The sequence below is a fragment of the Aeromonas eucrenophila genome (assembly GCF_000819865.1).
In the GTDB taxonomy this organism is placed as follows: domain Bacteria; phylum Pseudomonadota; class Gammaproteobacteria; order Enterobacterales; family Aeromonadaceae; genus Aeromonas; species Aeromonas eucrenophila.
This window is the reverse complement of the sequence record NZ_CDDF01000017.1, coordinates 1-225,658: the sequence shown is the minus strand read 5'-3', so window position 1 is coordinate 225,658 and position 225,658 is coordinate 1. Positions and strand designations below refer to the sequence as shown.

The following is a 225,658-nucleotide window of genomic DNA, read 5'->3' as shown; positions in this document are numbered from 1 at the left end:
GGTCGATGGCGGCCGCCACCTCCTGCAGCTTGGAGAGGCTGGTGCCTTGCAGCCCCTGGGGCTTGAGCACCAGCGCCTTGATGCGATCGTCATCCTTGGCGCTCTTGATGGCCCACAGCAGATCGGACATCAGGATCTCGCTCGGCTGATCGTCGCTGCTGTCCACCTGCCGCAGCAGTTGCACGCCGGGATCGGTTTGGGTGCGCTGTTCTACCAGTACGCCGGAGAGGTTGAGGGTGAGGGCCCCTTCGATGGGGGTGCTTGGCGCCTCTTTCTGGCCGAAGGTGAAGACGATGGCCAGCACTATGATGAGAAACAGCAGATTGACCAGCATCAGCCGGGTGAAGTTGAGCAGACGCCAGAGGCTGCGAAACAGCCACCCCAGACCTTTGAAAATAGACATAGCCGCGTTATCGCCCTGTTAATGGGTAGAGAAACGCCATTATTAACCAGATGGAGTGCCAATTGCCATTTCCGCCTGGGCTGGATTGCCAGTGCGATCCTCTGCTCTTTCCCTCGGAGCACGACTGTTCGCCGAAAAAATGTCCAAACATTTGTTTGAAAAAGAATTTTCGATTCTTTACTCTAGCCCCAGTTTGATAACAAAAAATTAACTGGAGGCACCGTGAGCCGCTACCCTACGCTTCTGACCCCCCTCGACCTTGGCTTTACCCAACGTCGAAGCAGAGTCCTGCGTATGGATTCCTGCGCGCCGGCCTCGACAAGGAGTTCATGATGAGCCGTTACCCAACCCTGCTGACCCCTCTCGATCTCGGCTTTACCCAGCTCAGGAACCGGGTATTGCGTATGGATTCCTGCGCGCTGGCCTCGAAAAGGAGTTCATGATGAGCCGTTACCCTACGCTTCTGACCCCTCTCGATCTCGGCTTTACCCAGCTCAAGAACCGAGTTCTGATGGGCTCCATGCACACCGGCCTCGAAGAGGAGAAGGGGGGCTTCGACAAGCTGGCCGCCTTCTATGCCGAGCGGGCCCGGGGCGGTGTCGGCCTCATCGTCACCGGCGGCATTGCCCCCAACCTGCGGGGACGGCTGGTGCCTCACGGCTCCCAGCTGAGCTTCCCCTGGCAGGTCGCCAAGCACAAGAAGGTGACCGGCGCCGTGCATCAGGAGGGGGGCAAGATAGCGCTGCAGATCCTGCACGCAGGTCGCTACGCCTACCATCCGTTCAGCCTGGCGCCGAGCGCCCTCAAGGCCCCCATTTCCCCGTTCAAGCCCCGCGCCATGAGCGAGCGCCAGATCCGCGGCACCATCCGCGACTTCGGTGCCACCGCCGCCCTGGCCAAGGCTGCCGGTTATGACGGAGTCGAGGTGATGGGCTCGGAAGGCTATCTCATCAACCAGTTCATCTGCGAGCGCACCAATCAGCGCACCGACGGCTGGGGCGGCAGTGCCGACAACCGCATGCGCTTCCCGTTGGAAATCGTGCGCGCCATCCGCGAGCGGGTCGGCACCGACTTCATCATCATCTTCCGCCTCTCCATGCTGGATCTGGTGGAGAAGGGCTCCTCCCTGGAGGAGGTCATCGTCCTCGGCAAGGCGCTGGAGCAGGCCGGGGTCAGCCTGATCAACACCGGCATCGGCTGGCACGAGGCGCGCATCCCCACCATCGCCACCAGTGTGCCGCGCGGCGCCTTCAGCTGGGTGACGGCTGAGCTCAAGAAGCACCTCACCGTGCCGCTCATCACCACTAACCGTATCAACACCCCCGAGGTGGCCGAGCGCATATTGGCCAGCGGTGAGGCGGATATGGTCTCCATGGCGCGTCCCTTCCTCGCGGATCCCGAGTTCGTCATCAAGGCGGCGGAGGACAGGGCGGACGAGATCAACACCTGCATCGCCTGCAACCAGGCCTGCCTCGATCACGTGTTCAAGCAAAAACGCGCCTCCTGTTTGGTCAACCCCCGCGCCTGCTTCGAGACCGAGCTCACCTTCGGCCGGGTGCCCCAGCCCAAGAAGCTGGCGGTGGTGGGGGCCGGCCCGGCGGGTCTGGCGTTCGCCTGCTACGCCGCCGAGCGCGGCCATCAGGTGAGCCTGTTCGATCAGGCGCCGACCATCGGCGGCCAGTTCAACTTCGCCAAGCAGATCCCGGGCAAGGAGGAGTTCCACGAGACCCTGCGCTACTTCGCCAGACGGCTGGAGAAGTGCGGCGTCGAACTCTATCTCGGCCAGCGCCAGAGTGCAGAGAGCCTGCTCGGCGGCGGCTTCGACGAGGTGATCCTCGCCACCGGCATCCGCCCGCGCACCCCCAACATTCCGGGTATCGAGCATCCCAAGGTGCTGAATTACCTCGATGTGCTGCGGGATCACAAGCCGGTGGGCCAGAAGGTGGCGGTGATCGGCGCCGGCGGGATCGGCTTCGACGTGGCGGAATATCTGGTAGACAAGAAAGTGGAGGGCGACGCCGATCACCACAGAGACCACTGGCTCAAGGAGTGGGGCATCGACAAGCAGCTCGGCGAGCGCGGCGGCCTGATCAAGCCCGAGATCGACGCCCCCGAGCGCCAGATCTGGCTGCTGCAGCGAAAAGAGAGCAAGGTGGGGGATGGGCTCGGCAAGACTACTGGCTGGATCCACCGCACCGTGCTCAAGAACCGCAAGGTGCAGATGCTCAGCGGCGTGCAGTACCTGCGCGTGGATGACGAAGGGCTGCACATCATGGTGGGGGAGACCCAGCAATGCTTGCCGGTGGATCAGGTGATCATCTGCGCCGGGCAGGAGCCCCTGCGGGAGCTGCAAGCCGGTCTGCAGGCGGCGGGCAAGCCGGTGCACATCATCGGCGGTGCCGACGTGGCCGCCGAGCTGGACGCGAAACGGGCCATCCGGCAGGGGGCAGAGCTGGCTGCTGTCATTTGACCAAAAATGCAACGGATATAGTGATAAACCCCTGCCAGTCAGGGGTTTATTCTTTCTAACCGACCCTGTCGGGGCGCCTTTGCGACGTCCCCTGGCTGTGCTAGGGTAGCGCCATCATAGCCCCGCTTTCTTGCCTGACACACGGAGTCGCCCATGGATGCCCTCAACCTGTTACTGAACCGTCACTCCTGTGGTCGCCTGACCACCCCGGCCCCCAGCGGCGAGGTGCTCGACAACATCCTCAAGGCGGGGCTGCGGGCACCGGATCACGGTACCCTGACCCCCTGGCAGTTCATCCTGTTCGAGGGAGAGGGACGGGAGCGTCTCGGGGATTTGCTGGCCGAGGTCGCCCGCGCCCGTGGGGAAGACGAGGAGAGCATCGAGAAGAGCCGTGCCGCGCCGCTGCGTGCCCCGCTGCTGGTGGCCGTGGCGACCCGCTATCAGGCCCACTTCAAGGTGCCCAAGCTGGAGCAGGAGCTCTCCGCCGGTTGTGCCCTGATGGCGATGCAGATGGCGGCCCAGGCCCAGGGCTTCAACGGCATCTGGCGCTCCGGCTGGTTTATCTTCGACGCGCAGATCAACGCCGGGCTGGGGCTGGCCGAGGAGGATCAGCTGGTGGGCTTCCTCTACCTGGGCACCCCCATGCTGGAGGCCCGCAAGCTGCGCGAGTTGCCCCTGGCAGAATTTGTCCGCCGCTTCTAAAGCGCCCTATTTACAGAAAAACCCTGATTTATAAGGGCTTTTTTTGTTGGTGACATTCTCATCAGGCTGTACTGAAAAATGCGAACTTGCCAAGAGGGAAAAAGGAGCCGGCGGGGAATTTTTTGAATACTGAGAGACTGTTCTCAATCCTGGTCGATTACGCTACGTAAAACGTTTGCGCCCCGTTATTATTCCTCTGCCAGTTTAGAAGGTGACCCCTTCTAATATTCTGCGATGAGAGTCGCAATTCCGTAGCACCTTTTTACAGCCCAACGTCCCAGTGACATTGGGCTTTATTTTTATGGGCGCGATTCTGATGCGCCGCCATGCTGCCGGCATTGTTGCCTATGCCGGCATGCTGTTATCTACTGCGGCAGGGCGTCGGGCTCAGCGTTTGACGGGCAGGGCCCTGGCAGGATTGCCCACCACCCGGGCACCGGCGGGGACGTCCCTGGTCACGACCGAGCCAGCGCCGACGATGGCGTCCCGCCCTATGGTGACGCCGGGCAGCAGGATGGCGCCGCCCCCTATCCAGACCCTGTCTTCTATGGTGACCGGCAGTGCCGTCTCCACCCCCTGGATGCGTTCGTCGGCCTCCAGCGCGTGAGCGGCGGTATAGATCTGCACGTTCGGCCCTATCATGACGTTGGCGCCGATGCGGATCGGCGCGTTATCCAGAAAGGTCGCCCCCATATTGACGTAGGTGTCGGCGCCCAGGCTGACATGGCGGCCATAGGTGCAGTAGAACGGCGGGCAGATGAAGGCCCCTTCCGCCAGCTCCCCCACCAGCGCTTTCAGCAGGATCTGCTGTTCTTCCTCCTCATCGGCCTTGTTGAAACGGCGATAGAGGCGGGCCGTCTCCCGGCGTATCACATCCAGCTCAGGGGCCATGCAGTTGTAGGGCTGGCTGCTGATCATCTTCTGATAGTTGCTCATGGCGATCTCTATGGTGATTGGCAGATGCGGCCTCACAGGCCCATCGGAGGAGAGCCATTTTACCCCCAGACGGCGGCAAGAAGAGTGAAGCTTCGCCCAGTACCGGCATTCTCTGTGAGATACCGATGAGGAGGATGGGGCGGCGAGTCGGGAAGGCGTGAAAAGCAGTGTGAGAAACAACGAGGGCACCCTGAGGTGCCCTCGTTGTTTGTGGTAGAGCACGTAATCAGCCGTGCTTGCGGCCGGACAAGCGGCACCACTCCTCTTTGACGGCAGTCGGGTCCATGTCGAACCACTGGCCGTAGATGGTTTCCAGCTCCGGGGCCTGGCTCTCCAGCACGCCGGACAGCGCCATCAGGCTGCCGGGCTTGCCGTGGCCGGTGATAAGCGGCGCGAGTTCCCGCAGCGGGCCGGCCAGGATGTTGGCCACCACCACGTCCGCCTCCACTCCTTGCGGCTGATCCGCCGGCAGATAGAGCTCGATCTGGCCGGCGACACCGTTGCGTTCGGCGTTGTCACGGCTGGCCTGGATGGCCTGGGGATCGATGTCGATACCGATGACCCGGGCGGCGCCGAGTTTCAGGGCGGCGATGCCGAGGATGCCGGAGCCGCAGCCGAAGTCGACCACCGTCTTGCCGGCCAGATCCAGCCCGTCCAGCCACTGCAGGCAGAGCGCCGTGGTGGGGTGGGTGCCGGTACCGAAGGCCAGGCCCGGATCCAGCATGACGTTGACCGCATCCGGGTTGGGCACATCGCGCCAGCTCGGGCAGATCCAGAGCCGCTCGCCGAACTGCATGGGGTGGAAGTGATCCATCCATTCCCGCACCCAGTCCTTGTCTTCCAGCTGTTCGACCTTGTAGCCGACGTCTTCACCGAAGATCTGCTGGAAGAAGGCGATGGTGGGTACCGGATCGGTTTCGGCGTCGAACAGCCCCATCACCTCGGTCTCGCCCCAGAGCGGGGTTTCCCCCGGCAGCGGCTCGTAAACGGGCACATCCTGGGCATCCATAAAGGTCACGGCCTGGGCTCCACGCCCCAGCAGCATGTTGCTCACCTTGTCCGCGGTCTTGGCGGTGGCGTTGATTCGAATTTGTATCCAGGGCATGGCGTCGACTCTTCATAAATGTGAAACCGCGGGATTCTATCATCATGGGCCTGTGCTGTCGTGGTTTGCCCATGGCACAGGCTGGAGGAAGGTGATTCTGCCAAGTTGGCACGGTTCATGTATTCCTCCTTGGGTGACGGGAAGCAACCTGTTCCCGCTGAATGCTTTGCTCTATGAAAGTTCCGTCATCTTTTCAGCCACCTTCGGGTGGCTTTTTTTATTGGCGAGAAAAAAACGGGGAAATAGGCACAATTTTGCGGGGAAAGGCGGAGTCTGGCACGCAAGCTGCAAAAGCTACTCTGTCCTGCATAAGGATATGTGTGTGATTGTTATCCCAACGTTCAGGTATTCAGGGCCATCCCGGCGGGATGGCCTCTTTTTTTATCCATTTTCCGGGATGATGCCGGCTGATGGCCACTTATTCCCGATGGCGCTGTGCACTCTTGGGGCTTGCCACTGGTGACGTCACCCCATGATGGTGCATTTTTTTACCCCTAAGGGATTAGTCAGCGAAGCCGCTCATGTCGATCACCAGCTTGCCCAGCATGTTGCCTGCCTCAACCTCGCGATGGGCCTGCGCCAGGCTCATCGGTGTCAGCGCGGGGATCGTCCTGGTGAGGGTGCTCTTGAGCACGCCCTCCTCCAGCAGCGCCGCGACCCGGCCCAGCAGTTCGTGCTGGCCTATCATGTCCGGGGTCTGGAACAGGGAGCGGGTGAACATGAACTCCTGGCTGAAGGTGGCGCTCTTGGGCTTGAGCAGGCCGAGATCCCAGGGCTCTTTCGACTCGGCGATGGTGCAGATGTGGCCGAACGGACGAATGAGGTTCGCCATGGCGCTCCAGTGCTGCTCGGTGGCGTTGGTGCAGAAGATGGCATCGAGCTGGCTGATACCCAGTTCGGCGAGATCCCCTTGCAGGCTGTGGTGGCTCACCACCTGATGGGCTCCCATCGCCAGGCACCACTCCCGGGTCTCCGGCCGCGAGGCGGTCGCTATCACCTCCATCTTGGTGAGCTGGCGGGCGAGCTGGATGGCGATGGAGCCGACCCCGCCGGCACCGCCGATGATGAGCAACCGGCCCTCGCTCTCCCGGCGAAGACCGATGCGATCGAACAGGGCCTCCCAGGCGGTGATGGCGGTGAGCGGCAGGGCGGCGGCCTCGAGATCGCTCAGGTTGCTGGGTGCCAGGGCCGTGATGCGCTCGTCCACCAGTTGCAGGGCGCTGTTGCTGCCCGGGCGGCTGATGTCGCCGGCATACCAGACGCGGTCACCGGCCTTGAACAGGGTCACCTCGCTGCCCACGGCGACGACTTCCCCCACCGCATCCCAGCCCAGCACGCGGGGGCTCGGCTCCACCTTGGCCTTGGGGGCGCGCACCTTGGTGTCGACCGGGTTGATGGAGGTGGCCTTGACCCGCACCAGCAGATCCCGCGGACCCGGGGTCGGGGTGGGCAGCTCGGCCTCGATGAAGCAGTGGGGGTGATCGCTTGGCAGGTAGTGAGTGAGGGCGATGGCTTTCATGGCAATTCCTTTCAAATCGGGATGAGTGGGATTGCCAAGCAGTCTAGCCCGGTAGATTATCCTCATTAAGATGGGTAATTAAGAAAGACTGTTTGAATAGATGAACAATGTCGAACTGGAGTTGATGGGGCTGTTCGCCACCGTAGTGGAGCAGGGCAGCTTTACCGGGGCGGCCGAGGTGCTCGGCATGCCCAAGTCATCGGTGAGTCAGAAGATCTCGCGCCTCGAGTCCCAGCTCGGGGTGCGGCTGTTGCAGCGCACCACCCGTAGGCTGAGCCTGACTCCGCAGGGGGAGCTCTATGTGGAGCATTGTCAGAGCCTGCTGGCGCTGGCCCGTAGCGCCAATCTGGCCATGGCCAGGCTGCGCAGTGCCCCGGCAGGCCGGGTGCGGATCACCGCCCCCGAGGCCACCGGCACCCTGCTGCTTGGCAAGATCCTGGCGGAGTTTCGCGCCCTCTATCCCGAGGTGGTGCTGGAGCTGACTCTGAGTGACGAGCAGCTGGATCTGGTGGGGGAGGGTTACGATCTGGCGCTGCGGGCGGCCCCGCTCAAGGACTCCAGCCTCATCTGCCGGCGCATCGGCCAGGTGCCCCGCCATCTGGTGGCGGCGCCGGATTATCTGGCCCGGCATGGCGAGCCTCAACAATTGAGCGAGTTGGGACGGCACGCCTGTCTGGTGCACTCGGCGCTGCCAACGTGGCCACTGCAGGAGGGGGGCTGGCGTCCAAGGGGCGCCTGCATCAGCAACAGCCTGCTGGCGCTGCGGGAGCTGGCCCTCAACGGCGGCGGCATAGCGCTGCTGCCGGATCACGTCTGTCAGGGAGATCTGATCAAAGGAACGCTGCAGAAGGTGCTGCCGAGTCACCCCATACCGCCCAACCCGTTCTACCTCATCTACCCGAGCCGGGAGCACCTGGCCCCCGCCTTGCGCTCGCTGATGGACTTTGTCGCCGACCGCCTGCCCTTCGCCTGAGCCCTGTCAGAGGCCGAGGGGGGCCTTGCCGGGCTCGAAGCCGAGCGGCACCGACTGGCGATCGGCCAGCATGCGCAACTGCCCCTCGACCAGGCCCGCATTGGGCCCCAGCACCAGCACCAGCTGATGCTCGTTCAGGGCTATCCAGGAGAGACACCCCAGGCTCGTCAGACGGAGTTGGTCCACCAGCGCCATGTCACGGACCCGCAGGCTGAGGCGGGTCAGGCAGACGCTCATGGCCTGCAGGTTGTCCATACCCCCCAGCACCTTGAGGTACTGGATCGCCAGCATCTGCGGATCCGTGGGCGCCACGCTCGCCAACCGTGGCAGCTCCTCGGCGAGGGGCCTGCTCGGCAGGCTGAGGGGGGCGTGCTCAAGCAGTTGGGAGAACAGCAGGGCGTAGGCGACGAAGAACAAGATGCCGAGGGGAATGAGCCAGAAGCTGTGCTCGCCGGTGGAGTAGCTCAGTACCAGATCCAGCAGGCCGGCGGAGAAGTAACTGCCCACCTTAATGCCCAGCCCGCTGCAGATGGCGAGCGACAGCCCGGTCAGCAGGGCGTGGGCCAGAAACAGCCAGGGGGCGGTGAAGGCGAACAGGAACTCGATGGGTTCGGTGATCCCCACCAGGGCAGAGGTGAGCGCCAGGGTCAGCAGCAGGCCCCCCTGGGGCAGGCGCTGCATGCGCTGGCGATGGAGCCAGATGGCGAAACAGGCCCCCGGCAGACCGAACATGATGACGGGATAGAGTCCCGCCACATAGCCTTCGTGCAGCGGCTGGGCGGCGGCTAGCGCCTGCAGGTTGCTCTCGCCCAGGCCGACGAGGCTGCCCAGCACCTGGTGCAGGCCGAGGGGGATCAGCAATCGGTTCAGCACGCCGTAGCAGAAGGCGCCGAAGGGGGTGGTGAGCAGGTCCGAGGCGATCAGGCTGATGCCCTGCTCCAGCAGTGGCCAGAGCAGCGCCAGCGGGATGACCAGCAACAGGCAGGCCAGGGCTGAGAGCAGCAATCCGGGGAGCTCTTCCGGTAGCGGCCGCAGCCAGTTGGGGAGGGAGAGGCTACGGGTCCAGGAGCAGATCAGCGCCGTGGTCAGCCCGGCCAGCAGGCCGCAGATCATGTCCGCATGCAGGCCGGGACTGAGGGTGCCGAGCGCCGAGCTCAGCAACAGGAAGTTGACCGCCCCGGCCAGGGCCTGCGCCCCTTGCCCCTGCCGACTCAACCCGAAGGCGATGGCCACCGCGTAGATGAGCGGCATCTGGCTGAACAGGGCCTGCCCGGCGAGGGAGAGCACCGCCAGATCCAGCACATCCGGCTGGCCGAGCCGATAGAGCAGGGCGGCCAGCGGCAGGATGGAGACCGGCAGCAACAGGGCATAGCCGAGCCGTTGCAGGGACTGGGTCAGGATCTTTCTGGCGTTCTGAACGGGCATGATCGCGGAACTTTTTGTGACGTGGCGCACAGTTTACCCGCAAGACACCCATTTTGGGATAGGGAAGATCCCTTTATTGCGCTCTTTATTATTTCTGATCAAATAATCGGCGAACGGCCTGATCCGGGGGCGGGGTCAGCAGGCTGACCACAATAAAGGCGATGAGCCCAAGCCCCAGGCTCGGCACTATGGCGTGCAGGCCGGCCAGCTGGATCCCCCACTGACTCAGGACCCCGTAGCAGACAATGCCTGACACCATGCTGGCCAGCGCTCCCGGACCGTTGGCCCGCGACCAGTAGAGGCCGAGCACCAGCGGCCAGAGGAACACCGCCTGCAGGCCGCCGAAGGCGAGCAGGTTGAGCCAGATGATCATCTCGGGGGGCTGCAACGCCGCCAGCAGCACCAGGGTGCCCAGGATCAGGGTGCAGAGCAGGGAGAGGCGCGGCACCCGCACCTCCAGCTTCTCCTGCTGCTCCTGTTTCGGGCTCAGGTAGTTGAGGTAGAGATCTTTCACCAGGGTCGCCGAGGCCTGGATCAGCTGGGAGTCGATGGTGGACATGATGGCCGCCATGGGCGCCGCCAGGAAGACCCCCGCCAGCCAGGGAGGCAGCACCTCCATCATCAGGGACGGCATGATCTTGTCCGGGCTGTCCATGCCGGGCAGGATGGCGCGACCGAGGGCCCCGGCCAGGTGCATGCCAAACATCAGCAGGGCACTGACTACGGTGCCGATGAGGATGCCCCGGTGCAGCGCCTTGCTGTCCCGGTAGCCGAAGCAGCGCAGGGCCGAGTGGGGCAGCCCCACTACCCCGATGCAGACCAGCACCCAGAAGCTCAGCATGAAGGGTTGGGTCAGCATGTCGCCGGCCCCTTGCGGGCTCACCAGCTTGGGATCGATCACCTTGAGCTGATGGATGAGGTTCGGCAGGCCGTCGCCGGCCACCAGGATCCCCGCCAGCAGGGCGCCTGTGCCGATCAGCATGATGATCCCCTGCAGGGCATCCGTCATGACCACGGCGCGAAAGCCGCCAATGACGGTATAAAGTAGTACGCAGCTGGCAAACAGCAGCAGGCCCTGCTGATAACTCAGGCCAGTGGCGGTCTCCAGCAGGCGGGCCCCGCCGATGAACTGCACCACCATGGTGGCGATGAAGGCCAAGATGATGGTCACGGATCCCAGCACCACCACCCACTTGCTGCGATAGCGGGCCCACAGCATGTCGTTGATGGTCACCGCGTTGACCCGGCGGGCGATGATGGCGAACTTCTTGCCAAGCACGCCGAGGGTGAGCCAGACGGTGGGCAGCTGGATCATCGCCAGCAACACCCAGCCGAGGCCAATCTTGTAGGCCGCGCCCGGCCCGCCGATAAAGGACGATGCAGACGTGTAGGTCGCCACCAGCGTCATGGCCAGCACCAGGCCACCCATGCTGCGGTTGCCGATGAAGTACTCCTGCACGAAGTCCCCGTTGCTGCGATGGCGGCTGGCCCAGAAGCCGACCCCCAGCACCAGCACCAGATAGATGACGAGGGGGAACATCAGCTCAAGATTCATGTGACTGTGACTCGTGATTCAGGGGAGTGGAGGTAAACGAAAGGGGGGCCGGCGAACGATGGGCGGCCTTACCGCCCGACTCAAGACTCATGGGATGCTTCTTCCGTCTCCAGCGGGATGTCGACAAAGAGGCGATCCACCATGAGCGCACAGAGGCCGATAAACAGCAGTGGCATCAGGATGCAGCTGAGCAGGAACCAGAGCGGCATGTCCCAGAGTTCGAGCTCTTCCGGAACGAAATAAGCCGAGCCGTACCAGGCGGCGAAATAGAGCAGGGTGAGCAGCAGGCAGAGGGCTGCTTCCCGACGGGCGAGTGCGAAACGGTTCACCTTGGCCTCCAACCATTTTGAGGGGCGCAAGGATAACAAAAAAGGGCCATGTCGCCATGGCCCTTTTTCAATTGTCGATCCCGATGGATCGGACAATCGTTCGCTAGATGAGGATCGCTTACAGACCCAACTTCTTGTGCAGGTAGTGGATGTTGGTGCCACCGTGCTGGAAGTTTTCGTCCTTCATGATCTCTTTTTGCAGGGCGATGTTGGTCTTGATCCCTTCCACCACCAGCTCGTCGAGGGAGTGACGCATGCGGGCGATGGCGATGTCGCGGTTCTCACCGTAACAGATCAGCTTGCCGATCATGGAGTCGTAGTATGGCGGCACTTTGTAGCCGGCATAGATATGAGACTCCCAACGCACCCCCAGACCACCCGGCGCATGGAAGCGCTGGATGAGACCCGGAGAGGGCATGAAGGTGGCCGGATCTTCGGCATTGATCCGGCATTCGATGGCATGGCCACGGATGCGGATGTCCTGCTGGGTGATCGACAGGGGCTGGCCGGCGGCGATGCGCAGCTGCTCCTTGATCAGATCCACACCGGTGACCATCTCGGTGACCGGGTGCTCGACCTGGATCCGGGTGTTCATCTCGATGAAGTAGAACTCGCCGTTCTCGTACAGGAACTCAAAGGTGCCCGCACCGCGGTAGCCGATCTCGAGACAGGCACGCACGCAGCGCTCACCGATGAACTTGCGCATCTCTTCGGTGATGCCGGGTGCCGGTGCTTCTTCTACCACCTTCTGGTGGCGACGCTGCATGGAGCAGTCCCGCTCACCCAGATAGAGGGCGGTACCCTGACCGTCTGCCAGCACCTGAATTTCGATGTGGCGCGGGTTTTCGAGGTACTTCTCCATGTAGACCATGTCGTTCTTGAAGAACTGGCCTGCTTCGGATTTGGTCAGGGCGATGGCGGCGGCCAGTTCGGCCTCGTTGCGCACCACGCGCATGCCACGACCACCACCACCACCGGCGGCCTTGATGATCACGGGGTAGCCGATCCGCTTGGCGATGGTGGCGTTGCGCTTGGCATCGCTGTCCACCGGACCGTCGGAGCCGGGCACGCAGGGCACGCCTGCCTTCTTCATCGCCTCGATGGCGGAGACCTTGTCACCCATCAGGCGAATGGTCTCGGCGCGCGGGCCGATGAAGATGAAGCCGGATTTCTCGACCACTTCGGCAAAGTCGGCGTTCTCGGAGAGGAAGCCGTAACCCGGGTGGATGGCGACGGCACCCGTCACCTCGGCGGCGGCGATGATGGCCGGCACGTTGAGGTAGGATTCGCCGCTGGCGGGTTTGCCGATGCAGATGGTTTCGTCGGCCAGAAGCACATGCTTGAGCTCCCGATCGGCGGTGGAGTGAACGGCCACTGTCTTGATCCCGAGCTCTTTGCAGGCGCGCAGGATCCGCAGGGCAATTTCACCTCGGTTGGCGATGACTACTTTGTCCAACATGGGTGGCGTTTTCCCTTATTCGATGATGAACAGCGGCTCGTCGAATTCGACGGCCTGACCATTTTCAACCAGGATCGCTTTGATCACACCGGCCTTGTCAGACTCGATTTGGTTCATCATTTTCATGGCTTCGACGATGCACAGGGTATCGCCGACATTGACGTGCTGACCGACTTCCACGAAGGCCTTGGCTTCCGGGCTGGAGGAGCGGTAGAAGGAGCCGACCATGGGGGAGCGCATCAGATGGCCGCTCGGGGTGGTGTCGGCAGCGGCAGGAGCGGCGGCAGGGGCAGCACCGGCAACCGGGGCGGTAACCTGCTGAACCGGAGCCTGCTGCATCATCATCTGCGGTGCAACGCTAACCTGGCCGGAGAAATTGCGGCTGATGCGAACGGACTCTTCCCCTTCGGAGATTTCCAGCTCGGCGATGCCGGACTCTTCAACCAGTTCAATCAGCTTCTTGATTTTGCGGATATCCATTAGCATTCTCTTTCTTCTTTATCTGATCAGTGATTATCAAGCCGCGCGCAATTGATGCACGGCTGCGGTTAAAGCGAATTGGTAGCCATCGGCACCCAGCCCACAGATCACCCCCTTGGCGACATCAGACAGATAGGAGTGATGACGGAAGGGCTCCCTGGCATGAACGTTTGACAGGTGAACCTCGATGAAGGGGATGGCCACGCCCAGCAGCGCATCGCGCAGGGCGACGCTGGTGTGGGTGAAGGCGGCCGGATTGATGATGATAAAATCCACCTGGCCCATGGCCTGATGAATGCGGCCGACCAACTCATGTTCGGCGTTGGATTGCAGGTGTTCCAGGGTGGCGCCAAGTTCGCTGGCACTTTGCTGCAGATCGGCGACGATCTCATCGAGCGTCTTGCTGCCGTAGATTCCCGGCTCCCGCTTGCCCAGCAGATTCAGGTTGGGACCGTTGAGCAGGAGGATTCGGTGATGTTGCGACATATTGAGTGCATCCTCGATGATAATGCTGCTATCTATCAGCTATCTGTGGACTACCAGAAATCTAGCCATTTTCTGCGCAATTCGGTGTGCCCTAGCACACAGATTTCGCAATTATATTGATTTCGTGAAAATTAGCAGCATTTTACTGGTCTAATCTCTACATCTGGTCGTTTATTGAGCTTTTTAGGCCGATGGCTGAAACGCCGACGACGAAGACGACAAAGCCGGCGCAAGGCCGGCTTTGTGGGGAGTCGAGACGAGGATCAAGCCGCCTCTGACTTCTCGCGGATAAGCTTGTCCACGACACCCGGATCCGCCAGGGTGGAGATGTCCCCCAGGCTGTCGGTCTCACCGGTGGCGATCTTGCGAAGGATACGGCGCATGATCTTGCCGGAGCGGGTCTTGGGCAGCCCCTCGGCCCAGTGGATCACGTCCGGCGTGGCGATGGCACCTATCTCCTTGCGCACCCACTCCTTCACCTCTTTGTGCAGCTCGCGGCTCGGCTCTTCCCCGGCGATCAGGGTGACATAGGCGTAGATGCCCTGACCCTTGATCTCGTGGGGCACCCCGACCACCGCCGCCTCGGCGATTTTCGGATGGGCCACCAGGGCCGATTCAATCTCGGCGGTACCCATGCGATGGCCGGAGACGTTCAGTACATCATCGACGCGACCGGTGATCCAGTAGTCACCGTCCTGGTCGCGACGGGCACCGTCGCCGGTGAAGTAGCGGCCGGGGAAGGTGGAGAAGTAGGTCTGCTCGAAGCGCTCGTGATCACCGAACACGGTGCGCATCTGGCCAGGCCAGGAGTCGGTGATCACTAGGTTGCCCTCGGTGGCGCCTTCCAGAGGCTCACCCAGGTTGTCTACCAGGGCCGGTTGCACGCCGAAGAAGGGGCGGGTGGCCGAGCCCGGTTTAAGCGCGGTCACGCCGGGCAGCGGGCTGATGAGGATGCCGCCGGTCTCGGTTTGCCACCAGGTGTCGACGATGGGGCAGCGCTCGTCCCCTATGGTGCGGTAGTACCACTCCCAGGCTTCCGGGTTGATGGGTTCACCCACTGAGCCCATTATGCGCAGACTCGCACGGGAGGTGCCTTCGATGGCGTCGCGGCCCTTGGCCATCAGGGCGCGGATCGCGGTCGGCGCCGTGTAGAGGATGCTGACCTGGTGTTTGTCCACCACCTGGCTCATGCGGTTGGTGGCCGGGTAGTTCGGCACCCCTTCGAACATCAAGGTGGTGGCACCGTTGGCGAGCGGCCCGTAGACCAGATAGGAGTGGCCGGTGACCCAACCCACGTCGGCGGTACACCAGTAGATGTCCTCCTCGTGGTAGTCGAACACGTACTTGAAGGTGAGGGCGGCATAGACCAGGTAGCCGCCTGTGGTGTGCAGCACACCCTTGGGCTTGCCAGTGGAGCCGGAGGTGTAGAGCACGAACAGCGGATCCTCGGCGCCCATGGCCTCGGCCGGGCAGTCCGGGCTGGCGGCGGTGACGGCGTCGTGCCACCAGATGTCGCGATGGCTGTGCCAGGCGACCTTGCCACCGGTACGCTGGAGCACTATCACCTTGCTGACACGGGTCTGTGGGTTGGTGAGCGCTTCGTCCACGTTCTTCTTGAGGGGGATGGGGCGACCGCCGCGCAGCCCTTCATCGGCGGTGATAACGACCGAGGAGCCCGAGTCGATGATGCGGCCGGCCAGGGCCTCCGGCGAGAAACCGCCGAAGACGATGCTGTGGACGGCGCCGATGCGGGTACAGGCCAGCATGGCGACGGCGGCTTCCGGCACCATGGGCATGTAGAGGCAGACCATGTCGCCGCGCTTGACCCCTTGTGCCTTGAGCACGTTGGCAAACTTGCACACCTCGGTATGTAGCTCGCGATAGGTCAGCTTGCGATCCTCGGCGGGGTTGTCCCCTTCCCAGATGATGGCGACCTTGTCGCCGCGCTCTTGCAGATGGCGATCCAGGCAGTTGGCGGAGACGTTGAGCAGGCCGTCTTCATACCACTTGATGGAGACGTGGCCCGGATCGTAGGAGGTGTTCTTGACCTTGGTGTAGGGCTTCATCCAGTCGAGGATCTTGCCTTGCTCACCCCAGAAGGCGTCCGGATCCTGTACCGATGCCTGGTACATGGCCTCATAACCTTCCTTGTCCAGCAGGGCGCCGTTGCCGATGTGGGCCTTGACCGGGTAGACCTTGTGCTCGCTCATCTCTCACTCCTGTGAATACATTTCTGTAATGTTTGAGTAACAACTTATACCTTTGGTGCCCGAGGGCAATTAGACTTTTGGATAGCGACGAGGGGAATGGTGGCAGCGGATGGGGGCAGGGCAGGTAACGAGTGAGAGGGAGCCATAGGCTCCCTTTTTCATGCCATGGCGGTGAACTATAAGGGGGGAACTAGCCGAGAGTGGCGCGAGATCGGGATGAAGGGGGTCAGCCTTTCTGGCGACCGAAGGCCTGCAGGCCGCGCACCAGCACCAGCATGGCCAGCCCGAGAAAAGGCAGGGCGAAGGCCATCAGCGGCAACCAGTGGGCATCGCTGCCACTGCTGTGGATGAAGTCGATCCAGGCCACCAGCAGGGCCAGCATGCCGGCAATCTGGAAGCGGCGACGCAGCACCACCTCCACCCCGAGGTTGGCGAGGTAGAGGGTGAGCAAGATGCCGGCAAAACCGGTGAGCTGGGCTGCACCGTAGAGTTCCCTGTCCGGGTTGAACAACAGGGCCGCCAAGGGGAGCAGGCCCTGTTCCATCGGAATAAAGCTGAGCAGCCAGCAGGCGATCAATAACAGGGCTGTCTTCATGGCATCGACAGCCGACAAGTGATGAGCTGCAAGGCTGTCTTCATGGCATCGACAGCTGGCGGTTGATAAACAGCAGGGCCGTTTTCATCGGATCAGTCGGCGGCTTGCGCCGGTTTGACCAGGCTGAGGTAGTTTGCATCCATGTGCAGGAAGACCCCCAGCAGGCGGGCGCTGGCGCCGTAGAATCCGAACGGGTCTGCCTTGCGGCAGGCCTGCTCGAAGCGTTCGAACCAGCCGAGCAGGTGGTGGTGCAGCAACTCTTCCTGCTCCTGCAGCCACTGCGCCCGCTCATCCGCGGTGGTGGCCTCGGCGGCGCGGATGATGAGGTTGCCCATCAGATCCAGCTCGATGGCCAGGTGATCGGCGGGCTCCTTGAATTTGTCGCTCACATCGATGCCGAGGCGCTTGAGACGTGCTTGCATCTCGGCCATGGGGGCCTGCATCAGCAGCTTGGCTTCTCCCCGATAGAGGGATTCGTAAGGCAGGGCGCCCTGCTTGGGATCGACCAGGAACAGACCGGCGAAGTCGGCGGCCAGCTCCAGCTGGCGATCCGGGCGCACCAGCAGGCGAGCGATGGCGTCGTTGAGCTCGGCCACGGCGTCACGCATGGGATCCAGCGTGGAGAGGCTTTTGAGGAAGCTGCGCACATCGTAGCTGTCATACTCGGCGATCTGGGCGTCGCTGAGCTCGGCGGCAAACAGGGTGGAAAACCACCAGTAAAGTTCGGCCCTGCGTTCGCTGGTAGCCATAAATTCCTGCATTTTTCCTCCGTGGATGACAATCGGGAGCCTGGATGGCCCCCGATTCTAACGACTTTAAAAATAAAGGAAACTCAAGGGGCGGTTTTGGCCGACCCCGCTCACAGTGCCGGGAACATGGGGTCGATGCCGACCGCCGACTCCGGCACGCCAAAGGCGGTGACCGCCGGTGCCTGGCCCTGGAATTTCTCGATCTCCACCAGCGTGGTGTGGGCCGTGGTGGCCTGGGCCAGGCTGGAGGAGCCGATGTCCGCGGTCAGCACGTTGGGGTCGCCATAGGTACAGAGGGTACCGACCTTGCCCCCTTCCAGCGGGCCGTACCAGGCGCCCTCCTGGATGCGCACCACGCCGGGAGCATAGTCATCGGAGACCACCAGTCCCGCCAGCACCTGACCGCGGCCGTTGAACACCCGCACCAGATCCCCGTCCTTGAGGCCCCGTGCCTTGGCGTCCTGGGGGCTCATGTAGACAGGCTCCCGGCCCTGCACAGTGTAAGTGGCGCGATAGGCATCAGAGGAGCAGAGCTGGCTGTGCAGCCGCTTGTCCGGGTGGCAGGACTGCAGGTGCAGCGGGTACTGCTGGCTGCCCGGGCCGCCGTGGGAGCGCTCGAACGGCTCGATCCAGACCGGGTGGCCGGGGCAGTCCGCATAGCCGTAGTTCGCTATGGTCTGGGAGAAGATCTCGATGAGGCCGGACGGGGTGCCCAGCGGCTCCAGATCCGGCTCCTGGCGGAACGACTCGTGACGCACCCAGGGCTGGCCGGCGGGGAAGGTGACGAAGCCTTCACCCTGCCAGAACTGGCTGAAGCGGGGCAGGCGGATGCCGATGCCACGGCCCTGCAGGCGGGCGTCGTCATAGATGCTCTGGATCCACTCCAGCTTGCTCTTGCCGCCGGTGAACTCGGCCTCGCGACCGAAGCGGCGGCAGAGATCGGCGAAGATGTCGTAGTCATCGCGAGCCTCGAACAGCGGCTCCACCACCTTGCGCATGGCCAGGATGCCGGCGTTGGAGTGGGAGCCCCACTGCTCTATGTCGTCCCGCTCGTAGGTGGTCGTGGCCGGCAGCACTATGTCGGCGAAGCGGCAGCTCGCGGTCCACTGGTGATCCACGCTCACCACGGTTTCCAGCTTGCGCCAGGCCGCCACCATCTTGTTGCGATCCTGCTGGTGGTGGAAGGGGTTGTTGCCGCAGAACACCGCCATCTTCATCTCTGGATAGGTAATGGTCTGGCCGTTGAAGGCGATGGTCTTGCCCGGATTGAGGATGCAGTCCACGAAGCGGGCCACCGGGATGAACTTGGAGTAGCCCTTCCAGTCGCCGTCGTGGATCGGCTTGACCCCGGGGATGACGGAGCTGAACCCGGACATGATGGGGCCCGTGCTGGTGAGGGTGCCGGCGCCGTTGTAGTGCCAGCCAAAGCCATAGCCGCCGCCGGGCAGACCGATCTGACCCAGCATGGAGGCCACGACCACCAGCATCCAGGCGTACTGCTCGCCGTGGTGCATGCGTTGCACACACCAGCCGCCGATGAGCTGGGTGCGGCCGCTGGCCATGGTGCGGGCCAGCTCGCGGATGGTGTCGGCGGGCACGCCACACAGCTTGGCCGCCCAGTCGGCGCCCTTCACCTGGCCGTCGCTCTCGCCCAGCAGGTAGGGCAGGAACTTGTCAAAGCCGGTGGTGTAGTTCTTCAGGAACTTGGCGTCGTGCAGCTTCTCGCTGTAGAGGGTGTGGGCGATACCCAGCATCAGCGGCACGTCGGTCTGCGGATTGAGGGTGACCTGCTCGCAGCCCAGGTACTTCTGGGTCTTGGACTTGACCGGATCGACGCTGATGACCCGGATCTCCCCCTTGGCCACCTTCTCTTTGAGCTGTGCCCAATAGTCGTAGACGCTGTGATCCGGCACCAGCCAGCCCACCTGCAGGTTCTTGATGGGGTCCGAACCCCAGATGACGATGGTCTTGCTGTGCTCCAGCAGCAGGGGCCAGGAGGTCTGCTGCTCATACACCTCCATGGCCCCCGCCACGTGGGGCAGGATCACCTGGGCGGCGCCGGTGGAGTAGTCGCCGGCCTTGGCGAGATAGGTGCCATGCAGGTTCATGGCGCGGCCCAGCATGGCACCGGCGGAGTGCAGCTTGCCCACCGACTGCCAGCCGGAGTGGCCCGCATAGAGTGCGCTCGGGCCATGGGTCTTCTGCACCCGCTCCAGCTCGTGATAGAAGAAGTCCAGGGCCTGGGACCAGCTCACCCGCACGAAGCGGTTCTGGCCGCGCTCGCGGGTGTCGGACTGGTGGCCCTTGCGCCGCCAGTCCAGGCGCACCATGGGGTAGCGGATGCGGGAGGGGTTGTAGACCACCTCGGCCAGCCCCTTGAGCATCTCGGTCGGGTGCTTGTCGTGCTCGAACGGCAGGGTCTCGACCCAGCGGCCATCCACCACCCGGGCGCGGAAGGCGCCCCAGTGGGAGCCCGATTGCACCAGTTTGTCACCGGACTCGGCGGCCATGACGGCGCGGCCGAGCAGGGAGGGGCCGATCAGGGCGCTGGCGCCGCTGGCCAGCAGGCCACCCAGGAAACCACGGCGGGAAATATTGATCATGATGTTATTCCTCTTACGAATCCTTAGTGGCTACCCTGACCGCCGGTATCGGCGGCGTGGTTCTGCAGGTATTTGAGCAGGGTGCGCTCCTCTTCCTTGCTCAGGCGGTAGTAGGCGGACATCGCCTTGAGCCCGGAGATCCAGCCGTTGGCGGTGAAGTGCGCCGGATTTGGCGCCGCGTGGCAGGAGTTGCAGGTGGACTTGTACATCTCGCCGGCATAGTCCCAGATGGGCTGCAGCGAGGACTCGAGCCCCTTGCCATCGACCCAGGCCTGGACCCGGACCTGCTCCCAGGGGATCTGGGTGGCTTCATCCATCTCTTGCTTGAGCACCTGCTCGCCGGCCTTGAGCTCGTCGCGCAAGGTGGCCACGAACACCCGCTTGCCCATGTATTCGCTCAGCACCCGGCCCTTGCCGTCCCGCTCGCGCCAGCCCTCAACGACCACCTGCAGGCGATCGCCGCTGCGGGCCAGCACCTGGATGCGGGAGGCGGGCAGCAGCTTGCCGACGGCCTCGGTGCCCTGCTCGCTGGCGTAGAGATCTTTCTCGGCCAGGGTGTAGAGGGTCTCGGCGGCGGGAGCCTCCTGTGCGGCCTCCTTGAGGCTGGCGAAGGTGGCACGGAAGCCGCCGGCCATGTTCGGCAGCTCGTGGGCTATGCCCTTGTGACACTCGATGCAGTTCATGTTCTTGGCGGCGGCGTCCTGCATGGCCAGGGCGGCGGCGGGGGACTGCTTGGCGTGATCCATGTTGTCGTAGCTGTGGCAGGACTTGCAGGTCTTGGAGTTCTGGCTGCTCATGCGGGCCCACACCTTCTCTGCCAGGTGCAGGCGCCTGTCCTCAAACTTCTCCTGGGTGTCGATGCTGTGGCCTATGTACTCCTGATAGAGGTCGTTGGCGGCCTCCATCTTGCGGGCCACCTTGCCGACGAAGTCCTTGGGCTGGTGGCAGTCGGTACAGACCGCCTGCACCCCGGAGGCGTTCTTGTAGTGGATGGACTCCTTGTACTCTTGGTAGACGGTGCTCTCCATGGAGTGGCAGGAGACGCAGAACTCCAGGGAGCTGGTCTTCTCGAAGCCGTAGTGCAGGCCGACGGTGCCGGCCAGGGTCACGCCGACCCCGACCAGGATCAGCGCCAGCACCGACCAGCGGCGGCTGGGTGTGCGCAGGAAGTGCCACAGTTTTTTCATGGAAGGTCTCTCACATCGCTTTTTTGATGTGAGCCATGATAGGGAGCGGCTGTGAACAGGGTTGCCGGTAAAAATTAATGAATTAGGGGTATTTATGAAAAAATGTGAATAGAATACTCCCCTCTTTCCCTGCTGCGAGCCCTGCCATGCGCCACCACATTCTGGTTGTCGAAGATGACGTCGTGACCCGCGAGAAGCTGACCGGCTATTTCGAGCGGGAGGGGTATGCCGTGACCGCAGTGGAAGACGGACAGGGGATGCGAGCCGCCCTGGCGGAGCAGGACATCGCCCTGGTGATGCTGGACATCAACCTGCCCGGGGAAGACGGCCTGCTGTTGACCCGTGAGCTCAGAGCCCGCAGCACGGTCGGCATTATCTTGGTGACCGGCCGCAGCGATGCGGTGGACAAAATAGTGGGGCTGGAGATGGGGGCCGATGACTATGTCACCAAGCCGTTTGAGCTCAGGGAATTGCTGGTGCGGGTCAAGAACCTGCTGTGGCGCATCTCCTTGGCGGCCCCGGTTTCGGAGGTGCGCGAGCCCGATGACGATGCGGTCTGCTTCGGCCCCTGGCGCTTCGACATTCCCCGCCGTCAGCTCAGCAAGGACGGGGTGCCGGTGCGCCTCACCAAGGCGGAATACGAGGTGCTGGTGGTGTTCGTCGCCCATGCGGGTCGGGTGCTTAGCCGGGAGCGGATCCTCTCCCTGGTGACCCATCGCGGGGACGGGCCGAGCGATCGCACCATAGACGTGTTGATCCGCCGCTTGAGGGGAAAGCTGGAGGAGGATCCGCGGGATCCCCAGCTGTTTGTCACCGTCCACGGCGAGGGTTACCTGTTCGCCGGTCAGATAGCGCCGTAGGCAGTAAATCAGGCTGTTTTTAGTGCCTTTTGTGAATTATTTAATAAGTGATTTTGTAATAAATAGTGGGTTGCTCTGCCATCAGGCCGGTGGTCGGGTCTCAAACTGCGGGCAGTCGTCCCCTATCCGGTGCCAGGGTGCCTTGGATCCGACGAAGATGTGAAAGCCGGGCTGCTGGCTCGGCACCTCGTCCAGCACCCCGAGCCGCAGGTTGATCTTGCCGCTGCTGCGCTTCTGGCTGAACAGGCTGGAGCCGCAGTGGCGGCAGAAGGCGAGGCTGGTCTCCTCCGACTTCTGGAAGCGGGCGATGGCGTCGCCTCCCTTCACTATCTCCACCTTGTCCCCGTCCAGCCCGCCCACCGAGGCGTAATCCGAGCCGGAAAACTTGCGGCACTCGCCACAATGGCAGTTGCCCATGTAGTCGAAGCGGTCCGGCAGGCGCAGCTTGACGGCGCCGCACAGGCAGCTGGCGTGTAACATCTTCATCTCTCTTCCTCATGTCTGGCCGCTGTGTCAGGCCTGGCGGTTATTCCTCGGCACGAAACAGCACCCGCTTGCACTTGGCACAGGCCCATTCGCGCCGAAAATCCGCCAGATGCACCAGACCGACTTCCAGTTGTTTGTGGTGACCGCAGTGGCGGCAGAACACTATCTTGCCGTCCACCGCCTCCGGGTGGGCGCTCAGGTACTGGGCCCGGGTGGGCACCTCCTCCCAGGGGGTGGCGGGAACGCGCTTGCGCTGATGGCTGTAGTAGATCCAGTAGAACAGAAAGAAGACCACCAGAATGATAAAGGTCAGCAGATGCTCCATCACGACTCTCCCCGTTTGCCCTGTGTGGTTCCAGACTTAAATGCTATTCGAATGAATATGTTACAAGAACCGCCGAGGGGGGATTGTGATCCGCTTCGGGTTTTGGTCTAGGGGCTTGCCGGGTCCAGGCCGACCCGGTAGACGGGGCGAAAATCCCCATCCGACAGCGAGTCTTCCGGCGAGCTCAGGGGGGCTGTCAGGGTCAGGATGGGAGGCCCCATGACCCGAGGGCACTGGGCCTCGCTGGCATCCGGCTGCCGGAGCAGGCAGACCGCCTGCGCCACCGCGAGGCGCCCCTGCTCGCGCATCTGATCGCTGTTGGCGGCGAGGATCTTGCCGCGCAGCAGGCCGCGCTGGACGCCGTGACTGAAGTAGATGGAGAGCACCCAGGGATGCCCGGCCTGATGCTGGGCCAGCTCGTTGACCGCCACCTCGGCGGCGATGGCACCCCCCACCAGGTAGTCGAGGTCGGGATGGCGGCTCAGGGTCTGCTGCACCAGGGTACGCTGGATCTCGCGGCTGTTGTCGCCGCGCATCGTGGTGACGAGCTTGATGGCGCTGCCACGAATGGCGTCCTGGAAACCGGACTCGATGAAGGAGGTGCCGCCACCGGAGTCGGGCCCCGGGAAGAGGGCGACCGAGACGGGCGGGCTGCCCGCCGGGTGGCGCTCTGCCAGCCAGTGGCCGATGCGCCAGCCCATCTGTTGCCAGGGCACGCCGACCTGGGCGATGGCGAGGCCGGGGGCGAGATCGTTGACCAGACCGAACACCGGCAGGGGCGCTTGCTTGATGGCCTCAGCCAGGCCGTCATAGCTGACAGCACCGAGCAGGATGGCGTCACTCCCCTCGTCGGCGCATTGGCGCAGCTGCTTGCGCTGCTCGGCCAGGGCTCCGTAGCCCCCCGCCTCGTGGATCCGCACCCGGGCGCCCAGTCGCTTGGCCTCCTCCACCATGCCCTGATTGACCGACAGCCAGTAAGCATCCCGCAGATGGGGGTAGAGGGCGCACAGGGTCAAGGGCTTGGCGAGGGGCGCGGGCCCGGCCCATTGCAACCGTTCGGGCTGGCCGGTGAAGGCGCCGTCCGGCCAGTGCTCCACCTCGAAGGCGAGGGCGGGACGGGCGAGCAGCGCGAGCAGAATGCACAGAGAGAGGCTTCGCATGGCAGAGGGTTTTGTTAAAGTGTGAGGCCCCATTATCCGGACAAAACCGATCACAACCAAGGATCCTCCGTGCGAATGTTTTCCGGCCTCGGCGGCAAGTTGCTGCTGGCCTTCTCCCTGATGGCATTGCTGACCTTAAGCGCCTCCCTGCTGGGCTGGGTCGGGCTCAATCGCCTGCGTCAGCTGGAGCAGGGGGTGCAGCAGACCCTGGCGAGCCAGGAGAGCGCCCGCACCCTGGCGCGCCTTGGCGGTGAGATCCAGAACTCGTCCCACCTGCTGGCCATGGCGAGCAGCGAGGCCGAGCGTGAGCATCAGGGACGCCTGCTGACCCTGCAGGGGCAGCAGATGCAACAGGTGCTGGACAGGCTCGGCACCGAGGGAGATCTGGCGCAGCTCCATCGCCTCAGCCAGACCATCATCGGCAACCTGGGGCAACAGGGCTGGCTGGTGGGGGAGCGGCTGGGCCTGATGGCCGAAGGCAATGCGCTGCGCGCCCGGCTGGTGGGCGCCGCCGGCCAGGCGGCGGAGCTGGCCCGCAGCCAGATGGAAAACGCCGAGACAGTGATGGTGGCGGGCATGGGCTCCCTCTATGGGTTGCAGGGTGCGCCCGCCCATGGGGTGCTCGATCGCCTGCTGGAGCAGGATCTCGACTGGCTTGAGCAGATGACGGAACTGCGCCACCGCACCCTGATGCAGCAGCAGCGCATCGAGGAGATCTGGCGCAGCGAACAACAACCCGCCCTGCAGCGGTTGCAAGAGGAGAGCCGCAAGGCCCTGGCCATCTTGCAGTTGCGGGCCGGCGCCGTGACGGATCCCGGTCGCCGGGCATCGGTGGAGCAGGCGCTGGCGCTGCTCGGGCAGAGCGACAAGCTGGTGCAACTGCGTAGCGACTGGCTCGGCAAGGGGGAGGCGCTGCGGGTGCTGGCCTCGGCCAACGAGGTCATGATGGCGAGCCTCAACCAGCAGGTCGACAGTCTGGTGACGGGGGCGCGGGACGCCCTCGGCCAGAGCCAGCAGGCGCTGCGGGAGCGACTGCAACTGGTGGAGCAGGCCCTGGTGCTGATCGGCCTGCTCACCCTTGGCCTCTTGATCCTGCTGATGTGGCGCATTGTCTACGGCCGCATCGTCTGGCCGCTGCAACACGCGGTGGAGGGGATGAGCCGGCTGGCGCGGGGGGATCTGGCGCCCCTGTCCTTCAGGGCACAGGGGCAGGATGAACTGGCCGAGCTCGGCCGGGCCCTGCGGGTGTTTCGTGACAACGCCATCGAGCTCGATCGCTATCAGCGGGAGCTAGAGTCAAGGGTGGAGGAGCGCACCGGCCAGCTCAGCCATGCCAATGAGCGCCTCAACGAAGAGGTGGAGAAGCAGCGACTGGCCCGCGCCGAGGCGGAGCAGGCCAACCGGGCCAAGTCGGTCTTCCTCGCCACCATGAGCCACGAGATCCGCACCCCCATGAACGGTATCCTGGGGGGGCTCAGCCTGCTGGAAGATACCCGGCTTAGCCCGGAGCAGCAGCGCTACCTGGCCGCCATCGGCCACAGCGGCGAATCCCTGCTGGAGATCCTCAACGACATCCTCGACTACTCCAAGATAGAGGCGGGCCATGTGGAGGTGCGCCGCGATCCCTTCCCGCTGCACCAGTTGGCAGAGGATCTCTGCACCCTTTTTCGGCCAAGGGCCGAGGCCAAGGGGCTGCGCCTCGAGCTGGCCTGTGCCGACACCCTGCCTCCCGTGGTGGAGGGGGACATGGGCAAGCTGCGCCAGGTGCTCGCGAACCTGCTCGGCAATGCGGTCAAGTTCACCCGGGAGGGGCGCATCAGCCTGACGGTGAGGCCGCTGGCGTGCTATGGCCCCTGCGCCGAGCCCTGCATCGAGTTCGTGGTGCAGGACACCGGCCCCGGCATCCCGGGCGATGAGCAGCAACTGGTGTTCGAGGCATTCCGCCAGCGCAAGCGGGACATGGGCCATCAGGGGGGCACCGGGCTTGGCCTCGCCATCAGCCAGAAGTTGGTGAGCGCCATGGGGGGCGAGCTGCTGTTGTCCAGCGAGCCGGGGAAGGGATGCCGCTTCAGCTTTAGCCTGCCACTGCAACGTTCGGCCGCACTCCTGCCCACGGAGCCGCAGCCCTTCCACCTCTGTCGGCCAAGGGAGATCCTGCTGGTGGAAGACAACGAGATCAACCGGCTGGTGGCCCAGGGCATGCTGGCGCGCCTCGGCCACGGCGTCACCCTGGCGGAGGACGGCCGCACCGCGCTGGCGCTGGTGACCGAGCGGGCATTCGATCTGGCGCTGCTCGATATCAACCTGCCGGACATGGACGGCATCAGCCTGCGGGAAGATCTCGCCGCCATCAGCGAGGAGGTCCATGGCCGGGCGCTGCCCGCCATCGCCGTCTCGGCCCAGATGTACCCGGAGGATATTCGTCACTGCCTGGCGGCGGGCTTCGCCGATTTCGTCGGCAAGCCGGTGCGGCTGGCGGCCCTGGCCGGCGCCATCGCGCGTCAATGTAAGGAGGAAGACGCCTCGCCCGCCGGTACTGAGGCCACGACGCCACGGCTGGCTGCGGGCAATACGATGCTGGAGGCGGATCTGCCCGTGCTGGGTCTGGCGCGCATCCGCCAGCTGATCGCCTTGTTCGAGTCACAGGGCACCGAACTGGTGGCGGAACTGGTAGCGAGCGAGCCCGGAGAGGCGCGGCGACAATGGGCCCACAAGCTCAAGGGCAGCGCCCTGGCGCTGGGCTTGAGCGAGCTTGCGACGCACTGCGCCGAGCTGGAGGCGGGGGGCGGCGATCCGGCGACCCTGACCGCCGTGTTCGAGGAGACCATGGAGGCGTTGCGGCGCTGGCTGGCGACGAAAAGCGTGGCCGCCGACTGAATAAATGTGCATTTTGCAACATAGATTCAACATTTTTTTAGGTGGTTGGACTGTCTCTTTGATCTCGCTCACGTTACAATGCGCGGGCCCACTTCACCTATCGCGCAAACGATTTTCAGGAGATAAACGGATGTTGAAACGTGACATGACCATCGCCGGCTACGATCCCGAGCTGTGGCAGGCCATTACCGACGAGACCCGTCGTCAGGAAGAGCATATTGAGCTGATCGCGTCTGAGAACTACACCAGCCCCCGTGTCATGGAAGCCCAGGGCTCCCAGCTGACCAACAAGTACGCAGAAGGCTACCCGGCCAAGCGTTACTACGGCGGTTGCGAGTATGTGGACGTGGTTGAGACCCTGGCCATCGAGCGCGCCAAGGAACTGTTTGGTGCCACTTACGCCAACGTGCAGCCGCATTCCGGCTCCCAGGCCAACAGCGCCGTCTACATGGCCCTGCTGCAGCCGGGCGACACCGTGCTGGGCATGAACCTGGCCCACGGTGGTCACCTGACCCACGGCTCCCCGGTCAACTTCTCCGGCAAGCTGTACAACATCATCCCCTACGGCATCGATGAATCCGGCAAGATCGACTACGACGAGATGGAACGTCTGGCCGTCGAGCACAAGCCGAAGATGATGATCGGTGGCTTCTCCGCCTATTCCGGTATCGTTGATTGGGCCCGCATGCGCGAGATCGCCGACAAGATCGGTGCCTGGCTGTTCGTCGACATGGCTCACGTGGCCGGTCTGATCGCCGCTGGCGTCTACCCGAACCCGGTGCCCCACGCTCACGTGGTCACCTCCACCACCCACAAGACCCTGGCCGGTCCGCGTGGTGGTCTGATCCTCTCCGCCGCCGATGACGAAGAGCTCTACAAGAAGCTGAACTCCGCCGTCTTCCCGGGCGGCCAGGGCGGCCCGCTGATGCACGTCATCGCCGGCAAGGCCGTGGCTTTCAAGGAAGCGCTTGAGCCCGAGTTCAAGACCTACCAGGCTCAGGTCGTCAAGAACGCCAAGGCCATGGTCGAGGTGTTCCTGAGCCGTGGTTACAAGATCGTCTCCGGCGGTACCGACAACCACCTCATGCTGGTGGATCTGATCGGCCGCGAGCTGACCGGTAAAGAAGCCGATGCCGCACTGGGCAAGGCCAACATCACCGTCAACAAGAACTCGGTGCCGAACGACCCGCGCTCTCCCTTCGTCACCTCCGGTGTGCGTCTGGGTACCCCGGCCATCACTCGCCGCGGCTTCAAGGAAGCCGAGAGCAAGCAGCTGGCTGGCTGGATCTGCGACGTGCTGGACAACCACGACAACGACGAAGTGCTGGCCACCGTGCGTGAGAAAGTGCTGGATATCTGCCGTCGTCTGCCGGTTTATGCCTGATACGCCAGAGACTCTGGTATAAAAACAATGCCACCCTCGGGTGGCATTGTTGTTTCTGCTCCGGCCTCGCCATGGGGCGCATTCTTTCGACCGAGGAGGCGCCATGCCATATCAGACCTTGCTCAGCGATGAGGAACTCATCTCTGCCATCCGCGTCCAGTATCACTTTCGCCCGAGCCCGGAGGGCCTGTTGGCCTGGGATGTGCGCCGACTGATAAGGCTGGGGCGCGGGTTGCCGGTACGCTCTGTGCCGCTTGGGCAGATTGCCGAACTCGACAGGGAGCACTGGTACGGGCATGGCAGCGTGAAGCCCACGGTGCGCAGCATAGTGGAGCACTGCCAGCTGATGCTGGCCGCCGATCTCGCCTATCCCATCATCCTCGACAGCGAGGGCCGGGTGATGGATGGCATGCACAGGGTGAGCAAGGCGCTGATGCAGGGGGCCACCCACATAGATGCAGTGCAGTTCGAGCAGGATCCGGCGCCCGACCATGTAGACTGCGATCCCGATGCCTTGCCCTATGACGACTGATGGCGGCGGCCATTCTCGGTGCAGCCTCGATGCCATCCACGGGTGGCATTGTTTTTTCTGGGCTTTTACCGGTTTTGGGTGGCCATGTTACACTGGCAGGCCAAGATCCTGACCCCAATGGCAGGTGACCCTTTACTTGCCCTGAGTTTGCGCCGGAGGTCCGATGCATTGCCCTTTCTGTAGTGCCGTTGATACCAAGGTGATCGATTCCCGTCTGGTGGCAGAAGGCCACCAGGTGCGCCGACGCCGCGAGTGCTTGCTCTGCCACGAGCGCTTCACCACCTTCGAGATGGCCGAGCTGGTGATGCCCCGCATCATCAAGTCCAACGGCTCCCGCGAACCCTTCAACGAAGACAAGCTGCGCGGCGGCATACTGCGGGCGCTGGAGAAGCGGCCGGTGAGCATGGAAGCCATCGAGAAGGGGATCAATCACATCAAGTCCCGCCTGCGCGCCACCGGCGAGCGCGAGGTTGCCTCCCAACTGCTAGGCAACCTGGTGATGGATGAGCTCAAGACCCTCGACAAGGTGGCCTATATTCGCTTCGCCTCCGTCTATCGCAGCTTCGAAGACATCCGCGAGTTTGGCGAAGAGATTGCCAAGCTGGAGAAGTAACGAGGGTGAGCAAGGCATTATTCGCTTCGCCCCTCTCTACCTCAGGAGTCGAAGACATCCGTGAGGTCGGTGAAGAGATCGCCAAGCTGGAAAAATAGGCCGGCGCCATATAACCCATTTTCTCGCCTGTAACGGGAGCCCAGATGTTTAGTCAAGACGATTATCAATGGATGAACCGGGCCCTCGAGCTGGCCCGCCGTGGCCGCTATACCACGGCCCCGAACCCCTGTGTCGGCGCCGTGCTGGTCAAGGCCGGCGTGGTGGTGGGGGAGGGCTGGCACCAGCGTGCCGGCGAACCCCACGCCGAGGTCTATGCGCTCCATGCCGCCGGAGAAGAGGCCCGTGGTGCCACCGCCTACGTGACCCTGGAGCCTTGCTCCCACCACGGTCGCACCCCCCCCTGCGCCGAGGCGCTGATCAAGGCCGGGGTGACCCGGGTAGTTGCCGCCATGGTGGATCCCAATCCCCAGGTGGGCGGGCGCGGTCTGCGCATGCTGTCCGAGGCGGGCATCAAGGCGGACTTCGGCCTGCTCAGCGCCGAGGCCGAGGCGCTCAATCCCGGCTTCTTCAAGCGGATGCGCACCGCCTTCCCTCAGGTGACGGTCAAGCTCGGCGCGAGTCTCGATGGCCGCACCGCCATGGCGAGCGGCGAGAGCCAGTGGATCACCGGCCCCTTGGCCCGTGCCGACGTGCAGCGCCTGCGCGCCCGTCACGATGCCGTGCTCTCCAGTGCCGAGACGGTGCTGACCGACGGCGCCTCCCTGAACGTGCGCTGGGACGAGCTGCCCCCCTCCGTCAAGGCGGTCTATCCCAAGGAGGCCCTGCGCCAGCCGCTGCGGGTCATCGTCGACTCGCAGAACCGGCTGACCCCGGACTTGCCGCTGTTCCAGACCACGGGGCCCGTGCTGCTGGCCCGTCACAAGGTGGCCGGCGACTGGCCCGAGTGGGTGCAGCAGCTGGAGTTGCCGCTGCTCGACGGCAAGCTGGATCTGGTGAGCCTGTTCATGCTGCTGGCCAAGCGCAACATCAACTCCGTGCTGGTGGAGGCGGGGCCAAAGCTGTGCGGGGCCCTGCTGACCAAGGGGCTGGTGGATGAGCTGGTGCTCTATCAGGCGCCCAAGCTCCTGGGGGACGAGGGCCGCGGTCTGTTCCACCTGCCCGAGTTGACCCGCCTGTTCCAGGCGCCCAAGCTCAACCTCAAGGATGTGCGGCTGGTGGGGCAGGACATACGCATCACGGCCAAGATCGTTTAGCCCCGAAGCGCCAGGGTGGGTGGCTTGAAAACAAGCCATTCCCATCAAGGCCAAAGGGGCTGATCCTTCAGTTCTTCATATTCAACACAGGCCGGGGCTGAGCGGGCCCCGTCATCAGCAAGGTGATCTGCATGTTTACCGGAATTATCGAAGCCATGGGTACCCTGGCCGAGCTGCGTCGTCAGGGGGAAGACATGGCCCTGACGGTGCACGCGCCGACCCTCGACTTTAGCGACGTCAAGCTCGGCGACTCCATCGCCACCAACGGCGTCTGCCTGACGGTGGTGGCCCTGGGCGACCAGCGTTATACCGCCGACGTATCGCTGGAAACCCTGTCTCGCACCGGCTTTGCCAGCGCCAAGGTCGGCGATCCCGTCAACCTGGAAAAAGCCTTGATGCCGACGTCGCGCCTCGGCGGCCACCTGGTCTCCGGCCACGTGGACGGCATCGGCGAGGTGAAGAGCAAGTCCAGCAGCGGCCGCGCCATCGAATACTGGATTGAAGCGCCGGCGGAGCTCGCTCGCTACATCGCCGAGAAGGGCTCCATCGCGGTGGATGGCATCAGCCTCACGGTCAATGCCGTGCAGGGCAAGCTGTTTCGCCTCACCATAGTGCCCCACACCGCCCAGGAGACCACCATAGCCCGCTGGAAGCCGGGCCATCGGGTCAACCTCGAGGTGGATCAGATAGCCCGCTATCTGGAGCGGCTGATGCAAGGCAAGGGACAGGAGAGTGCGGGCTCGTCGCTGACCCTGGAGAAACTGGCGCAATCCGGCTTCTTGTGATGGTGAATAATTCCATTATTTATTGATGTGGTGGTTTAGTAATCTGTTTAATATTTATTTTTGGTATAAACAGCTGGCGAAATGCGGTTGTTTACCTTGTTGATGAGTGCTCGCGACGGATCCCGGCCCGTCGCTCGGCCCGATAGCCTGGCTGAGTGGCCCGCCAAACCGGTTTTCTGTGATCTCGCCCGGGTTGAAACGGGGGCCAGCGCCCCCATCTAACAACACATAAGCCGTATCAAATCGGGCCCACGGGCTCAATTCCCGAAACATGTTGATGGAGTAGCCCATGGCGCTGAGTACAACCCAGGAAATCATTGCCGATATCAAGGCTGGCAAGATGGTGATCCTGATGGATGACGAAGACAGGGAGAATGAAGGGGACCTGATCATGGCCGCCTCCTGTGTTCGTCCTGAAGACATCAACTTTATGGCGCGCTATGGCCGTGGGCTGATCTGCCTGACCCTGACCCGGGATCGCTGCAAACAGCTGGCGCTGCCGCTGATGGTAGACCGCAACAACGCCCAGTTTTCCACCGCCTTCACCGTGACCATAGAAGCGGCCGAAGGGGTGACCACCGGCATCTCCGCCGCCGATCGTGCCGTCACCGTGCAAGCCGCCGTGGCCCCGAACGCCAAGGCTGCGGATCTGGTGCAGCCCGGCCACATCTTCCCGCTGATGGCGCAGGACGGCGGCGTGCTGACCCGCGCCGGTCACACCGAGGCAGGCTGCGATCTGGCCCGGTTGGCGGGTTACGAGGCGGCCTCCGTCATCGTCGAGATCCTCAACGAAGACGGCTCCATGGCGCGCCGCCCGGATCTGGAGATCTTCGCCGAGCAGCACGGCATCAAGCTCGGCACCATCGCGGATCTTATCGAGTACCGCAACCAGCACGAAACCACGGTCGAAAAGGTGGCCGAGTGCAAGCTGCCCACCGAGTACGGCGAATTCGACCTCATCACCTTCCGCGACACCATCGACAACCAGGTGCACTTCGCCCTGAGGAAGGGTGAGATCCAGGCCGATCAGCCGGCCCTGGTGCGAGTGCATCTACACGACGTGCTGAGCGATCTGCTGCACACCGACCGTCACAGCGCCCGTAGCTGGCCGCTGCCGAAATCCATGGCGCGCATCGCCGAAGAGGGCGGCGTGCTGGTGATCCTGGGGGCGGAAGCCAGCGGCAACGAGCTGCTGGCCCGGGTCAAGGCGTTCGAAGCCGCCGACAAAGGGCTGCAACCGGAAGGGGCCAAGTGGCAGGGCACCTCGCGCCGGGTCGGCGTGGGCTCCCAGATCCTAAAGACCCTGGGGGTCGGCAAGATGCGGCTGTTGAGCTCGCCCAAGAAATATCACGCCCTGGGTGGCTTCGGTCTCGAGGTCGTGGAATACGTCGGCGAATAGGCATATTGACCTCCCCAAGACGGTATCTTCTCAGCATGGGTTGGGGAAAGTTCGATGCAATGAAATAAGGGATGACCTCGGTCATCCCTTATTGTTTGTTGTCTGGCCTTTAGGGATTGCCTTAGCGGCGACGGCGCAACCAGGCAAGGGGTAGCAACAACAGACTCGCAAGACCGATGGCGCCACCGCCCCCACCGCTATTGGAGGTGGAGTTGGTGGTTGTAGTCGTTGTTGTCGTGTTACCACCTTCCGCCGTCGCTCCCGTCGTAGTGGTGTCATTCGTCCGGAGGGGCTTGTCGGTCATGCTCATCAGCACGCCTTCAAGACGCTGACTCCCCCCTCGTTCGTCGATGGCGGTGAGTGCTACCCCCTGGAGACGAAGTGTGCCCACGGTGTCGTTGGCATCGGCGCGAAGACGCAGGGAGCAGTGCTGTCCCGCTTCCAGGCGGCTGGGGCAGCCATTGAGCATGGCTGGAGCATCGCTGTAGAAGTTACTCAGGGTCAAGGCTTGAGTTGTGCGGTTGGCGAGTTGGTAGTCGGCCCAGCCACTGGTCCCTTGAGGCAGAATGAGGCCGCGGATGGTGGTCAGGGTGACCCCCTGTTGCTGGCTGGAAATCCACCCCTTGAAATCCGGGGCGTAGACATAGCCACCGGCACTGCCGGTTGCACAGGGATAGGCGCCGTAGCTGGTTACGCCGACCAGTTCTCCCCCATAGGTTAACGGGCCGCCACTGTCGCCCTTGCAGGTGTCCTGCCCGAGCAGGTTGCCAGCGAAGATGTGAGTGGTGGTCTGATCGCCATACCAGCGGTCTCGTTCCCCCTGATAGGCGAGATCCACCGCCAGCAGCTGCAAACTGGCTTTGGTCGCGGCAGGGTTGGTACCACCGTATCCGAGGGCATTCAGCAGGGTTGTGCCCACCTGCCAGGTGTCCTTGGTCGTCTGATCGGCAATAGTGATGGGAGCGAGGGAGACAGGATTGGCCAAGTGCAGCAGGGCCACATCCGAGGAGGAAGGCGTCTTGTCGGGGCTCCCGAGATTGTTCAACAGATTCTGATAGTACTCGGGATGCATCAGCACCTGGTCGACTCTGCTGCGGGTGTGGGGACGGCTCAGATCCGTCACACCGATGGCTACTTCCATGGGGCCGGACTGGGCATCGGCAACACAGTGGGCTGCGGTCAGCACCCACTGACTGTCGATCAGGGTACCGCCGCAGAAGTTGACCCAGGTGCCATCGATGACTTCACCGACAGCCGCCATCCAGCTGGGCGCTGTCGTGGCGCTACCACCTATGATACGTGGCGTACCGGTATCGGCCTGAGCGGAAAATGATAGCAGGCATGCGAGCGCGACGCCGCTGCGTTTGAAATACAACATATTGAACTCCTTGATATTATTGTTTTTACCCCGTGACAGGCGCGCGTATTATTAGCAGGTCGGAGCAGTTAAGAAAAAAATTAATAAGGGGTTGCTGACCGGAAGGGTGATGCCTGTTTTTGTCCCATTGCCTTTGTGCTAGAATGTGCGCACTTTTGACCCCGGCCCTTTTTGATTGCACAGAGACAGGATTTCCAATGAAGATTATCGAAGGAAATATCGCGGCTCCCGAGGCGCGTGTTGCTATTGTCGTTGCCCGTTTCAACAGCTTCATCAATGACAGCCTGGTGAACGGCGCACTGGACGTGCTCAAGCGTCAAGGCCAGGTGCAGGACAGCAATCTGACCCTGGTGCGCGTGCCGGGTGCCGTCGAAATCCCCTTGGCAGCCAAGAAGCTGGCCAAGAGTGGTCAATACGATGCCATCGTCGCCCTCGGCACCGTCATCCGTGGTGGTACCTACCACTTCGAACTGGTGGCGAGCGAGAACGGCAAGGGTCTGGCCCAGGTAATGATGGAATATGAAATTCCCGTTGCCTTCGGCGTGCTGACCACCGAAAACATCGAACAAGCCATCGAGCGCGCCGGTACCAAGGCGGGTAACAAGGGTGCAGAGGCTGCACTGAGTGCGCTCGAAATGATCAACGTACTGAAACTGCTTGAGGAATAATACATTGAAACCGTCTGAGCGCCGTAAGGCCCGCCATTGCGCCACCCAGGCCATCTACCAGTGGCAGATGACCAAGGCTAACGTGGGCGACATCGAAGAGCAGTTCAAGATCGATCAGGACACCAAGGGTGTGGACCTGAGCTATTTCCGCGATCTGCTGTTCGGGGTAGCCCTCCACTGCAGCGAGCTGGACAAGGTGTTTTCTCCTTTCCTCTCCCGTCCGCTGGACGAAGTGGACATGGTGGACAAGGCGATCCTGCGTCTGGCGACCTACGAGCTGACCCGTCGTGATGATGTGCCGCCGCGCGTGGTGATCAACGAAGCGATCGAGCTGGCCAAAGCCTTCGCCGCCGATGACAGCCACAAGTTTGTCAACGGCGTACTGGACAAGGTGATCAAGACGCTGCCGAAGCGTTGATCCCGTGGTCCATCCGCATTAAGAGAGGAGCCAGCTAAATGCTGGCTTTTTACTGTATGGGTGAATTTGAGCTGATTGAGAAGTACTTCAAGGTCCCCCACGCCCGCAAGGACGTGGTGATGGGCCCTGGAGATGACTGCGCCCTGCTGACCCTGCCTGCCGATACCCAGCTGGCGGTGAGCACGGATACCCTGGTGAGCGGCGTGCATTTCTTTCCCGACATGGATCCGGTGGATCTCGGCTACAAGGCGCTGGCGGTCAATCTGTCCGATCTCGCCGCCATGGGGGCCGAGCCGCGCTGGGTCTCGATGGCGCTGACCCTGCCGGCCATCAACGAGGCCTGGGTCGCCGGCTTCGCCGAGGGCTTCCTCGAGCTTGCCGAGTACTACAACGTGGCCCTGGTGGGCGGGGACATGACCCGGGGCCCGCTCTCCATCACCGTCTCGGTGAAGGGCTCTGTGCCAACCGGGCGCGCCCTGCTGCGCAGCGGCGCCAAGGCCGGTGACGGCATCTATGTCACCGGCACCCTGGGGGACGCGGCGCTCGCGCTCTCTCATTTGCTGGGCAAGCGCACCCTCAACGAGAACCAGCTGGCCGCCGTGCTGCCGCGCCTCGATCACCCCCATCCCCGCATCCTGGCCGGCCAGGCCCTGCGTGGCTTGGCGGGCAGTGCGCTGGATCTCTCCGACGGTCTGGCTTCGGATCTTGGCCACATCCTCAAGGCATCCGGCGTGCGGGCACAAATCGATCTCGGTCTGCTGCCGCTCTCGCCCGTGCTACAGGATGCGGTGCCGGAACGGGATGCCTGGCAGCTGGCGCTGGCGGGGGGAGATGACTACGAGCTCTGCTTCACAGTGCCACAGGAGCATCACGGCGCTCTGGACACGGCGCTGGCGAACTGCGGCGTTAAGTTCACCCGCATCGGCCGGATCCTGGCCGGCGACCCCGGCATCGACTATGTGCGAGGCGAGCAAACGGTGGAGCTTGAACTCAAGGGATGGGATCACTTCGCATGAGCCTGTTGATGATAAAGCCCGAGTTGAAACGGCTGAACCTGAGGAACCCGCGCCACCTGCTGGCGGTGGGCTTCGGTGCCGGCCTCTCTCCCAAGGCGCCGGGCACCATGGGGACCTTAGTCGCCATTCCGCTCTATCTGCTGGTGAGCGGCCTTTCTACCCCCTGGTTCGTCGCCTTGCTGGCGCTGGGCTTCGTGGCGGGGATCTGGATCTGCCAGGGCGCCACCGATGCCATCGGCATGCCGGATCACGGCGCCATCGTCTGGGACGAGGTGATTGGCTTCGGGGTGACCATGATAGCGGCCCCCGCCGGCTGGGAGTGGGTGTTTGCCGGTTTCGTGCTGTTCCGGCTGTTCGACGTGCTCAAGCCCTGGCCCATCTCCTGGTTCGATCGCCGTATCCACGGCGGCCTGGGCATCATGCTCGACGATCTGATCGCCGGCCTGTTCGCCCTGCTGTGCATGCAGTTGCTAGCTGCCTGGATAGGCTAAGCTCCATCGCCTTGGGCCAGGCTGGGCATCATATTCGGCGATCTATCTGATCGCCGGGTAATTCGTCCCATCCTGCATGCAGTTGCTGGCCGGCTGGATAGGCTGAGTCTTATCGCCTTCGGTGGTGCCCGATCGCCGGGTTATTCACCCCGTCCTGCATGCAGCGACTGGCCGGCGGGATAAAATAATTCCCTCGGATGGAGTGCAGGTCCGACCTTTTGGCGGACCTGCACTGTTTTGTATGCAATTTTACCCCTGACTCCCCCCCATGGCCGCCCCCGTCACTGGCGGATCATTCTGATTTTTCCCTATTTACCTCTGCTTATTTTTCCTTCATCCAGATATGCTGCCGTTAAAAAATCATTTTACATAAATATTCACTACTCATTCGAAGCTCGACAGGCGAAATGGAATAGTTGATCTGATTGCTTGTTAAGCTATTGTTGAAATTTAAATGTGGTAACCACTCGCGTTGCCGTCACAACATCTGCTAATGTGATTTTAGTCGACATTTTACGCCATTGAAGTGTGCGTTATCTGCGCAAAACATTGCGAAATTGTATAACTGGATCATTTACACCCGCGGGCAAACCGACTAACTTACTCGCGGGTTATTCCAAAAAAATGCAAAAAACCCGCCCGGATTGCTGGTTTCGCTGCCTCATGGATTGAGCGTTTCTTACTCGCTAAACACTCAATATCAACGACTCAAGGCACACCCAGCATCTGCGGCTGATTTACGGACGAATTATTTGGGACGGATGTCCCCCGCAGAGGTAACCATGTCCTTGCTCGAAGTGAAAAACTTGCGGATCGAGTACCCCTCCCGCTATGGGGTGCTGGCCGCGGTGAAGGATCTCTCTTTTTCTGTTGAAAAGGGGGAGATCGTCGGGGTGGTCGGCGAATCAGGTGCCGGCAAATCCACCATCGGCAATGCCGTCATCGATCTGTTGAGCCCGCCCGGTCGCATCGCCCGTGGCGACATCTACCTCAATGGTGAGCTGATCTCCGGCAAGAGCCAGAACGAGATGCGGGCCATCCGCGGCTCCCGTATCGGCTTCATCTTCCAGGATCCCATGACCTCCCTGAACCCGCTGTTCACCGTTGAACGGCAGCTGGTGGAGACCATCCTGGCCAATACCGACCTCAATCGCGAGGCCGCCTTCGCCAAGGCGCTCGAGCTGATGAGCGCGGTCGGCATTCCGCAACCGGAATTGCGCATCAAGCAGTATCCCTATCAATTCTCCGGCGGCATGCGCCAACGGGTGGTCATCGCCATCGCCCTGTCCGGGGATCCCGAGCTCATCATCGCCGATGAGCCGACCACGGCGCTGGACGTTTCCATCCAGGACCAGATCCTGCAACTCATCCGCAACCTGTGCAAGGAGCGTCAGGTGGGTTGCATGCTGGTCACTCACGACATGGGCGTGGTCTCCAACGTCACCGACAAGGTGGCGGTGATGTATCGCGGGGATCTGGTGGAGTTCGGTACCACGGAACAGGTGTTGGGTCGCCCCAGTCACCCCTACACCCGCAGCCTCATCTCGGCGGTACCCCGCTCGGACGTCAAGCTGGTGCGTTTCCCGCTGGTCTCTTATATCGAAGACGCGAGCGCACCGGACACCAGCATCGATCTCAAGACCCACTGGCTCGGCCAGAGTCAGGATCAGCGCAGCTATGAAGGGGCGCTGCTGCGGGTGGAGAACGTGGACCTGAAGTTCGTCACCAAGAACTCCCTGTTCCCGAGCCGCCGCCAGTACGTGCGTGCCTGCAACAACATCAGCTTCGAGATCTTCGAGGGTGAGACCTTCGGTCTGGTGGGGGAGTCGGGTTCCGGCAAATCCACCATAGCCCGCGCCATCACCGGCCTCTATCCGCCCGATACCGGCAAAATCGTGTTCGAGGGGATCGATCTGACCGCGTTGAAAGGGGAGCATGAGCGCCGCCCGCTGCGCCGTCAGATGCAGATGGTGTTCCAGAATCCCTACTCCTCGATGAACCCGCGCATGAAGGTGCGTGACATCATCGCCGAGCCCATTCGCTTCCATAAACTCGCCAGCAGCGAGAGCCAGATCCAGGGGATAGTGAGCGACTTGCTCGATCACGTCGGCCTCGGCCGCGGTGCCGGGGTCAAGTACCCCCACGAGTTCTCCGGTGGTCAGCGTCAGCGCATCTCCATCGCCCGCGCCCTGGCGACCCGGCCGCGTTTCCTCATCTGCGACGAGCCGACCTCGGCGCTGGATGTGTCGGTACAGGCCCAGATCCTCAATCTGCTCAAGGATTTGCAGCAGGAGCTTGGGCTCACCATGCTGTTCATCAGCCACGACCTGCCGGTCATTCGTCAGATGTGCGATCGCATCGGGGTGATGCAGCACGGTCATCTGGTGGAAGTGGCCGAGACCGAGAAACTCTTTACCAATGCCGAACATGAGTACAGTCGCAAGCTGATCTCCCTCATGCCGGAGTTTAAGGGAATGTCCCGCGAGGGGCTGGAAATCGCAAGCTAGGAAAGAGCCGGCTCGCCGGTCCGCTTGTCACAAAAAGTGTCAATAAAAAGCCAAAAGCATGGAGAAAGACATGAAGAAAGGATTATCCAAGATTGCCATGGCGCTGTTCGCCGCTGGTTTCGCATTTAACGTCTCTGCCGCCGACATCAAGGTGGCCGTCGCCTCCGACGCCACCTCGCTGGATCCGCAGGAGCAGCTCTCCGGTCAGACCCTGGAGATGTCTCACCTGGTGTTCGATCCGCTGATGCGTTACACCCAGGATCTGCAGTTCGAGCCGCGCCTGGCCGAGAAGTATGAACGTATCGACGACAAGACCGTGCGTTTCCACCTGCGCAAGGGCGTCAAGTTCCACTCCGGTAACGACTTCACCGCCGACGACGTGGTATGGACCGTCAACCGTCTGAAGGCCTCCCCGGACTTCAAGGCGATCTTCGACCCCATCGCCGAAGCCAAGAAGGTTGATGACCTGACCGTCGATCTGATCACCGCCAAGCCGTTCCCGCTGGTACTGCAGACCGTCACCTACATCTTCCCGATGGACTCCAAGTTCTATACCGGCAAGGATGAAGCCGGCAAAGACAAGGCCGAGATCGTCAAGAACGGCGACTCCTATGCCTCCACCCACGTCTCAGGTACCGGTCCGTTCAGCGTCAAGTTCCGCGAGCAGGGCGTGAAGCTTGAGTACACCCGCAACGCGAACTACTGGGACAAGGCTTCCAAGGGCAACGTTCAGAACCTGACCGTGGTGCCGATCAAGGAAGATGCGACCCGCGTGGCGGCCCTGTTGGGTGGTGACGTGGACATGATCTACCCGGTTGCCCCGAACGATCTGGAGCGCGTGAAGAATGGCAAGGATTCCCAGCTGGTGACCCTGTCCGGTACCCGCGCCATCATCATCGAGCTGAACCAGAACACCAACCCGGCGCTGAAAGACAAGCGCGTGCGTCAGGCGATCAACCTGGCCATCAACGAAGTTGGTATCGTCGACAAGATCAACAAAGGCTTCGGCACCCCGGCCGGCCAGCTGAGCCCGAAAGGCTATGCCGGTCACAACGAGGCGCTCAAGCCCCAGTATGATCTGGCCAAGGCCAAGGAGCTGATGAAGGAAGCCGGTTACGAGAAGGGCTTCAAGATGAGCTTCATCTCCCCGGCTGCCCGCTACGTCAACGACGTCAAGATCGCCCAGGCTGTCTCCGCCATGCTGTCCAAGATCAACATCAAGGTCGATCTGAAGACCATGCCGGTGGCCCAGTACTGGCCCGAGTTTGACAAGTGCGCCGCTGACATGCAGCTGATCGGCTGGCACTCCGACACCGAAGACAGTGCGAACTTCTTCGAGTTCCTGACCTTCACCAAGGATGCCAAGACCGGCATGGGCCAGTACAACTGCGGCGGTTATGCCAACGCAGAGGCTGACAAGATGGTGATGGAAGCGAACACCGAGACCGATCCTGCCAAGCGTGCCGCCATCCTGCAGAAGGTGGAAGCCATGCTGATCGACGACGCTGCCTATGTGCCGTTGCATTGGGAAGATCTGGCCTATGGCGCCAAGAAGAATGTCGACATCAAGCCGATCGTCAACGTGATGAACTTCCCTTACCTGGGTGACCTGGTGGTCAACAAGTAAGAGAAGCGTTAAGGAAGGACCCGGTGGGGGTAGCCATGGCTGCCCCCACCATTAACAGAAGCCTGTGCCAAGACACAGGCCACGTAGAAGGACAAGCATGTTTACATTCCTGCTGAAACGGTTCTATCAGGCCGTGATAGTGATGTTCGTCATCAGCCTGGTCGCCTTCTCCATCCAGGACAACCTGGGGGATCCGCTGCGCGAGCTGGTGGGACAATCCGTCTCCGAGTCTGTGCGCCATGAATTACGCGAAAAGATGGGCCTCAACGATCCCTTCTTGGTGAAATACAGCCGCTTCTTGCAGAACGCGGTACACGGGGATCTGGGCACCTCCTACTTCTTCAAGCGACCCGCTCTCGAGGTGATCCTCGACAAGCTGGTGGCTACCCTTGAACTGGTGTTTGCTGCCGCAGTCATCATCGTCGTCGTCTCCATTCCGCTGGGGGTGTACTCGGCGATCAGACCGCGCAGCATACTGACCAAGTTCATCATGGCGGTGAGCAGCATCGGCATCTCGATCCCGGTGTTCTTGACTGCCATCATGCTGATGTATCTGTTTTCCATCCAGCTGGGCTGGCTGCCGGCCTATGGCCGTGGCGAGACCTATAACCTGCTGGGCTGGGAGTCGGGCTTCTTCACCTGGGATGGGATCAAACACCTGATCCTGCCCGCGGTATCGCTCTCCTCCATCATGCTGCCGCTGTTCATCCGGCTGGTGCGCTCCGAGATGCTGGAGCAACTCGGCGCCGAGTACGTCAAGTTTGCCCGCGCCAAGGGACTGGACAACAACAAGGTCTATTACAGCCACGCGCTCAAGAACACCATGCTGCCGGTCATCACCGTCGGCGGCGTGCAGATCGGCACCATGGTGGCCTACACCATACTGACCGAGAGCGTGTTCCAGTGGCCGGGGACGGGTTTCCTGTTCCTCGAGGCGATTCACCGGGTCGATACGCCGCTGATCACCGCCTACGTCATCTTCGTCGGCCTGATCTTCGTGGTGACCAATACCCTGGTCGACCTGCTCTACGGGCTCATCAACCCGACCGTTAACCTGACTGCCAAGGGGTAAGCATGACTAACGCTGTGACTGCAAGCCCGAGCCGCTGGGCGCGCTTTAAAAACTCTGACATCGTCTACTACTTCCTGCGGGACAAGGTAGCCATGTTCAGCTTCATCGTATTCGTGGTGTTCGTGCTGGCCGCGCTGCTGGCACCCTGGCTGGCGCCGCACAACGTCTACGACCTGACCAGCTTCGATCTGATGGATGCCGAGCTGCCACCCTCCTGGCTGGAAGGGGGCGAGGCTCGCTTCTGGCTCGGTACCGACAACCAGGGTCGCGACATCTGGAGCACCATCCTGTATGGCGCCCGTATCTCCCTGACCATAGGGCTGTTTGCGGTGGCGCTGCAGCTGTTCCTCGGCATCGTCATCGGGCTGATTGCCGGTTACTTCGGTGGTCGCATCGACAACCTGCTGATGCGCTTTGCCGACGTGCAGCTGTCGTTCTCCACCATGATGGTGGCGATCATCATCTCCGCCATCTTCCAGGCGAGCTTTGGTTCCGAGCTCTACTCCGAGTTCGCCATCGTGATGCTGGTGGTGATCATCGGCATCGCCGAGTGGCCGCAGTATGCCCGTACCGTGCGCGCCTCCGTGCTGGCGGAAAAGAAGAAGGAGTATGTGGAAGCGGCGCAGGTGATGGGCTTCCGTGCCCCGCGCATCATGTTCCGCCACATCTTGCCGAACTGCCTGTCGCCCATCCTGGTCATCTCCACGGTGCAGGTGGCGAACGCCATCATGAGTGAGGCCGCGCTCTCCTTCCTGGGGCTCGGAATGCCGGTGGATCAGCCGTCACTCGGCTCCCTCATCAGCGTGGGCTTCAACTACATCTTCTCCGGCTCCTGGTGGATCACCGCGTTCCCCGGCATCTGTCTGGTGGTGCTGGTGCTGGTCATCAACCTGCTGGGCGACTGGCTGCAGGATGTGTTTAACCCCAAGATCTACAAAGGCTGATAAACCTATCCACTAACTTGCTGCGAGGCCGTGATCAAGGCTCATGTGCTGCTCGGAATCCTCACGTATGTTTATACGCTCCGGTTCCTGCGCTGCTCTTCACCTTGTTGACGGCCTTCTCGCGACAGTTCGTGAACAGGTTTGGCTTGGTACAGTGAATAACAAGAAGGGCGCCATAAGGCGCCCTTCTTCATTTCTCGCAGACATTGCGTCAGGTTTGTTGCCAAGCCTGGATGCTGGCGAGGATACCCGCGCCATCGAGTCCCAGCACGGCGTAGATCTCATCCTGGGTGCCCTGCTCGATGAAGCGATCGGGCAGCCCCAGGTTCAGCACTGGCTTGCACTGCCTAGCGCGCATCAGCAGCTCGTTCACCGCAGAACCCGCACCGCCCATGATGGCGTTGTCCTCGAGGGTGACGAACTGATCGTGGGTGGCGGTCAATGAGAGCACCAGCGCCTCGTCCATGGGTTTGACGAAACGCATGTCCACCAGGGTGGCGTCCAGCGCCTCGGCGGCAACCTTGGCTTGATGCAGCAGGGTGCCGAACGCCAGTATGGCGGTACCCTTGCCCTCACGCACTATGCGTCCCTTGCCGAGCGCCAGTGCTGTCATCTCGCTTGATATCTCGGTGCCGCAGCCGCTGCCGCGGGGATAGCGCACCGCCGCGGGTCCGGTGTGCTGGTAGCCGGTGTAGAGCATCTGGCGACACTCGTTCTCATCGGACGGGGTCATCACCACCATGTTCGGCACGGTGCGCAGGAAGCTGATGTCGAATGCCCCCTGATGGGTGGGGCCGTCTGCCCCCACCAGCCCGGCACGGTCGATGGCAAACAGCACCGGCAGCCCTTGCAGCGCCACGTCGTGGATCAGCTGGTCATAGGCCCGCTGCAGGAAGCTCGAATAGATGGCGACCACGGGCTTCTTGTCGGCGATGGCGAGGCCTGCGGCGAAGGTGACCGCGTGCTGCTCGGCGATGGCCACGTCGAAGTAGCGATCCGGGTATTGCTGACTGAACTTGACGAGACCAGAGCCCTCCCGCATGGCGGGGGTGATGCCGACCAGTCGTTCATCCTTGGCGGCCATGTCGCACAGCCACTGACCGAAGATGGCGGAGAAGGTTGGCTTGCCGCCGGCGCTCTTGGGCAGGATGCAGTCGTCCGGGTTGAACTTGGGCACGGCGTGATAACCGATGGGATCCTTCTCGGCCGGCTCGTAGCCCTTGCCCTTCTTGGTCTTGATGTGCAGCAGCTGAGGCCCCTTGAGGTTGCGCATGTTGCGCAGGGTCTCGACCAGAGCATGGATATCGTGGCCGTCGATGGGGCCTATGTAGTTGAAGCCGAACTCCTCGAACAGGGTGCCGGGCACCACCATGCCCTTGAGGTGCTCCTCCGCCCGCTTGGCCAGCTCCTTGACCGGGGGCAGACCCGCCAGCACCTTCTTGCCGCCTTCACGGATGGTGGTGTAGAGCTTGCCGGACATCAGCCGGGCCAGGTGATTGTTCAGCGCCCCGACGTTCTCGGAGATGGACATCTCGTTGTCATTGAGCACCACCAACATGTCCTTGTGGACATCGCCGGCGTGGTTGAGGGCCTCGAATGCCATGCCCGCGGTGATGGCACCATCGCCGATGACGGCCACCACCTTGCGGCCCAACCCTTCGCTCTCGGCGGCGACGGCCATGCCGAGCGCAGCGCCGATGGAGGTGCTGGAGTGACCGACGGACAGCACGTCATATTCACTCTCGTCGCGCCAGGGGAAGGGGTGCAGACCGTCTTTCTGGCGGATGGTGTGAATGCGCTCGCGCCGACCGGTCAGGATCTTGTGGGGATAGGCCTGATGGCCCACGTCCCACACCAGCCGATCGAAGGGGGTGTTGTAGACGTAGTGCAGGGCGACCGTCAGCTCGACGGTGCCAAGGCCCGAGGCGAAGTGGCCGCTGGAGCGGCTCACCGAGCGCAGCAGGTACTCGCGCAACTCGTTGCACAGCACGGGCAGCCGCTCTTTGGGCAGGGATCGCAACTCGACCGGCGTGTCCGCGAGGGCCAGGTTGGGGAAATCGGTTATATCAACGCTCATATTGTTACTGTTATCCAGCGTTTAGTGGGTTCGCTCGATGATGTAATCGGCAAACGCTTCCAGAATGTCGGTATTGTAGGGCAAGGATTGCAGGGCTGTTAAGGCCTTGTCATGCAGTTCGCGAGCCAGCTCACGGGCATTGTCGAGTCCGAGCAGGGCCGGATAGGTACTCTTTTGCTGTGCCAGATCCGATCCCTGGGGCTTGCCGAGGGTCGCGGTGTCGCCGGTGATGTCGAGGATGTCATCCTGCACCTGGAAGGCGAGCCCGATGGCGGCGGCATAGGTTTGCAGGGCGGCCAGGGTGTCGGCCTCCACATCCGCCTTGCACAGGGCCCCCAAGGTGACGGCGCACTCGATAAGCGCCCCGGTCTTGTGGCGATGCACTTGCTCCAGCTCGGCGAGGCTGATTTGGCGGCTCTCGGCCTCCAGATCCAGCGCCTGGCCGCCGCACATGCCGAGGTAGCCGGAGGCGAGGGCCAGGGTGCTCAGCATCTTGACCCGGTTGGCCATCAGTTCCTGGGGGAGGGGATGGTCGGCCAGGATCGAAAATGCCAGGGTCTGCAGGGCATCCCCCGCCAGGATGGCGGTGCCCTCATCGAACGCCTTGTGCACGGTCGGCTGACCGCGACGCAGATCGTCGTTGTCCATGGCGGGCAGATCGTCGTGCAGCAAGGAGTAGGCGTGAATGCACTCCACCGCGGCAGCCGGTCCGTCGAGGTATTCACTTTGCACCCCCAGCATCTCGCCAACGGCGTAGACCAGGAAGGGGCGTACCCGCTTGCCACCGAGCAGCAAACCATAGCTCATGGCGTCCCGCAGGCGAGGGGCCAGGGCGGGCAAGGTCTCAAGCTGTGCCGAGAGGCAGTCGTCGATACGGCGCCGGTGCAGGCGGGAAAAATCGTCCAGCGTCACTCACTCCTCTCCTTGTTCTGCCCGAAAGGGAACCGCTTGTTCGCTGCCATCGGCCTGGGTCAACAGGATCTGGATCTTCTGCTCGGCCTGCTCCAGCTTCTGCTGGCCGGCGCGCACCAGGTGGATGCCTTGTTCGAACTGTTTGAGTGCCTCCTCGAGGGGGAGTGAGCCCTGTTCGAGCTGATGCACTATGGTTTCCAGCTCTTCCAAAGTGGCATCAAAACTCAGACGGTCGATCTTTTTACTGGCCATGTCCATCCTCGGGGATTGAAAAAAACGGCTCATCTTAACATCGACCGGCCACAGGGGGGAGGCAGAAAAGTGCACCCGCCTCAAACTATCGGGGCCCCGGTCGATACACTGCGGCCATTCTCCAACGTTGATTTGGTGGCGATTGAGGCAGGCCAAGCTTGCCGCCAGGGGGGCAATAGCAGAAAATTCAACAAAGTATAAATAAATGACGAGTTCGGTGACAGGAGCAGGGTTGTGGATTTAGGCAGTCTGATAGGCATAGTGGTGGGATTTGGGGTCGTGGTGTACGGCATGTCGTTGGGGGGCCCTGTCAGCATGTATGTCGATATGCCCTCGGTCTATATCACCATCCTGGGGTCGCTTTTCATCGCCATGATGAAGTTCAATCTCAGCCAGTTTCTGATGGCATTCAAGGTGGCGGGCAAGGCCTTCATGTACAAGGGCGACAAGCTAGACGATCTGATCGCCAAGGCGGTCGAGCTGGCGGATGCGTCGCGCAAGGGAGGCTTTCTGGCCCTCGAGGCGGCGGAGATCCCCAACCCCTTCATGAAGAAGGGGATCGACATGCTGGTGGACGGCCATGAGGGGGACGTGGTGCGGGCCGTGCTGGAGAAAGACATCGAACTCACCGCCGAGCGCCATGTCATCGCCATCAAGGTGTTTCGCGCCCTCGGCGATCTCGGTCCCGCCATGGGCATGATAGGCACCCTGGTGGGGCTGGTGGCCATGCTGGCCAACATGAGCGATCCCAAATCCATCGGTCCGGCCATGGCGGTGGCCCTGCTGACCACCCTCTATGGCGCCATCCAGGCCAACATGATTGCCATCCCCATCGCCGACAAGCTGGAGCTGCGCAGCGGCGAAGAGCGGTTGAGCCGTACCCTGGTGCTGGACGCCATCATGGGCATCCAGGATGGGCAGAATCCCCGGGTGATCCAGGCCATGCTGCAGAACTATCTGCATCAGTCCAAGCGTAACAACGGACTCGCATAGGGGGCCTCATGTCAAAGTGCAAGTGTCCGCCTCCCGGCCTGCCCGGTTACATGGGTACCTTCGCCGATCTGATGTCGCTGTTGATGTGCTTCTTCGTGCTTCTGCTCTCCTTCGCCGAGATGGATGTGCAGAAGTTCAAGCAGATCGCCGGCTCCATGGAGAAGGCGTTCGGGGTGCAACACATCCTGGAGGTCAAGGACATTCCCAAAGGCACCTCTGTCATCGCCCAGGAGTTCAGACCGGGCCGGCCCGAGCCGACGCCCATCGACGCCATCATGCAGCAGACCGTCGCGCTGACCGAGACCGAGCTGGATTTCCAGTCCGGTGAGGCGGATCAGGTCGGTGGAAAAGAGCGGCCGGACGGCAAGCTGAGCGGCGGCGAGAGTGTGCAGCCCGTCCAGCAGGCGCAGCCCAGCGCCCTGGCCAAGGCGTTGGCCGAGCAGATGCGAGCCCAGATCCAGGACGGGACCATAGAGATAGAGGCGCTGGGGCAGCAGATCATCATTCGCATTCGAGAAAAAGCAGCGTTTCCATCTGGTTCAGCCTTCCTGCAGCCTCAGTTCTGGCCGGTGATCCGCAAGGTGGCGACCCTGCTCAAGGACGTGCCGGGGGAGATCACCGTCTCCGGTCACACCGACGATGGGGCGCCCGAAGACGAGCTGTTCCAGTCCAACTGGGAGCTGTCATCCCAGCGGGCGGTGGCGGTGGCTCACCAGATGATCAAGGTGCCCGGCTTCGACGGTAGCCGGCTGGTGGTGCAGGGCATGGCGGATTCTCTGCCCCTCGCGCCGAACAACAGCCCGGAAAATCGACGCATGAATCGACGGGTTGAGATCGCCATCATGCAGGGCAAACCGACGGTCTCGGCCCCGATCGGCGTGTTTGATCAGCGGTAGCTTTCGGCAGGAAGCGCGATCCCGCTCGCAGGGGCTGACATGGATTTTGTGGCGGCTTCATATTAAGATGCGCCATCCGAACCGATAGCTGCGGCTCTTCCCGATTGCCGCAGCTTCTCTTTATAAAGCAACCCAGGTTTCGACTATGAATCATACTCCGATGACTGTTCGCGGCGCCGAAAAGCTGCGCCAAGAGCTCGACTATCTGAAGAGCGAGCTGCGTCCCCAGATTATCGAAGCGATTGCTGATGCCCGTGAACATGGTGATCTGAAAGAAAACGCCGAATATCATGCCGCTCGCGAGCAGCAGGGCTTTTGTGAAGGCCGCATCCAGGAAATTGAGGGCAAACTCTCCAATGCCCAGGTGATCGACATCACCAAGATCACCAACAATGGCCGAGTCATTTTCGGTGCCACCGTGACCCTGCTGAAAACCGAGACGGAAGAAGAAGTGGTGTACCGCATCGTGGGTGACGACGAGGCGGACATCAAACAAAACATGATCTCCGTGAACTCGCCCATCGCCCGCGCCCTGATCGGCAAGGAAGTGGACGATGTGGCCATCGTCAAGACGCCAGGCGGCGATGTGGAGTACGAAATCCTGGAAGTCGCCTATCTCTGATGGAGCGGGACTGACAGAGAAGACAGGGGAGCCCGGCTCCCCTGTTGCATTTAGTCCGCTTGATAGGCCTTGATGAAGGCCTCTTGATGGCGCTGGAACAGCCAGTCACGAAATTGTTCCCGCTCGGTTGTCTCCAGCTGAAACTGCAGGGCCCAGTCGTGGCGGTGCTGGCGTGAGCGGATACGCCTGATCAGGGTGCCGGTCAGCGGCAAGGGCGGCAGCCCCTCGATGCACAGGGTTCCGCTCAGCGGATCGCCCTTGGCCAGGGCCGATGGCAGGCCTTCAACGATGAGGCCACCTAGCGACAGGCTGTGTACCTCATAGTCGGCATCGGCCGCCTGCAGGCTGGCTTTTTCATCGAGTCGCCAGGCGCGCAGATGAGGATAGCCGAGTTCGGTGATGGTGGGGGCGGCGATACGCAGCTCGACCTGGCCTTCCGCCGCATCGGTACAAGAGAGCGGAAAGCGCAGCTGATGGCCGGCGATGCGGGCCTCGAGTATCAGGGGATCGGCCCGTTGCAGCAGGCTGAGCAGGGGGTGATTCAGATAACCGCGCAGGAACTGGCCGGCAGCCATGTCCTCGGCGCCGCCCAAGTCCCGCAGCATGGCCAGCTCTTCTTCGGTGAGAATGTGATGCTTGTCCATCGTGGATGTCCGCAAGTATTCATCGCAGGTTAAGGGCCTGGCGACTATTTTGGCAAGCGACTTGGGAAGAAGAGAAATGAAGGAAAGAGCGAATGCTCTTTCCTGTTACTTGCGCGGTAATTGGATTTTGGGTTCGCTGGCTTGACGGTAGATGGTCAGCACGTGGCCCATGCTCTGTACCTTGATGGCGCCGGTCTCACGGACGATGGCATCCATCACCAGCTGTTTCATCTCACGATCTTCAGACGACACCTTAACCTTGATCAGCTCGTGGTGGTTCAGCGCCAGATCGATCTCGGCCAGCACACCTTCAGTCAGACCGTGCTGTCCCAGCAGGACAACCGGCTTCAGGCTGTGGGCGAGGCCCTTGAGGTACTGTTTCTGTTTATTGTTGAGAATCATGGCAATTTCTTCATAAGTCAGGGTTGAAAGGGGCGTATTCTACCCCCACTTAGCCCTTAATACTAATAACCCTTGTGGTTTTTTAAAGTCGACAATCATGACCCAGAAAAAGCATTCCCCCAGTTCAACTCGCTGGTTAAAAGAACATTTTGACGATCATTACGTCAAAAAAGCCCAAAAGTTGGGACTGCGTTCCCGCGCCGTGTTCAAGATCGACGAGATCCAGGGCAAGGACAAATTGCTCAAACCGGGCATGACGGTCGTGGATCTGGGGGCGGCCCCCGGTGGCTGGTCCCAGTTCGCCATCAATCAGGTGGGTGACAACGGACGCGTGATTGCATGCGATATTCTGCCGATGGATTCCATCGCCGGTGTCGATTTCCTGCAAGGGGACTTCCGGGAGGAAACTGTACTGGCTGCCTTGCTCGAACGGGTGGGGCCGGACAAGGTTGACGTCGTCATGTCCGACATGGCGCCCAACATGAGCGGCACCCCGCAGGTGGATCAGGCGCGCTCCATGTACTTGATTGAGCTGGCACTGGACATGTGCAATCAGGTCTTGCGCACCAACGGCAGCTTCGTGGTCAAGGTGTTCCAGGGAGAGGGTTTCGATGCTTATCTCAATGAAATTCGTCAGCTTTTCTCTGCCGTAAAGATTCGTAAACCAGACTCCTCCCGTGCCCGTTCACGAGAAGTCTACATTGTGGCTACCGGTTTTAAACTGTAGTACCCTAACCCTCATCGTTAACTGTCAGTCTGCGAGGTCATTGATTTGAGTGACATGGCGAAAAACCTAATCCTGTGGCTGGTCATCGCCGTCGTGTTGATGTCGGTGTTCAATAGCTTCAGCCCCAGCGATACCACCAGTCGCCAGCTGGACTATTCCAGCTTCGTTAAAGAAGTGACCCAAGAGCAGATCCGCGAAGTGCGGATGGATGGCAAGGTCATTAATGGCGTCAAGCGCACCGGTGAGCGTTTCACCACCATCATCCCGGCGCCGGATCCCCAGCTGCTCAACGACATGCTCAACCATAACGTGAAAGTCATGGGTGAGAAGCCGGAAGAGCCGTCGTTGATCACGTCCATCTTCATCTCCTGGTTCCCGATGCTATTGCTGATCGGTGTCTGGGTCTTCTTCATGCGTCAGATGCAAGGCGGCGGTGGCAAGGGTGCCATGTCGTTTGGCAAGAGCAAGGCTCGCCTGATGAGTGAAGATCAGATCAAGACCACCTTCGTCGACGTGGCAGGTTGTGACGAGGCCAAGGAAGAGGTCAAAGAGCTGGTCGACTATCTGCGCGACCCGACCAAGTTCCAGAAACTGGGCGGCAAGATCCCCACCGGCGTGCTGCTGGTCGGCCCGCCCGGTACCGGTAAGACCCTGCTGGCCAAGGCCATCGCGGGTGAAGCCAAGGTGCCCTTCTTCACCATCTCGGGTTCCGATTTCGTCGAGATGTTCGTTGGTGTCGGTGCCTCCCGGGTGCGTGACATGTTCGAGCAGGCCAAGAAGTCTTCCCCCTGCATCATCTTCATCGATGAAATCGATGCGGTCGGTCGTCAGCGTGGCGCCGGTCTCGGCGGTGGTCACGATGAGCGTGAGCAGACCCTGAACCAGATGCTGGTCGAGATGGATGGTTTTGAAGGCAATGAAGGCGTCATCGTCATCGCCGCCACCAACCGTCCCGACGTGCTGGACCCCGCGCTGCTGCGTCCGGGCCGTTTCGACCGTCAGGTTGTGGTCGGTCTGCCGGATGTCCGTGGTCGTGAGCAGATCCTCAAGGTACACATGCGCAAGGTGCCGTTGGCCGATGACGTCAATGCTGCGCTGATCGCTCGTGGTACTCCGGGTTTCTCCGGTGCTGACTTGGCCAACCTGGTCAACGAAGCCGCTCTCTTCTCCGCCCGTGAGAGCCGCCGCGTGGTCTCCATGAACGAGTTCGAGAAGGCCAAGGACAAGATCATGATGGGTGCAGAACGTCGCTCCATGGTGATGAAAGAGTCTGAGAAAGAGATGACGGCCTACCATGAGGCGGGTCACGCCATCATCGGCCGTGTGGTGCCGGATCATGATCCCGTCTACAAGGTCTCCATCATCCCGCGCGGTCGTGCGCTGGGTGTGACCATGTACCTGCCGGAGCAGGATCGCTGGAGCCACTCCAAGCAGCATCTGGAGTCCATGATCTCCAGCCTGTACGGCGGTCGTCTGGCGGAAGAGCTGATCTACGGTGCGGAGAAGGTATCCACCGGTGCCTCCAACGACATCGAACGTGCCACCGACATCGCCCGCAAGATGGTTACCCAGTGGGGCATGTCCGAGCGTCTCGGTCCCATGCTCTACGCCGAAGAAGAGGGTGAAGTCTTCCTCGGTCGCAGCATGGCCAAGGCCAAGCACATGTCCGACGACACCGCGCGCGTCATCGACGCCGAGGTCAAGCAGGTCATCGATCGCAACTACGACCGTGCCAAGCAGATCCTGCTGGACAACATGGACGTGCTGCACACCATGAAAGATGCGCTGATGAAGTACGAGACCATAGACGCCAAGCAGATCGACGATCTGATGGCCCGTCGCGAAGTCCGTGCCCCCAGCAACTGGCACGATGAACACGGCGATACCCCACAAGGTGGCGCCCCCGTGACCGCCGAGCCAGAAGCCAAGACTCAGGCCAAGGCCGATGACAACAGCGCACAGCTGAACGACATCGACAAGGCTAACGATGTCCCGGCCAAATAAGTTGCCATGACCAAACCCCGGGCTTGCCCGGGGTTTTTCTTTATGCGCATGCCGCGTTTTTGATACAGATGGAAGTGAAGATGCAACTCAGCAGCAAGGGGCGCAGCCTCTCCCTCGACCGTCCCCACGTCATGGGGATCCTCAACGTGACGCCGGATTCCTTCTCCGACGGCGGCCATTTCAACCAGATTGAGCGGGCAATGGCTCATGCTCGCCAGTTGGTCGCCGAGGGGGCCACCCTCATCGACATCGGCGGCGAATCGACGCGTCCGGGGGCACCCGACGTGAGCGTGCAGGAAGAGCTGGACCGGGTGATCCCGGTCGTCGAGCGGATGGTGCAGGAGCTTGATGTCATGATCTCTCTCGATACCTCCAAGGCTGCCGTGATGCGGGACGGTTGCGCCGCGGGCGCCCATCTCATCAATGACGTGCGCTCCCTGCTGGAACCCGATGCGCTCGCCGCCGCCGCAGAGGCCGGGGTGCCCGTATGCCTGATGCACATGCAGGGCCAGCCAAGGACCATGCAGGCCGAGCCTCATTACGATGATCTGCTGGGGGAGGTGAGGGCGTTTTTCGATGAGCGGATCGCCGCCTGTCTGGTGGCAGGCATCAAGCGTGACCAACTGTTGTTGGATCCGGGCTACGGCTTTGGCAAGACGGTGACCCACAACTACCAACTGCTGGCCGAGCAGCGGAAGTTGCTCGATTACGGCCTGCCGCTCTTGGTGGGGATGTCGCGAAAGTCTATGATAGGCAATCTGCTCGGTCGCTCGGTTGATGAGCGGTTGGCTGGTAGTCTGGCCTGCGCCCTGATCGGGTTGCAACATGGCGCCAGGATCATTCGGGTGCACGACGTGCGCGCCACCATGGATGCCCTGCGCGTCGGCTGGATGACCATGACGGGACAAGATTTCGTATCCAAATAAAAGAACGAGAACAGACAATGACCAGAAAGTACTTCGGCACAGACGGTGTGCGCGGCAAGGTGGGTGAATACCCGATCACCCCGGATTTCGTGATGAAGCTGGGCTGGGCCGCTGGCAAGGTGCTCTCCAAGAAGGGCACCAAGAAAGTGCTGATCGGCAAGGACACCCGCATCTCCGGCTACATGCTGGAATCGGCGCTGGAGGCGGGCCTCTCCGCCGCCGGCCTCAAGGCCATATTGATGGGGCCCATGCCGACGCCGGCGGTGGCCTATCTGACGCGCACCTTCCGGGCCGAGGCCGGGATTGTCATCAGTGCCTCGCACAATCCGTTTTACGACAACGGCATCAAGTTCTTCTCCGCCGATGGAACCAAGCTGCCGGATGAGGTCGAACTCGCCATCGAGGCCGAGCTGGATCACGAGCTCAAGTGCGTCGAATCGGCCGAGCTTGGCAAGGCCCAGCGCATCGACGATGCCGCCGGTCGCTACATCGAGTTCTGCAAGAGCACCTTCCCCAGCCACCTGAGCCTGGAAGGGCTGAAGATGGTGGTGGATTGCGGCCATGGCGCCACCTATCACATCGCCCCCTCCGTATTCCGTGAACTGGGCGCGGAAGTGATCGCCATCGGCTGCAGCCCGGATGGCCTCAACATCAACGACGGTGTCGGCTCCACCGCCCCCGAGGCGCTGGCCGCCAAGGTGCTGGAGTGCAAGGCCGATCTTGGCGTCGCCTTCGACGGTGACGGCGATCGCCTGGTGATGGTGGACAGCACCGGCTACATCATCGACGGCGACGAGATCCTCTATATCATCGCGCGCGATGCGCTGCGCAACGGCCGCCTCAAGGGCGGAGTGGTCGGCACCCTGATGGCCAACATGGGCCTGGAGCTGGCGCTGCAGACGCTCGGCATCCCCTTCGCCCGTGCCAAGGTGGGTGACCGCTACGTGCTGGAGATGATGAACGAGAAGGGCTGGCGCATCGGCGGTGAGAACTCCGGTCACATCATCTGCCTGGATCAGACCACCACCGGTGATGGCATCGTCGCCGCCCTGCAGGTGCTGACCGCTGTGTGTACCGCCGAGATGCCGTTGGCCAAGCTGCGCTCCGGCATGAGCAAGTTCCCGCAGGTACTGGTGAACGTGCGTTTCGCCGAGGGCAAGGATCCGCTGACGGCGGTGGCCGTGCAGCAGGAAGTGACCAAGGTGGAGCAGGAGCTGGCCGGTCGTGGTCGCGTCTTGCTGCGCAAATCCGGCACCGAGCCCCTGATCCGGGTGATGGTAGAGGGTGAGCACGAACAGCAAGTGATAGACATGGCGAATCGGATCGCCAAACAGGTCGAATCGGCGTTTTAATGAGCAATCAAGGCGGCTTTCTAGTCGCCTTGGTTGTATCTTGTTCAAACGATTCGAAAATTCAAAAATAGCACTTGTCAGCTGAGCATCCTCTGGATATTATCAGCCCGCTTTCGCAAGGGAGTTGCCGATGGGACATCGCAAGCCGTTTGTAGCAGCCAACTGGAAGTTACACGGTAGTAGGTCGCAGTTAGAACAGTTTACTGGCCAGTGCCTACAAGGCATTGATGAGCAAGTAGATGTGGTTTTGTGTCCTTCCCATGTGCATCTCGATTTCACCGCTTCACTGCTTAACGAGCAGAAGGTGATGAAGTTGGGGGCTCAGAATGTGAGTCAGCACCAATCTGGCGCTTTCACGGGTGAAGTCTCGTGTCAGATGTTGGTTGAGGCAGGGTGTCGTTACGTATTAGTAGGACACTCCGAGCGCAGGCGTCTCTTTGGAGAGACCAGTTTCATCGTCGCAGAGAAGTTTGCGGCAGCCAGAGCGGCAGGCTTGATTCCCATCCTCTGTTTGGGTGAGTCGGGTGCTGCGAGGCAGGCGAGAAGAACCTTCGAGGTGATCGCCGAAGAGCTGGACATCGTCATAGAGAAAAATGGCGCGATGGCTTTCGATAATGCTATCATCGCCTACGAGCCGATTTGGGCTGTAGGCACAGGTAAATGCGCCACACCCGAGCAGGCACAAGAGGTTCATTCCTTTATTCGCGGTCGCTTGGCGGAGGATACTCCGGTAATAGGTGAGAAAGTCAGAATCATCTATGGTGGGAGCGTGACACCGGCCAATGCACGAGATTTGTTTGCCCAGCCCGACATTGATGGCGGTCTGATCGGCGGTGCGAGTCTCGATGACAAGGCGTTTTTAGGAATTGTTGAAGCGGCAAAGGGTGCAAGTTAAATGTACGAGATTCTTTTAGTCGTTTATCTGTTGGTGTCACTGGCTCTGATCGGTCTGGTGATGATTCAGCAAGGTAAAGGGGCTGATATGGGCGCCTCCTTCGGCGCAGGGGCATCGAATACCGTATTCGGCTCCGGTGGTTCAGGCAGTTTCCTGACCCGCACAACTGCAATTTTGGCCACTCTGTTCTTTTTGATCAGCCTTCTGCTTGGCTCCATGTCTAGCAACAAGGTAAAACAGGGTAGCGAATGGGAAAATCTGCAACAGACTCAACAAGTTGAGCAGACCAAAGCGCCAGTGAAGAAAGATACTGACGTTCCCGAATAAAGAGTTTTTGCCGTGGTGGTGGAATTGGTAGACACGCTATCTTGAGGGGGTAGTGCTCTAGGGTGTGCGGGTTCGAGTCCCGCCCACGGCACCAATTAAGCAGTGAGCTCGGGTAACCGGGTATATTATAGCCAGTCAGTCTTGTGTGACGAGAATGAAGTGGCTATAATCTCGCACGATTTCGGACGCGGGGTGGAGCAGCATGGTAGCTCGTCGGGCTCATAACCCGAAGGTCGTCGGTTCAAATCCGGCCCCCGCAACCAAATTTCACGCCTTTCCTACGCTCAGGAAGGCGGTCGCTGCGAGGCGACAATCAGGGTAAAGCGCCAAGCCCCGATTTGACATCGGGGCTTTTTGTTATGTGCGATTTATTCTGAATCGATCTCTATCTGGGCTATATGCCCTTTTTTTGTTTTTCGGAGGGTGACTTTGGCTACGTTGGAACAACGTTTGACCGATCTGCTCGAGGCTCCGGTCGTTGCCTTGGGTTTTGAACTTTGGGGTGTCGAGTTTATCCGTGCGGGTAGGCACTCGACCTTGCGCGTCTTCATCGATGCAGAACAAGGCGTGACGGTGGAAGACTGTGCCGAGGTGAGCCGCCAGGTTGGCGCCATCATGGACGTCGAAGACCCCATCACCGAAGAGTACTTCCTGGAAGTCTCTTCCCCCGGTCTGGATCGCCCCCTGTTCAAGGTTGCCCAGTTCGAAAAATACGTTGGCCAAGAGGCGGCGGTTTCGCTTCGGATGGCAACAAACAACCGCCGCAAGTTCAAAGGCGTAATCAAAGCCGTGCAGGGCGACATGGTCACCCTGACGGTAGATGGTAAGGACGAGGTGTTGGCTTTCACCAATATCCAAAAAGCGAACATAGTGCCGAACTTTGGTTAACGAGGCTATCGGATATGAATAAAGAGATTTTGCTGGTCGTTGACGCTGTGTCCAACGAGAAAGCTGTTCCCCGCGAGAAGATTTTCCAGGCTCTGGAGACTGCGCTGGCGACTGCGACCAAGAAAAAATACGAAGGCGAGATTGAAGTTCGCGTTGAGATCGATCGCAAGACCGGTGACTACGACACTTATCGCCGCTGGGTAGTGGTAGCCGACCAGGCTTCCATGGAGAACGCTTACGGTGAAATCACCCTCGAAGCGGCCCAGATCGATGACCCCGAAATCCAGGTGGGTGACTATGTTGAAGACCAGATTGACTCTGTCACCTTCGACCGTATCACTACCCAGACCGCCAAGCAGGTTATCGTGCAGAAAGTGCGCGAAGCCGAGCGTTCCCAAGTCGTTGACCAGTTCAAGGACAAGGAAGGCACTATCATCAGTGGCGTGGTCAAGAAGAGCAACCGTGACAACGTGATCCTGGACCTGGGCAGCAATGCCGAAGCCGTGATCTTCCGTGACGACATGCTGCCGCGCGAGACCTTCCGTCCGGGCGACCGCATCCGTGGTCTGCTCTATGCCGTCCGTCCGGAAGCCCGTGGCTCCCAGCTGTTCGTCAGCCGCTCCAGCCCTGACTTCCTCAAAGAGCTGTTCCGCATCGAAGTGCCAGAGATTGGCGAAGAGATGATCGAAATCATGGGCGCCGCCCGTGACCCGGGTTCCCGCGCCAAGATCGCGGTCAAGACCAACGATCGTCGTATCGATCCGATCGGTGCCTGTATCGGCATGCGTGGCGCTCGTGTGCAAGCCGTCTCCGCCGAGCTGAGCGGTGAGCGTGCCGACATCGTGCTGTACGATGACAACCCGGCTCAATACGTGATCAATGCCATGGCGCCTGCCGATGTGGCCTCCATCATCGTTGATGAAGACAACCACACCATGGACATCGCCGTGGAAGCCGCCAACCTGGCCCAGGCCATCGGTCGCAATGGTCAGAACGTGCGTCTGGCTTCCCAGCTGACCGGTTGGGAGCTGAACGTCATGACCGTCGAGGACATGCGTGCCAAGCACCAGGCCGAGAACGATCGCATCCTGACTCTGTTCACCAGCGCCCTCGACATCGACGACGATTTCGCCAGCCTGCTGATGGAAGAAGGTTTCTCCACTCTGGAAGAAATCGCCTTCGTGCCCGTCAATGAGCTGCTGGCCATCGACGGTCTGGACGAAGACATGGTGGAAGAGCTGCGCAAGCGTGCGAAAGATGTTCTGACCACCAAGGCCCTGGCTAAAGAAGAATCCTTTGAAGGTGTTGAGCCTTCCGAAGACCTGCTCAATCTGGCTGGCCTCGACCGCGACATGGCATACGCCCTGGCCACACGTGGTGTCGGTACCCTGGAAGATTTGGCAGAGCAAGGTATCGATGACCTTGCCGACATTGAAGAGCTGACCGCTGAGAAAGCCGGTGAGCTGATTATGGCTGCTCGCAATATCTGTTGGTTCGGGGAAGAGCAGTCTAGTTAAGATCAAACGGAGGAAAATGAATGGCAGAAGTATCAGTCAAACAACTTGCCACTGACATCGACACGCCGGTTGATCGTCTTCTCCAGCAGTTCGTCGATGCCGGTATCAGCAAGAGCAAGGCCGACGACATGGTCAGCGAGTCTGAGAAACAGACTCTGCTGGCGCACTTGAAAAAACAGCATGGAGGTGACGAGAGCACCGCACCTGCCCGCATGACGTTGCAGCGCAAGACCAAGAGCACCATCAGTGTTCAGGGGACTGGCGGCAAGAACAAAGAAGTGCAGGTTGAAGTGCGCAAGACTCGCACCTATGTAAAACGCTCGGCGCTGGAAGATGAACAGCGTCAGGCGGAAGCCGAGGAAACAGCGCGTTTGGAAGCAGAAGAAAAAGCTCGTCACGAGGCCGAAAACAAGGCCCGTCTCGACGCTGAAGAGAAGGCTCGCCGTGAGGCTGAGCAGGCTCGTCGTGAAGCTGAGGAAAAGGCGCGGATCGAGGCACAATCAAAGGCTCGACAGGCTCCACAGCCCGCCAAAGTAGCCGCTAGCACAGCTCAGCAAGAGGCAGAAAAGATGGCCAAGCGCGAAGCAGAAGAACTGAAGCGCCAACAAGAACAAACAGCCTTGACCAAGGCTGAAGAACTCGCCGCGAAGAAAGCCGAAGAGGCTCGCGTCATGGCGGAACAAAACGGTCCCCGCTGGGCCGAAGAAGAAGCCGCTCGCGCCAAAGAGAGCAGCGATTACCATCTGACCACCAACAAGCACGCGCAAGCGGCTGAAGATGAGTTGGATCGTAAGGAAGAGACCAGCCGTCGTACGGCTGCCGCTGCCAAGGCCCCGAAAAAGGCCACCCGTCGGGACGACGATCGTAACGATCGCAACTCCCGCGATCCGCGTGCTCGTAAGGGCAAGCGTGGCAAGATGGCTACTCCGAACGCCATGAAGCACGGCTTCAACAAGCCGGCTGCCGTGGTCAACCGTGACGTGGTGATCGGCGAGACCATCACCGTGGCCGAGCTGGCCAACAAGATGGCCGTCAAGGGCGTCGAAGTCATCAAAGTGATGATGAAGATGGGTGCCATGGCCACCATCAACCAGGTGATCGATCAGGAGACCGCTCAGCTGGTCGCCGAGGAGATGGGTCACAAGGTGTTGCTGCGTCGTGAGAACGAGCTGGAAGAGGCGGTACTGTCCGATCGTGACGAGACCTCCGAAGCCAAGCCGCGCGCTCCTGTCGTGACCATCATGGGTCACGTCGACCACGGTAAGACCTCCCTGCTGGATTACATCCGCAAGGCCAAGGTTGCCGCGGGCGAAGCCGGTGGCATTACCCAGCACATCGGTGCTTATCACGTCGAAACTGAAAGCGGCATGATCACCTTCCTGGATACCCCGGGTCACGCGGCCTTTACCTCCATGCGTGCCCGTGGTGCCAAGTCGACCGATATCGTGGTACTGGTTGTTGCTGCCGATGACGGCGTCATGCCGCAGACCATCGAAGCCATCCAGCACGCCAAGGCGGCAGAAGTGCCCATCGTGGTTGCGGTCAACAAGATCGACAAGCCCGAAGCGGATCCGGATCGCGTCAAGACCGAGCTGGCCCGTTACAACGTCATGTCCGAAGACTGGGGTGGCGATAGCCAGTTCGTGCACGTCTCCGCCAAGTCTGGCGAAGGCATCGACGATCTGCTGGAAGCCATCCTGATCCAGTCCGAAGTACTGGAGCTGAAAGCAGTTGTCGATGGCATGGCCAACGGCGTCGTGATCGAGTCCTTCCTGGACAAGGGTCGTGGTCCGGTTGCCACCGTGCTGGTACAAGAAGGTACCCTGCGCCAGGGCGACATCGTCCTCTGTGGTCTGGAATACGGTCGTGTCCGTGCCATGCGTGACGAACTGGGTCGCGAGATCAAGGAAGCGGGCCCGTCTCTGCCGGTCGAAATCCTGGGTCTGTCCGGGGTGCCGTCTGCCGGTGACGAAGCCACCGTCGTACGTGACGAGAAGAAGGCCCGTGAAGTGGCTCTCTATCGTCAAGGCAAGTTCCGCGACGTCAAGCTGGCACGCCAGCAGAAGGCCAAGCTGGAGAACATGTTCGCCAACATGACCGAGGGCGAAGTGTCCGAAGTGAACGTGGTGATCAAGGCCGACGTACAGGGCTCTGTGCAAGCCATCTGCGATGCGCTGGTGCAGCTCTCTACCGACGAAGTCAAGGTCAAGATCGTGGGCTCCGGTGTCGGTGGTATCACCGAAACCGACGCTACCCTGGCTGCCGCTTCCAGCGCCATCCTGGTGGGCTTCAACGTCCGTGCCGACGCTTCTGCTCGCAAGGTCATCGAGGCCGAGAGCCTGGATCTGCGTTACTACTCCGTCATCTATGACCTGATCGACGAAGTGAAGCAGGCCATGAGCGGCAAGCTGGCCCCTGAGTATCGTCAGGAGATCATCGGTCTGGCTGAAGTGCGTAGCGTCTTCAAGTCACCGAAGTTCGGCGCCGTTGCTGGCTGTATGGTCACCGAAGGTGTGGTCAAGCGTTCCAACCGTATCCGTGTTCTGCGTGACAACGTGGTCATCTATGAAGGCGAGCTGGAATCCCTGCGTCGCTTCAAGGATGACGTCAACGAGGTCCGCAACGGTTACGAGTGTGGTATCGCGGTCAAGAACTACAATGACGTACGCGAAGGCGACCAGATTGAAGTTTACGAGACCGTGGTCATCCAACGGACTCTGTAAGCCGAGCAATAGACAAAATAGGGGGCCGCGGCCCCCTTTTATCGCAGGATAGAAATATGGCCAGAGAATTCAGCCGGACCAACAGGGTCGGGCAGCAGATCCAGCGTGAAATCGCGCTGATCTTGCAGCGTGAGGTCAAGGACCCGCGCATCGGCATGGTAACCGTCTCGGACGTCGAAGTGTCCAAGGACCTTAACTACGCCAAGGTATATGTCACCTTCTTGCAGTTGGAGAACGACGGCGAGCGGGTCAAGGAAGGACTCAAGGGCCTGACCGAAGCGGCCGGCTACATCCGTAGCCTGCTCGGCAGCGCCATGCGCCTGCGGGTCGTGCCCGAGCTGCGTTTCTACTACGACCAGACCCTGGTCGAGGGGATGCGCCTCTCCAACCTGGTGACCAACACAGTGCGTGAAGACAAGCGCCGCATGACCGAAGCCGGTCGTGAGGAAGAGCAAGCCGCACCCGATGATACTACTGAGGATAACGCCTGAGATGTCTCGAAGACGTCGTTTCAAGGGCCGTGACGTACACGGTATCCTGCTGCTGGACAAGCCGACCGGCCTGACTTCCAACGATGTGTTGCAGAAGGTCAAGCGGATCTACAACGCCGCCAAGGCCGGCCACACCGGCGCCCTGGATCCGCTGGCGACCGGCATGCTGCCGATCTGCCTCGGTGAGGCCACCAAGTTCTCCCAGTATCTGCTGGAAGCGGACAAGCGCTATGAGGTGACCGCCAAGCTGGGCGAGCGCACCAACACCAGCGACTCCGACGGCGAGGTGGTTTCCACCCGTCCGGTGAACGTGGCCGTGGGTACCCTGATCGAGTCGCTGGATCAGTTCCGTGGCCCCATCATGCAGGTGCCGTCCATGTACTCCGCCCTCAAGCACAACGGCCGCCCGCTCTACGAGTATGCCCGTGAAGGCATCGAGATCGAGCGCGAAGCGCGCCCCATCACGGTGTTCGAACTCAAACTGCTGAGTTTCGAAGGTGACGAGGTGAGGCTGGAAGTGCATTGCAGCAAGGGCACCTACATTCGCTCCCTGGTGGACGATCTGGGGGAGGTGCTGGGCTGTGGCGCACACGTCACCCAACTGCGCCGTACCCAGGTTGCGAATTATCCCTATGAGCGGATGCTGACCCTGGATCAGCTCGAGTGCATCTTCGAGCAGGCCAAGGCCGAGAGCATTCCGCCGCGCGAGCAGCTCGATCCGCTGCTGTTGCCGATGGATACCGCCGTGGCAGCCTTGCCCGAGGTGAACATGTTGGTGGCGGTCGCCGCCTATGTGAACCAGGGCCAGGCCGTGCAGGTTGCAGGCGCCCCCAGCAGTGGTCAGGTGCGCATGACGGTCGGTCCGGAGCGTGAGTTCATCGGCGTTGGCGAGATCGACGACGAAGGGCGCGTTGCCCCGAAGCGGTTGGTTCGCTATCACGACGATCGCGACGAGGAGTGATCCTCGGGCGGTAGCGCCGTGGCGCCTCGTCACGGCGCATGCTCGTTGCCCGTCTTTCTCATTGCGAAATGAGACGGGGGCGATTATGATACCGCCCTCATTTCACGGCTGAATTAGAGATTGGCTGTGAACCTTTAAACACTCTACTGGAGTAATACCATGTCTCTAAATGCTGAGATCAAAGCTTCCATCGTTGCTGACAACGCTCGTTGCGCCAACGACACCGGTTCCCCCGAAGTGCAAGTTGCCCTGCTGACTGCCCAGATCAACCATCTGCAAGGTCACTTCAAGGAGCACGCCAAGGATCACCACGGTCGTCGCGGTCTGCTGCGCATGGTTTCCCAGCGTCGTAAGCTGCTGGACTACCTGAAGCGTAAAGACGTTCAGCGTTACGCTGCTCTGATCGCCAAGCTGGGTCTGCGTCGTTAATCGACCATCAGATTTCGCGAAAAAGGGGAACCGCAAGGTTCCCCTTTTTTATTGCGCTTTTTTCTGACGCCGCAAGTCGTTGCCTGCCTCACAGAATTCGTGTCGCCGCTTACCTTTTGGTTCGAATCAAGTATACTTGCACGCGAATTTAAAGCGCCAAATTGTAAAAAGGAAATTCACGTGAATCCTATTGTTAAGTCATTCCAGTACGGTCAACACACCGTCACACTGGAAACTGGTGTGATGGCCCGTCAAGCCACTGCGGCCGTCATGGTCAGCATGGACGATACCTGCGTATTTGTGACCGTTGTCGGCAAGAAAGAGGCCGATCACGGCCGTGATTTCTTCCCGCTGACCGTCAACTACCAGGAGCGTACCTATGCTGCTGGTCGTATCCCGGGTGGTTTCTTCCGTCGTGAAGGCCGTCCGAGCGAAGGCGAGACCCTGATCTCCCGTCTGATCGACCGTCCTATTCGTCCGCTGTTCCCGGAAGGCTTCCTCAATGAGGTTCAGGTGGTTGCCACCGTCATGTCCGTGAACCCGGCCGTGTCTCCTGACATCGTTGCCATGATCGGTGCCTCTGCTGCACTGGCCATCTCCGGCATCCCCTTCGGCGGCCCGATTGCTGCTGCCCGCGTGGGTTACATGAACGGTCAGTACGTATTGAACCCGACCACCACCGAACTGCCCCAGAGCGATCTGGACCTGGTGGTTGCCGGTACCGCCAATGCGGTGCTGATGGTGGAATCCGAAGCGGCCATCCTGTCTGAAGAGACCATGCTGGGCGCCGTCGTCTATGGCCACGAGCAGATGCAAGTCGTGATCAACGCCATCAACGAATTCGCCGCCGACGTGGGTACCCAGCCGTGGGATTGGACCCCGCCTGCGGTCAACGAAGCGCTGAAAGCCAAGGTTGCCGAGCTGGCCACCGCCGAGCTGGGCGAAGCCTACCGCATCACCGAGAAGGCCGTGCGTTACGCCGCCATCGGTGCCATCAAGTCCCGTGTGGTTGAGCAAGTCATCGCCTCCGGCGTGGAAGAAGATGCCAAGAAGATCGGCGAAGAGTTCCACAGCCTGGAAAGCCGCATCGTCCGTGGCCGTGTGGTCCGTGGCGAGCCGCGCATCGATGGTCGCGATCCGGAAATGATCCGCGCCCTGTCCGTCGGCACCGGCATCCTGCCGCGCGCTCACGGCTCCGCCCTGTTCACCCGTGGTGAGACTCAAGCCATCGTCGTTGCGACCCTGGGTACCGAGCGTGACGCCCAGAACATCGACGAGCTGGCTGGCCACCGCGCCGACCGCTTCATGCTGCACTACAACTTCCCGCCGTATTGCGTCGGTGAGACCGGCATGATGGGTAGCCCGAAGCGTCGTGAAATCGGTCACGGTCGTCTGGCCAAGCGCGGCGTTGCTGCCGTGATGCCGAGCGCCGCCGAGTTCCCGTACGTGGTGCGCGTGGTGTCTGAAATCACCGAATCCAACGGTTCCTCCTCCATGGCCTCCGTCTGTGGTTCCTCCCTGGCGCTGATGGACGCGGGTGTGCCGATCAAGGCCTCCGTTGCCGGTATCGCCATGGGTCTGGTGAAGGAAGAAGAAGGTTTCGTCGTGCTGTCCGACATCCTGGGTGACGAAGATCACCTGGGTGACATGGACTTCAAGGTAGCCGGTACTACTCAAGGTATCACCGCGCTGCAGATGGACATCAAGATCGAAGGCATCACCAAAGAGATCATGGAGATTGCCCTCAAGCAAGCTCGTGGCGCTCGCCTGCACATCCTGAAGGTCATGGACGAAGCCATCCAGGCTCCCCGTAGCGAAATCTCCGATTTCGCACCGCGCATCCACACCATCAAGATCAATCCTGAGAAGATCAAGGATGTGATCGGCAAGGGTGGTTCCGTGATCCGTGCCCTGACCGAAGAGACCGGCACCAACATCGAGCTGGATGATGACGGTACCGTCCGCATCTCCGCCGTTGCCAACGAAGCCGCCATGGAAGCCATCCGTCGCATCGAGGCCATCACCGCCGAGATCGAAGTGAACCGCATCTATGAAGGCAAGGTTGTGCGTCTGGCCGATTTCGGCGCCTTCGTCAACATCCTGCCGGGTAAAGACGGTCTGGTACACATCTCCCAGATCACCGATGCCCGCGTGCAGAACGTGGCCGACTTCCTGAAGATCGGTGACGTGGTGAAGGTGAAGGTACTGGAAGTGGACCGTCAAGGCCGTGTGCGTCTCTCCATCAAGGAAGCGAATGCACCGACCGAAGCCGCCGCTCCGGTTGCCGACGTGGCCGTTGCCGCCGTCGAAGAGCCGACTGCCGAATAAGGCTGCCGTGCCGTGAAAAAGCCGACCCCTGGGTCGGCTTTTTTTATGCCTTATTTTCTTCGCTAGAGGGATCTGGCAACAAGATGGGTTGTTCCAGTCGGCGCCAATTGTTATAAGGGACGACCCGCCTCTTCGCTGTCAAAAGGAATTGCAGTATGTCATGGGCCTATCTCAGGCATTTTCCCCCTCTGGTCTGGATCGTGATCCTGGGCACCTTCATGGTGCGCACCACTTTCTTCATGGTCTGGCCCTTCCTCTCCATTCTGCTCTACCGTGACTACGGTCTGTCGGCGACCCTGATTGGCCTCATCCTGGGGTCGACTGCGGCACTCTCCACCCTGGTCAGCTTCTATGGGGGCTGGCTGTCGGACAAGTGGGGACGGCGCAACATACTGTTGTTTGGCTGCCTGGTGTCGGCCTTGAGTGTCAGCCTGCTCGGGCTCTCCCATCAGGTGTTCTGGCTGGCGATCGGGGTGGTAGGCAGTGGACTCTCCTACGGGCTCATCGATTCACCGGGCAAGGCGCTGATGGCCGATAGCCTGGCCGAGCCAAAAGCCCGCGAGCTGGCGCTGCACCTTCGTTACTTTCTGCTCAACCTGGGGGCGGCCATCGGCCCCCTACTCGGTGTCAGCTATGGCCTGAGTGCCCGGCAGGAGACCTTTCTGTTGCTCAGTGCCAGCTATCTGCTGCTCGGCCTCATCTTCATACTGGGTTTTCGACTCGCGGGTGCTCAGGCAAGCAGTGCCGCCGGTCCCGGCATGCGGGCCGTGCTGCGCGTGCTCTGGCAGGATAGAGGCTTCCTGTTGTTGACCCTGGCCAACGTGCTGCTGATGCTGGTCTATGCCCAGTTCGAGTCGCCGCTCATCCAGTATCTGACCCGGGCGGGGACCCCCGAGGTGGAGCGACTCATCGGTTGGTTGGTGTCGGCCAATGCGCTGACCATAGTGATCCTGCAGTTCCCACTGCTGCACCTGACCGCCAACTGGCTCATCAAGAGCCGGTTACAACTCGGGGTGGCGATCTTTCTTGGCGCTCAACTGCTCTTTGCACTCGGGGATACCGCCATCTGGTGGCACTGGATAGTAGCGGTCATCCTGCTCAGCGTCGGTGAGTGCATCCTGTTCCCGCTGCTCAACGTGCTGATCGATCAGATGGCGCCAAGCCACCTCAAGGGCAGTTATTTTGGGGCCGCGTCCATGTCCGGGCTCGGGATCGCCATCGGGGCGCTGCTAGGAGGCTGGATCCTGACCAATTGGGGAGGCAGCTGGCTCTACGGGCTCATGGCGCTGCTCTGTCTGGCCATCCTGGTTCTCTATGGATGGGGGACCCGGATCCCGCGTCCGACGCTGATCCAGGCCGGCGCCGAGTCCTGACGACTAGAAGGTCAGCACCTTGTCGGCCGCCAGGGTCCACTGGGCCAGCAGGGGCAGGGTGCCGATCTCGATGCCCTCGATGAGGGGCAGGGCCGTGATGCCACGGGCATCGGTGCAAGTCTTGCACAGCCGGATCAGGGTGCCCTGTGCCAGCAGTATCTCCAGCATCTGACGCAGGTTGTAGCCCTCGGCCGGTGCCTGGCCTGCCAGCGCGGCGCCGACGGCATCGGACATCAGGAACAGCTTCAGGATGACGCCACCCTGCTCGTTGAGGGCGATGGCCAGACGCAGGGCGTTGAACAGGGACTCGCTGCCGTAGGGGGCGCCGTTGGCGATGATGACGATCTGTTGCTTCATGGAGCTCTCCGGATTGAAAGGCATCATTGTAGCGCCATACGGGCGCTGTTGGCGTGATGGGGTACAAAGTCTGTCGTAGGTTTTTCCCTCCGCCTTGACCTCGGAGGGTGAGTCAGGTCTCATAGGCGGCCATCCAATATGACAGAATGACGAGGTCGTTATGTGGAAGATTGCCGGAATGAGTATGTTGCTGTTGGCCGGTCAGGCTTATGGGAGCCAGGAGGTTGGCTGCAAGGCTCGGCATCAGGCGGTGACCGATCAGCTGGTCTTCGCCAAGGCGCACAACAATGCGGATCAGGTGGCCGGGCTGGAGCAGGCCCTGCGCAACATCGAGACCCACTGTACCGATGCGGGCCTTCTCAAGGAGCAGCAACAGAAAGTGGCCAAGCAGAAGGAGGAGGTGGAAGAGCGCCTTGCCGATCTGCAGAGCGCGCGGGTGTCGGGCAAGCCGGACAAGATCGCCAAGAAGCAGGCCAAGCTGGAAGAGTCCCAGGCCGAACTGCTGGAAGCCCAGCGCGAATTGGAGGCGTTGCAGAAGCTGGTCAAACCCTGAGACTGCAGAGCGCACATAAAAAAGCCGGACATTGTCCGGCTTTTTTATTGCTTGAGGAGGCGACCAGCTACTGCCTGTGCATCAGGACAAACTTGTCCATCAGCTGCTCTTCGGTCTCCACGTGGGCGGGATCCCAGATGATGCAGTCGATGGGACAGACGCTGATGCAGGTCGGCTTCTCATAGTGGCCGACGCACTCGGTGCAGCGATCCGGATCTATCTCGTAGATCTTGGCCCCCAGGGTGATGGCCTGGTTCGGACACTCCGGATCGCACATGTCACAGTTGATGCATTTGCTGGTGATGAGCAGTGCCATCTCAGGCCGCCGAGTGCGGCTGACGAGTGTCCTGACGATCGCCGAGGTTGCGCAGCAGTATGCCGTAGTTGATGTCGATCTCCTTGGGGACCGGCACATAGACCACGTGACCGTTGCCCGGCGCTGTGTCGATGAGCTCGCCCTTGCGGTTCTGCATCTGCTCCAGGTTGAAGCTGACGTTGCCCTGGGGGGTCATCAGCTCCAGGCGGTTGCCTACCAGGAACTTGTTCTTCACTTCCACTTCCACCATGTCGCCCTGGCGGCCGGTGATCTCGCCGACGAACTGTTGGCTGTCGGAGACAGAGTAGCCGTAGTCGTAGTTCTGGTACTCGCTGTGGTTGTGGCGACGCAGGAAGCCCTCGGTGTAGCCGCGGTGGGCCAGGTTCTCGAGGGTGCCCATCAGGGTCGGATCGAACGGACGGCCGGCGACAGCGTCGTCGATGGCCTTGCGATAGACCTGGGCGGTGCGGGCGCAGTAGTAGAATGACTTGGTACGGCCTTCGATTTTCAGGGAGTGCACACCCATCTTGGTCAGGCGCTCGACGTGCTCGACGGCACGCAAGTCCTTGGAGTTCATGATGTAGGTGCCGTGCTCGTCCTCGAACGCCGTCATGTATTCACCGGGGCGGTTGGACTCTTCCAGCAGCACCAGCGCATCGCTCGGCTTGCCGAGCCCCAGGGTGTTGTCCGGGCGCACGGCGATGGGCTCCTGACGGTGGACAATTTGGCCCACGTCATCTTCCTTGCCCTCGTGCACCTTGTACTCCCAGCGGCAGGAGTTGGTGCAGGTACCCTGGTTGGGGTCGCGCTTGTTGATGTAGCCGGAGAGCAGGCAGCGGCCGGAGTAGGCCATGCACAGGGCACCGTGAACGAAGACTTCCAGCTCCATCTCCGGCACCTGCATGCGGATCTCTTCGATCTCGTCCAGAGACAGCTCGCGGGACAGGATGGCGCGGGTCAGGCCCATCTGATGCCAGAACTTCACCGTAGCCCAGTTGACCGCGTTGGCCTGCACCGAGAGGTGAATTGGCATGTCCGGGAAGGCTTCGCGCATCATCATGATGAGACCGGGGTCTGACATGATCAGTGCGTCCGGCTTCATGTCCACCACGGGGCGCATGTCGCGGATGAAGGTCTTGAGCTTGGAGTTGTGGGGCTGGATGTTGGCCACCACATAGAACTGCTTGCCGAGGGCGTGGGCTTCGTTGATGCCGAGTTGCAGGTTCTCGTGATCGAATTCGTTGTTGCGCACTCGCAGGCTGTAGCGCGGCTGGCCCGCATAGACGGCGTCGGCGCCATAGGCATAGGCGTAACGCATATTCTTGAGGGTCCCGGCAGGGGAGAGCAATTCTGGTCTGAACATGTTGGACTCTTTATGTCTGATTGCAAATCAGGACAACGCCACCTGATGGCGTCGTATTGGTTCATCTGTGGTGCACGACGGTACTCGACGCATTGGCACCCGATGGGGTACACCCTGAGTATGAAATGGCTCGATACTCCTGATATACGGGGTGCGAGATTGTACTCGTCACCGGCCCATCATGCAATTTGAGCGGGTGATCAGGGAGGTTCCAGGTTGTTCATTTTACGCTCAGATTGTCGATGCTAGGGTGTCGGGGGGCCGATGGAGGGAATTGTTGAGGGCAGAATGGATCTTTTCCGCTAAAAAGCCCCCTCTTCAAGTTGAAATTTTGTCCGACTCGGGAAAGAATGCGCGCTCGGTTATCGGTCCGGGGCGCGAGCAAGTCGCAGCAGGACAAACCGAGGAATAACAGGTCTCAGGCCCACAGGTACAGGAACAATACAGGAACTTTATGAATCCCCTTCGCATTGCCGCTTCGGCCCTTTTTTGTACTCTGACCCTGGTCAGCCAGCAGGCAGCCGCCGTTGAATACGCGCTGCCAGCCGCCAACAGCCGCCTGATCGGCGAGAATCAGGAGTACGTGGTGCCTGCGGATAATCGTCCGCTGGAGCAGATCGCCTCCGACTTCCAACTGGGCCTGACCAACATCATGGAAGCGAACCCGGGCGTTGACCCCTATCTGCCGACCCCGGGCAGCAAGCTGGTCATCCCCCATCAGCTGATCCTGCCGAATGCACCGCGCGAGGGGATCGTCATCAACGTGGCCGAGATGCGCCTGTACTACTACCCGAAGGGCAAGAACGTGGTGCAGGTACTGCCCATCGGCATCGGCCAGCTGGGGGTCAACACCCCGGAAAACTGGATCACCAAGGTGGAACGCAAGCGCGCGAACCCGACCTGGACCCCGACCGAGAACATCCGTCGTCGCTATGCCGCTCAGGGCAAGACCCTGCCAGCGGTCTGGCCGGCCGGCCCGGATAACCCCATGGGTCTGCATGCGCTCTACATCGGCAACCTCTACGCCATCCACGGCACCAACGCCACCTTCGGCATCGGCCTGCGGGTGAGCAGCGGCTGTGTGCGTCTGCGCGCGGACGACATCAAGTACCTGTTTGACAACGTACCTGTCGGCACCCGCGTCCAGTTCGTGAACCAGCCGGTCAAGTCCACCGTCGAGCCGGATGGCGGTCGCTACATGGAAGTCCATGAGCCGCTGTCCCGTACCGAAGCGGAGTTCAACTCCAGCGAATCCGTGCCCTTGCCCATGACCCCGGCCATCACCCGCTTCATCGCCCACGCGGAGAGCGACTCCAATGTAGTCAAGCAGGTGCTGGAGCAGCGTAACGGCTTGCCGACCCGCCTCAACCCGCAGGCCTGATGGCCTCAGCGTGGTAGAGAAACAACAACGGCGACCTCAGGGTCGCCGTTGTTGTTTCTGCCGTGGCCGTGCCACCTATGAATGAGATCTGCCTGGGTGCATGCCCGGCTCAGGCGGCGGGCGGGGCATAGAGGGCGAGGCGGTTGCCCTCGGTGTCCTCGATGATGACCCGGGAGCCGTGGCCACTGCCGATGCTGTGCAGGGGTTCTAGCACCCGTCCACCGAGTCGGGGCACCATCTGCTCGGCCTCCTTCAGCCTGTCACCCAGAGAGAGATAGATAAGGGGACCCGTGCCGCCCGGTTGGTGGTATTCGTCCATGGGGCCGAGGCAGGCCGCCGCGTTGTTGCCATCGTGGCGCAACATGGCGAAGCGTATCTCCTCCTGTTCCGGTGTGACCTCCACATCGAGCAGGGCCGCGTAGAAGGCCATGGCGCGATCCAGATCCCGGGTCGGAATGTCGGCCCAAACCAGGGTATTGTCCATCTTGGTGTTCTCCAGCAATATCCGGCCGATGCGACCGGCGACTCTTAGAGGTTAGGAGTCGCGGGCAAGGGGCGCCATCAATGAAAAAGCGGCGCCTGATGGCGCCGCTTTGGGTTGGAAGAGAGCACTGGGTGCTGCCTGTCAGGCAATCACTTGCCCGCGATGCTCAGGCCACTGAAGCGAATGAGGGGGGCATAGAAGCCCTTGCCATCGTCGTGGTGTAACTGGTTGCCGACCGCCTCCAGCTCCCCCAGCAGGCGGTAGAAGTTGCCCGCCACCGTGATGCCGCGCACCGGTTGAATGCGCACGCCGTCCCGGCACAGGAAGCCGGATGCCCCGAACGAGAAGTCCCCGCTCACCGCATCGGCGCCCGAGTGCAGGCCGTCGAGCTTGACCAGCTCCAGATATTCGCCGCTCTTGACCTCGGCTTCCGCGTGGGGGCCAGTGCCAAACACCAGGTGGCGCGCCGTCACATCCAGCGCACTGCGGGCACTGCGGGCCGCTGAGCCATTGCTGGCCACGCCGAAGTGGTGGGCGGTGGCGCTGTTGTGCAGCAGGGTCTTGAGTTCCCCCTCGCCGATCAGCAACAGATCCCGGGTGGGGGCGCCTTCGCCATCGAATCCCTTGATATTCATGCCGCCTGGCATATAGGCCCGGCTCTCCAGGCTGAGCCAGCGAGAGGCAACCTGTTGCCCCAGCTTGTCCCGCCAGGGGTTGATCCCCTGCTGTGCCCACTTGCCGGAGAGCGCCGCCTGGAAGCAGCCGAACAGGCTGGCCAGGGTGTTGGGCGTGAAGATCGCGCTGTAGTGACCACTTGGCACCGCCTCGCCAGCCAGCAGGGCATCGGCCACGGCATGGATCTGCGTGATGAGGTCCTGGCTGTCCAGCTCGTCGAAGCGGCGGCCATATTGTCCCTGGGAGTGCATGGACTGGCGGCCATCGCGGGAGATCAGGGCCGAGCTGTAGCAGCCGACGCTGAACTCCTGATGCTGGCAGAGGGTGCCCCGGCTGTTGGCGAGCCAGAGCCGGCTCTCTCCCTCGAAGAAGCTGTTGTAGGGGGCGCCGGTCACATCGGGCAGTGCCAGCATGTCCGCCTCGAGGCGCAGGGCGAGGGAGATCTTCTCCTCCACCGGGGTGCTGTCAGGCTGATTGATCTCGGCGCAGTCGGTGCTGATCTGGCTGTCTTCGACCCGAATGGCCTGATCCGCATCCAGCTTGGCGAAGCGGCTGGCATCCAGCGCATCCTGCAACATGGCGGCCAGGGCAGCCTCGTCCAGGGACTCCGAGTAAGCGATGCCGACCCGACCCTCCTTGATGAGGCGGATGCCGATCTGCTGACTGCTGGTGACCTTGTATTCACCGAGCTCCCCCTTGTCGGCCTTGAGGGAGAAGGCCTTGTCCCGGTTGGCGATCAGATCCGCCTCGGCGTTGATATCGGCGACCTGGTTGAGCAAACGGGTCAGCAATGTGTTCATATCGAGTTGGCTCATCAGGCGTTCCCCCCCACGAGAATGTTGTCGACCTTGAGCGGCGGCTGGCCGACCGAGGCCTGGAGGGAAACCGAGCCCGGCAGATTGTCAATTGTGCTCATCAGGCGTTCCCCCCTACGAGGATGTTGTCGACCTTGAGTGGCGGCTGGCCGACCGAGGTGGGCACGGAGCCCGAGACCGAGCCGCACATGCCGGCGGCCAGTGCGAGATCGCGGCCCACCATGGAGATCTCCTTGAGCACCTGAGGCCCGGTGCCGATCAGGGTCGCCGATTTGAGCGGTTTGGTGATCTTGCCCCCCTCGATGAGGTAGGCCTCCTGCACGTTGAAGTTGAACTCGCCGGTGCCCGGCTGCACAGAGCCGCCCCCCATCTTCCTGGCGTAGATGCCGTGCTCCACCGTGGCCAGCATCTCATCGAGCGAATGGTTGCCCGGCTCGATAAAGGTGTTGCGCATGCGCGAGGCGGGGGCGAAGCGGTAGGATTCGCGCCGACCCGAGCCGGTGCGGGCATGGCCGGTCTTCAGCGCTCCCATGCGGTCCACCAGGAAGCCGGTCAGCACGCCGTCCTTGATGAGCTGGGTGTGCTGGGTAGCCATGCCTTCGTCGTCGACGTTGATGGAACCCCAGGCGTTGGCCTGCAGACCTTCGTCCACTGCGCTCACCGCCGGGTTGGCAATCAGCTGCCCCATCTTGTCGTGGAACACCGAGGCTTTCTTCGCCACCGAGGTGGTCTCCAGCAGGTGGCCGCAAGCCTCGTGGAAGATGACGCCACCGAAGCCGCTCTCCATGATGACCGGCAAGTTGCCGCTCGGGCAGGGGGCCGCGCCGAGTTTCACCAGCGCCTGGCGGGTGGCGGTGAGGGCCAGCTCCCGGGGATCGATGAGGGCCGCGTGCTCCCAGCCCATCAGGGCGCCGGGGGCCTCGTAGCCCATGCTCTGCTCGCTCCCGTCCATGGCTATGGTCTGGGCCATGATGCGGTTGTAGTGGCGGCGATCGCTGACCATGAGCCCTTCGCTGTTGAAGATCTCCACCTCCTGCTCCCAGCCCAGCGCATTGGCGGAGAACTGGCTCACCTTGGCGCTCTCGGCGCGAGCCGCGGCATCCATGGCGTGCAGGTAGGCAATCTTCTGCTCCAGCAGCTTGTCCGCCGACAGCGGCAGCGCCACCGGGTTGCGATCGGTGAAGCGGGTGAAATCGAAGGCGGTGGCGGTCACCACTGGGTCGCGCCTGTCCTTGGCTGCCAAGAGGCTCACGATGCGCAGCAGCTCGTCGCGATCCGCCAGATTGGTGTAGCCATACAGCACCTTGTGGCCGTAGCAGAGCCGCACGCCTATGCCGAAATCGAGGCCGCCGCTGATGTTTTCGATCTGGCTGGAGAGCAGGCTGAGCTGGCTGCGACGCTTGCGCTCCACGAACAGCTCGGCGAAGTCGGCGCCAAGCCGCAGCGCGTGATCGAGCACATCGCGGGCAATGGTGGGGGTCAACAGGGAGAATGGGGTCATAGCATATCCTTTTCTGGTCTGAGCCTGTTCACGGCCGCCCCCGGCGCCGAGGGTGACTGGGGGCGGTTTCATTGTTACAGACCTGTGCAAAAAAGTCGTCATGGCGTCATGCAATGATACCGATTGGGGCAATCGGCTCGAGATCTGCACCCGGTGGCTTCAAGCAAGCCACCCAGGTGCGATCACAGCAGCTCGTGGATCTCGCCGAGGATCTGATCGACCCACTGCTCGATGCGGGGTCGGTCTGGTCGCATCGGCTGGCATCGTTGAGCAGGCAAGATCAGAGTAACTCGTGGATCTCACTCAGGATCTGATCGACCCACTGCTCGATGCGGGGCTCGGTCTGATCGTATTGATTAGCGTCGTCGAGGGCCAGGCCGACGAAGTGGCGGCCATCGTCGATCAGCGCCTTGGAGGCATCGAACTCGTAGCCTTCGTTGGGCCAGTAGCCCACCAGCTTGACGCCTTTTGGCACCAGCTGATCGTGCAGCAGGCCGAGGGCGTCCTGATACCATTCGCCATAGCCCAGCTGATCACCCATGCCAAACAGGGCGATGATGCAGCCTTCCAGGTGGAGATCGGCGATGTCCTCCCAGCGGGACTCCCAGTCTTCCTGCAGCTCGCCAAAGTCCCAGGTGGAGATGCCCAGGATCAGGATGTCGTACTCCTGCATGCGGACCAGGGGCACATCCTTGATGTTGTGGAGATCGACCAGCTCGGGGCCGATGAGGGCGCGGATCTTCTCGGCGGCCATCTCGGTGTAACAGGTGGTAGAGCCGTAAAACAAACCTATCTTCATCGTACTGTCCTTACCGTAAAACAAAGCCATCTAGCGTTATCCACTGTCCTTGCAACAAACAGGGCATCCTGGCTTCTTCAGGTTCGCCGGGGTGAGCATGGCGGGCCAGGTGGAGGGGCGCCAGTCTAACAGATTGCGATTCGCCCTTCACCGGGCAGGGACCCTGGGTCATCACTTGCCGTGCCTCGGGGCCACGCTACAATGGCGCACCCTTTGTCGAAGACTCAAACCCATGACCAAGCCCGCCCCCGCCCAGCACAACCATCCCCTGATCGAGCCCTTTCTCGATGCACTCTGGCTGGAGCGAGGGCTGTCTGACAACACGGTCAGCTCCTATCGCACCGATCTGGAGAAGTTTGCGCTCTGGCTCGATGAGCAGGGTGGCTCCCTGCTGCTGGCGGGGATGGAGGACATCCAGCACTACCTCGCCTGGCGGGTGGACAAGCAGTTTGCTGCGAGCTCCACGGCCCGTTTCCTGTCCGCCCTGCGCCGCTTCTATCAGTATCTCAATCGCGAAAAGCTGCGCAGCGATGACCCGACCGTGTTGCTGGAGGGGCCCAAGCTGCCCAAGAAGCTGCCCGCCGACTTGAGCGAGGCCGAGGTGGAGGCCCTGCTGCAAGCGCCCTTGGTGGACGATCCGCTGGAGCTGAGGGACAGGGCCATGCTGGAGCTGCTCTACGCCACCGGCCTGCGGGTCTCCGAGCTGGTGGGGCTCACCGCCGAGCACGTCAGCCTGCGCCAGGGGCTGGTGCGGGTGGTGGGCAAGGGCAACAAGGAGCGGCTGGTGCCCATGGGGGAGGAGGCCGTCTATTGGCTGGAGCGCTACTACCGGGAGGGGCGTACCCTGCTGCTCGGCGGCACCAGCTCAGACGTCGTCTTTCCCTCCAAGCAGGCCAGGATGATGACCCGCCAGACCTTCTGGCACCGCATCAAGCTCTATGCCATGCGCGCCGGGATCAGGGGGGAGCTCTCCCCCCACACCCTGCGCCATGCGTTTGCCACCCACCTGCTCAACCACGGCGCCGATCTGCGGGTGGTGCAGATGCTGCTGGGGCACGCGGATCTTTCCACCACCCAGATCTACACCCATGTGGCGAACGAGCGCCTCAAGACGCTGCACGGCGAGCACCATCCCCGCGCCTGAATTCCCGCCCCTGACGAAGGCTGTCGCACCTCGCCTGGGGCCTATCGCCCATAAAAAAACCGCCTGATGGCGGTTTTTTGCAAGTGCCGGGCTGGCCGGGGCTTATTTGCCTTGCTGGGATTTCAGCAGATCGCGGATCTCGCTCAGCAGCTCCTGATCCTTGGTGGGACCGGCCGGGGCGGCGGCCTCTTCCTGCTTCTTCTTCAGGGTGTTGATGGCCTTGAGCCCCATGAAGATGGCGAAGGAGATGATCAGGAAGTCGATGATGGTCTGGATGAACTTGCCGTAGGCGATGACCACGGCCGGGGTTGCCCCTTCGGCGGCCTTCAGGGTCACGGCGAGATCGCTGAAGTCCACGCCCCCCAGGATCAGACCGATGGGCGGCATGATGACGTCACCCACGAAGGAGGAGACTATCTTGCCGAAGGCGGCACCTATGATGATACCGACCGCCATGTCGATGACGTTGCCTCTGGCCGCAAAGGCCTTGAACTCTTGAATCAGACTCATGTTCCCCTCCAAAAATGGGTGCTGAGCGGCCGCTACCGCTCCTTTGATTTGAATAATAAAGCATCAGGAAAACAGAGGGATGCCCTCGCTGTTTCCTGTTGTCCCGTTTAGCTTGCTGGGCCTCGGCCCAATTGGCAACCTGCTGGAATAGGAATTTTTTGCATTCGCCACTATTAATCAGTCTGTAATTTATGAGTTGAGGCACCAATGTCACTGGTTTACCGTATGAAACCTCTCGTTCATACCAAGTGAGTGAAGTGGTGCGCTATTTACTGCTGGGAATGATGCTGTTGTGCGCCTTTGCCGCCAACGCGGGGATGGATCCTCAACAATTGAAACAGACCATAGGGCAGCGCCTCGGCGTGCGGGTCTTCCTGGTCGACGAGACCCCGGTGCCCGGCCTCTTCCTGCTGGGCACGGCCCAGGGGCTGATCTACAGCGATGCCAGGGGCGACTACGTGCTGCAGGGCTCCATGCTGGATCTGGGTCATGGAATGAAAAACCTCACCAGGCTGGACCAGCAACGCCAGCGCCGACTGGCCCTGGCCCTGATCGGCGAGCAACGGATGTGGCTCAAGGCGCCCCACGAGCGCCATCATCTCACCCTGTTTACCGATCTGGCGTGCCGCCACTGCCGCGCCACGCTGGATGAGTTGCCCAGGCTGCAGGCGAAGGGAGTCAGCGTGCAGTTGCTGCCGGTGCTCGGGCCGTTCACCGATCTGGCCGAGGCACAGGCGGCCTGGTGCGCCCCCGGGCTGCTCGGCGAACTCAGTCTCAGTGATCGTTTGCCTGCGACCGGTTGTAATGAGATCCTTGCCCATTATATCGGCCTGAGCCAATGGCTCGGGATCAAGGCGCTGCCGAGCTGGGTCCTGCCAAACGGGGATCTGGTGCGCGGTTACCAGCGCCCTGAACAACTGCTCAAGCTACTGGATCATATCGATGCCCCTGCAAATCCGTCGTCGTCCTCGGGTGGATGATTCCCATCTGCCCGCCACCCTGCACCCGCTGCTGCGCCAGATCTTCGCCAGTCGTGGCGTGGAAGATCCCGTCCTGCTCGAGCGCAGCGCCAGCCAGCTGTTGCCCCCCCAGCGCCTGTTCGGCATGGAGCAGGCGGTGCCGCTGCTGGCCGCGGCCCTGACGGCGCAGAAGCGCATCCTGATCGTCGGGGACTTTGACTGTGACGGCGCCACCAGCTCGGCCCTGTGCGTGCTGGCGCTGCGGGCCATGGGCGGCAAGCACATCGACTTCCTGGTGCCGAACCGCTTCGAGTTCGGTTACGGCCTCACCCCGGAAATCGTCGAGCTGGCGGTGGCCCGCGGCGCCGAGTTTCTCATTACGGTGGACAACGGCATCTCCAGCATCGCCGGTGTCGCCGCCGCCAAGGCGGCCGGCATGCAGGTGCTGGTCACCGATCATCACCTGCCGGGCCACGAGCTGCCTGACGCCGATGCGATAGTGAACCCCAACCAGCGCGGCTGTGACTTCCCCTCCAAGTCCCTGGCCGGGGTCGGGGTCGCCTTCTACCTGATGGCGGCCCTCAACACCCATCTGCGCCAGACCGGCTGGTATGAGCGCCAGGGTATTCGCGCCCCCAATGTGGCGGACTATCTGGATCTGGTAGCGCTCGGTACAGTGGCGGACGTGGTGGCGCTGGATGGCAACAACCGCATCCTGGTGCACCAGGGCCTGCAGCGGATCCGGGCTGGCCGTTGCCGCCCCGGTATCCAGGCGCTGGTGGACGTGTCGGGCCGGGATGGTCGCCGCCTGTGCGCAGCGGATCTCGGCTTCGCGCTCGGGCCGCGCCTCAATGCGGTGGGTCGGCTCGACGACATGTCCCTCGGGGTCGCCTGCCTCCTGTGCGACGACATCAACCTGGCGCGCCAGTTGGCGGCGGAGATGGACAGCCTCAACCAGGAGCGCAAGGAGATAGAGCAGGGCATGCAGCAGGAGGCGCTCGCCACCCTGGAGCAGATCCGCTTCCGTGACGGCGAGGTGCCGTCCGGCATAGTGCTGCACAGAGACGAGTGGCATCAGGGGGTGGTAGGGCTGGTGGCCTCCAAGATCAAGGAGAAGTACTACAGACCCGTGATCGCCTTTGCCGAGAGCAGCGACACCGAGCTCAAGGGCTCGGGTCGCTCCATCCCCGGCGTGCACCTGCGCGACGCCCTCGAGCTGCTCGATACCCGTCACCCCGGTCTGATGGGCAAGTTCGGTGGCCACGCCATGGCGGCCGGGCTGACCCTGCCCAAGGCGAACATAGAGGCCTTTGGCCGTGCGTTCGAGGCGGTGATCACCGAGCTGGTGACGCCGGAGCTGCTGACTGGCGTGCTGCTCACCGATGGTGAGTTGCTGCCCGATGAGCTGAGCCTGGAGCTGGCGGAGCTTATCCGCGCCTCCGGCCCCTGGGGTCAGGCCTTTCCTGAGCCGCTGTTCGACGGCGAGTTCGTGCTGGTGCAGCAGCGGCTGGTGGGGGAGAAGCACTTGAAGATGATGCTGACCACGGACTCCGGCCATGCGGTGGATGCCATCGCCTTCGGGGTCGATCTCCAGCGCTGGCCCGATGCCTCGGTGAAGCGGGTGCGGCTGGTCTATCGGCTCGATGTGAACGAGTGGCGCGGCAACCGCAGTGTGCAGTTGCTGGTAGAGCATCTGGAGGCCGCCGGCCTCTAATACCCGACCCCTGTCTGCGTCGCTCAAGCGAACGGCCACCCTAGGGTGGCCGTTTTGTTATGGGAAATGCGGCGGGGGAGTTGACCCGTCTATGGCTTCACAGTTTAAGCTCTCTTCCATCGAGTCGATTGACGACCACTACCCCGAGCCGATGACATGAAAATATCCGAACTGGCGCGCCGTTGCGGCCTGGCCCGCTCCACCCTGCTCTATTACGAGAAGCTGGGGGTGATCGAGGGGGTGAGGGCCGCCAACGGCTATCGCCACTATGACGAGGCCGATCTGCAACGATTGCAGATGGTACAGGCGCTGCAGGCCGGTGGCCTCAGCCTCAAGCACTGCCTCGCCTGCCTGGCGGGGGAGATCGATCAGGCTGCACTGCGGGCAAGGGTCGAGGAACTCGACATTGAGCTGGCCCGCATGCAGCGGGCGCGGGATCTGCTGGCGGATCTGGCGGGCATGAGTGCTCACTCCGGCGAGGAATTCAAGGCCTGGCAGCTGCAACTGCAGCGAGAGGCGCCCCAGGCCTATTTCGACTGGGTGATGAGGCAGGGATTCAGCGAGAAGGATCGCTATCAGCTGCAGTGGCTCAGCAAAGACACGAACGAGCACGAGCGGTACATTCGCGATTTCAAGTTGCTGCTGGATGGCATGAGCCACTGGGGGCCGGGGGATCGCGCCTTTACCCAGCAGCAGTTCACCGAGTTGGCCATCCAGCCCAACCGCATCCTCGACATCGGCTGTGGGCGCGGCGCCGCCACCCTGGCGTTGGCTCAGGTATGCGACGCCCCCATCCTGGCAATCGATCTCGATGAGACGGCCCTGGCCGCCCTCGAGCGCTCGGCCAGGGCGGCGGGCTATGAGCAGGTGAGCACCCTGGGCGCCAATATGGCGAACCTGCCCTTGGCACTTGCGCCAGTGGATCTTATCTGGGCCGAGGGGAGCGCCTACGTGATGGGGTTTGCCGAGGCGCTGACCGCCTGGCGGCCCTTGTTGAGCGCTCCCCACGGCATCCTTATGGTCAGCGAACTGGTGTGGCTGACCGACACGCCCCCGTCCGAGGCCAGGGCGTTCTGGCAAGAGGGGTATCCCGGCATGCAGACCCTGGATGCCTTGCTTGCGACCATCCGGGCCAGGGGTTATGAGTGCCTCTCCCATAGCCTGTTGCCAGAGCGGGCGTGGCGCAACTACCTGGACCCCATAGATCGCAATCTGGCGCGCCTCGAGGGTGAGCTGGGAGACTCGGCGGCCTTCCGGGACTTAACTCAGGAGCTCATCATCCACCGCCAGTATCTCGGCCACTATGGCTATGTGATGTGCTGCCTGCGGGCTGCCTGACACCGACAACATTCAACAGGAGACAAGATGAATATCCAGATCCGACCCGAAACCCGTGCCGACAGCGACGCCATCGAGGCGCTGACCATAGCCGCCTTCCTGGAGGCGCCCCACACCGATCACAACGAGCAGCTGATCATTCGCGATCTGCGTGCGGCCGGGGCCCTCAGGCATTCGCTGGTGGCGGAGCAAGACGGGGTCATCATTGGCCACCTCTGCTTCTCGCCTGTGACCATCAGCGATGGGAGTCAAGGCTGGCTTGGTCTCGGCCCCATTGCCGTGGCGCCAAAGTGGCAGGGGCAGGGCATAGGTGCCCAACTGATGCAGGCCGGACTCAAGGCCCTGGATAGGGATGGAGTCGCCGGTTGCGTGGTGCTGGGGGATCCCGGTTTCTACGGTCGCTTCGGCTTCCAGGTCGATGAACGGCTGGTGCTGCCCGGCGTACCGCCCGAGTTCTTCATGGCCAGGCGTCACGGGGATGAGCGGGCCAGCGGCGAGGTGAGTTATCACGCCGCCTTCCAGCAGGGATGAGAGGTGAGGACAGAGGACTACGGCGTCCCTGTCTCGAGGGGAATGTTAGCCGTCGGCTTGAGGCATCAGGCAGCGGTTTCATCTACAAAACCTGATCCGGCCCCATGTGCACATGGGCTGGCGACCCGATTTGTGATATATTCGGCTCCTTCCCCCCGCGTCCCCGAAGGAGCCTGATCCCTTGCCAGGCCTTGGTCGTTTACAGACTGGGCTGATGTCTCTTTGCATCGCCTGCATCCTGTGGCTGGCTGCCCTCGCGGCGGCGGGGCTGGATGCATCCGTGCGCGCCTCTCAGGCGGAGAGGCCGGTGGCGCAGCAGCTGTACGAGGTGTCGGACAGTCGCTTGACCGAGGAGATCGGCCTGCCTCCCGGCGGCCAGTGGCGACTCAGCTTTGAGCAGGGACGACGGCTGGAAGGGGTCGACCCCGAGCTCTATCGTATGCTGCTGGCCTGGTTCCAGCACGACATCCAGGGCTGGCTCTGGGGCCTGATGTTCTTCCTGCCCCTCATCTACCTCAGGCAGGTGCCCGTTCACTTCGGCTATCTCCACCGGCGCTTGCTGGGGTGCCGCCATCTCAGATTCAGGTTCTGCCACGGCGACTGACGGCCGGCTCGCCATCAAGCGCGTGCCCGACCTTGCGTCTTCCTCATTGCATTCGACTCCCCGAGCCATGCTGACTGTCGCCTCTGCTCGTTGCCGCGCCTTGTGATCCCTGTCCCGCCAGCATGATTGCCGCCGGGACCAGACTGTCCGTGCAACCCGTGAGCCGACCCGATGGAATATTACGTAAACCTGTTCATTCACTCGATCTTTGTCGAAAACCTGGCCCTGGCCTTCTTCCTTGGCATGTGTACCTTCCTGGCCGTATCCAAGAACATCAACACCGCCTTTGGCCTCGGTATGACGGTGCTGGTGGTGATGGTGATCGCCATTCCCCTCAACAACCTGATCTACCGCCATATACTGCGCCCGGACAGCACCTTCCTCGGGGAATTTGATCTCAGCTTCCTCGATTTCATCGTCTACATAGGGGTGCTGGCGGCGCTGGTGCAGGTGATGGAGATGGTGCTGGACAAGTATTTCCCGACCCTCTACCACGCCCTCGGCATCTACCTGCCGCTGCTGACGGTGCACTGCGCCATCTTCGGCGGGGTGATGTTCATGGCCCAGCGGGACTACGACTTCATCGAATCCGTGGTCTATGGGGCGGGCTCCGGGCTCGGCTGGTTGCTGGCCATCGTCGCCATCGCCGGCCTGCGCCAGAAGATGAAATACTCGGATGTGCCGGAGGGGCTGCGGGGCATCGGCATCACCTTCATCGTGGCCGGGCTGATGTCGCTGGGCTTTATGTCTTTCTCCGGCATTTCGCTCTGAGGCGCAGGGAAACGACAGACGGCCGTCAGTCCAGATGCTTGGCCATGTTGTAGCCGGTGATCACAAACCCCAGCTCCTGATAGAGCGCCAGTGCCCGCGGGTTGTCCTGGGCCACCCGCAGCTTGATCTGGTCGACGCCTATGGCCTTGAGCTCGGCTTCCAGCACCGCCATGGCGGCCTTGCCATAACCCTGGCCGCGGTGGGTTGGATCCATGTAGAAGTCGCAGATGAAGGTCTCTCCTCGATCGGCCTGAAGGGCATGCCAGAGGTAGCCGAGGGGTTCCTCCCTTGCGCCACTCTCCTGCGCCGGAACTATGCAGAGCAGGCTGTGGCCCGGTGTGGCGACCCCCTGTGGCAGGGATTGGCGCAGGGTCAGCTCCGCCTTGTGGCGTGCGGTGGGGAGATCGTGGCCGTGGTTGCTGGCGAGATCTTGCGCGTAGTCCTCGATGAAATAGGCGCAATAAATGGGGTAGTGCTGCTCACTCATGGGGAGCAAACGTACGAGGGGTGTCGGCATCCTGCGGATCACTCAAGGAAAGGGAGCCGCTACCTTAACCCCGGAGCCCGGCATTAGCCAAGGGTTGGCAGGCTGTGCCGAGTCTGGTTTTCCCAATAAAAAAGAGCGCCCAAGGGCGCTCTTTTTCTATCGGTGGCGAGGTTATTTAACCTCTCTTTCGTACGAGGTTATTTCACCTCTTCGCCCTTGGCTTGCAGATCCGCATGGTAGGAGGAGCGCACGAAGGGACCGCAGGCGGCGTGGGAGAAGCCCAGCCCCATGGCGACATCCTTCAGCTCGTCGAACTCTGCGGGCGGCACGTAGCGCTTGACCGGCAGGTGGTGACGGCTTGGCTGCAGATACTGACCCAGGGTCAGCATGTTGACGCCGTGCTCGCGCAGGTCGGTGAGCACCTGCACTATCTCTTCGTTGGTCTCGCCGAGGCCCATCATGACACCAGACTTGGTCGGTACATGGGGGTGCATCTCCTTGATGCGGCGCAGCAGCTCGAGGGACCACTTGTAGTCGGCACCCGGGCGGGCGACCCGGTACATGCGCGGGGCGGTTTCCAGGTTGTGGTTGAACACGTCCGGCGGGGTCTCGCGGAACACCTCGAGCGCCTGCTCCATCCGGCCACGGAAGTCCGGGGTCAGGATCTCGATGCGGGTCTGGGGGCTGTGCTCGCGGATCTGCTTGATGCAGTCGGCGAAGTGCTGGGCACCGCCGTCACGCAAGTCGTCGCGGTCCACCGAGGTGATCACCACGTATTTCAGTCCCATCTCCTTGATGGTCAGCGCCAGCTTCTTCGGCTCGTCGGGATCCAGCGCCAGCGGGCGGCCGTGGGCCACGTCGCAGAAGGGGCAGCGACGAGTACAGATGGCGCCCATGATCATGAAGGTGGCAGTGCCGTGGTTGAAGCACTCCGCCAGGTTGGGGCAGGAGGCCTCTTCACAGACCGAGTGCAGCTTGTTCTTGCGCAGGGTGCTCTTGATGTGCTCGATCTTCTGGCTCGACGGCGGCAACTTGATCCGCATCCAGTCCGGCTTGCGCAGCACTTCTTCGTTGGGATCCGGCATGAATTTCACCGGGATCAGGGCCATCTTGTCGCCATCGCGCAGCTTGACGCCCGGCTCCATACGAACGGGTTTGCTCATGATTCACTCTCGGTGTTTGTTATTGTCTGATTGATAGCCATCAGGGTCATCGCTGTGCCCTCATGGCCGTGCGGCATGGACGTGCTCATGCCGCCTCTTCGGTATGGGTGATCGTTTGATAGCCGATCAGGCTGGCCAGTTCGGCGACCAGGATGGACTGCGCCTCGGCCACGCTCTGGGGGCCGCCGAGAGCGCTGGTCTGGGTCATGGCCATGCCCGCATAGCCGCACGGATTGATGCGCAGGAAGGGGGTCATGTCCATGTCAACATTCAATGCCAGCCCGTGGAAGGAGCAGCCCTTGCGGATGCGCAGGCCCAGGGAGGCCAGCTTGGCTTCCGTCTGCAGCGAGGCGCCGAGCGCGTTCTTCACATAGACGCCGGGGGCATCGGGTTTGGCATAAGCCTCAATACCGCTCCTGGCCAGGGTGTTGATGATGGCGGTCTCGAGACAGGTCACCAGCTCGCGCACCGTCAGCTTGCTGCGGCGCACGTCCACCAGCACGTAGAGCACCAGCTGGCCCGGACCGTGATAGGTCACCTGGCCACCGCGATCGCTCTGCACCACCGGGATGTCGCCGGGGGCGAGCAGGTGCTCGGCCTTGCCCGCCTGACCCTGGGTGTAGACGGGATCGTGCTCCACCACCCAGAACTCATCGGGGGTGTCGGCGCAACGGGTGTCGGTGAAGGCCTTCATGGCATCCCATACCGGCTGGTAGGGGCGGCGGCCCAGCTGTCTGACCAGCAGCTGTGGCTGGGCGGGGATCTGGAGTGACATGGTTCCTCACTGACAGGCGCTTGAGTTGGCCCTGTGGATCAGCACAACGGGGTGCACAACGTCAATCGCCCCTGGCGGGGCGAGAGAGAAATTACAGTACGTATTTCACCAGCTCGATCTTGCCAAGTGCGGTGTACATGGCTTCGATGTGTTCCTTGCTCTGGGCGTTGACCGTCACCCGCACCGAGTGATAGTTGCCCTTGCTGCTGGGCTGCACGGTCGGGCTGTAGGTACCGGGAGCGTGCTGCTGCAGCACTTCGAGCACCCTGTCCGGCAGGGCCGGGTCGGCCACGCCGAGCACCTTGAACGGGAACTTGCAGGGGAACTCCAGCAGTTCATCAAACTTGGTATTCATTTACTCACCTTTTATCGTCGTTTGGTGTCGTCACGAAACGACTTCATCTGTGATCTTGTATGGCCGATGAGGCATCAGGCCGCCAGTACCTGTCAATATGGGCATGAGCCACGCCAGGATCAAGGTCCTGGCCGGTCGACAAGACGTGGAAGTGCTGCTTTTTACCACAAATAGACCCTCGGCGGAACCTGCAGTTTGCAGGGTTATTCGCTTGCCTGGGCCTTAACTGGAGAGCGGCGCCCATTGGCGCCGCTCCTTTATCGCTATTTTATGCTGTGGCTTACTTGAACCAGCTGGTCACCAGCAGTACCAGGTAATCCCACAGGCGGCTCACCAGCCCGCCTTCCTGTACTTCTTCCAGGGCGACCAGCGGAACCTGCTTGATCTCCTTGTCACCCTGTTTCAGGAACACGGTACCGACCCGTTGGCCCTTGGCCAGCGGTGCCTTCAGCTCGCTCTCGAGCTGGAAGTCGGCCTTGAGGTTGTTGCCCTGACCGCGGGTGACCAGTACGGAGACGTCTTGATCCACACCCAGCTTCACCTCGGACTTGTCACCCATCCAGATCTTCTGGGTGACCAGCACTGTGCCGGCCTTGTAGGGGGTCAGGCTCTGGAAGAAGCGGAAACCGTAGGTGAGCAGCTTCTTGCTCTCGGCGGCGCGGGAGCCTTCGCTGCTGGCACCCAGCACCACGGCGATCAGGCGCATGCCCTCGTTGTTGGTGGCGGAGGAGACCAGGTTGTAGCCGACCTGGCTGACGTGGCCGGTCTTGATGCCATCCACCTGCAGGGATTGATCCCACAGCAGGCGGTTACGGTTGTGCTGGGTGATGCCGTTGAACACGAAGGACTTCTGGGCGTAGATCTTGTACTCCTCCGGCAAGTCGCGGATGAGTGCCTGACCCAGGCGAGCCATGTCGTGGGCTGTACTGTAGTGGCCTTCCGCATCCAGACCGTGGGGATTCATGAAGTGGCTGTCGTTCATACCGAGCTTGGCGGCCCAGCTGTTCATCAGGCTGGCGAAGGAGTCGGTGCTGCCCGCCAGGTGTTCGGCCATGGCGACGCAGGCGTCGTTGCCGGACTGGATGATGATGCCCTTGTTCAGATCATCGACCGAGACCTGCTTGCCCACCTCGATGAACATCTTGGAGGAGTCGGAGTAGTTCTTGGACCAGGCGTTCTGGCTGATGGTCACCATGTCGGTGCGCTTGATGTTCCCCTTGGCCAGCTCCTGGCCGATGATGTAGGAGGTCATCATCTTGGTCAGACTGGCGGGCGGCAGACGCTCTTCGGCGTTCTGCTCGGCCAGCACCTGACCCGAGTAGTAATCGATAAGAATGTGGGCCTTGGCGGAGATCTCCGGCGCGGCGGGCACTACCATGGGTGCGGCGTTCAGAGTGGGCACCGGCTGAGCGGTCGGCAGGGCTGAATCCGGCGTCGGTACTGGCTGATTGGCCTGGGCGGTGGCGCTTAACAGGGAGGCCAGAATAACGGAGCGGGCAAATTTGGACATCTTGAAATTCCTGGTGCCTGGATGGGGAGTACCCAAGTTAAAACAAGTTAAAAAAAGCGGGCTTCACTATACCAGATGTGCTCGTCGGTCATAGCCCGACATGCGATCTGGGTGGGTTTTTATGGCTTTAGGCTCGGCGTCACGCCGGGATACGACGTGACGCCGGGCAAAGGCATTTTACCGCAGCGGGATCAGGGCACGATAAAGGCCTGCTCCAGTCCACCCTGGCGGATCTGCTCCAGCAGGGGGGCCTGCTGGTCGGCTGCGATCGGCCCCAGCAGAACCCGGAAGATGGCGTCGTGAGCCACCACCTGGTAGGGCACGCCATAGCGCTGGGTCATTACCTTGCCCATGGCCTCGGCCCTCGGCTGGGAGCCGCTCGCCAGCACCTGGATCATCTTGCCCTGGCCGGTCTGTGCCGCGGAGACTGTGGTGGTCGCGGTAGTGGCCGGCTTGGCGGCGGCCTTGGGCGGGGTGGCTGGCGCCGGCTTGGGAGCCGTTGCCGGCGCCGCAGGCTTGGGCTCACCCAGGAAGGCGCCCTCCTCGGCCGGGGCCGCCGGTTGCATGGGCTGCATCGGCGTCATGGGCACCATCTCGACCATCTGATCCGGGGTATCGTTGATGAGCTCGAGCCGCACCCTTGCCTCGCCGTTCTCCACCATCTCCAGCTGCTTGGCGGCCGCATGGGAGAGATCGATCAGCCGATCGCTGCCGAAGGGGCCGCGATCGTTGACCCGCACTATGGTCTCCAGCCCGTTGTCCAGGTTGGTGACCCGCACATAGCTCGGCAGCGGCAGGTTGCGGTGGGCGGCGCTGAACTGGGTGCTGTCCAGTACGTCGCCGTTGGCGGTCTTCTGGCCATCCAGATCCTGGGCCAGCCAGCTGGCGGTGCCCTCCTCGCTGTAGTGCTTGATGTCGCGCCACACCTCGTATTTCTGCTTGCCTATCCAGTAGTCCCGGTTGCCGCTCGCGCTCATGGGCTCCGGGCGCGGGATGGCGCCCGTGGCTTGCGGGATCTCGATCACCTGGGGCTTTTCCTGCGCGGCGGGTTCCTCGGGAAGCGGCTGTGGCTCCGGCTGGCTGCTACAGGCGGCCAGCAACAAGGCCAGGCTGAGGGGGAGAAGTTTGTGGCTGTAATGCATAAGCGTCCTGGATTGCTTGACTGAGTTGATGCACCGCCATCGCATAGAGCGGGCTGCGGTTATAGCGGGTGATCACATAAAAATTGTGGCGCGCGACCCAGTATTCCGGTCCGTCGGCCTGCTCCAATGCCAGCAGTTTCACCGGCGTGTCCGGTGCCAGCGGGGTGGCGAGTTCGATCCCGGCGGCCGCCAGCTCGGCCCACTGCTGCCTGAGCTCGGGATCTGGCCCCTGCAGGGTACCCACTGGCGCCAGTCCGATCAAGGCGGGCTCGACCACGGATTCTCCCCAGCGCCAGCGATGCTCGGCGAAGTAGTTCGCCACGCTGCCGATGGCATCCACCGGATTGGCGAACAGATCCCGCTTGCCATCCCCGTCAAAGTCGACCGCGTAGTGGCGGTAGCTGGAGGGCATGAACTGGCCCATGCCCATGGCGCCCGCATAGGAGCCCTTGAGACGGGTGAGCGACCACTTCTCCTCCCTGGCGAGCAGCACCAGCTGGGCGAACTCCTTGGCGAAGAAATCGCTGCGCTCAGGGTAGTGAAAACCCAGGGTGTAGAGGCTGTCGAGCACGGAGTGGCGGCCCATCTGGCGGCCATAGAAGGTCTCGATGCCGATGATGGCGACGATAAGGGAAGCGGGGACCTGGTAGCGCTGCTCGGCTCGCGCCAGTGCCTCGGCGTGGCGCTGCCAGAACGCGACCCCGTCCCGGATCCGCTCGGGGGTGACGAACAGCGGCCGGTAGCGGTGCCAGGGTTTGGCTTCCCAGGGGCGGGCTATGGTGTCGAGGATCTCCTGGCGCAACTGCGCCTGAGCGGTGGCCGCCTGAAGCTGGGCAAGGGGCACGGCCTGCTGCTCGGCCAGCCGGCCGAGCTGGGGTGGCTCGGGTGCGGCAACCGCCGGCAAGGAGCCGAGTGCCAGCGCACAGAGAGCGAGCCACAACAACCGACGCATCAGGCGAGCAGTCGTCTGTGGGTCTGGATGGACATCAGGATGCCGAAGCCGGCCATCAGGGTCACCATGGAGGTGCCGCCATAGCTCACCAGCGGCAGGGGCACCCCCACCACCGGCAGTATGCCGCTGACCATGCCCATGTTGACGAACACATAGACGAAGAAGGTGAGGGTCAGGGCGCCACCGAGCAGGCGCTCGAAGCTGTTCTGGGCCTGCATGGAGATGAACAGGCAGCGGCTGATGATATAGAGGTAGATCACCAGCAGCAGGGCAACCCCCACAAGACCGAATTCCTCGCTGAACACCGCGAAGATAAAGTCGGTGTGACGCTCAGGCAGGAACTCCAGCTGGGACTGGGTGCCCTGCAGCCAGCCCTTGCCGAACACGCCGCCGGAGCCGATGGCTATCTTCGATTGGATGATGTGATAGCCACGGCCGAGGGGATCCTTCTCGGGATCCAGCAGCATCAGCACCCGCTGGCGCTGGTAGTCGTGCATCAGGAAGAACCAGAGCACCGGCATAAAGGCGGCGATGAGCAGCGCGGCCAGGCCGATCAGCCACCAGCTGATCCCCGCCAGGAAGATGACGAAGAAGCCGGAGGCCGCCACCAGGATGGAGGTGCCGAGATCGGGCTGGGCCGCGATCAGCAGGGTCGGCAGCAGCACCATCACCAGGGCGATCAGCACGTGGCTGAACTTCGGCGGCAGGGAGTGACGGCTGAGCCAGGCGGCCACCATGATGGGCATGGAGAGCTTCATCACCTCGGAGGGCTGGAACTTCATAAAGCCGAGGTCCAGCCAGCGCTGTGCCCCCTTGCCGATGTGGCCGAACACATCCACCGCGATGAGCAGGAGCACCACCACGGCGAAGGTCGGCACCGACCAGCGGGCATAGAGGGACGGCGGCAACTGGGCCAGCGCTATCATCAGGCTGAAGGCCAGGCCGCCACGCACCAGCTGGCGCACGATGGAGTCGAAATCCTGGCCCGAGGCGGAGTAGAGCACCACCATGGAGAGGGTCATCAGGGCCAGCAGACCGAGCAGCAGCGGCAAGTCGATGTGCAGGCGATACCAGATGCTCTGCTGGCGAGCGGAATTACTCATTGGGAAACGACCTCATTCGGGTTCGGGCTCGCAGGGGCAGGCTGGCTGGGGGCCGGCGGCAACTGGGGCTCTGGTGGCAGCAGGTAGGCATCCAGCATGTGGCGGGCGACCGGCGCCGCCACTGCACTGCCGCCACCGGCGTTCTCCAGCACCAGGGCGACCACGGCCTTGGGAGCATCGAAGGGGGCAAAAGAGACGAACAGGGCGTTGTCGCGGTGTTCCATCTTGGTGGTGGCCGCGTTGTAGACCTGGTTCTCTTTAAGGCCCACCACCTGGGCGGTACCTGACTTGCCCGCCGCCTTGTAGGGGGTGTTGGCAAAGGCGCGACGGCCGGTGCCCTCGTGGCCGTTGATGACGCGCCACATGCCGTCCTTGGCCACCTGCCAATAGGTGTCACTCTTGGCGGCGATGGCGATGTTCGGGTTGATGGGGGCGTTGACCACCCCGTCTGCCGAGGCCGTGCTCTTGAGCAGGTGCGGTGTCACGTCGTGACCGTTCTGGGTCAGGATGCTGATCGCCTTGGCGAGCTGGATCGGGGTGGCGCTCCAGTAGCCCTGGCCGATGCCGATGGAGATGGTGTCCCCCTGGTACCAGGGCTGACGCCAGCGTGCCATCTTCCAGTCGCGGGACGGCATGACTCCACGGGTCTCCTCGAACAGGTCGACGCCGCTGTATTGGCCGAAGCCGAACTTGGTCATGTAGGCGTGGATCTTGTCGATGCCGACCCGGTAGGCGAGATCGTAGAAATAGGTATCCGCCGATACCTCGATGGCGCGATAGACATCGAGCCAGCCATGGCCCCAACGGCGCCAGTCACGAAACTTCTTGGTGGTGCCCGGGATGGAGAAGCTGGGGCCGCCGAAGTAACGGTAGTTGGGGGTGATGGCCCCCTCGTTCAGGCCCATCACCGCCATCATGGGTTTGACGGTGGAGGCGGGAGCATAGATGCCCTGGGTGGTGCGGTTTACCAGCGGGCGCGCCGGATCGTTGAGCAGCGCCGAATAGTTGGTGCTGGAGATGCCGGTCACGAACAGGTTGGGATCGTAGCTCGGGCTCGACTCCATGGCCAGGATGGCGCCGGTGTTGGGATCCATCATGACGATGGCGCCACGGCGGCCGGCCAGCAGTTCCTGGGCCTTGAGCTGTAGACGAATGTCGATGTTGAGGTAGATGTCCTTGCCAGGCTCTGGCGCCTGGAACTTGAGGGTACGCACCACCCGGCCGCGGTTGTTGACCTCGACCTCCTGGTAGCCCGCCACGCCGTGCAGCTGATCCTCGTAGAACTTCTCCACCCCCTGCTTGCCAATGTCCTTGGTGGCCGCATAGTTGGCGAGCTTGTCTTCCTTGTCGAGGCGCTCCACGTCGCGGGTGTTGATCTTGGCCACGTAGCCGAGCGCGTGGGTCAGGGTATCGCCAAACGGATAGTAACGCTTGAGGTAGGCCTCGATGCTGGCGCCCGGGTAGTTGTGCTGGTTGACCGAGAAGAGCGCGACCTGATACTCGGTCAGCTTCTCGAACAGGGGCACCGGCTTGAAGCGGCGCTGGCGCTTGACCTCGGCCAGGAACTTCTCCTTGGTGCCTTCCGGCAGGGCCAGCAGGGCGATCAGCTCGTCGGCGGTCTGCTCGAGATCTCCCGTCTCCTCCGGCACTATTTCCAGGCTGTAGACCGGGCGGTTCTCGGCCAGCAGCACGCCGTTGGCGTCATAGATGAGGCCCCGGGGCGGCGCCACGGGCACGACCCGGATCCGGTTGTCGTTGGAGCGGGTCTGGTAGGTATCGTAAGACTCTACTTGCAGGTAATAGAGGTTGCCAAGCAGCACCAGCATGAGTACCACCATGCCAATGTAGGCCACCAGGGTGCGCCGAAAGAACAGACGTCCCTCGGCACTGTGATCGCGCATTTCGATGCGATTCTTCAGCATGCCGCTACCTTATGGCCGACGAGGGCAAAGACAGGAACCACATGGGTCACTCCCTGTGGTTCGGGTGGTTGAGGGTGATGCGTGGGCTGGGCATGGTTCACTCTCGATGATAGGGATGATTGGTGGTGATGCTCCAGGCGCGATAGAGGCTCTCGGCCACCAGCACCCGCACCAGCGGATGGGGCAGGGTCAAGGGTGACAGCGACCAGCTCTGCTCGGCGGCGGCCTTGCACTCCGGCGACAGGCCTTCTGGTCCACCGACCAGCAGCGCCACGTCGCGACCATCCAGCTTCCAGGCTTCCAGCTGGGTAGCGAGCTGCTCCGTGGTCCAGGGCTTGCCCGGGATATCCAGGGTGACGAGGCGGGAGCGGCCGGCGGCGGCCAGCATGGCTTCCCCTTCCTTCTGCAGGATGCGGGGGATGTCGGCATTCTTGCCGCGTTTGCCTGCGCCTATCTCGACCAACTCGAACGGCATGTCTTTCGGGAAACGGCGACGGTATTCTTCGAAGCCATGCTCTACCCAGGCAGGCATCTTGGTGCCCACTGCAATCAACTGGATCTTCATCTTTCTTTACACTTGCACCCTTGTATTACGCTTGCGCACTCTTATTGCGTTGGCACTTGGGCGCCGCCCCAGAGCTTTTCCAGTTGGTAGAAGTCGCGGTATTCATCCTGCATCACGTGAACGATGACAGACCCCATGTCCACCAGCACCCATTCACCGCTGAGCTGGCCCTCCACGCTGAGCAGACTGAGCCCGGCGTGGCGTGCCTCGCTGGCCAGGTTGTGGGCGATGGCACTGACATGGCGACTGGAGTTGCCGGAGCAGATGATCATGGTGTCCGTGATGGTGGATTTGCCGCGCACATCCAGAGTGATGATATCGCGGCCTTTCATGTCATCGATCTTGTCGACGATAAAGGCGAGTAATTCTTGGCCTTGCAAATGTCTTCTCCTATCTTCCGGCGCACTGGTACAGCGTAAAGGCGGCGGATTATATCATGGTCATTCCCGTTTCCCAGCCCGGCAAAGGGAATGGATCCAGGGTCGTCCTCTGGCCGCCAATGAGCGGGACGGAGCAGGGCAGGCCCCTGTCGATCACTATAGTGCGCAACCGCGCCGGGCAATAGTCGGGTCGATGTGGGCTGCGCCTCAGGGTGTCGGCTGGTAGAGCCTGTGCTGCGCTATGTAGTCGGCCACCGAGACCGGCAACAGATACCTGGGATCCTGTCCCGCCGCCAGCAGGGCTCTTAGGCGGGTGGCGGACAGCTCGATGGGCAGGTTGTCGCTAAGCCAGATATGCCCGTGACGATGGCGATGCAGATCCTGGGGGTCTTGCGTCTGCTGGCGGGCCAGCAGCTCGGCCACCTCGGCCGGGTAATCCGGTTGCCAGCCCGGGCGCAGGCTCACCACCAGATGGGCATGATCGAGCAGCTCCCGCCAGCGATGCCAGCCTGGCAGTGAGAGCAGGGAGTCCATCCCCATCAGGAAGCAGAGCGGGGTGTCCGGCAGCGCTTGCCTCAATTCGATGAGGGTATCTATGGTGTAGGACGCTTTATCTCGCCTTATCTCCCGCTCATCCACCACGAAGCCCGGGTTCTCCGCCGCCGCCAGGGCGACCATGGCCAGGCGCTGCTCGCTCGAGCAGAACGGGCTGGCCCTGTGGGGGGGAATGTGATTCGGGATCAGGCGCATTTCGGCCAGACCCAGCGCGGCCTGGGCCTCGATGGCCGGGCGCAGATGGCCGATGTGTATCGGATCGAAGGTGCCACCCAGGATCCCAATGGGAGCCTTCAACATGATGCCGGCTCCAGCAGGGGCAGCGGGGTAGCATCGCGAAAACCCAGGGCGATGGTCTGCAACATCAGCCAGGCCTGCTCGGTGTCGAAGCGGCGCTGGGCGTCGTCTAGCCGGGCCATCAGCTGCCACAGTTGCTGCAGCTTGCCAAACGGCAGCCGGGTCAGGGCCTGTTGAATGAGCTGCTGGCGGCTCTGCCAGATGCGCAGACGGGAGAAATGCTCCACCAGGGGTTGGCCTGCCCGGGCGGCCAGGGCCAGCTCGGTGAGCTGCTCCAGCTCGCGGCACAGGGCCCAGGCCAGCATGCCGGGCTCGGTGCCTTCGGCCCGCAGCGCCAGCAGGATGCGCTGAGCCCGGTTCACCTTGCCCTCCAGCAGGCAATCGATGAGCTGGAAGGGGGTGAAGTGGGCGTGGCGAATGATGGTCTCTTGCAGATAGGCGACGCTGATGGGCTGGGGCGGCGACAGCAGGGTCAGCTTCTCTATCTCCTGGCTCGCGGCCAGCAGGTTGCCCTCATAGGCGTGACACATGAAGTTGATGGCATCCGGCATCGCCTTGAGGCCAAAGCGCTGGAAACGGGCCCCCATCCAGCGCGGAAAGAAACGGGGCTCGGGGTGATTGACCGGCACATAGGTACCGAGCTTGTCGAGTTTGTCGAACCAGGCCGCCTTCATCTGGGTTTGATTGAGGCGGGCGCCCGAGAGCACCAGCAGCAGGTCGGGATGCAGCTGTTTGCCAATCTCACCGATGCGGGTGGCCAGATCCTTGTCGACCTTGGCGGGCAGCTCCAGCTCGATGATCTGGCGTGCCGAGAACAGGCTCATGGCCTGACAGGCATCATAGACCCGGTTCCAGTCCAGCCCGGCTTCGACCACGAAGCTGTGGCGCTCATCGAAGCCTTGCTTGAGGGCCACCTGACGAATGGCGTCGATGGCCTCGAGCTTGAGCAGCGGCTCGTCACCAAATACCAGATAGCAGGGCTTGAGCCCTGTCTTGAGATGGTCCGCAAACTGCTCGGGGTAGACTCTCAATTTAAGATACTCGCATCAGAACTTGACCTGGCTGAGCTGGCGGATCACCAGGCTCGCGGCCTGTTCCTGCATCTCCTTGCGAAGCTGCTCCTGCTCGCGGGAGGAGGCGAGGGCCGCATCCGGCTTGTTCAGGAAGCTGCGGTTGAAGGTGATGGGGAAGACCTGAGTCGGCTTGCCCTGCATGCTGATGCTGAACTGGGTGCTGTAGCCGAGCAGGTACTCACGCTCCTGACCGATGGAGTCGACGGAGGCAACCTGGCTGCTGCCGCGGATACCCGCCAGGGTCATCACCGGAATGCCCTCCTTGTCGGCCAGGGTCACCCCGGCGGCCTTGAGGCGAGTGGTCACCATGCGATAGAAATCGCTCTTGTTGTCACCGACTACCTTCATGGTCATCAGCTCGGGGGGGATGGCGGTTCCCCGCATCTGAAAACCGCAGGCCTGCAGCAGCAGGCCCGTCAGCATGATGGCAATCCAGCGAGTAAGGGGCATGCCCATGTGAATTCCTCTTTGAATGATTTAAAAGACGGCGGGCCAGGCCCGCCGTCGTCATCGTTGACTCATGTCCGTTGCGGGATCAGTTTGCAACGATGTTGAGCAATTTGCCCGGCACGTAGACCACCTTGCGCACGGTCAGACCGTCGGTGAACTTTTGCACCGAGGCATCGTTCATGGCCAGCTTCTCGACCTCGGCCTGGCTTATCTCGGCCGGCACTGTCAGCTTGCCGCGCATCTTGCCGTTGATCTGTACCACCACCAGTTTCTCGGTCTCGACCATGGCGCTCTCATCGGCCACCGGCCAGCTGGTCACGTCGATGTCCCCTTCCTTGCCCAACATCTTCCACAGCTCGAAGCCGATGTGCGGGGTGATGGGGTAGAGCATGACCAGCACGGCTTCCAGCGCTTCCTGCATCAGGGCGCGGTCCTGCTCCTCGGTGCCGAGCTTGGTCAGGTTGTTCATCAGCTCCATGATGGCGGCGATGGCGGTGTTGAAGGTCTGGCGACGACCCACGTCATCGCTCACCTTGGCGATGGTCTTGTGCAGCTCGCGGCGAACGGCTTTCTGCTCGTTGCTGAGGGCGGCCAGGTTCAGTGCGGGGGCGGCACCGGTACTGACGTGCTCGAAGGTCAGACGCCACAGGCGACGCAGGAAGCGCTGGGCACCCTCGACGCCGGAATCGGACCACTCCAGGGTCATGTCGGCCGGGGAGGCGAACATCATGAACAGACGCACGGTATCGGCGCCGTAACGCTCCACCATCAGCTGGGGATCGATGCCGTTGTTCTTGGACTTGGACATCTTGGTCATGCCGGAGTGGATCACCTCGCGGCCTTCATTGTCCACCGCCTTGGTGATGCGACCCTTCTCGTCCCGCTCCACCTTGACGTCGGTCGGACTGACCCAGACGTTGCCGCCCTTCTCGTCCTTGTAGTAGAAGGCGTCGGCCAGCACCATGCCCTGGCAGAGCAGGCGCTTGAACGGCTCGTCGCTGTTGACCAGACCGGCATCGCGCAGCAGCTTGTGGAAGAAGCGGGCGTACAGCAGGTGCATACAGGCGTGCTCGATGCCGCCGATGTACTGATCCACCGGCAGCCAGTGGTTGGCGGCAGCCGGATCCAGCATGCCCTTATCGTAGTCCGGGGAGCAGTAGCGGGCGTAGTACCAGGAGGACTCCATGAAGGTGTCGAAGGTATCGGTCTCGCGGAATGCTTCCTGGCCGTTGTAGCTGGTCTTGGCCCACTCGGGGTCGGCCTTGATCGGGCTCTGGATGCCATCCATCACCACGTCTTCCGGCAGCAGCACCGGCAGTTGATCTTCCGGGGTCGGCACCACAGTGCCGTCGGCCAGGGTCAGCATGGGGATGGGGGCACCCCAGTAACGCTGACGGGAGACGCCCCAGTCACGCAGACGGAAGTTGACGGTGCGCTTGCCGCAACCGAGGGCTTCCAGCTTGTTGCTGATGGCGTCGAAGGCGGCCTGGAACTCGAGACCGTCGAACTCGCCGGAGTTGAACAGCACGCCCTTGTCGGTGTAGGCGGCGGCGATCACGTCAGGGGCATCGCCGTCGGCGGGCTTGATCACGGGCTGGATGGGCAGACCGTACTTGGTGGCGAACTCGTGGTCACGCAAGTCGTGGCCGGGCACTGCCATCACGGCGCCGGTGCCGTAGTTCATCAGCACGAAGTTGGCGATCCAGACCGGTACCTTGTGGCCGCTCAGGGGATGAATGGCATAGAGGCCGGTGGCCATGCCCTTCTTCTCCATGGTGGCGAGCTCGGCTTCGGCGACCTTGGTGTTCTTGCACTCTTCGATAAAGGCGGCGAGTGCCGGGTTATCGGCGGCAGCCTGCTGGGCCAGCGGGTGGCCGGCGGCGATGCCCACATAGGTCACGCCCATGAAGGTATCAGGACGGGTGGTGTAGACCTCCAGATGCTCGTCCTGGCCCTCGACCTGGAAGCTGATGTTGACCCCTTCGGAGCGGCCAATCCAGTTGCGCTGCATGGTCTTGACCATCTCGGGCCAGCCGTCCAGGTTGTCGATGTCGTTCAACAACTCCTCGGCATAGTCGGTGATCTTGATGAACCACTGGGGGATCTCTTTTTGTTCCACCGGGGTGTCACAGCGCCAGCAGCAGTTGTCGATCACCTGCTCGTTGGCCAGCACCGTCATGTCGTTCGGGCACCAGTTGACGGAGGAGGTCTTCTTGTAGACCAGACCCTTCTCGTACAGCTTGGTGAAGAACCACTGCTCCCAGCGGTAGTAGTCCGGCTTGCAGGTCGCGAGCTCGCGATCCCAGTCATAACCCAGACCCAGCATCTTCAGCTGGTTCTTCATGTATTCGATGTTTTCGTAGGTCCAGGGGGCCGGTGCAGTGGCGTTCTTGATGGCGGCGTTTTCTGCCGGCAGACCGAACGCATCCCAGCCGATGGGTTGCAGCACATTCTTGCCATTGAGCCGTTGATAACGGGAGATCACATCACCTATGGTGTAGTTACGCACGTGCCCCATGTGTAGACGACCAGACGGATAAGGGAACATGGACAGGCAGTAGAACTTCTCTTTGTCTACTTTTTCCACGGCCTTGAAGGTTTTCTTGGCATCCCAGTGCTGTTGCACTGCTGGTTCGATGGATTGGGGAACGTATTGCTCTTGCATTGGTGACATCCGGATCTGTGAAATGAATAGATAAAACGGCTGGGAAATCCCGATAGAATACCCATATCCTGCGGCGGCAACAACCGCCAGCATCCGCCGGGTCTCGGGCCGGCCATGATCAGCGAGTAGCAGAGGAGTAACGGCCATGGACAAACGTCAAAAAGGGTACGAAGCCTTCATCGCCCAGCTCAAGAAGCACTGGGAGGAGACGGAAGAGTTCCAGGGGGAGCGCCTCAACCGCATGATTGCCAAGGTGCAGGCGTACCTTGAGGCGGCCGGTGACCTGACCCAGGACGAACTGGCACTGATCGCCGAATATGTGAAACGGGATCTCGGCAACTATGACGAGGGACGGGCCGAGGCGCCGGAATCGGCCTTTATGCTGGCCTTGAAAGATACTGCCTGGTCCTGGCTCGCGGATGTGACGGATCGCGCCCAGGTGGAGTGGAGCGAGCTGGCGGACGAACTGGAGCACAAGGGGTTTTACCGGGCCGGCGACTGGGTCGGGCTCGGGGTGCTGGTGTGCGATAGCTGCGAGTGGCGCCACACCGTGCTGCATCCGGAGCAGCTCGGCACCTGCCCCGAGTGTGGTGCCAACGAATATCACCGCGAGCCGCTCTCCCCTTGAGCCACTGGCCACGACGACAAATGGACAAATGAAAGAGGCGCCCATGGGCGCCTCTTTTGATCGGGTTGGATAGCCGGTTCAGAGCCCCGGTCAGAGGGTTCTGGCCCAGGGGTGGGCGCGGGGGCGCAGGGCCAGCCCAAGGCCGAGCAGCAGGGCGGCGATGCCATACATGGGCCAGCTGCCAAAGCGCAGGTAGGGCGTCGAGCCGTGGGCGGGGCGCACCTCGGCACGCAGCACCCCGGCCTCGAACTGCGGGAGCTGGGCTATGATGCTGCCATCGATTTCGGTGACTATGGTGATGCCGGTGTTGGTGTCGCGCAGCAGCGGGCGGGCCAGCTCCAGGGCGCGCATGCGGGCGATCTCCATGTGCTGCCAGGGGCCGATGCTGGTGCCGAACCAGGCGTCGTTGGAGACGGTCAGCAGGAAGTCGGTATCCGGCTGCACGTTGCGACGCACCTCGTCTGGGAAGATGATCTCGTAGCAGATGGCGGCGGCGAACTTGAGCCCTTTGGCGATCAGGTTCGGCTGCACCTCGTCACCCCGGCTGAAGGAGGACATGGGCAGGTTGAAGAAGGGCGCGATGGGGCGCAGCAGATCTTCAAACGGCACGAACTCGCCGATGGGCAGCAGGTGGTACTTGTAGTAGCGGTTCTTGTGCTCGTAGTGGTAGGACTCCTTGCCGTCCAGATCCTGCACCCCCATGCCGAGCACTGTGTTGAAGAAGCGCTGCTGCTTGAGATCGTAGTGAATGATGCCCGCCAGCAGGCCGGTGTCATTCACCTTCATCGCCTTGTCCAGGCTCTCCAGATAGGTGCCCATCTCCTTCTCGATGGCCGGGATGGCGGATTCAGGCCAGATGATGATGTCGGCATCCTGATTCTCGCGACTCAAGTCCTGATAGGTGCGCACCGTGGGGATCAGCGCCTCCGGATCCCACTTGAGGGACTGGGCGATGTTGCCCTGCACCAGCGCCACCTTGACCGGCTCGCCCCGGGTCACCCAGTTCAATTGCATCAGCCCATGGGCGGTGCCCACCAGGGCGACGGGGACCAGCAGCCAGGCCGGCTTGCGGCTCTGCCACACCAGCCAGAGAGCGGAGGCCGACAACAGCAGCGCGAGGGTGATGCCCTGCACCCCGAGGATGGGGGCGAAGCCTTTGAGGGGGCCGTCAATCTGGGTGTAACCGAACCAGAGCCAGGGGTAGCCGGTCATCACCCAGCCTCGCAGCCAGTCGGCCCCGAGCCAGAGCGCCGGGAAGGCGAGCAGCCAGCGGCTCCAGTGACGACCGCTGAAGAAGCGGGAGAACAGCCAGCAGGCTAGGGTTGGATAGAGAGAAAGGTAGGCGCAGAGCCCGGCCAGCAGCACGAAGGCGACCGGCAGCGGGATGCCACCGAACTCGGTCATGCTGACATGGATCCACCACTGTCCAGGCAGGAAGAGCCCCATGGCGTAGCCGAAGCCACGCCAGGCGGCCTGCTTGGGCTTGGCCTTGTCCAGCAGGGCGTAGAGGCCGAGCAGGGACGGGATCACCAGAGGCCAATAGCCGAAGGGGGAGAAGGCCAGTACGGCGATGGCGCCAGAGGCCAGGGCAAACAGGCTGATCAGGAGTTTCGATTTCACTGGGGCTAGGGGCTCGATTGGACTGAATGAAAGTTGAATGGCCGACATCTTAACCGCAAACCGCGCCAACGGCGAGCCTCCCTGTATGGCGCGGGATCCTGAGGGAATCCGGAGGGGATGGCCTTGGTCAGAATGACAAACGCCCCTGGGAAGGGGCGTTGATAGACAGGACGAGACTGGGGCGGGATCAGGACTCCGGCTGGGCCGCCGCGTGATTCTCCGGGATCTTCACCTGCAGCTGTTGCAGGCGACGCCTGTCCGCGTGCATCACCTTGAACAGGTAGCCGTCGAGCTCGATCTCCTCGCCCTTCTTCGGAAGGTGGCTGAAGGCGTGCATCACCAGGCCGCCGACGGTATCTACCTCTTCATCGCTGAACTGGGTGCCGAAGAAGTCGTTGAAGTCCTCGATCTCGGTGAGGGCGCTGACCGAGAAGACCCGCTTGCTGATGCGGCGGATCTCTTCCGGCTCGTCCTCGATGTCGTCGAACTCGTCGTCGATCTCGCCGACGATGAGCTCCAGTATGTCCTCGATGGTCACCAGACCGGAGACACCACCAAACTCGTCCACCACGATTGCCATGTGGTAGCGCTCTTCGCGGAACTCCTTGAGCAGACGATCGACCCGCTTGCTTTCCGGTACTATCACGGTCGGGCGCAGGATCTGTTCGAGCTGCAGCGGCTCGCTGGCGTGGTGGCCACCGAAGCCGAACGGCAGCAGATCCTTGGCGAGCAGGATGCCCTCCACGTGATCCTTGTCTTCGTTGATCACCGGGAAGCGGGAGTGGCCGGATTCGATGATGACCGGCAGGAACTCGTCCACCGGTTGGGACTTCTCGATGGTCACCATCTGGGAGCGGGGGATCATGATGTCGCGCACACGCAGCTCGGCAATTTCGAGCACGCCCTCGATCATGTCCTTGGTGTCCTGATCGATGAGGTCTCGCTCCTCGGCGTCGGCTATCACTTCCACCAAATCGTTGCGGTCTTTTGGCTCGCCCTGGAAGAGTTGGCTGAGTTTGTTTAGCCAGGTTTTCTTCGGCGAGCCGGTACTAGGGTGATCGTCGGTCATTTTCTCTCTTGGTTACTCGTTTGAACACATAGGGATGCTTGTCTGGCTATATAAGGATGGTCTCAGTCTGTTTCAATCAGGTGACCATCCCAAGTGCCTTTATGCTTCGACTTCGTCGTCGAGATAAGGGTCCGCAAAGCCGAGTTCCTGCGTGATGTTGCGTTCTGGAACTGCACCATCTCATCGGCTTTCATTCACCTTATTATTCGACTTCGTCGTCGAGATAGGGATCCGCAAAGCCGAGCTCCTGCATGATGTCGCGCTCAAGCGCCTCCATCTCCTCGGCTTCCTCGTCCTCGATATGGTCATAACCTAGCAGATGCAGACTGCCGTGCACAACCATGTGAGCCCAGTGGGCCTCCAGGGGTTTATTCTGCTCCTGGGCCTCGGCTTCCACCACCTGGCGACAGATCACCAGATCCCCGAGCAGGGGCAGTTCCATGCCGGGGGGAGCTTCGAACGGGAAGGATAGCACGTTGGTGGGCTTGTCCTTGCCGCGATAGGTGTGGTTGAGCTCGCGGCTCTCCGCCTCGTCCACCAGCCGCACCGTCACCTCGGCCTCCTCCTGGAAGCCCAGGATGGTGCCGTCCAGCCAGCCTTGCAGCTGGGCCTCGGTCGGCAGGCCTTCCGGGCTGGCGCAGGCCAGTTGCAGATCCAGGGTCACGCTCATTGGGCACTCTCTTCTCTTGAAATGGCTTTATTGTTTTTGGCCGTGACGGCCTCGGCCTGGGCGGCGTCGAACGCCTCGTAGGCTTGCACTATGCGGGCGACTACTGGGTGGCGTACCACGTCCTTGGACTCGAAGAAGTTGAACGACAGGCCATCGACTCCCTGCAGCACTTCCAGCGCATGACGCAGGCCGGATTTGGTGCTGCGGGGCAGATCCACCTGGGTGATGTCGCCGGTCACCACCGCCTTGGAGTTGAAGCCGATGCGGGTCAGGAACATCTTCATCTGCTCGGTGGTGGTGTTCTGGGCCTCGTCCAGGATGATAAAGGCGTCATTCAAAGTGCGGCCGCGCATATAGGCGAGCGGCGCCACTTCGATGATGTTGCGCTCCATCAGCTTCTCGACGCGCTCGAAGCCCAGCATCTCGAACAGGGCGTCGTAGAGCGGGCGCAGATAAGGGTCCACCTTCTGGGAGAGATCGCCGGGCAGGAAGCCGAGCTTCTCCCCCGCTTCCACCGCCGGACGGGTCAGCAGGATGCGACGGATCTCCTGGCGCTCCAGGGCGTCCACCGCGGCGGCCACCGCCAGATAGGTCTTGCCGGTACCGGCCGGGCCTATGCCGAAGCTGATGTCGTGGCGCACTATGTTGGCGATGTACTGGGCCTGATTCGGACTGCGGGGCTTGATGAGGCCGCGCTTGGTCTTGACCGTCACCTCCTTGCCATAGGGCAGGGATGAGGCCTCTTCCTCGTCCTGCTCCAGCACCCGGGACTCTTGCACCGTCAGGTGCACCATGTCGGGGGTGATGTCGGTCACCTTGCCACCCTTCAGCGTCTGGGTTTCCACATAGAGGTGCTTGAGGATGACGGCGGCGGCATCCACCTGTGCCTGCTTGCCGAGCACTTGAAAATGGTTGTCGCGATAGCTGATCTCGACGCCGAGGCGGCGCTCCAGCTGCTTGAGGTTGTCGTCGAAAGGGCCGCACAGGCTGGCGAGGCGCTGATTGTCGGCGGGCTCCAGGTGCAGATTCAGGGTCGAGATGTGTCGGCTCAAAGTGTCCTCGTCTCAGCTGTTCCGCCATCCGGCCGTGCCGGATGGCGATGGTTGATCAATGGGGCCTGAAGGCGGCAACGCCCAATTCATCCGGTACATTGTCCGGGCGACGCGCCAGGATCTCCTGAGGCGCCGTGGCGATACGCAGGTTCATCTCCTCCTCGCCACGGATGAAGACACCGCGCAGGGAGTAGGGGCGCACGTCGGTGATCTCCACGTCGGCGAAGCCGCCGATGAGGCGGTGCGGGCCTTCGAAGTTGACCACCCGATTGTTCTCGGTGCGGCCAGACAGCTGCATGGGGTCCATTTTGGAGGGCCCCTCCACCAGGATGCGCTGCACCGAGCCCAGCATGGCGCGGCCGATGAGCATGGACTGGTGGTTGATCTGGTTCTGCAGCCGGGTCAGGCGGGCCTTCTTCACCTCCATGTCGACGTCGTCAGGCAAGTCCGCGGCTGGGGTGCCGGGGCGCGGGCTGTAGATGAAGCTGAAGCTCATGTCGAAGTTGATCTCCTCGATCAGCTTCATGGTGGCCTCGAAGTCCTCGTCCGTCTCGTTCGGGAAGCCGACGATGAAGTCGGAGCTCATGGTGATGTCGGGGCGTACGGCCCGCAGGCGGCGGATCTTGGACTTGTACTCCAGCACCGTGTGAGGGCGCTTCATCATGGTCAGGATGCGATCCGAGCCGCTTTGCACCGGCAGGTGCAGGAAGCTGACCACCTCCGGGGTGTCCCGATAGACCTCGATGATGTCGTCGGTGAACTCGATGGGGTGGCTGGTGGTGTAGCGAATTCGGTCGATGCCGTCGATGGCGGCCACCAGCCTGAGCAGCTCGGCGAAGGTGCAGTGATTGTCATCAAAGGTGGGGCCGCGGTAAGCGTTGACGTTCTGGCCGAGCAGGTTCACCTCGCGCACCCCCTGTTGGGCGAGCTGGGCAATTTCATAGAGCACGTCGTCCAGCGGCCGGCTCACCTCCTCGCCACGGGTGTAGGGCACCACGCAGAAGGAGCAGTATTTGGAGCAGCCTTCCATGATGGAGACGAAGGCGCTGGCCCCTTCGGCGCGAGGCTCGGGCAGGTTGTCGAACTTCTCTATCTCGGGGAAGGCGATGTCCACCTGGGCACCCCGGCCTTCCTGCACCTGCTTGATCATGGCGGGGAGGCGATGCAGGGTCTGCGGGCCGAAGACGATGTCCACATAAGGCGCCCGTTGACGCAGGTTTTCCCCCTCCTGGGAGGCAACGCAGCCGCCCACGCCTATCACCAGGCCTGGCTTCTTCGCCTTGAGCTTCTTCCAGCGACCGAGCTGGTGGAACACCTTCTCCTGGGCCTTCTCGCGGATGGAGCAGGTGTTGAGCAGCAGAACGTCGGCCTCTTCGGGCTCTTCGGTCAGGGTGTAGCCGTTGCTGGCATCCAACAGATCCGCCATCTTGGACGAGTCGTACTCGTTCATCTGGCAGCCCCAGGTCTTGATATGAAGTTTCTTGCTCATCGCTACTCTTGACTATTTTTGCTATCGACAGGGTCAAAGGACCGGCCATTTTACTCCTCAATCCCGGTGCTGACCAGTCTGGGGCCATCCGGCCCGCCACTGGGCCGATTGCCCCGCCAGCCGGGGCTTTGCCGCTGATCCAGCAAGGCAATTCGCCGCCTCTCTCACTGTTTATCCCGCGTCCTTGCGCTATCATGGCCCCATTCGATTTAGCCTCTGGCTCCTCGCCTTGGGCGATCCTTTTCAGGAAGCACGCTATGGAACACTGTGATATCGCCATCGTCGGCGCCGGTATGGTGGGGGCGGCCACCGCCTGCCTGCTGGCGGCGCAAGGCCTCTCCATCCGGGTCATCGAGACCCAGCTGCCCGAGCCCTATGCCCCGGAACAGCCGCTGGATCTGCGGGTCTCCGCCATCAGCCAGGCCTCGGTGGCCCTGCTGGATCAGGCCGGTGCCTGGCAACATCTGCAGCAGATGCGGCTGTGCCCCTACCGCCGACTGGAGACCTGGGAGCTGGAGGGCTTCGCCACCCGCTTCGACGCCGCCGATCTGGGGCTGCCCCAACTTGGCTACATCATGGAGAACCGGCTGGTGCAGCTCGCCCTGCTCAAGAGGATGGAAGATTTCCCCAACATCCAGACCCACACCCCGGCGGCGGTGCGGAGCCTGCGCCAGAGTGCGGATGCCGCGGTATTGACGCTGGATGATGGCACCGAACTCAGTGCCCGCTGGGTGCTGGCCTGTGACGGCGCCGAGTCGCTGACCCGCCGCCTCGCCGGTATCGGCGTGTCGCGCTTCGAGTACCGTCAGCACTGCATGCTGATCAACATCGACACCGAGTTTGCGCAAGAAGACATCACCTGGCAGCAGTTCACCCCGAGCGGCCCGCGCGCCTTCCTGCCGCTGCCGGGCCAGCACGGCTCCCTGGTGTGGTACGACAGCCCGGCCCGCATCCGCGCCCTGTCGGCCATGAGCAACGAGGCCCTGGCCGCCGAGGTGCGCCGCCACTTCCCGGCCCGGCTCGGTGGTTTCAGCGTGACGGCCAAGGGCAGTTTCCCGCTGGTGCGTCGCCACGCCAACGACTATCACGCCGGGCGAGTGGTGCTGCTTGGGGACTCGGCCCACACCATCAACCCGCTGGCGGGGCAGGGGGTCAACCTCGGCTTCAAGGACGTGGCCTGCTGGGTGGAATTGCTCGCCAAGGCGGGCAGCGACTGGCACCTGTTGGCCCAGGCCGAACGCTACGAGCGCCGCCGCCTCCCGGACAACCTGCTGATGCAGTCGGGGATGGATCTGTTCTACGGGGTGTTCAGCAACAAGATAGGGCCGCTGCGGTTGGCTCGCAATCTGGCCCTGAATCTGGCAGACAAGGCGGGCCCGCTCAAGGAGATGGCGCTACGCTACGCACTGGGATTGGTGTAATGGGCAGTGTTTTGCACTGCTAGTTAATTGACTGGTGGAGTATCAATCCGCCAGGATGACGTATCTGGTGTTTTGTATTGCCCCAGGGCAGCATCTTTGATGATGTCGGCGGACGCAAGGGCGAAACAGAGACGGACAATCGGGGAGCAAAGGGATGAACAAGGCACTGCTGGTGATCGACTTTATCAACGATCTGGCCCATCCGGATGGGCGCATCGCCGCCTCGGCGGCCCATGTGGTGGAGCAGGATGCCATCACCCACGCGAATCAGGCGCTGGCTCATGCCCGCGCCCAGGGTTGGCTGGTGGTGCTGTTCAAGGTCGGCTTCGACGCGGGTTATAAGTTGCAGCCCAAGGGTTCCCCCATGTTTGGTCGCGCCCAGCAGTTCGGCGCCCTGTCTCTGGCCGACAGCGGCACCGACTTTCATCCCGCGCTGGACGTGCAAGCCGGCGATCTGGTGCTGACCAAGCCCAGAGTCAGCCCCTTCTATGGCACGGCGCTGGAGCCGGCGCTGCGGGCCAACCAGATCGATCACCTCTATCTGTGCGGGATCAGCACCAGCTGGGCCATTCAGGCCGCCACCCGGGATGGGCACGACCGGGACTACGCCATCACCATCCTCGAGGATGCCTGCGCCGCGGCCGATGCCATGGATCATCACGGCTCGCTGCGCATGCTCGGCCGCATCGCCGAGATCATCAAGGTGGCCCAGCTGAGCTGACGCGCCCTTATCGAGTCGCTCACATTTTGCTCATGGGCCGCTGTTGAAACCGCGTGGTTTTGGGGCAAGATGGCAGAAACAGAGCTGGCCACAAGGATGAGGGCATGCGTTATCAAGGAAACATTGCGAGCTGGAACCGGGAGCGCGGTTTTGGCTTTATCAGGCCGCAGTCGCAGCCACAGTCATATTCACAACAAGAGCAGAGAGACGCCGATCTGTTCGTGCACATATCCTCCCTGACCTTCGACGGCAAAGCGCCCGAGGCGGGGGAGCGGGTCTCCTATCAGCTGGGCACCGGCAAGGATGGCAAGCCCTGTGCCGTGCAGGTGTTCTTCCCCGACCGGCCCCTGTCGCTGGTGGATGGCTTCAGCCCGGCGCCTCGGCCCCACAGACAACCCACCTACAGGCGCAAGGGCAACTGGCGCGGCAAGCTCATCCCCTTGCTGGTGCTGGCGGGCCTGTTCTCCATTTATTCCCGCTTCTCGGCCGAGTCGAGCTCGCCGCCGCCAGCCTCCTCACCCGCGAGCGCCGGGGTGAGCGCTTTTGAGAGCGCCCCGCCGGCACCCACTTTTATCAAACAATGCGACGGTCGGCAGTACTGCTCCCAGATGACCTCTTGTGAGGAGGCGACCTGGTTTTTGCGCAACTGCCCAAACATGAAGATGGACGGAGAGGGGGATGGTATCCCCTGTGAAGATCAGTGGTGCAATCGTTGAGTGGCCCAGGCTATCAGTCGAAGAAACCGATCCGTCCGGGCTAACCTTGCCTGCGCGCCGGCAGGGAATGCCCCATCAGTCACCCTGCATCAAGCGGAGAGGCTGGGTCTGGCCTCCGCCTCTGGATGTTCCGCCCTGACCAACTCCAGGAAGCGATCGCGAATGGGATCGGCGAAGGTCGGGTTCCACACCAGGCTGATCTCCCACTCAGAGTAGGGCCCGGAGAGGGGGTAGAGGGTGACGTCCGGGCCGGCGATAAAGCTGACGCTGCGGGGCAGTATGGCGTTGCCGATCCCGGCGGCGACCAGGGCCACCAGGGTCTGGATGTCTTCCGCCTCCTGGACCATGCCGGTCAGCCGGTTGGCGCCGAGGAAGTTGGCGATCTGCTGGGTGAGACCGGGGCAGCGATGGGCCACCATCTGCAGCAGGGGTTGATGCACCAGGGCATGCTCCACATCGAAGGCGGCGGGGTTCGGCCCGATAAGCTGGGTCGGCACCGCCAGCACCAGCCGATCGGTCAGCAGTCGATGCTCTTGCAGTTGCGGCGCCTGTGGTCGGCGCATAAAGCCGATTTGCAACTGGCCCGATAGCAACAGCTCGTGCTGGATGGCGGAGGGCATGTCCTGCAGGTGCACCAGCACCTCGGGCACCTGCCGCTTGAAACGGGCGACCAGGGAGGGCGCCAGCACGAAACTCGACAGTCCGAACCCCATCTTGAGCCGCCCGGCCGCACCGCTTGCCAGCGCCAGGGCATGGCGCTCGAAGCCCTTGCCGTGCTCGACCAGGGCGCTGGCCTGGGTGAGCAACTGGGCGCCGATGGCGGTCAGTTCGGCGCCGTGGCGACCCCGATTGAACAGGGTGGTGCCGAGGCTCAGCTCCAGCCCCTGGATCTGCTTGGTGAGCGCCGGCTGGGTGATGAACAGCCGGTTGGCGGCCTCCCGGTAGTTGGCGGTCTCCGCCAGCGTCACGAAGGCCTGCAGTTGTCTCAGGTCGAATTTCATTCCGTTTGGTTATCCAATGTGGCGATTTAGTGATTATAAATTATCTATCTACCTTGTTCTAATGAGCCTGTCACGGACCAACAGCCGGTCTGAACTGAGAACTAGGGGTCACATCATGCATACCGAACGCTATCTGTTTTTGATCAAGGGGAGCCTCATCATGGCCCAGCCGCTGGCGGCGGCCGAGACGGGGGAGCTGTTGACCAGCCTGTTGTCACAGGGGTTCGTGGTGGCGCCCCTGATGGTGTGGGCGAGCGACACCGAACAGGCGATGGCCTGCTATGAGGGCAGGGCTCAGCGTCAGGCACTCTCCAGCTCGCTCTCCGGGGTCGAACCCGGGTTGGCGGGAGCGGCGACATGAGTGCAATCATCCTGCGGGCCAAGGCCCTGTTGCTGGACATGGATGGCACCCTGGTCAAGTCGACAGCGGGCGTGGAAACCGTGTGGCGACTCTGGTGCCGCCACCATGGGCTGGCGCCCGAGCCCGTGCTGGCCATGTGTCATGGGGTGCGGGCCAAGGAGGTGATAGAGGCATTGGCGCCCCAGCTGGACATAGCGCTGGAGATGGCACTGCTGGACGAGTTGGAACTTGCGCACGCGGGCGTGGCCGAGCCGATCGAGGGGGCTCTGGCCCTGCTCCATGACTTGCCTGCCGATCGCTGGGCACTGGTCACCTCCGCCAGCAAGCGGGTGGCAAGGGGTCGGCTTAGGGACGCCGGGTTGCCGCAGCCGGGGCTGATGATAGGCGGGGATGACGTGGTGCGGGGCAAGCCGGATCCCGAGCCCTACCTGTTGGCGGCGAGCCAGCTCGGCCTGGATCCCGCCGACTGTCTGGTGTTTGAGGATGCACAGGCCGGCATCGCAAGCGCCCTGCAGGCGGGATGTCAGGTGGTGCAGATTGGGGGGGAGCGTTTGCTCAATGCCAGGGTGAGCGGGTGGCTGAACGACTGGCGGCCGATGAGGGTGACCGAGGAGGAGGCGGGGCTCTTGCTCAGCCTTCCGAATCGCCTGCCTGGCTGAATGAGGGGAAAGGGGGCAGAAAAATGCCCCCTCGTTGAGGGGGCAGGAGCGGTTAATCGAAGACCCGGAAGCGAACCTCGTCGTCGATGAAGGTCTTGTCACCGGCCGGTTGCTTGATGCTGCCGAAGGGCATCTGGGCGCGCAGCAGCCAGCTGGCGGGCAGATCCCACTCCTTGCGAACCGCCTCGTCGATCAACGGATTGTAGTGCTGCAGGGAGGCACCAATCCCCTCCTGGGCCAGGGCGGTCCAGACCGCGAACTGGGCGATCCCGGTGGCATGCTCAGACCAGATGGGGAAGTTGTCGGCATAGAGCGCAAATTTCTGCTGCAGATCCTTGATAACGGCGGTGTCTTCGAAGTACAGCACAGTGCCTGCGCCCGCCCGGAAGCTGCCATCTACCTTGGCCTCACTCTGGGGATAGGCCTCTGGCGGGACTATCTTCTTGAGCTCCGCCTTGACGATGTCCCACAGCTTGTGGTGCTCGGCCCCAAACAGGATGACGGCGCGCGAACTCTGGGAGTTGAATGATGAGGGGCTGTGTTTGATGGCGTCCTTGATGAGGGCGCTCAGCTGTTCCGGTGACTGGGAGACCTGGTCACCCAGGGCATAGATGGTACGACGTACTTTGATCTGTTCGATAAACGGACTGCTCATAACATCTCCTTGGTTTACTGAATCATCGTCGCCAGCCTGGGCCATGAAGGTCATCTGGCTCCGATCTTTCGAGTCATCGACTATAACACCCTCCGCACGATAAACCGTCAACACTGGGTGATGAGTGTTTCTACTTTTTATGGATATTCACATGAAGAAACCCGCAATAGCTCATCGGAGCTGATAATTCATCATTTGTCAGTAAAATAGATGTTAATGATTCCAATCAATATTTTTTCGGCGCATCCCACCATAGAATCAATCTGGCAGGATATTTTATAGAGGGTGCTATGGCAGGCGAGATCATCAAACGGCGCTACTACGTGCTGACCCCGCTCTCCTTCCTGCTCGGCGCCCTGGTACTTATCGCCACCCTGCTGCTGGCCCTGTCCAGTTACCTGCGCAGCGTAGACAAGACGATTGCCGGCTATGAGCACATGCTCGGCTCCATCGAAGCCACCCTGATCCACGAGATGGTGCTGGCCAACCAGAGGCAGCTCGCGGTGCTGGAGGCCTCTCTGGACAAGGTCGCCATCGCCAGGGGGGAGTCGGCCATCAATCCCATCTGGGCCATCGCTCACCAGTTCAAGCACGACGCCCACTACCTCTATTTCTACAATGCCCGCATCAACCGGGTCGACAGCTATCCCGCCAGATCTGCACCGCCGAGCTACCAGCCGAAGACGCGCCCCTGGTACCAGGCGCTGGCCACCGACAGCGACAAGCTGATCTGGTTCGGTCCCTATCAGGACTACGACTCGACCAACCAGGCCCTGACCCTGATCAAGCGGGTCGAAGACGGCGAGGGGCTGCTGCTGGGCCTGCTGATGGTCGACATGTCGTTCGGCTCCCTGCAGGCGGCGCTGTGCCGGGCGCTGGGGGATGAGCAGGCCGCCATCCATATCACCGAGCGCCACACCGGCCAGCTGGTGGTGGGACACAATCAGCAATTGTTGCCGACTGCCGGGCCTGAGGCAGGATACGGGACGAGCGGGCTGGACGTGATCCGGCATGGCAGTCACCTCAGGCTGGCGCTGGCCGACATCGGCTGGGATCTCAACCTCTATCTGCCGCCATCCCGATTTCATGACAGCCTGCGGGAGACCCTGCTGATGGTGATGCTGCCCGCGTTGGCCCTGCTCGGCATCTGGCTATGCAGCCTCATGTTCCTGGTGCGGATCTTTCGCCAGGAGCAGGCGTTGATCCAGGGCTCCCTCAACGATATCCGGCAGAGCACGGATCCGATGGCCATCCCGCACAGGCAGCACACCTGGTTCGTGCACGGCAGCCTCGGCGAGATAGACCAGGTCAGGACCCATCTGCTGCAGGGGCAGGATGCACTGTTGCAGGATCCCCTCACCGGCATCATGAACAGGCGCGCCTTCGATCAGGACAGCATCAGGCTGGAGCAGGACGAGACGCCCCATTGGCTGCTGCTGTTTGATGTGGACAACTTCAAGCGGATCAACGACAGCTGGGGCCATGGGGTGGGGGATGCGGTGCTGCGCCGGGTGGCGACCATACTGGCGCGATCCTTTGGCAGCACCCAGGTCTATCGTATCGGTGGCGATGAGTTCGCCGCCCTGCTGCCCTGGGACAGCCAGGATATTGGCCCCAGCCTGGATCACCTGCTCACCCGGGTGCGAGAGCTGAAATGGCGGGAATTCAAGGAGCCCATCACCCTGAGTGCGGGGGGAGCCCGTTATCCGGATGCCGGGGATTCCCTGTTCGAGCAGACCGATGCCTGCCTGTATCAGAGCAAGCGACGGGGGAGAGACTGCTGGCACCTGTGGTCGGGAAAGGGGGAGACGGGCTCCGTGGCAGCCCTGTCGTGACAGTATCTGTCTGAGCGCCGCGAGAGAAAATGGGGCTGCGACAAATGAAAGGCGGGTCACTGGGGGGATGATTTCCCCTGTGACCTTTTTTTTTAGTGTTTTTTCAGGTGTTTATCATATTTTAACGATGGCTGTCGCGAAGGAGAGACAGTTTGTCTGCCGATTGAGATCCCCTTGCCCTGGTAGCGGAGTTCTTGGCGCTTTGTATAGTGCAGGAAAATAATCAATCAGGTTTGACAGGAGTACCCCATGGACATGAAGAAACGCGGTATGAGCGCAATGGCGCTGTTGGGCGCACTGCTGTTGGGCAGCGGCCCGGTACTGGCCTCTGAAGATCTCAACACCGTCCTGGGTGGCGGCCTCGGCGGGGTGGCGGGCACCATGATCGGCAAGCAGCTGGGCGGGGATACCGGCGCCCTGGTCGGCGCCGCCGTCGGCGGTGCGGCTGGTGGGGCAGCCACGGCGAACAAGGGTAACAAGAACGAAGCCGCCATTGGTGGCGCGGTCGGTGCCCTCGGCGGTGCCGCCATCGGCAAGAGCGTGGGGGGCGACACCGGTCGCATGATCGGCGCCGGTGTGGGTGGTGCCGGTGGCGCCGCCATCGGGGCTAGAACCGGCGATGGCCACGAGTCCCGTGACAACTACAAGGGCGGCCGCCGTTACTATGATGACAACGGTTATCACCGCGGCCATCACAAGAAGCACAAGAAACACAAATGGCACGATGACGATTGATGCCAATGGCACTAGCCATCGACGAGAAGAGGGGCCCATGGGCCCCTCTTTGCATTCTGTTGATCAGACCAGCCGATCCGCCAGCCACGCCTGCCTTGATATCAGACCAGCCGATGCTGGCGTCGGCCGACGGCGAAGGCGTTGATATTGTCGATCAGCTGATCGGCGAGGCGCTGCATCGACTCTGCGCTGGCCCAGGCCACGTGGGGGGTCAGAATGAAGTTGGGGTATTGCAGGGCCCGCATCAGTGGGTGGTCGGGGGGCGGTGGCTCCTGGCTCGCCACATCGAAACCGGCGCCGCCGAGCCGGCCGTTGGCCAGCGCCTCGAGCAGGGCCTGCTCGTCTACCAGGCCGCCCCGGCCCACGTTGATGAGCAGGGCGCCCGGCTTCATCATGGCCAGCTCCCGCTCGCCTATGAGATGGCGGGTATAGGGGGTCAGCGGGCAGTGCAGGCTGATGACATCCGCGCTCTGCAGCAGGGCATCCAGCGGCAGCCTGTCTTCATCACCGACGGCGCCGACCTGGCTCTGGGCGTAATAGACCTCCATGCCGATGGCGCTGGCCCGTTGACCCAGGGCCTGGCCCAGGGTGCCCTTGCCGATGATGCCGAGGCGCTTGCCGTGCAGATCCGAGATGGGGTGATCGAAGAAGCAGAACTGGCCGCTCTGCTGCCAGCGCCCCTCCAGCAGGGATTGGCGCCAGGCAAACAGGTTGCGTGACAGGGCCAGCATCAGCGCCATGGCGTGCTCGGGAACCGAGGGGCCCGAGTAGTTGCGAATGTTGCACACAGCGACATTGGCGGCGCGGCAGGCCTCCAGATCCAGGTTGTCGCTGCCGGTAGCGGCCAGGGCGATCAGGCGAAGCTCGGGTAGCTCGGCCAGCTCGGCGGCGCCGATACGGATCTTGTTGATGATGGCGATGCTGGCGCACCTGAGCCGCTCCACCACCTGATCCTGCGCCGTGTTGGGGTAGCTCTGCCAGTGATGGGGAAAGTCGGGACGACCCAGCTTGATGCCGGCGTCCAGGGTGTCGCTGTCGAGAAACACGATTTGCTGCATGAAGCCTCCTGCCATTGATGAGGTCATCATGCCAAAGATGGGGGCAGGATGACCAGTCCGGTGGCCTGGGGCTACCACCGTGACTTGGCCCAAACCTGCTTATGGACCGTGATTGGGTCAGATCCAGCCGAGATGAGTCAGCCAGCCCTGGATGCGACCCGGCGTTTCATCCAGCTCCATCAGGGCGTAGGGGCGGTAGTTGAGCTTGTGGCTGCGGCGGCTCTCGCTCCTGCGCGCCTCTGCCGCCAGCAGTGGCCAGCGCCCTCCTTCCTCCTGATAGAGATCCAGGGTCGGAATGCTGGCCTGGGCCACCTGTTTTGCCAGGGTCTGGTTGCTCAGCTGATTGGGGAAGAAACCGTCGAGCAGCACCAGGGCGTCGGGGGCGGGAAGTTGTTCGCTGGCGATGAGGTTGGCCGCCCAGGCTGCGCTGGTGCCCTGCGCCAGCAGCAGCTTGAAGCCGCCCTCCTGCAGCTTGGCATCGCTCAGCTTGACGATGCGCTCGGCAAATTGCTGGCGAAAGGCGTCCATGGTCTTCTGCTTCTTCTCTGCGGCCGGATCCAGCTCGGTCTGCTGGGGGGAGGGCAGCAGCAACAGGGTATCGAAGCCGAGCCGGCCGAGATCCCGGGTCAGCTGCCACAACTGGCCGCTGCGCTGCCAGTCCGGCAACAGTATGGCGAGCCCCAGGTAGTTATCACTGCTGTGTTTGGCGAACAATACCGTCTGCTTGTCTACCTGAGTGCTGGCTGGCAGGCCTTTCCAGTCGGCCTCCTGCCAGTGGTCGAGCGGTGCGGGAGGCGCCTGCTCGCTGGCCGACAAGCAGTGGCTTGCCAGCAGGCTCAACAACAGCAGTGGTAAGGATAATCTGGCCATATGCGCTCCCCGGTTAATCGGGTTAACGGCGGCAGATCCTTTTTCTGAAGGGCGGCGAGCGTTTTGCGGTGCCTGGTAGGGGGAAGGAGCAGGCCCCTTCCCCCTGAGCCTTAACGTTGTGCCAGTCTGGCCAGCTGCCGATCGTGCAGGGGAGAGAACAGCAGCAGGGCGCTGATGGCTCCGATCAGGGCGCAGAACATGTCGGACTGGGTATCCCAGGGATCCCCCTGGGTGCCGAGGAACTCGTCCGCCCCCTGACCCAGTGCCACCGCGGCGCCCCATTCGATCAGCTCATAGGTGGCGCTGATGGCCAGCACCACGCAGATCACCAGAAACGCCAGCATGCGTTTGCCTTGCACATGGTGGCCGCGCAGCAGTATCTCCCGGCAGGCCAGGGCGGGCACCAGGCCCTGGAAGAAGTGACCAATCTTGTCATAGGGGTTGCGGCTGAGCTCGAACCACTGCTGCAAGTCGAAGCCGAGCGGTACCCGGGCATAGGTGTAGGCGCCCCCCAGGATCAGCACCAGGGCGTGCAGGAAGATGCCGAGATAGAGCAGGCTGGTGAGGGGATAGCTACGGTGACTCAGCAATAGCAACGGCATGACGATGAGCACGGGAATGACTTCCAGCAGCCAGGTCACGCGGTCATAGGGTTGCCAACCAGAAACGGCCAGTGCCAGCAGGGTGAGCAACAGCAGCAGGATTTTTTGATGAGATGTCATAGGGAGCCCGTGATGAAGGAGAAGTCTGACTTCATGGTGTAGCCCCGATTGACGCGAGATGGAAGGGGGCGAACGAATTCTCCCCCCATCCGCGGCCCACTGTCACTGACCCGGGCTGAACGGCACTGGCGCTATTGCGCACAAAGAAAAAGCGAGCCTGGGCTCGCTTTTTCGACACTGGCATGAAGCCGTCGGATCAGTTGACGCGACGCTTGAACTCGCCGGTGCGGGTATCGATCTCGATCTTGTCGCCGATCTCTACGAAGGCGGCAACGGCCAGCTCGTAGGTGGTGCCCTTCAGACGGGCAGGCTTGGTCACTTTACCGGAGGTGTCGCCACGGGCGGCCGGCTCGGTGTACTCAACTTCGCGGACGATGGTGGTCGGCAGCTCGACGGAGATGGCTTTCTCGTTGTAGAAAGTCACTTCGCAGATGTCTTCCATGCCGTCAACCATGTAGTTCAGCGCGTCACCCAGGTTGTCTTTCTCGACGTCGTACTGGTTGTACTCGGTGTCCATGAAGACATACAGGGGGTCGGAGAAGTAGGAGTAGGTGCACTCTTTACGCTCCAGTTGAACGACTTCCAGCTTGTCGTCAGCCTTGAATACGGTCTCGGTGGCGCTGCCGTTCAGCAGGCCTTTCAGCTTCATCTTGACCACGGCGGAGTTACGGCCGGATTTGTTGAATTCGGCTTTCTGGACCACCATCGGCTCGGTACCGATCATGACGACGTTACCAGCGCGGATTTCCTGTGCGGTTTTCATGTAAAAATTCCTGTTCGTATACGGGCAGATAAAAACTGCCAGATTATATACGGCTTTCTAAAAATTTCACCAGCCGAGTGACGAGATCCCCATCGACAAGCAACTTCTGTGACCAGCTTCGCGCATGTTGTTGCCAAATAGTGGCGAATTGCGGCCATTGGGCCCAGAGTTCGCGCACATCTTGCCCATGATTGAGGGCCAGGTTGAAGGCGCGCAACCAGTGGGCAACATCGGTTGGCAACGCCGCCAGATAGTGGTTGAGGAAGTCATCGAGCTTGGCGATGTGGGCCTGATCGTCCTGGGGGTAGATGTGCCACAGGAAGGGACTGGCCGCCCACTGGGCCCGCACGAAGGAGTCTTCGCCGCGCACCAGATTGAGATCGCAGCTCCACAGCAGCCGATCGTAGCCGGCCTGATCTGTCATCGGCAGCAGCTTGATGGTGAGATGGCCCGAGTGCAGCAGATCCCCGGCCTGAGCGGTGGGGATGGCGTTTGCCAGTCCGGCCCCGGTCAACACATCGCGGAGCGAACGGCCCAGCGGCAGCAGCAGGGTGACCGGGGTGGGGCCCTGGCACCAGCTCTGTACCAGACTGATGAGCGCCGGGCTCTCGTAGGTAAAGAGGCTGATCCTCAGCTCGTCTTCCCCCTTGGGCGGCAACCCCAGGCCGGCCCAGTAGGCGGCAAGCCCCGCCTCGTCTTGCTGCCACTGCTCCCGCGCCGTGATCAGCCCCTGTTCGCACAGCAAGCCGCCGGTTTTGGCGGTGAAGCCAGGGAAGAAGAAGTATTTATTGAGGCTCCGGTTGCCCACCCGCTGGGGGGAGGCGAGGCCGTGACAATCCTCGACCCAGGCCTCGGCACTGAGGTATTCCAGATTGATCCAGCAAGGGGGCGGGCTCTGCTCGGTCATGGCCTGCACGAAAAGGGCGGGCAGCTCGCAGGCGAAGGCTTCGATGACGACCCGGGCCGGGACCGTCTCGGACGCAATGTCGCCCTGCCAGCGCTGGATGTAGATGCCCTGCTGCCACTGACCATCCCGCGCGGGATCCAGTCCCGGGCAGATGCGGGCGAAGCTCGCCAGATCGTCCACCCAGAGCCGGACCTGACCACGACCCTCCCGCCGCAACTGGCTGGCCAGCCGCCAGGTGACACCGATGTCACCGAAGTTGTCCACGACGCAGCAGAAGATATCCCAGTCAAACGGGGGCAGAGAAAGAGGCGCAGGGGTCGCCATGGGTGGGCACCTATATAAAAAGGAGATAAAAAAACCGGTGGGCAGGGTAGCACACCGGCTGACAGGCTTCTAACGGTCGGCATTGGGCCGAAGAGGAACTTACTCCTTGCCGTAGACGTTGTTTTCCTGCTCACGCACCCGGATAAAGGTGGTGCGTTTGGTCAGCTCTTTCAGCTGGCTCGCGCCCACATAGGTGCAGGTGGAGCGCACGCCGCCGAGGATGTCGCGCACGGTATTTTCCACCGGGCCGCGATAGGGCAGCAGCACTGTTTTGCCCTCGGAGGCGCGGTAGTCGGCGATGCCACCGGCGTGCTTGTCCATGGCGCTGGACGAACTCATGCCGTAGAACTTCATGAAGGGGGAGCCGTCCACGTCCACCACTTCGCCGCCACACTCCTCGTGGGCTGCCAGCATGCCCCCCAGCATCACGAAGTCGGCGCCGCCGCCGAAGGCTTTCGCCACGTCACCCGGGCAGGTGCAGCCGCCGTCACCGACGATCTGGCCACCGAGGCCGTGGGCCGCATCGGCACATTCGATGATGGCGGAGAGCTGCGGGTAGCCGACCCCTGTCTTGACCCGGGTGGTGCAGACAGAGCCCGGGCCTATGCCGACCTTGACGATGTCGGCGCCGGAGAGGATCAGCTCCTCCACCATCTCGCCGGTGACCACGTTGCCCGCCAGGATGACGTGGTTCGGGCAGGCCTCGCGGATCCGGCGCAGGAACTCGACGAAGTGCTGGGAGTAGCCGTTGGCCACGTCCACGCAGATGAAGCGCAGGGCCTCTGACATGGCGAGGATCTGGCGAGTCTTGGTGAAGTCCTCTTCGGATGTGCCGGTCGATACCATCACATGGCCGAGCAGGGCCGGATCGGTGTCGTTCACGAAGGTTTGCCACTGCGCGAGGCTGTAGTGCTTGTGTACCGCCGTCATCATCTCGAAGCCGGCCAGGGTTCTGGCCATGGCGAAGCTGCCGACCGTGTCCATGTTGGCGGCGATGACGGGCACCCCCTGCCACTGGGTCTGGGTGTGCTTGAAGGTGAACTGACGGGTCAGGCTGACTTGGGAACGGCTCTTGAGAGTAGAGCGCTTGGGGCGGAACAGGACATCCTTGAAACCGAGCTTCAAGTCTTCTTCGATACGCATTGCGAATTCCTTATTGAGCCTTGTTTGATACGTCACTTTTGCAGTGGGCAAATTTTCGGCAGGCACAAAAAAACCGCAGGTTTTCAAGGCCTCCGGTTTACAACAGTCTAGGGAAAAATCCCGTCAGAACAAGACTGATAATTCACGAAGCCTTGTGTTAGCCTTTGGCGTCACAACCTGAGCGTGGCAGTGGGGGTCATCCAGCACCTCTCTGGTGCCACCTGCCCCTCGCCTTATTTCCCCCTCAACGCCCTCCTGGCCAGACGCTGTCGCGCCGCGAGCCTGCGCCCCAGCCGGATTTCCGACTTTATCCCCTTCGCGGGTTTTGCCAGTTGACAGTCGTCATGGCGCTGCCCACTCTGGCAGAGCGGGCCATTGCCGGTCCGCCTCGATGAGGAAGACAACGTGTCCGGATCACATAAATTTCGCTGGTTGCTGCTGACCAGCCTCTGCCTGTCCCCCGGCATCTGGGCCGCCCCGACCGTCTACGGCTGGATCGAGAAGGGATTGATCATGCCGGATGCGACGTCGGCGAAGGGGGTGGCGGTGAAGATGAAGCTCGATACCGGTGCCCTCACCTCGTCTCTGGACGCGCGATCCTTGCAGCACTTCAAACGTGATGGCAAACCCTGGGTGCGCTTCACCCTGGTGCTGACCGATGCCAACACGGACAAGGAGGTGACGCAGACCCTGGAGCGGCCGGTGGAGCGCAGCGTGACGGTGCGCGGTGCCGGTGGCATGGAGCAGCGACCCACGGTGACCATGTCCATCTGCCTCGGTGACAAGGTGTACAAGGAGTGGTTCACCCTGCGGGATCGCAGCGACATGAACTATCCGGTGCTGTTGGGGCGTCGCCTCTTGGCCGAGCTGGGGCCGGTGGACTCCAGCCGTACCTTTACCGTGCAACCGAACTGCGATTAGCGGCGAGCCGCCAGCTTGCCTGATACAAAAACGGCCCACCGGGGGCCGTTTTTACATTCAGGGATGGGCGGGGGACGCCTCTATGTGGTGGGGAATGGGCAGCCAGATGCTGACCTCCAATCCACCGTGTGGGCGGTTGTGTACGTCCAGATCCGCGCCGTGCAACTCGGCGATGCGCCGCACTATGGCCATGCCGAGCCCCACACCATCCCCCTGCTGGGGATTGACCCGATAGAAGCGTTCGCACAGACGTGACAGCGCCGCGGTGGGAATGCCGGGGCCACTGTCCCTGATATCCACCCTGACCCTGTTCCCCTCTGCGGCGATCACCACCGCAATCTCGCCCCCGGCCGGGGTGTAGCGCAGGGCATTGTCGATGAGATTGCCAAACATCAGGTCCATCAGCACGGCTTGCCCCATCACCTGCAGGTGCTCCTCCCCCTCCAGCGAGAGCTGTTGCTCCTTCTTGAGGGCGAGCGGCGCCAGGGTGGCCAGGGTTCCTTGCAGCAACTGGCTCAGATCCAGCCGATTCAGGGCCGGTGTCTGCTGGTTGTCGATGCGGGCCTGAGTCAGCAACTGACGGATCAGCCGATCGCTGCGATCGAGGGCCAGCAGCATCTTGCGCAGCGCCTGCTCCCGAGTGGCATCGTCCTCGGCCGCCATCACGTTCTCGCTGTGAATGCGCAGCACCGCCAGCGGGGTGCGCAGCTCGTGGGCCGCCTCGTTGGTAAATTGCTTCTCCCGCTCTATGGTGTCGGCCAGGGTGTGCATCAGCCGGTTGATCTCGTTGACGATGGGTGTCAGCTCCTCGGCCTTGAGGCTCAGGGTGAGCGGGCTCAGGTTGGCGGGATGGCGTTCACTGATGGCCTGGGCGACCTGGCGCAACGGGGACAGGCCGGCCGAGACCAGCCACCACAGCAGGCCGAGCAGGAAGGGCAGGGTGATGAACAGCGGCAGCATGGTCAGGGTGGCCATGCTGCTGGCCAGCTCGCCGCGCTCGTCGTCCCGCTCCGCGACGATGAGCCAGGTGCGCTCATCCTCGTTGTAGAGGGTGAAGGTGCGCCATTCGTGATGATCGGTGGTCTCGCTGTTGAAGCCGCGCTCCAGGGTGGTCAGCGGCTGGGCCGGCGCGCTCGGGGAGCGCAGCAGTATGGCACCCCGCTCGTCGAGCAGCTGGAAGTAGAGATTGCGTTCGAACTCGTGACCGTAGGGGGTGAACTCCCGATCCCGGGCCAGCAGATTGAGGCCGGGCTCCTCATGGTACTGCTCGGGGGCGCTCTGCTCCCACTCCTCATAGATGGTGCCACCTGCCGGCAGGCGTTGATGTTGCGCCATGTAGCCCATCAACAGCTGGTTGGTGATGCGAGCGGACTGGGCGAGGCGGGCATCGAACAGCTCTTCCATCTCGTGGTTCGCCTCGAGATAGCCGATGAAGCCGCTGACGGCCAGGCTGACGCTGACCAGGGCCAGTATCCCGGCGAGCAGGAAACGGCGAATGGAGCGGACGCGGGTCATGAGCGGGGCGATCCCTCTGTGCCTGGGGCATTGCGTGGCGAGTCAGTCTGCGACTCGAGCTGCGGCACTATGTAGCCCACTCCGCGGATGTTGCGGATGAGCTCGGAGTAGAACTTCTTGCGCAGGTGATGGATGTGTACCTCCACCGCGTTGCTCTCGGCCCCCTCATCCCAGCCATAGAGGCTCTGCTGCAACTGCTCCTTGCTCAGCACCCGGCCGCATTGGCTCACCAGCTCCTGCAGCAGCTTGTATTCGTGGGGGGTGAGTTTGACCGCGTCACCGCGATAGGTGACCTGCTGGGCGTCGGGGTGGATCAGGATATCCCCGTATTCCAGGCTGGCCTGGGCCTGGCCTTTGCTGCGGCGTACCAGGGCGCGCAGGCGGGCATTGAGCTCCTGCAGGGCGAAGGGTTTGACCATGTAGTCATCGGAGCCCGCATCCAGCCCGACCACTCTATCGTCGAGGGCATCGCGGGCGGTGAGGATCAGCACGGGCAGTTGGTGTCCCTCCCGGCGCAGCTTGCGCAGCAGGCTGATGCCATCGATGTCCGGCAGGTTGAGATCCAGGATCATGGCGGCAAATTCGTTACTCTTGAGTGCGGTGAGGGCCGGCAAGCCCTGTTGCAACCAGTCCACGGTGTAACCGCTGTGGCGAAGGGCATCCTGCATGCCATCCCCCAACATCACATCATCCTCTACCAACAGGATCCGCATCTTTGTCGTTCTCCATCCATCAAATCGCCGCCATCGGACAGGTCGGCGGCTCCAGTTTACATCATCGAGGAAGCAGGATGGCACTCATCACTTGGCGTTGTGGCTTGTGATGCCGGACTGCCCGTGGCGGGCATAGCGTTCGATGACCGCTCGCTGACGGGCCAGCAGCCGGTCGACCAGCCAGGGGCAGAGGGCGTTGAGGCGCACCATCATCGCCTGGGGCCAGCCGAGCCAGCTGCGGCGGGTTCCGCTGCACAAGGCGATGACAGCTTGCTCGGCCACCACATAGGGGCTGTCGATGGGGGTGCCGAGGGCCACGTTCATGGCGTAGGCGGCCTCGGAGTCCAGCCGGGTGCGGGTGGTGCGCGGGGCGAAGTGGAGCACCCTGATGCCCGAGCCTTCCAGCTCACGGGCGAGGGCCTCGCTGAAACCGTGCAGGGCGAATTTGCTGGCGCAATAGACGCTGTAACCGGGGTGGCCGACGGCCCCCAGATTGGCCCCCACGTTCATGATGACGGCGGGTTTGCGCAGCCTCGGTAGCAGGGCCCGGGTGAGCTGGATGGGGGCCTCGATGTTGAGGCGCAGCTGGCGCTCGACCTGCTCCGCGCTCTGATCTTCCAACCAGGCGAACTGGTTGGTGGCGGCGTTGTTGATCAGCACGTCCAGCCCTTCATCCAGCATGGGGTGTTGCAGCAGGCTGGCCCGCTCGGACGCCGAGCAGAGGTCGGCGATCACTATCTGATGCCGCTCGGGCTGAGTCAGATCCCTGCGCAGTCGCTCCAGTACTGCAGCCCTGCGGCCCTGCAACAGCAAGTGCGCCCCCTGCGCCGCGAGCTCCTGGGCCAATGCTTCGCCTATCCCGCCGCTGGCACCGGTGAGCAGCACGCGTTTTCCTTGCAGTTTCATGATGAGATGTCCATCGCTAAGAGCAGACCGAGGGGAGGCGCAATCTGGCCTGGGCCTTGGGCCATGAGGACCGCCGACCCGCACCTGTTACTCGCAAGAATAAGGGATGAGGCTTAAGGAAGCCTTAAGGAAGGGATCTCCGCCCATCGCAACCGGCCGGTCAGAGGGCGCCAAAATTCCTTGCCAGCGACCGAGGGGGAAGGCACCCTGCCGGGCATTCGTTCAATGCGAGACTCCTTATGGCTTCCTCCCCCTGCTGCCCACTCTGCGATCATCCCCAGAGTTATCCTCTGCCCGTTGCCGGCAAGCATTACCATCGCTGCCTCGGCTGCGAGCTGGTCTGGCTGGACGCGGCGGATCACCTGGACGCCTGGGCGGAGAAGGCGGTCTATGACGATCACGACAACAGGGTGGACGATCCCGGTTATCGCCGTTTCCTGATGCGCGCCTTCGGGGAGGTGCTCGCCCGGGTGCCCCCCCCGGCCAGCGGCCTCGATTTTGGCTGTGGCCCCGGCCCTGCGCTCATCGCCATGGGGCGAGAGGCGGGTTACCGGATGGCGGGTTACGACAAGTTCTACGCCGACGAGCCGGAACTGCTCGACCGGCAATACGACTTCATCACCAGCACCGAGGTGATCGAGCATATCGCCGACCCCAAAGATGCCCTGGACCGCCTCTGGGCCTGCCTCAAACCTGGCGGCCTGCTGGTGTTGCAGACCCAGCGAGTGCTCGGGGACGAGCGCTTCAAGAGCTGGCGCTATCGCCACGATCCGACGCACATCGTGTTCTTCGCCGAGGCGTCCTTTCGCGCCCTGGGGGCCCGTTGGCAGGCAGCAGTCGAGTTCCCCCATCAGGATGTGGTGGTCTTCACCAAATCCTGACGTGGCCGTTTCCATTTGCCGCTGACTTGGGCATGCTGATGACCCGCAACCAAGGAGTGGTTTGCCATGTCGATCCCTCATCTCTCCCTGCAAGACGCCCGTCACCTGCAACTCGCGGCCCAGGGGCTGCTGACGCCTCCCAGGCGCAAGGCGCGGCCGGCCGACGTGCTGGCCTGCATTCAGCGCATGGCGCTGCTGCAGATAGACACCATCTCGGTGGTGGCGCGCAGCCCCTATCTGGTGCTGTTCAGCCGCCTCGGCCAGTACGAGCCCGCCTGGCTTGAGCAATTGCTGGCAGGGGGCGACCTCTTCGAATACTGGGCCCACGAGGCCTGCTTCGTCCCCCGGGAGGATTACCGGCTGCTGCGCCATCGCATGCTGGATCCCGCCGCCATGGGCTGGAAGTTCTCGGCCCACTGGCTCGCGACTCATCAGCAGGAGATAGGCGAGATCATCGAGCGGATCCGCCAGCACGGCCCGGTGCGCGCCGCCGACTTCGAGCGCAAGGGTGAAAAGGGCAATGGCTGGTGGGACTGGAAACCCGAGAAGCGCCACCTGGAGGTGTTGTTCACCGCCGGCCAGTTGATGGTGCGCGAGCGGCGTAACTTCCAACGCGTCTACGATCTCGCCGAGCGGGTGCGCCCGGACTGGGACGACGGTCGGGACTTGCCGAGCCCGGAGCAAGCGCAGCGGGACATGGTGCGGGCCAGCTGCCGGGCGCTCGGGCTGGTCAAGACCGGTTGGGTGGCGGACTACTATCGCCTGCGCCGTGGCAAGTACGATGCCCTGCTGCATCAGCTGGCGGACGAGGGGGAACTGCTGCCGGTGCGGGTCGAGGGCTGGCAGCACGGCGCCTTCGTGCACGCCTCCCTGGCCGATGAACTGGCGCAGGCACAGGCGGGTTCCCTCAAGGCGACCCACACCGCCGTGCTGTCCCCCTTCGATCCCCTGGTGTGGGATCGCAAACGGGCCAAGGAGCTGTTCGACTTTGACTACCGCATCGAGTGCTACACCCCGGCCCCCAAGCGGCAATACGGTTACTTCGTGTTGCCCCTGCTGCACCGCGGCAAGCTGGTGGGCCGGCTCGATGCCAAGGCCCATCGCCAGCAGGGGCTCTTCGAGATAAAGAGCCTCTATCTGGAGGCGGGGGTCAGGGTGACCCATATCCTGGCGCAGGATCTGGCCAAAGCGCTGCAGCGGCTGGCGGATTGGCATCAGACCCCGACCCTGCAATATGGCGCCATCCCAGCCCCCTTGCTGGCGCTCTGGTCCAAAGCGCCCTAGCGGGCAGGGTCATAGCCAACTCATGACAGACAAATAATGCAGACAAATAAAAACCGGGCGCCTTGGTGAAGGCGCCCGGTTTGGCATGTCAGTCTGGCAACGCTTGTTACTGGAGTACCAGCACCATCAGCAGGCCGACCGTGATGGCAGACACCAGGAAGGCGAAGCCATAGAACACATAGTGGTGCAGCTTGGTGGTGTGGATCCCCAGGTCATGCAGGCCGTGGTAGATCCGGTGCATGCCGTGCCAGATGGGCAGGGCGATGATCACCAGCAGGATGCAGGCACCCCACCAGGAGCTGGCGAAGGCGAGCACGCGCTCGTAGCTCATGGTTTCCACGTCCATGATGCCCATGGGCACCAGCAGACCGGTAATGAGGACAATCACCGGCAGCAACATGGCAACCACCATGCCACCGGCACCAAAGAGTCCCCAGTAAATGGGTTCGTCAGAACGTCTCATCATTTATCTCCTCAAGCCACGATGATCAGGATCAGCAGGGATACCACCGCCAGTGCCACGTACTGGGCGATGACAATCGGCTTCTCCGGCACCAGGTCTTCACCGCGGAAGATGCGCATGGCCTTGGGCGCCAGGGCGAACCAGGTCTTGGCGTGGAACAGGCAGGCTGCCAGTGCGATGACGTGGAACAGGATGGCTACCGGGCTCTGCAGGGATTCCAGCCAGCCGTTGAACGCTTCCTGACCCTGGACCAGGCGCATCAGCCCCCACATCAGCACCACGGCGTAGATGGAGACGAAGATACTGGTGCCTTCGCGGATCATGTAACCGGTATAGAAGGCGTTCTTCAGCCACCAGTCTTTCTTCATTTCGCGCACGTAGGGCTTACGTTTGCTATTGGTGTTGTTCATGGTCTCACTCCTGGTCTCAATCCGGCTTGAACATGGCGATCATGTAGTCCTTGGCGCTCTCGACCTTGCCAAGCTGGATGGCGGCGGCCGGATCCACGCCCTTCGGACAGACGTCGGAACAGTAGCCCACGAAGGTACAGCCCCAGACGCCTTCGTCCTGGCTGAGGATCTTCATCCGCTCCTTGGACGCGCCATCGCGGTTGTCGGCGTTGTAGCGATAGGCCAGTGCCAGTGCCGCAGGACCGGTGAACTTCTTGTTGATGCCGTACTGCGGGCAGGCGGCGTAGCACAGACCACAGTTGATGCACATGGAGAACTGGTGATACTTCGCCATGTCAGCCGGGGTCTGGATGTACTCGCCATCGCACAGGTTGCGCGGCTCAGACGGGATGATGTAGGGCTTGATGCTCTCCAGCTTCTCGATGAAGTCGGACATGTCGACCACCAGATCGCGTTCGATCGGGAAGTTGTTGAGCGGCTCGATCTTCATCTTGCCCGGCAGGTAGTCCCGCAGGAAGGTCTTGCAGCCCAGCTTCGGAATGCCGTTGACCATCATGCCGCAGGAGCCGCAGATCGCCATCCGGCAGGACCAGCGGAAGCTCAGGGTGGAGTCCAGCTGATCCTTGATGTACTGCAGCGCGTCCAGCAGGGACATCTCTTTCAGGTAAGGAACCTGGAAGGTCTGCATCCAGGGCTCGTTGTCCTGCTCCGGTCGGTAGCGCAGGATCTCAATTTCGATCATCTCAGCCATTCTTCTTAGCCTCGTCTTGTTTCTCACCCTCGGAACCGTACACACGTTTTGCCGGTTGGGATTTAGTGATCTTCACATCGGAGTAATCGATGGTCGGGACGCCTTCCTGGTTGTAGAAGGAGAGGGTGTGCTTGAGGAAGTTCACGTCGTCGCGATCCTCGTAACCGTCCAGACGCTGGTGGGAACCACGAGACTCTTTGCGGTTGATGGCGGAGTGCGCCATGGCTTCGGCCACGTCCAGCATGTAGCCCAGCTCGATGGCGTACAGCAGATCGGTGTTGAAGACGGAGGACTTGTCGTTGATCTTGACCTTCTTGTAACGGGCTTTCAGCTCGTTGATCTTGTCGATGGTGCCCTGCATCAGCTCTTCGGTACGGTAGATACCGACCCCGGCTTCCATGGACATGCCCAGCTCGTTGCGGATATCGGCCGGGTTTTCGGTGCCGTCGATGTCGAGCAAGGAGAGGTGCTGCTTGATCAAGGCCTCGGCCTTGGCGGCCAGGGCGGCGGTGTCGCCGTGGGCCTGGGTCTTGGCGAATTCACCGGCATGCTCGCCCGCTACCTTGCCGAATACCACTATCTCGGACAGGGAGTTGGAGCCCAGACGGTTCGCACCGTGCAGACCGACGGAGGCACACTCGCCGAGGGCATACAGACCCGGCATGCGAGTGGCGCACTGGCCGTTGGTCTCGATGCCACCCATGGTGTAGTGGGCGGTCGGACGGACCGGGATCGGCTCCTTGACCGGATCCACACCCACGTAGGCCTTGGCCAGCTCGCAGATGAAGGGCAGACGCTCTTTCAGATATTTCTCGCCGAGGTGGCGCAGGTCGAGGTGAACCACGTCGCCCATGGGGCCCTGGATCACGCGGCCTTTCTGCTGCTCTTGCCAGAATGCCTGGGAGAGGCGGTCGCGGGGACCCAGCTCCATGTGTTTGTTCTTCGGCTGGCCGACCGGGGTTTCCGGGCCCAAGCCGTAGTCTTGCAGGTAGCGGTAGCCATCCTTGTTGAGCAGGATGCCACCCTCACCACGACAACCTTCGGTCATCAGGATGCCGGTGCCCGGCAGACCGGTCGGGTGATACTGGACGAATTCCATGTCGCGCAGGGGCACGCCGTGGCGGTAGGCCAGCGCCATGCCGTCACCGGTGACGATGCCACCGTTGGTGTTGTAGCGATACACGCGACCGGCGCCACCGGTGGCCAGAATGACGGACTTGGCCTGGATGAAGCGGGTGATGCCGTTCTGGATGTCGAAGGTCAGCACCCCTTGCACGCGGCCATCTTCCACGATCAAGTCCATGCAGAAGTGCTCGTCGAAGCGCTTGATGCTCGGGTACTTGATGGAGGTCTGGAACAGGGTGTGCAGGATGTGGAAACCGGACTTGTCGGCCGCGAACCAGGTGCGGGGGATCTTCATCCCGCCGAAGGCGCGTACGTTGGCCTTGCCATCCGGCTTACGGCTCCAGGGGCAACCCCAGTGCTCCAGCTGAACCATCTCCTTGGTGGCGTTGTTGACGAAGTAGTCCACGACGTCTTGTTCACACAACCAGTCGCCACCGGATACGGTGTCGTTGAAGTGGTTTTCGAGGGAGTCATCATCACGGACGACGCCGGCGGCGCCACCTTCTGCGGCCACTGTGTGGCTGCGCATAGGGTAAACCTTGGAGATCAGGGCGATCTCCAGATCAGGGTGGGCCTCTGCTATGGCGATAGCGGCACGCAGGCCACCACCACCGGCACCGATGATGGCGACATCGGTCTTGATAATATCCACATCTGCCTCCTTAGGGATAGATTTGCTGGGCACGATTTTGCTCGATTAAAAAAATTCAGGCTTGATGCAAGTCAAACTGGTTTGTTTTAGTGCGTGGCAATGGTGGTTTTTACTGTAACCACCCCATTCCTTGGATAAAAACGCCGTCATTATCGCCATCCATCAGTCATCCGGATCAGCCGTAATCATTGCTATGGTTATTTTAACCCCAAGATTATATGTAGTTTTCTTTCAAAAAAATGAGAAATGCCTCTCTTTTTAGGTATTACCCCTAAAGTTTTTAAGTTTTTTATCAAAAATATTTAATAATAATTATTCTCACGCTTTTTGTGCCAGACAAGACTTCAAAAAAGTAATGCGAATATAGCTGAGGTAACGCGCAGGCAGGCTGTATGTGACCTGAATGGAGAGGACCGTCACAAAAATGACCGGGGTGGTCATCTGGTAATAACTACTGAAACAAAAGGGTTTTTACGAAAAAAAGGGGCCTGGATGGCCCCTTGGTTTGAATGGTCTCAGATGCGGAACATGCCGACCTGATTGTTCAGCTCACCTGAAATATTTTTAAGTTGAGCCGACAGATTGCGGGAACTGTCGGCATCCACCGCCAGCTCGTCGGAGACGTCCTTGACCGCCTGGATGTTGCGGCTGACCTCGTCGGTCACCGCCCGTTGCTCCTCGGCGGCGCTGGAGATCTGGGTCGCCATGTCGGAGATCTGGTTGATGGAGGTGGTGATCTGCTCCAGTGCCTGAGTGGCATCGTTCGCATCCTCCACGCTGTTCTGCGCCAGCAGCTGGCCCTCGTGCATGGTGCTGACGGCGCCCTGGGTGTTGCGTTGCAGGGTTTCGATCATGCTGCGGATCTCGACGGTGGAGCTGTGAGTGCGCTGGGACAGCACCCGTACCTCGTCGGCCACCACCGCGAAACCACGGCCCTGTTCACCGGCCCGGGCGGCCTCGATGGCGGCGTTCAGCGCCAGCAGGTTGGTCTGCTCGGCGATGCCCTGGATGGTGGAGAGGATGGTATTAATCTCCTGCGCGTTCTTCTCCAGCTCCTGGATGATGCCGGAGGCCTGCTTGACCTGGGTCGCCAGATCCGTGATGGAGCGCTGGTTGCGGGCGATCACCTGCTTGCCGTGTTCACAGCTGCTGGAGCTGCTGCGGGCCGCCTCGGCGGTCTGCTCGGCGTTGCTTGCCACCTCCACCGCAGTGGCGGACATCTCGTGCACCGCAGTTGCAATCTGGGAGATCTCGTTCTGCTGGCGCGCCAGCCCCTGGTTGGATTTTTCCGCCATGTCGTGGGACGACCTGGCCTGCTGATTGAGCTGCCCCGAGGAGTTGGAGATGTCCTGCACCATCACGTGGATGCGCTCGATGAAGGTGTTGACGTGCTTGGCGACGGTGCCGACCTCGTCTTCACGCTCGATCTTGATGCGGCGGGTCAGATCGCCGTTGCCGCGGGAGAGATCCGCGATGGCCTCACCCAGGGTCTTGAGCGGTGCCAGGGAGCCGTTGATGGCCACGTAGGAGAAGCCCGCGACGATGAGGATGGTCAGCAGTCCCTGCAGCAGGGCGGAGGTGACCATGCGGGAGACGGACTGATAGGCCACGGCCTCGTCCACCACGATGCCGAAGTACCAGTTGGTGTTGGGGATCTCGGTGAGATCGAACACGCTCGCCTTGCCGCTGATTTCCATCTCGGAGATGGTGTTGTCATGGGCCAGCTCGTTGACCTTGGCGGCGGTCAGCTCGGGGGAGATGGCAGTGGCCTGCTTGAGGGTCAGCGCCTTGTCCGGGTGGGCGATGATGGTGCCGTTGCTGTCCACCAGGATGGCGTAGGTGCCCTCGGAGTTCATGGCCAGCACGTCCCGCACCAGACCATCGATGGAGACGTCACCGGCGATCACCCCCTGGGTGTTGCCGCGGGTGAAGGGCTCGGCGATGGTGATGATGAGCTGGTTGGTGCCAGCGTCGGCATAGGGGGAGGTGACGATCGATTTGCCCGCCGCCGTGGCGTCTTTGTACCAGGGGCGTTGGCGGGGATCATAGTCTGCCGGCAAGTCGGTCGGCTTGCTCTGGATCATCCGGCCTTCTTTGGTGCCCACGTAGACCAGATCGAAGTTGCCCGCGTTCATGGACTGGGCGAGGTGGCTGATGGGTTCATCTTCCTTGGCGAAGGCCTCCTTGGTGGCGGTGACCAGGTTGATGCGGGCATCCAGCCAGCGGGAGATGCCTTTGACGTTGGAGGCCGAGCTGTCGTCGATGAAGCTCCAGATCAGCCGCTGGGTTTCACTGCGCAGCTGGGTGGTGTTGTACCAGACTTGCAAGCCCGTAATAACCAAAATGATGGCCCCGATGGCGAGGACCAGCTTGTTCTTGATGGATAGATTCATAGTTACATCCTTGTGAGCGTCAGTCTGAGATCTGCGGTGTTTGTTATTGTTATTGGCCTATTTTGTATCGGCCTGGATTGCACTTTATGTATCCCGATGCGCACTTATTTTTCCGTTTTTTTCACCTTCCTATGGCCCGCCAGGGCGCGTCAATACTCAGCTGAATCGATCTGGGCGGTTGGTAAAGATACCATCGACACCCATGGCTGCGAGTGTGTCTCGGTCACTCACCTCATCGACGGTGTAGACCAGGACTCTCAACCCTCGCCGGTGGGCATCCGCCACCAGCTCGGCGTCGACAAAATCCACATCGCAATTGAGAGACCAAGCCCCCAGTTGCTCGGCAAAGCGGGCATGTTGCAGCGGCAGGTTGGCGGTCAGGGCGCCGAGGCGCAGCTCGGGTCGCAACCGGGCGAAACGCGCCAGCTCCGGATGATGGAAGGAGGAGATGACCCACTGAGCGGGGGTGAAGCCAAGCTCAGACTCGGCCCGCCGGGTCAGGGTCGCCACCGCCTCGGCGGTATGAGGGCCCTTGAGCTCGATGTGCAGCTCGCAGCGCCCCGCAATCAGGCTCATCACCTGCCATAGGGTCGGGATCCGCTCCCCTTCGCCCGCATCCAGCGTTGCCAGATAGGCGGCGGACTGCTGGGCGAGCACCCCGTGGCCATCGGTGCAGCGTTCCAGACGCCTGTCGTGGAATACCCACAACTCGCCATCGGCCTGCTGCACGTCGAGCTCGATGGCGCTGGCCCCGAGTTCGATGGCCAGCGCCATCGCCTTGAGGGTGTTCTCCGGCGCCAGCCCGCTGGCCCCGCGATGGGCAATGATCTGCATTGTATGGCTCCTGTTGTTGATGTTGGTGCACGGCGCTGCGCTGCGCTTGTTGCACCCTACCAGCCCCGTAGGGTGCAATGAACAACGTGAATTGCACCGCTATCCTATCAGCCCCGGCTCATCCTGATATCGATCTGCTGATGGGGCAGATGCATGCCGACGTTATGCAGTTTCTCCAGGATCAGCGAATGGACCTCGTGGGTGCATGAGACATTCGGTGATCCTCTGTGCCCTGGGGTTAGCCCCGGCTCATTCTGATATCGATCTGCTGATGGGGTAGATGCATGCCGACGTTATGCAGTTTCTCCAGGATCAGCGAATGGACTTCATGGGTGCATGAGACATTCGGTGATCCTCTGTGCCCTGGGGTTAGCCCCGACTCATTCTGATATCGATTTGCTGATGAGGCAGATGCATGCCGACGTTATGCAGTTTCTCCAGGATCAGCGAATGCACTTCGTGGGTGATCGGCATTCTGTGGTCCATGTTGTTCACATAGAGCCGGATCTCGTAGATGAGGGCCGAGTCGGTGAATTCGATCAGGAACACCTCCGGAGTGGGGGTATCCAGCACCAGGGTGGATTCACGCACGCACTGCTCCAGCAGCTGCTGCACCCGCTTGGGCTCCTGGGTCAGGCCGATGCGGATGCGCAGCTTGACCCGGGTGATGGCATCGGACAGTGACCAGTTGATGAACTGCTCGGTGATGAACGCCTTGTTGGGGACGATGATCTCCTTCCTGTCCCAGTCGACGATAGTGGTGGCTCGCGTCTTGATCTTGGTGACGGTGCCGGTCAGATCCCGGATGGTGACGGTGTCGCCGAGCCGGATCGGCTTCTCGAACAGGATGATGAGGCCGGAGACGAAGTTCGCGAAGATCTCCTGCAGGCCGAAGCCGAGCCCCACCGAGAGTGCCGCCACCAGCCACTGGGTCTTGGACCAGTCGATGCCGAGCATGGAGAAGCCGGTGAGGGCGCCTATCAAGAGCACCAGATACTTGCTGACCGTGGTCAGGGCGAAGCCGGTGCCGGGGGAGAGGCTCAGATGCTGGAGCAGGGTGAGCTCCATCAGCCCCGGCAGGTTGCGGGCGGTGACCACGGTCAGGATAAAGACGAAGGCGGTCAGCATCAGATCCTGCAAGGTGATGGCGGAGAGTTGTTCTATGCCGGCCACCTTGCTGCTCACCTGCCATACCTCGATGCTGCTGAGGAAGCTGAAGGCGGAATTGAGATCCGACCATTGCACCACCACCAGCATGGTGAAGCCCAGCATCAGCAGAGTGCGCACCAGCCCGAGGGACTGGGCGCTGATGGTGTCCAGATCCAGCTCTGGCTCCTCCACCGCATCGGGGATCTCCGAGCTGAGATCGTCCTCGTCCCGCTCCCGCTGGGCCAGGATCTCGGCTCGCCTGTGCTTGGCGCGATCGAAGGCCAGCCGGCGGCGCTGGATCAGCATCCAGCGCCGTGCCAGATAGTAGACGAGCAGGCAGCCGAGCCCCATCAGCAGGCTCAGCTCCAGCTGGCGCAGCAGGGTACGGGAGGTATAGAAGTAGCCGAACAGGGTGCCGAGCACCGCCAGCAGGGGGGCCAGCATCAGGCTGTTCCAGATGAAGTGGTGCAGCAGGTGAGGCTTGCTCATATCGGCCTGGCCCCAGGTGAGCGGCAGCCGCTCCCGGTTGAGGCGGGCGAAGAACAGCAGCAGCCAGAGCGCGCCGACGATGAAGGCCAGCCGGCCGAGGGCGTCGTAGAAGGCGTGCTCCTGATAGCTGCTCGCCATGCCCTGCACGAAGAAGCTGGGGATCAGCACCAGCAGCAGGGTCCGAAACTGGCTCCACACCCGCTGTACCCGCTCTTTCTGCCAGCGAAAGTGCAGGATCAATATTCCCTTGTCCAGGGTCAGATGGCGGGCCAGCAGCAAGGCAAGCAGCAGGAACCAGATCTCGCCGAGGCCGCGGGCGACCGCCACCGCGAACGGGTATTGCCAGGCGCCGTCCAGCAGGCCGTGGAGCATCAGCACCATGGCGGGCAGCGGCAGGGCCGCCAGCAGGGAGCGCATCAGCAGCCGGCTGGTGAGGCTGAACTTGTCCTGAGTCACCTTGCCGATGCGGGGGGCTATGTAGTTGCTGTATTCCGTCAGATGGCGGCCCAGTTTGAGCCAGCACCAGGCCAGTACCAGCAGGCCGAGCCCGGCCAGGGTCAGGCTCATGGGGCTGTTCTCGGCGATGGCCTTGGGCAGTTGCAACCAGTTGGCGGGATTGAGGGCGAGGCCGAGGGCGGCCGGGACCCCGAGCAGCACGGCGGGGCTCAGGGGGCGCACGTCCGGCATCCAGAACAGGTGGCTGGCGCTGATCTCCCGGATCTCGTCGATCTTGCTGTTCTGGCGGCTGTAGACCAGCTTGAGGCGGGTCTGCTCCTGGATCAGGGTATCGGAGGCCTCGTTGAGCCGGGTCAGCAGCTGGCGCCTGGCCTTGAGCAGGTTGTCGAGCACGGCGCGCTGGGCCCTGTCCAGGGTCACGCCATCCAGCAGACTGTCGCGCATCTGGGCAGGATCCTTGAGGGCATCCTGCTCGGTCTCGTACTGGTATTTCGCCATACGTGCCTTGACGATGGCGGACTCCAGCTTGTCCAACGGGAAGTAGGCGGGCAGGTCGGCGAGCTTGCTGCGCAGGTTCTCCCCGTAGGCGTTGCTTATCTGCAGCCACTCCAGCTGCTCGCGCACCGAGTTGATGAGATCGTTCAGGCCGGACAGGGACTTGTCGACCCCGCGCTGTTCGTCCTGCACCCGCTCTATCTGATCTTCCAGCGCGCCGAGCTGGATGGAGAGCGCCTGGTTCTGTTGCTGCTGCTCCTGTAGCAGGGGCAAGTCCGAGGTGAGCTGCTTGCGCAGCCGCTCGCTCTCGGCCAGCGCCTGCTCGGTCTTCTCCCGCCGCAACTGGTTCTGCTGGGCGAGCAGGCTGGCCTGCCATTCGTCTTCATCTGTGATGGCGAGGTTGAGCTCCTGCAGCTTCAACTTGCCCAGATCGTTGCGCTGCTGGGCGGAGAGCTGCTCCAGCTCCAGCATCTGGACCCGGTCCGACAGGCTCTGCTCCTTGAGCCGAGCCGCCAGCTGTTGGGCCTCCTGCAGGCGATCCGACTCGTTGCTGAAGCTGAGGCGATCGAGCTGGGCACGGGTCTGCTGCAACTGCTTGCGCAGCTCGTCGACCCTCAGGTGATACTCCTGGCCCGTGCTCTCCAGCTGGTTGAGGCTATCGGTGACGGCCTGGCGCTCCTTGCGCAGGTTGAGCTGGCGGTTGCTGCTGAGGCTGATGGCCTGGTGCAGCGCCTCCTCTTTGAGGGAAGAGAGGGACGGGCGGGGCTGGGGTTGGTAGTTGTGCAGGCTCTCCTTGAGGCGGGCGGATTCCTTGGGGTAGTCGATGAGGATCTGCTGATAGGCCTTGCTCTGCTCCCGGTAGCGCTGGGCGTCCCGGGCATACTGCAGCGCCTGCTGGTAGCTCTCCCGCAGTTGCTGGTTCTCCGGGCTGTCGGTCTTGGGCACACTCTGCAGCAACTCCTCGACCTGAGTGATGGCGTCATCGGCCTGGGCGAAAAAGGGGAGCAGGCTGAGACAGAGCATCAGACAGAGCAGGCGTTGCAACATGGCGCACGTTTCCGTTCATGAGAGTTGGCCCTAGCCTAAAGCAGGGGCCATGGCGGGTAAAGGCTTGCAGATTAATGACTCACAACATAAATGACGGGCGATCAGGGCCTTGTTTGGCTATTATCCCGCTCGTTTCCCCTCTTGCAGAGCATCTTATGTCCTCCCTCGATCTGGGCACGGCGCCCCTTTCTCGCCTCTTCCTGCGCTATGTCACGCCGACGGTGGCCGCCATGCTGGTCACCGGTGTCTATGTGACCATAGACGGCATCTTCGTCGGCCATATCCTGGGGCAGGACGGGCTGGCGGGCATGATGCTGGCCTATCCCATCTGCGCCGTGCTCTATGCGGTGGGGGCCCTGATCGGCATGGGCTCCTCGTCGCTCACCTCCTTCTACCTCGGCAAGGGGGAGCAGGGGAAGGCTCGCCATATCGTCGGCAATGCGCTGGTGATGGTGCTTCTCGCCTCGGCCGTGCTCGCCTTTATCGGCATTCGTTATGGTGCTGCCATGCTGGCCTGGATGGGGGCGGAGGGAGAGATCTTCGACGCGGGTCTTGCCTATTTGCAGTGGTACGCCTGGCTCGGGACCTTTGCGGTGCTCTCCATGGCGTTCACCGCCCTGCTGCGCAACGATGGGCGACCCGGTCTGACGACCTGGATCCTGGTCGGCGGCGGCGTGCTCAACGTCTTGCTCGACTACCTGCTGATGGTGGTGATCCCCTGGGGACTGGCGGGGGCTGCGATTGCCACCATGCTCTCCCAGGCGGTGACCGGCGGGCTCTGCCTGTGGCACTTCTTCACCCCCCGCAGCCAGTTGCGCATTCGCTGGGATACCCTGGTGCCGAACTGGCGGCTGATGGGGGAGACCCTGCGACTCGGGGTGTCGAGCTTCCTGATGTACCTCTATCTTTCCGTGGTGCTGGCACTGCACAACAAGGCGCTGCTGGCGGTGGGCAGCTCGCTGCACGTGGCCGCTTACGGGGTGATCAGCTACAGCGAGGCCTTCTTCTACCTCATCTTCGAGGGGATCGCCATGGGCATCCAGCCCATCGCCAGCTTCAACGCCGGGGCTGGCAACTGGCAGCGGGTGCTGCGAGTGCGCAATCTGGCGTTAGGCGTGACCATGGTGGTGGCATTGTGCGGCATGATCCCGCTCTATCTGTGGCCGGAGGCAGTGGTTTATCTGTTTGCAGGGGACAACGCGGCCCTGCTGCCGGTGGCGACTCTCGGCATCTGGCTCTACTTCTGGGGCCTGCCGATGGAAGGCTTGCTGCTGGTGGGAGCCACCTACTTCCAGGCCATCAACCGGGCCCGCATCGCCTCCCTGCTCACCGGCGGCAAGCTGGTGCTGATCGGCGGCTTCCTGTGGGGCTTCTCCTCCCTGTGGGGGGTGGCCGGGGTCTGGCTGGCGTTGCCGACCTGCAGCACAGTGCTGGTGTTGGTGATGTGGCGGGCCATGCGCAAGGAAGCCAGGCTGCATGCCATCGCGGGCTAGCCGCAGACTCTGGCTCACCAGCAGATAAAAAAGAAGAGGCAGCCCAGGCTGCCTCTTCTGCATTTGTGATGTGTGGCCTCAGGGCTTGAAGGCCCCGATGAAGATGGCGGGATCGACCCGGGCATCGTTGAGGCTGACGTTCCAGTGCATGTGGGGGCCAGTGGCACGGCCGGTTGCGCCGACCCGGCCGACGATGCCGCCACGGGGCAGGCTTTGGCCCAGCTTCACGTCCACTTTCGACATATGGCAGAACATGCTGATCAGCCCCTGGCCGTGGTCGACGAATACGGTGTTGCCGTTGAAGAAGTAGTCGCCGATCAGGATCACCTTGCCCGCCGCGGGGGCCTTGATGGGGGTGCCGGCGCCGACCGCGAAGTCCAGACCCGAGTGGGGGTTGCGCTCCTCGCCATTGAAGAAACGGCGCAGGCCGAACGGGCTGGAGAGGGGGCCGTTCACCGGCTTGTCAAACATCAGGTTGCTGGGCTGGGTGGGGCTGAAGGTCTGATAGGCCTTGGTCTGCTCCGCCAGCTCGCGGTTGATGCGGGTCATGTCTTCGGCCAGGGGATTGACCTGGCGTGTGTTCTTCAACTTGATGTGCTGCTCGCGGTAGTGCTTCTCCCCGACCTGGAAGCTGAGCTTGCGGCCATCGTTCAACACCAACTGATGGGGGCCGGCCGTACTCTTGAGCGGAATACCGACGATGGCTATCCAGTGGCGGCCTTCTTCTTTTACGACCAGCACGGGTTTGTCCTGATAGCGGGCACTGGGCGTTTGCACTTGATCGCCGAGGGGGACAACGGCGACACCACCGGGGACGGGATGATTAAGCAGCCGACTGATGAAACCGGGCTCGGCAGAGAGATGAGTGCTACCCAGCAGCAGGACGAGAAAGAATAGGCGACGCATTACGACTCCATCGAATAACAGGGGATGAGATAAAGGGGAAAATGATGCCACATTCCCGCCGGGCTGTCCGTCACCTTGGACAAGGACGCCGGCCAAAGATGTTGCCCGGTCGCGAGCAAGCTTCACCACTCTGTGCTATTTACTAATGTGTCACTAGTTGTTGGTTGTTGAATGAAACCCATTGTGACAGAAGGGATATTCGCGCTGGCAGGGAAAATGGCGGTCGCCGGCGGCACCCAGGGTAAATGGAGGTTGTGATGAAGACGAACGCTCTCTTAATGCTCGCACTCGCCATGGGCGGGCTGGTATCGGTTCCCGTTGCCGCCTTCAACGGCACCATTACCATCAATGGGGAAGTGACCGCAGGCACCTGTGCCATCGCCGTCAATGGCGGTACCGCATCGGCCACCGTGACCCTGCCCACCGTCAGCACCAATGCGTTGACCAGCATAGGCCAGACTGCAGGGGCGACAGGATTCAACCTCGCACTCACCGGCTGCCCGGTAACGGGATCTGTACGTGCCTACTTCGAGAATGTCGGGGTGGCCCAGGCCACGGGCAACCTGACCAACAAGGCCGTGGCCGCGGGTGGCAAAAACCCGGCCCAGAACGTGGAAGTGCAGATCCTGTCGGCCAACAGCACTGCCATCGACCTTCGCACCAACACCAACAACTCCCTGGTCAGTTTCAGCGGTACCGGGACGGCCACCCTCTACTACAGCGCCCAGTATGTCGCCACGGGAGCCGTCGGGGCCGGTCTGGTCTCGGCGGATCTCATCTATTCGCTGGATTACCACTGAGAGCCGTCCCATGAGCCGGCTCGGTAGTTGGAACGGAAAGGGAACTGTGCTGGGTCGCCTGCTCTGGTGCTTGGCTCTCTTGTTGCCGTGGCAGGCCTGGAGTTATGTCCAGATTTCCGGCACCCGGGTCATTTATCCTGCCGCCGCCCGCGAGGTCACGCTGGAACTGATCAACAAGGGCAATACCCCCTCGCTGGTACAGGTGTGGATCGATTCCGGTGACCGCCGCATCCGGCCGGGTGCCGAGGCGGTTCCCTTCCTGATCACTCCCCCCATCACCCGTATCGAGGCGCAGCGTGGACAGTCGCTGCGCCTCGCCTATGTCGGGCAGGGGCTGCCCCAGGATCGCGAGTCGGTATTCTGGCTGAATGTGCTGGAGGTTCCGCCGAGCGCCAAATCCACCCAAGCGGGTCAGAATCTGGTTCAGCTCGCCTTCCGCTCCAGGATCAAGCTGTTTTACCGACCCGAGGGGTTGGCAGGCGACATGGAGCACTCCGCCCATCACCTGAGCTGGAGTCTCGTCAGGCAAGGGGCGGGTTATGCGCTGCGTGCCAGCAACCCGAGCCTCTACCACGTCAGCATCAGCAATCTGGAGCTGCAAACGGCCCAGACGAAGCGCTATAACAACCTCAGCGGTGGCATGGTGGCCCCGGGGGGCAGCTTCGATTTCCCGGTCGATCGTCTCTCTGGCACCGTGCATGCCAAGGCGGTGACCTTCTATTGGCTCAATGACTATGGCGCCCGCGAGGTGGGCCGATTCGTCTTCAACTGATCCCTTGGTGTGGGAGCTGGATGCCCAAGCCGCCTCTCCCTGCACCTCTGCTGGCTCTGAGAGGGGAGGTATGCCGTGATTGCCAGCGTTCTCCCGTTATCCATACCCTTCACCCATATCTTTTCCTGGCGCCCTCTTCGCGAAGGCTGGTTGCTACTTTTGCTTTGCTGGGGCTCCCTGACCATGGCGGATGAGACCGCACCCAGCCCGGCGGCGACCGGGATTGATAGCGTTGCCGCGGACGTCGAGTTTGACAGCCGGTTGCTCGATAGCCTGGGGGTGAACATCGATCTCGCCCGCTTCGCCCGCGCCGACTTCGTCCCCCTTGGCCTCTATCAACTCGAGATCACCATCAACGGCAAGGAGCGGGTGAGTCAGCAAGTGGAGGTACGAGCGGGGGCCGATCCCAAGGTGCCCCGATTTTGCTTCAAACCGGGTCAAGTGACGCAGTGGGGCCTGCTCGTCGACAAATTGCCCAATCAAGCATCGGTAAAACAACAGCTTGAAAGTGACTGCATCGAGGTGGCGTCCCTGGTGCCAGGGGCCAGCTTCGTCTTCGATCTGGCGAGCCTCAGCGGCGCACTCAGCCTGCCGCAGGCGTATGTGGGCCAGGTCAGGCGCGACTATGTCGGCCCGGATCAGTGGGTACAGGGGATCGATGCGGCCTTCGTCGGCTATAACGCCAACCTCTATTACAGTGAGCAGGAGGGGGTCGACGAGCCGTTCAGCAACAGCGTCAACCTCAATACCGGCATCAACCTGGGGGCTTGGCGTCTGCGCCACAACGGCTCTTATCAGGGCAATGATGGCGGCAGCTATCAGCCCCTCAACAGCTATGTCCAGCGCGATGTCACAGGGCAGACCGCCCAGTTCACTCTGGGGGAATATTTCACCCCGGGGGACAGTTTCGACAGTGTGCCCTTCACCGGCGTGCAGTTGGCCAGCGACGATGCCATGCTGCCCGATTTCGAGCGGGGCTTTGCCCCCGTGGTGCGCGGCGTCGCCCAGAGCAATGCCAGAGTCAGCATCCGCCAGGGCACTGCCCTCATCTACGAGACCCAGGTCGCCCCCGGCGCCTTCGCCATCGACGATCTCTATGCCACCAGCTTTGCCGGGGATCTGGATGTAACCATCACGGAGGCGGATGGCAGCGCCCGCAGCTTCACCCTGCCATTCTCCTCGGTGGTGCAGATGCTGAGAGACGACACCTCCCGCTTCAGCCTGACCCTTGGCCGCTATCGCAACGAGGCCGGCCCCGATGGCCCGGATTTTCTGCAAGGCACCTATCGCCGCGGTTTCTCTAACACCCTGACCCTGTACGGCGGCACAATCGCCGCCGAAGACTATGCCGCCCTGCTGGGCGGCGCCGCAGTGGGCTCTGACTACGGCGCCCTGGCCCTCGACATCACCGGCTCCTGGGCGCGGGATCTGCCCGCCATGTCCGACCTGCCCTCATCACTCTCCGGGCAGAGCTACCGCCTCACTTACAGTAAGCAGATGGATGTGACCCAGACCTACTTCACTCTGGCGGCCTACCGCTTCTCCAGCGAAGGCTACCTGGATCTGAGCGATGTGGCCGCCGTGCAGTCGCAGACTTTCGATCAGTTGCAGCGCGAGCGCAATCGCTTCCAGCTCAACATCAACCAGCCCATAGGGGAGTGGGGGGATCTCTACTTCAACGGCATCAGCCGTGACTATTGGGGGGCCCAGACCGAGAGCAGCAGTTTCCAGCTCGGCTACAACCGGGGTTTTGACTGGGGCAGCCTGACGCTCTCGGCCAGCCACTCTCTCGATGACGGCATCGGCGATCAATACATGCTGAGCCTCAGCGTTCCCATCGGGAACCGGCTCGGAGCCCCGCGGCTGAGCAGCACCCTCTCCTATCAGGAGGGACAGGGATACAGCGCCAGACTGGATCTCAATGGTGGCTCCCGGGACGGACGCGTCTATTACGGGTTATACGGTAGCCAGAGTCAGAGCAACGGCGCCGGTTATCAGGGCTATGGCGCCAACCTGCAATATCAGACGGCAGCCACCCAGCTCGGCCTCTCAACCAGTCAGGGAGACGGCTACTCCCAGTATGTGGCCTCGGCCAAGGGCACCCTGCTGGTGCATGAGGATGGCTGGGTGCTGGGGCAGACGCAAGGGGAGACGATGGCGCTGGTGGAGGCCAAGGGCGCCCAAGGGGCCAGGGTCAGCCACGGCATCGGCAGCGAGGTGGACGGGGACGGTTACGCCGTGCTGGCCGGTCTCAACCCCTATCGCACCAATGTCATCGGCCTGGATCCGAGTGGCTTGCCGCTGGACGTGGAGATAGACGGCAGCGCCCAGATGGTGGCCCCCCGTCGGGGAGCCATCGTCAAGCTGGCGTACGAGACCCACATCGGTCAGCCGTTGCTGCTCAAGGTGCAGCGATCCGATGGCAGTGCCCCGCCTTTTGGCGCCGAGGTTATGAATGGTGCGGGTGATTCTGTCGCCGTGGTCGGACAGGGTGGGCTCATCTTCGTGCGTGGCGAGCAGTCCGTACTGCATGTTCAGTGGGGCAAGGAGCCCGATCAACGGTGCCGGTTGGACTATAAGGTGCCGAAACCTGATCCGGCCGTGCCCTATCAGCAGGTATCCGCGCGTTGTGCCACGACGGGGGTGGGTTCATGAGAGGTTGCTGGTGCTGTGGTCTCGTTCTGGGTGCCTTGCTGTGGGGGCAGCATACGGAGGCCGCGATCAACCTGCTGCGTACCCGGCTGATCTATGAGGGGGGCGGGGAGGCCAGTCTGATGGTCCACAACGGGGGAGCCGAGCCCAGCCTGTTGCAGGCCTGGGTCGATGGGGGAGATGAACACCAGGGGCCGGCCGAGGTCTCGACCCCCTTTCTGGTGGTACCCCCCATGATGCGGCTCGGGCCGGACAAGGGGCAGACGCTGCGCATCCTGGGGGCGGATCTGAACCAACTGCCCAAGGACAGGGAATCCCTGTTCTGGCTCAATGTGCTGGGGCTGCCCCCCAAGGCAAGCAGCTCAGAGGCCAGCGTGCAGCTCGCCTACCGTACCCGCATAAAGCTGTTTTATCGCCCGCCCGGCTTGCAGGGGGCGGTGGCGGAGGCGGTGACCCGGCTTCGCTGGCAAGTACAGACACAAGGGCTGAACGTCAGCAATCCGAGCCCCTTTCATATCAGCCTGAGCGAAGTGCTGCTCGAGGCGGGAATAAAGAAGGTCAGCTGGCAACAGGGGGGGCTGATCCCACCCTATGGCATGCTGCAAATCCCCATTCAGTTGGTCGAAACTACTGCCGGCAAGGGGGCCATGCGCTGGATAGATGATGATGGTAACTATCACGAGCAGGAGTTTGTGCTTGGCAAGCTGGGAGGCAACACGCATGACTGAACAAGCGGGGCATGATGGGCTGGGCAGATCGATCCTCTGGGGGGGGGGAGTCTTGCTGATGGGGTGTCTGCTATGGCAGCCAAAAGCCCATGCCGTCAATGGGCAATGCACCAGCGCTTTTGCGGCATCCGGGACAATTTCCACAACCAACACCCTCTACCAGCCAAATACTACCAGCGGTCCCACCGCCTTCTCGACCACTACCTCGGCGACTTGCAACTGTACTGGGGTCACGGTGGGCTTGCTGGCGACAACCTATTATCAGGCCACTACCAGTCTGCCCACCGTCTCAGATCCTCAGGGACCCCTTATCCAGCTCAACTCCTATTTTGGGCTCAAAGCCGAGTTTAATGCGGGGGCCGGAGGCTATCAGACAGTACCCTTCAGCGATACGTCTCTTGGTGTGCTGACTGTCTGCATCGCTAACGTGCTTAATCTGTCGTTGGGTGGGATCAGCGTGAGCGGCGGTCGTTATACCCTGAAGCTGCTCAAAGGGGTCACGGGCACCCAGACCTTCAATGGCAATGTCGCCTATCTGTTTGTGCGTCGTGGCAGTGCTCCCGATACCAGCCCGGCCAATGCGTTCAGCACGTTGGCGATGAATATCAGTGTCACCTCGACCCCGACCTGCCAGTTTCCGGCCGGTACCAGCATTCCCATCGATCTCGGTGCCGTGGCCCAGAGCGCCTTCGTCGAGGGAGCTGTCCCCAAGGGCTATGCTCCCCGCAGCGTGAATGTGAGTGTCACTTGTAGCCAGATCCCGAGCGATTACACGGTACCGCTCAGCTACAGCTTCGGGGGCGCGCTCACCAGCCAGGATCGCTTCATCACCACCAGCCTGGCCGGGGTCGGGGTGGGTATGCTGGAGCAGAGCACTCCAACTCCTATTCCATTCGCGACCGCCATCGCGGTACCCTATACGGCAGCCACCAATAACACCAATTACCAGGTGAGGCTCTATCCGACCCGGTTGCCGGGTCAGGTGGTGCGCACCGGCGCTTACACTGGCACCATCATGGTCACGGTGAGCGTGCCCTGATCGCGTGCCTTCCTGCTTTTTTCAACGAGGTTGATGATGAACAGTGACAACATCCTGCGTAGCGAACCCAAGCGCCACCCCATAGGGCGAGGCTGGGCCTGGGTCCGTACCGGGTTCGATATCTTCAACAAGGGCATGGGCGCCAGCGTGGCCATGATAGTGATCTGGTTCGTGGTGGGACTTGTGCTGGAGCAGTTACCGGCGGGCGGTTTCATCTCCCAGTTGCTGTACATGGTGTGGGGCGCCGGCTGGGTGGCGGTGGCGGCGCGGGGCTATGAGGGCAACGCTCTTCAATTCTCCGATTTCTTCTCAGGGTTCCGTCACCGGCTGACGCCTCTGATGCTGGGCGGGCTGATGGTGCTCTGCCTGTTCACGCTGATCCTGTTGATCTGCTTTGGCCTGTTGCACCTGTGGGGTCTGACCGGCTTGCTGTCCCAGGATCCGGAGACCCTGACGGTGACGCCCGAGCAGGCGCAGGGCTTCCTGCTCTGTCTGTTGCTGGGGCTGGCATTGCTGGTGCCCGTGCTGATGGCCATCACCTTCGCCCCCGCCCTCATCTTCTTCCACGGTGTCGGGATCTGGCAGGCGGCCAGGCTGAGCTTCAAGGGCTGTCTGAACAACATGTGGCCCTTCCTGTGGTGGGGGTTGTTGGGGGCCGTATTGATACTGTTCGGTGCTCTCCTGTTTCTGGTCGGCCTGCTGGTGGTGCTGCCAGCCATCAACTACTCCATCTACGCGGCCTATCGCGACATCTATCTGGAGGAGCAGGAGAGCACAGACGCACCGCCGCCGGTCAAGGCGTTCGGCTTCGAGGCATAAGCCAGTCGGGAATGAGAAGGGGCCAGCAGGCCCCTTTTTCTTGCGCGCCTATTCGGTTTGCCACAGGGGATCGTCCGCCATGCGGGCGATGAGGAAGTCGAGGAAACTGCGCAGCAGGGGGGACATCTGCTTGCGGGTGCCATAGACGGCATAGACGCCAAGCCGCTTGGGCTGCCATTGGGTCAGCAAGGACACCAGGGCGCCGCTCTCCAGCTCCGCCTGTACCGAGTAGCGTGGTTGCAGGCTGATGCCGGCCCCATCCAGAGTCGCCTTGAGCAGCAGGTTGGAGATATTGGCGCTGAGGTTGCCGCTCACCGGTACGGACTCGGGTCCATCAAGCCCCTGAAACTCCCAGAGGCTCTTGCCGAAATAGGTGTAGGTGAGGCAGTTGTGTAGGGCTAGATCCTGCACCCGTTGCGGCGCCCCATGACGAGCCAGATAGGCCGGGCTGGCACAGACCACGGAGTGGCAGGTGCCGAGGCGGCGAGCCACCAGATTGGGATCCAGATCGTTGGTGATGCGCACCGCGAGATCGATCCGCTCCTCCACCAGGTTGACGGTTCTGTCCAGCAGCAGGATGTCGATGGCGGTGCCGGGGTAATGGGCCAGATAGTCGTTCGCGGCCTTGACCAGCAGGGCTTCCGAGAGGGAGTAGCTGCTGGTCATGCGCAGCTGTCCCTTGGGTGCCTCGTCACTGCGGATGGCGAGCTGCTCCATCTCCTCCCCCAAAACCAGCATGGCTCTTGCACGGTTCAGCGCCTCTTCCCCCGGTCCGGTGAGGCTCAGTCGGCGGGTAGTGCGGTGCAGCAGGCGGGCCCCCATCCAGCGCTCCAGCTCCGCCAGATAGCGCGACACCATGGCCCGCGACATCTCCAGTTTTTCCCCCGCACCGCTCAGGCTGCCCTGCTCGACCACGCAGACAAACACCCGCAAGGCGGTCAATCTATCCATTCCTGGCTCCAGATATGCTCGATTTGTGCAACAGTAATGCGCTAATTATGCGGTATTTGCACCGATAAAGTTTCACTAAACTGTGCTTATTCGATGAACACAACGACGTTATGAGGAATACCCGATGAATACCGTACTTCGCACTCTGACCCTGGCCACCACCCTGCTCGGCGGCGCTGCCCTGGCGGGCCCGCTGACCGTGACCGTCTACAACCCCGGTGAGAAGGCCATCTTCCCGGTCTCCTCCGAGCTGGTGGCGGGGGACAAGGAAGCGATCCTCATCGACGCCCAGTTCGGGGTCAATGATGGCAAGGCGCTGGTGGATCTGATCAAGCGCAGCGGCAAGAAACTGACCACCGTCTACATCAGCGGCGGGGATCCCGACTTCTATTTCGGGCTGGAGCCCATCAAGGCCGCCTTCCCCGACGTCAAGATCCTGGCCAGCCAGCACGTGGTCGACCATATCAAGCAGACCAAGGATGCCAAGCTGGCGTACTGGGGCCCCATCCTCGCCGAGCAGGCCCCCAAGCAGCTGATCGTGCCCCAGGTGATGACGGCCTCCCAACTGACCCTGGAAGGGGAGAAGATTGAGATCAAGGCCATGAACACACCGGCTGCCTACCTCTGGATCCCGTCCATCAAGACGGCGCTGGGCGGTGTCCCCGTATACGGTGGCGTGCACGTGTGGATGGCGGACAGCCAGACCAAGGCCGAGCGGACACAGTGGGTGCAGACCCTCGACCAGCTGCTGGCCCTCAAACCCGAGCGTGTCGTGCCCGGCCACTTCCTAGGTACCGAACCCAAGGGAGTTGAGGCCGTCACCTTCACCCGTGACTATGTGCAAGGCTTCGAGCGGGCGCTGAGCAGCACCAAGGGATCGGCCGAGCTGACCGAGGCGCTCAAGCAGGCCTACCCATCCCTGCCGGTCGATGATGGCCTGACCATTGGTGCCAAGGTCGCGACCGGCGAGATGAAGTGGTAATTGCCTGAGTTCTTGTCCCTGTTTTTTTACCGGGCAGTGGTTGCCCGGTTTTTTCATTTTTTGGAGTGAGCCCATGAACGACATGACCCTGCATTATGTGTACGACCCGCTCTGTGGCTGGTGCTATGGCGCCGCCCCCTTGCTCGAGACAGCGGCCGGGATCCCGGGGCTGAATATCGCGCTGCACGCCGGTGGCCTCTGGCTCGGTGAGCGTCGTCAGCCCATGGGAGAGGCACTGCGCGACTATGTGCGGCCCCACGATGAGCGGATCCAGGCTCTGAGCGGCCAGCCGTTTGGAGAGCGTTATTTCAATGAACTCCTGCTGAGCGAAGGCTTGCTGCTCGACTCCGAGCCACCCATTCGCGCCATTCTGGCGGTGAGTGCCCTGGGAGGGGATGGCCTGACCCTGCTGCACCGCATCCAGCAGTCTCATTATCGCGACGGTCAATGGGTGGGCTCCCTTGCTCATCTGACGAGGCTAGCGCAGGAGCAGGACATAGCCCCAGAGGCGTTCGAGCCGGCCTACCGGGACGCGAACCTGAGCGAACACCTGGCCCAAAGCCAGGCCTGGCTGCGCCGCCTCGGTGGTCAGGGCTATCCCACCCTGGGGTTGATGCAGGGAGATCGCCTGATCCCGGTACCGCTTGCCCCTCTCCTAGGAAATCCCTCCGGTTTTGTCGCTCATCTTGGCGCCATACTCCGGTAGATGAGGATTGTGGCATGGAAGAGGAGCTGGTCTGAACAGTGTGTCCAGAGTTCACGTTTGAGTAGGCACAGTCGTTACAAGGATGTTAAGGTCAGAAAATTCATCCGTGAATAATCATTCAGGCGGGTACGAATACCCGGCTTCACTTTCTATATCGTCAGGATTCTCACCATGTTCAAGAACTTGTCTATTAGTCAGAAGCTGAGTGGTGGATTTGCCACTCTGGCGTTGTTGGTAGTGGCACTGGCGTGGTTTTCTGTGTCTCAACTCTCTGGTTTTTTTCAAAATACAACCGAAATCACGGGCAACCTGATCCCGACCATACGTGCCGCCAACGAAATGGAGGTTTCCTTGCTGAATGCACGTAGAGCCGAGCTGAGCATGCTGCTCGCCGGGGAAGACAAGCAGGGTATTGCGCGTTACGACCAGGTTTATCAGACGGCCAAACAGGGCTTTGTCACGGCGGCCCAGACTTATAATTCCTTGCCGTTCACCTCGGCCAAGGAGGAGCAGGAGTTCATGGCACTCAAGGAAGCTGCCAGTCAATACTTCGGCGCCCATGACGAGCTGGTGACTGCGCTGCAACAAGGGGATCTGGCCAAGGTAATGTCCCTGCGCGAGGGGGAGACCATGACTGCACTAGCGACAGCCAGCGAGAAGTCCCTGCAACTGCGCGACATCAATGGAAAGGTCGCCCGCGACATGACGACCAGTAATGAGGAAGTGTACAAGAACTCCAGGACACTCAGTATCTTGGTGGGGTCGCTCACCGTTGTGTTTGTGGTGGTCGTGGCTCTGCTGCTGACGCGGCTGATCCGCAATCCTGTCATGTTATTGCTGACCCAGACCCAGAAGGTGTCGTCGGGAGATTTGGCTACCCAGCTCGACATGACACGGTTCAACAACGATGAGCTGGGGCAACTGGCCAAGGGATTTGGTGAGATGCAGGGACGTCTGCGAGATCTGGTCAGCGAGGTGTCCGGCTCAGTGGTGCAACTCAGCTCCGCAGCCGAGGAGATCAGCGTCGTTGCCAGGCAATCTGCCTCCAGCATGAATAGTCAGCAACATGAGCTGAATCAGCTGGCCACAGCCATGAACGAAATGCAGGCCACGGTGCAGGAGGTCTCCCGTAATACCAGCGATGCCGCCAGTGCCGCGACGGAGGCGAGCAGCACGGCCGAGCAAGGAGCCCATACCGTCAACGACTCCATAGTACGTATCGAGCAGGTCGCGGGGGCCATCGAGAGCACGGCCGAAGTGATCCGCCAGCTCGGTGATGACAGCCGCAACATTGGCATGGTGCTGGAGGTGATCCGTGGCATAGCCGAACAGACGAACTTGCTGGCGCTGAATGCTGCCATTGAAGCGGCCCGGGCAGGTGAGCAGGGACGTGGATTCGCGGTGGTGGCAGATGAGGTGCGTACTCTGGCGAAACGGACTCAGGACTCGACTGCTCAGATCAATACCATTATTTCCGAGTTGCAACAGCGAGCTGAGCAGGCCAGCAGCACCATGGCACAAAGCCAGGTGCTGATGCAGGCAACTGTGGGCACGGCGCGGGAGGCGGGGGCATCCATCACCGAGATCAGCGGTTCGGTCGAGAGCATCTCCCACATGAACATCCAGATAGCGACGGCGACCGAGGAGCAGGGGGCTGTGAGTGAGGAGCTTAACCGCAACGTGGTTAATATCAGCCATGCCTCGGAGGAGGTGGTGACTGGGGCGACCCAGATGGCGGCCGCCTGCAACGATCTCAATCAGCTGGCCACCCAGCTGCAGGAGATGGTGCGCCGCTTCCGAGTGTGAGGACCAATAGGTACCGACGACGAAACAGGCCCGGATCCAGGATCCGGGCCTGTTTCGTTGCAAGTGTCGACTTGTTCCCTCATTCCGCTCTCTTCCCTTGTCCCACCTGGCGTTCTTGGGCATGCTAATGGCCCCAATGGTTGGCCGGATTTAAGGACCTATGAACCTTCGCGATCTCGAGTATTTGGTAGCGCTGGAAGAGGAGAAGCACTTTCGCAAGGCGGCGGAGCGTTGTTTCGTCAGTCAACCGACCCTGAGTGGCCAGTTGCGCAAGCTGGAAGACGAGCTGGGGGTGATCCTGATCGAGCGTACCTCTCGCAAGGTGCTGTTCACCCCGGCCGGCGACGCCATGGCCCAGCAAGCCCGCAAGGTGCTCAAGGAGGTGCGTGAGCTCAGGAGCATCGGCCAGCACTTCGCCGAGCCCATGTCGGGCGAGATCCACATAGGTTTCATCCCCACCGTCGGTCCTTACCTGTTACCCCACATCATCCAGGATCTGCGGGAACATTTCCCCAAACTGGAGTTCTACCTTCATGAAGAGCAGACCCAGGTGTTGCTCAAGCAGTTGGAGGAGGGGACCCTGGATTGCATCATACTGGCGGAGCTGGAAGGGATGGAGGGGTTCGGCTCCATACCGCTTTACCAGGAGCCCATGTGGCTCGCGGTGCCCCAGAAGCACCCGGAGGCTCAGGCCAAGTCGGTGCCGTTGCACAACCTCAAGGGCAAGAAGCTGCTGATGCTGGCCGACGGCCACTGCCTGCGGGAGCAGGCTCTGGGCTTCTGCTTCGCAGCCGGCATTGGCGAGGATCAGCGCTTCAAGGGCACCAGCCTGGAGACGCTGCGCAACATGGTTGCGGCGGGTAGCGGCCTGACCCTGATCCCCCGACTCGCCGTGCCGGCCAATCCGGAGGAGGGCGGTGTCAGCTACCGACCCGTGGTGGATCCGGTGCCGGGTCGCGCCATCTCGCTGCTTTACCGCCATTATTCGGTGCGCAGGCCCTGTTTCAATGAGTTGGCCGCTCGTATCTCACTGCTGATGCGGCCCTTGCTGGGATAATGCTCTGTATACCAAATAAAAAAACCGGCGCTGGGCGCCGGTTTTTTTGTCTGCGGGTGCTGCTTAGAAGATGTCGTCGGTGGAGACGGGGCCATCGCTGCTGGAGCCATCGCCCCCGTAGACCTGATTGCCGTCGGAGAGCTGGCTCGCGTAGCGGGTCGGCTCAGTCCCTTCCTTGAAGAACTCTTCGGTGGTGCTGCCGTCGGTACGATTGGTCAGCAGCCCGGTCTCGCGATCGATGCGCACCTGCATGATCCCCTCGGGTACCGGCATCTTGCGCTCCGGCACCTGTTGCAAGGCAGTCTTCATGAAGTCGATCCAGATGGGCTGGGCGGCGCCGCCACCGAACTCGGCCCGGCCCAGACCGCGCTGGTGGTTGTCAAAACCGATCCAGGAGGTGGCCACCAGATTCGGGGTATAGCCGGAGAACCAGGCATCCCGCGATTCGTTGGTGGTCCCGGTCTTGCCGGAGATGTCGTGGCGCTTGAGGTCACGAGCCGCGCGCCAGCCGGTACCACGCCAGCCGTTGCCACCCCAGATGGCGGTGGTCAGGGTGTCGGTCACCAGGAAGGCACTCTGGGCACTGATGGTCTGCGGCGCCATGTTGTTGGGCACCACTGGGTCTATCGGGCACTGAGCCTTCCAGTCGCCAGCGGTATTGAGGTAGGCATCGGCGCTGTCGAGGCCGGCGGCGGCCAGCACACCGCAATCGCGGCAGGCGGCGGCCGGATTGGCCTGATACAGCGGGGTGCCGAAACTGTCGGTCACTTCGGTAATGAAGTAAGGGGTGACCTGGAAGCCGCCGTTGGCCAGCACGGAATAACCGCGCACCACTTCCAGCGGGGTAAACTCGGCGGCGCCGAGCGCCAGGGATTCGTTGGCGGAGATGTGATCCCGGGCGAAGCCGAAACGGGTCAGGCCGTCGATATAGGTATCGAGCCCGATGGCGCGCATCAGCCGTACCGACATCACGTTCTTGGACTTGGCGAGGCCGAGGCGCAAGGTGGTGGGGCCTTCATAGATGGCCGGTGAGTTCTTGGGCTGCCACATGGGGCCCTTGGCCGGATCCCACTGGTTGATCGGCGCATCGTTGATGAGCGACGCTAGGGTGTAGCCCTGCTCCAGCGCGGTGGCGTAGAGGAAGGGTTTGATGTTGGAGCCGACCTGACGGCGCGCCTGATCGACCCGGTTGAACTTGGACAGCTCGAAGCTGAAGCCACCGACCAGCGCCTCTATGGCGCCGTCCTGCGGGTTCATGGCCACCAGGGCGGCGTTGACGTCGGGGATCTGGGAGAGCAGCAGCTCTTCCCCTTTCTCCCGCACCCAGATCTGGGCGCCGACTTTCAGCACGTCTCGGGCCGATTTCGGTGCATAGCTCTGGCGATCATCGGTGATGAAGGCGCGTGCCCACTTGATGCCGTTCCAGCTGAGCTCGGCCTGCTTGCCATTCTTGAGGGTCAGGGTCGCACTCTTGTCGGTCAGCTTGGTGACTACGGCCGCCATCAGCGGCTGGTAAGTGGGTTGCTTGGCCAGATGGGCCATGATCTGTTCGTAATCCCAGGCGGGTTCCCCCGCCTTCCACAGCAAGGCGGTCGGGCCACGGTAGCCATGGCGGGTGTCGTAGTCGAAGACCCCGTCCAGCAGCGCCTGATGGGCGGCGCGCTGACGCTTGGCGGTGACAGTGGTGTAGACGTGCAGCCCCATGGTGTAGGCGTCCTCACCAAACTGCTCCACCATCTTCTGGCGCACCATCTCGCTCAGGTAAGGAGCATTGAGGGTCGTCTCGGCGCCGTGATAGCGGGCCTTGATCGGCATCTTGGAGGCTTCGTCAAACTGGGCCTGGGTGATCTTGCCGGTCTCCAGCATGCGCCCCAGCACCACGTTGCGGCGCGCAAAGGCGCGCTCGGGGGAGCGGATGGGGTTGAGCATTGAGGGTGCCTTGGGCAAGCCGGCGATGATGGCAATCTCGTCGAGGGTCAGATCCTTGACCTCCTTGCCAAAGTAGACCTGCGCGGCGGCGCCGACCCCGAAGGCCCGGTAGCCGAGGGGGATCTTGTTGAGATAGAGCGTCAGGATCTCGTCCTTGGAGAGATTCTGCTCGATGCGCCAGGCCAGGAATACTTCCTTGACCTTGCGCACTATGGTCTTCTCGTTGGTCAGGAAGAAGTTGCGGGCAACCTGCTGGGTGATGGTACTGGCGCCCTGACGGGCCTGACCGGAGACGGCCCAGACGGTAGCTGCGCGGATGATGCCGATGGGATCGATGCCCGGGTGCTCATAGAAACGGGCATCCTCGGTGGCGAGCACCGCATCGATCATGGGCTGGGGAATCTCGTCCAGCCGCAACGGGATGCGACGAATTTCGCCAAATTGGGAGATCAGTTCCCCGTCCCGGCTGTACACCTTCATCGGGGTGGCCAGCTTGACGTCGCGCAGTGCGCTCACATCCGGCAACTGGGGCTTGATGTAGAAGTAGATGCCGATGAGGCTGGCAACACCCAGCACTGCACCCAGCATCATGACAATAAACAGGCGAACGAGCCATTTCAGCATGGAAGAACTACCAATCGTCTTAAAATTAGCCAACGGGCGCAGAGTATAGCCTTTTTACCCCCGCAGATTCGAGATTTTCCTGTCCACAGACCCTGACCTCGAGAAGAGGCGCGAGGGTAGCATTCCATGGCGCAATTACCAAGGGGGCGGCGGCTATGGCTGAAAGGAGAGCCGCGTCAATTTTTGACATAAACTTTATGACATTGATAGATAGAGCATTATATTGAGTTAAGTCATCACCCAGTGATGAGCTGTCCTACAATAAGTCCTAAAACCCAATAACGCATGGATGTGTATATGTTTGGGCTATTCAGCAAAGGATCCCTCCTCTCCTTGGCGGGCATTGATTTTGGCAGTCAAACCATCAAGGCCGTCACCCTCAGCGGACGTCCCGGCAAGGTGCATCTCGAATCGGTCGCCGAGATAGCCACGCCCAAGGGCACGCTGGTCGATTACCAATTGCAGGATATCGAACGGGTCAGCCAATCCCTCAAGTCACTCAAACGCCTCATTCAGGGGGAGTGCCAGCACGTGGCCACTGCGGTGACAGGTTCCAACGTCATCACCAAGGTCATCCAGGTCGACGCCAGGATCAGTGACAGCGAACTGGAGAGCCAGGTCCAGCTGGAAGCGGAACAGATCATCCCTTTCCCCCTCGATGAGGTCAGCCTGGATTTCGAGATCCTCGGCATGACGGCCGACGAGACCCGTCAGGAAGTGCTACTCAGCGCGGCCCGTACCGAAAGCGTCAGCGGCCGAGTCAGCGCCCTCACCGAGGCGGGCATGATAACCAAGGTGGTGGACGTGGGAGCCCATGCGCTCGGACGCGCCGTGCTGGCTTGTCTGCCCGAATTGCAGACCGCAGATAAGCCGGTCGGCATCATCGACATCGGTGCCAGTGCCATGACCTTTGCCGCCCTGCTCAGAGGCCAGATCATCTATTCCCGTTTGCAGAACTTCGGTGGCGATCAATACAGCCAGGCCCTGGCGTCTTTTTACAGCATGAGTCTGGAGGAGGCCGAGCTTGCCAAGATCAAGGGCAACTTGCCTGCCGATCATGAGGTCGATGTGCTCTCACCCCATCTCAGTTCGCTCGTGCTTCAGGTAAGGCGTAATGTGCAGCTGTTTTGCAGCTCGTCGGGCAACAAGGAACTACCCAGACTGGTGTTGACGGGAGGTGGCAGCTTGTTGCCTGGCCTGGCCGAGCAGATAGGCCGCGAGCTTAATTGCGACGTCTTGCATCCCGATCCCTTCGTGTTGTTTGGCAAACCCAAGGGCGATGGGGGGGAAACGCATGGGGCCAAGTACATGGCTGCGTTGGGTCTGGCACTGCGGAGCTTCACACCATGTCAAATATAAACCTCCTGCCCTGGCGAGCGGCCAGGGCTCAGCGCCAGAAGAAGCAGTTTGGCGCCATGATCGGGATTTTTCTGGCGGCGACAGCATCCTTGGCGTTTGCCATCGACTGGTTGGTGATGCAGCAGATCGGTTATCAGCAGCAGCGCAACCAACGGCTGCAGCAGGAGATGGCCATACTCGATGCCCAGCTTGGGGAGATACGGTTGCTCAAGGAGCGACGCAAGGAGCTGATCGCTCGCATGCAACTCATCGAGCAGTTGCAGACGCAGCGCAACATACCGGTGCGCCTGTTCAACCAGCTACCCGTGCTGGTGCCCAACGGGGTCTACCTCAACACCCTTGCACTGCAAAACAACCGGATCGATGTCAATGGCAAGGCCGAAGCGTATGGACGGGTTGCCAGCATGATGAGACGCATCGACAGCTCGGGTTGGCTGGGGCAATCACAAATCAGCACCATCTTCACGGCAGACGTGGCTCCCGTTGCACTCAGCCAGTTCTCCATGATGTTCCAGATTGCCGGCACGACCCTGAACGTCGCTAAGGGGCAAGAATGAACCTACAACAACTCAATGATCTGGATCTCAATGACATAGCCCGCTGGCCCAAGGTGGCAAAGGGGGTCTTCATTCTGCTCTGTTGTGCCTTGCTTGGTGGCGCCATCTATTACTATGTGATTGCCAATTCTCTGACGGCATTGCGCCAGGAGGCGGGTAAAGAGAATGAGTTGAAGGCCCAGTTCGAGAGCAAGGCCATGCTGGCTGCCAACCTGGGAGCGTACAAGAAACAGATGGTGCAACTTGAGCAGTTGGTGGATACCCAGCTCAAGCAGTTGCCCAATACCCATGAGGTGGCGGGGCTGCTGGATGACATCAGCTTCATTGCCACCGACAACGGTCTCAAATTGAACAGGATCAACTGGGAAGCCGAGATCCAGCACGAGTTTTCAACCGAGCTTCCCATGCGTATCGAGGTGGTGGGTACTTATCACGAGCTCGGTAAATTCACGGCCGACATGGCGGCCCTGCCGCGTATCGTGATCCTGGAGTCTTTCCTGCTCAACCAGAGCCAGGAGCAAGGAGAGATGATTGGCATGTCCATGCAGGCCAAGACTTACAAATACAACGGTAAAACCGTGGAGCAGAAGCCATGAGCATGAGAGTGATCGGCCTCCTCTTGCCGGTGCTGTTGTTGACGGCTTGTGGCGGACAGGAGGACATGGATGAATATGTGCAGCAAACCAAGGCGAGACAACCCATCCCCATCGAGCCCTTACCGGAAATAAAGCCATTTACCCCTATGGTCTATAAGCGAAATGATCAACGCAGTCCGTTCATTGAGCCTCAACCAGAGACCAGCTCCAGGGTCGATGCCAAGGCCAAGCCTGATTGCGCCCAGATAGTGGCCAATCGAGACAAGGAGGTGCTGGAACGCTATTCGCTGTCCAGCCTGAGCATGAAGGGGTCAATCGGCAAGCAAGGGCAGCTATGGGCGCTGATAAGAACACCGGACGGGCAGGCTGTGCGTGTCGGGCTAAATCAATACATAGGGCTGGATCAGGGAAGAGTCATCAAGATCACGAATACCCATGTTGACTTGATGGAGACGGTACCGGATGGCAAAGGATGCTGGGTCACCCGAGAAACTCAGCTGGCCATGGCCAATCTCGACGCAAAACTATGATCAGGGATGAGCAGAGATGAGAACAACAATAAGCAGGATGACCGGCGTGGCGCTGCTGTGTCTTGGTGCATGTGGTCAGGTGTGGGCAATACCGACGTTGCAGGAGGTCAAGGTGAATCCACTCTTGGCCGATCAGCTCTTACTGGAATTGAGTTTCAGCGAGCCAGTGAGCAGCTTTACCGACAGGCTCTCCTATGAACCCAATCAGCTACTGCTACATGTGCCGGGGGCCGTCGGGGCGCTGACGGTGAATCCACTGCCCATCAAACAGCAGGGGGTGGATAGCCTCAAGGTTGAGGGCAAGGGGGAGGGGCTCGATATCAAGATAGCCCTCGATCAACTGACGCCCTATCAGGTCCATCAACAGGGTAATAAATTGCTGGTGTCACTGGGTGAAAAGGTCAGTCAATCGACAGCAACCACCACGGTTTCTCCCACGGCAACCCCATCGGCACTCGTCAGGAACCAGCCAGTGACGCAGTCAGCCTTGGTTGATACCCAGCGGATCGCCCAGAACCAATCACAGCCACAACCCCAGCTCGCCTCTGCTGCAGCACCAGCACCTGTGGTGGCCAGCAAGCCGGTATTGACCACTTCACAGGCCAATTCGGGGGGAGCCTATTTCAACTCGGTCAAAGGGGTGGATTTTCGGCGTGGCAAGGAAGGGCAGGGGGAGTTTCTGGTTACCCTGGACAACAGCTCGGCGGCCGTAGATGTCAGCAGCCGTGGTCAGAAGGTGTTGGCCAAGTTCCATGGTACCCGGGTACCGGATGATCAGCTCAATCTCATCAACGTGCAGGATTTTGCAACCCCGGTCTCTCAGGTAGAGGTGTTCCGCCAGGGCAACGACACCCTGTTTGAGATCTCGGTCAATGGCCAGTTTGATTATCGCTACGATCAAGCGGACAAGATGTTCATCATCGAGGTGAAGAAGCGTGTCGCCACGACAGCGGCGAAGCAGTATCAGGGCAAACCTATCTCACTGAACTTCCAGGATATTCCGGTGAGGACAGTGCTACAGATCATCGCCGACTTCAATAATCTCAACCTGGTGACCACGGATTCCGTCTCCGGCAACATCACCCTGCGCCTTGACGGTGTGCCCTGGGAGCAGGCGCTGGACATCATCCTCAAGGTCAGGGGGCTGGATAAGCGGTTGGATAACAACATTCTGCTGGTGGCGCCGGCGGATGAGATTGCCGCCCGTGAGAAGCAACAGCTGGAGAGCCGTAATCAGGTGGCCGACCTGGCGCCACTCTATACCGAATATCTGCAGATCAACTATGCCAAGGCGGCCGAAGTCGCGGCCTTGCTCTCCTCCGAGAGTACCAAGTTGCTCTCTGCCAGAGGGGCGGTGAGCGTGGATGAGCGGACCAACGTGCTGGTGGTCAAAGACACGGCGGATGTCATCGGCAACGTCAAACGGATGCTGGATATCCTCGATATCCCAGTCAAGCAGGTGGTGATCGAAGCCCGTATGGTGACCATAGATGACGGCTTCGATGAGGCGCTGGGGGTGCGTTGGGGAGTCACCAAGACCGATGGTCACGGCAATGGTACCTCGGGCACCATAGAGGGCAATGACGGTTCGGGTAACAATGCCAGCACCTCTGCCATTACCCGACCAAATGTCGAGGACAGGTTGAACGTCAATCTGCCGGTCACCAATGCCGCCGGTACCCTGGCATTCCAGGTGGCGCGTCTGGCTAACGGCACCTTGCTGGATCTCGAGCTCTCTGCGCTGGAAAAAGAGAGCAAGGCGGAGATCATCGCGAGCCCGCGCGTTACCACAGCAAACCAGAAGCCAGCCCTGATCGAGCAGGGTACCGAGATCCCCTATGTGGAGTCTTCCTCCAGCGGGGCAACCTCGGTCACCTTCAAGAAGGCAGTACTGAGCCTCAAGGTGACGCCGCAGATCACCCCGGACAACCGGGTGATTCTGGATCTGACCGTGACTCAGGATACCAAGGGGGAAACGGTCCCGACCGGTACCGGGGATGCGGTTTCCATCAACGCCCAGTCGATCACCACCCAGGTGCTGGTCAACAACGGCGAGACTCTGGTACTCGGCGGCATCTACCAGCAGACCATCAAGAGTGACGTGACCAAGGTGCCGCTGCTGGGGGATATTCCCGGTCTTGGCTACCTGTTCAAGAAAACCACCAGCGAGAACAAGAAGCGGGAATTGCTGATCTTCGTGACCCCGCGGATAGTCACCGACGCCCTCTGAAAACTTTACATGTGAGGGTAAAACACATATAACCTTACGCCCCAATGAGGCTGGGGCGTAAGGGCTGCGGTTGCCAGTCCTGATTTCTATTGAGATAATCCCCCTCCTGATCCATCGCAAGATAAGGTTCATAGGTACCCCGGTCGAGTGTTTACCGGGGCCATACAGTTTGTAATTACTAACGAAAAGACATGGCTGAGAAACGCAATATTTTCCTGATAGGTCCCATGGGTGCGGGCAAGAGCACCATAGGTAGACATCTGGCAGAACAACTGCACATGGAGTTTTTCGACTCGGATCATGAGATTGAGCGCCGCAGTGGTGCCGATATCGGCTGGGTGTTCGATGTTGAAGGCGAAGAGGGTTTCCGGATCCGCGAAGAGAAGGTCATCGGCGATCTTGCTGAACAGCAAGGTATCGTGCTGGCAACGGGAGGTGGCGCTATCAAGAGTCGCGAAACCCGTAACAAGCTCTCTGCGCGTGGCATAGTGGTCTACCTCGAAACCACCATTGAGAAGCAGCTGGCACGTACCCAGAGAGACAAGCGTCGTCCCCTGCTGCAAACCGAAGAGCCGCCGCGTGAAGTGCTTGAGCGTCTGGCGCAAGAACGTAATGCCCTGTATGAAGAAGTGGCAGACTTTGTCATCCAGACCGATGATCAAAGTGCAAAAATTGTTGCTAATCAAATTGTTAAGTTGATTGGCATGTAATCAATAGAGGACGTCCATGGAAAGGTTGAAGGTCGAATTGGGTGAACGCAGCTACCCGATTGAGATAGCTGCTGGTCTGTTGCAACGCCCCGAGGTGCTGACGCAGACCATCAAGGGCAAGCGGGTCATGATAGTGACCAACACCATCGTTGCCCCCTTGTATCTTGAGCAGATCATTCAGTTGCTGTCCGGTTTTCAGGTGGAGCACCTGATCCTGCCGGATGGCGAGGCCTACAAAACCCTGGCAACCTTCGAGCGGATCATGTCCGCTCTGCTGGAAACCAACCATGGTCGTGATACCACCCTCATCGCTCTGGGAGGTGGCGTGATAGGTGACGTTGTCGGCTTTGCTGCGGCAAGCTACCAACGTGGCATTCCGTTCATTCAAGTGCCTACCACACTGCTCTCCCAGGTTGACTCCTCCGTCGGCGGCAAGACCGCCGTCAATCACCCCCTCGGCAAGAACATGGTGGGCGCTTTCTATCAGCCCAAGCATGTCGTGATCGATACCGAATGCCTCAAGACCCTGCCAGCCCGCGAATTTGCCGCTGGCATGGCCGAGGTGATCAAATATGGCATCATTTGGGATGCTGAATTCTTCTCCTGGCTCGAAGCCAACATGGTGCGTCTGCAGCGACTCGATACGGATGCGCTCTCTTACGCCATTCGCCGCTGTTGTGAAATCAAGGCCGACGTGGTCGCGCAGGATGAGACCGAGCACGGCGTGCGTGCCTTGCTGAATCTGGGTCACACCTTCGGCCATGCCATCGAAGCCGAGAAAGGCTATGGCAATTGGCTGCATGGCGAGGCGGTGGCGGCGGGCATGATGCTGGCGGCTGACACGGCCCTTGCCCGTGGTGATGTGACCGAACAACAGGTGGCGCGGATCCGCGCGCTGCTGCTGGCGGCAGACTTGCCTGTTCAGGCGCCGCCCGAGATGGATTTCACCGCCTTCATTCGCCATATGCGCCGCGACAAGAAGGTGCTGGAAGGTAAATTGAGACTGGTGTTGCCGGTCGGGATCGGTCAGGCCCAGGTAGTGGCCGACGTCACTGATGCACAATTGATGGCGGTAATTGAGTCTGGTCGTGACGAATAAACTGCTAAAACTCCCTTCCCAGCGGCAGCTGGTTGACCGGCTGCTGCACCTGATTGAGTTCAATCACCCCTTCATTTTTCTCTGTGGCAAACCCGGCAGCGGGCGTGGCACCCTGTGTGAATCCCTGTTGGGCAGATTGCCCGACACTGTGCGGGTGGTGAGCCTTATCGGCAGCGCGGCCATGAAGATGGCCGACGTGCGCCAACTACTGCTCCAGCAGGTGGTGGCGAGACCGCTGTTCAATCCACAAGATGCGCTGGCAGACAGTTTCTTTCGCATGCTGGAGGGCAAATCCTCGACCCTGCTGCTGCTCATCGAGCGTGCCGACGAGTTGCCTGCCGAGCTGGCCGGGGAGCTGTGGGCGCTCTGCCGCCACAACGACACCCTCGAGCATCCCCACAAACTGGCGATCGTGCTCTCTGGCGATGACGTCTGGTGTCGCAACCAGAAGGCCGGGCTCAAGGGGCGGGCCATGCCCGCACTCGAGCTGGAGGTCGCGCCACTGAGCGCGCCAGAGCAGCGTATCTTCTTGTATGAGAAGGCCAAAGAGCTCAAGATCCCGACAGCCCTCTTGCCCAAGCCGAAAGTAGAAGAGATCCTGAGTGGAGCAAACGGACACCCGTCCGCCATCATGCAGTCATTGGAGGATATCATGACCGACAGAAGGCCCAAGAAACGTCAGGCCGAGTTGCCCGTCAAGAAGATAGCGACCGTGCTGGCGCTGGCCGCCGCCGGCCTGCTGGCCCTGAGTTACCTCCCCCTGTTTGATGACAAAGGCAAGGAGAGCACCCAGGCCTCGTCCGAGGGCATGGCCCTGCCCAATCCGGTTGCGACCGACCCGCTCAATGTGGGGGGGACGAGCGGGGCCCAGTCTAGTGGCACCTCGTCTGGTGAGCAGGGTAACAATCAGCTCGCCCGTGACTGGCAGCCCGATGCCAAGACCCTGCCCAAGAAGGTCGAGAGCGAGACGGTCACCACGGAATCGACCAATTACGAGGGGCGCCGGGTGGTCATCTCCGACGAGGTGGTCGAGAAATTGATGAAGCAGCCCAACGTCAGTGGCGCCCTGCCCACCGCCGTGGTGGACGAGCTGACGGGGGCTGAACCGGCTTCGACCACAGTGCCACCGCAGCCTGTCGCCAAGGCCCAGGGCAATACACCTGCTGCTACGGCCAAGCCCGTTGTGGCGGCCGAACCCGTCGCCGCACCGGTGCCCAAGGTGGCGCTGACGCCGGTCGCCACGCTCAACAAGAAAGCCCGAAATCACTACAGCATCCAGCTGATGGGGGCGAGCAACACCCAGGCGGCCGACAGCTTCGTGGCCGAACATGGGCTGGCAGGCAAGGTGTGGGTTTACAAGACGCGCTTCCGTGGCAGCCCCTGGTATGTGGTGGTGCAGGGGGACTATGCCAACAGCACCCAGGCCAAGGCGGCGATCCGCAAGTTGTCTCCGGACTTGCTCAAGGGACAACCCTGGCCCAAGTCGTTTGCCCAGATACAAAAAGAGTTGAAGCAATAGCCATTCGCCCTGGGAAGGGGGTAGAATCGTCCCCCTTTTTTGAGCGTTGCCTTCTTAACACCGGATTTCCATGAAAAAAACACGCGCATTTTTAAAATGGGCCGGGGGAAAATACTCCCTGGTCGAAGAGATAGCCGAGCGGTTGCCGGCCGGGCGTGTGTTGCTGGAGCCCTTCGTCGGGGCGGGCTCGGTGTTTCTCAACACCGATTACGATGCCTACGTGCTCAACGACATCAATCCGGATCTGATCGGTCTCTACAATCACCTCAAGCAGCAGCCGGATAGCTTCATCGCCGAGGCGCGCAAGCTGTTCGTGGCCGAGTACAACCACAAGACCGCTTACTATCGCCTGCGCACCCAATTCAACCAGACCGAAGCCGGTTTTGAGCGGGCCCAGTTGTTCCTGTTCCTGAACCGTCATGGCTTCAACGGTCTGTGCCGGTACAACAAGAAGGGCGGCTTCAACGTGCCCTTCGGTTCTTACAAGAAGCCCTATTTCCCGGAAAAAGAGCTGTGGGCCTTCGCCGAGAAGGCGCAGAAGGCCACCTTTATCTGCGAGAGTTATGCCGATGCCATGGCCAGAGCAGAGGAAGACTGGGTGATCTACTGCGATCCGCCCTACGCACCGCTCTCCACCACGGCGAGCTTCACCAGCTATTCGGCCGGGGGTTTCACCCTGGACGATCAGGCTCTGCTGGCCCGACTGGCTCGCCACACCGCCGCCCACAAGGGGGTGCCCGTGCTCATCAGCAACCACGATCTTGAGCTGACGCGGGAGCTGTATCGCGGTGCTAGGCTGGATGAGATTCTGGTCAAGCGCACCATCAGCCGCAACGGTGGTGGCCGCAACAAGGTGGCCGAGCTGCTGGCACTCTACCCGCCGGGCATAGAGCCGGAACAGGGTTACTATCCGAGCGAGACCGAGCTGGTCTCCCTGAATTAGTGTGTGGACGGCTCCTTTGGGAGCCGTCGTTGTTTTCGGCAGACATTTTCAGTAAATCTGGCGCTCCGCGTTCTTCGTACTTGCGGGTCATTTTCATCACCGATTTGCGGTAAGGCCGTCGGTCCGCGTTCTCCGTACTTGCGGGTCGTTTTCATCTCCCGTTTGCGGTAAAATTGCGCCGCTTTTTCTGCCACGCTGCCAATGGATGACGCTGATGAAAGACTTTCTGATTGCCCCCTCGATCCTCTCCGCCGACTTTGCCCGTCTGGGCGAGGATGTCGCCAAGGTGCTGGCCGCCGGTGCCGACGTGGTGCATTTCGACGTGATGGACAACCACTATGTCCCCAACCTGACCATAGGCCCCATGGTCTGTCAGGCCCTGCGTGACTACGGCATCGAGGCGCTCATCGATGTGCACCTGATGGTCAAGCCGGTGGACCGCATCGTCCCGGACTTTGCCAAGGCCGGTGCCAACCTGATCACCTTCCATCCGGAAGCCTCCGATCACGTGGATCGCACCCTGGGTCTCATCAAGGAGCAGGGCTGCCAGGCCGGCCTGGTGCTGAACCCGGCCACCCCGCTCTCCTGCCTCGAATACGTGATGGACAAGCTGGACGTGATCCTGCTGATGTCGGTCAACCCGGGCTTCGGTGGTCAGAGCTTCATCCCCGGCACCCTCGACAAGCTGCGTCAGGTGCGCCGGCTGATCGACGAGAGTGGCCGTGACATTCGTCTCGAGATCGACGGTGGGGTCAAGGTGGAGAACATCCGCGAGATCGCTGCCGCCGGTGCCGACATGTTTGTGGCCGGTTCCGCCATCTTCGGCAAACCGGATTACAAGGCAGTGATCGATCAGATGCGGGCGGAGCTGGCTCATGTCCGTTGAACGTCCCTTCGATCTGGTGCTGTTCGATCTGGATGGCACCCTGATCGACAGCGCCTCCCAGTTGGCGCTGGCGGTCAACCGCACCCTCTCCGATCTGGGACTGGCCGAGGCCGACGAGGCCGTGGTGCGCACCTGGGTCGGCAACGGTGCTGACAAGCTGATCCAGCGTGCGCTGGATTACCGCGACGCGCCGGATCTCTTTGCCAAGGCCCGCCCCCTGTTCGATGCTCACTATCGCGCTTGTCTGCTGGAAGGGCTGGCCATGTATGACGGGGTGGAGCAGAGCCTGCGCCGTCTGCAACGGCTCGGTTACCGCCAGGCGGTAGTGACCAACAAGCCGAGCCACTTCGTGCAGCCCATTCTGGATGCCCTCGGCATCAGCGATTGCTTCGCGCTCTGGCTGGGGGGCAACTGCGTGCCCGAGAAGAAGCCGAGCCCGGCGCCCTTGCTGCATGCCTGCCACGAGCTGGGGGTAAAGCCCTCCCGCACCCTGATGGTGGGGGACTCCGAAAATGACGTGCTGGCCGCCCAGGCTGCCGGCATGAAGGTGGTGGGGCTCACCTACGGCTACAACTATGGCCGCCCCATCGCCGATTCCCGCCCGGATTGGGTATGCGAACAGTTTGCCCAGCTCGATGCCCTGCTGGCCGAATAAGACCGCCGGGTCGGACGAACAACAAGGATCAACACTCTCATGACTAAACCAATCGTATTGAGCGGCGCCCAACCCTCTGGCCAGCTGACCATAGGCAACTACCTGGGCGCCCTGCGTCAGTGGGTCAACATGCAAGATGACTTCGACTGCCTCTATTGCATCGTCGATCTGCATGCCATCACCACCCGCCAGGAGCCGGCCGCCCTGCGCAAGGCGTGTCTCGATGCCGCCGCCCTCTATCTGGCGGTGGGGATAGATCCCGCCAAGAGCACCGTCTTCATCCAGTCTCATGTGCCTCAGCATGCGGAGCTTGGCTGGATCCTGAACTGCTACACCCAGATGGGCGAGCTGTCGCGCATGACCCAGTTCAAGGACAAGTCCGCCCGCTTCGAGAACAACGTCAACGTCGGCCTGTTCGGTTATCCGGTGCTGATGGCGGCGGATATCCTGCTGTATCAGGCCAATCAGGTGCCGGTCGGCAACGATCAGAAGCAACACCTGGAGCTGACCCGCGACATCTGCACCCGTTTCAACAACCTGCACGGCGAGGTGTTCACCCTGCCAGAGCCCTTCATTCCGGCCGACGGTGCCCGGGTGATGAGCCTGCAGGATCCGACCAAGAAGATGTCCAAGTCTGACGACAACGAGGCCAACTTCATCGGCCTGCTGGAAGATCCCAAGCAGATCATCAAGAAGATCAAGCGGGCTATGACCGACTCCGACGAGCCGGCGGTGGTGCGCTTCGATCCGGAGAACAAGCCAGGGGTCTCCAACCTGCTGACCCTGATGTCCGGGGTAACGGGTCGCTCCATCCCCGAGCTCGAGCAGCACTTCGAAGGCAAGATGTACGGCCACCTCAAGACCGAAACCGCCGAGGCCGTGGTCGCCCTGCTGGAGCCCATCCAGGCCCGCTTCCACGCGCTGCGTCAGGATGAGGCTCATCTGCAGGCCATTTTGGCGGCAGGAGCACAAAAGGCGCGTGAAAGGGCTGAAAAAACCCTGACCAGCGTATATGATGTAGTCGGCTTCGTTCCTCGAGCCTGACATACTGGGAAGGTGTAGTAGGAGAGAGCTGGGTATCTGCCTGGCTTTCTTTGTTTTATCCGACCCCTTGTTCGTTATTCCTTCTTCCAATGTCAAACGCGGGTCTTTACCCCAAGAGAAAGCATGTCTGTCGAACCAAATGCCGTGATTGAAGAACTGGGTGACAAGGGTCACTGGCTGCGAAAGTTTCGCAAGGCCAAGAACCTCACCACCCTGCAACTGATGGTCTCCAACGCCATCGACAAATACCACAAGACCCCGGCCATCGCCGCCGCCATCTATCTGGCCGAATGCCAGCGCGAGCGCGAGATGGAACAGGGCCGCTACCTGGATCGTTGATCCTCTGCCTTCGGTTATCCCATGCTGTTGTTGATCGATAACTACGACTCCTTTACCTGGAACCTGGTGCAATATTTTGGCGCCCTGGGACAGGAGGTGGTGGTGAAGCGCAACGACGAGCTGAGCCTGGATGACATAGTCCGGCTCGCCCCCCGCTATCTGGTGATCTCCCCCGGTCCTTGCACGCCCAATGAGGCGGGTATCTCCCTTGCCGCCATCCGCCGCTTCGCGGGCCAGATCCCCATCCTCGGCGTCTGCCTCGGCCATCAGTCCCTGGCTCAGACCTTCGGCGCGCGCGTGGTGCGTGCCCGTCGGGTGATGCACGGCAAGACGTCCCTCATTCGTCATCGAGGGGAAGGTGTTTTCAAGGGATTGAAGGATCCGCTGCGGGTCACCCGCTACCATTCGCTGGTGGTGGAGCGCGAGACCCTGCCCGACTGTTTCGAAGTCACCGCCTGGAGTGAACACGCCGACGGCAGCGTCGACGAGATCATGGGGCTGCGGCATAAAACACTGGCGCTGGAAGGCGTTCAGTTCCATCCGGAGAGCATTCTGAGCGAGCAGGGCCACCAGTTGCTGGCCAATTTTTTAGCCGCCTCCTGAAAAAATCGTGATGGCCATCCCAGAATCGGAAGGAGGCCAAAAATATTTTCTCTGACACTTTATTCACCCCTCTCCCTGCCCAAATTATCTCTTGCCAACCCCCCTTGAGCCGTTATGCAATGTGGTTGCCTAAAATCTCACAGGCAATCGAACATTGTTCCCTGTAACGCGGCTTGTTGCAGACTTTTAGCTTTTTTTCTGTGACAATGCCGATGTGTTTACATGGATTTAACTTTTAAGCGGTGGATTATTCTGTCGCCAGATAGCAGGAGAGCGATATGTCAGAGTTGTTGGCAGTGACACGTGAAGTGTTTGATGAAGTGATGGTTCCCAACTATGCGCCCGCCAAGATCATTCCGGTGCGCGGCGAGGGATCACGTGTCTGGGATCAGGAAGGCCGCGAGTATGTCGACTTCGCGGGCGGGATCGCGGTCAATGGCCTCGGTCATTGCCATCCCAAGCTGGTCGAGGCCCTGAAAACCCAGGGTGAGAAGCTGTGGCACCTCTCCAACGTGATGACCAACGAGCCGGCCCTGCGCCTGGCCAAGAAGCTGGTCGATGCCACCTTCGCCGAGAAGATCTATTTCTGCAACTCCGGTGCCGAAGCGAACGAAGCCGCCTTGAAGCTGGCCCGTCGCTACGCCATCGACAAGTTCGGTGCCCACAAGACCCAGATCATCGCCTTCCACCAGGGCTTCCACGGTCGCACCTTCTTCACCGTCAGCGTCGGCGGCCAGGCGGCCTACTCCGATGGTTTCGGCCCGAAACCCGCCGATATCACCCATGTCACCTACAACAACCTGGAAGAGCTGGCGGCCGCCATCTCCGACAACACCTGTGCCGTGGTGATGGAGCCGCTGCAGGGGGAGGGTGGCATCATTCGTCCCACCGACGAGTTTGCCAAGGGTGTGCGCGAGCTGTGCACCAAGCACAACGCCCTGCTTGTTTATGACGAAGTGCAATCCGGCGTGGGCCGTACCGGCGATCTGTACGCCTACATGGGCTTGGGCGTTACCCCGGATATCCTCACCAGCGCCAAGGCGCTCGGCGGCGGCTTCCCCATCGGGGCCATGCTGACCACCAGCGAGATCGCGGCTCACCTGAAAGTGGGCACTCACGGCTCCACCTATGGCGGCAACCCGCTGGCGTGCGCCGTGGCGGAAGCCGTGCTGGATGTGGTCAATACACCGGAAGTGCTCAATGGCATCAAGCAGCGTGAACAGCTGTTCCGTGACGGCATCGAAGCCATCAATGCCAAGTACCACTGCTTCAGCGAAGTGCGTGGTCAGGGGCTGTTGCTGGGCGCCGTGTTGAATGACGACTTCAAGGGGCGCTCCCGTGACTTCCTGCTGGCCTCCATCGACCAGGGGCTGATGGCACTGGTAGCGGGCACTAACGTAGTGCGCTTCGCACCCTCACTGGTTATCCCGGAAGCGGACATCAAGGAAGGTCTGGCCCGGTTCGAGAAAGCGGTCGCTCAGGTTATCAACGCCTGATCAGGAATTGAGGTGGGGAGCCCTCCCGGCAGGAGCCGGGACCCCACCTGTCGTCAATGAAAGGGAGTTGTCATTTATGTTGGTTATCCGTCCTATCGAGCAGCGCGACTTCGCCGGCCTCAAAACCTGTGCCATCGAATCCGGCACCGGCATGACTTCATTGCCCGTCAACGACGAGCTGCTGCAACGCAAGATCGATGCCTCGACCCAGACCTTCCTGGACAAGCCTGCCGGCAAGGGAGACTGCCTCTATTTCTTCGTGGCCGAGGATCTGGAGACCGGCGAAATGGTCGGCACCTGTGCCATCGATGCGGCCGTCGGCTTGTCCCAGCCCTTCTACAACTACCACATCGGCAAGGTGGTGCACTCGTCCCCCAAGCTCGGCATCTACAACGTGGTCGAGACGCTTACCCTGTCCAACGACTACACCGGCAACTCCGAGCTGTGCACCCTGTTTCTGCGTGAATGCGCCCGCGAGGGGCTCAATGGCCGGCTGCTCTCCAAGCACCGTTTCCTGTTTATGGCCGAGCACCCGGAATTATTCGATGAAACCGTCTTTGCCGAGATGCGCGGCGTCTCCGATGGCGACGGTCACAGCCCGTTTTACGAGTGGCTGCAAAAGCATTTCTTCTCGATGGACTTTCCCACCGTCGACTATCTCACCGGCATCGGCAAGAAGCGTTTCATCGCCGAGCTGATGCCCAAGTACCCGATCTACGTCAATCTGCTGAGCAACGAGGCGCGCGCCGTCATCGGCCAGACCCACGAGAAGACCCGCCCGGCCATCAAGATGCTGCAGGACGAGGGGTTCGTGAACCGCGGCTACGTCGACATCTTCGATGCGGGCCCCACGGTCGAGTGCGACGTGAAGCACATCCGTAGCGTACGCCGCAGCCAGAAGCTGCGGGTGCTGGTGGGTGAGCCCATCGGCGGCCATACCTATCTGCTGTGCAATACCCGCTTCGATCAGTACCGCGCCTGTTACGGCAACATCCGGGTCGATCTGGACAAGCACGAAGCCATCATTCCGCCCAAGATGGCGGCCGCCCTCAAGGTGGAGAATGGCGACATGGTGCGGGTCGTCGATCTGGAGTGACGGATCGGCGAGGCCATAACATCTGAAGCAGGCAGCCACGGCTGCCTGTGAACCACAGGGAGTGAATATGTCTTTAGTGCAACTTATCGATGGCCAGTGGCTGGCCGGTGAAGGCAAGCCGTTTGAGTCAAAAGACCCGGCCAAGAATGAAGTGATCTGGCAAGGGGGAGCCGCCAGTGCCGCCCAGGTCGATGCCGCAGTCAAGGCCGCTCGCAACGCCTTCTACCATTGGTCCGATCTGGCGCAGGACGATCGCCTCGCCATCGTACGCCGTTACGCCGACCTGCTCGGGGAACACAAGGAGGCGCTAGCCCTGACCATAGCCCGCGAAACCGGCAAACCGCTGTGGGAGACCCGCACCGAAGTGGCCGCCATGCAGGGCAAGATCGCCATCTCCATCCGCGCCCATGACGAGCGCACCGGCACCGTCGAAAACCCCATGCCGGGCGCCAAGGCGTTCGTGCGCCACAAGCCCCACGGCGTGGTCGCGGTGTTTGGCCCCTACAACTTCCCGGGCCACCTGCCAAACGGTCACATAGTGCCTGCGCTGATCGCAGGCAATACCGTGGTATTCAAGCCTTCCGAGCTGACCCCCATGGTGGCGGAAGCCATGCTGAAGATCTGGCAGGAGGCGGGCCTGCCCAAGGGCGTGCTGAATCTGGTCCAGGGCGAGGTTGAGACCGGCAAGGCGTTGGCCGGCAATCCGGACATCGACGGCCTCTTTTTCACCGGCTCGTCCCGCACCGGTCACTTCCTGCACCAGCAGTTTGCCGGCCAGCCGGGCAAGATCCTGGCCCTGGAAATGGGCGGCAACAACCCGCTGATCGTCAAAGACGTGAGCGACATCGACGGCGCCGTCCATGCAATAGTGCAATCCGCCTTTATCACCTCGGGTCAGCGTTGCACCTGCTCGCGCCGCCTGTTCGTGGAGCGTGGCGCCCGGGGCGATGCCCTGGTCAAACGCCTGGTGGACGTGGTCGGTCAGATCAAAGTCGGTCTCTATGACGCCGCCGATCAACCCTTTATGGGCGCCATGATCAGCGAGCGAGCGGCGCTCGGCATGGTGGAGGCGCAGGCCAACCTGCAGCGCCTTGGTGGCGAGAGCCTGCTTGCCCTCAAGCACCTGCAAGCCGGTACCGGTTTCGTCTCCCCCGGCATCATAGACGTGACCGCGGTGAGCGCACTGCCGGACGAGGAGTACTTCGGCCCGCTGCTGCAGCTCATTCGCTATGACGATTTCGACGCCGCCATCGATCAGGGCAACGCCACCAGCTTCGGCCTGTCGGCCGGCCTGCTCGGCGACAACGAGGCGGACTGGCAGCACTTCTTCAAGCGCATCCGCGCCGGCATAGTGAACTGGAACAAGCCCATCACCGGCGCCTCCAGTGCCGCGCCCTTCGGCGGCATCGGTGCCTCCGGCAACCACAGGGCGAGCGCCTACTACGCCGCGGACTACTGTGCTTATCCGGTCGCCTCCGTCGAGGACAGCAAAGCCGCCATGCCGGATCAGCTGTCCCCCGGTCTGACCTTCTGATAACAAGAAAATAAAGAGGGGCACTCAGCGGTGCCCTTGTCTGTACCCGCAATCAAAGGAAAGAGAGATGCAAAAGGATATCGAGACCCTGTTTGGCCATCTGTGGGACAACTACATTCAGGTCACCCCGAGCGCCCATCAGGTTCATCAGCTGTTGGGTGGCGGCGCCCCCATCATCAACGATCACGTGGCGTTTCGGACCTACAACCTACCCAAACTCGGGCTGGAGAAGCTGGCGGCCCACTTCCGCGCCCTGGGCTACGAGGAGAAGGGCGAGTATGTGTTCAAGGCCAAGAAGCTCTACGCCAAGCACTTCGAACACATGGATCCAGATGCCCCCAAGGTGTTCATCAGCGAGCTGAAGGTGGAGGAGCTCTCCGAGACGGCTCAGGCCATCATCCACAAGCTGGTGGATCAGGTGCCCGATCACCTGACCGACACCCCGGCCTTTCTCTATACGGGCGCCCCCTGGCAAGTCTCCTGGAGCGATTACCAGACCCTGCTGGCGGAGAGCGAGTATGCGGCCTGGATGGCGGCCTGGGGCTACCGTGCCAACCACTTCACGGTCAACATCAACCGCTTGAGCGATTTTGAGACCATAGAAGAGGTCAACGCGGCCTTGAAGGCGGCGGGCTTCGTGCTCAATACCGTGGGTGGCGAGGTGAAGGGGGATCCCCAGGTGATGCTGGAGCAATCCTCCACCATGGCCGACAAGGCGGATGTGCCCTTCAGCGACGGCGTGCGCGCCATCCCGAGCTGCTTCTACGAGTTCGCCCGGCGCTATCCCCAGGCCGACGGCGTGCTCTACCCGGGCTTCGTCGAAGCCTCGGCGGACAAGATTTTCGAATCCACCAACGCCATGTGATAGATGTTATTGCTAAAAACGCCCCGAAAGGAGCTTTGAGCTACCCCGTGCAGCAATCCACTGCACGGGGGATCAATCACTTAGCTACCACTATGCCCCTATATCACAAGGCAAAATGACCCTAAGTGTGGACACCTGGTGGTCACTCAATGCCAGTCCCTCCTCGTAGTGGGTTGAAGGTGATGGCATCCTGCAGATAGTCCGGCGCAAAATGCGCATAGGTCATTGTCTGCTGGATGTTCGCATGGCCCAAGATCCGCTGCAGCGTGATGATGTTCCCGCCATTAGCCATAAAATGGGTAGCGAAGGTGTGCCGCAATACATGGGACGCCTGCCCCTGTGGCAAGTCCGGTTTCACCTCTCGCAGCACCTGCCGCACCGTCAGATAATCAACCTTCGGGAATAACCGCCCCGACCTTCCATCAGCTAATTGTGCCGAGACATCTGCCGAGATCGGTACTACGCGCGTTTTGCCGTTCTTGGTGGCCACAAACATCACCCGTTGATTGATGACATGTTCAGCCCTGAGTGCGACTGCTTCTCCCCACCGAGCGCCAGTGCTCAAGCACAGCACGGCCAGCTTACGGTTCTCACCCTCTAACCGACTGAGTAACCCCGTGATCTCGCTCTGGGATAAATAACTCATGGCGGTGGGAGCCTCTTTGAGCTTCTTCATTTCTCTTAATGGATGGGGAGCATGATACATCCCAGCATCAATGAGAAAAGTGAACATCCCGCCCAAGGTGATAAGACGCCGGTTCACGGTTGAAGCCTTGATGCCCTGACTGAGCAATCGAGATCGAAGCACCGCAATTGCGCGGTCATCAATCTGAAAAGCGCAGGGGTTACCCATCTGCCGTTCAACCAACTCCAGGGTTTGACGTGCGCTCGTTCCCCACTTCATGTTCTGCCCATGATAGAGCCACCAGAGTTGGATAAGCTCGGACAATGGCCGGGCATCCTTCGGTTTCTCTATCCACGCCTTGTCATGCTGGTTTGCCAACACATACCGCTCAAAGGCGGTTGCTTCATGCTTCTTGGCAAACTTCCGCCGGATGCGTTTTCCGTAACGCCCCGTCGGTCTTACGTCCACTTCATAACGACCATCATCGAGCTTCTTAATCGACATAGCGAAGCCCTCCGATGTAACTCAATCCCGATGATTCTATGGCGTCGAGAAACGCCTCATGCAGGGTTAGCCAATTTTCTGGTCGGAGAGGGATGAGTCCCCTTCCTCTTGCCCAAAGTGTGCGAGAACCGGCGCGATTTGCCCGGCTTCAGGTGCAATCTTGTCAGTTAAAAACCACATCATGTACTTGCTGAACTGCGGCACAGAGAAAAGCTTTTTGACAGCTTTCATGCTGATCTCTTTCGTCCCACCTTCATAACTAGAAAGTGAACTGTAAGGAATCTCTGTTAATTCAGATAGTTGCCTTCTATTTAGGCGCTCAGACTCCCTCATCAGCTTCAATTTCTCAGCTGTTTCTATTGACATAATCTCCCCTTAGATAAAGAATTTACCCAATCGGAGTAAACATTACTCCAATAATAGCCATTATGACCCATTACGGCCCACTGATAGCTAACAAGGGAGAATATCAGATGACAGCAGCAACCCAAAGCCAACCGCTGAACGAGGCCGACCCACGTGTCGCGCTAGTGCTCGAGCCCATGATCAACGCCTCGGATGCCGTCCCCGTAGAGGTCTTCGCCAAGATGATAGGCAAGACCAAGGGCGCCGTGCGGGGGATGATCGAAAAGGGCAAGGTGCCCGTGGTGCCGATGCGCAATCCCCTAAACCCAACCGCTCCGGCTGAATACTGGATCTACCTTCCGGCATGGAACGAAGGCATGAAACTGGCCTTTGAGAGCCGCCCCCGTGAGATCCGTGACGGCTGGTTGTCTTGGCTGGGGCTGGGGAGTCCGGTATGAACCAGGCATGGACTGAACAGACGGCCCTGAACATGGCGGGGGCGCAGTTGCTGCGCGAAACCGTCGAGCAGGTGAGCCGCCGCCAGCAACGGGCCAGCCATGATAAGGGGGCGCAATGCCTGTCGCGCAAGCTGGCGGTGCTGCAAACCCTGAATGACGGGCAAAGAAAAACCCCGCTTAACGGTGCGCCAACACCAAACGGGGTTTCCAAATCAGCTTTAGAGGGCTTGATTTGATGAGCATCTTATCTATCCCCTGCGCCTTGCGCAACCTGCGACTCCAACGTCGCAAGCTGGCCAGCCCAGCCTGCCAGCGCTTCATCCACCTGCCTGACTACCTCGCCGCCATTGAGCAACCCGATGCCTTGGCATGGGGCGCGCTCTGGCAGCACTTGCCACAACCCGTCAATCCGCTTCGGGGGAATCTATGCGCGTGATGTGCACCGAGTGCGGCCAGCTGGGTCGTATCACCAAGACCAACCGCATGACTGCGGGCGTCGCCAACCTCTATTGCCAATGCACGGACGCCAGTTGCGGGCACTCCTGGGTGTCCACCCTAGCCTATAGCCACACCCTGAGCCCTTCGGCTAAACGCGCCAGTGACATGGCCATGAATCTAGCACGGGGATTGTCGCCAGAGGCGCACGGCTCACTGTGCGAAAGCGTGAACGAGCGTCAGCAACAGCTGAACATGTTGGCCGCCCAAGAGCGGGATAAACCGGTTGTGACGCTGCGGAGGCCTGCATGAGCAGTCAGGTAAAAACAGGCTGGATTTGTATCGCCACCGCAGGACCAACACTGGACGGACGCACCGTCAGCCCCGAGTGCCTGCGCGAGCTGGCCGACTCCTACGACACCAGTTTCTATATTGCCAACCTCTGGCCGGAGGGGGTGCGTGCTCGCCCACTCGGGTATGTGGATGCGGTGAAGGTGCAGGAGGAAGGTGGCCAGCTCAAGCTGCTGGCGGTGCTGTGCCCTACCCTAGAGCTGATTGACCTCAACATCCACGGCACCCATGGCTTTTGCACCATTGAGGCCAGCGAGAATTTTGCGGGCACCGGCAAATGGTATCTGGCTGGCGTCACAGTCACCGACCAGCCGACGCTGACAGGGCTAACCCAGCTGCAATTTAGCGCCAAGTCGCCGAGTGCGCGCCCGTTGGTGGTGCCTGTGCCGGCGCCTGCTCCCGCCATTCCCGCTTCCCGGGCATCAAAACCCGAGCAGATGTTTAACCAGTTGGAGGCCCTGTCTGCCGGACTGACGGCACTTAGCCAGAAGCTCGACAGCCTCACCCCCTACCGTCCCAACCAGCCACCCGCGCCCGCCGCTGACCGCAGTGACGACCCCAGCCATGCCAACCACTACCGCCCTTGCTAAGGAGCCCCACCCAATGAACTTATCTGACCTGCTGCACGACGTGCGCCTGAGTTTTACCCCTGCGCCCCAAGCCAGCTTTGGCAACCTGGACGAGGCCACGAGCATGGCGCTGACGGCGGCCATCGTGCAGGCGACCCCGTTTCTGTGGATGGTGTCTATTCAGGGGGTAGAGGACCATACCGCCCCCCGCTTTGACCCGCTCAAGCCAGGGCTGCGCAGCGGTCGCAAGGCGCAAGGGCGCTTCCTTGTCCAGGCAGAGCCGAGCAAGCGCAAACATGAATTTGAGGAGCTGGACAGCAGCGCTATCTGGACGTGGCAGCAACTGGCCCAAATGCTGGCGGGGCTCGACCAGCGCCAAGCTAACAACCTGCTCGAAGAGCTGGCATTGGTCGCCTTTGGGGATGACCTGATACGGGTTGGCTTCCATGGCCAATCCGCCGCCACCAACACCGACCCCGTGGCCAACCCGAACGGGGAAGATGTGATGATGGGTTGGCCCGCCCTGGCCGAGGCGGCTGACCCCGAGGGGCTACGGGTGCTGCGTGATGTGGTCACCTTCGACCCGAGTGGCAAGGGCGATTACACCGACCTGGACGCCATGGCCTATGCCCTGCTTGAGAAGCTGCCAGAAGCCTACCGCCAAGACCCGCGCTTAATCGTGATGGTCGGCGGCGACCTGCTGCGCGCTCACCAGCAAGCCCACCTCAAGCCAGGACAGGTACGGGACAAGCAGCAGCGCATGAAGATTGCTGACCTGCCCTTTATCTCTCACCAGCACATGCCCAGCACCTACCTCGCCATCACCCTGGTCGAAAACCTGCAAGTGCTCACCGTCAACCGCACCCACCGCCTCAATGCGGGGGAGATTGACGACATCGCCAGCTGGGGCATTCGTTACAACCGCGCCCAGTCCTACGCCTTGGGCATCCCCACCGCCTACGCCGCCTTTGACACCATCACCCTCGCCACTCAGGAGTAACCCCATGTCACAAGCTACTTTGCACATTGTCCCGACCGCCCCCGCCGCTACCCGTGCCAGCCGCCTGGATGAACACGTGGCCCTGTTCCAAAGCGAACACGCCAAGCTGATGGCGCTGGATAGCGAGATTTTGACCCTGCGTGAACAGCGCAAAACCTTGCTGGCACAAATTCCCGCTGCCAAAGCCCGCCGTGAAGAGCTGCGCCAAGGACGGATTAATCAGCTGATGGGCGGAGTGGTGTCGCTGGAGGCCGCGCGGGAATACCGCGAGCTGACAGAGCTGCTTGAGGATGCCAAGGAAGCCGCCGCCCTGTCCGAGCGCCAAGAGAAGCGCTTGGCCATGCCGCTCTATCAGACCCAGCTGGCCGCCAACAGCGCCCAGAGCATGGTCGCCGGAGGCTATGAAAGCTACCTCGACCACAAGGTGATGCCGTCCATCCTCAAGCCACTCAAGGGGCACCTGACCGAGTTGGCCACCCTGACCCGCGCCAAGGCCAGCCTGATGGGGATGGAGGGAGCTCGCAAGTGGGCGCACAACGAACTGGCCCATGCCCTCAAAGAGGCTATGAACGGCGAGCGAGTGGCGCTGGACGGTGACAACCTCGCCGCCCGTGAGGCGCTGGCCACCTCGACCCGTCCGCAAGCAGCTGACCTGCTGGAGCTGTGCAACAGCCCAGGCAAGCGCCAGTGTTTGCAGCGGGAGCTGGAAGAGAAATAAGCAGGGATAACCCAAGGAAGAAACAACGAGCTGGAAGCTAAACGCCAGAAATGAAGAAGGGAGCCCGGCCAGGCTCCCCTCAGTGTTTATCCACCTGACAAGATAGATAAGACCCATGAACAGTACCAAATTCAATGCCGCCCAGCAAGCGGAGGGACTCGTTTTGTCCGCATTCTGGGGTGAGTCCCTACGCCGCGACCATCACCGCCTTTATTGCCTGCAATCACGCCTCGCCATTTTGCGCATCCGGCGACGGGTCAGGGGCACTCATGACAAGGCTCTGACTCGGGCACTGCTGCACATGTGCAAGCTGGCCCGCACCACCTTGCACCAGTCCCACACCCTCGCCACCGCCCACACCAGGGCGCTACGGGCAAACGTAGGGGGTCAGGCATGAGTAACTCCCTTCTCTCCGATAAAGGCCACCCCCGCCGCAAACCCTCTGCCGCCGTGCTGCGGGCCAACGTCACTCGGGTGACCCATATCCTGCGCCATCACCGCCAGCCATTTTACCCGCTCGAAGAGGCCAACAAGCCCCTACGCCAGCGCGATACCCACGCCCCCGCCAGCGAAGAGACCATCCGCTCTTACTTCATCGGTGTTCATGGAGCCTATGACCTGGATTGGGCGCTCGACCTGCTGATGTTCTCGGTCAAGCGCGGCAAAGGCGGCTCGGTGCAGCTGCCTGATGAGCTTATCGGCGAGCTGTTCAGCGGCTACTGTGCAAGGCGGGTGCCGGCTATCCTCAAGGACATTACCTGTAGGGACGCCAATCTCTGGCTATCCGACCGAGTGAAGGTATTCCGGCAGGTGCAGGCCGACCTACCCGAGCCGCTAGACCAGTTGCAGCACAAAGACCACCGCGAGCGGTTGGCCATGAACTATGTGGAGCGGGTTCAGCGCCTGCTGGATGCCGCCACCAACAACCAAGCCAACACTGTCCCCGCCACGTACCTCTGGCGGGTCTGTGCCCAACCCCTCAAGCCTTGGGGCTTCCTGCCCGCCCTGCCCGCCTTCAAGAGCACCGAGACCCGCGACACCTTCATCGCCGCCCACCTTATCCGCTGGCTCGACCCGCAATGGTGGGTGCGCAAACTGCGCAAGCTGTGGGAGCAGTACCGAGAGCACTGCGCCATCTTGCTTGGCAAGGTGCGGCGCGGCGTCTCGCCCTATGTGTCCAGCTATGCCCTGCGCGCCTTCAACGAGCGCCAGCTGGCCGCCGAGCAGTGGCTCAAGAGCATGGAAGCCTACAACGAAGAGCACGACATCGCTATCTCCCTGGCCGATGCCGTAGCCAGCTCCATGGCCAACCCGTCAAACCGCCGTGACGAACTGGTGGTAAGGGCGCGGGGCTTTTCAGATGCCGCCGACGAGATGGGCTATATCGGCCTGTTCTTCACCTGGACGGCGCCGAGCCAATACCACCCGTGGAAAACAACCCCACAAGGCCATGGCCAACCCGCTCGCACCACGGAAAACCCCAAGTATCTGGGCCACACGCCCCGCGATACCAACACCTATCTAGGCACTCTCTGGAAGCGCTGCCGCGCTGCCCTCGCGCGCCGGGGTATCGAGTATTTCGGCTTTAGGGTGGTCGAGCCCCATCACGACGGCACACCTCATTGGCATCTGCTGCTGTTCGTGAACCCTGCCCAGCAGCATGAGCTGATCAGCACCCTGCAGCGTTACGCCCTGAGCCATGACCAGGGCGACCTTGAGCGCAAGCGCCACCCCGTGAGCAAACGACCCTATAGCGACATCACCCCGCGCTTTGACTGGAAGGTCATGGATCCGGCCAAAGGCGGGGCCGTGGGCTACATCGTCAAGTACATCGCCAAGAATATCGACGGCCACCAGATAGGCGACGAGGGCGACCTAGAGGCCGAAACCGCCGCCAGTGAAGGCGCACGGCGCGTCAGGGCGTGGGCCTCCCTCTGGGGCCTGCGACAGTTCCAGCAGCTGGGCGGGCCGTCGGTGAGCGTGTGGCGGGAGCTACGGCGACTACCTGGGCGAGTGCAAGAGAGTGAGGGGCGCACGGTCGCCCCGCTCGAGAGCGAGATCATGGAGGAGTGCCGCCGCTATGCGGACGCAGCGAACTGGAAGGAGTTCACCTATTCCATGGGCGGCCCTGTGTGCCCACGGGATGCGCGACCGGTGCGGCTGCATCACCTGATAGACCCCGCCAAAAACAAGTACGGGGAAGACGTGATCCGGCTCGTGGGTGTAGCCGCAGGCAATACCATAAAAGCGACCCGGCTTGATGGCTGGGTGCTGCGCCGCAAGACAAGCGAGAAGCCAACAGAGAGCGCCGAGGAGGTGTTGAGCGAGCGTAGCGACGCAGGGTTTGGCGAGCGTAGCGAGGTGCCCTCAAGCGGCGATAGCTGCGCTCCTTGGAGCTCTGGCAATAACTGTACTCAGCATGATGACGAGATTTTATTTAAGCAAAACCAGATGCAGTATGCACCTGCCGTTCAACGTCACATTATTACAAATGTAATGTATCCGGCACATAACGTGTTGTTAAATCATAAATGTGATCTAAGTCTAGTTAATTCGCAATCTTTTCATGATAGCTTGACATATTATGCTCACTATCAATTGGAGTTGTGGAATGGCACAATATAAATACGCTCATTATTTATCGCAAAAAGATCATGAAGCTTATGATTTATTATATAAGCCAGGTGAGATTTGTAATAACTCAGGAATATATTGCTGCGTATCATGTGGCGATGAGATTGCATCTAATAAGGGGAATCCATTTCCTCCACAAAATCATCATCAACACGCTCCTGGTGTAGGGGATATCAAATGGAAGTTAATTGTTTTTGCACAACAAAAAAATTAATTTCTATATATTATTTATAATGATATTAGGTGCGCTAAATATTGCGCACCTCCTAATATAACTCAAATTAATAGCCCAACAAGTGCGTTCAGAACGTGAATATAGGCAAGCATGCCTAAACAATATACTCTTGCATGTTCTGCCATGAGATACTATAGGATTTTATAAGTTACACGTCGATAATATTTAAAGGAATTCAGCTCCCCCTGATATAATCGTGGCTATATAATGTCATTAAACCAAGTGGGCTTTCAGTCTTAGATTCCTTTATTTTTTCAGAGAAAGATATCATTTGCACAAAATAAATCAGTGCGCTTCTAACAAGTTTCAATGTCTCTAATGTTTCATTTCTAAATTCATTGTATCGATAATGACCAACGCTCCCAGAAGGGCTTAATGGCATGCTCCCCATATCATGTAATATAGTAAATTTATGCGTGGAATAGTTCCTGGCATCTTGTTTTTCGACTAAATACCCACCGCTTATCAGCAAATCACTTGCCATTTCGATTAAAGCAATAAGTCCTTCATTTAATAAATCAACCTCATTACTGACTACCTGTTTGTACTTTTTCTTCTCAATGTCTATCTCTTTAGGGTTGATATACCAAGCCCCGCGAAATGATACATTTCTCACGTTTTTTTCACCTAGATATATCAATGACGCTACAGATATTTTATCCAAAATATCGAGTGCCGAGCGCTGGCATAGACATAGTAAAGAGTGAGATGCACCATAGAGGGCGTAATCTAGAGTATCTATATATGTTCCTGTATCTTTGATGTCTGGTCCCTCAAGTACATCAAAAAGTAATTTCCTGGCTAGGATATAATCTGACTTCATTGTGTTAAGCATTGCGAATATTTCGGGAACAGAATATCCATGATCAAGTGGTAAGATTATTTTATTTATATGTAGCTCATCCCATTTATCTGAAAGATGGGATGAAATATGCGCAGCTGGAGAAAGCGCTAAATTATGTTTCAATACAAATCTTTCGTACTGTGTTCTTTGGGGCTTGTTTTTATTTTTTAGCGGTTTACTTGGATTGCAAATTTTTTGGATATCCTCAAATATCGACTGCTCAGCTTTTGGTCCAGCGTACTCTCTTACCGAATCAATATTTTCATGTATATGTTGAGCCAATATATTCATTTTGTCGATTAGTAATTCATCATCAACAATATTTTGAAAATGTAAACGTCTTAATGCAACTATCGATTGATAACTAGCTACAGCATTCTTGGAGTCAAACCATAATGCTAGTTCATACAAATCAAAAGCCTCTGCCCATCGAAAAGATGACAACAAGAGATTGGCCATGTTTGTATATGCTTGGCTTTTTAATGAGAAATCAACTTCATTACTCTTTGTTACAGCAGAGTATAATGCTCTAGCTTTGAATCTATAAACATGAGTACACAAATACCAATGAGAACCCTGCATGGCTGTAGCTTTTGCTGCACAACTATATCCATTTGCTAGATTATATTTAAAATCTACTACATCTTGATATAACTCTAGCATTTCTTCAAAAATTTTAATCCCATCCTCTATGCATGCTCTATCCTTTAGTTTTTCTCCTGCATCTACAAATATGCAGGCTTTAAGAGCACGTGAGTTGGCGTCATCTTCTAAAAGCCTTGCCTGACCAATAGCTAAAAATGGGTTAATATCAACCAATGCATATAGATTTCTACTTATTTGATCAAATTCAGTGTGCTCCATTTTTCATCCCTAACAATTGTTAATAGCAACCAATATTACGATATAATATATATGCAAAGAGTTATTTAATCTATAGATACATGAAAAAAACAACACATATAAGAACCATAGTTTGATTTTTATAATTACTTCATGAAATATTTTTTAAGTTATGAACCATCAGTGAATTATCACCAAGATAAATTTATGTTGCTTCACGAAAAGTTCTGATACGCACTAAATTTGCACACTGCTGATACCATTGACAGGTTTCGCGTGCAAACCGGCTTTTCAAATGCCAGGGACCCTAAAGGAGTGTTTCACATCACATTCTGCGGATGCTGAACATCAAGACGATACAAACCCTCATAGAGCATTCCGATAGCTTTCTAGGTGCATTCAAGGCCCTCTCAAGCACAGATCGCTTGGGGGAAGCGTTCAAATAGAAGTACCACGGGTGGAGGGATGTCACGGAAACCGCGCTCATCCACTCCTACCTGAACGTTATGCGTATCATCCATTTTTAAAATCCAGATACCGAAAGACTTAGGGCTGCTTGAACATGCCAATTAGTGAGAGCGCCAACATCAAGAACCTTCTATAAGGCTGTTCAGTAGCCTCTAGAATGGAGCCCAGAACATTTCCATGTCTATCGTTGAGAGCTAGCCTAGCAGTATACAGAAGGAGCCACGGACAAAGCTGCGTCACGGAATCCGCGCTCATCCGCTCCCGCCTGCGGGCTCCATGGATAAAATTTTTTGCAATAATGCTTTTCTGCAAAGCCTCTTGCTAGGGCACGCCGTACTTGGGCTTTCTAAGCTGAAGGTGAACTGAACAGCATGAAGTTTTTTTCATTAATTTCCATTTTTTCAGGGCTTATCTGTTGATGACGGAAGATGGTAACTTATTGTTATTAAACAACTTTCTCTGTTTTTCGTGAGTGCTTTAGACAAGTGGATGTTGTGGGCCAGTTTACGGAAATGGTTTAAAGTTCTTTAAAATCAATATCTTGCTCGCAATTCGTTCAACTCAAAAAACTGAAAGAATGAAAATTTGAACACCTATGCCTATGGAGATATTATCGAGCCACTGAACCTCAAATGGAGCTATTCATGAAGGCGGCAATTGTAGGGAACATAGGCACAGATCATGATGGCTTCAAGCCCACCAAGGTGACTGCTGGCTCACCTAATGTGCAAATCGATGGTATGCCTGTTGCTCGTGTTGGCGACCCATTAGAACCACATGATAAGCCTAACAATCCACCACATCCCCGTAGTATTGCATCTGGAATATCAAATATATTGATTAACGGAAAGCCCATTGCAATGACTGGCGGCACTATTGATTGCGGTGGCGTTATCATTGGCAATAGTTCTGTAATCGTAGGGACAACCTTTAGTTCAAGTGAAAATCAGGCTCCGACTGCACTTGTTCCTTTATTAGACTTTGATGAGCAGATCCAGGTGATGGTCTCAGGTAAACCAGTTTCGGATTATCCATACTATGCAATTAATGACGCTGGAGAAATCATATCCGGCCGAACAAATAGTATGGGCCTAACAAAAAGAATTAAATCACAGCAACAAGGTGAGTTTGATATTTATTGGGGCGATGAAGCTCTAGCCTTGATGGAGGGGATTATTCATGCCTAATGCCGCAGAAAAAATAAAAACTAATAATAAAGCTGGCTCAGTAAAAGTCATCGAGCATCCTGCTGTCAGCTTTACAAAGCTATGGGACGCATATCCTAGTAGTACGGTGGTTCACAAAGATCCAAGCACCGGAGAGGATATATTCAGTGACCATTGTGCAATAAACGTTAGCCAAGCATTATATAGCTGTGGAATTTTAATGAAGTCCTTCTCTGGCACCCGATGCTGGCGATGTCCCACACCAGGTCAAAATGGGAAGGGAATACATGCGATAAGAGCTCAAGAGCTTGCTACTTACTTGCAAAAACAGCCATTCGCAGGGTGCCCTAAACCAGAGTCTATGAGTGGCAGTGATTTTGAAGAGAAAATTAAAAACCGCACGGGAATTGTCTTCTTTCAGGACTACTGGCAAAGAGCTGGTGAAAAGTCTAGGACTGGTGACCACATTGACCTTTGGAGTAATAGCAAGCTTGCTAGCGTAGGATACCTAGAGACCCAAGGCAGACTGACATTCCCTTGGGTGGCGGAGCTGCTCGGTATATCAGATTTGCGTCGCTCCTCAAAGGTCTTATTCTGGGAAATAATATGATTAGAAAGATAGTTCTAACGTTTTCCACCATCGGCTTGTTTATCACGCTGCTTCTATTTTTATCTTTGTTCGCCAAGCCTCTCTACTTTTTCTATGCTCAGAATATACTTGGGTCATTCTACACAGGTGATGAAGTATTCCATGAAGTAGTTAAAGTAATTGGGTATGTCATGGCCCCAATCAGTTTAGTTATATCGGTTGCTACCAATTACTTTTTTGCTAAACGGTTATAAAGACCGGAGAAATAAAAAACCGCCTACTGGCGGTTTTTTTCAACCTAAATGGATTCAAATCTCAAACTGCTCCAGACGTTTGCCCTGTGCAATCTGTTCGGCTATCGCCTTCGGCATACGGCCCTGACCAGTCCATGTTTTCTCCTGGCCATCTTCCTGATACTTGTACTTCGCTGGACGTGGTGCTCGCTTGCTCTTACCTTTCTCCGATCTGGTAGCTGGAGAGGCGCCATTTACTAAGTCACGAGGATCTATCCCCGCGGCCTTCAGCATTTCAGAGAACTCTACCAACTTGCGTTGATGCTCAGCTTGCGTTGCACGTTCTTTTTCAGTAGCTGCGAAAAGCTCCGCATGTACTTGGTCAAATTTATTTTTAACTTCTTCCAGCTGTTCAAATGACAAATCGCGCAAAGCTGCACGAAGGCTGCGGATATTCAGCAAGGTTTTAAGAAATTCGTTCATGGAGTCCTCATTGAATGACAGGTATAGGGCATCAACTTCGAGAGGAACATATCACAAAGAGAGCAGAGGGATAAATATACTCCATTCGGATAGATTTATGGCCCAAGGAATGGGCAAGATAATAACTATCCATCTTGCCCATTCCTTGGGAGGCAAGCGAAGCGCGGCAGTTGGTACGTTACTGGCTTCCATACGGAGCCCACTTTATGTTGAAAAATCAACCAGCAAGGGTATGTTATTCAACAGCCATGCAATCCCGCATGGTAATCAAAGGAGATGAGCATGGGTTACTACGTTATTCACAAATCGAAGAAGGCCACAACCCAACCATATCACTTTGTGCTACATGCATCGAATGGTGAACCTATTGCCACCAGTGAGATGTATGCAACCAAGGATGGAGCTAAAAACGGGATCAAGTCGGTGCAGACCAATGCCCCGAGTACCGATATTCGTGACAAGACAGAAGAATAAGGCCTCTAACTTTTAGTCTGTTAAAAAACGAAAGCCCCAGCATGCTGGGGCTTTTTGTATCGATGTGGTCAACGTGTGGACATTGACTGAAACAAATCCTTTTGTTTCATTATGTTAGCTTCTCTTTTAAAAACTCCGAAAGGGGCGTTTTGTTTTTCAATGGGTGTGGTGAGTAGCATAGGGCTCTGCCACTAGCCTCACACCAATTGCAACTCACCCTCGGTCGCGAGCACGGTCGCCATGCCGCCAGCCTTGCCGGCCTGAATGCCGATGGGGGTATCTTCAAACACCAGGCAGTTGGCGGGATTGGCGCCCAGCTGCTCGGCGACCTTGAGGAAGGTGTCGGGGTGGGGCTTGTGGTTGCTCACGTCGTCGGCGCTCACCACCACCGAGATGTAGGCGTCGAGGCCTGTGCTCTTGAGGATCCGCTCGGCCTGATCCCGCGGTGAGCCTGTGCCTATGCCCATGGGCACCTTGCCGTGATGCTGCCTGACCAGTTCCCACATCTGGGGGAAGACCCTGGCCTGGTCGATCTGCTCCATGTAGAGCGCTATCTTGCGGCGGGCGAAGGCCTCCACATCGATCTCCAGTCCGTGCTGCTCGGCCAGTATGCTCACTATCTTGCGGGTGGGAATGCCACCATAGGCATTGAGCTGCTCCCGATCGAACGGCAGGCCGAACTCGGTGCTGGTTGTCTCCCAGGCATCCAGGTGCAGGGGCATGGAATCCACCAGGGTGCCATCCATATCGAAGATCAGGGCGTCGTAGCGATCAAACTGGAACTGCTCGGTCATGGGACTGCTTCCTCTTGGGCAAAAGAGCACAGTACCAGATCCGCCGGACGGATGTCGCGACCGGGCTCATGCCTGGCGGCAGGGGCAGTGGTTTTCGCCATCGGCAGACGATCTATGAGACAATAATGAGCCCTGCAGCCCAGTGCTTGGCATTTTATAGTAGCGAGCTCTCTCTATGTCCCCCAAAACCATCTTCGCGAGCGTGGCCCTGGTGATCGCCTTGGGATCGCTGGAAAAGAGCATAGTCACCACCCCCTTGCCCATCATAGGGGCCGAGCTGAATGCCGGGGCCGCCCTCACCTGGGTGGTCACCGCCTACCTGCTGGCCGCCACCGCCGCGCTGCCTGTCTACGGCAAGCTGAGCGATCTCTTTGGTCGGGTGCGGATGCTCAACATCGGCATCGGCTTCTTTCTGGCGGGATCCGTGGCCTGCGCCCTCGCTCAGGATCTGCCGACCCTGCTAGGGGCCCGGGTGCTGCAAGGGCTGGGGGGCGGGGGACTCATCGCCCTGGCCTTCACCGTGATTGCCGACAGCATACCGCCGCGGGAGGTGGGCAAGTATCAGGGCTACATCTCGGCGGTCTATGCGGTCTCCAGCATCGCCGGGCCCCTGCTCGGCGGCTACTTCAGCGAGCAGCTGAGCTGGCGCTGGATCTTCTGGATCAACCTGCCGCTCGGGGCGCTCGCGCTCTGGCTGGTGAATCGCAACCTCGGCCACCTCAATGTGCGTCGCCACAGCCGCTTCGACTGGAAGGGGGCAGGGCTGCTCATCACTGTCACCACTCTCACCTTGCTGCTGCTCTCGCCGGAAACCAGCCTGCCCGCTATCTGGCTGGCCGCTGGGTTGGTGGTGGCCTTGTTGCTGCTGATCCTGGTGGAGCGGCGCGCCCAGGATCCCATACTGCCAGCCCATCTGGTGCGGCTGCCCGGCTATCTGGTGAGCGTGCTGCTGGCGTTGGCCTCCCAGCTGCTGATGTTCGCCGTGCTGGTCTATCTGCCGCTGCAGATGCAGTGGCAGAAGGGGATGGGGGCGAGCGAGAGCGGGCTCTACATGGTGATCTTCATGGTCTGCATTACGGCGGGGGCCTTCGTCGGCGGCAAGCTGATCGGTCGCACCGGTCATTACCGGCGCTTCGTGGTGACGGGCTTTGCCCTGGCGGCGATGGCGCTGTGGCAAATTCACTTCGATCTCTGGGCCAATCTGGGGCTGGGTCTCGCCGGGCTTGGTCTCGGACTGGTGCTGCCGGCCCTCTCCGTGGTGGTGCAGAATGCGTTGCCACGGGAGGATCGCGGTATCGGCATGTCCCTGTTCAACTTCGCCCGTGAGCTGGGTGGCGCGGTCGGGGTCGCCATCTGCGCCATGCTGTTCCACTCCGCCCTGCCGGCGGGCAGCAGCCGGGATCTGGCCAGCCTGAGCCCGGCCGAGCTGGCACCGGGGTTTGACGCCACCTACGTCGGCATGGCACTGATCGCCAGCGCCGCCCTGCTCATTACCCTGCTGGCCCTGAAGCGCCACGAGCTGGCCAGCATGCCGGCCTGATGGCTGTATCGCGCATAGCAAGAGGGCTCCCCATGGGGAGCCCTCTTTTTTATTGGCTGTGGTTGACCCTCAGCCGATCACTCCTGGGCTGGCGCCTCCTTGCCGGCGAGCTGGCTCAGCCAGGCGAAGCGGCGGTTCGCATCCAGCTCCGCCTCCCGGTAGAGCTGGGTGGCGATCTCCGGCAGCTGGCGCTCCAGCCGCTTGAAGCGGGGCTCCTGCTGCAGGGTCTCGGCGAGAGAAGCCGTCGGCGCCCTCGAATCCAGCGCCAGCGGCGCCTTGCCCTCCTCGCTGCGACGGGGGTCATAGCGGTAGAGCGGCCAGAAGCCGGTGGCGGTCAGTTGCTTCATCTGCTCGTGACTCTGGGCCAGATCGTAGCCGTGCTCCTCGCAGGGGCTGTAGGCGATGATGAGGGACGGACCCGGATAGGCCTCCGCCTCCTGAATGGCTTTCACCGTCTGGTTCATCTGGGCGCCGAGGGAGATCTGCGCCACATAGACGTGGCCATACATCATGACGCTGGCGCCGAGATCCTTGCGGGCCTTGCGCTTGCCCTGTTCACCAAACTTGGTGATGGCGCCGAGCGGCGTCGCCTTGGACTGCTGGCCACCGGTGTTGGAGTAGCACTGGGTGTCGAGCACCAGCACGTTGATGTTCTCCCCCAGACTCAGCACGTGGTCGAGTCCGCCGAAGCCGATGTCATAGGCCCAGCCATCGCCGCCGATGAGCCAGACCGACTTGTCCACCAGGTGATCCGCATCCCGCGCGAGCTCAGCCGCGCCCGGCTCGGTGCGGCCCTGCAGCAGGCTGCGCAGTTGCTCGATATGGGCACGCTGCTCGGAGACCGGCAGGCTGGCATCTTGCAGCCCTTGCTGCAGCTCGGCCGGAACGACATCCCCCAGGTTTGCCATCAGGCGGCGTACCCGATCGCGATGCTGATCGACGGTGAGCCTGAAGCCCAAGCCAAACTCGGCGTTGTCCTCGAACAAGGAGTTCGCCCAGGCCGGACCGCGCCCCTCGGCGTTGGTGGTGTAGGGGGTGGTGGGCAGGTTGCCGCCATAAATCGACGAGCAGCCGGTGGCGTTGGCAATCAGCAGCCTGTCCCCGTAGAGCTGGGTCAGCAGCTTGATGTAGGGGGTCTCACCACAGCCGGAGCAGGCGCCGGAGTATTCAAACAGCGGCGAGATGAGCTGGGAGGTGCGAATGTCGATGCGCTCCAGCTGTTCCGCCGTGCGCTCCGGCAGGTCCAGGAAGAAGTCGTAGTTCGCCTTCTGGGCTTCGAGGTGGTCGAGCCTGGACTCCATGTTGATCGCCTTGCGGCTCGGATCGGTGCGATCCTTGGCCGGGCAGACCTCCACGCAGAGGTTGCAACCGGTGCAATCCTCAGGCGCCACCTGCAGCACGTATTGCTGACCACGCATGTCGCGGGCCTTCACATCCAGGGCGTCCAGGGTTGCGGGGGCTCCCTCGAGCGCGTCCTTGTCCACCACCTTGGCGCGGATGGCCGAGTGCGGGCAGGCGGCTACGCAGTAGTTGCACTGGGTGCAGAGATCCGCCTGCCAGATCGGCACCTCCTTGGCGATGTTGCGCTTCTCCCAGCGGGTGGTGCCCACCGGCCAGGTGCCATCGGGCGGGAAGGCGGAGACCGGCAGACTGTCGCCGAGCCCCGCCAGCATGGCGGCGGTGACGGTCTGGACGAAGTCGGGGGCCTTGGCCGACACCACGGGAGGGCGCTGGTGGCTGGACTGATCAAGCTCCTGCAGTGGCACCGGGATCAGTGCCTCGCAGGTGACGGCCAGGGCCTGCCAGTTGCGCTCGACCAGCTCGGCGCTCTTGTTGCCATAGCTCTTGGCGATGGCCTGCTTGAGCAACTCGGTGGCCTCTGCCGGCGGTATGATGGCAGTCAGCTGGAAGAAGGCCATCTGCATCACGGTATTGATGCGGCTGCCGAGCTGGCACTCCCGGGCAATCCTGGCGGCGTTGATGGTGTAGAGGCGGGCGCGCTTCTCCCGCAGCACCTGTTGCACCTCTTGGGGCAGCCGCTGCCAGATCTGATCGGCATCGTAGGGGCTGTTGAGCAGGAAGATCCCGTTCGGCTTGAGCCGCTCCGCCATCTGGTACATGTCGATGAACTGCCACTGGTGGCAGCCGATGAAGTCCGCCTCGTCCACCAGGTAGGCCGATTGCACCGGCCGTTCATTCACCCTCAGGTGGGAGACGGTTAGGCCCCCCGCCTTCTTGGAGTCGTAGACGAAGTAGCCCTGGGGATAGAGCGGGGTGTGATTGCCGAGGATCTTGATGCTGTTCTTGGCCGCCGAGACGGTGCCGTCGCTGCCAAGGCCGTAGAACAACGCCTCCAGCTTGCTCTGGCTCGGATAATCGAGAGTGGGCAGCGGCAGGGAGAGGCCGGTGACGTCGTCGAAGATGCCGACGGTGAAGCGCGGCCTTGGATTGTCCAGCGTCAGCTCATCGAAGATGGCCTGCACGCAGGCCGGATTGAACTCCTTGGAGGAGAGGCCGTAGCGACCGCCGATGACCCGCGGCAGGCTGGCACGCTCGCCACGGCTGACCGCCTCGGCCAGGGCGCTCATCACGTCCAGATAGAGGGGCTCGGCATGGGCGCCCGGCTCCTTGGTGCGATCCAGCACCGCAATCTTGCGGGCGCTTTCGGGAATGACCGCCAGCAGGTGGGAGGCTGAGAAGGGGCGGTAGAGGCGCACCTTCACCAGCCCTACTTTCTCCCCTTGCGCAAGCAGCCGCGCTATCACCTCCTCACAGGTGCCGATGGCGGAACCCATCAGCACCAGCACCCGCTCGGCCTCTGGGTGACCGACGTACTCGAACGGCTGGTAGTGGCGACCGGTCTGCTCGCCGAAGGCTTGCATCGCCTCGCTCACGTGACGGTAAGCGTCGTCATACCAGGGGTTGGTGGCCTCCCGGCACTGGAAATAGGTGTCCGGGTTGGCGGCGGTGCCGCGCACGACGGGGTGATCCGGGCTCAGGGCGCGATCCCGGTGGGCACGGATGGCCGCCTCCGGCAGCAGGGCACGCAGGGTGTCGTCCGCCAGCGGCACTATCTTGGTGATCTCGTGGGAGGTGCGAAAACCGTCGAAGAAGTGGATGAAGGGCAGCCGGCTGTTGAGGCTGGCCACCTGGGAGATCAGGGCGAAGTCCTGGGCCTCCTGCACGTTGCTGGCGCAGAGCATGGCGCAACCGGTCTGGCGCACCGCCATCACGTCCGAGTGATCGCCGAAGATGGACAAGGCATGGGTCGCGACGGTGCGCGCCGCCACGTGGAGTACGAAGGGAATGAGCTGACCCGCCAACTTGTAGAGGTTGGGGATCATCAGCAGCAGGCCCTGGGACGAGGTAAACGAGGTCGCCAGCGCGCCGGTTTGCAAGGCGCCGTGGACGGTGGCGATGGCCCCGCCCTCCGACTGCATCTCGACAACTCGAGGCACGTCGCCCCACAGGTTCAGGCCCCGATCGCTCGACCAGGCCGACGCCTGCTCCGCCATGCTGGAGCTGGGGGTGATGGGGTAGATGGCGATGACTTCGCTGGTGCGGTAGGCCACTGAGGCGACCGCGTTATTACCGTCTGTGGTGATCATGAATTGCCTACTTGCTATGCCAGTGTAAAGGCCGGCGATGAAGCGCCGGCCATGGATAGGTCATGAACATCATAAGGGGGCTGAGCAGCCTGCATCAAACGGGATAAATAATCAGTAGCCGCTTGTGCCTCTTTGCCTCATGCCAGCAGCCAGACGGCGGTCTGGTAAGGGGCAAACAGGGCGCTGGTGGGCGCCTCTGGGTAGTTGCCGATGAGCAGCCCGTTCGCCCCTGGCGCCTGGTCGAAATGAGGCATCAGCAAGGGAGTGGCGGTCAGGTTGGCGAGCAGCAACAGGACGTGAGTCTGGCCGCTGACCGGATCCCGGTAGCGGCGCCGGTAGCCGATGCGCTGCGGGTCGTCCGGATCCAGCAGCTCGAAGATGCCGTGGCGAATGACCGGCTGGGCCTTGCGCAGGGCGATCAGCCGGCGATAACAGTGAAACAGCGAGTCGGGGCGGGCCAGTTGCTCGGCGGCGTTGATCTCTTTGTAGTTATCATTGAGCGCTATCCAGGGCTCGACCGTGCTGAAGCCGGCCTGAGGGCCGGCCTCCCACTGCATCGGGGTTCTGGCATTGTCGCGACCCATGGTATCGAGGCGGCGTGCCAGCTCGGCGGGGTCGAGCCCTTTCGCCTGCTGGCTGGTGCGATAGTTGATGGCCTCCACATCTCGCAGCTCATGGGGCTGCCAGTGACGGTTGGTCATGCCGAGCTCCTCCCCCTGATAGAGGAAGGGGGTGCCCTGCATCAGGTGCAACACCATGGCCCACTGCTTGGCGCTGAGTTCCCGCCACTGTGGCTCGTCGTTGCCAAAGCGGGAGACGGCGCGGGGCAGGTCGTGGTTGCCGAGAAACAGGCTGTTCCAGCCCTGGCGGTGCAGCCCCTGCTGGTGGCGCGCCATGGCCTGCTTGAAGCGCAAGAGGTCAAAGTGCGATGACCACTTGTTCGCCCCCAGTCCCAGGTGTTCGAAATTGAACACCATGCTGAACTCGCTGCCGTCCGGGTTGGAGTAGCTGCGCATATGGGGGAGATCCGCCCCCCAGGTCTCTCCCACCGTGATGATCCCCTTGCCGCCGAAGCTGGCGTCATTGAGTTCGCGAATATAGCGGTGCAGCTGAGGCCCATTGCTCATGGCGAGGCGTGACCAGTCCTTGCTCACCATGTCGATCACGTCGAAGCGAAAGCCCCGTATTCCCTTGTCCAGCCAGAAGTTGATCACCTCGGCCATGGCGGCGCGCACCGCCGGGTTGTCCCAGTCGAGATCGGCCTGGCCCGGATCGAAGTTGTGCAGGTAGTAGAGATCCAGGGCGGGCAGGTATTGCCAGGCGTCGCCGCCGAAGATGGACTGGAGCGGATGGGCTTCGACGAAGGCCAGGTCGCGAAACACATAGAAGGCCTGATAGTGGGGATCCCCGGCGAGGGCGCGCTGGAACCACAGGTGATCGATGGAGGTGTGGTTGGCGACAATGTCCATCATGATGCCGATGCCGTGCGCATCCGCCTCCCGGATCAGCTGCTCCATCTCGGCCAGGGTGCCGAACGCGGGATCGATGTCGCGATAATCCGCCACGTCGTAGCCGTTGTCGCACTTGGGGGAGCGATAGACAGGGGTGAGCCAGAGCATGTCGACCCCGAGCTCGGCCAGATAACCGAGGCGCCGACGAATGCCGTTGATGTCCCCCATGCCATCGCCGTCGCTGTCTTGAAAACTCATGGGATAGATCTGGTAAATCACGCAGCTGTCGAGAGGAGTCATGGGGATGGCCAGGCCGGGAAAGGGAGACCCTATTCTAGGTGGTCGCGGCGGCGTGGGGCAGGGGCGGGCACGTCTTGAAAAGGGTTCCAGCGTCGGCCAGTTGTCAAAAGTGCGGGGCGGGTCACGGCGCCGCCTCGGCTTGTCGGGGACAAGGCACCAGGGCGACGCTGCGATAGTATCTTTATCTGGCTGGGGGTGCTTCTGCCAGTCGATCCTGCTGGCGTTCGCTCTGGGCTTCCAGCTCCTTGCCGAGGAAGTAGTTCAGGAAGGTGCGGATCACCGCGATGATGGCGAGCCGGATCAGCTCCTCCTTGCTCGGTGCCACCGTGGTCGCCAGTATGTCGGCGGCGAGCTGAAACTCCAGCGCCAAGATGAGCCAACTGCCGAAGCAGAGCCGGATGCGGGGGAAGCCCGGGGCGTGATCCCGCACCCGCGCCGCCAGCCAGAGCGTCTTGCCAAGGCCGATCACCACACAGGCGATGGAGATGAGTTCCAGCAGCAGCTGGAACAGCTCGACCCCGTGCATCATGCCCTCTCGCAGGCTGGTTATCTCAAGCACCTTGGACTCCTTATCGATTCAAAGGAGACACTATTAACACAGCCAGTGGCAAAGGCCAAATCGGCCTCAGGCAATTATTTTGAATTCAATCACATAGAGTGGCGGCAGGGCGGGGTAGATGTCCCGGATCACCTGCTTGAGCTCGGCCAGGGTCATGTTCTCCTGGCGGGCGTGCTCGTCGCTCAAGGCATCGAAGGCCACCGGCTCGACGGTCAGTACCTCGATGTCGCCGAACGGCTGGTGTTCGGGGTTGGTGAAGAGGGAGAGGCGCTGGCCCGGCTGCCAGTTGGCCTCGCTCTCGTCGCGGATGGTGATGGTCTTGCGGCCCGCCAGAATGTCGTCGACGAAGCGGCTGAAGAAGGTGAACTCGGGGTAGGGATGGGCGGACATATTGGCTCCTGAAAAAGGTTAATAGGGATTAGAGACTGAGGTAGGCGCGCAGTTTGGTGAGATCGGCGATGACGGGGCCATCAATGCCCTCACCGACGATACCCTGTTCGATCAGCTCCCTGAGGGCGCGGCGATAGACCCGCTCCGTGGTGCCAAAGCGTGCCGCCTCCAGGGCTCGCTTGCGGGAGCCCAACATGGGTGTGCGCTGACGCTCGCGCCACAGCTCATAGGCGATGTTGTAGGCGATGGGATGCAGCAGACGGCTGGTGGTGATGTCCAGGGTATCAAGATAGTCGCTGGCCAGGGCCGCGGCGAAGAACAGGGTGAGCGAGGGCTCGTCCAGCAGCCGTTGCGCCAGCTTGTGGGCGCAGATGACGCTGGCATCGAGTTCAGTCTCGGCCACCACGCTCCACTGCACCGGGCTAGCGCTGAAGAACTCCATCTCACCGAAGATCTGCGACTGGCAGGCTATTTCACCGAGCTGGAACAGGCGCCCGGAATGCACGGCGCTGTTGAGGGACACGCGTCCACGCTCTACCAGATAGAGATGCTCGCTCCGCTCACCCTGCCGCATGATGGGCTCACCCGGCAGGTAGCGGCGCAGATACAGGCTGCACTCCTCGAGCGCCCTGGCAAAGCGGGGTTGTTGCTGACTGAGCTCGGCATGAAAGCGGCCTAAGGGGTAGGGCTGTTGCTGCATGTGGACCGATGAGGAGTGGCGAGGGCAAGAGGCTAACAAGAGCGGAGGCCGGATGCCAGCGTGCCGGACGATGAATGTGCCGGGCTTAACGTTTTGTCAGGGGCACTATGGCGCCCCTGACAGGGTGACTGCGGCTCGCGCTACTGCGCCAGGGCATGGAGCGCGGCGGCGATGGCCAGCCGCTCTCCCGCCATCATGGCGGCTTGCGCGTTCGCGTAATCGGCTACCCCTTGCTGCACATCCTGCTCGAAGGCCACCACGTTGCAGAGCACGGCTGCGACCCGCACCTTGCGAAGGCGCCCGACCGTGAGCAGGGAGGCGGTCTCCATGTCCGCCCCCAGCACGCCGCGCTCATGCCAGTAGCGACAGACCGCCTGCTCGTCATCCCGATAGAAGCTGTCGTGGGAACGCACCAGCCCGTGCCAGTGAGGCAGGCCGCTGGCGGCAATGTGCTCGAGCAGGGCCAGCTGCAGGCGAATGTCTGCGCAGGCCGGGTACTCGGGGGGCAGATAGGCCAGGGAGCCTCCATCGTGGCGCACGGCCCCCTCCACCACGATCAGATCCCCGAAGCCGATGTCCGGCTGCAAGGCACCGGCCGAGCCGATCCGCACCAGGGTCCGGGCACCGGCCTGCACCAGCTCCTCCAGCGCTATGATGGCGGAGGCACCACCGATGCCGGTGCTGCAGACGGTGACGGGCAGGTCCTGATGGCGGCCATTGATCAGGCGAAACTCCCGGTTCTGGCCGAGCAATTCACTGCCTTCAAGCTTGCCGGCGATGCGATCGACCCTGGCCGGATCGCCGCACAGGATAACCCGCTCGGCTATCTGATCGGGGCGACACTGCAGGTGGGGCAGCAGGCTCATGCGGCTGCACCCTGTTGCAGGCGTTTGGCGGCCAGCATCCAGAGGCGGGTGCCGTTGGCGGCGATGAACAGCAGGATCAGGTATTCAAGGGACATGGCATAGACCCCTTGGACGGCATAGACGCCGATGCTGATGAGGTTGATGACCACCCAGAGGATCCAGTTCTCCACGTATTTGCGGGTCATCAGGATCTGGGCCACCACCGAGAGCACAGTCATGCAGGCATCCCAGAACGGGAAGGCGTCGGGAGAGGGCTCGGGGATGGCGAGATTGGCGCCGAACAGGTTGAGCAGGGCAACCGAGGTGCGGGCCAGGGTGGCGAAGACCGGGTCTATGTAGCGAGTCAGCAGGGCGATGGCGATGACGCTCACCAGCGCCGTCAGCAGCAGCTTGGACTTGCTGAGCCAGCGGATCTGCAAGGTATCCCCTTGCTCGTTGGCGGGGCGGGTCCAGGCGTACCAGCCGTAGAGGTTGGCGCAGAAGAAGAACAGTTGCAGCATCAGCAGGCCGTAGAGCTGGATCTGGAAGAAGATGATGGCAAACAGGCTGACGTTGATGAGGCCGAACAGGTAATTGATGGTCTTCTCCTGGCTGGCGAACCAGATGCAGGCCAGCCCGAACAGGGTGCCGATGGCTTCAATCCACGACATGGCGTAACCACCGCCGAGCGGTATGGTCACCAGGGTGTGATGGATGCTGAACCACTCGAATATGTTCATTTTCGTTTCCTTTGAAAATTTGAAATAAAGGGGCGTGGGAAGGGGCCCATTCTAGGGGCAGCGCCAGGGCGACGGCAGGACTTTTGTCCGCCATGGCCCGCGCGGTGTCAAAGAATTGCGCAGTGGCAGCGCCATTCGGCCTTGGCACTTTTTGCAGGCCTCATGCGGGCGCGGATGTGCGATGATGAGGGCTCCCCTTTCTTGACATGTAACAAGATGGGGGCCTGGAAGCTGTGGTCTGATGGACGCGGTTGCAGCCCGGCATCGGGGCGGGAAAGAACGAAAGGAGCGAGTGTGAATTCCGAGTTGATCTGGGTCCTCTGCATGCTGGTGGGCGCCATCTATCTGTTTATTACCAACAAGGTACGCATGGACGTGGTGGCCTTGGGGATTGTCATTCTGTTTGTGCTGAGCGGCACCCTGACCCTGCCGGAGGCGCTGGCGGGCTTCAGCGATCCCAACGTCATCCTGATCGCCGCCCTGTTCGTGGTGGGGGAGGGACTGGTACGCACCGGCATCGCCTATCAGGTGGGTGATGCGCTGGTCAAAGTCGCGGGCAGCAGCGAGACCCGCATGCTGGTGCTCTTGATGGTGGCGGTGGCGACCCTGGGGGCCGTGATGAGCAGCACCGGGGTGGTGGCCATCTTCATCCCCGTGGTGCTGAGCGTGGCGAACCGCATGGGGATCCCGGCCGGACGGCTGATGATGCCGCTCGGCTTCGCCGGTCTCATCAGCGGCATGATGACGCTGGTGGCGACGCCCCCCAACATGGTGGTCAACAGCGAACTGATGCGCCACGGCATCCACGGCTTCGGCTTCTTCAGCTTCACCCCCATGGGGGTGCTGATCCTCGGGCTCGGGATCCTCTACATGCTGCTGATGCGCAATTCCTTGGTGCGCGAGGGGGAAGAGGGCAAGGGCAAGCAGGCGGGGCGCAGCACCATGCGCGATCTCATTCGTGACTATCGGCTGGCCGGCCGGGCTCGCCGACTGGCGATCCGCCCGGACTCTCCGATGATTGGCCAGACCCTGGACGAGCTGCAATTGCGCGCCCGTTACGGCGCCAACGTCATCGGGCTGGAGCGCTGGCGCAAGTTTCGGCGGGTGATGGTGACCGTCTCCGGCGTCACCGAATTCCAGGCCAAGGACGTGCTGCTCATCGACATGTCCGACCCCGAGGTGGATGTGCGCGAATTCTGCAGCGAGGCACGGCTCGAGCCCATGATCTTGCGCGGGGAGTATTTCTCTGATCAGGCACGGGAGGTGGGTATGGCCGAGGTGTCGCTGATTCCCGAATCCCGCCTGCTCGGCAAGAGCATCCGCGAGGTGGCGTTTCGCACCCACTATGGCCTGAGCGTGGTGGGCATTCGTCGCAACGGGGAGGCGCTCATCGGCAAGCTGGTGGACGAGCCGCTGCAGATGGGAGACAGCCTGCTGGTGGTGGGTAACTGGAGCCTTATTCGCCAGCTGCAGGCCAAGGTTCGGGATTTCCTGCTGCTGGGGTTGCCGGCAGAAGTGGATGAGATGGCACCGGCCCGCAGTCAGGCCATCCACGCCCTGATCTGTCTCGGGGTCATGATAGCGCTGATGGTGACAGATCCCGTGCCCAACGTCATAGCGGCGCTCATCGCCTGCCTGCTGATGGGCAAGTTCCGCTGCATCGACATGGAGAGCGCCTACAAGTCCATCCACTGGCCGACCCTGATCCTGATCGTCGGCATGCTGCCCTTCGCTTTGGCGCTGCAGAAAACCGGCGGGGTGGATCTCATCGTCGGCGGCCTCATCAGTGCGGTGGGAGACATGGGACCTCGCGTGATGCTGGCGAGCCTGTTCGCCCTGTGCGCCCTGATCGGACTCTTCATCTCCAACACCGCCACCGCAGTGCTGATGGCGCCCATAGCGCTCGGCACGGCCCAACAGATGGGGATCTCCCCCTATCCCTTCGCCATGACCATCGCCATCGCGGCCTCGGCGGCCTTTATGACGCCGGTCTCGTCACCGGTCAACACCCTGGTGCTGGGGCCGGGCAACTACAAGTTCGTGGACTTCGTGCGGATCGGGGTGCCCTTCACCTTGCTGGTGATGGTGGTGAGCGTCATCGCCATCCCCTGGTTCTTCCCGTTCTGACGAGGGAATACGACATAGGCGGCCTGCGGGCCGCTTTTTTGTGGCGACGAATCCCGTCGATGGGTTGGCCCTGACAACAACAGGAAAATGGGCGAGGGAGAGAAGCAAGGAGAGGGCAGGAGGCAAAAAACAGGCACAAAAAAACCAGCCTAAGCTGGTCTGTTTGGTACTGCTATTAATGGTGCGGAAGGAGAGACTCGAACTCTCACGCCTAGGGCGCCAGAACCTAAATCTGGTGCGTCTACCAATTTCGCCACTTCCGCAATATTAATGGTGGCTATGACGGGATTCGAACCTGTGACCCTCGCATTATGAGTGCGATGCTCTAACCAACTGAGCTACATAGCCATCTGTCATCAACCACCTTGGTGGAAGAGAACGAGATAATGGCTGGGGTACTAGGATTCGAACCTAGGGATGGCGAGATCAAAACCCGCTGCCTTACCGCTTGGCGATACCCCAACAGCGCTCTTCAACAGCATCACATGCCGGCAAAGAACTTTTAAAATGGCTGGGGTACTAGGATTCGAACCTAGGGATGGCGAGATCAAAACCCGCTGCCTTACCGCTTGGCGATACCCCAACTGAACTAATTTATGGTGGCTATGACGGGATTCGAACCTGTGACCCTCGCATTATGAGTGCGATGCTCTAACCAACTGAGCTACATAGCCATCTGTCATCAACCACCTTGGTGGAAGAGAACGAGATAATGGCTGGGGTACTAGGATTCGAACCTAGGGATGGCGAGATCAAAACCCGCTGCCTTACCGCTTGGCGATACCCCAACAATGTCTTTCAACTGCCTTGCGACAGGCAAAAAACTTTAAAAATGGCTGGGGTACTAGGATTCGAACCTAGGGATGGCGAGATCAAAACCCGCTGCCTTACCGCTTGGCGATACCCCAACTGAACTGATTTATGGTGGCTATGACGGGATTCGAACCTGTGACCCTCGCATTATGAGTGCGATGCTCTAACCAACTGAGCTACATAGCCAACCGTGCTTCCAGTGAGTCGTTGCCTCGTCACTGTGCGGCCGGAATTATGCGTATCTGGCTCTGGGGCGTCAACCCTTTTTTTGCCAGAAAAACCGAATTTGGGTGCGTTTGGCGAGTTATTGGACGCTATCGTGCAAAAGCCCAACAATCTGGTTTTTTTTACGACATTTGCCAGCAGATCCGCAACCGGAGCACTTAGCAAAGAGGCCAGCAAATGCTGGCCTCTCATGGGATTAGACGTTGAACAGGAAGTTCATAATATCGCCATCCTTGACGATGTAGTCTTTCCCTTCGGCGCGCATCTTGCCTGCTTCCTTGGCACCTTGCTCACCCTTGTAGGTGATAAAGTCGTCGAAGGCGATGGTCTGGGCGCGAATAAAGCCTTTTTCAAAGTCGGTGTGGATCTTGCCAGCCGCTTGCGGGGCGGTGGCTCCGACCGGAATGGTCCAGGCACGTACTTCCTTCACGCCGGCGGTGAAGTAGGTCTGCAGGTTCAGCAGCTCGTAACCGGAGCGGATCACCCGGTTCAGGCCCGGCTCTTCGATACCGAGGTCTGCCATGAACTCGGCGCGATCTTCGTCGTCCAGCTCGGCGATGTCCGACTCGATGGCGCAGCAGACCACGACAACGACCGCGTTCTCGGTGGCGGCGATTTCACGCACCTTGTCGAGGAAGGGGTTGTTCTCGAAGCCGTCTTCCGCCACGTTGGCGATATACATGGTGGGCTTCAGGGTCAGGAAGTTCAGGTGGCTGACGGCGGCCAGCTCTTCCTTGTCCAGTTTCATGCCGCGGATCATCTGGCCGTTTTCCAGCACGGCGCGAATTTTTTCCAGGGTCTCCACTTCCAGCTTGGCATCCTTGTCGCCGCCCTTGGCGCGCTTGGACTGACGGTGGATGGCGCGCTCGCAGGCGTCTAAGTCAGACAGGGCCAGCTCGGTGTTGATCACCTCGATGTCATCGGCCGGGGAAACCTTGCCCGCGACGTGGATGATGTTCTCGTCTTCGAAGCAGCGCACCACGTGGCCGATGGCCTCGGTTTCGCGGATGTTGGCCAGGAACTGGTTGCCCAGACCCTCACCCTTGGAGGCGCCCGCCACCAGGCCGGCGATGTCCACGAATTCCATGGTGGTCGGCACCACGCGCTGGGGATTGATGATGGCCGCCAGGGCGTCGAGACGGGGATCCGGCATGGGGACCACACCCGTGTTCGGCTCAATGGTGCAGAACGGGAAGTTGGCGGCTTCGATGCCGGCCTTGGTCAGCGCATTGAACAGGGTGGATTTGCCTACATTGGGCAGGCCCACGATACCGCATTTAAAACCCATGGATTGTTACCTTACGTGATGGATGCTGTTTTGAGGGCCGCGCGGGCAGCCCTGTCATATTGTGTGACCCTGGCGCTTGCCAGGTATCCGTATTCAGACTTTCTCGGCCTTGAAGCTGTGTAGCCGGTTCATGGCCTTGGTCATGTCCTGCTTGAACAGGATGTCGGTGGCGCGCAGAGATTCATCCAATGCGGCCTCGATCAGGCTCTGTTCGCTGCTGGGGGCCTTGGTCAGCACGAAGCCGGCCACCAGCTCCTTGGCGCCGGGATGGCCTATCCCCAGACGCAGGCGGAAGAAGTTATTGTTATTGCCCATCCTGGCGATGATGTCCTTGAGGCCATTGTGGCCACCGTGACCACCACCCTGCTTGAACTTGGCGATGCCGGGGGGCAGGTCGAGCTCATCATGGGCCACCAGCATCTCTTCCGGGGCTATCTGGTAGAAGCGCGCCAGCGCTGCCACGGCCTTGCCGGAGAGATTCATGAAGGTATTGGGGATGAGCAGTCGCACATCCTGCCCTTCCACCAACATGCGGGCGGTATGGCCAAAGAACTTGGGCTCTTCGCGCAGGCTGACATTGTGCCAGCGGGCCAACTGCTCCACATACCAGGCCCCCGCGTTGTGGCGGGTCTTGGCATATTCGGGGCCGGGATTACCCAGCCCGACAATCAGTTTGATTTGATTCGTCACGCTTGATGTCTTCACTCGCTGCTTGCCCGGGACGGATGGTCCGGGGCAATGGGACGCAATATTCTAGCCGCCGACTGGCGATCACTCAACCAAAGCTCGGCAACTGCCGGGAATAAGGGCGGAACTGGCGGTCAACGACGGCAAAACGGGCCCTGTCAGGGCCCGTTTTGCACTCTGTCTGCCTGGGGTATTGGGGTCAGTCGGCCCGCAGTAGGGTGACCGTCTCCTCGGTCAGCGCCGTCAGGGTCGGGCGCTGCGCCTTCACATACTGCACGAAGGAGGCGGCATCGGTGCCGCAGTCGACGGTCTCGGCCTTGCAGTCCAATGCCTGGCCGTCGCCGTAGCGGGCGCTCAGTTGGTCGCCGTTTTGCACCACCTGCAGCACCGGGAAGGCGGTCAGCTTGCCATCCACCCAGGCGAGATCCACCCGTTCGGCCTGCTGCGCCTGGGCGCGGGCCAGCGCCTGCCAGCCGTCGTTGCCGTTGGCGCTGTAGGCGTTCATCACCACCCTGTAGCGCTGGCTATCCACCAGATCCTGCCACTGCCCATCGGCCGCCTGCCATTGCAACTGGGTCAGGGAGCCCTTCTTGCCCGCCAGGGTTTCGGTGAAGCGGTAGCGCAGATGGCCGCCATAGGGGAACTTGCCGGCGTGGGCGCTGGGGGCCAGGGTGGCGGTGATGGTCTCGGTCAGCAGGGCGCGCACCTCGGCGCCGGTCAGGGTCAGCACGGCGAGCTGATTTTTGAACGGCAGCAGGGTGAGGGCGGGATCCCCTTGACGCAGCTCACCGGCGGGCAGGTCGGCGCGTACGCCCCCCACCGCCAGCAGGGCGAAGTCCACCGGGCCGCCGGTCAGTGCCTGCACCGCTGGGGTGTTGGCCCAGTAGTACTGGCCTTCGGCCACCAGGGGGGCGACGTCCGAGCCGTGGCTGTCGCTACCGTTGTCTCCCGGACGACGGGCATTTTGCAGTGCCGCCGGCAGGGTGGCGATGACGGGGCCGAAGGCCTGCTCCAGCGCCGGTTTGAAGTGGCTGTCGATGATACCGCGCAGGCGGGGATCCTCATCCACCGTCACCAGGTTGGGCTGGGCGTCGATAAACTTGCTCGCCTGCTTGCTGCGGGCCTGATCGAGGGGCTGCTGGCGGGCGGGGTCTGCGAAGAAGTCGCCGCTGGCCAGCAGCTGGTTCTGGCCCTTGCAACCGATGACCCGGCCCTGGCCGTCGAAGCTGACACGGGCGAGGCCGATAGCCTGGGCATAGGAGCCCGCCTGCACCACGCAGGTGAGGCCGACCCCGTCCGGGTTAGTGACCAGCGCCGCGTATTCCCCCGTCTTGCCCCAGCCGACATTGCTGAAGTCGCCGAGCAGGCTGTGGGAGTGGCCGCCGACGATGGCATCCAGCCCATTCACCTCGGCCGCGAGCGCCAGATCCCGGGCGTTGCCGATGTGGGTCAGGGCGATGATGTGGTTGATGCCCTTGGCTTGCAGCAGATCCACCGTGGCCTGGGCCGTCTCGACTTCCTTGCGAAAATGGAGCTGACCCACGTTGGGGGAGATGTTGGCCATGTCTTCCAGCACCAGCCCCATGACGGCGACCAGTTGCTTGCCCTTGGGCAGTTGGTTGAGATCCGGGACCGGGGTCTTCTGGTTGCCCTCGAAGGCGTAGACCACGAAGGGCTTGAGGTTGCGGGCTTGGCTCAGATCCGGGTCGGCGCCGACCTCCAAGTTGGCGGCCAGCACCGGGAAGTTCACCCCTTCGATGAAGCGGGCCAGCTTGTGGTTGTCGAGATCGAACTCGTGGTTGCCAAGGGCCATGGCATCGAGCCCGAACTGGCTGAGCAGCTCGGCGTTGGCCATCCCCTCGTTGAGCTTGAAGTAGCCGCTACCCTGCCAGGCGTCACCACCGTGCAGCAGCAACAGGGGCTCATTTTTGGCGAGCGCGTCCGCCTGGTAGGCCTTGGCCATGGTCAGCAGGCGAGGGTAACCGCCGAGGCGGGTGTAGAGGCTGTCTTTCTCTCCCGCGTTGCCGAAGATGGCACCCTTGAACTCGGCGTTGACCGGGTCGAACTGGGAGTGGGTGTCGTTCATGTGCGCCAGGGTCAGGGTGAAAGGCGCATTGTCCTGGCCGGGCAGGCAGGCGGAGAGCAGGGCACAGAGCGGGAGCAGTAGCAGGGGACGCAAGCACTTCATGGGAAATCCTTAACCTGCCGGGGCAGGGCAATACCGGGTCTGGCTAGAAAAACAAAAACCGCCAGTCGGCGGTTTTTGTCACAACGGGGCTATCAATGCTCAAACATGGCAGAGATGGACTCTTCGTTGCTGATACGGCGGATGGCTTCGGCCAGCACGGTAGAAAGGGTCAGCTGCTTGACCTTGTCAACGGCTTTCATCTCGGCGGTGAGCGGGATGGAGTCGGTGATGATCAGCTCGTCGATGACCGAATTCTTGATGTTTTCCACGGCGGAGCCGGAGAAGACAGGGTGAGTCGCATAGGCGAACACACGCTTGGCGCCGCGCTCTTTCAAGGCTTCTGCGGCCTTGCACAGGGTGCCACCGGTGTCGATCATGTCATCGACGATGATGCAGTCACGGCCGGCCACGTCACCGATCAGGTGCATGACCTGGGAGACGTTCGGGCGGGGACGACGCTTGTCGATGATGGCGATGTCGGTGTCGTCCAGCAGCTTGGCGATGGCACGGGCACGGACCACGCCGCCGATGTCCGGCGAGACGACCACGGGGGATTCGAGGTTCTTGGACTGCATGTCTTCCAGCAGCACAGGGCTGCCGAACACGTTGTCGACGGGGACGTCGAAGAAGCCCTGGATCTGCTCGGCATGGAGGTCAACGGTCAGCACGCGATCCACACCCACGCTGGACAGGAAGTCGGCGACAACCTTGGCGGTGATGGGCACACGGGCGGAGCGGACGCGGCGATCCTGACGGGCATAGCCGAAGTAGGGGATGACGGCAGTAATACGGCCAGCTGAAGCACGACGCAGTGCATCCACCATGACGATCAATTCCATCAAATTGTCGTTGGTCGGGGCACAGGTGGATTGAATGATGAAGATATCGCCACCACGTACATTCTCATTGATCTGTACGCTGATCTCGCCGTCGCTAAAGCGACCTACGGCAGCATTGCCGAGTTTGATAAACAGGCGATCTGCGATCTTCTGGGCTAGTTCCGGCGTTGCGTTACCAGCAAACAGCTTCATGTCAGGCACGGTTTGAAACCTCGGGGTTGCATCCAGTATGTGGAGAGTCTGATTTCAGACCCGTATCGTTCTCGGGCAAACGATTCATAGCATTGACGAGCGGAGTCACCACAGGCTGCAACCGGCCTGGTGATGTTACAAGTCAACGGCTGGCTGCGGTTGCAGTCCGCCGTCAGCGGTGAATGCAGAGGAGCATCGAGAGAAACTCCGGGCACATTGACGAAAAACTGCCTGTCACTGTTTCCCGGTACGTCATCGATTGCCCATCTCAATCACCAAGAGAATGGCTGGGGTACTAGGATTCGAACCTAGGAATGGCGAGATCAAAACCCGCTGCCTTACCGCTTGGCGATACCCCAATCACTGACTTGTTGCAAAGTGACGAACAGTGGTGATATGTTCTCGCCCTTGGCGACAAACCCATCCCAGCCTTCCGGCACTCTTGCCAACACCTTCCGAGCAGCCACTTCGTCTTCAAATTGAGCAAAGACGCAGGCTCCAGTGCCCGTCATTCTTGACGGCGCGTATTCTAGCAACCAGCCGAGCGCATTGGCAACCTCGGGGTGGCGCTTTTTCACCAGCAATTCGCAATCGTTTTTCCACCCCCCCTCCTGCAGCCACTTTTTAGCCAGCAATTCGGGCAAGGTCATCTTGGGCGTGTCTCTTGGCAGGTCAGGATCCTGGAACACGGCGGCGGTGGCCACGTGGCAATCGGGCTTGAGCACCAGATACCAGGCGCTCGGCAGCTCGACCGGCTGCAGCTTCTCCCCGACCCCTTCCGCGAAGGCGGCGCGACCGCGAACAAACACCGGCACGTCGGCACCAAGCTGCACCCCAAGCTGGGCCAGTTCATCCTGGCCGAGCCCCGCCTGCCAGAGGTGATTGAGGGCGACCAGGGTGGTGGCGGCATCCGAGGAGCCGCCGCCGATGCCGCCGCCCATGGGCAGTATTTTCTCCAGCTTGATATGGGCGCCCTTGAGCGTTGGCAGCCGTGCTTGCAACAGCCGCGCGGCGCGGATGATCAGGTTCTGCTCATCGGGCACGCCGGGGATAGGGGGGCTCAGAGTGAGGCGATCGCTATCGGGAATCACCTCGAACTCCAGCCAGTCACCGTGATCGAGGAAGATGAACAGGGTCTGCAACTCGTGATAACCGTCCGGGCGGCGGCCGTTGACGTGCAGGAAGAGGTTCAACTTGGCCGGTGCGGGCCAGCGGATCTGCGCCATGGGCGCCATCTTGTCGGTGGTCGTCATCAGGGTATCAGGGTCCATTGGTTGATCTGCAGCTTGAGGCGGCTGCCCTGGCCGGTCATGGTCAGCAGGTGGGGCAGGCGATAGCCTTCCTGATCCCGGTAGTCGCCGTAGACAATCTGCCATTGGCCGTCGCGCACCGAGGCCAGGCTGGCGTCCGGGTTGAGTTCGAACTCCGCCTGACCCGGCAGCCCCTTGATCCATTCGGGCAGTCCCTGCACCGGGATGGCCCAGCCGGTGAGCTGGTAGACCAGGGCTTCGGCGTCCTGGCTGTGGTGCAGCTTGCCGTCGTTGTCGATCAGCGTCACCTCACCCTTGGTGCGGGAGAGCTCCAGGATGTGGGTGCCGACGATGCTGCTGAGATTGAGGCGATAATCATCCCCATCTTGCTGCCAGTTGAGGCGGGCGCTGCCCTTTTGCTGGGGGGTGATGATGGCCATCTTGCCCGACAGCTGCCAATGATCGAGCCGCTCCAGACGGGCGCGCTCCTGCTGCCAGTTGACCTGATCCCGCTGGGGTTGAGTGGTGGTACAGCCGGCCAGTATCAGCAGGCAGGCGAGGGAGAAAATACGCAAGAACAAGGTCATGCTCCAGAAAGGTGATTTGCCACAGTATAAGGGGCGGCCGTATTGCTTTTAAAGACTTACCCTTTCTCGTACAATTGACGGCCTTTACACCCTGTGCACGAAACGATCATCACCCACTCATGAGTCTGCTTGCCCTCGGAATCAACCATAACACCGCCAGTGTCGCCTTGCGGGAACGGGTCGCCTTTGGCCCGGACTGCATCGATCGCGCCTTGCGTGAGCTGGTGAAGCAGCCCGGCGTCAGCGAGGCGGTGATCGTCTCCACCTGCAACCGTACCGAGCTGTATTGCAGCCTGGAGCAGGGGAACGCAGAGCAGGTGCTGCGCTGGCTGCAGGCCTTCCATCAGCTGGATGCGAGCGAGGTGATCTCCGCCATCTACCAGCATCAGGACGAAGAGGCGGTGCGCCACCTGATGCGGGTCGCCTGTGGTCTCGACTCCCTGGTGTTGGGGGAGCCGCAGATCCTGGGGCAGATCAAGCAGTCCTACGCCCATGCCCAGCAGGCCGAGGCGGTGAAGGGTGCCCTCGAACGCCTGTTCCAGAAGTCCTTCTCGGTGGCGAAACGGGTGCGTACCGACACCGAGATCGGCGCCAGCGCCGTGTCGGTGGCCTTCGCCGCCGTGAGTCTGGCGCGCCGGATCTTCTCCGATCTCTCCCAGACCAAGGTGCTGCTGGTCGGTGCCGGGGAGACCATCGAACTGGTGGCCCGCCATCTGCGCGAGCAGAACGTGACTCAGATGATGGTCGCGAACCGCACCCTGCAACGCGCCCAGCTGCTGGCCGAGGAGTTCGGCGCCCAGGTGATGACCCTGGAAGAGATCCCGGACTACCTGCACGAGGCGGACATCGTCATCAGCTCCACCGCGAGCCCGCTGCCCATCATCGGCAAGGGCATGGTGGAGCGCGCCCTCAAGGCACGCCGCTCCAAGCCGATGTTCCTGGTGGACATCGCCGTGCCGCGGGACATCGAGGCCGAGGTGGACGAGCTGTCCGACGCCTATCTCTACACGGTGGATGACCTGCAGGGCATCATCGAGCAGAACCTCGAGACCCGCAAGAAGGCCGCCGCCGAGGCGGAACTCATCGTGCATGAAGAGCGCGACGACTTCATGGGTTGGTATCGCAGCCAACACTCGGTCGATCTCATCCGCGACTATCGCCACCAATCCCAACAGGTGGCCGACGAAGAGCTGCAGCGCGCCTTGCTGGCCCTGGCACAGGGCGAGAACGCCGAGCAGGCGCTCAAGGCCATGGCCCATCGTCTCACCAACAAATTGATCCACGCCCCGACCCAGGCCCTGCGTCAGGCCGCCGCCCAGGGGGACAGCCACAAACTGTCCCAACTGCGCCAGGTGCTGGGGTTGTCATCAGAGTCATAGTGCCGGGGTGGCCAACGGGCGACCCCCTCCTCCATTGAGAACACAAGATTTATGAATCCGTCATTGATCAGAAAGCTGGAAGGCCTCATCGAGCGCCACGAAGAAGTACAGGCCCTGCTCGGCGAGCCAGGGGTTGCCTCGGATCAGGACAGATACCGTGCCCTGACCCGGGAATATGCCCAGCTCGAAGATATCGTTCACGCCTTCCAGCGCTTCCGTCAGGCCGAAGAGGATCTGGCGACCACCAAGCTGATGCTGGAGGATGCCGATACCGACCTGCGCGAGATGGCGCAGGAGGAGTTGCCGCTGGTCAAGGCCGCGCTGGAGGAGCAGGAGCAGGCGTTGCAAGTGATGCTGCTGCCGCGGGATCCCAAGGATGACAACAACTGCTATCTGGAGATCCGCGCCGGTGCCGGTGGTGACGAGGCGGCGATCTTCGCTGGCGATCTGTTCCGCATGTATTCACGCTACGCCGAGCGTCAGGGCTGGCGCGTCTCCATCGTCAGCTGCAACGACGGCGAGCACGGTGGCTACAAGGAGGTGATTGCCAAGGTGGACGGCGAGCGCGTCTACGGCCGCCTCAAGTTTGAGTCTGGCGGCCACCGGGTGCAGCGGGTGCCCGAGACCGAATCCCAGGGCCGGGTACACACCTCAGCCTGTACCGTGGCGGTGCTGCCGGAAGTGCCGGAAGCCGAGCAGATCGAGATCAATGCGTCGGATCTGAAGATAGATACCTTCCGCGCCTCCGGGGCCGGCGGTCAGCACGTCAACAAGACCGACTCCGCCATCCGCATCACCCACCTGCCGACCGGGCTGGTGGTGGAGTGTCAGGATGAGCGCTCCCAGCACAAGAACCGCGCCAAGGCGATGTCGGTGCTCTCCGCCCGCCTGCAGGCGGCTGAGGACGAGCGCCACCGCGCCGCCGAGCAGAGCACTCGCCGCAACCTGGTGGGCTCTGGGGATCGCTCCGAGCGCATCCGCACCTACAACTACCCCCAGGGTCGCCTGTCCGAGCACCGCATCAACCTGACCCTCTATCGCCTCGGCGAGATCCTGGAAGGGGATCTGGACTGCGTGATTACCCCGCTGGTGCAGGAATACCAGGCCGATCAGCTCGCCTCGCTGGCAGATAACGGCTGATGCAGATCCAGCAGGCCCGCGCCCATATCATGGCGACCTCAATGGAGTGCGCTTGATGCAGATCCAGCAGGCTCGAACACACATCATGGCGGTATTGGCCGCGGGGGAATCCCCCCGTGCCGACGCCGATGCGCTGCTCTGCCATCTGCTGGGTTGCCGGCGCAGCTACCTGATGACCTGGCCGGAGCGCGAGCTCGATGCCGCCCAGCAGGCGACCCTGCAGGGCTGGCTCGCACGCCGCCTCGCTGGCGAGCCCATCGCCCACCTCGTCGGTGAGCGGGAGTTCTGGTCGCTGCCCCTCAGGGTCAGTCCGGCCACGCTTATTCCGCGTCCGGATACCGAGGTGTTGGTGGAGCAGGCGCTGGCCCGGTTGCCGGAGCCGGCTCAAGTGGATCAAGCTCCCCTGACCCTGCTGGATCTGGGCACCGGCACCGGCGCCATCGCGCTGGCGCTCAAGTCAGAGCGCCCGGATCTTAACCTGTGGGCCGTTGACCGGATGCCGGAGGCGGCGGCGCTGGCCCGCGCCAACAGCGCGGCCCTAGGGTTGCCCATCGAGGTGCGCGACGGCAGCTGGTTTGAGCCGCTCTCGGACGCGCCGCGCTTTGCCATGATCGTCTCCAACCCGCCCTATATCGACGGGGCGGATCCGCACCTCGAGGAGGGGGACGTGCGCTTCGAGCCGCGCTCCGCCCTGGTGGCCGACGAACAGGGGCTGGCGGATATCCGCCTGATAGTGGCGCAGGCGCCGGCCCATCTGACGGCGGGGGGCTGGTTGCTGCTGGAACACGGTTGGGATCAGGGTGAGCCGGTGCGTCAACTTTTGCTGCAACGGGGCTACCGCCAGGTAGAAACCGTGCGCGATTACGGGGATAACGAACGAGTGACCCTGGGACAATGGCCTCATCATGAGGAACCCGGGTCACATTCGAGTGAGGACAATTGATGTATGTTGCTATCAAGCATCTGCACCTGCTGCTGATTGCGGCGGCGGTGCTGGTGTTTATGCTGCGTTTTTACTGGGCACAGACCGGCTCTGAGCGGGCCGGCAGCGGCCGGGTGCTGCAAGCCAGCGGCTGGCTCAACGGGCTGGTGGTGCTCTCCGGCGTGCTGCTGTGCATGGTGCTGGATCTCAATCCGTTCAACAACGCCACCCCCTGGCTCAGCGAGAAGCTGACGGCCATCCTGGTCGTGGCCTTCCTGGGCCTGATGGCGCTGCGCCTCGCGCGCAGCAACGCCATCCGCTGGTTCGCCTTCCTCGGCGTGCTTGGGTGGGTCTATTTTATCGCCAAGCTCGCGGTGCAGAAGCAGGCCAGTCTGTTCGGTTAGGAATGACGAAGATGATACGTGTGGACGAATGGACCGATTTCGAGGCCCATGATCTGGCCGAACTGGCGTTGTCGGTGAGCGACGAGATCCTGGGCCGCAGCGGCGCCGGCGAGAGCGAGCTGGCCCGGCTCGATGCCTGGCTGGACGAGGCCATCGCCGAGGGCAACTGTGACGAGGTGCGGCGCCAGCTGCTCGCCGGTTTCTACCAGACCCTGGGGTTTCGCGGCGACTGGCAGGATTACTTCTCGGCCGCCAACTGCGATCTGGCCCAGGTACTGGAGCGCAAGAAGGGCATTCCGGTGAGCCTCGGCATCCTCATCATCCAGCTTGGCCGCAAGATAGGCCTGGATGTGGAGGGGATCTGCTTCCCCGGCCACTTCCTGGTGAGCTTCGCCGGCAGCGAAGGCGAGGTCTATGTGGACCCCTTCAACGGCGATGAGCTGAGCCTACACAGCGTCGAGCTGCTGCTGCGCGGCGCCCTCGGCAACCTGGCCACCCTGAGCGATGACCATCTGCAGCCCTCGGGGCAGTGGGAGATCATCGAGCGGCTGCTCAACGTCAGCAAGGGAGCCCTGTTGCGGGAGGAGCGCATGACGGAGGCGCTGCGCTGCAGCGAGCTGTTGCTGCGCATGAAGCCGGGTGATCCGCTGGAGACGCGGGATCGGGGCTTCATCTACGAGCAGCTCGACTGCCCCCGCTTCGCCGCCGACGACTTTGAATACTTTATTGAACAATGCCCTGACGATCCTGTGGCCGACGTGTTGAAGTCGCAGCTGGCCGCACTGGATCTGAGCCCCAAGCCCCTCCATTAAGAGGGTCTGGGAAATAAAAGAATACCGTGATTGCTGTGCCCGAGGTGCGGCGAGCTAGCTTGGATTGAACCCTTTCACTTAAGTGTGTCTGGGAATGGAAACAGAAGAATATCGTGGTCGCTGTACCAGAGGTGCGGCGAACTGACTAGGTTTAAGCCCCTTCACTTAGGGGGCTGGGAATTGAAACAGAAGAATATCGTGGTCGATGTGCCCAGGGCACAGCGAACTGACTTGGTTTAAGCCCCTTCAATTAAGGATGCTGAGATGGAACAGAAGAATATCAAGATCAACCAGATCGATGTGGCCAACGACAAGCCGTTCGTCCTGTTTGGTGGCATGAACGTGCTGGAATCCCGCGACATGGCGATGGCGGTGTGCGAGAAGTACGTGGAAGTGACCACCAAGCTCGGCATCCCCTTCGTGTTCAAGGCGAGCTGGGACAAGGCCAACCGTTCCTCCATCCACTCCTACCGGGGCCCGGGTCTGGAAGAGGGGATGAAGATCTTCCAGGAGCTGAAGGCGACCTTCGGCATGCCGGTCATCTCCGATCTGCATGAGGTGCATCAGGCCAAACCGGTCGCCGAGGTGGTGGACGTGATCCAGCTGCCCGCCTTCCTGGCGCGCCAGACCGATCTGGTGGAGGCCATGGCCCGCACCGGCAACGTCATCAACATCAAGAAGCCGCAGTTCCTGAGCCCAAGCCAGATGAAGAACATCACCGACAAGTTCGAGGAGTGCGGCAACGATCAGCTTATTCTCTGTGAGCGTGGTGCCAACTTCGGTTACGACAACCTGGTAGTGGACATGCTGGGGCTGGGCGTGATGAAGAAGAGCACCGGCGGTTATCCGGTGATCTTCGACGTGACCCACTCCCTGCAGTGCCGCGATCCCTTGGGGGCCGCCTCCGGTGGTCGTCGGGATCAGGTGACCGAGCTGGCCCGTGCCGGCATGGCGGTCGGCCTGGCCGGTCTGTTTATAGAATCTCACCCGGATCCCAAGGTTGCCCGTTGCGACGGCCCGAGCGCCCTGCCGCTGGACAAGCTGGAAGGCTTCCTCAAGCAGATGAAGGCCATCGACGATCTCATCAAGGGTTTCGAGCCGCTGGATACCTCCGCCTGATCATCAAGCCGACTGTCTTGATAAAAAATGCCCCGCCATGCGGGGCATTTTTATATCTGAAAGGTATTCGTTAAAGTCTTAAATAAATCACTGACCAACCACATCACGGTTGCTGTGGTGTTAATGATGTTAAATATGTTGTGTGATTGATGTCGCTAAATTGATTCTTATAACGTGTGAAAGTGCAGCCGTCGGAATGGCGAAATAGCATGAACCGGGTGAGATGGTGAAATATCTCGCCGCGGATCCTTGCACAGATTTTTTGCCATCGCCCATGTCAATTAATTAACAGGACGTTGAGCATGCACAAGAAAATATTAAGCAGCCTCTATTTTCAGGTGATATTGGCCATCACCATAGGGGTATTACTGGGGCACTTCTATCCGAGCCTGGGCGCCGATATGAAACCCCTCGGCGATGGTTTCGTGAAACTCATCAAGATGATCATTGCCCCCGTGATTTTCTGCACAGTGGTGACCGGCATCGCGGGCATGGAGAGCATGAAGGCGGTGGGCAAGACAGGGGCCATCGCGCTTGTCTATTTTGAGGTGGTCAGCACCCTGGCACTGGTCATCGGCCTGTGCGTGGTCAATCTGCTGCAACCCGGGGTGGGCATGAACGTGGATCCATCCACCCTGGATGCCAGCGCCATCTCTGTCTACACCGAGCAGGCCAAGTCACAGGGCATCATCGCCTTCCTGCTGGACGTGATCCCAGGCAGCGTGATCGGTGCCTTCGCCAGCGGCAATATTCTGCAGGTACTGTTATTTGCGGTGCTGTTTGGCTTCTCCCTGCATCATATCGGCGAGAAGGGAAAGCTCGTCTTCAATATGGTGGACAGTTTCTCCCAGGTTATTTTCGGCATCATCAACATGATCATGAAGTTGGCGCCGGTCGGGGCATTTGGCGCCATGGCCTTCACCATAGGGAAATATGGCATCGGCTCGCTGGTGCAGCTCGGGCAATTGATCGCCAGCTTCTATCTGACCTGTCTGTTGTTTATTTTCCTGGTGCTCGGCAGCATCGCCAAGGCCAATGGTTTCAGCATCCTGCGCTTCATTTCCTATATCAAGGAAGAGCTGCTGATCGTACTGGGAACCTCTTCTTCCGAATCCGTCTTGCCGCGCATGCTGGTCAAGATGGAGGCACTCGGCTGCAAGAAGTCGGTGGTGGGGTTGGTGATCCCGACCGGTTACTCCTTCAACCTGGATGGCACCTCCATCTACCTGACCATGGCCGCCGTCTTCATCGCCCAGGCAACCAACACGCCGCTGGATCTGTTCCATCAGATCACCCTGCTGGTGGTGCTGCTCATCTCCTCCAAGGGGGCGGCGGGGGTCACCGGCAGCGGCTTCATCGTGCTGGCGGCCACCATCTCGGCGGTGGGGCACCTGCCGCTCGCCGGACTGGCGCTGATCCTGGGGATAGATCGCTTCATGTCGGAGGCTCGCGCCCTGACCAACCTCATCGGCAACGGGGTGGCGACCCTGGTGGTGGCCCGCTACTGCGATCAGCTCGACGAGCAGCAGATGAACGAGGTGCTCGCCAAGCCGGCCGCCGTGCAGCGCGTCGATCAGCATGGCTAAGGCCGAAGGCCTTGCATCAGTGCCGTGACGAGAGAGCGTCCCCCATAAAAAAACGGCCCGAGAGGGCCGTTTTTCATGATGCAGTTTAACCGCAGAGCGACTTACAGGCTCTGGGTGAAGGTGCGGGTGACCACGTCACGCTGCTGTTCCGGGGTCAGGGCGTTGAAGCGCACTGCATAGCCGGAGACGCGGATGGTCAGCTGCGGGTATTTTTCCGGATTGGCGATGGCGTCTTCCAGGGTCTCGCGGCGCAGCACGTTGACGTTCAGGTGTTGACCACCCTCGACCACCGGCTCGGTTTGCACCGGCAGCTCACGGTATTCGAACTGACCCAGATCGGACAGGGCCACTTCCTGGTCGGCGGCGAAGCTGTCGCCCTTGGCGCAGATGCAGCGAGCCTGTTGCTTCTCTTCGTCCAGCAGCCAGAAGGAATTCAGCAGCTCGGCGTTGTTGGACTGGGTGATTTGGATGCCCTTGATCATGGTATGTCTCCTCATAGGAAAGCGGGTTCAATGGTAAGGACATCTCCCCGATGTTGTTTAACTACCTCGCTCGCGGAGCAGTTAAAGGGGGCCTGCCTTACACCTTTACTTCGTTGGGGTCATATATACCACGATGGTAATAATACGAAAATTGATCCAAATCAAAAAATACCCAAATAGCCGCTCACTAAAGGTATTAAATTCTTGAGTTTAATCAAAATTCTATCATTTTTATGATTTCGTAAGATATCTGAATTATGCATTTTATATTTATTAAATCTAGTAATTTAACTACATCTTTAGGCCTTTTGGGTTTCCGGGATCCTGGCCCACAGCGACCGGATGCGGGGCAAAACCGGATCTGGTTGGAATATGGGGGTCGGCATGGCGCCAGAGGTATCGATAAAAAGAATGAATAAATGACCAAAGCATCGTTTTATCAGATGGCCTCAGAGGGGGAGCTCGCTTGCCAACGGCCCCGCCCCGGAATTGATGGCCGAGCCACGGTTGCGTCCGATGGCCTTGACCCCTATTCTGGGCCCCTCGTTGCCTCGCGCACGGCCACGGCACAGTGCATCGGTACGCCGATGGGCGAACGCGGGTGAAGCAGACGACGAGAAGAGAGATCGGTATTTTTTGAGGAGAGTGGTGTGGTGACCTGGACTGACGTGACTGATGTACCTGACTCGGAGAAACAGGTGGAAGGGCAAGGAGCGCAGGACTCTCATCCTACGCCTTCGGCTAAGGAGATTGAGATGCGGACCTGGACTGACGTGATTGGCTCGGAGAAAGAGCAGGACTATTTCAAGGCAACCCTGGCGACCGTCAGGCAGGAGCGGGAAGCGGGCAAGGTGATCTATCCCCCCGCCACCGAGGTGTTCAATGCCTTCAAGCTGACCGAGCTGGACCAGGTCAAGGTGGTGATCCTAGGGCAAGACCCCTATCACGGCCCGAACCAGGCCCATGGCCTCTGCTTCTCCGTGCTGCCCGGGGTGCGCACGCCCCCCTCTCTGGTCAACATCTATAAGGAGATGCAGCGGGACTTGCCGGGCTTCGTCACCCCCAGCCACGGCTTCCTGGAGTCCTGGGCCACACAGGGGGTGCTGCTGCTCAATACGGTGCTGACGGTGCAGGCGGGCATGGCTCACTCCCATGCGCATCTGGGCTGGGAGACCTTCACCGACAGGGTCATAGAGCAGATCAATGCCAGCTGTCAGGGGGTGGTCTTCCTGCTCTGGGGCGCCCATGCCCAGAAGAAGGGGCGTTTCATCGATCGCCAGCGCCACCATGTGCTGAGCGCCCCTCATCCGAGCCCGCTCTCCGCCCATCGCGGCTTCATCGGCTGTGGTCACTTCTCCGAGACCAACCGCCTGTTGGCCCAGCAGGGCATGACCCCCATCGACTGGCTCTCGGTCTGCGAGTAGCCGGCCAAGGCCAGCCTGATCTGACCCCAATAATGCGAGCCCGAGAGGGCTCGCACTGTTTCTGGCCGCCTGTGTGCGGGCCGGAGGCGGCAATCGGGGCATCTGAAGGAAGGCGTACGAGCCGGGATTGTCTGCGCCAGATTTGATTGAGTGCAAAGTTAGCGCAATAAATGACCGTATACTCGAGTCAGGATCTTTCTCAAATCAGTGCAAGGAGTGCCCATGTTATCCAGTCTGCATAAGGACCATCTCAACATCGCCAAGCTGTTGCAATTGCTCAAGAACAAGCTGGCCGCCATTCGCAGCGAGCAGCGGATCAGCTACTTCCTGATCCGGGACGTGGTGGACTATCTGCGGGAAGTCTCCGACAAGCACCACCACCCCAAGGAGGACCTCATCTATGACTACTACCTGAAATACCGGGTGGTGGAGGGGGAAGTGGCGAACCGGCTGCACGAGGAGCATGCCCGCCTGCTGGAAGCGGGCACCGAGCTCAAGGAAATGGTGGAGATGATCCTGATGGATGCGGTCATCCCGCTCGATGAGTTCACGGTGCGGCTCGAGCAGTTCATCGAGCAGCAGGAGGCGCACATGAACTATGAAGAGGGGGTGATCTTCCCCCATCTGCGGGATTCCCTGACCGAGGATGACTGGCGTCACCTCGAGCAGCTCTGGCACAACCGGGCCATCAACGATCCCCTGTTCGGGATAGAGGTGAGCCAGCACTTCCAGGCGCTGGCCAAGCAGCTGTCGCTGCCGCACACTCCCTGATGCCAGCTCCTCTAACAAAACGCCCCGGCTTGAGCGGGGCGTTTTAGTTTATCGAACCTGTCTGTCGGCGGTCCGCTGTCGGAGAGCCTGCGCGCTACAGTTGCAGCTCGTCGGAGCCCTCGTAGGCGATATCGATGGCTTGCAGCTCCTTCTGCAGGCGGTGCTTGTCTTTGAGTGCCTCAATCTCGCGCCATTTACGTTTCTTGCCCGTAGTCCCGCGGCTACGTGAACCCAGCTCAACGACCTCGTCAAAATCGAAGTTGAACATGTCCATGACTCCCTCCTTGGTTTTATGGTTTTCACCACCCGTATAACACGATGCACTTGAAAATAAAACGTTTTCGTGACGAAGTTGTGACAATTGGGGAGGGCGCATAAAAAAACCGGGCTTCCCTCGCGGGAGCCCGGTTTTTATCTGGGATGGCAGCCTGTCAGAAACCGCTGCTTAGCGCGTCATTTTAAAGATGGCTGGCCAGAACATAGCTTCCAGTTTGCCTTAGAGGCGGCTGGCCAGCATGGTTTCCAGCTTGCCCTGATCGACGGCGAACATGCGGATGCCTTCGGCCAGCTTCTCGACCGCCATTGCGTCCTGGTTCAGCTCCCAGCGGAACTCGGCTTCGCTCATCGGAGCCGGTTTGGCCTTGCGCTCGCCGGTGTAGTTCAGCTTGCGCACCACGGCGCCTTCGCTCTTGCTCAGCTCTTCCAGCAGGGCAGGGCCAATGGTCAGGCGATCGCAACCGGCCAGCTCCAGGATCTCGCCGGTGTTGCGGAAGCTCGCACCCATCACCACAGTCTGGTAGTCGTGCTGCTTGTAGTAGTCGTAGATGGCGGTGACGGAGACCACGCCCGGATCTTCGCTCGCGGTGTAGTCACGGTTGTGCTTGGCCTTGTACCAGTCGAGGATGCGGCCCACAAACGGGGAGATCAGGAAGGCGCCGGCTTCGGCACAGGCGCGGGCCTGGGCGAAGGAGAACAGCAGGGTCAGGTTGCACTGAATGCCTTCTTTCTCCAGCACCTCGGCGGCGCGGATCCCTTCCCAGGTGGAGGCCAGCTTGATCAGGATGCGATCGTTGGTGATGCCGGCTTCGTTGTAGAGGCGGATCAGCTTGCGGGCCTTGGCGATGCTGGCAGCGGTATCGAAGGAGAGACGGGCATCCACCTCGGTGGAGATGCGGCCCGGTACGATTTTCAGCACTTCCAGACCGATGTTGACCGCCAGCTTGTCGCCGGCGTCGATGATTTGCTGTGCCTTGTCCTGGCTCTGGGCTTTGGCCCAGCTGATGGCGTCGTCGATCAGCGCCGCGTATTCGGGGATCTCGGATGCCTTCAACACCAGGGAAGGGTTGGTGGTGGCATCGATGGGCTGGTAGCGCTTGATGGCTTCGATATCGCCGGTGTCGGCAACAACGGTGGTCAGGGCTTTCAGCTGGGTTAATTTATCGGCCATAGCAAATATCTTCTCTTTAAGAGGGAGCAATCCCAAGGGTTGCGGGCGTGAGAGGACAGTTCTGAAATAAAATTACAAGATCCCGGCGACTCAGGCTCAGAAAATCAGGATGGGAGCGGCCCATCACCATTGCCTGCCTAATTAATACGGATGTGGTGCATCCTGCAATAGGGGGGCTTGTATACGAATCATCCAGCCCTCGGCGGCGACCGGCGGAAGAGGGTAAAAGTATTTGATAAAGAAAGACTTTTATTGATTCCTGCCCAGTCGACACCGACCCGAATAAAAGCAACTATTTTAGTTGATTCTCCATTGTGTGCGCACGATCACATAAATAGTCTCGTCAGCTACTTGAAATTTTATTACGTGTAAAACGTTTTGCGTCCCAAGCCCCCTGGCTGGCGAAATCCGAAGCAAACGCTTGTCTTTGTGCCCACCGCTTTTTTGCCTTCTTCACCACTGTGACAAAAATCCAAATTGATTCTCTATTGAATCTTATTTGTCAATTGATTGATAACTCATCAACTTTTGTTGAAACTTTGCGTGCTAAATGAAGATTAATTGCATCAAATCGCTCGTTTTTTGTCTCTTCGGCAAGGTTAGTCACTATTATGAGCCCCCTCGCTATGCTAGATTTCGCCCCTTTAGCGCATTGCTAATTCGGAAACGGACAGAGAGCGGCCAGCGCAGACTGGCCATGGATGTGATAACAACGAGAGAATTATGGATACCTTTATTGCAATGATTAACGACCTGATGTGGGGAGCCGTGCTCATCTACCTGCTGATCGGGGTCGGGATCTTTTTTACTTTCCGCCTGGGGCTTATCCAGGTTCGTCACTTCGGCCACATGTTCTCGGTATTGCGCAATAGCCGCAAATCCGACAGCGCCGGCATCTCCTCTTTCCAGGCACTCTGTACCAGCCTGGCCGCCCGGGTGGGCACCGGCAACCTGGCCGGTGTCGCCGTCGCCATCTACCTCGGTGGCCCTGGTGCCATCTTCTGGATGTGGTTGATCGCCTTCATCGGCATGGCCACCGCCTTCGTGGAAAGCACCCTGGCCCAGCTCTACAAGGTCAAGGACGAGGACGGCAACTACCGTGGTGGTCCGGCTTATTACATGGAGCGCGGTCTGGGCATGCGCTGGATGGGGGTGGTGTTCTCCCTCTGTCTGCTGCTGGCTTTCGGTCTGGTGTTCAATGCGGTGCAGGCGAATTCCATCAGCCTGGCCATGAAAGTCGCCTTCGGTATCCCCGACTGGGTCAGCGGCCTGGCGCTGGTGTCCCTCTCCGGCCTCATCATCTTCGGCGGCATTCGCGGCATCGCCCGCTTCGCCGAGGTGGTGGTGCCCTTCATGGCGCTGGCTTACATCCTGATGGCACTGTTCGTGGTCGCCATGAACATCAGCGAGCTGCCCCATGTGTTCACCCTGATCATCAAGTCCGCCTTCGGTATCGAGCAGGCCGGCTCCGGTGCCATGGGTTACGCCATCTCCCAGGCGATGATCAACGGCATCAAGCGCGGTCTGTTCTCCAACGAGGCGGGCATGGGCTCGGCGCCGAACGCCGCGGCAACTGCAACACCCTATCCGCCGCACCCGGCCTCCCAGGGCTATGTGCAGATGTTGGGGGTCTTCCTCGATACCATCGTCATCTGCAGCTGTACCGCTGCCATTATCCTGATGTCCGGCCAGTTTGAACCTGGCTCAGGGGTGACCGGGGTCGAGCTGACCCAGCGTGCGCTCTCCTCCCAGATCGGTGGCGGTGGCAACATCTTCATCGCGGCGGCGATCTTCTTCTTCGCCTTCACCTCCATAGTCGCGAACTACTCCTACGCCGAGACCAACCTGGTGTTCCTGGAACACAACCACAAGGGTGGTCTGATGCTGTTCCGCATGTTCGTGCTGGGCATGGTGATGTTCGGCTCCGTGGGCGAGCTGCCCACCGTGTGGGCGCTGGCGGATGTCTCCATGGGGATGATGGCCATCGTCAACCTGGTGGCCATGCTGCTGCTCTCCGGCGTCGCCATCAAGCTGGCCAAGGATTACAACGACCAGCTCAAGCTGGGCCGGGTACCCACCTTCGATGCCAACAAGTACCCCGAGCTGCGCAGTCAGCTCGAAGAGGGGATCTGGGACAACCCGCCCAAGAGCAAGCAGGCGTAAGCGCCGCGCTCGACGACTGGATATGCCAAGAGGGGAGCCGCAGGTTCCCCTCTTTCATTGGTGGAGGATGGGATGTGCTATGGCGAGATAAGGGGGGACTTCACCTGGACTTCACACAAGCGCATACCTGGCACATGCTGCGGCGCTATGCTGGCGTCACTTCTTCGTCGCGAGTGCGGCAATCCAGACAGACAAGAGGATAAAACGATGCAACAACGACAGAGCATGAACTGGTTGGCGGTGACGACCCTGCTGTGGGCCGGTCTGGCCCAGGCCGGTAGCGAGCCCGCGGCGCTGCGCCAGCTGGTGGATGAGACCATCAAGCCGGTGATGGCGGAGTATCGGATCCCGGGGATGGCGGTCGCCCTGCTCAAGGACGGAAAGGCTCACTACTTCCACTACGGCCTGGCCAATCGAGAGAGCGGGGCCCGCGTCGATGAGCAGACACTGTTCGAGATAGGCTCGGTCAGCAAGACGCTCACTGCAACACTTGGGGCCTATGCCGTGGCCGAGGGGCACCTTGGCCTCGGCGACAAGGTGAGTCAGCACTATCCCGCCCTCAAGGGCAGCGCATTTGACCGGGTCACCCTGGGGCAGCTTGCCACCTACAGCGCTGGCGGCCTGCCGCTGCAGTTCCCGGACGAGGTGGATACTGCCGACAAGATGCAGGCTTACTATCGCAACTGGTCACCCGCCTTTGCGGCCGGTACCCATCGCCAGTATTCGAATCCAAGCATAGGGCTGTTTGGCCACCTGGCGGCGCGCAGCCGGGGGGAGTCCTTCGAGCAGATGATGGAGCAGACCCTGCTGCCCAAGCTCGGCCTGCAGCGCACTTACCTCAAGGTGCCAGAGGCGGCCATGGGGCACTACGCCTTTGGCTATGACAAGGCGGACAAGCCCATCCGGGTCAACCCCGGTATGCTGGCCGCCGAGGCGTACGGCATCAAGACCTCGGCGCCGGATCTGCTCAAGTTCGTCGAGGCGAATATGAGCACGCCAAAGGATGCGAAGCTTGCGGCGGCGATCGCGTTGACCCACACCGGCGCCTATTCGGTGGGACCCATGACCCAGGGGCTGGGTTGGGAGATGTATGACTATCCCACTTCTCTCGCGACCCTGCAGGCCGGCAACAGCACCGACATGGTGCTCAACCCCCAGAAGGTGGCGCCCCTTAGCAATCCTGCTCCGGCCAAGGCCAGCACCCTCTTCAACAAGACGGGCTCCACCAATGGCTTCGGGGCTTATGTCCTCTTCGTGCCGGCCAAGGGGGTAGGCATCGTCATGCTGGCCAACCGCAACTACCCCAACGCGGCCCGCATCGAGGCGGCACACCGGATATTGCAGCAGCTGGATAAGTAGAGAAGTAGACAGGCCAAATGAAAACGCCGGAGCCCAAGGCTCCGGCGTTTTCTATTCAGCGGCTTGGGAAAGGGGCATCAGCCGTATTGCTCTTCCATCCAGGCTTCGACGATGAGCTGAGCCGAGACCCCGTCCACGCTGCCCTTGTCCAGCGCCCTGTAGCCGCCGCGCTCGAACAGCCGGGCGCGGGCATCCGTGGTGGTGAGACGCTCATCCTTGAACTCCACCGGCTTGCCGAAACGGCCGTGCAGGCGATTGCCGAACTTGCGGGCCCGCACCGTGATCTCCTGATCGGTGCCGTCCATGTTGAGCGGAAGGCCCACCACCAGCAGATCCGGCTGCCACTCCTTGAGCAGCTTCTCTATCTCGTCCCAGTTGGGAATGCCGTCGTTGGCCTTGAGGGAACGAAGGGGACTGGCCGTGCCGGTGAGCTCCTGACCGATGGCGACGCCGATACTCTTGGTGCCGTAGTCAAAGCCCATGATGCTGCGTGATGACATGAAAGTCCTTGAAATAAGATGAATAAAAAAACGCCGTTTCCCCTCACCCTGGCCCTCTCCCGGAGGGAGAGGGAACCGATCGAGGTTATGTCCGCTCGCATGTGGCTAGCTCTGTTTTGGCTGGCAAGTTGCCCCGGATATATCCGAAAAGCGCCGATTTACTCCCTTCTCCCCTCGTGGGAGAAGGGTTGGGGATGAGGGGCACTAAGTGGGAACCGCACCAACTTAAAGAACGCGATAAAAGGACCTAGCTATGCCCCACCTGGCTGGAGAGGTGCAGGGGATTGACGCCGATGCTGGCGGCGGCCTGCTGCCAGCGCTGATGGATCGGGGTATCGAATACCAGCTTGGCATTGGGCGGGATCACCAGCCAGGCACCGTCCACCAGCTCCTGCTCGAGCTGGCCCGCGCTCCAGCCGGCGTAGCCGAGCGCCACCAGCCAGTGGCTCGGCGCCTCATCGGTGCCGAGCGTCTCCAGGATGTCCTTGGAGGTGGTGACCATCATCTCGTCGCTCACCTGCAGGGTGGAGTTGAAACCGGGGCGGAAGCTGTGCAGCACGAAGCCGCGATCCCCGTGCACCGGGCCGCCCTGTAGCACGGGTTGCTTCATCTCGGCCGTGTCGGGCGGGCTCAGGTTGAGCTTGGTCAGCATCTCATCCAGGGACATGTCGACCGGGATATTGACCACCAACCCCATGGCGCCCTCGCTGCTGTGTTCACACAGGTAGACCAGGGAGCGTTCGAAGTAGGCGTCAGAGAGGCTCGGCATGGCGAGCAGAAAATGGTTTTGCAGTGTTTGCATAGTGGCCAAATAGTGCAAAGGTGTTTGGGGTGATTATGGCAGTTAGGGGCGGCGGGCAAAACCGCTTTTTGCGGCCAGGGTGCGAAGTTGGGCACCGTTTCGCAAAGAGGATAGCGGGGGCCGCGAGGGCCCCCGACGGGGATTACTTGCCCAGCCGACGCTCGATAGCGTCCATCAGCATGCCGGTGATGGAGACGTCGAAGGCTGCCTCGATCTCGCGGATGCAGGTCGGGCTGGTGACGTTAATCTCGGTCAGCCGATCGCCGATGATGTCGAGACCGACGAAGATCAGGCCCTTGGCCTTGAGGGTCGGGCCCACGGCACGGGCGATGGCCCAGTCGGCCTCGCTCAGGGGGCGGGCCTCGCCGCGGCCACCGGCCGCCAGGTTGCCACGGGTCTCGCCCTGTGCCGGGATACGGGCCAGGCAGTAAGGCACCGGTTCGCCGTCCACCACCAGCACGCGCTTGTCACCGTCCTTGATGGCGGGCAGATAGGTCTGCGCCATGCAGTACTGACTGCCATGTTCGGTCAGCGTCTCGATGATGACCCCGACGTTGGCGTCGTCTTCCTTCATGCGGAAGATGGAGGCGCCGCCCATGCCGTCCAGGGGCTTCAGGATCACGTCTTTGTGCTCGGCGTGGAAGGCCCGCAGCTTGTCGGCTCTGCGGGTCACCAGCGTGGTCGGGGTGTGCTCGGCAAACCAGGCGGTGTAGAGCTTCTCGTTGGCGTCGCGCAGGCTCTGGGGCTTGTTGACGATGAGGCAACCCTCGTCCTCGGCCCGCTCCAGCATGTAGGTGGCGTAGATGAACTCGGTGTCGAACGGCGGATCCTTGCGCATCAGGATCGCGTCCAGGGTAGAGAGGGGTTGATCGATGACCTCACCCAGTTCGAACCAGTTGGTGTAGTCGTACTTCACCTTGAGCGGGCGCATGGTGCCGAAGGCGCGGCCCGCTTCCATGTAGAGATCCGACATCTCCAGGTAGAAGAGCTCATAGCCGCGCTTCTGCGCCTCTTCGAGCATGGCGAAGCTGGAGTCTTTCTTGATGTTGATGGCCGAGATGGGGTCCATCACTATGCCGAGTTTGATGGTCATCCGAGATTCCTTCTGTGGCTCGATTGGGTGTTGAGATTATCAGAACCTGTTCAAGGTCTGTCGCGAGAGGTCGTCAGCAAGGTAAAGAGCAGCGCAGGAACCGGAGTGTGTAAGCACACATGAGGATTCCGAGCAGCACATGAGCCTTGATCACGACCTCGCAGCAAGATATTGAGCAGGTTTTAGGCCAGATCGCCAAAGCGGCACTGCAACGCCGAGATGGCGGTCAGGGCGGCGGTTTCGGTGCGCAGCACCCGCGGCCCCAGCAACATTTCCTTGAACTCTTCCTGCACAGTACGGGCGATTTCGTCGCTGGACAAGCCACCTTCGGGGCCGATCAGCAGGCGTACGCCGTGCTCAGGCACCGGCAGGGTGTTGATGCTGTAGGGGGCGCGCGGGTGCAGGTTGAGCTTGAGCTCTTGGGTCTCCTCCGCGAGCCAGGCGTCCAGCTCCATGGGCATGCGCACTTCGGGCACCACATTGCGGCCGCACTGCTCGCAGGCGCTGATCACCACCTTCTGCCACTGCTCGCGTTTCTTCTCCAGCCGATCCGCCGGCAGCTTGACGCCACAACGCTTGGAGAACAGCGGGGTGATGCAGGTGACGCCGAGCTCCACGGATTTCTGGATGGTGAAGTCCATCTTGTCGCCGCGGCTGATCACCTGACCGAGATGGATGGTCAGCGGCGACTCGACCGACTGGGTATCGCAGCCGTCGATCCGCACTTCCACCGACTTCTTGCCGACGTTGACTATGGTGGCGGGATACTGGTTGCCGTCGCCATTGAACAGCTCGAGGGGCTGGCCCGGCTGCATGCGCAACACCCGGCCGATGTGGTTGGCACCGTCTTCCGACAGGGCGAGAGTCTGGCCAACCTGCAGGGAGGCCGGTTCATAGATACGTGGAGTGCGCATGCGTTATATCTGTCTCTTGAATGACGATGAAGCGGTTAAATGTGATGCCAAGTTGCCATTTAATGGCTCATCTGCTGCGTAAAATCGTTATTTATTGGTATTAAATAGGGATTTGACGCAATCAGTCAGCCCGCTGGCAGCCTGTCGTGTCGAGATGGCGCCGCTTCTCATATGGGAGGGAGCTGTCATCCCTCCCTGTCAGATGGGGTCACTGGCACTGCTTTTCAATAAAGGGATTGGTATTGCCCTGCAGCTTGCCGATGCGGCGGTTGCGCTCGCATTCCCAGCGATCCGCCGGGTACTGCCTGTCCCAGGCCTCGAACAGTTTACGCTGTTGGGCGGCCAGGCGCAGCCCATACTGCTCCCCCATGTAGAGGTAGGCGCGGGCTATCTGGCCGCGCACCGGCCCCTTGGGCGGCTGCACTCGCTGCTCCTTGAAGTCCACCAGCATCTGGCACTTGCCGTACTGGTTCGGCTTGCCGTTCCAGTCGGAGAAACGGTAGTTCGCGCGATCGCCGTTCACCTCACCGATGGCGGGGAAGAGGTTGTGCATGTCCCCCTCCATCTTGTTGAACTCCTCGCTCTTGCCGCAGTTCTTGCGACCCCCCTCCTGCCAGCATTGCAGCTGGTGGCCGAACTCCCAGGCGGGCACCACGTGCTCCCACTCGATGCGAGCGGCGCGATTGGCCTGTTTGCGCGGCAGGTAGCCGCAGCTCTCCCAGTCCGGCGCCATCTTCTTGCCGCTGAACTTGATGTTGCAGCCGCAGTAGAAGCTGGTGGGGTGGCTCTGATAGAGCTTGACGAGATCCTGCTTGGCGGCGCGGAAGGTCTGGGCCTCCTGTGCCTGGAGTGGCGCACTGACCAGCAGGGTCAGGCCGAGGGAGAGCAGGGGAAGGCCGAAAGCGAGCGAGGGGCGAGACATGAAGATCCTTGAAAATGAGAGATGAAACGAAGCGGTTGCGCACCCTACCACAGGGATGCGACACCAGCTGGCTCAGTCGGTTGCCGGCACCGGCACCAATGGCTGGCGACAGCGGCGGCAGTGGTAGCGCGCCTCACCCCGTTGCACCTTGTTGTGACGGCGGATGGAGAGCTGATGCTGCTGACAGGCGCAGGCATAGGGCTGGGTGCGCTGGCCGAGCACCGCGAGATCGAAGCTGTGGGTGGTGCGGGGTTCGAGGTTGAACACCTCCCGCATCACCGATTGCCATTGGCGACCGTGGGGCAGCACCCGGCTCTTGCCACGCCCTTCCCCCCAGAGCGCATGGACCAGCAGGTGGGCCACCTCGTGGGGCACCACCTCGTCCATGAATGCCTGCTGGTTAGCCTCATAGAGCGCCGGGTTGAAGCGCAGCTCCCAGGTCTGCAGCCGCGCCGACCCCGCCGCCCGGCCACGCATGTTCAGGTGAATACGCGGGCGCGGGAAGGGGCGGCCGAGGCGAGCCTCGGCCTGCAAGAAGCAGGCGTCGACCCGCGCGGCGAGCAGGGCATCGGGGGAGGGAAGGGCAGACATGGGCAATCCTGTCGGTCGGCGGATAAGCAAAAGGGGAGCCAGGCTCCCCTTTTATCACAGGCTCGTGGCCGGGCGAAAGTTACAGACCGGCGACGTCGCGCAGCAGGGCGGCCTTGTCGGTCTTCTCCCAGGGGAACTCTTCGCGACCGAAGTGACCGTAGGCGGCGGTGGCCTGGTAGATCGGGCGCTTGAGGTCCAGCATCTCGATGAGGCCGTAGGGACGCAGCTCGAAGTGCTCGCGTACCAGCTTGACCAGCAGCTCCTCGGCGACCTTGCCGGTGCCGAAGGTTTCGACGCTGATGGAGGTCGGCTCGGCCACGCCGATGGCGTAGGAGACCTGTACTTCACAGCGATCCGCCAAGCCGGCGGCGACGATGTTCTTGGCCACGTAGCGGGCTGCGTAGGCGGCGGAGCGATCCACCTTGGACGGATCCTTGCCGGAGAAGGCGCCACCACCGTGACGGGCCATGCCGCCGTAGGTGTCGACGATGATCTTGCGACCGGTCAGACCGCAGTCGCCCATGGGGCCGCCGATGACGAAACGGCCGGTCGGGTTGATGAAGAACTTGGTGTCCTTGGTGATCCACTCGGTCGGCAGCACCGGCTTGATGATCTCCTCGCGTACTGCCTCGACCAGATCCTTGTGGCTGATGGAGTCGCAATGCTGGGTGGAGAGCACCACGGCATCCACACCCAGGATCTTGCCCGCGTCGTCGTAGGCGAAGGTCAGCTGGCTCTTGGCATCCGGGCGCAGCCACGGCAGGGTGCCGTTCTTGCGCACTTCGGCCTGGCGTTTCACCAGCAGGTGGGAGTAGGTGATGGGGGCCGGCATCAGCACGTCGGTTTCGTTGGTGGCGTAGCCGAACATCAGGCCCTGGTCACCGGCGCCTTGCTCGTACGGATCGGTACGGTCAACACCCTGGTTGATGTCCGGGGACTGCTTGCCAATGGCGTTCAGCACGGCGCAGGAGTCGGCGTCGAAGCCCATGTCGGAGTGGGTGTAACCGATCTCGCGCACGGTGTCGCGCACGATCTGCTCGATGTCGACCCAGGCAGAGGTGGTTACTTCACCGGCGACCATCACCATACCGGTCTTGACCAGGGTCTCGCAGGCGACGCGAGCCTTGGTGTCTTGCACCAGGATGGCGTCCAGCACCGCATCGGATATCTGGTCGGCGATTTTATCGGGATGGCCTTCGGAGACCGACTCGGAAGTAAACAGCTTTGCCATGATAGGTTCTCGATTCGTTGGGGTTATCGCCTCGGCCATAACCGGATAATGACAGGATGACTGTAGAGGTATCTACATCTGGACGTCTATTTTAATTAGGCCATAGGGTGATTGCCAGCACTATTTTGGCCTGGAGCCGCCCGGGGCGGCCTTGTCCGGCCAATCACCCCATTCGGGGTAGGCAAGGGGTTGGATTGAATCGTTTGCCCCGCCAAGAAAAGCGATTGTGCTCCCAAAGCGGCTTTATTCGCCCAGATAATATTTGCACGCCGCGCGCCCTGCTGGGACAATGACGCGCCTTAATCTTGGCCATCAAATGAAGCAATCGCAGGAGATACAGATG

Annotated in this window: 212 protein-coding genes, 11 tRNA genes and 1 pseudogene (1 of these 224 cut by a window edge); 113 read left to right on the top strand and 111 right to left on the bottom strand. The window is 61.1% G+C overall.

The features are described from left to right. Positions 1-403, bottom strand: the 5' portion of a protein-coding gene (gene sppA, locus BN1124_RS18120) for a signal peptide peptidase SppA (RefSeq protein WP_042644195.1). Its footprint begins 1,442 nt before the window's first position; only the first 403 of its 1,845 coding nucleotides appear in the window; it begins with the start codon at positions 401-403; the stop codon falls past the left edge of the window. Between the two features lie 442 nt (positions 404-845). On the opposite strand from sppA, the gene BN1124_RS18115 reads away from it, so the two are divergent. Both BN1124_RS18115 and BN1124_RS18110 read left to right on the top strand, forming a co-directional pair. Then, positions 846-2,873: an oxidoreductase gene (locus BN1124_RS18115; RefSeq protein WP_042644193.1), complete on the top strand. Its 2,028-nt coding sequence runs from the start codon at positions 846-848 to the stop codon at positions 2,871-2,873. Positions 2,874-3,026: 153 nt separating this feature from the next. After that, positions 3,027-3,575 carry an NAD(P)H nitroreductase gene (locus tag BN1124_RS18110; protein ID WP_042644191.1) on the top strand — a complete coding sequence of 183 codons (549 nt, stop codon included), beginning with the start codon at positions 3,027-3,029 and terminating at the stop codon, positions 3,573-3,575. A 387-nt stretch (positions 3,576-3,962) separates the two neighbouring features. On the opposite strand, the gene BN1124_RS18105 is transcribed toward BN1124_RS18110, so the two are convergent. From BN1124_RS18105 to BN1124_RS18095, 3 genes are all read right to left on the bottom strand, one after another. Further along, positions 3,963-4,511 carry a sugar O-acetyltransferase gene (locus BN1124_RS18105; protein ID WP_042644190.1) on the bottom strand — a complete coding sequence of 183 codons (549 nt, stop codon included), beginning with the start codon at positions 4,509-4,511 and terminating at the stop codon, positions 3,963-3,965. A gap of 226 nt (positions 4,512-4,737) precedes the next feature. After that, positions 4,738-5,616 carry a 50S ribosomal protein L11 methyltransferase gene (gene prmA / locus BN1124_RS18100; RefSeq protein WP_042644189.1) on the bottom strand — a complete coding sequence of 293 codons (879 nt, stop codon included), beginning with the start codon at positions 5,614-5,616 and terminating at the stop codon, positions 4,738-4,740. A 502-nt stretch (positions 5,617-6,118) separates the two neighbouring features. Next, a complete protein-coding gene (locus tag BN1124_RS18095; protein WP_042644188.1) occupies positions 6,119-7,135 on the bottom strand; it encodes a zinc-binding alcohol dehydrogenase family protein in 1,017 nt (338 codons plus the stop codon). Positions 7,136-7,235: 100 nt separating this feature from the next. On the opposite strand from BN1124_RS18095, the gene BN1124_RS18090 reads away from it, so the two are divergent. After that, positions 7,236-8,108, top strand: coding sequence for a LysR family transcriptional regulator (locus tag BN1124_RS18090; protein ID WP_042644186.1), 873 nt, complete (start codon positions 7,236-7,238; stop codon positions 8,106-8,108). A gap of 6 nt (positions 8,109-8,114) precedes the next feature. On the opposite strand, the gene BN1124_RS18085 is transcribed toward BN1124_RS18090, so the two are convergent. From BN1124_RS18085 to torC, 11 genes are all read right to left on the bottom strand, one after another. After that, positions 8,115-9,533, bottom strand: coding sequence for a PTS transporter subunit EIIC (locus tag BN1124_RS18085; protein ID WP_042644184.1), 1,419 nt, complete (start codon positions 9,531-9,533; stop codon positions 8,115-8,117). Between the two features lie 88 nt (positions 9,534-9,621). After that, on the bottom strand, positions 9,622-11,088 hold the full coding sequence (gene panF / locus BN1124_RS18080; RefSeq protein WP_042644182.1) for a sodium/pantothenate symporter: 1,467 nt from the start codon (positions 11,086-11,088) through the stop codon (positions 9,622-9,624). An 80-nt stretch (positions 11,089-11,168) separates the two neighbouring features. Further along, on the bottom strand, positions 11,169-11,417 hold the full coding sequence (locus tag BN1124_RS18075) for a YhdT family protein (RefSeq protein ID WP_042644399.1): 249 nt from the start codon (positions 11,415-11,417) through the stop codon (positions 11,169-11,171). Positions 11,418-11,535: 118 nt separating this feature from the next. Continuing rightward, positions 11,536-12,876, bottom strand: coding sequence for an acetyl-CoA carboxylase biotin carboxylase subunit (gene accC / locus BN1124_RS18070; protein WP_033132404.1), 1,341 nt, complete (start codon positions 12,874-12,876; stop codon positions 11,536-11,538). 15 nt (positions 12,877-12,891) lie between these two features. Continuing rightward, complete coding sequence (gene accB, locus BN1124_RS18065) at positions 12,892-13,356, bottom strand: acetyl-CoA carboxylase biotin carboxyl carrier protein (RefSeq protein WP_042644180.1); 465 nt, start codon at positions 13,354-13,356, stop codon at positions 12,892-12,894. 36 nt (positions 13,357-13,392) lie between these two features. Next, positions 13,393-13,842: a type II 3-dehydroquinate dehydratase gene (aroQ, locus tag BN1124_RS18060; protein ID WP_042644179.1), complete on the bottom strand. Its 450-nt coding sequence runs from the start codon at positions 13,840-13,842 to the stop codon at positions 13,393-13,395. 263 nt (positions 13,843-14,105) lie between these two features. Beyond that, a complete protein-coding gene (gene acs / locus BN1124_RS18055; protein ID WP_042644178.1) occupies positions 14,106-16,052 on the bottom strand; it encodes an acetate--CoA ligase in 1,947 nt (648 codons plus the stop codon). A gap of 226 nt (positions 16,053-16,278) precedes the next feature. Further along, positions 16,279-16,647, bottom strand: coding sequence for a hypothetical protein (locus BN1124_RS18050; protein WP_042644397.1), 369 nt, complete (start codon positions 16,645-16,647; stop codon positions 16,279-16,281). A gap of 92 nt (positions 16,648-16,739) precedes the next feature. Then, on the bottom strand, positions 16,740-17,408 hold the full coding sequence (torD, locus tag BN1124_RS18045; RefSeq protein WP_042644177.1) for a molecular chaperone TorD: 669 nt from the start codon (positions 17,406-17,408) through the stop codon (positions 16,740-16,742). Positions 17,409-17,506: 98 nt separating this feature from the next. Continuing rightward, entirely contained in the window at positions 17,507-19,999 is a 2,493-nt protein-coding gene (gene torA / locus BN1124_RS18040; RefSeq protein WP_042644176.1) for a trimethylamine-N-oxide reductase TorA, read from the bottom strand. 23 nt (positions 20,000-20,022) lie between these two features. Continuing rightward, entirely contained in the window at positions 20,023-21,186 is a 1,164-nt protein-coding gene (torC, locus tag BN1124_RS18035; RefSeq protein ID WP_042644174.1) for a pentaheme c-type cytochrome TorC, read from the bottom strand. A gap of 146 nt (positions 21,187-21,332) precedes the next feature. Here torC and torR point away from each other — a divergent pair, with 146 nt between their 5' ends. Continuing rightward, positions 21,333-22,046, top strand: a complete 714-nt coding sequence (gene torR / locus BN1124_RS18030; RefSeq protein WP_042644172.1) for a two-component system response regulator TorR — start codon at positions 21,333-21,335, stop codon at positions 22,044-22,046. 81 nt (positions 22,047-22,127) lie between these two features. On the opposite strand, the gene BN1124_RS18025 is transcribed toward torR, so the two are convergent. The 3 genes from BN1124_RS18025 to torT form a co-directional block, all read right to left on the bottom strand. Continuing rightward, positions 22,128-22,532, bottom strand: a complete 405-nt coding sequence (locus tag BN1124_RS18025; protein ID WP_042644170.1) for a GFA family protein — start codon at positions 22,530-22,532, stop codon at positions 22,128-22,130. Between the two features lie 40 nt (positions 22,533-22,572). Next, entirely contained in the window at positions 22,573-22,857 is a 285-nt protein-coding gene (locus BN1124_RS18020) for a hypothetical protein (protein WP_082041666.1), read from the bottom strand. 107 nt (positions 22,858-22,964) lie between these two features. Further along, the gene (gene torT / locus BN1124_RS18015; protein WP_042644166.1) at positions 22,965-24,017 is read right to left on the bottom strand and encodes a TMAO reductase system periplasmic protein TorT; all 1,053 of its coding nucleotides are present in this window, start codon (positions 24,015-24,017) and stop codon (positions 22,965-22,967) included. A gap of 69 nt (positions 24,018-24,086) precedes the next feature. On the opposite strand from torT, the gene torS reads away from it, so the two are divergent. From torS to ribBA, 7 genes are all read left to right on the top strand, one after another. Further along, positions 24,087-26,894 carry a TMAO reductase system sensor histidine kinase/response regulator TorS gene (gene torS / locus BN1124_RS18010; protein WP_042644164.1) on the top strand — a complete coding sequence of 936 codons (2,808 nt, stop codon included), beginning with the start codon at positions 24,087-24,089 and terminating at the stop codon, positions 26,892-26,894. Positions 26,895-27,024: 130 nt separating this feature from the next. Beyond that, entirely contained in the window at positions 27,025-28,278 is a 1,254-nt protein-coding gene (gene glyA / locus BN1124_RS18005; RefSeq protein ID WP_042644162.1) for a serine hydroxymethyltransferase, read from the top strand. A gap of 103 nt (positions 28,279-28,381) precedes the next feature. Continuing rightward, complete coding sequence (locus BN1124_RS18000; protein WP_042644160.1) at positions 28,382-28,810, top strand: ParB N-terminal domain-containing protein; 429 nt, start codon at positions 28,382-28,384, stop codon at positions 28,808-28,810. 163 nt (positions 28,811-28,973) lie between these two features. Next, positions 28,974-29,423: a transcriptional regulator NrdR gene (gene nrdR, locus BN1124_RS17995; protein WP_033132390.1), complete on the top strand. Its 450-nt coding sequence runs from the start codon at positions 28,974-28,976 to the stop codon at positions 29,421-29,423. A 143-nt stretch (positions 29,424-29,566) separates the two neighbouring features. Beyond that, on the top strand, positions 29,567-30,676 hold the full coding sequence (gene ribD, locus BN1124_RS17990; protein WP_042644158.1) for a bifunctional diaminohydroxyphosphoribosylaminopyrimidine deaminase/5-amino-6-(5-phosphoribosylamino)uracil reductase RibD: 1,110 nt from the start codon (positions 29,567-29,569) through the stop codon (positions 30,674-30,676). Positions 30,677-30,807: 131 nt separating this feature from the next. Next, complete coding sequence (locus BN1124_RS17985) at positions 30,808-31,461, top strand: riboflavin synthase (RefSeq protein WP_042644156.1); 654 nt, start codon at positions 30,808-30,810, stop codon at positions 31,459-31,461. Positions 31,462-31,750: 289 nt separating this feature from the next. Continuing rightward, positions 31,751-32,860 carry a bifunctional 3,4-dihydroxy-2-butanone-4-phosphate synthase/GTP cyclohydrolase II gene (gene ribBA / locus BN1124_RS17975; RefSeq protein ID WP_042644154.1) on the top strand — a complete coding sequence of 370 codons (1,110 nt, stop codon included), beginning with the start codon at positions 31,751-31,753 and terminating at the stop codon, positions 32,858-32,860. A gap of 121 nt (positions 32,861-32,981) precedes the next feature. Here ribBA and BN1124_RS17970 read toward each other — a convergent pair whose 3' ends face one another. Further along, a complete protein-coding gene (locus tag BN1124_RS17970) occupies positions 32,982-34,238 on the bottom strand; it encodes a S1 family peptidase (protein ID WP_042644152.1) in 1,257 nt (418 codons plus the stop codon). A gap of 197 nt (positions 34,239-34,435) precedes the next feature. On the opposite strand from BN1124_RS17970, the gene ribH reads away from it, so the two are divergent. From ribH to BN1124_RS17930, 8 genes are all read left to right on the top strand, one after another. Continuing rightward, positions 34,436-34,906: a 6,7-dimethyl-8-ribityllumazine synthase gene (ribH, locus tag BN1124_RS17965; RefSeq protein WP_033132387.1), complete on the top strand. Its 471-nt coding sequence runs from the start codon at positions 34,436-34,438 to the stop codon at positions 34,904-34,906. Positions 34,907-34,910: 4 nt separating this feature from the next. Continuing rightward, complete coding sequence (gene nusB, locus BN1124_RS17960; RefSeq protein ID WP_033132386.1) at positions 34,911-35,324, top strand: transcription antitermination factor NusB; 414 nt, start codon at positions 34,911-34,913, stop codon at positions 35,322-35,324. Between the two features lie 56 nt (positions 35,325-35,380). After that, positions 35,381-36,340, top strand: coding sequence for a thiamine-phosphate kinase (gene thiL, locus BN1124_RS17955; RefSeq protein ID WP_042644395.1), 960 nt, complete (start codon positions 35,381-35,383; stop codon positions 36,338-36,340). Beyond that, complete coding sequence (locus BN1124_RS17950; protein WP_042644151.1) at positions 36,337-36,831, top strand: phosphatidylglycerophosphatase A family protein; 495 nt, start codon at positions 36,337-36,339, stop codon at positions 36,829-36,831. The genes thiL and BN1124_RS17950 overlap by 4 nt, the downstream gene beginning before the upstream one ends. A 782-nt stretch (positions 36,832-37,613) precedes the next feature. Next, positions 37,614-39,338, top strand: a complete 1,725-nt coding sequence (locus BN1124_RS17945; RefSeq protein WP_042644150.1) for a dipeptide ABC transporter ATP-binding protein — start codon at positions 37,614-37,616, stop codon at positions 39,336-39,338. A gap of 70 nt (positions 39,339-39,408) precedes the next feature. Next, positions 39,409-40,965 carry an ABC transporter substrate-binding protein gene (locus BN1124_RS17940; protein WP_042644149.1) on the top strand — a complete coding sequence of 519 codons (1,557 nt, stop codon included), beginning with the start codon at positions 39,409-39,411 and terminating at the stop codon, positions 40,963-40,965. A gap of 97 nt (positions 40,966-41,062) precedes the next feature. After that, positions 41,063-42,037, top strand: coding sequence for an ABC transporter permease (locus BN1124_RS17935; RefSeq protein ID WP_042644147.1), 975 nt, complete (start codon positions 41,063-41,065; stop codon positions 42,035-42,037). Positions 42,038-42,039: 2 nt separating this feature from the next. After that, positions 42,040-42,981: an ABC transporter permease gene (locus BN1124_RS17930; protein ID WP_042644145.1), complete on the top strand. Its 942-nt coding sequence runs from the start codon at positions 42,040-42,042 to the stop codon at positions 42,979-42,981. Between the two features lie 211 nt (positions 42,982-43,192). Here BN1124_RS17930 and dxs read toward each other — a convergent pair whose 3' ends face one another. The 3 genes from dxs to xseB are packed head-to-tail and all read right to left on the bottom strand — an operon-like array spanning position 43,193 to position 46,222. Further along, positions 43,193-45,058 (bottom strand): 1-deoxy-D-xylulose-5-phosphate synthase, encoded by a 1,866-nt coding sequence (gene dxs, locus BN1124_RS17925; protein WP_042644143.1) that lies wholly within the window; start codon positions 45,056-45,058, stop codon positions 43,193-43,195. 21 nt (positions 45,059-45,079) lie between these two features. Further along, positions 45,080-45,970, bottom strand: coding sequence for a (2E,6E)-farnesyl diphosphate synthase (gene ispA, locus BN1124_RS17920; RefSeq protein WP_042644141.1), 891 nt, complete (start codon positions 45,968-45,970; stop codon positions 45,080-45,082). Then, complete coding sequence (gene xseB / locus BN1124_RS17915; RefSeq protein ID WP_010675381.1) at positions 45,971-46,222, bottom strand: exodeoxyribonuclease VII small subunit; 252 nt, start codon at positions 46,220-46,222, stop codon at positions 45,971-45,973. 234 nt (positions 46,223-46,456) lie between these two features. Between xseB and pomA the strand changes: the two genes are divergently transcribed. The 3 genes from pomA to greA all read left to right on the top strand — a co-directional run bounded on the left by pomA (position 46,457) and on the right by greA (position 48,733). Next, on the top strand, positions 46,457-47,215 hold the full coding sequence (gene pomA / locus BN1124_RS17910; protein WP_042644135.1) for a flagellar motor protein PomA: 759 nt from the start codon (positions 46,457-46,459) through the stop codon (positions 47,213-47,215). Positions 47,216-47,223: 8 nt separating this feature from the next. Next, positions 47,224-48,111 (top strand): flagellar motor protein MotB, encoded by an 888-nt coding sequence (locus tag BN1124_RS17905; RefSeq protein ID WP_042644132.1) that lies wholly within the window; start codon positions 47,224-47,226, stop codon positions 48,109-48,111. 145 nt (positions 48,112-48,256) lie between these two features. Continuing rightward, positions 48,257-48,733 carry a transcription elongation factor GreA gene (gene greA / locus BN1124_RS17900; protein WP_042644130.1) on the top strand — a complete coding sequence of 159 codons (477 nt, stop codon included), beginning with the start codon at positions 48,257-48,259 and terminating at the stop codon, positions 48,731-48,733. Positions 48,734-48,783: 50 nt separating this feature from the next. Here the strand turns inward: greA and BN1124_RS17895 are convergent, their stop codons facing one another. Together BN1124_RS17895 and yhbY are read right to left on the bottom strand one after the other, a co-directional pair. Then, positions 48,784-49,377, bottom strand: a complete 594-nt coding sequence (locus BN1124_RS17895) for a PilZ domain-containing protein (protein ID WP_042644128.1) — start codon at positions 49,375-49,377, stop codon at positions 48,784-48,786. 105 nt (positions 49,378-49,482) lie between these two features. Beyond that, on the bottom strand, positions 49,483-49,779 hold the full coding sequence (gene yhbY / locus BN1124_RS17890; protein WP_033131603.1) for a ribosome assembly RNA-binding protein YhbY: 297 nt from the start codon (positions 49,777-49,779) through the stop codon (positions 49,483-49,485). A 97-nt stretch (positions 49,780-49,876) separates the two neighbouring features. On the opposite strand from yhbY, the gene rlmE reads away from it, so the two are divergent. The 16 genes from rlmE (at position 49,877) to BN1124_RS17810 (ending at position 66,720) form a co-directional block, all read left to right on the top strand. Then, the gene (rlmE, locus tag BN1124_RS17885) at positions 49,877-50,506 is read left to right on the top strand and encodes a 23S rRNA (uridine(2552)-2'-O)-methyltransferase RlmE (RefSeq protein ID WP_042644126.1); all 630 of its coding nucleotides are present in this window, start codon (positions 49,877-49,879) and stop codon (positions 50,504-50,506) included. Between the two features lie 45 nt (positions 50,507-50,551). Further along, positions 50,552-52,510 carry an ATP-dependent zinc metalloprotease FtsH gene (gene ftsH / locus BN1124_RS17880; RefSeq protein ID WP_042644124.1) on the top strand — a complete coding sequence of 653 codons (1,959 nt, stop codon included), beginning with the start codon at positions 50,552-50,554 and terminating at the stop codon, positions 52,508-52,510. Positions 52,511-52,590: 80 nt separating this feature from the next. Continuing rightward, complete coding sequence (gene folP, locus BN1124_RS17875) at positions 52,591-53,436, top strand: dihydropteroate synthase (protein WP_042644122.1); 846 nt, start codon at positions 52,591-52,593, stop codon at positions 53,434-53,436. Between the two features lie 17 nt (positions 53,437-53,453). Then, positions 53,454-54,788, top strand: coding sequence for a phosphoglucosamine mutase (gene glmM / locus BN1124_RS17870; protein ID WP_042644120.1), 1,335 nt, complete (start codon positions 53,454-53,456; stop codon positions 54,786-54,788). A 130-nt stretch (positions 54,789-54,918) separates the two neighbouring features. After that, a complete protein-coding gene (tpiA, locus tag BN1124_RS17865) occupies positions 54,919-55,683 on the top strand; it encodes a triose-phosphate isomerase (protein ID WP_042644118.1) in 765 nt (254 codons plus the stop codon). Further along, complete coding sequence (gene secG, locus BN1124_RS17860) at positions 55,684-56,010, top strand: preprotein translocase subunit SecG (protein ID WP_033131609.1); 327 nt, start codon at positions 55,684-55,686, stop codon at positions 56,008-56,010. It abuts the gene before it with no gap. Positions 56,011-56,019: 9 nt separating this feature from the next. After that, positions 56,020-56,104: transfer RNA gene (locus BN1124_RS17855), tRNA-Leu, on the top strand. 92 nt (positions 56,105-56,196) lie between these two features. Continuing rightward, positions 56,197-56,273 (top strand) — tRNA-Met (locus BN1124_RS17850). Between the two features lie 166 nt (positions 56,274-56,439). Then, complete coding sequence (gene rimP / locus BN1124_RS17845; RefSeq protein ID WP_042644116.1) at positions 56,440-56,898, top strand: ribosome maturation factor RimP; 459 nt, start codon at positions 56,440-56,442, stop codon at positions 56,896-56,898. 14 nt (positions 56,899-56,912) lie between these two features. Beyond that, the gene (nusA, locus tag BN1124_RS17840; RefSeq protein ID WP_042644114.1) at positions 56,913-58,415 is read left to right on the top strand and encodes a transcription termination factor NusA; all 1,503 of its coding nucleotides are present in this window, start codon (positions 56,913-56,915) and stop codon (positions 58,413-58,415) included. A 20-nt stretch (positions 58,416-58,435) separates the two neighbouring features. Next, positions 58,436-61,138 carry a translation initiation factor IF-2 gene (infB, locus tag BN1124_RS17835; protein WP_042644112.1) on the top strand — a complete coding sequence of 901 codons (2,703 nt, stop codon included), beginning with the start codon at positions 58,436-58,438 and terminating at the stop codon, positions 61,136-61,138. A 56-nt stretch (positions 61,139-61,194) separates the two neighbouring features. Then, on the top strand, positions 61,195-61,629 hold the full coding sequence (rbfA, locus tag BN1124_RS17830; RefSeq protein ID WP_042644110.1) for a 30S ribosome-binding factor RbfA: 435 nt from the start codon (positions 61,195-61,197) through the stop codon (positions 61,627-61,629). A 1-nt stretch (position 61,630) separates the two neighbouring features. Further along, the gene (gene truB / locus BN1124_RS17825) at positions 61,631-62,590 is read left to right on the top strand and encodes a tRNA pseudouridine(55) synthase TruB (RefSeq protein WP_042644108.1); all 960 of its coding nucleotides are present in this window, start codon (positions 61,631-61,633) and stop codon (positions 62,588-62,590) included. A 159-nt stretch (positions 62,591-62,749) separates the two neighbouring features. Next, positions 62,750-63,019, top strand: a complete 270-nt coding sequence (rpsO, locus tag BN1124_RS17820) for a 30S ribosomal protein S15 (protein WP_005317514.1) — start codon at positions 62,750-62,752, stop codon at positions 63,017-63,019. A 180-nt stretch (positions 63,020-63,199) separates the two neighbouring features. Continuing rightward, a complete protein-coding gene (gene pnp, locus BN1124_RS17815; protein ID WP_042644105.1) occupies positions 63,200-65,347 on the top strand; it encodes a polyribonucleotide nucleotidyltransferase in 2,148 nt (715 codons plus the stop codon). Between the two features lie 155 nt (positions 65,348-65,502). Then, a complete protein-coding gene (locus BN1124_RS17810) occupies positions 65,503-66,720 on the top strand; it encodes an MDR family MFS transporter (protein WP_042644103.1) in 1,218 nt (405 codons plus the stop codon). A gap of 3 nt (positions 66,721-66,723) precedes the next feature. On the opposite strand, the gene BN1124_RS17805 is transcribed toward BN1124_RS17810, so the two are convergent. After that, positions 66,724-67,077 (bottom strand): DsrE/DsrF/TusD sulfur relay family protein, encoded by a 354-nt coding sequence (locus tag BN1124_RS17805; protein ID WP_042644393.1) that lies wholly within the window; start codon positions 67,075-67,077, stop codon positions 66,724-66,726. A gap of 178 nt (positions 67,078-67,255) precedes the next feature. On the opposite strand from BN1124_RS17805, the gene BN1124_RS17800 reads away from it, so the two are divergent. Next, a complete protein-coding gene (locus BN1124_RS17800) occupies positions 67,256-67,630 on the top strand; it encodes a DUF1090 domain-containing protein (RefSeq protein WP_042644101.1) in 375 nt (124 codons plus the stop codon). A 67-nt stretch (positions 67,631-67,697) separates the two neighbouring features. Here BN1124_RS17800 and BN1124_RS17795 read toward each other — a convergent pair whose 3' ends face one another. Both BN1124_RS17795 and trhP read right to left on the bottom strand, forming a co-directional pair. Then, positions 67,698-67,946: a YfhL family 4Fe-4S dicluster ferredoxin gene (locus BN1124_RS17795; protein ID WP_042644099.1), complete on the bottom strand. Its 249-nt coding sequence runs from the start codon at positions 67,944-67,946 to the stop codon at positions 67,698-67,700. A gap of 1 nt (position 67,947) precedes the next feature. Beyond that, positions 67,948-69,309: a prephenate-dependent tRNA uridine(34) hydroxylase TrhP gene (trhP, locus tag BN1124_RS17790; RefSeq protein WP_042644098.1), complete on the bottom strand. Its 1,362-nt coding sequence runs from the start codon at positions 69,307-69,309 to the stop codon at positions 67,948-67,950. A 454-nt stretch (positions 69,310-69,763) separates the two neighbouring features. Here trhP and BN1124_RS17785 point away from each other — a divergent pair, with 454 nt between their 5' ends. After that, complete coding sequence (locus BN1124_RS17785; RefSeq protein ID WP_042644096.1) at positions 69,764-70,690, top strand: L,D-transpeptidase family protein; 927 nt, start codon at positions 69,764-69,766, stop codon at positions 70,688-70,690. Positions 70,691-70,799: 109 nt separating this feature from the next. Here BN1124_RS17785 and BN1124_RS17780 read toward each other — a convergent pair whose 3' ends face one another. From BN1124_RS17780 to fldB, 5 genes are all read right to left on the bottom strand, one after another. Then, positions 70,800-71,192 carry a VOC family protein gene (locus BN1124_RS17780; protein WP_042644094.1) on the bottom strand — a complete coding sequence of 131 codons (393 nt, stop codon included), beginning with the start codon at positions 71,190-71,192 and terminating at the stop codon, positions 70,800-70,802. A gap of 131 nt (positions 71,193-71,323) precedes the next feature. Next, a complete protein-coding gene (locus BN1124_RS17775) occupies positions 71,324-72,664 on the bottom strand; it encodes a TldD/PmbA family protein (RefSeq protein WP_042644092.1) in 1,341 nt (446 codons plus the stop codon). Further along, positions 72,664-72,765 carry a TldD protein gene (locus BN1124_RS17770; protein WP_042644090.1) on the bottom strand — a complete coding sequence of 34 codons (102 nt, stop codon included), beginning with the start codon at positions 72,763-72,765 and terminating at the stop codon, positions 72,664-72,666. The genes BN1124_RS17775 and BN1124_RS17770 overlap by 1 nt, the downstream gene beginning before the upstream one ends. Beyond that, a complete protein-coding gene (locus BN1124_RS17765; RefSeq protein WP_042644088.1) occupies positions 72,765-74,165 on the bottom strand; it encodes a TldD/PmbA family protein in 1,401 nt (466 codons plus the stop codon). Before BN1124_RS17765 ends, BN1124_RS17770 begins: the two co-directional genes overlap by 1 nt. 280 nt (positions 74,166-74,445) lie before the next feature. Beyond that, positions 74,446-74,964 carry a flavodoxin FldB gene (fldB, locus tag BN1124_RS17760; protein WP_042644086.1) on the bottom strand — a complete coding sequence of 173 codons (519 nt, stop codon included), beginning with the start codon at positions 74,962-74,964 and terminating at the stop codon, positions 74,446-74,448. A 232-nt stretch (positions 74,965-75,196) separates the two neighbouring features. On the opposite strand from fldB, the gene xerD reads away from it, so the two are divergent. Next, positions 75,197-76,108, top strand: a complete 912-nt coding sequence (xerD, locus tag BN1124_RS17755; protein ID WP_042644084.1) for a site-specific tyrosine recombinase XerD — start codon at positions 75,197-75,199, stop codon at positions 76,106-76,108. 102 nt (positions 76,109-76,210) lie between these two features. Here the strand turns inward: xerD and mscL are convergent, their stop codons facing one another. Next, complete coding sequence (gene mscL, locus BN1124_RS17750; protein ID WP_005317444.1) at positions 76,211-76,618, bottom strand: large-conductance mechanosensitive channel protein MscL; 408 nt, start codon at positions 76,616-76,618, stop codon at positions 76,211-76,213. A 260-nt stretch (positions 76,619-76,878) separates the two neighbouring features. On the opposite strand from mscL, the gene BN1124_RS17745 reads away from it, so the two are divergent. The 6 genes from BN1124_RS17745 to nqrE all read left to right on the top strand — a co-directional run bounded on the left by BN1124_RS17745 (position 76,879) and on the right by nqrE (position 82,535). Further along, positions 76,879-77,598, top strand: a complete 720-nt coding sequence (locus tag BN1124_RS17745) for a DsbC family protein (protein ID WP_042644079.1) — start codon at positions 76,879-76,881, stop codon at positions 77,596-77,598. Next, the gene (gene recJ / locus BN1124_RS17740) at positions 77,561-79,291 is read left to right on the top strand and encodes a single-stranded-DNA-specific exonuclease RecJ (protein WP_042644077.1); all 1,731 of its coding nucleotides are present in this window, start codon (positions 77,561-77,563) and stop codon (positions 79,289-79,291) included. The genes BN1124_RS17745 and recJ overlap by 38 nt, the downstream gene beginning before the upstream one ends. A 156-nt stretch (positions 79,292-79,447) precedes the next feature. Beyond that, positions 79,448-80,629, top strand: a complete 1,182-nt coding sequence (locus tag BN1124_RS17735) for a MerR family transcriptional regulator (protein WP_042644076.1) — start codon at positions 79,448-79,450, stop codon at positions 80,627-80,629. A 27-nt stretch (positions 80,630-80,656) separates the two neighbouring features. Beyond that, positions 80,657-81,160 carry a GNAT family N-acetyltransferase gene (locus BN1124_RS17730; protein ID WP_042644074.1) on the top strand — a complete coding sequence of 168 codons (504 nt, stop codon included), beginning with the start codon at positions 80,657-80,659 and terminating at the stop codon, positions 81,158-81,160. 214 nt (positions 81,161-81,374) lie between these two features. Continuing rightward, positions 81,375-81,764 (top strand): hypothetical protein, encoded by a 390-nt coding sequence (locus tag BN1124_RS17725; RefSeq protein ID WP_042644071.1) that lies wholly within the window; start codon positions 81,375-81,377, stop codon positions 81,762-81,764. A 171-nt stretch (positions 81,765-81,935) separates the two neighbouring features. Continuing rightward, positions 81,936-82,535 carry an NADH:ubiquinone reductase (Na(+)-transporting) subunit E gene (nqrE, locus tag BN1124_RS17720; protein ID WP_042644069.1) on the top strand — a complete coding sequence of 200 codons (600 nt, stop codon included), beginning with the start codon at positions 81,936-81,938 and terminating at the stop codon, positions 82,533-82,535. A 25-nt stretch (positions 82,536-82,560) separates the two neighbouring features. Here the strand turns inward: nqrE and BN1124_RS17715 are convergent, their stop codons facing one another. The 15 genes from BN1124_RS17715 to leuS form a co-directional block, all read right to left on the bottom strand. After that, on the bottom strand, positions 82,561-83,052 hold the full coding sequence (locus BN1124_RS17715) for a GNAT family N-acetyltransferase (protein WP_042644068.1): 492 nt from the start codon (positions 83,050-83,052) through the stop codon (positions 82,561-82,563). 167 nt (positions 83,053-83,219) lie between these two features. Continuing rightward, positions 83,220-84,185 carry a lipoyl synthase gene (gene lipA, locus BN1124_RS17710; RefSeq protein ID WP_033130949.1) on the bottom strand — a complete coding sequence of 322 codons (966 nt, stop codon included), beginning with the start codon at positions 84,183-84,185 and terminating at the stop codon, positions 83,220-83,222. Between the two features lie 85 nt (positions 84,186-84,270). Then, positions 84,271-84,960 (bottom strand): lipoyl(octanoyl) transferase LipB, encoded by a 690-nt coding sequence (gene lipB / locus BN1124_RS17705; protein ID WP_042644066.1) that lies wholly within the window; start codon positions 84,958-84,960, stop codon positions 84,271-84,273. A gap of 91 nt (positions 84,961-85,051) precedes the next feature. Then, entirely contained in the window at positions 85,052-85,315 is a 264-nt protein-coding gene (ybeD, locus tag BN1124_RS17700) for a DUF493 family protein YbeD (protein WP_042644064.1), read from the bottom strand. Between the two features lie 280 nt (positions 85,316-85,595). Next, on the bottom strand, positions 85,596-86,825 hold the full coding sequence (locus BN1124_RS17695; protein WP_042644061.1) for a D-alanyl-D-alanine carboxypeptidase family protein: 1,230 nt from the start codon (positions 86,823-86,825) through the stop codon (positions 85,596-85,598). Positions 86,826-87,016: 191 nt separating this feature from the next. Further along, positions 87,017-87,967 (bottom strand): septal ring lytic transglycosylase RlpA family protein, encoded by a 951-nt coding sequence (locus BN1124_RS17690; protein ID WP_042644059.1) that lies wholly within the window; start codon positions 87,965-87,967, stop codon positions 87,017-87,019. After that, positions 87,909-88,919: a lytic murein transglycosylase B gene (mltB, locus tag BN1124_RS17685; protein WP_156128431.1), complete on the bottom strand. Its 1,011-nt coding sequence runs from the start codon at positions 88,917-88,919 to the stop codon at positions 87,909-87,911. Before mltB ends, BN1124_RS17690 begins: the two co-directional genes overlap by 59 nt. Further along, on the bottom strand, positions 88,919-90,022 hold the full coding sequence (rodA, locus tag BN1124_RS17680) for a rod shape-determining protein RodA (RefSeq protein ID WP_042644057.1): 1,104 nt from the start codon (positions 90,020-90,022) through the stop codon (positions 88,919-88,921). The genes mltB and rodA overlap by 1 nt, the downstream gene beginning before the upstream one ends. Next, entirely contained in the window at positions 90,019-91,944 is a 1,926-nt protein-coding gene (gene mrdA / locus BN1124_RS17675) for a penicillin-binding protein 2 (protein WP_042644055.1), read from the bottom strand. Before mrdA ends, rodA begins: the two co-directional genes overlap by 4 nt. Positions 91,945-92,041: 97 nt before the next feature. After that, entirely contained in the window at positions 92,042-92,509 is a 468-nt protein-coding gene (gene rlmH, locus BN1124_RS17670) for a 23S rRNA (pseudouridine(1915)-N(3))-methyltransferase RlmH (RefSeq protein WP_033130955.1), read from the bottom strand. A 41-nt stretch (positions 92,510-92,550) separates the two neighbouring features. Continuing rightward, positions 92,551-92,889, bottom strand: coding sequence for a ribosome silencing factor (gene rsfS, locus BN1124_RS17665; protein WP_042644053.1), 339 nt, complete (start codon positions 92,887-92,889; stop codon positions 92,551-92,553). A 207-nt stretch (positions 92,890-93,096) separates the two neighbouring features. Next, positions 93,097-93,744, bottom strand: coding sequence for a nicotinate-nucleotide adenylyltransferase (nadD, locus tag BN1124_RS17660; RefSeq protein ID WP_042644051.1), 648 nt, complete (start codon positions 93,742-93,744; stop codon positions 93,097-93,099). Beyond that, entirely contained in the window at positions 93,738-94,772 is a 1,035-nt protein-coding gene (gene holA, locus BN1124_RS17655; RefSeq protein WP_042644049.1) for a DNA polymerase III subunit delta, read from the bottom strand. Before holA ends, nadD begins: the two co-directional genes overlap by 7 nt. Positions 94,773-94,787: 15 nt before the next feature. Further along, positions 94,788-95,270 (bottom strand): LPS-assembly lipoprotein LptE, encoded by a 483-nt coding sequence (locus BN1124_RS17650; RefSeq protein ID WP_042644047.1) that lies wholly within the window; start codon positions 95,268-95,270, stop codon positions 94,788-94,790. 79 nt (positions 95,271-95,349) lie between these two features. Then, positions 95,350-97,929, bottom strand: a complete 2,580-nt coding sequence (gene leuS, locus BN1124_RS17645) for a leucine--tRNA ligase (protein ID WP_042644045.1) — start codon at positions 97,927-97,929, stop codon at positions 95,350-95,352. A gap of 145 nt (positions 97,930-98,074) precedes the next feature. On the opposite strand from leuS, the gene BN1124_RS17640 reads away from it, so the two are divergent. Further along, positions 98,075-98,557 (top strand): zinc ribbon-containing protein, encoded by a 483-nt coding sequence (locus tag BN1124_RS17640; protein ID WP_042644043.1) that lies wholly within the window; start codon positions 98,075-98,077, stop codon positions 98,555-98,557. Positions 98,558-98,647: 90 nt separating this feature from the next. On the opposite strand, the gene lnt is transcribed toward BN1124_RS17640, so the two are convergent. From lnt to miaB, 5 genes are all read right to left on the bottom strand, one after another. Continuing rightward, a complete protein-coding gene (gene lnt / locus BN1124_RS17635) occupies positions 98,648-100,225 on the bottom strand; it encodes an apolipoprotein N-acyltransferase (protein WP_042644041.1) in 1,578 nt (525 codons plus the stop codon). A gap of 139 nt (positions 100,226-100,364) precedes the next feature. Continuing rightward, a complete protein-coding gene (gene corC, locus BN1124_RS17630; RefSeq protein WP_033130964.1) occupies positions 100,365-101,246 on the bottom strand; it encodes a CNNM family magnesium/cobalt transport protein CorC in 882 nt (293 codons plus the stop codon). A gap of 202 nt (positions 101,247-101,448) precedes the next feature. Further along, entirely contained in the window at positions 101,449-101,916 is a 468-nt protein-coding gene (ybeY, locus tag BN1124_RS17625) for an rRNA maturation RNase YbeY (RefSeq protein WP_042644039.1), read from the bottom strand. Next, on the bottom strand, positions 101,913-102,968 hold the full coding sequence (locus BN1124_RS17620) for a PhoH family protein (protein ID WP_042644037.1): 1,056 nt from the start codon (positions 102,966-102,968) through the stop codon (positions 101,913-101,915). Before BN1124_RS17620 ends, ybeY begins: the two co-directional genes overlap by 4 nt. 55 nt (positions 102,969-103,023) lie before the next feature. Continuing rightward, complete coding sequence (gene miaB, locus BN1124_RS17615; RefSeq protein ID WP_042644035.1) at positions 103,024-104,457, bottom strand: tRNA (N6-isopentenyl adenosine(37)-C2)-methylthiotransferase MiaB; 1,434 nt, start codon at positions 104,455-104,457, stop codon at positions 103,024-103,026. A gap of 257 nt (positions 104,458-104,714) precedes the next feature. On the opposite strand from miaB, the gene BN1124_RS17610 reads away from it, so the two are divergent. The 3 genes from BN1124_RS17610 to BN1124_RS17600 all read left to right on the top strand — a co-directional run bounded on the left by BN1124_RS17610 (position 104,715) and on the right by BN1124_RS17600 (position 107,315). Next, the gene (locus tag BN1124_RS17610) at positions 104,715-105,878 is read left to right on the top strand and encodes an FAD-dependent monooxygenase (RefSeq protein ID WP_042644033.1); all 1,164 of its coding nucleotides are present in this window, start codon (positions 104,715-104,717) and stop codon (positions 105,876-105,878) included. Positions 105,879-106,032: 154 nt separating this feature from the next. Continuing rightward, positions 106,033-106,599 carry a cysteine hydrolase family protein gene (locus tag BN1124_RS17605; protein WP_042644031.1) on the top strand — a complete coding sequence of 189 codons (567 nt, stop codon included), beginning with the start codon at positions 106,033-106,035 and terminating at the stop codon, positions 106,597-106,599. A 104-nt stretch (positions 106,600-106,703) separates the two neighbouring features. Then, positions 106,704-107,315, top strand: coding sequence for a cold shock domain-containing protein (locus BN1124_RS17600; protein WP_042644029.1), 612 nt, complete (start codon positions 106,704-106,706; stop codon positions 107,313-107,315). A gap of 89 nt (positions 107,316-107,404) precedes the next feature. Here BN1124_RS17600 and BN1124_RS17595 read toward each other — a convergent pair whose 3' ends face one another. Next, positions 107,405-108,316: a LysR family transcriptional regulator gene (locus BN1124_RS17595; protein WP_042644028.1), complete on the bottom strand. Its 912-nt coding sequence runs from the start codon at positions 108,314-108,316 to the stop codon at positions 107,405-107,407. 115 nt (positions 108,317-108,431) lie between these two features. Here BN1124_RS17595 and BN1124_RS17590 point away from each other — a divergent pair, with 115 nt between their 5' ends. After that, the gene (locus BN1124_RS17590; RefSeq protein ID WP_042644027.1) at positions 108,432-108,677 is read left to right on the top strand and encodes a hypothetical protein; all 246 of its coding nucleotides are present in this window, start codon (positions 108,432-108,434) and stop codon (positions 108,675-108,677) included. Then, a complete protein-coding gene (locus BN1124_RS17585; RefSeq protein WP_042644025.1) occupies positions 108,674-109,336 on the top strand; it encodes an HAD-IA family hydrolase in 663 nt (220 codons plus the stop codon). Before BN1124_RS17590 ends, BN1124_RS17585 begins: the two co-directional genes overlap by 4 nt. Before the next feature lie 52 nt (positions 109,337-109,388). On the opposite strand, the gene BN1124_RS17580 is transcribed toward BN1124_RS17585, so the two are convergent. Then, positions 109,389-109,991 (bottom strand): nitroreductase family protein, encoded by a 603-nt coding sequence (locus BN1124_RS17580; protein ID WP_042644023.1) that lies wholly within the window; start codon positions 109,989-109,991, stop codon positions 109,389-109,391. 290 nt (positions 109,992-110,281) lie between these two features. Here BN1124_RS17580 and BN1124_RS17575 point away from each other — a divergent pair, with 290 nt between their 5' ends. Both BN1124_RS17575 and BN1124_RS17570 read left to right on the top strand, forming a co-directional pair. Beyond that, positions 110,282-111,826 (top strand): diguanylate cyclase domain-containing protein, encoded by a 1,545-nt coding sequence (locus BN1124_RS17575; RefSeq protein ID WP_042644021.1) that lies wholly within the window; start codon positions 110,282-110,284, stop codon positions 111,824-111,826. A 249-nt stretch (positions 111,827-112,075) separates the two neighbouring features. Next, positions 112,076-112,561: a YMGG-like glycine zipper-containing protein gene (locus BN1124_RS17570; protein ID WP_042644019.1), complete on the top strand. Its 486-nt coding sequence runs from the start codon at positions 112,076-112,078 to the stop codon at positions 112,559-112,561. Between the two features lie 101 nt (positions 112,562-112,662). Here the strand turns inward: BN1124_RS17570 and BN1124_RS17565 are convergent, their stop codons facing one another. From BN1124_RS17565 to BN1124_RS17540, 6 genes are all read right to left on the bottom strand, one after another. Next, the gene (locus BN1124_RS17565; RefSeq protein WP_042644017.1) at positions 112,663-113,619 is read right to left on the bottom strand and encodes a D-2-hydroxyacid dehydrogenase; all 957 of its coding nucleotides are present in this window, start codon (positions 113,617-113,619) and stop codon (positions 112,663-112,665) included. 117 nt (positions 113,620-113,736) lie between these two features. Further along, the gene (locus tag BN1124_RS17560) at positions 113,737-114,489 is read right to left on the bottom strand and encodes a DUF3530 family protein (RefSeq protein WP_042644015.1); all 753 of its coding nucleotides are present in this window, start codon (positions 114,487-114,489) and stop codon (positions 113,737-113,739) included. 110 nt (positions 114,490-114,599) lie between these two features. Further along, the gene (locus tag BN1124_RS17555) at positions 114,600-115,211 is read right to left on the bottom strand and encodes a DUF2238 domain-containing protein (protein WP_042644013.1); all 612 of its coding nucleotides are present in this window, start codon (positions 115,209-115,211) and stop codon (positions 114,600-114,602) included. A 196-nt stretch (positions 115,212-115,407) separates the two neighbouring features. Further along, positions 115,408-115,974 carry an elongation factor P gene (gene efp, locus BN1124_RS17550; protein WP_011707002.1) on the bottom strand — a complete coding sequence of 189 codons (567 nt, stop codon included), beginning with the start codon at positions 115,972-115,974 and terminating at the stop codon, positions 115,408-115,410. A gap of 43 nt (positions 115,975-116,017) precedes the next feature. Next, on the bottom strand, positions 116,018-117,205 hold the full coding sequence (gene earP, locus BN1124_RS17545; RefSeq protein ID WP_042644010.1) for an elongation factor P maturation arginine rhamnosyltransferase EarP: 1,188 nt from the start codon (positions 117,203-117,205) through the stop codon (positions 116,018-116,020). A 99-nt stretch (positions 117,206-117,304) separates the two neighbouring features. After that, positions 117,305-118,348: a GMP reductase gene (locus BN1124_RS17540; RefSeq protein WP_042644008.1), complete on the bottom strand. Its 1,044-nt coding sequence runs from the start codon at positions 118,346-118,348 to the stop codon at positions 117,305-117,307. Between the two features lie 432 nt (positions 118,349-118,780). Here BN1124_RS17540 and rloA3 point away from each other — a divergent pair, with 432 nt between their 5' ends. Next, the gene (gene rloA3, locus BN1124_RS17535; protein WP_042644006.1) at positions 118,781-119,269 is read left to right on the top strand and encodes a retropepsin-like aspartic peptidase RloA3; all 489 of its coding nucleotides are present in this window, start codon (positions 118,781-118,783) and stop codon (positions 119,267-119,269) included. 57 nt (positions 119,270-119,326) lie between these two features. On the opposite strand, the gene BN1124_RS17530 is transcribed toward rloA3, so the two are convergent. The 3 genes from BN1124_RS17530 to BN1124_RS17520 all read right to left on the bottom strand — a co-directional run bounded on the left by BN1124_RS17530 (position 119,327) and on the right by BN1124_RS17520 (position 122,403). Further along, positions 119,327-120,784, bottom strand: coding sequence for an ATP-binding protein (locus tag BN1124_RS17530; RefSeq protein WP_042644004.1), 1,458 nt, complete (start codon positions 120,782-120,784; stop codon positions 119,327-119,329). Next, entirely contained in the window at positions 120,781-121,497 is a 717-nt protein-coding gene (locus tag BN1124_RS17525) for a response regulator (protein ID WP_042644002.1), read from the bottom strand. The genes BN1124_RS17530 and BN1124_RS17525 overlap by 4 nt, the downstream gene beginning before the upstream one ends. Positions 121,498-121,584: 87 nt before the next feature. After that, entirely contained in the window at positions 121,585-122,403 is an 819-nt protein-coding gene (locus tag BN1124_RS17520; RefSeq protein WP_042644001.1) for an SDR family oxidoreductase, read from the bottom strand. Positions 122,404-122,642: 239 nt separating this feature from the next. On the opposite strand from BN1124_RS17520, the gene BN1124_RS17515 reads away from it, so the two are divergent. Beyond that, positions 122,643-123,284, top strand: a complete 642-nt coding sequence (locus tag BN1124_RS17515; protein ID WP_042643999.1) for a class I SAM-dependent methyltransferase — start codon at positions 122,643-122,645, stop codon at positions 123,282-123,284. A gap of 66 nt (positions 123,285-123,350) precedes the next feature. Then, entirely contained in the window at positions 123,351-124,568 is a 1,218-nt protein-coding gene (locus BN1124_RS17510) for a winged helix-turn-helix domain-containing protein (protein ID WP_042643998.1), read from the top strand. Positions 124,569-124,674: 106 nt separating this feature from the next. Here BN1124_RS17510 and frdD read toward each other — a convergent pair whose 3' ends face one another. The 7 genes from frdD to mscM all read right to left on the bottom strand — a co-directional run bounded on the left by frdD (position 124,675) and on the right by mscM (position 134,832). After that, positions 124,675-125,031 carry a fumarate reductase subunit FrdD gene (gene frdD, locus BN1124_RS17505; RefSeq protein WP_025326128.1) on the bottom strand — a complete coding sequence of 119 codons (357 nt, stop codon included), beginning with the start codon at positions 125,029-125,031 and terminating at the stop codon, positions 124,675-124,677. 11 nt (positions 125,032-125,042) lie between these two features. Further along, entirely contained in the window at positions 125,043-125,441 is a 399-nt protein-coding gene (locus tag BN1124_RS17500) for a fumarate reductase subunit C (protein ID WP_042643997.1), read from the bottom strand. Between the two features lie 16 nt (positions 125,442-125,457). Next, positions 125,458-126,192: a succinate dehydrogenase/fumarate reductase iron-sulfur subunit gene (locus BN1124_RS17495; RefSeq protein WP_033130991.1), complete on the bottom strand. Its 735-nt coding sequence runs from the start codon at positions 126,190-126,192 to the stop codon at positions 125,458-125,460. Continuing rightward, positions 126,185-127,969 carry a fumarate reductase (quinol) flavoprotein subunit gene (gene frdA / locus BN1124_RS17490; RefSeq protein ID WP_042643995.1) on the bottom strand — a complete coding sequence of 595 codons (1,785 nt, stop codon included), beginning with the start codon at positions 127,967-127,969 and terminating at the stop codon, positions 126,185-126,187. Before frdA ends, BN1124_RS17495 begins: the two co-directional genes overlap by 8 nt. A 515-nt stretch (positions 127,970-128,484) precedes the next feature. Further along, positions 128,485-130,362 (bottom strand): methyl-accepting chemotaxis protein, encoded by a 1,878-nt coding sequence (locus BN1124_RS17485; protein WP_042643993.1) that lies wholly within the window; start codon positions 130,360-130,362, stop codon positions 128,485-128,487. A 156-nt stretch (positions 130,363-130,518) separates the two neighbouring features. Then, positions 130,519-131,196, bottom strand: coding sequence for a glycerophosphodiester phosphodiesterase (locus BN1124_RS17480; protein ID WP_042643991.1), 678 nt, complete (start codon positions 131,194-131,196; stop codon positions 130,519-130,521). Positions 131,197-131,565: 369 nt separating this feature from the next. Continuing rightward, complete coding sequence (gene mscM, locus BN1124_RS17475; protein WP_042643990.1) at positions 131,566-134,832, bottom strand: miniconductance mechanosensitive channel MscM; 3,267 nt, start codon at positions 134,830-134,832, stop codon at positions 131,566-131,568. A 155-nt stretch (positions 134,833-134,987) separates the two neighbouring features. Here mscM and BN1124_RS17470 point away from each other — a divergent pair, with 155 nt between their 5' ends. Continuing rightward, positions 134,988-136,325 (top strand): MATE family efflux transporter, encoded by a 1,338-nt coding sequence (locus tag BN1124_RS17470; RefSeq protein ID WP_042643988.1) that lies wholly within the window; start codon positions 134,988-134,990, stop codon positions 136,323-136,325. A gap of 78 nt (positions 136,326-136,403) precedes the next feature. On the opposite strand, the gene BN1124_RS17465 is transcribed toward BN1124_RS17470, so the two are convergent. Then, positions 136,404-137,231, bottom strand: a complete 828-nt coding sequence (locus BN1124_RS17465) for a M23 family metallopeptidase (protein WP_042643986.1) — start codon at positions 137,229-137,231, stop codon at positions 136,404-136,406. A gap of 257 nt (positions 137,232-137,488) precedes the next feature. Here BN1124_RS17465 and BN1124_RS17460 point away from each other — a divergent pair, with 257 nt between their 5' ends. From BN1124_RS17460 to BN1124_RS17435, 6 genes are all read left to right on the top strand, one after another. Beyond that, positions 137,489-138,031, top strand: a complete 543-nt coding sequence (locus BN1124_RS17460; RefSeq protein WP_042643984.1) for a fimbrial protein — start codon at positions 137,489-137,491, stop codon at positions 138,029-138,031. Between the two features lie 10 nt (positions 138,032-138,041). Then, entirely contained in the window at positions 138,042-138,803 is a 762-nt protein-coding gene (locus tag BN1124_RS17455) for a fimbria/pilus periplasmic chaperone (RefSeq protein ID WP_052445590.1), read from the top strand. A 150-nt stretch (positions 138,804-138,953) separates the two neighbouring features. Further along, positions 138,954-141,458 carry a fimbria/pilus outer membrane usher protein gene (locus BN1124_RS17450; RefSeq protein WP_231553673.1) on the top strand — a complete coding sequence of 835 codons (2,505 nt, stop codon included), beginning with the start codon at positions 138,954-138,956 and terminating at the stop codon, positions 141,456-141,458. Beyond that, positions 141,455-142,183 carry a fimbrial biogenesis chaperone gene (locus BN1124_RS17445; RefSeq protein ID WP_048822970.1) on the top strand — a complete coding sequence of 243 codons (729 nt, stop codon included), beginning with the start codon at positions 141,455-141,457 and terminating at the stop codon, positions 142,181-142,183. Before BN1124_RS17450 ends, BN1124_RS17445 begins: the two co-directional genes overlap by 4 nt. Before the next feature lie 457 nt (positions 142,184-142,640). Beyond that, a complete protein-coding gene (locus BN1124_RS21730; RefSeq protein WP_231553672.1) occupies positions 142,641-143,222 on the top strand; it encodes a fimbrial protein in 582 nt (193 codons plus the stop codon). Positions 143,223-143,258: 36 nt separating this feature from the next. After that, positions 143,259-144,041, top strand: a complete 783-nt coding sequence (locus BN1124_RS17435) for a BPSS1780 family membrane protein (protein WP_042643981.1) — start codon at positions 143,259-143,261, stop codon at positions 144,039-144,041. Between the two features lie 48 nt (positions 144,042-144,089). On the opposite strand, the gene BN1124_RS17430 is transcribed toward BN1124_RS17435, so the two are convergent. Next, the gene (locus BN1124_RS17430) at positions 144,090-144,992 is read right to left on the bottom strand and encodes a LysR family transcriptional regulator (protein ID WP_042643979.1); all 903 of its coding nucleotides are present in this window, start codon (positions 144,990-144,992) and stop codon (positions 144,090-144,092) included. 124 nt (positions 144,993-145,116) lie between these two features. Here BN1124_RS17430 and BN1124_RS17425 point away from each other — a divergent pair, with 124 nt between their 5' ends. The 4 genes from BN1124_RS17425 (at position 145,117) to oxyR (ending at position 149,543) form a co-directional block, all read left to right on the top strand. Next, entirely contained in the window at positions 145,117-145,974 is an 858-nt protein-coding gene (locus BN1124_RS17425; protein ID WP_042643977.1) for a Vmh family MBL fold metallo-hydrolase, read from the top strand. Between the two features lie 73 nt (positions 145,975-146,047). Further along, the gene (locus BN1124_RS17420) at positions 146,048-146,680 is read left to right on the top strand and encodes a DsbA family protein (RefSeq protein WP_042643975.1); all 633 of its coding nucleotides are present in this window, start codon (positions 146,048-146,050) and stop codon (positions 146,678-146,680) included. A 171-nt stretch (positions 146,681-146,851) separates the two neighbouring features. Beyond that, a complete protein-coding gene (locus tag BN1124_RS17415) occupies positions 146,852-148,486 on the top strand; it encodes a methyl-accepting chemotaxis protein (RefSeq protein ID WP_042643972.1) in 1,635 nt (544 codons plus the stop codon). A gap of 160 nt (positions 148,487-148,646) precedes the next feature. Further along, positions 148,647-149,543, top strand: coding sequence for a DNA-binding transcriptional regulator OxyR (gene oxyR / locus BN1124_RS17410; RefSeq protein WP_042643970.1), 897 nt, complete (start codon positions 148,647-148,649; stop codon positions 149,541-149,543). 63 nt (positions 149,544-149,606) lie between these two features. On the opposite strand, the gene BN1124_RS17405 is transcribed toward oxyR, so the two are convergent. Continuing rightward, positions 149,607-152,096 carry a penicillin-binding protein 1A gene (locus BN1124_RS17405; protein WP_042643968.1) on the bottom strand — a complete coding sequence of 830 codons (2,490 nt, stop codon included), beginning with the start codon at positions 152,094-152,096 and terminating at the stop codon, positions 149,607-149,609. 297 nt (positions 152,097-152,393) lie between these two features. On the opposite strand from BN1124_RS17405, the gene tapM reads away from it, so the two are divergent. From tapM to BN1124_RS17315, 18 genes are all read left to right on the top strand, one after another. Next, a complete protein-coding gene (gene tapM / locus BN1124_RS17400; RefSeq protein WP_042643966.1) occupies positions 152,394-153,455 on the top strand; it encodes a PilM family type IVa pilus assembly protein TapM in 1,062 nt (353 codons plus the stop codon). Then, positions 153,443-154,012, top strand: coding sequence for a PilN family type IV pilus biogenesis protein TapN (gene tapN / locus BN1124_RS17395; RefSeq protein ID WP_042643964.1), 570 nt, complete (start codon positions 153,443-153,445; stop codon positions 154,010-154,012). Before tapM ends, tapN begins: the two co-directional genes overlap by 13 nt. Beyond that, positions 154,009-154,608, top strand: a complete 600-nt coding sequence (tapO, locus tag BN1124_RS17390; protein ID WP_042643962.1) for a PilO family type IV pilus biogenesis protein TapO — start codon at positions 154,009-154,011, stop codon at positions 154,606-154,608. The genes tapN and tapO overlap by 4 nt, the downstream gene beginning before the upstream one ends. A 2-nt stretch (positions 154,609-154,610) precedes the next feature. Further along, entirely contained in the window at positions 154,611-155,138 is a 528-nt protein-coding gene (locus tag BN1124_RS17385; RefSeq protein WP_042644383.1) for a pilus assembly protein PilP, read from the top strand. 16 nt (positions 155,139-155,154) lie between these two features. Continuing rightward, positions 155,155-157,368: a type IV pilus secretin PilQ gene (locus BN1124_RS17380; RefSeq protein ID WP_042643960.1), complete on the top strand. Its 2,214-nt coding sequence runs from the start codon at positions 155,155-155,157 to the stop codon at positions 157,366-157,368. Positions 157,369-157,559: 191 nt separating this feature from the next. Further along, a complete protein-coding gene (aroK, locus tag BN1124_RS17375; protein WP_033131012.1) occupies positions 157,560-158,078 on the top strand; it encodes a shikimate kinase AroK in 519 nt (172 codons plus the stop codon). Between the two features lie 16 nt (positions 158,079-158,094). Then, positions 158,095-159,177 carry a 3-dehydroquinate synthase gene (aroB, locus tag BN1124_RS17370; RefSeq protein ID WP_042643958.1) on the top strand — a complete coding sequence of 361 codons (1,083 nt, stop codon included), beginning with the start codon at positions 158,095-158,097 and terminating at the stop codon, positions 159,175-159,177. Further along, positions 159,167-160,696 (top strand): SPOR domain-containing protein, encoded by a 1,530-nt coding sequence (locus tag BN1124_RS17365; RefSeq protein WP_042643956.1) that lies wholly within the window; start codon positions 159,167-159,169, stop codon positions 160,694-160,696. The genes aroB and BN1124_RS17365 overlap by 11 nt, the downstream gene beginning before the upstream one ends. A gap of 70 nt (positions 160,697-160,766) precedes the next feature. Then, a complete protein-coding gene (locus BN1124_RS17360; protein WP_042643954.1) occupies positions 160,767-161,639 on the top strand; it encodes a Dam family site-specific DNA-(adenine-N6)-methyltransferase in 873 nt (290 codons plus the stop codon). Between the two features lie 214 nt (positions 161,640-161,853). Next, complete coding sequence (rpe, locus tag BN1124_RS17355; protein ID WP_042643952.1) at positions 161,854-162,525, top strand: ribulose-phosphate 3-epimerase; 672 nt, start codon at positions 161,854-161,856, stop codon at positions 162,523-162,525. Then, on the top strand, positions 162,515-163,180 hold the full coding sequence (locus tag BN1124_RS17350) for a phosphoglycolate phosphatase (protein ID WP_042643950.1): 666 nt from the start codon (positions 162,515-162,517) through the stop codon (positions 163,178-163,180). The genes rpe and BN1124_RS17350 overlap by 11 nt, the downstream gene beginning before the upstream one ends. A gap of 39 nt (positions 163,181-163,219) precedes the next feature. Further along, a complete protein-coding gene (gene trpS / locus BN1124_RS17345) occupies positions 163,220-164,224 on the top strand; it encodes a tryptophan--tRNA ligase (RefSeq protein WP_042643948.1) in 1,005 nt (334 codons plus the stop codon). Positions 164,225-164,347: 123 nt separating this feature from the next. After that, complete coding sequence (locus tag BN1124_RS17340; RefSeq protein ID WP_042643946.1) at positions 164,348-164,563, top strand: hypothetical protein; 216 nt, start codon at positions 164,348-164,350, stop codon at positions 164,561-164,563. 21 nt (positions 164,564-164,584) lie between these two features. Beyond that, on the top strand, positions 164,585-165,166 hold the full coding sequence (locus BN1124_RS17335) for an aminodeoxychorismate synthase component II (RefSeq protein WP_042643944.1): 582 nt from the start codon (positions 164,585-164,587) through the stop codon (positions 165,164-165,166). Positions 165,167-165,444: 278 nt separating this feature from the next. After that, positions 165,445-166,662, top strand: coding sequence for an aspartate aminotransferase family protein (locus tag BN1124_RS17330; protein WP_042643941.1), 1,218 nt, complete (start codon positions 165,445-165,447; stop codon positions 166,660-166,662). Between the two features lie 76 nt (positions 166,663-166,738). Beyond that, positions 166,739-167,758 (top strand): arginine N-succinyltransferase, encoded by a 1,020-nt coding sequence (gene astA / locus BN1124_RS17325; RefSeq protein ID WP_042643939.1) that lies wholly within the window; start codon positions 166,739-166,741, stop codon positions 167,756-167,758. 67 nt (positions 167,759-167,825) lie between these two features. Continuing rightward, the gene (astD, locus tag BN1124_RS17320) at positions 167,826-169,292 is read left to right on the top strand and encodes a succinylglutamate-semialdehyde dehydrogenase (protein ID WP_042643937.1); all 1,467 of its coding nucleotides are present in this window, start codon (positions 167,826-167,828) and stop codon (positions 169,290-169,292) included. A 67-nt stretch (positions 169,293-169,359) separates the two neighbouring features. Then, a complete protein-coding gene (locus tag BN1124_RS17315) occupies positions 169,360-170,157 on the top strand; it encodes a DUF1338 domain-containing protein (RefSeq protein ID WP_042643936.1) in 798 nt (265 codons plus the stop codon). Positions 170,158-170,299: 142 nt separating this feature from the next. Here BN1124_RS17315 and BN1124_RS17310 read toward each other — a convergent pair whose 3' ends face one another. Together BN1124_RS17310 and BN1124_RS17305 are read right to left on the bottom strand one after the other, a co-directional pair. Further along, positions 170,300-171,286: a phage integrase gene (locus BN1124_RS17310; protein WP_042643934.1), complete on the bottom strand. Its 987-nt coding sequence runs from the start codon at positions 171,284-171,286 to the stop codon at positions 170,300-170,302. A gap of 66 nt (positions 171,287-171,352) precedes the next feature. Continuing rightward, positions 171,353-171,652: a helix-turn-helix domain-containing protein gene (locus tag BN1124_RS17305; RefSeq protein ID WP_042643932.1), complete on the bottom strand. Its 300-nt coding sequence runs from the start codon at positions 171,650-171,652 to the stop codon at positions 171,353-171,355. 107 nt (positions 171,653-171,759) lie between these two features. On the opposite strand from BN1124_RS17305, the gene BN1124_RS17300 reads away from it, so the two are divergent. From BN1124_RS17300 to BN1124_RS21035, 10 genes and pseudogenes are all read left to right on the top strand, one after another. Next, a complete protein-coding gene (locus BN1124_RS17300; protein ID WP_231553671.1) occupies positions 171,760-172,089 on the top strand; it encodes a Cox family DNA-binding protein in 330 nt (109 codons plus the stop codon). Then, a complete protein-coding gene (locus tag BN1124_RS17295) occupies positions 172,086-172,325 on the top strand; it encodes a hypothetical protein (RefSeq protein WP_042643930.1) in 240 nt (79 codons plus the stop codon). The genes BN1124_RS17300 and BN1124_RS17295 overlap by 4 nt, the downstream gene beginning before the upstream one ends. Beyond that, positions 172,325-172,525, top strand: coding sequence for a hypothetical protein (locus tag BN1124_RS21410; RefSeq protein ID WP_156128428.1), 201 nt, complete (start codon positions 172,325-172,327; stop codon positions 172,523-172,525). Before BN1124_RS17295 ends, BN1124_RS21410 begins: the two co-directional genes overlap by 1 nt. Further along, positions 172,516-172,728, top strand: a pseudogene (locus BN1124_RS21725) (ogr/Delta-like zinc finger family protein); the annotation flags it as partial. The gene BN1124_RS21410 and the pseudogene BN1124_RS21725, both read left to right, overlap by 10 nt. 104 nt (positions 172,729-172,832) lie before the next feature. Continuing rightward, complete coding sequence (locus tag BN1124_RS20520; RefSeq protein ID WP_048822969.1) at positions 172,833-173,465, top strand: GPO family capsid scaffolding protein; 633 nt, start codon at positions 172,833-172,835, stop codon at positions 173,463-173,465. A 13-nt stretch (positions 173,466-173,478) separates the two neighbouring features. Beyond that, complete coding sequence (locus BN1124_RS17280) at positions 173,479-174,444, top strand: P2 family phage major capsid protein (RefSeq protein WP_042643928.1); 966 nt, start codon at positions 173,479-173,481, stop codon at positions 174,442-174,444. 4 nt (positions 174,445-174,448) lie between these two features. After that, a complete protein-coding gene (locus BN1124_RS17275; RefSeq protein WP_156128427.1) occupies positions 174,449-175,162 on the top strand; it encodes a hypothetical protein in 714 nt (237 codons plus the stop codon). A gap of 115 nt (positions 175,163-175,277) precedes the next feature. Then, positions 175,278-175,559 carry a hypothetical protein gene (locus BN1124_RS17270; protein ID WP_042643924.1) on the top strand — a complete coding sequence of 94 codons (282 nt, stop codon included), beginning with the start codon at positions 175,278-175,280 and terminating at the stop codon, positions 175,557-175,559. Beyond that, positions 175,556-177,787, top strand: a complete 2,232-nt coding sequence (locus tag BN1124_RS17265; protein ID WP_048822968.1) for a replication endonuclease — start codon at positions 175,556-175,558, stop codon at positions 177,785-177,787. The genes BN1124_RS17270 and BN1124_RS17265 overlap by 4 nt, the downstream gene beginning before the upstream one ends. After that, entirely contained in the window at positions 177,774-178,010 is a 237-nt protein-coding gene (locus tag BN1124_RS21035; RefSeq protein ID WP_082041663.1) for a hypothetical protein, read from the top strand. Before BN1124_RS17265 ends, BN1124_RS21035 begins: the two co-directional genes overlap by 14 nt. Positions 178,011-178,206: 196 nt before the next feature. Here BN1124_RS21035 and BN1124_RS21405 read toward each other — a convergent pair whose 3' ends face one another. Continuing rightward, positions 178,207-179,739, bottom strand: coding sequence for an LA2681 family HEPN domain-containing protein (locus BN1124_RS21405; protein ID WP_156128426.1), 1,533 nt, complete (start codon positions 179,737-179,739; stop codon positions 178,207-178,209). Positions 179,740-180,830: 1,091 nt separating this feature from the next. Between BN1124_RS21405 and BN1124_RS21030 the strand changes: the two genes are divergently transcribed. Together BN1124_RS21030 and BN1124_RS21025 are read left to right on the top strand one after the other, a co-directional pair. Next, a complete protein-coding gene (locus tag BN1124_RS21030; protein WP_082041669.1) occupies positions 180,831-181,373 on the top strand; it encodes a type VI secretion system PAAR protein in 543 nt (180 codons plus the stop codon). Continuing rightward, positions 181,366-181,962 (top strand): type VI secretion system amidase effector protein Tae4, encoded by a 597-nt coding sequence (locus BN1124_RS21025; protein WP_082041662.1) that lies wholly within the window; start codon positions 181,366-181,368, stop codon positions 181,960-181,962. The genes BN1124_RS21030 and BN1124_RS21025 overlap by 8 nt, the downstream gene beginning before the upstream one ends. A gap of 287 nt (positions 181,963-182,249) precedes the next feature. Here BN1124_RS21025 and BN1124_RS17250 read toward each other — a convergent pair whose 3' ends face one another. Continuing rightward, complete coding sequence (locus BN1124_RS17250; RefSeq protein WP_042643920.1) at positions 182,250-182,657, bottom strand: H-NS family histone-like protein; 408 nt, start codon at positions 182,655-182,657, stop codon at positions 182,250-182,252. A 282-nt stretch (positions 182,658-182,939) separates the two neighbouring features. On the opposite strand from BN1124_RS17250, the gene BN1124_RS17245 reads away from it, so the two are divergent. Continuing rightward, complete coding sequence (locus tag BN1124_RS17245) at positions 182,940-183,131, top strand: YegP family protein (RefSeq protein ID WP_042643918.1); 192 nt, start codon at positions 182,940-182,942, stop codon at positions 183,129-183,131. 197 nt (positions 183,132-183,328) lie between these two features. On the opposite strand, the gene BN1124_RS17240 is transcribed toward BN1124_RS17245, so the two are convergent. Then, positions 183,329-183,925 (bottom strand): HAD family hydrolase, encoded by a 597-nt coding sequence (locus tag BN1124_RS17240; RefSeq protein WP_042643916.1) that lies wholly within the window; start codon positions 183,923-183,925, stop codon positions 183,329-183,331. Between the two features lie 175 nt (positions 183,926-184,100). Between BN1124_RS17240 and BN1124_RS17235 the strand changes: the two genes are divergently transcribed. Then, entirely contained in the window at positions 184,101-185,465 is a 1,365-nt protein-coding gene (locus BN1124_RS17235) for an MDR family MFS transporter (RefSeq protein ID WP_042643914.1), read from the top strand. A 77-nt stretch (positions 185,466-185,542) separates the two neighbouring features. On the opposite strand, the gene nifJ is transcribed toward BN1124_RS17235, so the two are convergent. The 7 genes from nifJ to pnuC form a co-directional block, all read right to left on the bottom strand. Continuing rightward, positions 185,543-189,073, bottom strand: a complete 3,531-nt coding sequence (gene nifJ / locus BN1124_RS17230) for a pyruvate:ferredoxin (flavodoxin) oxidoreductase (RefSeq protein WP_042643912.1) — start codon at positions 189,071-189,073, stop codon at positions 185,543-185,545. Positions 189,074-189,210: 137 nt separating this feature from the next. After that, on the bottom strand, positions 189,211-190,824 hold the full coding sequence (locus tag BN1124_RS17225) for an alpha-glucosidase (RefSeq protein ID WP_042643910.1): 1,614 nt from the start codon (positions 190,822-190,824) through the stop codon (positions 189,211-189,213). 181 nt (positions 190,825-191,005) lie between these two features. Then, positions 191,006-191,383, bottom strand: a complete 378-nt coding sequence (locus BN1124_RS17220) for a DUF1622 domain-containing protein (protein ID WP_042643908.1) — start codon at positions 191,381-191,383, stop codon at positions 191,006-191,008. A gap of 66 nt (positions 191,384-191,449) precedes the next feature. Next, positions 191,450-191,773 (bottom strand): N(4)-acetylcytidine aminohydrolase, encoded by a 324-nt coding sequence (gene yqfB / locus BN1124_RS17215; RefSeq protein WP_042643906.1) that lies wholly within the window; start codon positions 191,771-191,773, stop codon positions 191,450-191,452. A gap of 28 nt (positions 191,774-191,801) precedes the next feature. Continuing rightward, complete coding sequence (locus BN1124_RS17210; protein ID WP_042643904.1) at positions 191,802-192,473, bottom strand: Crp/Fnr family transcriptional regulator; 672 nt, start codon at positions 192,471-192,473, stop codon at positions 191,802-191,804. A gap of 140 nt (positions 192,474-192,613) precedes the next feature. Then, the gene (locus BN1124_RS17205) at positions 192,614-193,339 is read right to left on the bottom strand and encodes a nucleoside phosphorylase (protein WP_042643902.1); all 726 of its coding nucleotides are present in this window, start codon (positions 193,337-193,339) and stop codon (positions 192,614-192,616) included. Then, on the bottom strand, positions 193,336-194,058 hold the full coding sequence (gene pnuC, locus BN1124_RS17200) for a nicotinamide riboside transporter PnuC (protein ID WP_042643900.1): 723 nt from the start codon (positions 194,056-194,058) through the stop codon (positions 193,336-193,338). Before pnuC ends, BN1124_RS17205 begins: the two co-directional genes overlap by 4 nt. A 294-nt stretch (positions 194,059-194,352) precedes the next feature. On the opposite strand from pnuC, the gene BN1124_RS17195 reads away from it, so the two are divergent. Then, the gene (locus BN1124_RS17195; protein ID WP_042643898.1) at positions 194,353-196,185 is read left to right on the top strand and encodes an SLC13 family permease; all 1,833 of its coding nucleotides are present in this window, start codon (positions 194,353-194,355) and stop codon (positions 196,183-196,185) included. Positions 196,186-196,364: 179 nt separating this feature from the next. Here the strand turns inward: BN1124_RS17195 and BN1124_RS17190 are convergent. The 15 genes from BN1124_RS17190 to lolB form a co-directional block, all read right to left on the bottom strand. Next, a tRNA-Leu gene (locus tag BN1124_RS17190) sits at positions 196,365-196,448 on the bottom strand. 8 nt (positions 196,449-196,456) lie between these two features. Continuing rightward, positions 196,457-196,533: transfer RNA gene (locus BN1124_RS17185), tRNA-Met, on the bottom strand. A 39-nt stretch (positions 196,534-196,572) separates the two neighbouring features. After that, a tRNA-Gln gene (locus tag BN1124_RS17180) sits at positions 196,573-196,647 on the bottom strand. Between the two features lie 46 nt (positions 196,648-196,693). Further along, positions 196,694-196,768, bottom strand: a tRNA-Gln gene (locus BN1124_RS17175). Positions 196,769-196,782: 14 nt separating this feature from the next. Then, a tRNA-Met gene (locus BN1124_RS17170) sits at positions 196,783-196,859 on the bottom strand. A gap of 39 nt (positions 196,860-196,898) precedes the next feature. Further along, positions 196,899-196,973 (bottom strand) — tRNA-Gln (locus BN1124_RS17165). A gap of 45 nt (positions 196,974-197,018) precedes the next feature. After that, a tRNA-Gln gene (locus BN1124_RS17160) sits at positions 197,019-197,093 on the bottom strand. A 14-nt stretch (positions 197,094-197,107) separates the two neighbouring features. Beyond that, a tRNA-Met gene (locus BN1124_RS17155) sits at positions 197,108-197,184 on the bottom strand. Between the two features lie 235 nt (positions 197,185-197,419). Next, a complete protein-coding gene (ychF, locus tag BN1124_RS17150; protein ID WP_042643896.1) occupies positions 197,420-198,511 on the bottom strand; it encodes a redox-regulated ATPase YchF in 1,092 nt (363 codons plus the stop codon). Between the two features lie 93 nt (positions 198,512-198,604). Beyond that, entirely contained in the window at positions 198,605-199,201 is a 597-nt protein-coding gene (pth, locus tag BN1124_RS17145) for an aminoacyl-tRNA hydrolase (protein WP_033131037.1), read from the bottom strand. Between the two features lie 196 nt (positions 199,202-199,397). Beyond that, positions 199,398-201,386: a bifunctional metallophosphatase/5'-nucleotidase gene (locus tag BN1124_RS17140; protein WP_042643893.1), complete on the bottom strand. Its 1,989-nt coding sequence runs from the start codon at positions 201,384-201,386 to the stop codon at positions 199,398-199,400. Positions 201,387-201,478: 92 nt separating this feature from the next. Beyond that, positions 201,479-202,426, bottom strand: a complete 948-nt coding sequence (locus BN1124_RS17135) for a ribose-phosphate pyrophosphokinase (protein ID WP_033131039.1) — start codon at positions 202,424-202,426, stop codon at positions 201,479-201,481. Between the two features lie 275 nt (positions 202,427-202,701). Next, positions 202,702-202,776: transfer RNA gene (locus tag BN1124_RS17130), tRNA-Gln, on the bottom strand. Then, a complete protein-coding gene (ispE, locus tag BN1124_RS21020) occupies positions 202,756-203,643 on the bottom strand; it encodes a 4-(cytidine 5'-diphospho)-2-C-methyl-D-erythritol kinase (protein WP_082041668.1) in 888 nt (295 codons plus the stop codon). The genes BN1124_RS17130 and ispE overlap by 21 nt, the downstream gene beginning before the upstream one ends. A gap of 26 nt (positions 203,644-203,669) precedes the next feature. Next, positions 203,670-204,254 carry a lipoprotein insertase outer membrane protein LolB gene (gene lolB, locus BN1124_RS17120; RefSeq protein WP_042643889.1) on the bottom strand — a complete coding sequence of 195 codons (585 nt, stop codon included), beginning with the start codon at positions 204,252-204,254 and terminating at the stop codon, positions 203,670-203,672. 119 nt (positions 204,255-204,373) lie between these two features. Here lolB and hemA point away from each other — a divergent pair, with 119 nt between their 5' ends. The 7 genes from hemA to BN1124_RS17085 all read left to right on the top strand — a co-directional run bounded on the left by hemA (position 204,374) and on the right by BN1124_RS17085 (position 211,616). Beyond that, complete coding sequence (gene hemA / locus BN1124_RS17115) at positions 204,374-205,633, top strand: glutamyl-tRNA reductase (protein WP_042643887.1); 1,260 nt, start codon at positions 204,374-204,376, stop codon at positions 205,631-205,633. A 51-nt stretch (positions 205,634-205,684) separates the two neighbouring features. Then, complete coding sequence (prfA, locus tag BN1124_RS17110) at positions 205,685-206,773, top strand: peptide chain release factor 1 (protein WP_042643885.1); 1,089 nt, start codon at positions 205,685-205,687, stop codon at positions 206,771-206,773. Positions 206,774-206,828: 55 nt separating this feature from the next. Further along, positions 206,829-207,716 carry a peptide chain release factor N(5)-glutamine methyltransferase gene (gene prmC / locus BN1124_RS17105; protein WP_042643883.1) on the top strand — a complete coding sequence of 296 codons (888 nt, stop codon included), beginning with the start codon at positions 206,829-206,831 and terminating at the stop codon, positions 207,714-207,716. Then, a complete protein-coding gene (locus tag BN1124_RS17100) occupies positions 207,716-208,099 on the top strand; it encodes a SirB2 family protein (RefSeq protein ID WP_042643881.1) in 384 nt (127 codons plus the stop codon). The genes prmC and BN1124_RS17100 overlap by 1 nt, the downstream gene beginning before the upstream one ends. A gap of 11 nt (positions 208,100-208,110) precedes the next feature. Further along, the gene (locus BN1124_RS17095; RefSeq protein ID WP_042643879.1) at positions 208,111-208,911 is read left to right on the top strand and encodes a SirB1 family protein; all 801 of its coding nucleotides are present in this window, start codon (positions 208,111-208,113) and stop codon (positions 208,909-208,911) included. A gap of 264 nt (positions 208,912-209,175) precedes the next feature. Next, positions 209,176-210,030, top strand: a complete 855-nt coding sequence (gene kdsA / locus BN1124_RS17090; RefSeq protein WP_042643877.1) for a 3-deoxy-8-phosphooctulonate synthase — start codon at positions 209,176-209,178, stop codon at positions 210,028-210,030. A 302-nt stretch (positions 210,031-210,332) separates the two neighbouring features. Next, positions 210,333-211,616 (top strand): dicarboxylate/amino acid:cation symporter, encoded by a 1,284-nt coding sequence (locus tag BN1124_RS17085; RefSeq protein ID WP_042643875.1) that lies wholly within the window; start codon positions 210,333-210,335, stop codon positions 211,614-211,616. Between the two features lie 101 nt (positions 211,617-211,717). On the opposite strand, the gene grcA is transcribed toward BN1124_RS17085, so the two are convergent. Continuing rightward, positions 211,718-212,098, bottom strand: a complete 381-nt coding sequence (gene grcA, locus BN1124_RS17080; protein WP_042643873.1) for an autonomous glycyl radical cofactor GrcA — start codon at positions 212,096-212,098, stop codon at positions 211,718-211,720. A 755-nt stretch (positions 212,099-212,853) separates the two neighbouring features. Here grcA and ung point away from each other — a divergent pair. Continuing rightward, complete coding sequence (ung, locus tag BN1124_RS17075) at positions 212,854-213,522, top strand: uracil-DNA glycosylase (protein ID WP_042643871.1); 669 nt, start codon at positions 212,854-212,856, stop codon at positions 213,520-213,522. A 222-nt stretch (positions 213,523-213,744) separates the two neighbouring features. Beyond that, on the top strand, positions 213,745-214,293 hold the full coding sequence (locus tag BN1124_RS17070; protein ID WP_042643869.1) for a hemerythrin domain-containing protein: 549 nt from the start codon (positions 213,745-213,747) through the stop codon (positions 214,291-214,293). 94 nt (positions 214,294-214,387) lie between these two features. Here BN1124_RS17070 and BN1124_RS17065 read toward each other — a convergent pair whose 3' ends face one another. Beyond that, positions 214,388-214,567 (bottom strand): DUF3545 family protein, encoded by a 180-nt coding sequence (locus BN1124_RS17065; RefSeq protein WP_042643868.1) that lies wholly within the window; start codon positions 214,565-214,567, stop codon positions 214,388-214,390. Between the two features lie 222 nt (positions 214,568-214,789). Next, positions 214,790-215,740, bottom strand: a complete 951-nt coding sequence (gene tal, locus BN1124_RS17060) for a transaldolase (RefSeq protein ID WP_042643866.1) — start codon at positions 215,738-215,740, stop codon at positions 214,790-214,792. A 723-nt stretch (positions 215,741-216,463) separates the two neighbouring features. On the opposite strand from tal, the gene BN1124_RS17055 reads away from it, so the two are divergent. Beyond that, complete coding sequence (locus BN1124_RS17055; RefSeq protein ID WP_042643864.1) at positions 216,464-217,903, top strand: alanine/glycine:cation symporter family protein; 1,440 nt, start codon at positions 216,464-216,466, stop codon at positions 217,901-217,903. 207 nt (positions 217,904-218,110) lie between these two features. Next, on the top strand, positions 218,111-219,262 hold the full coding sequence (gene ampC / locus BN1124_RS17050; RefSeq protein ID WP_052445589.1) for a class C beta-lactamase: 1,152 nt from the start codon (positions 218,111-218,113) through the stop codon (positions 219,260-219,262). Positions 219,263-219,339: 77 nt separating this feature from the next. Here the strand turns inward: ampC and ruvX are convergent, their stop codons facing one another. The 7 genes from ruvX to metK form a co-directional block, all read right to left on the bottom strand. Then, entirely contained in the window at positions 219,340-219,762 is a 423-nt protein-coding gene (gene ruvX / locus BN1124_RS17045; protein WP_033131056.1) for a Holliday junction resolvase RuvX, read from the bottom strand. 247 nt (positions 219,763-220,009) lie between these two features. Beyond that, entirely contained in the window at positions 220,010-220,564 is a 555-nt protein-coding gene (locus tag BN1124_RS17040) for a YqgE/AlgH family protein (protein WP_042643861.1), read from the bottom strand. Positions 220,565-220,706: 142 nt separating this feature from the next. Then, entirely contained in the window at positions 220,707-221,657 is a 951-nt protein-coding gene (gene gshB, locus BN1124_RS17035; RefSeq protein WP_042643860.1) for a glutathione synthase, read from the bottom strand. A gap of 182 nt (positions 221,658-221,839) precedes the next feature. Further along, entirely contained in the window at positions 221,840-222,571 is a 732-nt protein-coding gene (gene rsmE, locus BN1124_RS17030) for a 16S rRNA (uracil(1498)-N(3))-methyltransferase (protein WP_042643859.1), read from the bottom strand. Between the two features lie 208 nt (positions 222,572-222,779). Then, positions 222,780-223,493, bottom strand: a complete 714-nt coding sequence (locus BN1124_RS17025; protein ID WP_042643858.1) for an endonuclease — start codon at positions 223,491-223,493, stop codon at positions 222,780-222,782. Between the two features lie 72 nt (positions 223,494-223,565). After that, on the bottom strand, positions 223,566-224,084 hold the full coding sequence (locus BN1124_RS17020; protein ID WP_042643857.1) for a SprT family zinc-dependent metalloprotease: 519 nt from the start codon (positions 224,082-224,084) through the stop codon (positions 223,566-223,568). A gap of 79 nt (positions 224,085-224,163) precedes the next feature. Continuing rightward, positions 224,164-225,315 (bottom strand): methionine adenosyltransferase, encoded by a 1,152-nt coding sequence (metK, locus tag BN1124_RS17015; protein WP_042643855.1) that lies wholly within the window; start codon positions 225,313-225,315, stop codon positions 224,164-224,166. Between the last annotated feature and the right edge of the window lie 343 nt (positions 225,316-225,658).

What these genes read in the sequence shown, in the direction of transcription:
- BN1124_RS17425 (WP_042643977.1), top strand. Translation starts at nt 145,117, where the DNA reads ATGAATACCGTACTTCGCACTCTGACCCTGGCCACCACCCTGCTCGGC.
- BN1124_RS18110 (WP_042644191.1), top strand. Translation starts at nt 3,027, where the DNA reads ATGGATGCCCTCAACCTGTTACTGAACCGTCACTCCTGTGGTCGCCTG.
- aroB (WP_042643958.1), top strand. Translation starts at nt 158,095, where the DNA reads ATGGAAAGGTTGAAGGTCGAATTGGGTGAACGCAGCTACCCGATTGAG.
- BN1124_RS21410 (WP_156128428.1), top strand. Translation starts at nt 172,325, where the DNA reads ATGAGCATCTTATCTATCCCCTGCGCCTTGCGCAACCTGCGACTCCAA.
- BN1124_RS17205 (WP_042643902.1), bottom strand. Translation starts at nt 193,339, where the DNA reads ATGAGCCTGCTGCCCCACCTGCAGTGTCGCCCCGATCAGATAGCCGAG.
- BN1124_RS18020 (WP_082041666.1), bottom strand. Translation starts at nt 22,857, where the DNA reads ATGGAGCATCTGCTGACCTTTATCATTCTGGTGGTCTTCTTTCTGTTC.
- pnuC (WP_042643900.1), bottom strand. Translation starts at nt 194,058, where the DNA reads ATGAACATATTCGAGTGGTTCAGCATCCATCACACCCTGGTGACCATA.
- BN1124_RS17055 (WP_042643864.1), top strand. Translation starts at nt 216,464, where the DNA reads ATGGATACCTTTATTGCAATGATTAACGACCTGATGTGGGGAGCCGTG.
- aroK (WP_033131012.1), top strand. Translation starts at nt 157,560, where the DNA reads ATGGCTGAGAAACGCAATATTTTCCTGATAGGTCCCATGGGTGCGGGC.
- BN1124_RS17095 (WP_042643879.1), top strand. Translation starts at nt 208,111, where the DNA reads ATGATACGTGTGGACGAATGGACCGATTTCGAGGCCCATGATCTGGCC.
- BN1124_RS17580 (WP_042644023.1), bottom strand. Translation starts at nt 109,991, where the DNA reads ATGAGCAGTCCGTTTATCGAACAGATCAAAGTACGTCGTACCATCTAT.
- BN1124_RS17930 (WP_042644145.1), top strand. Translation starts at nt 42,040, where the DNA reads ATGACTAACGCTGTGACTGCAAGCCCGAGCCGCTGGGCGCGCTTTAAA.
- leuS (WP_042644045.1), bottom strand. Translation starts at nt 97,929, where the DNA reads ATGCAAGAGCAATACGTTCCCCAATCCATCGAACCAGCAGTGCAACAG.
- prfA (WP_042643885.1), top strand. Translation starts at nt 205,685, where the DNA reads ATGAATCCGTCATTGATCAGAAAGCTGGAAGGCCTCATCGAGCGCCAC.
- BN1124_RS17795 (WP_042644099.1), bottom strand. Translation starts at nt 67,946, where the DNA reads ATGGCACTGCTCATCACCAGCAAATGCATCAACTGTGACATGTGCGAT.
- torC (WP_042644174.1), bottom strand. Translation starts at nt 21,186, where the DNA reads ATGAAAAAACTGTGGCACTTCCTGCGCACACCCAGCCGCCGCTGGTCG.
- BN1124_RS17305 (WP_042643932.1), bottom strand. Translation starts at nt 171,652, where the DNA reads ATGTCAATAGAAACAGCTGAGAAATTGAAGCTGATGAGGGAGTCTGAG.
- BN1124_RS17555 (WP_042644013.1), bottom strand. Translation starts at nt 115,211, where the DNA reads ATGACATCTCATCAAAAAATCCTGCTGCTGTTGCTCACCCTGCTGGCA.
- BN1124_RS17225 (WP_042643910.1), bottom strand. Translation starts at nt 190,824, where the DNA reads ATGACTCCTCTCGACAGCTGCGTGATTTACCAGATCTATCCCATGAGT.
- mscM (WP_042643990.1), bottom strand. Translation starts at nt 134,832, where the DNA reads ATGTTGCAACGCCTGCTCTGTCTGATGCTCTGTCTCAGCCTGCTCCCC.
- BN1124_RS17805 (WP_042644393.1), bottom strand. Translation starts at nt 67,077, where the DNA reads ATGAAGCAACAGATCGTCATCATCGCCAACGGCGCCCCCTACGGCAGC.
- BN1124_RS18090 (WP_042644186.1), top strand. Translation starts at nt 7,236, where the DNA reads ATGAACAATGTCGAACTGGAGTTGATGGGGCTGTTCGCCACCGTAGTG.
- ribH (WP_033132387.1), top strand. Translation starts at nt 34,436, where the DNA reads ATGAAGATTATCGAAGGAAATATCGCGGCTCCCGAGGCGCGTGTTGCT.
- BN1124_RS17940 (WP_042644149.1), top strand. Translation starts at nt 39,409, where the DNA reads ATGAAGAAAGGATTATCCAAGATTGCCATGGCGCTGTTCGCCGCTGGT.
- tapN (WP_042643964.1), top strand. Translation starts at nt 153,443, where the DNA reads ATGTCAAATATAAACCTCCTGCCCTGGCGAGCGGCCAGGGCTCAGCGC.
- mscL (WP_005317444.1), bottom strand. Translation starts at nt 76,618, where the DNA reads ATGAGTCTGATTCAAGAGTTCAAGGCCTTTGCGGCCAGAGGCAACGTC.
- BN1124_RS18115 (WP_042644193.1), top strand. Translation starts at nt 846, where the DNA reads ATGAGCCGTTACCCTACGCTTCTGACCCCTCTCGATCTCGGCTTTACC.
- BN1124_RS17495 (WP_033130991.1), bottom strand. Translation starts at nt 126,192, where the DNA reads ATGGCTGAGATGATCGAAATTGAGATCCTGCGCTACCGACCGGAGCAG.
- earP (WP_042644010.1), bottom strand. Translation starts at nt 117,205, where the DNA reads ATGGCGACCCCTGCGCCTCTTTCTCTGCCCCCGTTTGACTGGGATATC.
- ruvX (WP_033131056.1), bottom strand. Translation starts at nt 219,762, where the DNA reads ATGTCATCACGCAGCATCATGGGCTTTGACTACGGCACCAAGAGTATC.
- BN1124_RS17785 (WP_042644096.1), top strand. Translation starts at nt 69,764, where the DNA reads ATGAATCCCCTTCGCATTGCCGCTTCGGCCCTTTTTTGTACTCTGACC.
- ispE (WP_082041668.1), bottom strand. Translation starts at nt 203,643, where the DNA reads ATGGCGCAGATCCGCTGGCCCGCACCGGCCAAGTTGAACCTCTTCCTG.
- BN1124_RS17950 (WP_042644151.1), top strand. Translation starts at nt 36,337, where the DNA reads ATGAGCCTGTTGATGATAAAGCCCGAGTTGAAACGGCTGAACCTGAGG.
- BN1124_RS17605 (WP_042644031.1), top strand. Translation starts at nt 106,033, where the DNA reads ATGAACAAGGCACTGCTGGTGATCGACTTTATCAACGATCTGGCCCAT.
- BN1124_RS17715 (WP_042644068.1), bottom strand. Translation starts at nt 83,052, where the DNA reads ATGCCGACACCCCTCGTACGTTTGCTCCCCATGAGTGAGCAGCACTAC.
- panF (WP_042644182.1), bottom strand. Translation starts at nt 11,088, where the DNA reads ATGAATCTTGAGCTGATGTTCCCCCTCGTCATCTATCTGGTGCTGGTG.
- BN1124_RS17445 (WP_048822970.1), top strand. Translation starts at nt 141,455, where the DNA reads ATGAGAGGTTGCTGGTGCTGTGGTCTCGTTCTGGGTGCCTTGCTGTGG.
- torT (WP_042644166.1), bottom strand. Translation starts at nt 24,017, where the DNA reads ATGCGAAGCCTCTCTCTGTGCATTCTGCTCGCGCTGCTCGCCCGTCCC.
- trpS (WP_042643948.1), top strand. Translation starts at nt 163,220, where the DNA reads ATGACTAAACCAATCGTATTGAGCGGCGCCCAACCCTCTGGCCAGCTG.
- BN1124_RS17575 (WP_042644021.1), top strand. Translation starts at nt 110,282, where the DNA reads ATGGCAGGCGAGATCATCAAACGGCGCTACTACGTGCTGACCCCGCTC.
- BN1124_RS17335 (WP_042643944.1), top strand. Translation starts at nt 164,585, where the DNA reads ATGCTGTTGTTGATCGATAACTACGACTCCTTTACCTGGAACCTGGTG.
- gshB (WP_042643860.1), bottom strand. Translation starts at nt 221,657, where the DNA reads ATGACCATCAAACTCGGCATAGTGATGGACCCCATCTCGGCCATCAAC.
- nrdR (WP_033132390.1), top strand. Translation starts at nt 28,974, where the DNA reads ATGCATTGCCCTTTCTGTAGTGCCGTTGATACCAAGGTGATCGATTCC.
- tal (WP_042643866.1), bottom strand. Translation starts at nt 215,740, where the DNA reads ATGGCCGATAAATTAACCCAGCTGAAAGCCCTGACCACCGTTGTTGCC.
- BN1124_RS17530 (WP_042644004.1), bottom strand. Translation starts at nt 120,784, where the DNA reads ATGACCCGCGTCCGCTCCATTCGCCGTTTCCTGCTCGCCGGGATACTG.
- kdsA (WP_042643877.1), top strand. Translation starts at nt 209,176, where the DNA reads ATGGAACAGAAGAATATCAAGATCAACCAGATCGATGTGGCCAACGAC.
- infB (WP_042644112.1), top strand. Translation starts at nt 58,436, where the DNA reads ATGGCAGAAGTATCAGTCAAACAACTTGCCACTGACATCGACACGCCG.
- mltB (WP_156128431.1), bottom strand. Translation starts at nt 88,919, where the DNA reads ATGCGTCGGTTGTTGTGGCTCGCTCTCTGTGCGCTGGCACTCGGCTCC.
- BN1124_RS17770 (WP_042644090.1), bottom strand. Translation starts at nt 72,765, where the DNA reads ATGAGCACAATTGACAATCTGCCGGGCTCGGTTTCCCTCCAGGCCTCG.
- BN1124_RS20520 (WP_048822969.1), top strand. Translation starts at nt 172,833, where the DNA reads ATGAGCAGTCAGGTAAAAACAGGCTGGATTTGTATCGCCACCGCAGGA.
- nifJ (WP_042643912.1), bottom strand. Translation starts at nt 189,073, where the DNA reads ATGATCACCACAGACGGTAATAACGCGGTCGCCTCAGTGGCCTACCGC.
- BN1124_RS17245 (WP_042643918.1), top strand. Translation starts at nt 182,940, where the DNA reads ATGGGTTACTACGTTATTCACAAATCGAAGAAGGCCACAACCCAACCA.
- mrdA (WP_042644055.1), bottom strand. Translation starts at nt 91,944, where the DNA reads ATGCTGAAGAATCGCATCGAAATGCGCGATCACAGTGCCGAGGGACGT.
- BN1124_RS18095 (WP_042644188.1), bottom strand. Translation starts at nt 7,135, where the DNA reads ATGAAAGCCATCGCCCTCACTCACTACCTGCCAAGCGATCACCCCCAC.
- BN1124_RS17310 (WP_042643934.1), bottom strand. Translation starts at nt 171,286, where the DNA reads ATGTCGATTAAGAAGCTCGATGATGGTCGTTATGAAGTGGACGTAAGA.
- BN1124_RS17460 (WP_042643984.1), top strand. Translation starts at nt 137,489, where the DNA reads ATGAAGACGAACGCTCTCTTAATGCTCGCACTCGCCATGGGCGGGCTG.
- BN1124_RS17515 (WP_042643999.1), top strand. Translation starts at nt 122,643, where the DNA reads ATGGCTTCCTCCCCCTGCTGCCCACTCTGCGATCATCCCCAGAGTTAT.
- nusA (WP_042644114.1), top strand. Translation starts at nt 56,913, where the DNA reads ATGAATAAAGAGATTTTGCTGGTCGTTGACGCTGTGTCCAACGAGAAA.
- BN1124_RS17600 (WP_042644029.1), top strand. Translation starts at nt 106,704, where the DNA reads ATGCGTTATCAAGGAAACATTGCGAGCTGGAACCGGGAGCGCGGTTTT.
- BN1124_RS17340 (WP_042643946.1), top strand. Translation starts at nt 164,348, where the DNA reads ATGTCTGTCGAACCAAATGCCGTGATTGAAGAACTGGGTGACAAGGGT.
- BN1124_RS17590 (WP_042644027.1), top strand. Translation starts at nt 108,432, where the DNA reads ATGCATACCGAACGCTATCTGTTTTTGATCAAGGGGAGCCTCATCATG.
- BN1124_RS17270 (WP_042643924.1), top strand. Translation starts at nt 175,278, where the DNA reads ATGAACAGTACCAAATTCAATGCCGCCCAGCAAGCGGAGGGACTCGTT.
- BN1124_RS17970 (WP_042644152.1), bottom strand. Translation starts at nt 34,238, where the DNA reads ATGTTGTATTTCAAACGCAGCGGCGTCGCGCTCGCATGCCTGCTATCA.
- fldB (WP_042644086.1), bottom strand. Translation starts at nt 74,964, where the DNA reads ATGAAGATAGGTTTGTTTTACGGCTCTACCACCTGTTACACCGAGATG.
- lipA (WP_033130949.1), bottom strand. Translation starts at nt 84,185, where the DNA reads ATGAGCAAACCCGTTCGTATGGAGCCGGGCGTCAAGCTGCGCGATGGC.
- oxyR (WP_042643970.1), top strand. Translation starts at nt 148,647, where the DNA reads ATGAACCTTCGCGATCTCGAGTATTTGGTAGCGCTGGAAGAGGAGAAG.
- ychF (WP_042643896.1), bottom strand. Translation starts at nt 198,511, where the DNA reads ATGGGTTTTAAATGCGGTATCGTGGGCCTGCCCAATGTAGGCAAATCC.
- BN1124_RS17695 (WP_042644061.1), bottom strand. Translation starts at nt 86,825, where the DNA reads ATGTCCAAATTTGCCCGCTCCGTTATTCTGGCCTCCCTGTTAAGCGCC.
- xseB (WP_010675381.1), bottom strand. Translation starts at nt 46,222, where the DNA reads ATGGCCAGTAAAAAGATCGACCGTCTGAGTTTTGATGCCACTTTGGAA.
- BN1124_RS17265 (WP_048822968.1), top strand. Translation starts at nt 175,556, where the DNA reads ATGAGTAACTCCCTTCTCTCCGATAAAGGCCACCCCCGCCGCAAACCC.
- prmC (WP_042643883.1), top strand. Translation starts at nt 206,829, where the DNA reads ATGCAGATCCAGCAGGCTCGAACACACATCATGGCGGTATTGGCCGCG.
- tapO (WP_042643962.1), top strand. Translation starts at nt 154,009, where the DNA reads ATGAACCTACAACAACTCAATGATCTGGATCTCAATGACATAGCCCGC.
- BN1124_RS17420 (WP_042643975.1), top strand. Translation starts at nt 146,048, where the DNA reads ATGAACGACATGACCCTGCATTATGTGTACGACCCGCTCTGTGGCTGG.
- BN1124_RS17380 (WP_042643960.1), top strand. Translation starts at nt 155,155, where the DNA reads ATGAGAACAACAATAAGCAGGATGACCGGCGTGGCGCTGCTGTGTCTT.
- BN1124_RS17485 (WP_042643993.1), bottom strand. Translation starts at nt 130,362, where the DNA reads ATGAATCTATCCATCAAGAACAAGCTGGTCCTCGCCATCGGGGCCATC.
- BN1124_RS17800 (WP_042644101.1), top strand. Translation starts at nt 67,256, where the DNA reads ATGAGTATGTTGCTGTTGGCCGGTCAGGCTTATGGGAGCCAGGAGGTT.
- BN1124_RS17500 (WP_042643997.1), bottom strand. Translation starts at nt 125,441, where the DNA reads ATGAACAACACCAATAGCAAACGTAAGCCCTACGTGCGCGAAATGAAG.
- ribBA (WP_042644154.1), top strand. Translation starts at nt 31,751, where the DNA reads ATGGCGCTGAGTACAACCCAGGAAATCATTGCCGATATCAAGGCTGGC.
- BN1124_RS17765 (WP_042644088.1), bottom strand. Translation starts at nt 74,165, where the DNA reads ATGACCCCATTCTCCCTGTTGACCCCCACCATTGCCCGCGATGTGCTC.
- BN1124_RS17690 (WP_042644059.1), bottom strand. Translation starts at nt 87,967, where the DNA reads ATGCATTACAGCCACAAACTTCTCCCCCTCAGCCTGGCCTTGTTGCTG.
- lipB (WP_042644066.1), bottom strand. Translation starts at nt 84,960, where the DNA reads ATGTCACTCCAGATCCCCGCCCAGCCACAGCTGCTGGTCAGACAGCTG.
- BN1124_RS17935 (WP_042644147.1), top strand. Translation starts at nt 41,063, where the DNA reads ATGTTTACATTCCTGCTGAAACGGTTCTATCAGGCCGTGATAGTGATG.
- BN1124_RS17470 (WP_042643988.1), top strand. Translation starts at nt 134,988, where the DNA reads ATGTCCTCCCTCGATCTGGGCACGGCGCCCCTTTCTCGCCTCTTCCTG.
- BN1124_RS17565 (WP_042644017.1), bottom strand. Translation starts at nt 113,619, where the DNA reads ATGCAGCAAATCGTGTTTCTCGACAGCGACACCCTGGACGCCGGCATC.
- BN1124_RS17540 (WP_042644008.1), bottom strand. Translation starts at nt 118,348, where the DNA reads ATGCGTATCGAAGAAGACTTGAAGCTCGGTTTCAAGGATGTCCTGTTC.
- dxs (WP_042644143.1), bottom strand. Translation starts at nt 45,058, where the DNA reads ATGAGCGTTGATATAACCGATTTCCCCAACCTGGCCCTCGCGGACACG.
- BN1124_RS17725 (WP_042644071.1), top strand. Translation starts at nt 81,375, where the DNA reads ATGTCTCTTTGCATCGCCTGCATCCTGTGGCTGGCTGCCCTCGCGGCG.
- BN1124_RS17650 (WP_042644047.1), bottom strand. Translation starts at nt 95,270, where the DNA reads ATGGGCATGCCCCTTACTCGCTGGATTGCCATCATGCTGACGGGCCTG.
- tapM (WP_042643966.1), top strand. Translation starts at nt 152,394, where the DNA reads ATGTTTGGGCTATTCAGCAAAGGATCCCTCCTCTCCTTGGCGGGCATT.
- BN1124_RS17350 (WP_042643950.1), top strand. Translation starts at nt 162,515, where the DNA reads ATGTCCGTTGAACGTCCCTTCGATCTGGTGCTGTTCGATCTGGATGGC.
- BN1124_RS17455 (WP_052445590.1), top strand. Translation starts at nt 138,042, where the DNA reads ATGAGCCGGCTCGGTAGTTGGAACGGAAAGGGAACTGTGCTGGGTCGC.
- BN1124_RS17020 (WP_042643857.1), bottom strand. Translation starts at nt 224,084, where the DNA reads ATGTCTGCCCTTCCCTCCCCCGATGCCCTGCTCGCCGCGCGGGTCGAC.
- rpsO (WP_005317514.1), top strand. Translation starts at nt 62,750, where the DNA reads ATGTCTCTAAATGCTGAGATCAAAGCTTCCATCGTTGCTGACAACGCT.
- ybeD (WP_042644064.1), bottom strand. Translation starts at nt 85,315, where the DNA reads ATGAATACCAAGTTTGATGAACTGCTGGAGTTCCCCTGCAAGTTCCCG.
- BN1124_RS18050 (WP_042644397.1), bottom strand. Translation starts at nt 16,647, where the DNA reads ATGAAGACAGCCCTGTTATTGATCGCCTGCTGGCTGCTCAGCTTTATT.
- BN1124_RS17405 (WP_042643968.1), bottom strand. Translation starts at nt 152,096, where the DNA reads ATGCTGAAATGGCTCGTTCGCCTGTTTATTGTCATGATGCTGGGTGCA.
- BN1124_RS17510 (WP_042643998.1), top strand. Translation starts at nt 123,351, where the DNA reads ATGTCGATCCCTCATCTCTCCCTGCAAGACGCCCGTCACCTGCAACTC.
- BN1124_RS17570 (WP_042644019.1), top strand. Translation starts at nt 112,076, where the DNA reads ATGGACATGAAGAAACGCGGTATGAGCGCAATGGCGCTGTTGGGCGCA.
- BN1124_RS17300 (WP_231553671.1), top strand. Translation starts at nt 171,760, where the DNA reads ATGACAGCAGCAACCCAAAGCCAACCGCTGAACGAGGCCGACCCACGT.
- BN1124_RS17435 (WP_042643981.1), top strand. Translation starts at nt 143,259, where the DNA reads ATGAACAGTGACAACATCCTGCGTAGCGAACCCAAGCGCCACCCCATA.
- torD (WP_042644177.1), bottom strand. Translation starts at nt 17,408, where the DNA reads ATGCAGGAATTTATGGCTACCAGCGAACGCAGGGCCGAACTTTACTGG.
- BN1124_RS17275 (WP_156128427.1), top strand. Translation starts at nt 174,449, where the DNA reads ATGTCACAAGCTACTTTGCACATTGTCCCGACCGCCCCCGCCGCTACC.
- accB (WP_042644180.1), bottom strand. Translation starts at nt 13,356, where the DNA reads ATGGATATCCGCAAAATCAAGAAGCTGATTGAACTGGTTGAAGAGTCC.
- rlmH (WP_033130955.1), bottom strand. Translation starts at nt 92,509, where the DNA reads ATGAAGATCCAGTTGATTGCAGTGGGCACCAAGATGCCTGCCTGGGTA.
- astA (WP_042643939.1), top strand. Translation starts at nt 166,739, where the DNA reads ATGTTGGTTATCCGTCCTATCGAGCAGCGCGACTTCGCCGGCCTCAAA.
- BN1124_RS17065 (WP_042643868.1), bottom strand. Translation starts at nt 214,567, where the DNA reads ATGGACATGTTCAACTTCGATTTTGACGAGGTCGTTGAGCTGGGTTCA.
- rbfA (WP_042644110.1), top strand. Translation starts at nt 61,195, where the DNA reads ATGGCCAGAGAATTCAGCCGGACCAACAGGGTCGGGCAGCAGATCCAG.
- BN1124_RS18085 (WP_042644184.1), bottom strand. Translation starts at nt 9,533, where the DNA reads ATGCCCGTTCAGAACGCCAGAAAGATCCTGACCCAGTCCCTGCAACGG.
- rsmE (WP_042643859.1), bottom strand. Translation starts at nt 222,571, where the DNA reads ATGCGCACTCCACGTATCTATGAACCGGCCTCCCTGCAGGTTGGCCAG.
- folP (WP_042644122.1), top strand. Translation starts at nt 52,591, where the DNA reads ATGCAACTCAGCAGCAAGGGGCGCAGCCTCTCCCTCGACCGTCCCCAC.
- BN1124_RS17520 (WP_042644001.1), bottom strand. Translation starts at nt 122,403, where the DNA reads ATGAAACTGCAAGGAAAACGCGTGCTGCTCACCGGTGCCAGCGGCGGG.
- BN1124_RS17480 (WP_042643991.1), bottom strand. Translation starts at nt 131,196, where the DNA reads ATGCAGATCATTGCCCATCGCGGGGCCAGCGGGCTGGCGCCGGAGAAC.
- greA (WP_042644130.1), top strand. Translation starts at nt 48,257, where the DNA reads ATGAATCATACTCCGATGACTGTTCGCGGCGCCGAAAAGCTGCGCCAA.
- frdD (WP_025326128.1), bottom strand. Translation starts at nt 125,031, where the DNA reads ATGAGACGTTCTGACGAACCCATTTACTGGGGACTCTTTGGTGCCGGT.
- BN1124_RS21030 (WP_082041669.1), top strand. Translation starts at nt 180,831, where the DNA reads ATGAAGGCGGCAATTGTAGGGAACATAGGCACAGATCATGATGGCTTC.
- BN1124_RS21405 (WP_156128426.1), bottom strand. Translation starts at nt 179,739, where the DNA reads ATGGAGCACACTGAATTTGATCAAATAAGTAGAAATCTATATGCATTG.
- ampC (WP_052445589.1), top strand. Translation starts at nt 218,111, where the DNA reads ATGCAACAACGACAGAGCATGAACTGGTTGGCGGTGACGACCCTGCTG.
- BN1124_RS17415 (WP_042643972.1), top strand. Translation starts at nt 146,852, where the DNA reads ATGTTCAAGAACTTGTCTATTAGTCAGAAGCTGAGTGGTGGATTTGCC.
- acs (WP_042644178.1), bottom strand. Translation starts at nt 16,052, where the DNA reads ATGAGCGAGCACAAGGTCTACCCGGTCAAGGCCCACATCGGCAACGGC.
- ybeY (WP_042644039.1), bottom strand. Translation starts at nt 101,916, where the DNA reads ATGAGCGTGACCCTGGATCTGCAACTGGCCTGCGCCAGCCCGGAAGGC.
- ribD (WP_042644158.1), top strand. Translation starts at nt 29,567, where the DNA reads ATGTTTAGTCAAGACGATTATCAATGGATGAACCGGGCCCTCGAGCTG.
- BN1124_RS17250 (WP_042643920.1), bottom strand. Translation starts at nt 182,657, where the DNA reads ATGAACGAATTTCTTAAAACCTTGCTGAATATCCGCAGCCTTCGTGCA.
- BN1124_RS17945 (WP_042644150.1), top strand. Translation starts at nt 37,614, where the DNA reads ATGTCCTTGCTCGAAGTGAAAAACTTGCGGATCGAGTACCCCTCCCGC.
- BN1124_RS17430 (WP_042643979.1), bottom strand. Translation starts at nt 144,992, where the DNA reads ATGGATAGATTGACCGCCTTGCGGGTGTTTGTCTGCGTGGTCGAGCAG.
- miaB (WP_042644035.1), bottom strand. Translation starts at nt 104,457, where the DNA reads ATGAGCAAGAAACTTCATATCAAGACCTGGGGCTGCCAGATGAACGAG.
- BN1124_RS17640 (WP_042644043.1), top strand. Translation starts at nt 98,075, where the DNA reads ATGGACAAACGTCAAAAAGGGTACGAAGCCTTCATCGCCCAGCTCAAG.
- prmA (WP_042644189.1), bottom strand. Translation starts at nt 5,616, where the DNA reads ATGCCCTGGATACAAATTCGAATCAACGCCACCGCCAAGACCGCGGAC.
- thiL (WP_042644395.1), top strand. Translation starts at nt 35,381, where the DNA reads ATGGGTGAATTTGAGCTGATTGAGAAGTACTTCAAGGTCCCCCACGCC.
- BN1124_RS21035 (WP_082041663.1), top strand. Translation starts at nt 177,774, where the DNA reads ATGGCACAATATAAATACGCTCATTATTTATCGCAAAAAGATCATGAA.
- torA (WP_042644176.1), bottom strand. Translation starts at nt 19,999, where the DNA reads ATGATCAATATTTCCCGCCGTGGTTTCCTGGGTGGCCTGCTGGCCAGC.
- BN1124_RS17070 (WP_042643869.1), top strand. Translation starts at nt 213,745, where the DNA reads ATGTTATCCAGTCTGCATAAGGACCATCTCAACATCGCCAAGCTGTTG.
- lolB (WP_042643889.1), bottom strand. Translation starts at nt 204,254, where the DNA reads ATGACCTTGTTCTTGCGTATTTTCTCCCTCGCCTGCCTGCTGATACTG.
- BN1124_RS17895 (WP_042644128.1), bottom strand. Translation starts at nt 49,377, where the DNA reads ATGGACAAGCATCACATTCTCACCGAAGAAGAGCTGGCCATGCTGCGG.
- metK (WP_042643855.1), bottom strand. Translation starts at nt 225,315, where the DNA reads ATGGCAAAGCTGTTTACTTCCGAGTCGGTCTCCGAAGGCCATCCCGAT.
- BN1124_RS18000 (WP_042644160.1), top strand. Translation starts at nt 28,382, where the DNA reads ATGCCATATCAGACCTTGCTCAGCGATGAGGAACTCATCTCTGCCATC.
- BN1124_RS17295 (WP_042643930.1), top strand. Translation starts at nt 172,086, where the DNA reads ATGAACCAGGCATGGACTGAACAGACGGCCCTGAACATGGCGGGGGCG.
- nqrE (WP_042644069.1), top strand. Translation starts at nt 81,936, where the DNA reads ATGGAATATTACGTAAACCTGTTCATTCACTCGATCTTTGTCGAAAAC.
- BN1124_RS17560 (WP_042644015.1), bottom strand. Translation starts at nt 114,489, where the DNA reads ATGGCCAGATTATCCTTACCACTGCTGTTGTTGAGCCTGCTGGCAAGC.
- BN1124_RS18105 (WP_042644190.1), bottom strand. Translation starts at nt 4,511, where the DNA reads ATGAGCAACTATCAGAAGATGATCAGCAGCCAGCCCTACAACTGCATG.
- tpiA (WP_042644118.1), top strand. Translation starts at nt 54,919, where the DNA reads ATGGGACATCGCAAGCCGTTTGTAGCAGCCAACTGGAAGTTACACGGT.
- BN1124_RS17085 (WP_042643875.1), top strand. Translation starts at nt 210,333, where the DNA reads ATGCACAAGAAAATATTAAGCAGCCTCTATTTTCAGGTGATATTGGCC.
- glyA (WP_042644162.1), top strand. Translation starts at nt 27,025, where the DNA reads ATGTTGAAACGTGACATGACCATCGCCGGCTACGATCCCGAGCTGTGG.
- rpe (WP_042643952.1), top strand. Translation starts at nt 161,854, where the DNA reads ATGAAAGACTTTCTGATTGCCCCCTCGATCCTCTCCGCCGACTTTGCC.
- yqfB (WP_042643906.1), bottom strand. Translation starts at nt 191,773, where the DNA reads ATGTCCGCCCATCCCTACCCCGAGTTCACCTTCTTCAGCCGCTTCGTC.
- BN1124_RS17525 (WP_042644002.1), bottom strand. Translation starts at nt 121,497, where the DNA reads ATGCGGATCCTGTTGGTAGAGGATGATGTGATGTTGGGGGATGGCATG.
- aroQ (WP_042644179.1), bottom strand. Translation starts at nt 13,842, where the DNA reads ATGTCGCAACATCACCGAATCCTCCTGCTCAACGGTCCCAACCTGAAT.
- BN1124_RS21025 (WP_082041662.1), top strand. Translation starts at nt 181,366, where the DNA reads ATGCCTAATGCCGCAGAAAAAATAAAAACTAATAATAAAGCTGGCTCA.
- BN1124_RS17360 (WP_042643954.1), top strand. Translation starts at nt 160,767, where the DNA reads ATGAAAAAAACACGCGCATTTTTAAAATGGGCCGGGGGAAAATACTCC.
- trhP (WP_042644098.1), bottom strand. Translation starts at nt 69,309, where the DNA reads ATGTTCAGACCAGAATTGCTCTCCCCTGCCGGGACCCTCAAGAATATG.
- BN1124_RS17905 (WP_042644132.1), top strand. Translation starts at nt 47,224, where the DNA reads ATGTCAAAGTGCAAGTGTCCGCCTCCCGGCCTGCCCGGTTACATGGGT.
- BN1124_RS17210 (WP_042643904.1), bottom strand. Translation starts at nt 192,473, where the DNA reads ATGCAGCAACAGCCCTACCCCTTAGGCCGCTTTCATGCCGAGCTCAGT.
- truB (WP_042644108.1), top strand. Translation starts at nt 61,631, where the DNA reads ATGTCTCGAAGACGTCGTTTCAAGGGCCGTGACGTACACGGTATCCTG.
- BN1124_RS17100 (WP_042643881.1), top strand. Translation starts at nt 207,716, where the DNA reads ATGTATGTTGCTATCAAGCATCTGCACCTGCTGCTGATTGCGGCGGCG.
- BN1124_RS17330 (WP_042643941.1), top strand. Translation starts at nt 165,445, where the DNA reads ATGTCAGAGTTGTTGGCAGTGACACGTGAAGTGTTTGATGAAGTGATG.
- efp (WP_011707002.1), bottom strand. Translation starts at nt 115,974, where the DNA reads ATGAAAACCGCACAGGAAATCCGCGCTGGTAACGTCGTCATGATCGGT.
- astD (WP_042643937.1), top strand. Translation starts at nt 167,826, where the DNA reads ATGTCTTTAGTGCAACTTATCGATGGCCAGTGGCTGGCCGGTGAAGGC.
- BN1124_RS18025 (WP_042644170.1), bottom strand. Translation starts at nt 22,532, where the DNA reads ATGAAGATGTTACACGCCAGCTGCCTGTGCGGCGCCGTCAAGCTGCGC.
- corC (WP_033130964.1), bottom strand. Translation starts at nt 101,246, where the DNA reads ATGACCGACGATCACCCTAGTACCGGCTCGCCGAAGAAAACCTGGCTA.
- lnt (WP_042644041.1), bottom strand. Translation starts at nt 100,225, where the DNA reads ATGTCGGCCATTCAACTTTCATTCAGTCCAATCGAGCCCCTAGCCCCA.
- BN1124_RS17595 (WP_042644028.1), bottom strand. Translation starts at nt 108,316, where the DNA reads ATGAAATTCGACCTGAGACAACTGCAGGCCTTCGTGACGCTGGCGGAG.
- BN1124_RS17465 (WP_042643986.1), bottom strand. Translation starts at nt 137,231, where the DNA reads ATGCGTCGCCTATTCTTTCTCGTCCTGCTGCTGGGTAGCACTCATCTC.
- BN1124_RS17810 (WP_042644103.1), top strand. Translation starts at nt 65,503, where the DNA reads ATGTCATGGGCCTATCTCAGGCATTTTCCCCCTCTGGTCTGGATCGTG.
- BN1124_RS17315 (WP_042643936.1), top strand. Translation starts at nt 169,360, where the DNA reads ATGCAAAAGGATATCGAGACCCTGTTTGGCCATCTGTGGGACAACTAC.
- yhbY (WP_033131603.1), bottom strand. Translation starts at nt 49,779, where the DNA reads ATGATTCTCAACAATAAACAGAAACAGTACCTCAAGGGCCTCGCCCAC.
- glmM (WP_042644120.1), top strand. Translation starts at nt 53,454, where the DNA reads ATGACCAGAAAGTACTTCGGCACAGACGGTGTGCGCGGCAAGGTGGGT.
- BN1124_RS17140 (WP_042643893.1), bottom strand. Translation starts at nt 201,386, where the DNA reads ATGAAGTGCTTGCGTCCCCTGCTACTGCTCCCGCTCTGTGCCCTGCTC.
- BN1124_RS17985 (WP_042644156.1), top strand. Translation starts at nt 30,808, where the DNA reads ATGTTTACCGGAATTATCGAAGCCATGGGTACCCTGGCCGAGCTGCGT.
- rodA (WP_042644057.1), bottom strand. Translation starts at nt 90,022, where the DNA reads ATGAGTAATTCCGCTCGCCAGCAGAGCATCTGGTATCGCCTGCACATC.
- grcA (WP_042643873.1), bottom strand. Translation starts at nt 212,098, where the DNA reads ATGATCAAGGGCATCCAAATCACCCAGTCCAACAACGCCGAGCTGCTG.
- recJ (WP_042644077.1), top strand. Translation starts at nt 77,561, where the DNA reads ATGCCCCTGCAAATCCGTCGTCGTCCTCGGGTGGATGATTCCCATCTG.
- BN1124_RS17025 (WP_042643858.1), bottom strand. Translation starts at nt 223,493, where the DNA reads ATGTCTCGCCCCTCGCTCGCTTTCGGCCTTCCCCTGCTCTCCCTCGGC.
- BN1124_RS17240 (WP_042643916.1), bottom strand. Translation starts at nt 183,925, where the DNA reads ATGACCGAGCAGTTCCAGTTTGATCGCTACGACGCCCTGATCTTCGAT.
- ung (WP_042643871.1), top strand. Translation starts at nt 212,854, where the DNA reads ATGCGGACCTGGACTGACGTGATTGGCTCGGAGAAAGAGCAGGACTAT.
- BN1124_RS17385 (WP_042644383.1), top strand. Translation starts at nt 154,611, where the DNA reads ATGAGAGTGATCGGCCTCCTCTTGCCGGTGCTGTTGTTGACGGCTTGT.
- nadD (WP_042644051.1), bottom strand. Translation starts at nt 93,744, where the DNA reads ATGTTGAAGGCTCCCATTGGGATCCTGGGTGGCACCTTCGATCCGATA.
- BN1124_RS17610 (WP_042644033.1), top strand. Translation starts at nt 104,715, where the DNA reads ATGGAACACTGTGATATCGCCATCGTCGGCGCCGGTATGGTGGGGGCG.
- secG (WP_033131609.1), top strand. Translation starts at nt 55,684, where the DNA reads ATGTACGAGATTCTTTTAGTCGTTTATCTGTTGGTGTCACTGGCTCTG.
- xerD (WP_042644084.1), top strand. Translation starts at nt 75,197, where the DNA reads ATGACCAAGCCCGCCCCCGCCCAGCACAACCATCCCCTGATCGAGCCC.
- BN1124_RS17235 (WP_042643914.1), top strand. Translation starts at nt 184,101, where the DNA reads ATGTCCCCCAAAACCATCTTCGCGAGCGTGGCCCTGGTGATCGCCTTG.
- BN1124_RS17040 (WP_042643861.1), bottom strand. Translation starts at nt 220,564, where the DNA reads ATGCAAACACTGCAAAACCATTTTCTGCTCGCCATGCCGAGCCTCTCT.
- BN1124_RS17775 (WP_042644092.1), bottom strand. Translation starts at nt 72,664, where the DNA reads ATGAGCCAACTCGATATGAACACATTGCTGACCCGTTTGCTCAACCAG.
- BN1124_RS17735 (WP_042644076.1), top strand. Translation starts at nt 79,448, where the DNA reads ATGAAAATATCCGAACTGGCGCGCCGTTGCGGCCTGGCCCGCTCCACC.
- BN1124_RS17730 (WP_042644074.1), top strand. Translation starts at nt 80,657, where the DNA reads ATGAATATCCAGATCCGACCCGAAACCCGTGCCGACAGCGACGCCATC.
- rlmE (WP_042644126.1), top strand. Translation starts at nt 49,877, where the DNA reads ATGACCCAGAAAAAGCATTCCCCCAGTTCAACTCGCTGGTTAAAAGAA.
- BN1124_RS17280 (WP_042643928.1), top strand. Translation starts at nt 173,479, where the DNA reads ATGAACTTATCTGACCTGCTGCACGACGTGCGCCTGAGTTTTACCCCT.
- BN1124_RS17585 (WP_042644025.1), top strand. Translation starts at nt 108,674, where the DNA reads ATGAGTGCAATCATCCTGCGGGCCAAGGCCCTGTTGCTGGACATGGAT.
- torR (WP_042644172.1), top strand. Translation starts at nt 21,333, where the DNA reads ATGCGCCACCACATTCTGGTTGTCGAAGATGACGTCGTGACCCGCGAG.
- accC (WP_033132404.1), bottom strand. Translation starts at nt 12,876, where the DNA reads ATGTTGGACAAAGTAGTCATCGCCAACCGAGGTGAAATTGCCCTGCGG.
- hemA (WP_042643887.1), top strand. Translation starts at nt 204,374, where the DNA reads ATGAGTCTGCTTGCCCTCGGAATCAACCATAACACCGCCAGTGTCGCC.